The sequence below is a fragment of the Betaproteobacteria bacterium genome (assembly GCA_016720855.1).
In the GTDB taxonomy this organism is placed as follows: domain Bacteria; phylum Pseudomonadota; class Gammaproteobacteria; order Burkholderiales; family Usitatibacteraceae; genus FEB-7.
Genome location: JADKJU010000002.1, coordinates 288,358 through 518,570 on the forward strand (window position 1 = coordinate 288,358; position 230,213 = coordinate 518,570).

211 protein-coding genes, 3 pseudogenes and 1 riboswitch (2 of these 215 only partly in view) are annotated in these 230,213 nt (G+C 66.4%); of the genes and pseudogenes, 108 read left to right on the top strand and 106 right to left on the bottom strand.

All coding sequences use genetic code 11. The features are described from left to right. Positions 1-940, top strand: the final stretch of a protein-coding gene (locus IPP91_08470) for a primosomal protein N' (protein MBL0142101.1). The gene continues 1,046 nt to the left of window position 1, outside the view; 940 of the gene's 1,986 nt are visible here — the last part of the coding sequence; its start codon lies off the left edge, out of view; its stop codon occupies positions 938-940. 37 nt (positions 941-977) lie between these two features. Here IPP91_08470 and IPP91_08475 read toward each other — a convergent pair whose 3' ends face one another. Then, the gene (locus IPP91_08475; protein ID MBL0142102.1) at positions 978-3,011 is read right to left on the bottom strand and encodes a recombinase; all 2,034 of its coding nucleotides are present in this window, start codon (positions 3,009-3,011) and stop codon (positions 978-980) included. A gap of 68 nt (positions 3,012-3,079) precedes the next feature. Between IPP91_08475 and IPP91_08480 the strand changes: the two genes are divergently transcribed. From IPP91_08480 to IPP91_08495, 4 genes are all read left to right on the top strand, one after another. Next, entirely contained in the window at positions 3,080-4,735 is a 1,656-nt protein-coding gene (locus tag IPP91_08480; protein ID MBL0142103.1) for an arginine--tRNA ligase, read from the top strand. Further along, positions 4,736-5,389: an SPOR domain-containing protein gene (locus IPP91_08485; protein MBL0142104.1), complete on the top strand. Its 654-nt coding sequence runs from the start codon at positions 4,736-4,738 to the stop codon at positions 5,387-5,389. It begins immediately after the preceding gene. A gap of 13 nt (positions 5,390-5,402) precedes the next feature. Next, entirely contained in the window at positions 5,403-6,089 is a 687-nt protein-coding gene (locus IPP91_08490) for a thiol:disulfide interchange protein DsbA/DsbL (protein MBL0142105.1), read from the top strand. A 93-nt stretch (positions 6,090-6,182) separates the two neighbouring features. Continuing rightward, a complete protein-coding gene (locus IPP91_08495; GenBank protein MBL0142106.1) occupies positions 6,183-6,938 on the top strand; it encodes an SDR family oxidoreductase in 756 nt (251 codons plus the stop codon). 59 nt (positions 6,939-6,997) lie between these two features. On the opposite strand, the gene IPP91_08500 is transcribed toward IPP91_08495, so the two are convergent. The 6 genes from IPP91_08500 to IPP91_08525 form a co-directional block, all read right to left on the bottom strand. Beyond that, positions 6,998-8,653 (bottom strand): argininosuccinate lyase, encoded by a 1,656-nt coding sequence (locus IPP91_08500; protein MBL0142107.1) that lies wholly within the window; start codon positions 8,651-8,653, stop codon positions 6,998-7,000. Between the two features lie 57 nt (positions 8,654-8,710). After that, positions 8,711-9,517 (bottom strand): ABC transporter permease, encoded by an 807-nt coding sequence (locus IPP91_08505; GenBank protein ID MBL0142108.1) that lies wholly within the window; start codon positions 9,515-9,517, stop codon positions 8,711-8,713. Beyond that, positions 9,514-10,326, bottom strand: a complete 813-nt coding sequence (locus tag IPP91_08510; GenBank protein ID MBL0142109.1) for an ABC transporter ATP-binding protein — start codon at positions 10,324-10,326, stop codon at positions 9,514-9,516. Before IPP91_08510 ends, IPP91_08505 begins: the two co-directional genes overlap by 4 nt. Before the next feature lie 94 nt (positions 10,327-10,420). Continuing rightward, the gene (locus IPP91_08515; GenBank protein ID MBL0142110.1) at positions 10,421-11,449 is read right to left on the bottom strand and encodes an ABC transporter substrate-binding protein; all 1,029 of its coding nucleotides are present in this window, start codon (positions 11,447-11,449) and stop codon (positions 10,421-10,423) included. Between the two features lie 71 nt (positions 11,450-11,520). Continuing rightward, on the bottom strand, positions 11,521-12,225 hold the full coding sequence (locus tag IPP91_08520) for a hypothetical protein (protein ID MBL0142111.1): 705 nt from the start codon (positions 12,223-12,225) through the stop codon (positions 11,521-11,523). A gap of 3 nt (positions 12,226-12,228) precedes the next feature. Continuing rightward, complete coding sequence (locus tag IPP91_08525; GenBank protein ID MBL0142112.1) at positions 12,229-13,164, bottom strand: hydroxymethylglutaryl-CoA lyase; 936 nt, start codon at positions 13,162-13,164, stop codon at positions 12,229-12,231. A gap of 58 nt (positions 13,165-13,222) precedes the next feature. Here IPP91_08525 and ppc point away from each other — a divergent pair, with 58 nt between their 5' ends. Beyond that, a complete protein-coding gene (gene ppc, locus IPP91_08530) occupies positions 13,223-15,973 on the top strand; it encodes a phosphoenolpyruvate carboxylase (protein MBL0142113.1) in 2,751 nt (916 codons plus the stop codon). 40 nt (positions 15,974-16,013) lie between these two features. On the opposite strand, the gene IPP91_08535 is transcribed toward ppc, so the two are convergent. From IPP91_08535 to IPP91_08560, 6 genes and pseudogenes are all read right to left on the bottom strand, one after another. Next, positions 16,014-17,216, bottom strand: a complete 1,203-nt coding sequence (locus tag IPP91_08535) for a CoA transferase (protein ID MBL0142114.1) — start codon at positions 17,214-17,216, stop codon at positions 16,014-16,016. Next, positions 17,213-18,475, bottom strand: coding sequence for an MFS transporter (locus tag IPP91_08540; protein MBL0142115.1), 1,263 nt, complete (start codon positions 18,473-18,475; stop codon positions 17,213-17,215). The genes IPP91_08535 and IPP91_08540 overlap by 4 nt, the downstream gene beginning before the upstream one ends. 108 nt (positions 18,476-18,583) lie before the next feature. Then, positions 18,584-19,321, bottom strand: a complete 738-nt coding sequence (locus IPP91_08545; protein MBL0142116.1) for a SagB/ThcOx family dehydrogenase — start codon at positions 19,319-19,321, stop codon at positions 18,584-18,586. A gap of 163 nt (positions 19,322-19,484) precedes the next feature. After that, positions 19,485-21,218, bottom strand: coding sequence for a peptidase M14 (locus IPP91_08550; protein ID MBL0142117.1), 1,734 nt, complete (start codon positions 21,216-21,218; stop codon positions 19,485-19,487). Positions 21,219-21,542: 324 nt separating this feature from the next. Further along, on the bottom strand, positions 21,543-22,979 hold the full coding sequence (locus IPP91_08555; protein ID MBL0142118.1) for a TPM domain-containing protein: 1,437 nt from the start codon (positions 22,977-22,979) through the stop codon (positions 21,543-21,545). 13 nt (positions 22,980-22,992) lie between these two features. Beyond that, a pseudogene (locus IPP91_08560) lies at positions 22,993-24,522 on the bottom strand (amidase). Positions 24,523-24,553: 31 nt separating this feature from the next. Here IPP91_08560 and IPP91_08565 point away from each other — a divergent pair. Continuing rightward, positions 24,554-24,919, top strand: coding sequence for a glutaredoxin (locus IPP91_08565; GenBank protein ID MBL0142119.1), 366 nt, complete (start codon positions 24,554-24,556; stop codon positions 24,917-24,919). 24 nt (positions 24,920-24,943) lie between these two features. Here the strand turns inward: IPP91_08565 and IPP91_08570 are convergent, their stop codons facing one another. Then, positions 24,944-26,089 carry an efflux RND transporter periplasmic adaptor subunit gene (locus IPP91_08570; GenBank protein MBL0142120.1) on the bottom strand — a complete coding sequence of 382 codons (1,146 nt, stop codon included), beginning with the start codon at positions 26,087-26,089 and terminating at the stop codon, positions 24,944-24,946. After that, the gene (locus IPP91_08575) at positions 26,089-29,322 is read right to left on the bottom strand and encodes an efflux RND transporter permease subunit (GenBank protein MBL0142121.1); all 3,234 of its coding nucleotides are present in this window, start codon (positions 29,320-29,322) and stop codon (positions 26,089-26,091) included. Before IPP91_08575 ends, IPP91_08570 begins: the two co-directional genes overlap by 1 nt. A gap of 205 nt (positions 29,323-29,527) precedes the next feature. Between IPP91_08575 and IPP91_08580 the strand changes: the two are divergent. The 4 genes and pseudogenes from IPP91_08580 (at position 29,528) to IPP91_08595 (ending at position 32,055) form a co-directional block, all read left to right on the top strand. Next, positions 29,528-29,698, top strand: a pseudogene (locus tag IPP91_08580) (transposase). Positions 29,699-29,792: 94 nt separating this feature from the next. After that, a complete protein-coding gene (locus IPP91_08585; protein MBL0142122.1) occupies positions 29,793-29,984 on the top strand; it encodes a hypothetical protein in 192 nt (63 codons plus the stop codon). A 177-nt stretch (positions 29,985-30,161) separates the two neighbouring features. After that, a complete protein-coding gene (locus IPP91_08590) occupies positions 30,162-30,845 on the top strand; it encodes a hypothetical protein (protein ID MBL0142123.1) in 684 nt (227 codons plus the stop codon). 220 nt (positions 30,846-31,065) lie between these two features. Then, the gene (locus tag IPP91_08595) at positions 31,066-32,055 is read left to right on the top strand and encodes a hypothetical protein (GenBank protein MBL0142124.1); all 990 of its coding nucleotides are present in this window, start codon (positions 31,066-31,068) and stop codon (positions 32,053-32,055) included. Between the two features lie 10 nt (positions 32,056-32,065). Here IPP91_08595 and IPP91_08600 read toward each other — a convergent pair whose 3' ends face one another. The 3 genes from IPP91_08600 to IPP91_08610 are packed head-to-tail and all read right to left on the bottom strand — an operon-like array spanning position 32,066 to position 35,188. Beyond that, complete coding sequence (locus tag IPP91_08600) at positions 32,066-33,325, bottom strand: D-amino acid dehydrogenase (protein MBL0142125.1); 1,260 nt, start codon at positions 33,323-33,325, stop codon at positions 32,066-32,068. 60 nt (positions 33,326-33,385) lie between these two features. After that, positions 33,386-34,345: a tripartite tricarboxylate transporter substrate binding protein gene (locus IPP91_08605; GenBank protein MBL0142126.1), complete on the bottom strand. Its 960-nt coding sequence runs from the start codon at positions 34,343-34,345 to the stop codon at positions 33,386-33,388. Positions 34,346-34,405: 60 nt separating this feature from the next. Beyond that, complete coding sequence (locus IPP91_08610; protein ID MBL0142127.1) at positions 34,406-35,188, bottom strand: SDR family oxidoreductase; 783 nt, start codon at positions 35,186-35,188, stop codon at positions 34,406-34,408. 121 nt (positions 35,189-35,309) lie between these two features. On the opposite strand from IPP91_08610, the gene IPP91_08615 reads away from it, so the two are divergent. After that, positions 35,310-36,338, top strand: a complete 1,029-nt coding sequence (locus IPP91_08615) for an aldo/keto reductase (GenBank protein ID MBL0142128.1) — start codon at positions 35,310-35,312, stop codon at positions 36,336-36,338. A gap of 1 nt (position 36,339) precedes the next feature. On the opposite strand, the gene IPP91_08620 is transcribed toward IPP91_08615, so the two are convergent. The 3 genes from IPP91_08620 to IPP91_08630 all read right to left on the bottom strand — a co-directional run bounded on the left by IPP91_08620 (position 36,340) and on the right by IPP91_08630 (position 39,423). Beyond that, the gene (locus IPP91_08620) at positions 36,340-37,017 is read right to left on the bottom strand and encodes a UPF0149 family protein (protein MBL0142129.1); all 678 of its coding nucleotides are present in this window, start codon (positions 37,015-37,017) and stop codon (positions 36,340-36,342) included. Positions 37,018-37,307: 290 nt separating this feature from the next. Continuing rightward, positions 37,308-38,429, bottom strand: a complete 1,122-nt coding sequence (locus tag IPP91_08625; GenBank protein ID MBL0142130.1) for a mandelate racemase/muconate lactonizing enzyme family protein — start codon at positions 38,427-38,429, stop codon at positions 37,308-37,310. A 16-nt stretch (positions 38,430-38,445) separates the two neighbouring features. After that, positions 38,446-39,423: a tripartite tricarboxylate transporter substrate binding protein gene (locus tag IPP91_08630; GenBank protein ID MBL0142131.1), complete on the bottom strand. Its 978-nt coding sequence runs from the start codon at positions 39,421-39,423 to the stop codon at positions 38,446-38,448. Between the two features lie 142 nt (positions 39,424-39,565). Here IPP91_08630 and IPP91_08635 point away from each other — a divergent pair, with 142 nt between their 5' ends. Then, on the top strand, positions 39,566-40,666 hold the full coding sequence (locus tag IPP91_08635; GenBank protein ID MBL0142132.1) for a PLP-dependent cysteine synthase family protein: 1,101 nt from the start codon (positions 39,566-39,568) through the stop codon (positions 40,664-40,666). A gap of 42 nt (positions 40,667-40,708) precedes the next feature. Here IPP91_08635 and IPP91_08640 read toward each other — a convergent pair whose 3' ends face one another. Continuing rightward, positions 40,709-40,960, bottom strand: coding sequence for a hypothetical protein (locus IPP91_08640; protein ID MBL0142133.1), 252 nt, complete (start codon positions 40,958-40,960; stop codon positions 40,709-40,711). Between the two features lie 165 nt (positions 40,961-41,125). Here IPP91_08640 and IPP91_08645 point away from each other — a divergent pair, with 165 nt between their 5' ends. From IPP91_08645 to IPP91_08660, 4 genes are read left to right on the top strand one after another with little or no spacing between them, the layout of a single operon-like run. After that, entirely contained in the window at positions 41,126-42,157 is a 1,032-nt protein-coding gene (locus IPP91_08645) for an amino acid ABC transporter substrate-binding protein (GenBank protein ID MBL0142134.1), read from the top strand. A gap of 18 nt (positions 42,158-42,175) precedes the next feature. Further along, the gene (locus IPP91_08650; GenBank protein ID MBL0142135.1) at positions 42,176-43,354 is read left to right on the top strand and encodes an ABC transporter permease subunit; all 1,179 of its coding nucleotides are present in this window, start codon (positions 42,176-42,178) and stop codon (positions 43,352-43,354) included. After that, complete coding sequence (locus tag IPP91_08655; protein ID MBL0142136.1) at positions 43,351-44,460, top strand: amino acid ABC transporter permease; 1,110 nt, start codon at positions 43,351-43,353, stop codon at positions 44,458-44,460. Before IPP91_08650 ends, IPP91_08655 begins: the two co-directional genes overlap by 4 nt. 9 nt (positions 44,461-44,469) lie before the next feature. Next, entirely contained in the window at positions 44,470-45,213 is a 744-nt protein-coding gene (locus IPP91_08660) for an amino acid ABC transporter ATP-binding protein (GenBank protein ID MBL0142137.1), read from the top strand. A gap of 96 nt (positions 45,214-45,309) precedes the next feature. Here the strand turns inward: IPP91_08660 and IPP91_08665 are convergent, their stop codons facing one another. The 3 genes from IPP91_08665 to IPP91_08675 form a co-directional block, all read right to left on the bottom strand. Next, positions 45,310-45,783, bottom strand: coding sequence for a hypothetical protein (locus IPP91_08665; GenBank protein ID MBL0142138.1), 474 nt, complete (start codon positions 45,781-45,783; stop codon positions 45,310-45,312). 41 nt (positions 45,784-45,824) lie between these two features. Then, positions 45,825-46,046 carry a LysM peptidoglycan-binding domain-containing protein gene (locus tag IPP91_08670; protein ID MBL0142139.1) on the bottom strand — a complete coding sequence of 74 codons (222 nt, stop codon included), beginning with the start codon at positions 46,044-46,046 and terminating at the stop codon, positions 45,825-45,827. Positions 46,047-46,181: 135 nt separating this feature from the next. Beyond that, positions 46,182-47,087, bottom strand: a complete 906-nt coding sequence (locus tag IPP91_08675) for an Hsp33 family molecular chaperone HslO (GenBank protein MBL0142140.1) — start codon at positions 47,085-47,087, stop codon at positions 46,182-46,184. Between the two features lie 115 nt (positions 47,088-47,202). On the opposite strand from IPP91_08675, the gene IPP91_08680 reads away from it, so the two are divergent. Next, positions 47,203-47,721, top strand: coding sequence for a bifunctional (p)ppGpp synthetase/guanosine-3',5'-bis(diphosphate) 3'-pyrophosphohydrolase (locus tag IPP91_08680; GenBank protein ID MBL0142141.1), 519 nt, complete (start codon positions 47,203-47,205; stop codon positions 47,719-47,721). 157 nt (positions 47,722-47,878) lie between these two features. Then, positions 47,879-49,627 carry a polyhydroxyalkanoic acid synthase gene (locus IPP91_08685; GenBank protein MBL0142142.1) on the top strand — a complete coding sequence of 583 codons (1,749 nt, stop codon included), beginning with the start codon at positions 47,879-47,881 and terminating at the stop codon, positions 49,625-49,627. A gap of 63 nt (positions 49,628-49,690) precedes the next feature. Here IPP91_08685 and IPP91_08690 read toward each other — a convergent pair whose 3' ends face one another. Further along, positions 49,691-50,428: an NAD-dependent deacylase gene (locus IPP91_08690; protein ID MBL0142143.1), complete on the bottom strand. Its 738-nt coding sequence runs from the start codon at positions 50,426-50,428 to the stop codon at positions 49,691-49,693. Positions 50,429-50,588: 160 nt separating this feature from the next. Here IPP91_08690 and IPP91_08695 point away from each other — a divergent pair, with 160 nt between their 5' ends. From IPP91_08695 to IPP91_08710, 4 genes are read left to right on the top strand one after another with little or no spacing between them, the layout of a single operon-like run. Beyond that, a complete protein-coding gene (locus IPP91_08695) occupies positions 50,589-51,056 on the top strand; it encodes a hypothetical protein (GenBank protein ID MBL0142144.1) in 468 nt (155 codons plus the stop codon). Between the two features lie 58 nt (positions 51,057-51,114). Continuing rightward, a complete protein-coding gene (locus tag IPP91_08700; protein MBL0142145.1) occupies positions 51,115-51,609 on the top strand; it encodes a PaaI family thioesterase in 495 nt (164 codons plus the stop codon). 2 nt (positions 51,610-51,611) lie between these two features. Next, positions 51,612-52,442, top strand: a complete 831-nt coding sequence (locus IPP91_08705) for a 3-keto-5-aminohexanoate cleavage protein (protein ID MBL0142146.1) — start codon at positions 51,612-51,614, stop codon at positions 52,440-52,442. 47 nt (positions 52,443-52,489) lie between these two features. Then, positions 52,490-53,401, top strand: a complete 912-nt coding sequence (locus IPP91_08710; GenBank protein MBL0142147.1) for an OmpA family protein — start codon at positions 52,490-52,492, stop codon at positions 53,399-53,401. Positions 53,402-53,609: 208 nt separating this feature from the next. On the opposite strand, the gene IPP91_08715 is transcribed toward IPP91_08710, so the two are convergent. From IPP91_08715 to IPP91_08735, 5 genes are all read right to left on the bottom strand, one after another. After that, positions 53,610-56,342, bottom strand: coding sequence for an MtrB/PioB family outer membrane beta-barrel protein (locus tag IPP91_08715; GenBank protein ID MBL0142148.1), 2,733 nt, complete (start codon positions 56,340-56,342; stop codon positions 53,610-53,612). 18 nt (positions 56,343-56,360) lie between these two features. After that, positions 56,361-57,317, bottom strand: coding sequence for a DmsE family decaheme c-type cytochrome (locus tag IPP91_08720; protein MBL0142149.1), 957 nt, complete (start codon positions 57,315-57,317; stop codon positions 56,361-56,363). A 98-nt stretch (positions 57,318-57,415) separates the two neighbouring features. After that, positions 57,416-58,117 (bottom strand): c-type cytochrome, encoded by a 702-nt coding sequence (locus IPP91_08725; GenBank protein MBL0142150.1) that lies wholly within the window; start codon positions 58,115-58,117, stop codon positions 57,416-57,418. Positions 58,118-58,148: 31 nt separating this feature from the next. Next, positions 58,149-58,706 carry a c-type cytochrome gene (locus IPP91_08730; protein ID MBL0142151.1) on the bottom strand — a complete coding sequence of 186 codons (558 nt, stop codon included), beginning with the start codon at positions 58,704-58,706 and terminating at the stop codon, positions 58,149-58,151. A 409-nt stretch (positions 58,707-59,115) separates the two neighbouring features. After that, complete coding sequence (locus tag IPP91_08735) at positions 59,116-60,036, bottom strand: LysR family transcriptional regulator (GenBank protein ID MBL0142152.1); 921 nt, start codon at positions 60,034-60,036, stop codon at positions 59,116-59,118. A 167-nt stretch (positions 60,037-60,203) separates the two neighbouring features. Here IPP91_08735 and IPP91_08740 point away from each other — a divergent pair, with 167 nt between their 5' ends. Then, positions 60,204-60,581, top strand: a complete 378-nt coding sequence (locus IPP91_08740; GenBank protein ID MBL0142153.1) for a hypothetical protein — start codon at positions 60,204-60,206, stop codon at positions 60,579-60,581. Positions 60,582-60,603: 22 nt separating this feature from the next. Then, positions 60,604-61,002, top strand: coding sequence for a hypothetical protein (locus IPP91_08745; protein ID MBL0142154.1), 399 nt, complete (start codon positions 60,604-60,606; stop codon positions 61,000-61,002). Between the two features lie 15 nt (positions 61,003-61,017). On the opposite strand, the gene glmS is transcribed toward IPP91_08745, so the two are convergent. Then, on the bottom strand, positions 61,018-62,847 hold the full coding sequence (gene glmS, locus IPP91_08750) for a glutamine--fructose-6-phosphate transaminase (isomerizing) (protein MBL0142155.1): 1,830 nt from the start codon (positions 62,845-62,847) through the stop codon (positions 61,018-61,020). A gap of 209 nt (positions 62,848-63,056) precedes the next feature. Then, on the bottom strand, positions 63,057-64,175 hold the full coding sequence (locus tag IPP91_08755; protein ID MBL0142156.1) for a CHASE2 domain-containing protein: 1,119 nt from the start codon (positions 64,173-64,175) through the stop codon (positions 63,057-63,059). Between the two features lie 71 nt (positions 64,176-64,246). Here IPP91_08755 and IPP91_08760 point away from each other — a divergent pair, with 71 nt between their 5' ends. Beyond that, positions 64,247-64,897, top strand: a complete 651-nt coding sequence (locus tag IPP91_08760) for a Crp/Fnr family transcriptional regulator (GenBank protein ID MBL0142157.1) — start codon at positions 64,247-64,249, stop codon at positions 64,895-64,897. 73 nt (positions 64,898-64,970) lie between these two features. Here the strand turns inward: IPP91_08760 and glmU are convergent, their stop codons facing one another. The 21 genes from glmU to rpmH form a co-directional block, all read right to left on the bottom strand. Next, complete coding sequence (gene glmU / locus IPP91_08765) at positions 64,971-66,338, bottom strand: bifunctional UDP-N-acetylglucosamine diphosphorylase/glucosamine-1-phosphate N-acetyltransferase GlmU (protein ID MBL0142158.1); 1,368 nt, start codon at positions 66,336-66,338, stop codon at positions 64,971-64,973. Between the two features lie 214 nt (positions 66,339-66,552). Further along, complete coding sequence (locus IPP91_08770) at positions 66,553-66,975, bottom strand: F0F1 ATP synthase subunit epsilon (GenBank protein MBL0142159.1); 423 nt, start codon at positions 66,973-66,975, stop codon at positions 66,553-66,555. A gap of 6 nt (positions 66,976-66,981) precedes the next feature. Next, entirely contained in the window at positions 66,982-68,403 is a 1,422-nt protein-coding gene (gene atpD, locus IPP91_08775; GenBank protein MBL0142160.1) for a F0F1 ATP synthase subunit beta, read from the bottom strand. 39 nt (positions 68,404-68,442) lie between these two features. After that, complete coding sequence (gene atpG, locus IPP91_08780; protein MBL0142161.1) at positions 68,443-69,318, bottom strand: F0F1 ATP synthase subunit gamma; 876 nt, start codon at positions 69,316-69,318, stop codon at positions 68,443-68,445. Positions 69,319-69,427: 109 nt separating this feature from the next. Next, positions 69,428-70,969 carry a F0F1 ATP synthase subunit alpha gene (locus IPP91_08785; protein ID MBL0142162.1) on the bottom strand — a complete coding sequence of 514 codons (1,542 nt, stop codon included), beginning with the start codon at positions 70,967-70,969 and terminating at the stop codon, positions 69,428-69,430. A gap of 28 nt (positions 70,970-70,997) precedes the next feature. After that, positions 70,998-71,534, bottom strand: coding sequence for a F0F1 ATP synthase subunit delta (locus IPP91_08790; protein MBL0142163.1), 537 nt, complete (start codon positions 71,532-71,534; stop codon positions 70,998-71,000). Positions 71,535-71,542: 8 nt separating this feature from the next. After that, a complete protein-coding gene (locus tag IPP91_08795; GenBank protein MBL0142164.1) occupies positions 71,543-72,013 on the bottom strand; it encodes a F0F1 ATP synthase subunit B in 471 nt (156 codons plus the stop codon). Between the two features lie 28 nt (positions 72,014-72,041). Continuing rightward, positions 72,042-72,308, bottom strand: a complete 267-nt coding sequence (atpE, locus tag IPP91_08800) for a F0F1 ATP synthase subunit C (GenBank protein MBL0142165.1) — start codon at positions 72,306-72,308, stop codon at positions 72,042-72,044. A 56-nt stretch (positions 72,309-72,364) separates the two neighbouring features. Then, entirely contained in the window at positions 72,365-73,213 is an 849-nt protein-coding gene (gene atpB, locus IPP91_08805; protein ID MBL0142166.1) for a F0F1 ATP synthase subunit A, read from the bottom strand. Positions 73,214-73,217: 4 nt separating this feature from the next. Beyond that, complete coding sequence (locus IPP91_08810) at positions 73,218-73,562, bottom strand: hypothetical protein (GenBank protein ID MBL0142167.1); 345 nt, start codon at positions 73,560-73,562, stop codon at positions 73,218-73,220. Between the two features lie 138 nt (positions 73,563-73,700). Next, positions 73,701-74,585 carry a ParB/RepB/Spo0J family partition protein gene (locus IPP91_08815; protein ID MBL0142168.1) on the bottom strand — a complete coding sequence of 295 codons (885 nt, stop codon included), beginning with the start codon at positions 74,583-74,585 and terminating at the stop codon, positions 73,701-73,703. Further along, the gene (locus tag IPP91_08820; protein MBL0142169.1) at positions 74,578-75,360 is read right to left on the bottom strand and encodes a ParA family protein; all 783 of its coding nucleotides are present in this window, start codon (positions 75,358-75,360) and stop codon (positions 74,578-74,580) included. Before IPP91_08820 ends, IPP91_08815 begins: the two co-directional genes overlap by 8 nt. Next, a complete protein-coding gene (gene rsmG, locus IPP91_08825) occupies positions 75,360-75,986 on the bottom strand; it encodes a 16S rRNA (guanine(527)-N(7))-methyltransferase RsmG (GenBank protein ID MBL0142170.1) in 627 nt (208 codons plus the stop codon). Before rsmG ends, IPP91_08820 begins: the two co-directional genes overlap by 1 nt. Next, a complete protein-coding gene (gene mnmG, locus IPP91_08830; protein ID MBL0142171.1) occupies positions 75,983-77,890 on the bottom strand; it encodes a tRNA uridine-5-carboxymethylaminomethyl(34) synthesis enzyme MnmG in 1,908 nt (635 codons plus the stop codon). The genes rsmG and mnmG overlap by 4 nt, the downstream gene beginning before the upstream one ends. A 108-nt stretch (positions 77,891-77,998) precedes the next feature. After that, positions 77,999-78,826 (bottom strand): dienelactone hydrolase family protein, encoded by an 828-nt coding sequence (locus tag IPP91_08835; protein ID MBL0142172.1) that lies wholly within the window; start codon positions 78,824-78,826, stop codon positions 77,999-78,001. 27 nt (positions 78,827-78,853) lie between these two features. Further along, positions 78,854-79,168 carry a hypothetical protein gene (locus tag IPP91_08840; protein MBL0142173.1) on the bottom strand — a complete coding sequence of 105 codons (315 nt, stop codon included), beginning with the start codon at positions 79,166-79,168 and terminating at the stop codon, positions 78,854-78,856. Between the two features lie 10 nt (positions 79,169-79,178). Further along, positions 79,179-80,504 (bottom strand): tRNA uridine-5-carboxymethylaminomethyl(34) synthesis GTPase MnmE, encoded by a 1,326-nt coding sequence (mnmE, locus tag IPP91_08845; GenBank protein ID MBL0142174.1) that lies wholly within the window; start codon positions 80,502-80,504, stop codon positions 79,179-79,181. A 28-nt stretch (positions 80,505-80,532) separates the two neighbouring features. Further along, on the bottom strand, positions 80,533-82,236 hold the full coding sequence (yidC, locus tag IPP91_08850; protein ID MBL0142175.1) for a membrane protein insertase YidC: 1,704 nt from the start codon (positions 82,234-82,236) through the stop codon (positions 80,533-80,535). A gap of 43 nt (positions 82,237-82,279) precedes the next feature. Further along, positions 82,280-82,489: a membrane protein insertion efficiency factor YidD gene (yidD, locus tag IPP91_08855; GenBank protein MBL0142176.1), complete on the bottom strand. Its 210-nt coding sequence runs from the start codon at positions 82,487-82,489 to the stop codon at positions 82,280-82,282. Between the two features lies 1 nt (position 82,490). Next, the gene (rnpA, locus tag IPP91_08860) at positions 82,491-82,853 is read right to left on the bottom strand and encodes a ribonuclease P protein component (protein ID MBL0142177.1); all 363 of its coding nucleotides are present in this window, start codon (positions 82,851-82,853) and stop codon (positions 82,491-82,493) included. A gap of 7 nt (positions 82,854-82,860) precedes the next feature. Beyond that, positions 82,861-82,995: a 50S ribosomal protein L34 gene (gene rpmH / locus IPP91_08865; protein ID MBL0142178.1), complete on the bottom strand. Its 135-nt coding sequence runs from the start codon at positions 82,993-82,995 to the stop codon at positions 82,861-82,863. Positions 82,996-83,184: 189 nt separating this feature from the next. Between rpmH and dnaA the strand changes: the two genes are divergently transcribed. The 3 genes from dnaA (at position 83,185) to gyrB (ending at position 88,284) form a co-directional block, all read left to right on the top strand. Further along, complete coding sequence (dnaA, locus tag IPP91_08870) at positions 83,185-84,510, top strand: chromosomal replication initiator protein DnaA (protein MBL0142179.1); 1,326 nt, start codon at positions 83,185-83,187, stop codon at positions 84,508-84,510. 202 nt (positions 84,511-84,712) lie between these two features. Continuing rightward, positions 84,713-85,819, top strand: a complete 1,107-nt coding sequence (locus tag IPP91_08875; protein ID MBL0142180.1) for a DNA polymerase III subunit beta — start codon at positions 84,713-84,715, stop codon at positions 85,817-85,819. 38 nt (positions 85,820-85,857) lie between these two features. Continuing rightward, on the top strand, positions 85,858-88,284 hold the full coding sequence (gene gyrB / locus IPP91_08880) for a DNA topoisomerase (ATP-hydrolyzing) subunit B (protein ID MBL0142181.1): 2,427 nt from the start codon (positions 85,858-85,860) through the stop codon (positions 88,282-88,284). 29 nt (positions 88,285-88,313) lie between these two features. Here gyrB and topA read toward each other — a convergent pair whose 3' ends face one another. From topA to IPP91_08895, 3 genes are all read right to left on the bottom strand, one after another. Continuing rightward, entirely contained in the window at positions 88,314-90,845 is a 2,532-nt protein-coding gene (gene topA / locus IPP91_08885; protein ID MBL0142182.1) for a type I DNA topoisomerase, read from the bottom strand. 71 nt (positions 90,846-90,916) lie between these two features. Continuing rightward, the gene (gene dprA, locus IPP91_08890; protein MBL0142183.1) at positions 90,917-92,011 is read right to left on the bottom strand and encodes a DNA-protecting protein DprA; all 1,095 of its coding nucleotides are present in this window, start codon (positions 92,009-92,011) and stop codon (positions 90,917-90,919) included. A gap of 125 nt (positions 92,012-92,136) precedes the next feature. After that, on the bottom strand, positions 92,137-93,342 hold the full coding sequence (locus IPP91_08895) for a LysM peptidoglycan-binding domain-containing protein (protein MBL0142184.1): 1,206 nt from the start codon (positions 93,340-93,342) through the stop codon (positions 92,137-92,139). Positions 93,343-93,457: 115 nt separating this feature from the next. Here IPP91_08895 and def point away from each other — a divergent pair, with 115 nt between their 5' ends. The 7 genes and pseudogenes from def to IPP91_08930 all read left to right on the top strand — a co-directional run bounded on the left by def (position 93,458) and on the right by IPP91_08930 (position 101,125). Beyond that, positions 93,458-93,961, top strand: a complete 504-nt coding sequence (gene def, locus IPP91_08900) for a peptide deformylase (protein ID MBL0142185.1) — start codon at positions 93,458-93,460, stop codon at positions 93,959-93,961. 7 nt (positions 93,962-93,968) lie between these two features. Beyond that, on the top strand, positions 93,969-94,907 hold the full coding sequence (locus tag IPP91_08905) for a methionyl-tRNA formyltransferase (protein ID MBL0142186.1): 939 nt from the start codon (positions 93,969-93,971) through the stop codon (positions 94,905-94,907). A gap of 70 nt (positions 94,908-94,977) precedes the next feature. After that, positions 94,978-95,838 (top strand): zinc metalloprotease HtpX, encoded by an 861-nt coding sequence (htpX, locus tag IPP91_08910; GenBank protein ID MBL0142187.1) that lies wholly within the window; start codon positions 94,978-94,980, stop codon positions 95,836-95,838. Positions 95,839-95,878: 40 nt separating this feature from the next. Continuing rightward, entirely contained in the window at positions 95,879-97,150 is a 1,272-nt protein-coding gene (gene rsmB, locus IPP91_08915; protein ID MBL0142188.1) for a 16S rRNA (cytosine(967)-C(5))-methyltransferase RsmB, read from the top strand. A gap of 28 nt (positions 97,151-97,178) precedes the next feature. After that, on the top strand, positions 97,179-97,709 hold the full coding sequence (locus tag IPP91_08920; protein MBL0142189.1) for a DUF4390 domain-containing protein: 531 nt from the start codon (positions 97,179-97,181) through the stop codon (positions 97,707-97,709). After that, positions 97,706-99,826 carry a HAMP domain-containing protein gene (locus IPP91_08925; GenBank protein MBL0142190.1) on the top strand — a complete coding sequence of 707 codons (2,121 nt, stop codon included), beginning with the start codon at positions 97,706-97,708 and terminating at the stop codon, positions 99,824-99,826. The genes IPP91_08920 and IPP91_08925 overlap by 4 nt, the downstream gene beginning before the upstream one ends. A 14-nt stretch (positions 99,827-99,840) precedes the next feature. After that, a pseudogene (locus IPP91_08930) lies at positions 99,841-101,125 on the top strand (sigma-54-dependent Fis family transcriptional regulator). A gap of 6 nt (positions 101,126-101,131) precedes the next feature. Here the strand turns inward: IPP91_08930 and IPP91_08935 are convergent. The 7 genes from IPP91_08935 to IPP91_08965 are packed head-to-tail and all read right to left on the bottom strand — an operon-like array spanning position 101,132 to position 108,551. After that, positions 101,132-102,085 (bottom strand): succinylglutamate desuccinylase/aspartoacylase family protein, encoded by a 954-nt coding sequence (locus IPP91_08935; GenBank protein MBL0142191.1) that lies wholly within the window; start codon positions 102,083-102,085, stop codon positions 101,132-101,134. A gap of 5 nt (positions 102,086-102,090) precedes the next feature. After that, entirely contained in the window at positions 102,091-103,074 is a 984-nt protein-coding gene (locus IPP91_08940) for an N-formylglutamate amidohydrolase (protein MBL0142192.1), read from the bottom strand. Further along, positions 103,071-104,066, bottom strand: coding sequence for an ATP-binding cassette domain-containing protein (locus tag IPP91_08945; protein MBL0142193.1), 996 nt, complete (start codon positions 104,064-104,066; stop codon positions 103,071-103,073). Before IPP91_08945 ends, IPP91_08940 begins: the two co-directional genes overlap by 4 nt. Positions 104,067-104,083: 17 nt before the next feature. Next, positions 104,084-105,013: an ABC transporter ATP-binding protein gene (locus tag IPP91_08950; GenBank protein ID MBL0142194.1), complete on the bottom strand. Its 930-nt coding sequence runs from the start codon at positions 105,011-105,013 to the stop codon at positions 104,084-104,086. Positions 105,014-105,048: 35 nt separating this feature from the next. Further along, positions 105,049-105,933 carry an ABC transporter permease gene (locus tag IPP91_08955; protein ID MBL0142195.1) on the bottom strand — a complete coding sequence of 295 codons (885 nt, stop codon included), beginning with the start codon at positions 105,931-105,933 and terminating at the stop codon, positions 105,049-105,051. A gap of 1 nt (position 105,934) precedes the next feature. Beyond that, on the bottom strand, positions 105,935-106,918 hold the full coding sequence (locus IPP91_08960) for an ABC transporter permease (protein ID MBL0142196.1): 984 nt from the start codon (positions 106,916-106,918) through the stop codon (positions 105,935-105,937). A gap of 52 nt (positions 106,919-106,970) precedes the next feature. After that, entirely contained in the window at positions 106,971-108,551 is a 1,581-nt protein-coding gene (locus tag IPP91_08965; protein MBL0142197.1) for an ABC transporter substrate-binding protein, read from the bottom strand. A 113-nt stretch (positions 108,552-108,664) separates the two neighbouring features. Between IPP91_08965 and IPP91_08970 the strand changes: the two genes are divergently transcribed. Beyond that, entirely contained in the window at positions 108,665-108,988 is a 324-nt protein-coding gene (locus IPP91_08970; protein MBL0142198.1) for a hypothetical protein, read from the top strand. On the opposite strand, the gene aroB is transcribed toward IPP91_08970, so the two are convergent. From aroB to IPP91_09005, 7 genes are all read right to left on the bottom strand, one after another. Next, a complete protein-coding gene (gene aroB / locus IPP91_08975) occupies positions 108,985-110,067 on the bottom strand; it encodes a 3-dehydroquinate synthase (GenBank protein ID MBL0142199.1) in 1,083 nt (360 codons plus the stop codon). The genes IPP91_08970 and aroB overlap by 4 nt on opposite strands. Continuing rightward, positions 110,064-110,606: a shikimate kinase gene (locus IPP91_08980; protein ID MBL0142200.1), complete on the bottom strand. Its 543-nt coding sequence runs from the start codon at positions 110,604-110,606 to the stop codon at positions 110,064-110,066. The genes aroB and IPP91_08980 overlap by 4 nt, the downstream gene beginning before the upstream one ends. 79 nt (positions 110,607-110,685) lie before the next feature. Next, positions 110,686-112,836: a type IV pilus secretin PilQ gene (locus tag IPP91_08985; protein ID MBL0142201.1), complete on the bottom strand. Its 2,151-nt coding sequence runs from the start codon at positions 112,834-112,836 to the stop codon at positions 110,686-110,688. A 50-nt stretch (positions 112,837-112,886) separates the two neighbouring features. Continuing rightward, positions 112,887-113,411 (bottom strand): pilus assembly protein PilP, encoded by a 525-nt coding sequence (locus IPP91_08990; GenBank protein ID MBL0142202.1) that lies wholly within the window; start codon positions 113,409-113,411, stop codon positions 112,887-112,889. After that, a complete protein-coding gene (locus tag IPP91_08995) occupies positions 113,408-114,052 on the bottom strand; it encodes a type 4a pilus biogenesis protein PilO (protein ID MBL0142203.1) in 645 nt (214 codons plus the stop codon). The genes IPP91_08990 and IPP91_08995 overlap by 4 nt, the downstream gene beginning before the upstream one ends. Beyond that, positions 114,049-114,666: a PilN domain-containing protein gene (locus IPP91_09000; GenBank protein ID MBL0142204.1), complete on the bottom strand. Its 618-nt coding sequence runs from the start codon at positions 114,664-114,666 to the stop codon at positions 114,049-114,051. The genes IPP91_08995 and IPP91_09000 overlap by 4 nt, the downstream gene beginning before the upstream one ends. Then, on the bottom strand, positions 114,663-115,760 hold the full coding sequence (locus IPP91_09005; GenBank protein MBL0142205.1) for a pilus assembly protein PilM: 1,098 nt from the start codon (positions 115,758-115,760) through the stop codon (positions 114,663-114,665). Before IPP91_09005 ends, IPP91_09000 begins: the two co-directional genes overlap by 4 nt. Positions 115,761-115,938: 178 nt before the next feature. Here IPP91_09005 and IPP91_09010 point away from each other — a divergent pair, with 178 nt between their 5' ends. Next, on the top strand, positions 115,939-118,266 hold the full coding sequence (locus IPP91_09010) for a penicillin-binding protein 1A (protein ID MBL0142206.1): 2,328 nt from the start codon (positions 115,939-115,941) through the stop codon (positions 118,264-118,266). A 7-nt stretch (positions 118,267-118,273) separates the two neighbouring features. Then, positions 118,274-118,879: a hypothetical protein gene (locus IPP91_09015; GenBank protein MBL0142207.1), complete on the top strand. Its 606-nt coding sequence runs from the start codon at positions 118,274-118,276 to the stop codon at positions 118,877-118,879. On the opposite strand, the gene hemB is transcribed toward IPP91_09015, so the two are convergent. Further along, a complete protein-coding gene (hemB, locus tag IPP91_09020) occupies positions 118,876-119,883 on the bottom strand; it encodes a porphobilinogen synthase (GenBank protein MBL0142208.1) in 1,008 nt (335 codons plus the stop codon). The genes IPP91_09015 and hemB overlap by 4 nt on opposite strands. Before the next feature lie 134 nt (positions 119,884-120,017). Continuing rightward, positions 120,018-120,638 (bottom strand): YihA family ribosome biogenesis GTP-binding protein, encoded by a 621-nt coding sequence (locus IPP91_09025; GenBank protein ID MBL0142209.1) that lies wholly within the window; start codon positions 120,636-120,638, stop codon positions 120,018-120,020. Positions 120,639-120,751: 113 nt separating this feature from the next. Between IPP91_09025 and IPP91_09030 the strand changes: the two genes are divergently transcribed. Further along, the gene (locus IPP91_09030; protein ID MBL0142210.1) at positions 120,752-121,372 is read left to right on the top strand and encodes a cytochrome c4; all 621 of its coding nucleotides are present in this window, start codon (positions 120,752-120,754) and stop codon (positions 121,370-121,372) included. Here IPP91_09030 and IPP91_09035 read toward each other — a convergent pair. Genes IPP91_09035 through thiD form a run of 4 tightly spaced genes read right to left on the bottom strand, consistent with a single transcriptional unit; the run spans position 121,369 to position 125,276 of the window. Then, positions 121,369-122,514 carry a GGDEF domain-containing protein gene (locus IPP91_09035; protein ID MBL0142211.1) on the bottom strand — a complete coding sequence of 382 codons (1,146 nt, stop codon included), beginning with the start codon at positions 122,512-122,514 and terminating at the stop codon, positions 121,369-121,371. The genes IPP91_09030 and IPP91_09035 overlap by 4 nt on opposite strands. A gap of 6 nt (positions 122,515-122,520) precedes the next feature. Beyond that, on the bottom strand, positions 122,521-123,810 hold the full coding sequence (gene hemL / locus IPP91_09040) for a glutamate-1-semialdehyde 2,1-aminomutase (protein ID MBL0142212.1): 1,290 nt from the start codon (positions 123,808-123,810) through the stop codon (positions 122,521-122,523). Continuing rightward, entirely contained in the window at positions 123,782-124,465 is a 684-nt protein-coding gene (locus IPP91_09045; GenBank protein ID MBL0142213.1) for a thiamine phosphate synthase, read from the bottom strand. The genes hemL and IPP91_09045 overlap by 29 nt, the downstream gene beginning before the upstream one ends. Continuing rightward, entirely contained in the window at positions 124,443-125,276 is an 834-nt protein-coding gene (gene thiD, locus IPP91_09050; GenBank protein ID MBL0142214.1) for a bifunctional hydroxymethylpyrimidine kinase/phosphomethylpyrimidine kinase, read from the bottom strand. The genes IPP91_09045 and thiD overlap by 23 nt, the downstream gene beginning before the upstream one ends. A 133-nt stretch (positions 125,277-125,409) precedes the next feature. Here thiD and IPP91_09055 point away from each other — a divergent pair, with 133 nt between their 5' ends. The 6 genes from IPP91_09055 to IPP91_09080 all read left to right on the top strand — a co-directional run bounded on the left by IPP91_09055 (position 125,410) and on the right by IPP91_09080 (position 135,152). After that, positions 125,410-125,601 carry a rubredoxin gene (locus tag IPP91_09055; GenBank protein MBL0142215.1) on the top strand — a complete coding sequence of 64 codons (192 nt, stop codon included), beginning with the start codon at positions 125,410-125,412 and terminating at the stop codon, positions 125,599-125,601. A 251-nt stretch (positions 125,602-125,852) separates the two neighbouring features. Next, on the top strand, positions 125,853-126,218 hold the full coding sequence (locus tag IPP91_09060; GenBank protein MBL0142216.1) for a response regulator: 366 nt from the start codon (positions 125,853-125,855) through the stop codon (positions 126,216-126,218). A 38-nt stretch (positions 126,219-126,256) separates the two neighbouring features. Then, on the top strand, positions 126,257-126,616 hold the full coding sequence (locus IPP91_09065) for a response regulator (GenBank protein MBL0142217.1): 360 nt from the start codon (positions 126,257-126,259) through the stop codon (positions 126,614-126,616). A gap of 13 nt (positions 126,617-126,629) precedes the next feature. Next, the gene (locus tag IPP91_09070) at positions 126,630-127,145 is read left to right on the top strand and encodes a chemotaxis protein CheW (GenBank protein ID MBL0142218.1); all 516 of its coding nucleotides are present in this window, start codon (positions 126,630-126,632) and stop codon (positions 127,143-127,145) included. 51 nt (positions 127,146-127,196) lie between these two features. Then, positions 127,197-129,431: a type IV pili methyl-accepting chemotaxis transducer N-terminal domain-containing protein gene (locus IPP91_09075; GenBank protein MBL0142219.1), complete on the top strand. Its 2,235-nt coding sequence runs from the start codon at positions 127,197-127,199 to the stop codon at positions 129,429-129,431. 6 nt (positions 129,432-129,437) lie between these two features. Further along, a complete protein-coding gene (locus IPP91_09080; GenBank protein MBL0142220.1) occupies positions 129,438-135,152 on the top strand; it encodes an Hpt domain-containing protein in 5,715 nt (1,904 codons plus the stop codon). A 19-nt stretch (positions 135,153-135,171) separates the two neighbouring features. Here IPP91_09080 and IPP91_09085 read toward each other — a convergent pair whose 3' ends face one another. Together IPP91_09085 and thiC are read right to left on the bottom strand one after the other, a co-directional pair. Next, positions 135,172-135,978 carry an undecaprenyl-diphosphate phosphatase gene (locus IPP91_09085; protein ID MBL0142221.1) on the bottom strand — a complete coding sequence of 269 codons (807 nt, stop codon included), beginning with the start codon at positions 135,976-135,978 and terminating at the stop codon, positions 135,172-135,174. A 33-nt stretch (positions 135,979-136,011) separates the two neighbouring features. Continuing rightward, the gene (gene thiC / locus IPP91_09090) at positions 136,012-137,925 is read right to left on the bottom strand and encodes a phosphomethylpyrimidine synthase ThiC (GenBank protein MBL0142222.1); all 1,914 of its coding nucleotides are present in this window, start codon (positions 137,923-137,925) and stop codon (positions 136,012-136,014) included. A gap of 32 nt (positions 137,926-137,957) precedes the next feature. Further along, positions 137,958-138,052: riboswitch (TPP riboswitch) on the bottom strand. A gap of 137 nt (positions 138,053-138,189) precedes the next feature. Between thiC and IPP91_09095 the strand changes: the two genes are divergently transcribed. From IPP91_09095 to IPP91_09130, 8 genes are all read left to right on the top strand, one after another. Next, positions 138,190-138,843 carry a TetR/AcrR family transcriptional regulator gene (locus IPP91_09095; protein MBL0142223.1) on the top strand — a complete coding sequence of 218 codons (654 nt, stop codon included), beginning with the start codon at positions 138,190-138,192 and terminating at the stop codon, positions 138,841-138,843. Beyond that, entirely contained in the window at positions 138,840-139,862 is a 1,023-nt protein-coding gene (locus tag IPP91_09100; protein ID MBL0142224.1) for an efflux RND transporter periplasmic adaptor subunit, read from the top strand. Before IPP91_09095 ends, IPP91_09100 begins: the two co-directional genes overlap by 4 nt. Further along, complete coding sequence (locus IPP91_09105; GenBank protein MBL0142225.1) at positions 139,859-141,607, top strand: ABC transporter ATP-binding protein; 1,749 nt, start codon at positions 139,859-139,861, stop codon at positions 141,605-141,607. Before IPP91_09100 ends, IPP91_09105 begins: the two co-directional genes overlap by 4 nt. After that, positions 141,604-142,737, top strand: a complete 1,134-nt coding sequence (locus IPP91_09110; GenBank protein ID MBL0142226.1) for an ABC transporter permease — start codon at positions 141,604-141,606, stop codon at positions 142,735-142,737. The genes IPP91_09105 and IPP91_09110 overlap by 4 nt, the downstream gene beginning before the upstream one ends. A gap of 1 nt (position 142,738) precedes the next feature. Next, positions 142,739-143,848 carry an ABC transporter permease gene (locus tag IPP91_09115; GenBank protein MBL0142227.1) on the top strand — a complete coding sequence of 370 codons (1,110 nt, stop codon included), beginning with the start codon at positions 142,739-142,741 and terminating at the stop codon, positions 143,846-143,848. A gap of 287 nt (positions 143,849-144,135) precedes the next feature. Continuing rightward, on the top strand, positions 144,136-144,789 hold the full coding sequence (locus tag IPP91_09120) for a protein-L-isoaspartate O-methyltransferase (GenBank protein ID MBL0142228.1): 654 nt from the start codon (positions 144,136-144,138) through the stop codon (positions 144,787-144,789). Next, positions 144,789-145,109: a sulfurtransferase gene (locus tag IPP91_09125; GenBank protein MBL0142229.1), complete on the top strand. Its 321-nt coding sequence runs from the start codon at positions 144,789-144,791 to the stop codon at positions 145,107-145,109. The genes IPP91_09120 and IPP91_09125 overlap by 1 nt, the downstream gene beginning before the upstream one ends. An 86-nt stretch (positions 145,110-145,195) precedes the next feature. Continuing rightward, positions 145,196-146,521, top strand: coding sequence for a TolC family outer membrane protein (locus IPP91_09130; protein ID MBL0142230.1), 1,326 nt, complete (start codon positions 145,196-145,198; stop codon positions 146,519-146,521). Here IPP91_09130 and waaA read toward each other — a convergent pair. Then, on the bottom strand, positions 146,496-147,779 hold the full coding sequence (waaA, locus tag IPP91_09135) for a lipid IV(A) 3-deoxy-D-manno-octulosonic acid transferase (GenBank protein MBL0142231.1): 1,284 nt from the start codon (positions 147,777-147,779) through the stop codon (positions 146,496-146,498). The genes IPP91_09130 and waaA overlap by 26 nt on opposite strands. Beyond that, positions 147,776-148,744 carry a lipopolysaccharide heptosyltransferase I gene (gene waaC / locus IPP91_09140; protein ID MBL0142232.1) on the bottom strand — a complete coding sequence of 323 codons (969 nt, stop codon included), beginning with the start codon at positions 148,742-148,744 and terminating at the stop codon, positions 147,776-147,778. The genes waaA and waaC overlap by 4 nt, the downstream gene beginning before the upstream one ends. Before the next feature lie 61 nt (positions 148,745-148,805). Here waaC and IPP91_09145 point away from each other — a divergent pair, with 61 nt between their 5' ends. From IPP91_09145 to IPP91_09230, 18 genes are all read left to right on the top strand, one after another. Then, the gene (locus IPP91_09145; GenBank protein MBL0142233.1) at positions 148,806-149,609 is read left to right on the top strand and encodes a glycosyltransferase family 2 protein; all 804 of its coding nucleotides are present in this window, start codon (positions 148,806-148,808) and stop codon (positions 149,607-149,609) included. Then, positions 149,606-150,667, top strand: a complete 1,062-nt coding sequence (gene rfbB, locus IPP91_09150) for a dTDP-glucose 4,6-dehydratase (GenBank protein MBL0142234.1) — start codon at positions 149,606-149,608, stop codon at positions 150,665-150,667. The genes IPP91_09145 and rfbB overlap by 4 nt, the downstream gene beginning before the upstream one ends. Before the next feature lie 3 nt (positions 150,668-150,670). Continuing rightward, positions 150,671-151,549 (top strand): glucose-1-phosphate thymidylyltransferase RfbA, encoded by an 879-nt coding sequence (gene rfbA / locus IPP91_09155; protein ID MBL0142235.1) that lies wholly within the window; start codon positions 150,671-150,673, stop codon positions 151,547-151,549. A 7-nt stretch (positions 151,550-151,556) separates the two neighbouring features. Beyond that, positions 151,557-152,102, top strand: a complete 546-nt coding sequence (rfbC, locus tag IPP91_09160; protein ID MBL0142236.1) for a dTDP-4-dehydrorhamnose 3,5-epimerase — start codon at positions 151,557-151,559, stop codon at positions 152,100-152,102. Continuing rightward, positions 152,102-152,977, top strand: coding sequence for a dTDP-4-dehydrorhamnose reductase (rfbD, locus tag IPP91_09165; GenBank protein MBL0142237.1), 876 nt, complete (start codon positions 152,102-152,104; stop codon positions 152,975-152,977). The genes rfbC and rfbD overlap by 1 nt, the downstream gene beginning before the upstream one ends. Before the next feature lie 84 nt (positions 152,978-153,061). Beyond that, positions 153,062-154,777, top strand: a complete 1,716-nt coding sequence (gspE, locus tag IPP91_09170; protein MBL0142238.1) for a type II secretion system ATPase GspE — start codon at positions 153,062-153,064, stop codon at positions 154,775-154,777. Between the two features lie 2 nt (positions 154,778-154,779). Continuing rightward, positions 154,780-156,012, top strand: a complete 1,233-nt coding sequence (locus IPP91_09175) for a type II secretion system F family protein (protein MBL0142239.1) — start codon at positions 154,780-154,782, stop codon at positions 156,010-156,012. Positions 156,013-156,033: 21 nt separating this feature from the next. Continuing rightward, positions 156,034-156,465: a type II secretion system major pseudopilin GspG gene (gspG, locus tag IPP91_09180; protein ID MBL0142240.1), complete on the top strand. Its 432-nt coding sequence runs from the start codon at positions 156,034-156,036 to the stop codon at positions 156,463-156,465. Then, positions 156,465-156,917 (top strand): GspH/FimT family pseudopilin, encoded by a 453-nt coding sequence (locus IPP91_09185; protein MBL0142241.1) that lies wholly within the window; start codon positions 156,465-156,467, stop codon positions 156,915-156,917. Before gspG ends, IPP91_09185 begins: the two co-directional genes overlap by 1 nt. Before the next feature lie 14 nt (positions 156,918-156,931). Further along, complete coding sequence (locus IPP91_09190) at positions 156,932-157,360, top strand: prepilin-type N-terminal cleavage/methylation domain-containing protein (protein MBL0142242.1); 429 nt, start codon at positions 156,932-156,934, stop codon at positions 157,358-157,360. After that, a complete protein-coding gene (locus IPP91_09195; GenBank protein ID MBL0142243.1) occupies positions 157,357-158,028 on the top strand; it encodes a prepilin-type N-terminal cleavage/methylation domain-containing protein in 672 nt (223 codons plus the stop codon). Before IPP91_09190 ends, IPP91_09195 begins: the two co-directional genes overlap by 4 nt. After that, on the top strand, positions 158,025-158,972 hold the full coding sequence (locus tag IPP91_09200; protein ID MBL0142244.1) for a general secretion pathway protein GspK: 948 nt from the start codon (positions 158,025-158,027) through the stop codon (positions 158,970-158,972). The genes IPP91_09195 and IPP91_09200 overlap by 4 nt, the downstream gene beginning before the upstream one ends. After that, positions 158,956-160,281, top strand: coding sequence for a hypothetical protein (locus IPP91_09205; GenBank protein MBL0142245.1), 1,326 nt, complete (start codon positions 158,956-158,958; stop codon positions 160,279-160,281). The genes IPP91_09200 and IPP91_09205 overlap by 17 nt, the downstream gene beginning before the upstream one ends. A 2-nt stretch (positions 160,282-160,283) precedes the next feature. Continuing rightward, positions 160,284-160,862: a hypothetical protein gene (locus tag IPP91_09210; protein MBL0142246.1), complete on the top strand. Its 579-nt coding sequence runs from the start codon at positions 160,284-160,286 to the stop codon at positions 160,860-160,862. 2 nt (positions 160,863-160,864) lie between these two features. Next, positions 160,865-161,662, top strand: a complete 798-nt coding sequence (locus IPP91_09215; protein ID MBL0142247.1) for a hypothetical protein — start codon at positions 160,865-160,867, stop codon at positions 161,660-161,662. A gap of 55 nt (positions 161,663-161,717) precedes the next feature. Further along, positions 161,718-163,877, top strand: a complete 2,160-nt coding sequence (gspD, locus tag IPP91_09220) for a type II secretion system secretin GspD (protein MBL0142248.1) — start codon at positions 161,718-161,720, stop codon at positions 163,875-163,877. A 249-nt stretch (positions 163,878-164,126) separates the two neighbouring features. Next, positions 164,127-164,498, top strand: a complete 372-nt coding sequence (locus tag IPP91_09225; GenBank protein ID MBL0142249.1) for a hypothetical protein — start codon at positions 164,127-164,129, stop codon at positions 164,496-164,498. A 138-nt stretch (positions 164,499-164,636) separates the two neighbouring features. Continuing rightward, on the top strand, positions 164,637-166,118 hold the full coding sequence (locus IPP91_09230) for a hypothetical protein (GenBank protein ID MBL0142250.1): 1,482 nt from the start codon (positions 164,637-164,639) through the stop codon (positions 166,116-166,118). Positions 166,119-166,309: 191 nt separating this feature from the next. Here IPP91_09230 and IPP91_09235 read toward each other — a convergent pair whose 3' ends face one another. Then, positions 166,310-166,570, bottom strand: a complete 261-nt coding sequence (locus IPP91_09235) for a hypothetical protein (protein MBL0142251.1) — start codon at positions 166,568-166,570, stop codon at positions 166,310-166,312. Positions 166,571-166,591: 21 nt separating this feature from the next. Beyond that, positions 166,592-166,939: a hypothetical protein gene (locus IPP91_09240; protein ID MBL0142252.1), complete on the bottom strand. Its 348-nt coding sequence runs from the start codon at positions 166,937-166,939 to the stop codon at positions 166,592-166,594. A 244-nt stretch (positions 166,940-167,183) separates the two neighbouring features. On the opposite strand from IPP91_09240, the gene IPP91_09245 reads away from it, so the two are divergent. The 10 genes from IPP91_09245 (at position 167,184) to IPP91_09290 (ending at position 181,383) form a co-directional block, all read left to right on the top strand. Continuing rightward, the gene (locus IPP91_09245) at positions 167,184-167,600 is read left to right on the top strand and encodes a hypothetical protein (GenBank protein ID MBL0142253.1); all 417 of its coding nucleotides are present in this window, start codon (positions 167,184-167,186) and stop codon (positions 167,598-167,600) included. Between the two features lie 67 nt (positions 167,601-167,667). Beyond that, the gene (locus tag IPP91_09250; protein MBL0142254.1) at positions 167,668-168,603 is read left to right on the top strand and encodes a peptidylprolyl isomerase; all 936 of its coding nucleotides are present in this window, start codon (positions 167,668-167,670) and stop codon (positions 168,601-168,603) included. Between the two features lie 12 nt (positions 168,604-168,615). Next, the gene (locus IPP91_09255; protein ID MBL0142255.1) at positions 168,616-169,392 is read left to right on the top strand and encodes an ABC transporter permease; all 777 of its coding nucleotides are present in this window, start codon (positions 168,616-168,618) and stop codon (positions 169,390-169,392) included. Next, positions 169,389-170,594, top strand: coding sequence for an ABC transporter ATP-binding protein (locus IPP91_09260; protein ID MBL0142256.1), 1,206 nt, complete (start codon positions 169,389-169,391; stop codon positions 170,592-170,594). The genes IPP91_09255 and IPP91_09260 overlap by 4 nt, the downstream gene beginning before the upstream one ends. Beyond that, positions 170,572-172,683, top strand: a complete 2,112-nt coding sequence (locus tag IPP91_09265; protein ID MBL0142257.1) for a tetratricopeptide repeat protein — start codon at positions 170,572-170,574, stop codon at positions 172,681-172,683. Before IPP91_09260 ends, IPP91_09265 begins: the two co-directional genes overlap by 23 nt. Positions 172,684-172,686: 3 nt before the next feature. Further along, positions 172,687-174,900, top strand: a complete 2,214-nt coding sequence (locus tag IPP91_09270; GenBank protein MBL0142258.1) for a tetratricopeptide repeat protein — start codon at positions 172,687-172,689, stop codon at positions 174,898-174,900. Positions 174,901-174,903: 3 nt separating this feature from the next. Beyond that, entirely contained in the window at positions 174,904-175,302 is a 399-nt protein-coding gene (locus IPP91_09275; GenBank protein MBL0142259.1) for a DedA family protein, read from the top strand. A gap of 75 nt (positions 175,303-175,377) precedes the next feature. Next, positions 175,378-179,232, top strand: a complete 3,855-nt coding sequence (locus IPP91_09280) for an FAD/FMN-binding oxidoreductase (protein MBL0142260.1) — start codon at positions 175,378-175,380, stop codon at positions 179,230-179,232. Between the two features lie 107 nt (positions 179,233-179,339). Beyond that, positions 179,340-179,762 (top strand): HIT family protein, encoded by a 423-nt coding sequence (locus tag IPP91_09285; protein MBL0142261.1) that lies wholly within the window; start codon positions 179,340-179,342, stop codon positions 179,760-179,762. 7 nt (positions 179,763-179,769) lie between these two features. Beyond that, entirely contained in the window at positions 179,770-181,383 is a 1,614-nt protein-coding gene (locus IPP91_09290; GenBank protein ID MBL0142262.1) for a hypothetical protein, read from the top strand. Here IPP91_09290 and IPP91_09295 read toward each other — a convergent pair. The 3 genes from IPP91_09295 to gshA are packed head-to-tail and all read right to left on the bottom strand — an operon-like array spanning position 181,380 to position 185,952. Beyond that, complete coding sequence (locus IPP91_09295; GenBank protein MBL0142263.1) at positions 181,380-183,692, bottom strand: tetratricopeptide repeat protein; 2,313 nt, start codon at positions 183,690-183,692, stop codon at positions 181,380-181,382. The two genes, IPP91_09290 and IPP91_09295, sit on opposite strands and share 4 nt — an antisense overlap. After that, positions 183,689-184,648 carry a glutathione synthase gene (gene gshB / locus IPP91_09300; protein MBL0142264.1) on the bottom strand — a complete coding sequence of 320 codons (960 nt, stop codon included), beginning with the start codon at positions 184,646-184,648 and terminating at the stop codon, positions 183,689-183,691. The genes IPP91_09295 and gshB overlap by 4 nt, the downstream gene beginning before the upstream one ends. Further along, the gene (gene gshA, locus IPP91_09305) at positions 184,645-185,952 is read right to left on the bottom strand and encodes a glutamate--cysteine ligase (GenBank protein ID MBL0142265.1); all 1,308 of its coding nucleotides are present in this window, start codon (positions 185,950-185,952) and stop codon (positions 184,645-184,647) included. Before gshA ends, gshB begins: the two co-directional genes overlap by 4 nt. A gap of 117 nt (positions 185,953-186,069) precedes the next feature. Between gshA and IPP91_09310 the strand changes: the two genes are divergently transcribed. The 6 genes from IPP91_09310 (at position 186,070) to IPP91_09335 (ending at position 191,848) form a co-directional block, all read left to right on the top strand. Next, a complete protein-coding gene (locus IPP91_09310; GenBank protein ID MBL0142266.1) occupies positions 186,070-186,216 on the top strand; it encodes a hypothetical protein in 147 nt (48 codons plus the stop codon). After that, on the top strand, positions 186,216-187,577 hold the full coding sequence (gene mpl, locus IPP91_09315) for a UDP-N-acetylmuramate:L-alanyl-gamma-D-glutamyl-meso-diaminopimelate ligase (GenBank protein MBL0142267.1): 1,362 nt from the start codon (positions 186,216-186,218) through the stop codon (positions 187,575-187,577). Before IPP91_09310 ends, mpl begins: the two co-directional genes overlap by 1 nt. Beyond that, positions 187,577-188,422: a PhzF family phenazine biosynthesis protein gene (locus tag IPP91_09320; protein ID MBL0142268.1), complete on the top strand. Its 846-nt coding sequence runs from the start codon at positions 187,577-187,579 to the stop codon at positions 188,420-188,422. The genes mpl and IPP91_09320 overlap by 1 nt, the downstream gene beginning before the upstream one ends. Positions 188,423-188,429: 7 nt before the next feature. Next, the gene (locus IPP91_09325; protein ID MBL0142269.1) at positions 188,430-189,035 is read left to right on the top strand and encodes an esterase; all 606 of its coding nucleotides are present in this window, start codon (positions 188,430-188,432) and stop codon (positions 189,033-189,035) included. 5 nt (positions 189,036-189,040) lie between these two features. Beyond that, positions 189,041-190,876: an RNB domain-containing ribonuclease gene (locus IPP91_09330; GenBank protein ID MBL0142270.1), complete on the top strand. Its 1,836-nt coding sequence runs from the start codon at positions 189,041-189,043 to the stop codon at positions 190,874-190,876. A 138-nt stretch (positions 190,877-191,014) separates the two neighbouring features. Further along, positions 191,015-191,848: an energy transducer TonB gene (locus tag IPP91_09335; protein ID MBL0142271.1), complete on the top strand. Its 834-nt coding sequence runs from the start codon at positions 191,015-191,017 to the stop codon at positions 191,846-191,848. A 17-nt stretch (positions 191,849-191,865) separates the two neighbouring features. Here the strand turns inward: IPP91_09335 and IPP91_09340 are convergent, their stop codons facing one another. Continuing rightward, positions 191,866-193,308, bottom strand: coding sequence for a deoxyribodipyrimidine photo-lyase (locus tag IPP91_09340; GenBank protein ID MBL0142272.1), 1,443 nt, complete (start codon positions 193,306-193,308; stop codon positions 191,866-191,868). Between the two features lie 67 nt (positions 193,309-193,375). Here IPP91_09340 and IPP91_09345 point away from each other — a divergent pair, with 67 nt between their 5' ends. Genes IPP91_09345 through IPP91_09390 form a run of 10 tightly spaced genes read left to right on the top strand, consistent with a single transcriptional unit; the run spans position 193,376 to position 204,400 of the window. Beyond that, entirely contained in the window at positions 193,376-193,933 is a 558-nt protein-coding gene (locus IPP91_09345) for a YqgE/AlgH family protein (protein MBL0142273.1), read from the top strand. After that, complete coding sequence (gene ruvX / locus IPP91_09350) at positions 193,933-194,412, top strand: Holliday junction resolvase RuvX (GenBank protein MBL0142274.1); 480 nt, start codon at positions 193,933-193,935, stop codon at positions 194,410-194,412. The genes IPP91_09345 and ruvX overlap by 1 nt, the downstream gene beginning before the upstream one ends. After that, positions 194,393-194,896: a bifunctional pyr operon transcriptional regulator/uracil phosphoribosyltransferase PyrR gene (gene pyrR, locus IPP91_09355; GenBank protein ID MBL0142275.1), complete on the top strand. Its 504-nt coding sequence runs from the start codon at positions 194,393-194,395 to the stop codon at positions 194,894-194,896. The genes ruvX and pyrR overlap by 20 nt, the downstream gene beginning before the upstream one ends. Further along, positions 194,893-195,846 carry an aspartate carbamoyltransferase catalytic subunit gene (locus IPP91_09360; GenBank protein ID MBL0142276.1) on the top strand — a complete coding sequence of 318 codons (954 nt, stop codon included), beginning with the start codon at positions 194,893-194,895 and terminating at the stop codon, positions 195,844-195,846. Before pyrR ends, IPP91_09360 begins: the two co-directional genes overlap by 4 nt. Before the next feature lie 22 nt (positions 195,847-195,868). Further along, complete coding sequence (locus tag IPP91_09365; GenBank protein MBL0142277.1) at positions 195,869-197,149, top strand: dihydroorotase; 1,281 nt, start codon at positions 195,869-195,871, stop codon at positions 197,147-197,149. 30 nt (positions 197,150-197,179) lie between these two features. After that, the gene (locus IPP91_09370) at positions 197,180-199,213 is read left to right on the top strand and encodes a M3 family metallopeptidase (GenBank protein MBL0142278.1); all 2,034 of its coding nucleotides are present in this window, start codon (positions 197,180-197,182) and stop codon (positions 199,211-199,213) included. A gap of 11 nt (positions 199,214-199,224) precedes the next feature. Next, positions 199,225-199,806, top strand: coding sequence for a glutaredoxin family protein (locus IPP91_09375; GenBank protein MBL0142279.1), 582 nt, complete (start codon positions 199,225-199,227; stop codon positions 199,804-199,806). 43 nt (positions 199,807-199,849) lie between these two features. Further along, complete coding sequence (gene xth / locus IPP91_09380) at positions 199,850-200,617, top strand: exodeoxyribonuclease III (GenBank protein MBL0142280.1); 768 nt, start codon at positions 199,850-199,852, stop codon at positions 200,615-200,617. 8 nt (positions 200,618-200,625) lie between these two features. Continuing rightward, on the top strand, positions 200,626-203,229 hold the full coding sequence (locus tag IPP91_09385; GenBank protein MBL0142281.1) for an EAL domain-containing protein: 2,604 nt from the start codon (positions 200,626-200,628) through the stop codon (positions 203,227-203,229). Then, positions 203,219-204,400: an acyltransferase gene (locus IPP91_09390; protein ID MBL0142282.1), complete on the top strand. Its 1,182-nt coding sequence runs from the start codon at positions 203,219-203,221 to the stop codon at positions 204,398-204,400. Before IPP91_09385 ends, IPP91_09390 begins: the two co-directional genes overlap by 11 nt. A gap of 82 nt (positions 204,401-204,482) precedes the next feature. Here the strand turns inward: IPP91_09390 and ntrC are convergent, their stop codons facing one another. The 4 genes from ntrC to glnA all read right to left on the bottom strand — a co-directional run bounded on the left by ntrC (position 204,483) and on the right by glnA (position 209,243). After that, complete coding sequence (gene ntrC / locus IPP91_09395) at positions 204,483-205,883, bottom strand: nitrogen regulation protein NR(I) (GenBank protein ID MBL0142283.1); 1,401 nt, start codon at positions 205,881-205,883, stop codon at positions 204,483-204,485. A gap of 17 nt (positions 205,884-205,900) precedes the next feature. Further along, positions 205,901-206,917 carry a PAS domain-containing protein gene (locus IPP91_09400; GenBank protein MBL0142284.1) on the bottom strand — a complete coding sequence of 339 codons (1,017 nt, stop codon included), beginning with the start codon at positions 206,915-206,917 and terminating at the stop codon, positions 205,901-205,903. A 145-nt stretch (positions 206,918-207,062) separates the two neighbouring features. Then, positions 207,063-207,635 (bottom strand): DUF4124 domain-containing protein, encoded by a 573-nt coding sequence (locus tag IPP91_09405; GenBank protein ID MBL0142285.1) that lies wholly within the window; start codon positions 207,633-207,635, stop codon positions 207,063-207,065. Between the two features lie 198 nt (positions 207,636-207,833). Further along, positions 207,834-209,243, bottom strand: a complete 1,410-nt coding sequence (gene glnA / locus IPP91_09410; GenBank protein MBL0142286.1) for a type I glutamate--ammonia ligase — start codon at positions 209,241-209,243, stop codon at positions 207,834-207,836. A gap of 330 nt (positions 209,244-209,573) precedes the next feature. On the opposite strand from glnA, the gene aroE reads away from it, so the two are divergent. The 5 genes from aroE to IPP91_09435 all read left to right on the top strand — a co-directional run bounded on the left by aroE (position 209,574) and on the right by IPP91_09435 (position 213,848). Continuing rightward, a complete protein-coding gene (gene aroE, locus IPP91_09415) occupies positions 209,574-210,380 on the top strand; it encodes a shikimate dehydrogenase (protein ID MBL0142287.1) in 807 nt (268 codons plus the stop codon). Beyond that, a complete protein-coding gene (mtgA, locus tag IPP91_09420; protein ID MBL0142288.1) occupies positions 210,377-211,072 on the top strand; it encodes a monofunctional biosynthetic peptidoglycan transglycosylase in 696 nt (231 codons plus the stop codon). The genes aroE and mtgA overlap by 4 nt, the downstream gene beginning before the upstream one ends. A 96-nt stretch (positions 211,073-211,168) precedes the next feature. Further along, complete coding sequence (gene mgtE, locus IPP91_09425; GenBank protein MBL0142289.1) at positions 211,169-212,620, top strand: magnesium transporter; 1,452 nt, start codon at positions 211,169-211,171, stop codon at positions 212,618-212,620. A 3-nt stretch (positions 212,621-212,623) separates the two neighbouring features. Further along, complete coding sequence (gene thpR, locus IPP91_09430; protein MBL0142290.1) at positions 212,624-213,145, top strand: RNA 2',3'-cyclic phosphodiesterase; 522 nt, start codon at positions 212,624-212,626, stop codon at positions 213,143-213,145. Between the two features lie 169 nt (positions 213,146-213,314). Further along, positions 213,315-213,848, top strand: a complete 534-nt coding sequence (locus tag IPP91_09435) for a hypothetical protein (GenBank protein MBL0142291.1) — start codon at positions 213,315-213,317, stop codon at positions 213,846-213,848. A 130-nt stretch (positions 213,849-213,978) separates the two neighbouring features. Here IPP91_09435 and lysA read toward each other — a convergent pair whose 3' ends face one another. Together lysA and IPP91_09445 are read right to left on the bottom strand one after the other, a co-directional pair. Then, positions 213,979-215,190, bottom strand: a complete 1,212-nt coding sequence (gene lysA / locus IPP91_09440) for a diaminopimelate decarboxylase (protein ID MBL0142292.1) — start codon at positions 215,188-215,190, stop codon at positions 213,979-213,981. 32 nt (positions 215,191-215,222) lie between these two features. Beyond that, positions 215,223-215,336, bottom strand: a complete 114-nt coding sequence (locus tag IPP91_09445; protein MBL0142293.1) for a lipoprotein — start codon at positions 215,334-215,336, stop codon at positions 215,223-215,225. Positions 215,337-215,370: 34 nt separating this feature from the next. Here IPP91_09445 and cyaY point away from each other — a divergent pair, with 34 nt between their 5' ends. Further along, the gene (gene cyaY / locus IPP91_09450) at positions 215,371-215,682 is read left to right on the top strand and encodes an iron donor protein CyaY (protein ID MBL0142294.1); all 312 of its coding nucleotides are present in this window, start codon (positions 215,371-215,373) and stop codon (positions 215,680-215,682) included. A gap of 188 nt (positions 215,683-215,870) precedes the next feature. Further along, positions 215,871-216,398, top strand: coding sequence for a MarR family transcriptional regulator (locus IPP91_09455; GenBank protein MBL0142295.1), 528 nt, complete (start codon positions 215,871-215,873; stop codon positions 216,396-216,398). 20 nt (positions 216,399-216,418) lie between these two features. Here IPP91_09455 and argH read toward each other — a convergent pair whose 3' ends face one another. After that, positions 216,419-217,825: an argininosuccinate lyase gene (argH, locus tag IPP91_09460; GenBank protein ID MBL0142296.1), complete on the bottom strand. Its 1,407-nt coding sequence runs from the start codon at positions 217,823-217,825 to the stop codon at positions 216,419-216,421. Positions 217,826-217,918: 93 nt separating this feature from the next. On the opposite strand from argH, the gene IPP91_09465 reads away from it, so the two are divergent. Next, positions 217,919-218,872 carry a histidine kinase gene (locus tag IPP91_09465; GenBank protein MBL0142297.1) on the top strand — a complete coding sequence of 318 codons (954 nt, stop codon included), beginning with the start codon at positions 217,919-217,921 and terminating at the stop codon, positions 218,870-218,872. Beyond that, the gene (locus tag IPP91_09470) at positions 218,869-219,627 is read left to right on the top strand and encodes a response regulator transcription factor (GenBank protein MBL0142298.1); all 759 of its coding nucleotides are present in this window, start codon (positions 218,869-218,871) and stop codon (positions 219,625-219,627) included. The genes IPP91_09465 and IPP91_09470 overlap by 4 nt, the downstream gene beginning before the upstream one ends. 127 nt (positions 219,628-219,754) lie before the next feature. Here IPP91_09470 and IPP91_09475 read toward each other — a convergent pair whose 3' ends face one another. After that, positions 219,755-220,657, bottom strand: a complete 903-nt coding sequence (locus tag IPP91_09475; GenBank protein ID MBL0142299.1) for a LysR family transcriptional regulator — start codon at positions 220,655-220,657, stop codon at positions 219,755-219,757. Positions 220,658-220,799: 142 nt separating this feature from the next. Here IPP91_09475 and IPP91_09480 point away from each other — a divergent pair, with 142 nt between their 5' ends. Then, a complete protein-coding gene (locus tag IPP91_09480; GenBank protein MBL0142300.1) occupies positions 220,800-222,401 on the top strand; it encodes a malate synthase A in 1,602 nt (533 codons plus the stop codon). Positions 222,402-222,460: 59 nt separating this feature from the next. On the opposite strand, the gene IPP91_09485 is transcribed toward IPP91_09480, so the two are convergent. From IPP91_09485 to mrdA, 11 genes are all read right to left on the bottom strand, one after another. After that, a complete protein-coding gene (locus IPP91_09485; GenBank protein MBL0142301.1) occupies positions 222,461-222,883 on the bottom strand; it encodes a hypothetical protein in 423 nt (140 codons plus the stop codon). Positions 222,884-222,958: 75 nt separating this feature from the next. Further along, on the bottom strand, positions 222,959-223,408 hold the full coding sequence (locus IPP91_09490; GenBank protein MBL0142302.1) for a DUF4124 domain-containing protein: 450 nt from the start codon (positions 223,406-223,408) through the stop codon (positions 222,959-222,961). A 12-nt stretch (positions 223,409-223,420) separates the two neighbouring features. After that, entirely contained in the window at positions 223,421-223,843 is a 423-nt protein-coding gene (locus IPP91_09495) for a DUF4124 domain-containing protein (protein ID MBL0142303.1), read from the bottom strand. Then, a complete protein-coding gene (gene lipA, locus IPP91_09500) occupies positions 223,840-224,793 on the bottom strand; it encodes a lipoyl synthase (protein MBL0142304.1) in 954 nt (317 codons plus the stop codon). Before lipA ends, IPP91_09495 begins: the two co-directional genes overlap by 4 nt. Before the next feature lie 8 nt (positions 224,794-224,801). Continuing rightward, positions 224,802-225,458 (bottom strand): lipoyl(octanoyl) transferase LipB, encoded by a 657-nt coding sequence (lipB, locus tag IPP91_09505; GenBank protein ID MBL0142305.1) that lies wholly within the window; start codon positions 225,456-225,458, stop codon positions 224,802-224,804. 11 nt (positions 225,459-225,469) lie between these two features. Then, positions 225,470-225,682 (bottom strand): DUF493 domain-containing protein, encoded by a 213-nt coding sequence (locus tag IPP91_09510; GenBank protein MBL0142306.1) that lies wholly within the window; start codon positions 225,680-225,682, stop codon positions 225,470-225,472. A 66-nt stretch (positions 225,683-225,748) separates the two neighbouring features. Then, the gene (locus tag IPP91_09515; protein ID MBL0142307.1) at positions 225,749-226,606 is read right to left on the bottom strand and encodes a D-amino acid aminotransferase; all 858 of its coding nucleotides are present in this window, start codon (positions 226,604-226,606) and stop codon (positions 225,749-225,751) included. A gap of 4 nt (positions 226,607-226,610) precedes the next feature. Next, positions 226,611-227,735, bottom strand: coding sequence for a D-alanyl-D-alanine carboxypeptidase (locus tag IPP91_09520; GenBank protein ID MBL0142308.1), 1,125 nt, complete (start codon positions 227,733-227,735; stop codon positions 226,611-226,613). Next, entirely contained in the window at positions 227,732-228,610 is an 879-nt protein-coding gene (locus tag IPP91_09525) for a septal ring lytic transglycosylase RlpA family protein (protein MBL0142309.1), read from the bottom strand. The genes IPP91_09520 and IPP91_09525 overlap by 4 nt, the downstream gene beginning before the upstream one ends. Continuing rightward, a complete protein-coding gene (gene rodA, locus IPP91_09530) occupies positions 228,610-229,707 on the bottom strand; it encodes a rod shape-determining protein RodA (GenBank protein ID MBL0142310.1) in 1,098 nt (365 codons plus the stop codon). Before rodA ends, IPP91_09525 begins: the two co-directional genes overlap by 1 nt. After that, positions 229,700-230,213, bottom strand: partial view of a penicillin-binding protein 2 gene (gene mrdA / locus IPP91_09535; GenBank protein MBL0142311.1) — the 3' end only. The gene runs 1,385 nt beyond the window's last position; only the last 514 of its 1,899 coding nucleotides appear in the window; its start codon lies off the right edge, out of view; the stop codon is at positions 229,700-229,702. Before mrdA ends, rodA begins: the two co-directional genes overlap by 8 nt.

Sequence of the window (230,213 nt, forward strand, 5' to 3'; positions counted from 1 at the left end):
CCGCGGCGAGCAGAGCCTGGTGTTCCTCAATCGCCGCGGCTACTCGCCGGTGCTCTTCTGCCGCTCGTGCGCCTGGCATTCGGCGTGCAGCCGCTGCAGCGCGAACCTGGTGCTGCACCAGAAGGCGGGTGAGCTTCGTTGCCACCATTGCGGGCACCGCGAGCGCGTCCCCGCGCGTTGCCCCGGATGCGGCAGCCCCGACCTCGCCCCCGTGGGCCAGGGCACGCAGCGCATCGAGGAGACGCTCGCCGCTGCCCTGCCCGGTGCGCGCATCGCCCGTGTGGACCGCGATTCCACCGCGCGCAAGGGCGCGTTCGCCGAGATGCTGGGACAGGTGCGCGACGAGAAGATCGACATCCTCGTGGGCACGCAGATGCTCGCCAAGGGCCACGACTACCCCGGCCTCACGCTGGTGGGCGTGGTGGACAGCGACTGCGCGCTCTACAGCGTGGATTTCCGCGCGGCGGAGCGGCTCTTTTCCCTCCTGACGCAGGTGGCGGGGCGCGCCGGACGGGCGCAGCAGCCGGGCGAGGTGCTCATCCAGACCGATTTCGTGGCGCATCCGCTCTACGCGGCCGTCGCGGCGCACGACTACGCGGCCTTCGCCGATGCGGCGCTGGAGGAGCGCAGGCTCGCGCAGTTCCCTCCCTTCGCGCACATCGCGCTGCTGCGGGCGGAATCGAAGCACCCCGGCGAAGCGGCGGCGTTCCTGCGCGTGGCCGTAAGGCTCGCGCGGGGCATCGGCGGCAAGGTGGAAATCTTCGACCCGGTGCCCGCGCCCCTGGAGCGAAAAGCCGGATTCGAGCGCGCCCAGCTCCTCGTGCGCGCCTCCTCGCGCGCCGCGCTGCAGCCTTTCCTTCGCAAGTGGAAGGCGGCGCTGGACGAGCGGGCCGAGCGGCGCGTGCGCTGGTCGCTCGACGTCGATCCCCAGGAAAATTGAGGGACAGACCCTCAAAGCCTGCCGCTGGGTCTTTCCGTCACTTCTCCTTCTTCGGAAAAAGGAAGGTTACGGGCTCGCGGACCAGGCGGCGCAGGATGGCACCATAGACCGCGCCGCGTGCCGCGCCATCCGTCTCGCGCGCCCGGACGGCGACCTGCAGCGCGAGCGCAAAGCTCACGCCGACGTTCAGTACGCCGATGACCGCTATGCCGGCGACGGCGAGCCAGAAGGCACTCGTCGCCAGGAACGACCATCCCAGCACCACCATCGCGGCCGCCAGCTGGCCGGTCGAAAGCGTCACGTGGCGCACTTCGACGGGCAGGCCGAAGAAGTCGAACGCGACGGGCACCAATCCGAGCAGGAATCCCAGCGAGAGGTTGGCCGCCAGGCCCGCGATCTCGCGGTCGAGAAACCCGGCCACGCGCTGCATCGTCGAGGGCCCGAATACAAAGGCGAGCCGACGGTGCGCGGCAATGGCAGGCCCCAGCCGCCGGCAATGGAACCAGTTGTCCACCCAGCCGGCCAGCACGCTCGAGAACCACAGCAGGACGCCCGTGAAGGCCGCGAAGAGCGCCGACGGACCGAGGGCGGAAAGCGACTCGACGGTCTTCGACGCCTTGTGGGCGTCCATCGGGATCGTGAACGCGTTTGCCAGCACGAGCCCCAGCAGGTAGGCGGCCGGGAAGACGACGAAGACGTTGCCGAAGATGCTCGCGGACTGCGATCGCACGAGGTTCGCCACCTCGTCAACGAACGCCTCCATCTTCCCCCGGTCCGCGAGTCCCTTCATGCGTGCCGCGAGAGCGGGTGCCGTCATGGCCGGCTGCTTGGTGGCCACGGTAAGTCCGGTGAACTGGATGAAGACGAAGGACCCCGCGTAGTTGATCGACGCGAGGAGACCGTCGAAGAATGGCGGCCAGTGCAGCGCGGAAAAAGCGAACTTCACGTACGTGGTGACGGCAATGACCGCGCCGCCGCCGCTCGCGCGCTTCACCATGTCCGCGTATTCGGCGCGATTGCGCGTGATGTAGTGCTCGCCCGTCTCGGCGCTTCGCTCCACCACCTTGCGCGCCGCGAGGGAGAAATTCTGGTTGAGTAGCGCAAGCGCGCTGCGGTGGTCGTGCACGTCGCGGATGAGGCTCCCGATGAAATGGGGCAGCACCTGCGGCAGGTGCTCGGGAAACGCGAGAAGATCCGTCAGCTCGCCGGCACGCTGCAGTTGCGCGCGGATGCGCTCGAGCTGGTAGACCACCGAGACGCTGACACCCTGGTCGTCGAGGTGCGTGTAGGCCTGCTCGACCTCGAGCAGCGATGCCCCGATGAGCTTTTGCAGCGCCTCGGCCTTTGCGGTTCGGTTGCCGTGGTCGTCGCCGGCGCAGGATTCGACGAAATCCGTCGCAGCCGCCGGCAGGGCCCAGGCGACGAGCGAACCCGATTCGTCCGGCTGCATGCGCCGGCGAACCGCCGAGGGCAGCGTGGCCGCGCACACCTGCACGGCGAGGCTCGCCACGGCCCGCGCGGCCGCTTTCGCAAGCTCCGCGCGAAATTCGGCGGCCGCCTCGCCGTGAGCCAGGAGCGCCAGCACACCGGTCCAGTTCTCCGCCGAAATGCCCGACACCCGTCCAGCATCCTCGCGCTCCGGGAAAATCTGGACGAAGAGACCGGCCAGATCGGTGGGCGGCGGCTCGGGAAGGACCTTCGCCAGCATCCGGTTGATGAACTCGCCCAGGAAGCCGGCCTCGCGCGGCATCCCCGTCTCGATGAGGAGATCGAAGGCGTCCCGATGGCCGAGCGCTGCGCGCAGCGTCGCGGCAAAGGCCTCCCTCTTCTCCGGCTGGCGCGTGAGGACGCCGAGCAGATGCTTCAACCGAACCGACTGGGCTGACGAGGCTCTTGCCTCCGCATTGTCGCCGAGTCCGGCCCGAAGCCAGGACGACACGTCGCGAAGCCACGCCAGCCTGTCCTCGGCAGTTGCGGCCGGCTTCGCATGCGCAAGGATCGAGTCCAGCCCCACATGGGGGTCGGCCGACTCCCGCCAACGGGAAATCCATCGGAAGATCTGGAGGGACACGGGGGTGAAATGGGTCGCGCAGGAGTGCGCCCGTATAATAGTGGGTTTTCGCGAGCAGCCCCGATACCGTGACCGAAGCCGACCCCAAAGCCCGACTTGCCGCCCTCGTGACCGGTGCCGTCCGCGCCGCATTTCCCGATGCGGGCGACCTGGCGGTGGACCTGGACCGCCCGAAGAACGCGGACCACGGCGACTTTGCCACGAACGTGGCTCTTCAGCTCGCCAAGCGCGTGGGTATGAAGCCGCGCGATGCGGCACAGGCCATCGTCACCGCCCTGGGCCAGGCGCCGGAGATCGCGAAGACCGACATCGCCGGCCCCGGCTTCATCAATTTCACGCTCTCCAGGGCCTCGCGCTTCGGCGTGGTCTGCGCGATCCAGGCCGCCGCCAGCGACTTCGGGCGCGGCCGCTCCGGCGAGGGCAGGACCATCATGGTCGAGTTCGTCTCGGCCAACCCGACCGGTCCGCTGCACGTGGGACACGGCAGGCAGGCGGCGCTGGGTGACGCGATCTCCACGCTCCTCGAATCGCAGCGCTGGAAGGTGCTGCGCGAGTTCTACTACAACGACGCCGGCAACCAGATCGCGAACCTGGCGCTCTCCGTGCAGTTCCGCATCCGCGAGGCGAAGGGCCTCGTCGCGGCAGCCGACATGCACGACGACTGGTACCGCGGCGACTACATCAAGGACATCGCGCGCGACTACGTGGCGCAGGAACCGGCGGACGCCACGGGCGACGACCTGGAGGCCATCCGCAAGTTCGCGATCGCGTACCTGCGCGGCGAGCAGGACGCCGACCTGCGCGCCTTCGGCGTGAAGTTCGACTCCTACTTCCTCGAAAGCTCGCTTTACACCGACGGCAAGGTGGACGAGACGGTGAAGATGCTCATCGCCGCGGGCCGGACCTACGAGGCGGACGGCGCGCTGTGGCTCAGGACCACCGACTTCGGCGACGACAAGGACCGCGTGATGCGCAAGTCCGACGGGACCTACACGTACTTCGTGCCGGACGTCGCCTACCACCTCACCAAGTATCGCCGCGGCTACACCTCGGCCGTGAATGTGCAGGGCGCCGATCACCACTCGACCGTGACGCGCGTGCGCGCGGGACTGCAGGCGCTCGCCACCGGAGTCCCCGAGGGCTACCCCGACTACGTGCTGCACCAGATGGTGACGGTGATGAAGGGCGGCCAGGAGGTGAAGATCTCCAAGCGCGCCGGCTCCTACGTCACGGTGCGCGATCTCGTCGAGGAGGCCGGACGTGACGCCGTGCGCTGGTTCTTCACCATGCGCAAGGTCGATTCGCACCTCGTCTTCGACATCGACCTCGCCAGGAGCCAGAGCGACGAGAACCCCGTGTACTACGTGCAGTATGCGCACGCGCGCATCTGCTCGGTGCTGCGCGAATGGGGCGGAGATGAGGCATCGCTTGCCCGCGCCGACCTCTCAGCGCTCGGCACGGCGCACGAGGCGGCCCTCGCGCAGTCGCTTGCGCAGTTTCCGGAAGTGCTCGAACGCGCAGCGCGCGAATTCTCCCCGCACCTCGTCAGCTTCTTCCTGCACGACGATTTGGCGGCCCGGTTGCATACCTACTACAATGCCGAGCGTTTCCTCGTCGAGGACGAGAAGGTGAAACTCGCGCGGCTGGCCCTTGTCGCCGCGACGCGACAGGTTCTCGCCAACGGCCTGGCCGTACTCGGCGTCAGCGCGCCGGAGAGGATGTAGATGCCGAAGGATTTCAAGAACAACCCCCCGCCGCGAGATGCCGGCCGCACGGCCCATCCGATGCTGCTCGGCATGATCATCGGGCTGCTCATGGGGATCGTCATCGCGCTCGGGGTAGCGCTGTGGCTCAATCGCCTGTCGAGCCCGTTCATGGAAAAGGCGAAGCCCATCGAGCCGCTTGCGAAGATCGGCCCCACGCAGCCGCCCAAGCCCGAGGAGAAAGGCTCGCCCGCGGAAAAAGCCGCCGAAAAGCCCAGGACCGACCGGCCGCGCTTCGAGTTCTACACCATGCTCCCGGGCGAGAAGGAAGTGACGGACAAGGAGGCCAAGGCCGCCGCCAAGCCCAGGGAGCCCGCCAAGGCGGGCCCGGGTTCCTCGCCCGCCCAGCCCAAGCCGCACAGCGGGGAGGCCTACTGGCTCCAGGCCGGCGCTTTCGGCGAGGAAAAGGACGCCGACAACCTGAAAGCCAAGATCGCGTTTTCCGGCCTGGAAGCGGCGGTAAAGCCGGCGGAGATTCCCGGCAAGGGCACGCTCTACCGTGTCCGGCTGGGCCCCTACCAGAGCCTCGAGGACGCGAACCGAATCAAGGCGGCGCTGTCACAGAACGGCGTCGACGTCACGATCATCCGCACCGACGAAACTAAGAACCGCTAACGGAGTTACGAACATGGACCTGCGCCGCATCCTCACGCTCGCCGTCGCCGCCCTGGGCCTCCTGGCCGGCGCCGCTCACGCCCAGTTGCGCCTGGGGCAGGAGTACACCCTGCTCAGCTCCCCGCAGGCAACCGACGGCGGCGGCAAGGTCGAGGTGATCGAGTTCTTCTCTTACGCCTGCGGCCACTGCTACAAGCTCGAGCCCTTCCTGGCGAGCTGGGTCAAGAAGCTGCCCGCCGACGTGGTCTTCAAGCGTGTCCCCGGCGTCGGCGCCGGCGCCTGGTCCCAACTGGCGTTGCTCTACTACACCTTCGAGGCCATGGGCAAGCTCGACGCACTGCACAGCAAGGCGTTCGACGCGATGCACAGGGACAACACGAACCTCGCCAATCCCAAGGTTCGAGACCAGTGGCTCGCCAAGGAAGGCATCGACCCGGTCCAGTACGCCGCCGTCGAAAAGTCCTTCTCCGTGCAGTCGAAGCTTGCGCGCGCCACGCAGCTCATGGGCGCCTACAAGGTGGACGGCGTGCCGATGGTCATCGTGAACGGCAAGTACGTCACCTCGACCGGCCACGCCGGCGGCCCGGAAAAAGTGATCCCCGTGGTCGAGCAGCTCGTCGCCATGGCGCGCAAGGAAATGGGCACCACGGCCGCCGCCGCGCCGGCCGCGGCAGCCAAGCCGGTAGCGGTCAAGAATTAGGGGTGTACAGGGGGTCAGGTTACTTTGCGCGCTTCCGGTGCAAAGTAACCTGACCCCCTTTACATTCAAGGCAACCTGACCCCTTTTCATTCCATGGTCGTATTCCTCACAGGCGCGAGCAGCGGCATCGGCGAAGCGCTCGCCCGCCAGTACGCCGCGCGGGGCGCAACGCTGGGCCTGGTCGCCCGGCGCGCCGATCTCCTCGACCGCCTTTGCCAGTCGCTGCCCTCCGGGGCGCAGACTTACGTCGCGGACGTGCGCGACATCGGCGCCCTGCAGGCCGCAGCGGCGGATTTCGTCGCAAAGCACGGCGTACCCGATCTCGTCATCGCCAACGCCGGCATCTCGCACGGAACGATCACGGAGAACGCGGCGGACATCGACGTCTTCCGCCAGATCCTCGACATCAACGTGATCGGCATGGTGAACACCTTCCACCCCTTCGTGGACGCGATGCGCAAGGCGGGGCGGGGAAAGCTGGTGGGTGTGGCGAGCGTGGCGGGCTATCGCGGACTGCCCGGCGCCGGGGCGTACAGCGCCTCGAAGGCGGCCGCGATTCGCTACTGCGAGAGCCTGCGGGTGGAACTGCGCGGCAGCGGCGTGAAGGTGGTGACGATATGCCCCGGCTACATCGCCACGCCCATGACCGCGAAGAACCCCTACCCGATGCCGTTCATCATCACGGCCGATGACTTCGCCCGGCGCTTCGCCCGGGCGGTGGAGGCGGGCAAGGATTACGCGGTCATCCCCTGGCAGATGGCGATCGTCGCCAGGCTCCTCACCGTGCTACCCAACTTTCTGTTCGACGCCACCTTGGCCAGGACCGGGCGCAAACCCCGGAAGCCGTAACTCCGGGGTCGGTTTTGCCGATCCGGCCCCGGTGTAGCGGTGCCAGCCGAATTCAAGGCTCACGGGTCGGCCAGCAACCGGGCAAATGCCTTGTCGAGTTTCGCATCGGCGTCCTTCAGGCCCTGCCGGGTGCTCTGCATCCACGACTTGTCGGCCTTCAACGTCGCCTGCGCTTCGCCCAGCATTCGCTCGACCTCCGCCGGCTGCGGTCCGCCGACTCCCACGCGGCTCTTCACCATGTATTCGGACGACAGGACCTGCCGCAGTTCGGCCTCCTTGATCGGCAGCCGCGTGTCGGGCAGCTTGTACTTCGTGATGGCCAGCGCATAGAGCTCCACGGCCTTCGCGTAGGGGAAGTCCCTCGGGCGCAGACCGTTGTTCCGGGCGAAGGTGACCATGGACGAGGCAAAGCTGTGGCCGACGCGGAAGGGAATCTGGTGGTCCTTCTGCAGCGTCTCGGCAAGCTCCATCGAGGTGGTCCAGTCGTCCTCGAGCTCTTCCAGCGAGCGCCTGGGATTGACCGTCAGGGCATCCAGGACCGCGTTGGTGGCGGTGATCATCTTCACGGCTTGCGCAAAGAAGCCGATCTCGGCCGCGGGTTCCTTGTAGTCGGTCATGCCGGTCGTGACGTTATGGCCCCGGATCGTGACCGTCTGCGCCAGGCCCACCACGTTGGAAGCCGCCTCACGCGCACGCATGATGAGGCCGGGGTTGCGCTTCTGCGGCATCGCGCTGCTGGTGTAGGTGGACCCTTCCTGCAGCAGCATCCAGGGCCGGGTCTGGTGATACTGCGTATGGATGTCCTGCAGGATGACGCCCAGCCGAATGGCCGTGGAAGACGCGATGCCCGTGGCCTCCAGCGCGACGTCGGAGGGACTGACCTGGCTCGAGTCCAGGGAGTTCTCGATGATGCCGTCGAAGCCCAGGAGTTCGGCCATGCGCCTGCGGTTGAGCGGCCAGCTGGAGTTGGCAAGAACCGCGGTTCCCATCGCGCTGCGATTGAGCCTCCTGTACAGGTCGTGGATGCGCTGCGCGTCGCGATCGAAGGAGGCTTCGTACGCCAGCAGATAGTGGGCATAGCTGATGGGCTGGGCCTGGACCCCGTTGGTGTAGGCGGGCACGATCGTGTTCACGTTCTTCGCGGCTGCCACGAGTACGCGCTCGCGCATGGCATTCAGGGCGTCGGAGAAATCGAGCACCTGGTTGCGTAGCCTCGCCATCCGGTAGGTCGCGTACATGTCCTGGCGGCTGCGTCCGGCGTGGATCAGGGATGCGTCCGGGCCGATCGAGTCCGTGATGATCGCCTCGATCTGCAGTACGTCGCTGGGACGCTTGCCGCCGGGCGCGGCAGCCTGCGCGATCGTGTGGTTCACGCCCCCGGCGATTTTGCGGCCCATGTCGCGCGGCAGGATCCCTTCCTCGACCAGCATGACCGAGGAGGCCTTGTTGATCTTGTTCAACCAGTAGAACTGGTCCTCGGCCTGGTCGATCTTGCTGGTCGTGTTGGCCGAGGCGTTCGGCGCAGGGACGAACGCGCCGATCTTCGCCGCCTGCTCGGTGCACTCGGCGGTTGTGCGGCAGGGCAGCTGCCCAGTATCCGCGGCCGATGCCAGGCCGGGCGCGGTCGAAAGCGACATGACGAGTATTGCAAGCTTGTGGTTCACGCTATTTTCTCCGGTTGTCGAACATCCCTGCCCGAAGCTCGCTTGCCTCATGGGGCAGGCACGGGTTTCAGGCCGCTTTTCGTGATGGCGGGAATCGGCGCCTGCCGGCTAGAGCTGCGGCTCCGTCTCGCCCTGCGTCGGGCGCCAGACGAGCAGCCGCTTCTCCGCGAACGAAACCGCGAAGTCGAGCACGAGCGCAAAGATCGTGAGCACGAGGATCCCCGCGTACACCGTGTTGATGTCGAAGGACCCCTCGGCCATGTGGATGAGATAGCCCACGCCCTTGGCGCTGCCGAGGTATTCGCCCACCACCGCGCCGACGAAAGCCATGCCGACCGACGTGTGCAGGCTGGAAAATACCCACGAGGTCGCAGAGGGCAGGTACACGTAGCGCAGGAGCTGCCGCCGCGAGGCGCCCAGCATCGTCGCGTTGCTGAGGACCACGGGGCTCACTTCCTTCACGCCCTGGAACACGTTGAAGAAGACGATGAAGAAGACGAGGGTCACGCCCAGCGCCACCTTCGACCAGATGCCCAGCCCGAACCACACCATGAAGATGGGCGCCAGCACCACGCGCGGCATGGCGTTCATGGCCTTGATGTAGGGGTCCAGGAGCGCCGAGGCGAAGGGCGTGAGGCCCAGCCACAGCCCGATCACCAGCCCCGCGACCGAGCCGATCACGAAGGCGAGCGCCGTCTCCTGCAGCGTCACCCACAGGTGCGGGTAGATCTCGCCGCCCGTGAACCACACCCCGATCACCTGGAAGATCTTCACCGGCTCGCCGAAGAAGAAGGCGGCGCGGTTGGGGTTGTCCCACACGAAGGGCGGGATGAGGTCCGGGTGCGTGGCCACGTGCCAGAATCCGAAGAGGAGGACGAGGAGGATGGTCTGCCAGATCCAGAGCTTCTTCCTCATGCCGTCGTCCTGTTGCGCGTCTGCGCGTAGCCCTTGAGCACCTCGCCCTTCATGGCGTGCCAGATCCCTTCGTGCAGCTTGATGAAGCGCGGCGTGAGGCGGATCTCCGACACGTCGCGCGGGCGCGGCAGGTCGACCCTGTATTCACCGATGGGGTGCGTGGCAGGGCCCGCGGAGAGCACCACGACCCGGTCCGAGAGGCTGATGGCCTCCTCGAGATCGTGCGTGATGAAGATGACGCTCTTGCGGTTCGCGCTCCACAGCTCCAGCAACTCGTTCTCCATCAGCTGGCGCGTCTGCACGTCGAGCGCGGAAAAGGGCTCGTCCATGAGCAGGATCTGCGGGTCGAGGATCAGCATCTGTGCGAGGCAGACGCGCTTCCTCATGCCGCCGGAGAGCTGGTGCGGATAGCGGTCTCCGAAGCCGGCCAGGCCCACGCGCTCGAGCCAGGCCTCGCCCCTGGCGCGCGCCGATTCCGGCTCCTCGCCGCGGAACTGCAGCCCGGCCGTCACGTTGCCCAGGGCGCTTCTCCACGGCATGAGCGCCTCGGTCTGGAACATGTAGCCGGCGTGGCGGTTGATGCCGGAGAGCGGCTCGCCGTGGATCTTCACCGAGCCGGAGGAGGGCTTGAGCAACCCCGCCGCGACGTTGAGCAGCGTGGACTTCCCGCAGCCCGTGGGGCCCACGACGGAGACGAACTCGCCGGGCGCAATGGAAAGGTCGACGTCCCTGACCGCCGTGTAACTTCCTTCCCCGCCCCGCGCGGCGAAAGTGCAGGTGACCTTTTCCAGCGATACGGATGCGGTCATCGCGCCGTGGATCCCTAGCCGGCTCGTGTTGAGCGGCGGACCGAGCCCGTCCGCTCGAACACGGCTCCCGGTGCCCCTGGCTGCCCGCCGTCTCTCATCTGTATTTGGCGGCGGCCTTGCGGGCGAATGAATTGTCGAAGGTCTGGTCGAGCTTGATCGAATCGCCCGCCGCGATCACCGAGGGCTCGAACTGCTTGAGCACCTTGTACACGTTCTGCGCGGCCTTCATCGACATCTGCCCGTCCTCGGAATACCCGACCATGTTCTTGAGCAACCCCGCCTTGTACAGCGAGGGATTGCCGGCCTTGTAGGCATCCGGCATCAGGTCGACGATTTCCTGCGGCGTGGCCTTCGCGATCCAGCGATCGGCGCGCACCATCGCGTTCACCACCGCCTGCACCGTGTTCGGGTTCTTCCTGATGAACTCGTCGGTGATGTAGATCACGCTCGCGTGGTAGTCGCCGCCGTAGATCTCGTTCATGCCCTTCTCGGTGCGGCTGTCGGCCACCGCGACGTACTTGCCGGTCGCCTCGAGCTGGGTGATGACCGGGTCGAGGTTGGAGATCGCGTCGATCTCGCCCTTTTCCATCGCGGCGACGGCGCCCGAGCCCGTGCCCACCCCGACCACGGCGATGTCGGTGGGCTTGAAGCCGCCCTTGGCGAGAATGTTGTTCACGAACATGTTGGTCGAGGAGCCCGGGGCGGAGACGCCCACCTTCAGCCCCTTGAGGTCGGCCGGCCCCTTGTACTTCGCCGCCTTGTCCCTGGGCAGCAGCAGCACGATGGAGCTGTATTTGGCCTGCAGCACGACTGCCTTGATGGGCTGCTTCTTCGCCGCCATGTTGATGGTGTGCTCGTAGGCGCCCGAGACCATGTCCGCCGAGCCGCCCACCAGCGCCTGCAACGCCTTGGCGCCGCCGGCAAAGTCGGGAATCTCGACTTCGAGGCCCTCTTCCCTGAAGTAGCCCTTGCGCTCGGCCACCGACAGCGGCAGGTAGTAGAAGAGGCTCTTGCCGCCGACCGCGATCGTGATTTTCTTCTTCTCCGGCGCCTGCGCCCCGGCGGTGAGCGCGACCATCGTCCCCATGGCAAGGGCCGCGAGCATCTTCAGCATCCGCTTCATCCTGCTTCTCCTCTCGTTGTTCGATGTAACAATGGGGTCAGGTTCGCGAACCTGACCCCATTGTTACATTGCTAGAAGCGCCAGCCGGCCTTGGCCGATAGCGTGTTGTTGCTGCCCAGCTTTTCCACCTCGAAGGCAAGGTTCAGGATGGCGAGGTTCACGTTGAGGCCGACGAAGACGCGGCTCTTGCTGAATTGCTCGTCGGAGAGGGACGTGCCGTTGGCCTCCGCGGCGGTGCGCACCACGCCCGCGCCGATGTACGGCGTCGCGACCGTGAACACCTTGGATACCATGACGTCCGCGGCAAGCGTCGAGATCCTGACCCCGCCCATGTCCGAGGAAACCGTGCCCGAGGCGCGCAACGCGACCGCCGGCGTGGTGATGCCATCGGCGAGCACCGCATACCGCGCGTCGAGGCCGAACACCGTCGCATTCACGTTGGATGCCGCGCCCACGAAGGCCCCGATGTCGAAGCCACCGGGCAGGCCCTTGTAGATGTGCAGCTTGGGCACCGCGATGTAGTCGGGCGAACCGTTGCCTGCGAGGCTGAAGACACCGGAATTCGTCACTTCCGTGGCCGAGACTTCGAGCCCGATATCGAAGCCCGTGAGCCCCAGCGGTGTCGCGGGCGTGACCCCCTTGTACGAGAGCGCGGCGCCCAGGTCCTCCGAAAGGCTCCGGAACTGGCTCTGGCTGAGCGAGCCGAGCAACGGAAAATCCCCCGCGGCAGCCGGAAGTGCGCAGGCAAGCAGCGAGGCAAGCAGCAGTCTTTTCATCGGTCAGCCCTTGAGGGTTTCGGGAAGGTCGTGCCGCTCCAGGCTCTTGCCGGCCTTGGCCACCTGGCCGGGCGTGTCGTGCCCCACGATACCGGGTATGCGGCGGGAAGCGGCGATGAGTCTGTCGAGATCCACGCCGGTGTCGTGGCCCATGTCCTGGAGCATGTTGACCATGTCCTCGGTGCAGATGTTGCCGGTGGCACCGGGCGCGAAGGGGCAGCCACCCAGGCCGGAGACGGATCCGTCGAAGGAGCGAACGCCCGCCTCGATGCCCGCGATCACGTTCGCGAGGCCCATGCCGCGCGTGTTGTGGAAGTGCAGCGTGTAGAACGCGTCGTCCGTGCCGGGGAAGCGGTCGAGCACGCGCGCCGTGAGCGCCTCCACCTGCCGGGGATTGGCCATGCCGGTGGTGTCCGCGAGCGAGATGCCGTCCACGCCCGCGGCCCGGAAGGCCTCGACGAAGCGCAGCACCGCGCTCTCGTCCACCTTGCCCTCGAAGGGGCAACCGAAGGTGGTGGACAGGCTCATCGTCATCCTGATCCCGGCCTCGTGCGCCGCCCGCACCATCGTCGGCAGATCGGCCAGGGACTGCTCGTGGGAGCGGTTGATATTGGCGCGATTGTGCGATTCCGAGGCCGACATGACGCCGTTCACCTCGTCCGGCTTCCTCGCGGTGGCGGCCGCATTCTGCACGCCCCGGAGATTGGGCACCAGGGCCACGTACACCACGCCCGGCACGCGTTCGATGCCCGCGAGCACCTCGTTTGCGTCCGCGAGGGCCGGAATGGCCCTGGGGCTCACGAAGGAGGTCACCTCGATCTTGTGCAGGCCCGTGCGCGACAGTTCGTCGATGAGCGAGACCTTCGTCGCCGTCGGGATGAAGGTCTTCTCCATCTGGAATCCGTCGCGAACAGCGACGTCGTTGATGTGGAGGCGCATGGGGAGCCCGGGTCCGGAAAGGTGGATTTTACCCCGCGATTCGGCGAAGCTTGGCGCCATGGGCACACTCGACAAGGACGCCGCGCTCACCGCGGACATCCGGCTGCTGGGGCGCATCCTCGGCGATACCCTCAAACTGCACGAGGGCGAGGCCACCTACGCGCTCATCGAGACCCTGCGCCAGCTTGCCGTGGCGAGCCGCCGGCTGGAGGACGTGACCTCGCGCCGCTCCCTTGCCGACACCCTGGATGACCTGACCGACGACCAGGCAGTCGTGGTGGTGCGGGCGTTCAGCTACTTCTCGCTGCTCGCCAACATCGCCGAGGACCGGCACCACATCCGGCGCCAGCGCGAGAACCGCCGCCAGGGGTCGAAGCCGCTTGCCTCGACGCTGCGCGGGCTCTTCGCCGACGCGCTCGAGCGCGGCACGACGCGGGCCGAGGGCATGGCCACGCTCTCGGAAGTGCGCGTCACCCCCGTCCTCACCGCCCACCCCACGGAAGTGCAGCGCCGCAGCACGCTGGACATCCAGCTCGCCATCGCGGATGGGCTGGCCCGGCTCGACAGCGCCGACCTGCTGGAGGAGGAGCGCACGGCAGCCGAAGGGGAGCTTCGCCGGCTGGTGGCCACCCTCTGGCAGACGCGAATGCTGCGCGCCGTGAAGCTGGGGGTGAAGGACGAGATCGAGAACGCGCTCGCCTACTTCGACTACACGTTCATCGATGCCGTGCCGCGCATCCATGGCGACATCGAGGACTCGGTGGCGCAGCTTCCGGGCGACGCGCCGGCTCCCGCCTTGCCCACGGTCCTTTCCATCGGCAGCTGGGTAGGCGGCGACCGCGATGGCAATCCCTTCGTCACCGCCGAGATGCTCGAGCACGCCTTTCGCCGGCAGGCGGAGATCGCCTTCGACCACTATTTCCGGGAGGTGCATGCGCTCGGGGCGGCGCTGCCCATTTCCGGGCTGCTGATCCGGCTGACTCCCGCGATGAAGGCTCTCGTGGAGCAGTCCTCCGACCGGTCGCCCTTCCGGCAGGACGAGCCGTATCGCCGGGCGCTGACGGGCATGTTCGCGCGGCTGGCGGCGACGGCCGCGGACTTGGGGCTCAAGCGCGAGCACCGCACGGCAGTGGGAAAGGGCGAGCCGTACGCGGATGCGCAGGCGTTCGCCGCCGACCTGGAGGTGGTCGACGAAAGCCTTCGCGCCGGCAACGCGGCCATGCTGGCCGACGGGCGCCTGCGCCACCTGCGGCGCGCGGTGCGCACCTTCGGATTCCACCTCGCCACGGTGGACCTGCGGCAGAACGCGGACGTTCACGAGCAGGTGGTCGCCGAATTGCTGCGCGTGGCTCGCGTGGCGCCCGATTACCTCGCGCTGGAGGAGGCCGCGCGGCAGAAGGTCCTGCTCGCCGAGCTGGCCACGCCGCGACCCTTGCGCTCCCCGTTCGCGGACTACTCGGACCTGACGAAGGAAGAACTCGCCATCGTCAGCGCGGCAGCCAGGGTGCACGCCTCGCTGGGGCCGGAGTCGATCCGCCAGTACGTGATCTCCAAGGCCGAGAGTGTTTCGGACCTGCTGGAAGTGGCGGTGATGCTCAAGGAGGCGGGTCTCGTCGTCCCGGGCGGGAAACCGGTCTCGAAGCTGCAGATCGTGCCGCTCTTCGAGACGATCGACGACCTTCGCCAGGCGCCCGCGACGATGCGCGCGTGGTTCGCGCTGCCAGAGGCGAAGTCGATGGTGGCCTGTCTCGGTGGCGTGCAGGAAGTGATGCTCGGCTACTCCGACAGCAACAAGGACGGCGGCTACGTCACCTCCAACTGGGAGCTCTACAAGGCGGAGGCGGAGCTGGTGGCGGTGTACCGCGAAGCGCGCGTGCGCCTTCGCTTCTTCCACGGACGCGGTGGCACCGTGGGGCGCGGCGGCGGACCCTCGTACGAGGCGATCCTCGCGCAGCCGCCGGGAAGCGTGCAGGGCGAATTGCGGCTCACGGAACAGGGCGAGGTGATCGCGGGCAAGTACGCCAACCGCGACATCGGCAGGAGAAACCTCGAAGCGCTCGTTGCCGCCACGGTGCGCGCAACCCTGGACGAGGCGCCGCGTGAGGAGCATGCGGAATACCACGCGGCGATGGAGGAGATTTCCAGGTCGGCCATGGCGGCGTACCGCGGGCTCGTGTACGAGACGCCCGGATTCGTGGAGTACTTCCGCGCTTCCACCCCGATCCGCGAGATAGCCGAACTCAACATCGGCTCGCGCCCGGCCTCGCGCAAGCCCTCGCAGAGGATCGAGGACCTGCGCGCGATTCCCTGGGTGTTCTCCTGGGCGCAGTGCCGCGTGATGCTGCCGGGGTGGTACGGGCTGGGCAGCGCCGTGGAAGCGTTCATCGCCAGGCGCGGGGACAAGGGCCGGGCGCTGCTGCAGGAGATGTGGCGCGAGTGGCCGTTCTTCGGCGCCATGCTGTCCAACCTGGAGATGCTGCTCGCCAAGGCAGACCTGTCCGTGGCCGCGCGCTACAAGGAACTGGTGCCGGATGCGAACCAGGCGGACGAGATCTTCGGGCGCATCCGCAGCGAGATGGATTTCACGGTGAAGGCCTTCCTCACCATCACCGCGAGCAAGGGTTTCCTCGAGAAAAACCCCGCTCTCGCGCGCTCGATCCGCAACCGCTTCCCCTACCTCGATCCCCTGAACCACCTGCAGGTGGAGCTCCTCAAGCGCTACCGCGCCGGGGATTCCGAGCAGAAGGTGCACCGCGGCATCCACCTCACCATCAACGGGCTGGCCGCCGGCCTTCGCAACTCCGGCTGATTTCCGGAGGCGGTTCCGGAGAACCCGATACCTGTCCCCTTCAGGATACGACGCCGGCCGTGCGCAGGGATTGAAGACGCGCGTCGTCGTAGCCGATGGCGCGCAGCACCTCGTCGGTATGCGCCCCCAGCTTCGGCCCGATCCACTTCGTCTCTCCGGGCGTGGCGGAGAGCTTCGGCACGATGCCGGGCAGCAGCAGGTCCTCCTCGCCCAGCTTGTGGCGCTCGATCATGCCGCGTGCCTGGTAGTGCAGGTCGGCGGCGATGTCGGCGATCGAATAGATGCGGCCCGAGGGCACCTCGGCCTTCTCCAGCACCGCGAGCGCCCCGTCGAGATCGACCGTGGCGGTCCACTCGCCGATGGCACGATCGAGTTCCTCCGTGCGCTTCACCCGCCCGGCGTTGCCGGCGAGCGAGGGATCGTCCGCGAGGTCGGGCCGGCCGATGACCTTCATCATCCGCTTGAAGATGGAATCGGCATTCGCGCCGATGACGACATACTTCCCGTCGCCGCACCGGTAGGTGTTCGATGGCACGATGCCGGGCAGGGCCGAGCCGGTACGCTCGCGAACGTTGCCGCCCATCCCGTATTCCGGAAGCGTGGATTCCATCATCGCGAACACCGCCTCGTAGAGCGCCACATCGACCACCTGCCCCGTGCCCGAGGTGGCGCGGTGGTGGATGGCCGTGAGTGCCCCGATGACGCCGAACAGGGCTGCGAGCGAATCGCCGATGGAGATGCCCACGCGGACCGGCGCGCGGTCCGGGTAGCCGGTGATATGGCGCATGCCGCCCATCGATTCGCCAATGGCGCCGAAGCCGGGACGATCCTTGTACGGGCCGGTCTGGCCGAAGCCGGAGAGCCGCACCATCACGAGGCCCGGATTGGCTTTCGAGAGCGCGTCGTAGCCCAGGCCCCACTTCTCCATCGTGCCCGGACGGAAGTTCTCCACCACGATGTCCGCCGTGGCGACGAGATCCCGCACCACCTGCTGACCTTCGGGCGCCTTCAGGTTCACGGCGATCGATTTCTTGTTGCGCGCCTGGGCGTACCACCAGAGCGAATTGCCCTCGTGGAGCTGGCGCCATTTGCGAAGCGGGTCGCCCTCGCCCGGCGACTCGATCTTGATCACGTCGGCACCGAATTCGGCGAGCAGGCGCGCGCAGTAGGGGCCGGCGATGAGCGTGCCCATCTCGACGACCTTGAGGTTGGCGAGCGCGGCAGTGGTCGATTTCGAGGTCATGACGTCTCCCTGTGCGGCCGGCGAGGGCCGGGATGGGAATGGGGCCATTTTTCCACCCCTGCCAGCCGCGCTCGTTTCCAGAGAAAGGCCGCGATGGCCAGGTTCACGAGATTCCACGCGATGCCGTTCAGGAACGCTGCGTGGTACGACCCCGTGAGGTCGAAGATCTTCCCCGACATCCACCCGCCCAGCGCCATGCCCAGGAGGGTGCACATGATCACGGCCCCCGTGCACGCGCCGGCCTCGCGCGCCGGGAAATGCTCGCGGACGATGATCGCGTAGGAGGGCACGATGCCGCCCTGGAAGAGCCCGAAGAGGATGGAAATGACGTACAGCGGCACGAGCCCGTCGAAAGGCAGGAAGAGCGCCAGTGCCACCATCTGCAGGAAGGAACCCAGCAGCAGCGTGCGCAGCCCGCCGATGTGGTCGCAGATCCACCCGGAAACGAGGCGGCTCACGATGCCGAAGCCGAGCATCAGGGAGAGCATCTGCGCCCCGCGGGCCGCGCCGTAGCCGAGATCGCCGCAGTAGGCGACGATGTGCACCTGCGGCATCGACATGGCCACGCAGCACGCTGTCCCCGCGATCATCAGCAGCGCGAGCGCGGCGTGGGGCGTGAGCCCGAAAGGCCGATCGGGCGACGAGGTGCCGTTCGACGGCGCAGTGGAGGCAACGGCTTCCGGCGGCCGCTTGTGGAGCAGGAGCGCCAGCACCGTCATCGAGACGCCGCAGAAAATGCCCATCCAGATGTAGCCCTGCCGCCATCCCACTGTCTCGACGAAGTGCTGCACCACCGGAGGCCAGATGGCACCGCCCAGGTAATTGCCGCTCGCGCAAACCGCGACCGCGATGCCGCGTCGCTTGACCCACCACAGCGAGGTGTCCGCGAGCAGCGGCGAGAAGGTGGCGGAAATGCCGAGGAACCCCAATACCACGCCGTGCAGAAGGTTGAAGAGGTGGATGTCGTCCGCGAACGCGGCGCCGACATAGCCCAGGCCGATGCAGGTCGAACCGACGAGAAGCGGCACCATCACCCCGAAGCGATCCGCAAGCCGGCCCATGAGTACGCCGCCCACGCCCATGCCGATCATCAGGAGCGAATAGGGCATCGAGGCATCGGCCCGCACCACGCCGAATTCCGCCTGTACCGCCGGCAACACCACCGGCACCACGTACATGACACTGGCGCCGATGGTCATGATGGCGAGCGTGACCACCAGGCGGAAGGCTGCGTACGGAGAGTCGGCTCGTGGCTCCATCGAGCGCACAGGATACCCCTCACCTCCACCCCACTCCCCGAGGAAGGAGGAGCCTGCCGATCGCGAGGGTTCGCCCGGCGCTGGACAGGCCGGGGGTGAGGGTTGCGGCTACGCTTCCTTCGGGTACCCCACCGTCTGCGCGAAGGTGACGAACTGGTCCTCGTCCAGCCGCATCGCCCGCGCGAGCTTCGCGTAATCCACCGCGCCCCGGAAGACCGTGGCGAGCCCCGCGCAGGCGCAGTAGAGGTACACGTTCTGGCCCGTGAACGCGCTGTCGACCGAGCAGAAGAGCTTGCAGTTCTCCGGCGTGAGCTCCGACATGCGCGCGCCGTTCGCCACGTACACGAGGTTGAGGGGCGCGGTGCGCACGAAGTCCTGCTGCCCGGTCTGCGCGCGGATGTCGCCCGCCGGGTGCGGCAGGAGCGCGTGGCGCTTCGGGTCATACAGCCACAACCCGTCCTCCATGGCCGCGTAGACGTCGATCACGGCAATGTGGCGCCAGCTGGGCGCCGTGCGGTCGCCGCTGGCGCGGTTGACCCCGTAGGCAGCCCACAGGAGGTCGGACAGCACCTGCTCGGGTATCCGGCGATTGGAGAATTCGCGCGTGGAGCGGCGCAGCGACAGCGCTTGCATGAGCGGCATGCCGCCTTCCTTCGCAGGCGCCGGCAGCAGCCGCACCTGTTCGGGAGCCATCGCAGGCGCCGCGGCCGTCGCCGCCGGGATAAGCCCCGGCAAGATGATCGCCGCACCGGCAAAGGCAGCGCCGGTGTTGCTCAGGAATTCGCGGCGGGAATACCGGGCGGCGGCGGCGGGAAATTCGTCGCTCCGGTGACGAGGGGTTGTCATGGCAGCCTCCTCGGGATCCCCTGAGGGCGCCACGGGACGCGGCGTTCAGGCGACCTGGTGTTTCTCAATCCTAGCCCGCGTATCGGCGGGAGAATTGATGGGGGTCAAGCAAGCATTCGTGCCGGCGCTGATGCAACGGGAATGGGCCGGCGTTCGGCGCTCGTCAGCCGACGTCGACCTCGAGCGTCCGGTATCCCACGCGGCAACTGCCCACCTTGACGTTCAGGCGTCCGCGCCCCTTGACGACGAACGTGACGAACTTCTCATGCACGTTGCCGCGCGTCCAGGGGAAGAAGATGTTGGTGCCGGCGTAAAGGCCGCTGCCCCAGCCGTCGAGGTGGCCGATCTCGATGATCGACTCCGCGGGCGCCACGAACGTGAGGCCCTCGCCCTGCGCGGTGAGGCGAAGCGGCTCCGCGTGCGCGAGTTTCTTCGCGGACGACAGCCCGTAGGTGCCCAGGTAGCCGCTGTTTGCCACGCGCAGTTCGATGCGCGTGTGGCCCGCGCCCGCCTTCTCGTGGCTGACCACCTCCACCGAAACCCGGGGCACGAGCGCCGCCACGCGCAGGAACGCGGCGCTCTGCGTGGCGCACGTCTGCGCCAGCCTTTCGTACGGAGGGTTGGAGATGCCCACGCGAGCGTCGAACCCGCCCACTTCGACGTCGCCCAGCTGCGGGTGCTTCGCCTTGCGCCAGCGCTTGAAGATGCGGCCCTGGTTCTGTTCGCGATCGAATTTCGCGAGCGCGACATAGTCCTTGCGCTCCAGGTGCGTGTAGTGGTCCACGAAGGGCTTCATGCGCGCGATGCCGAGCTGCTTGAAGAGATCCCACAGCTCGACCACGTACGCGATGCACCCTCTCTGGTGGTAGGCGTATTCGGTGATGTCGCCGTAGAGGGGCTTTTCCGGCTCGTAGAGGAACTCGTGGAAGCCGCTCACCGAGGCGTAGCCCGTGTGCTGCGTCATCCACGCCTCGACCTGGCGGAAGATCGCCAGGTCGGACTGGTCCATCTTGTGGTCGGGCGCATCACCCATCGGCCGGATGAGCACGCCGCCGAATGTGTGCAGATTGAGCCAGGTGAAGATGTTCGGGTGCTTCGCCGCGAACTCCAGGATCGCCCGCGTCTCGGCCGCGCTGCCCGGGAAGTGGCCCGCACCCTCCTGCTTGGGCTCGGCCTCCCACCGGTAGGGGAAGTTGCGGTTGAAGTCGTAGAGGTTGTCGGACAGGAAATACGGGTCCGGGATGCGCCGGCCGTCGAAGTTGACGATGCGCCCTTCGGGATAGAGCTTGTAGTAGGGCCCCTCATCCTCGGGACCGCGCGGCACCATCACCGGGGGATCGAGCGGCGTGCCGTCCTCGCCGCGCAGTTCGACCAGCTCGCCATCGGGCGACACCTGGCGCATGTAGGTGGCCTCGCCGTCACCGTCGATATCGGCCGCCTCCCAGTATGCGTGGCCCTTGTTGATGCGGTCGTTCATCGGGCTGGAGCGCAGGTAGCGCCCCTTCTTGAGCACCTCCTCCGCGCCGTCGGGGGAGACGCGCGGAACGATGTAGAAGAGCGCCTCCCGGATCGCGTCCGCCATGTGCGCCGGCAAGGCCTTGCCGCCCGCCTCGTTCCTGCCCTGATGGATGGCGAGAATGTCCTCCGCCATGGCGAGCGCCACGCTCGAGCCGCAAAGCTCGGAGGCATGCATGTTGCCGTCGATCCACACCGCGGGGCCCGCGTCGTGCGCGTTGCGGCCGATCGTGAGAAGGGGGATTTCGCGCCCCTCCTCGCTTCGCCCGATCGAGGTCAGCCGGACGATGTCCGGATACGCCTTCGACCACGCGGAAAGCTGGCCGGAGAGTTCGGCGTAGTCGAGATACTTGGTGCGAAACGTCATTTGATTCCTCGCCATGGTTCATTCATGTCCATTCCCCTCCACCCCAACCCCTTTCCCGGGGCAGGGGGTTGGGGTGAGGGAACGGCAAGCGGCGTGCCTGCGGCCAGGCAGCCAACTTCCGGTCCAGCGTGAGCGTAATGGGCCCATCGCGACGGTACTCCTCCACGATCAGCCGGTCGAGCAATCCGCCGCCCGGTTTGGTCGCGAGCATCTCCGGAACGCGCGCCGGCGCGCTTCGGTGCGCACCGGCCCTCAGTGGCCCACGACGTCGTCCTTGAAACCAGAGAGAAGCGTCGTGTCCGTCGCTTCGATGCGCCTACCCTGCGAGACCCATGTTCGTCACCAGTGGAGCGTCGCGCCTGCGCTGCCGAACGCGCCGCCGCCCGCGATCACGACGATGCCCACGAGGACGTAGGCGATGAATCCGAAGAAGAGCGCCACCTTCAGCGTGTCGATGATGGAGCCGAACCGTATCGATTGCGTTCCCGCAGACAGCGGCTTGCCCGCCCGCAGGTTGCGTACGGCGATGAACAGGTTGCGCGCGACCTGGAGCGTCTGGACGAAGCCGTCCCAGATGCCCAGGAGCAGGAAGGTGCCGAAGAATGAAATGCCGAATCGCCCGTCCGTCGGAATCGCGACCAGGATCGGCAGCAGGGCCTTCGCGAACCGGGGAACCTCCACGGTGAGCTGACGCCAGAAGACGGCGAGCCGGCCCGGCATTCTTCCCGCCTGGAAGTCATCCCGCACCGAGGCCATGACCGCGGAAAGCGTTTCTTCGACGGCCTTTTCGCGATCGCCCCCGTTCCATGCCGGCGCGAGGACCGATTCGAGGATGCGATGCGACTGCGCGTCGGTGAGCGTCCCCTCGAGGCCATAGCCGACTTCCACGCGGGCGACCTTGTCCTTCGCGAAGACCGACAGGATGGCGCCGTTGTCGAGCCCCTTGCGGCCGAGTCGCGACAGCTCCGCGACGTTGATCGTGAACTCCTCGACGGGAACGTCGGGCAGCTGCGCATAAAGGGCCACCGCGACCTGGGTCGACGTCTCCTTCTCGAATTTCGCGAGGGACGCGCCGAGACGTTCCACGGTGTCCAGCCGGAGTACCCCGGCGAAATCGTTCACATAACCGGCGAGCGCCGTGGCCTTCACCGGCCGCGAGGCCACCTCGTCCGGAGCCTTCGCCGCTTCCGGCGTCACCCAGTGCGCGAGCCCGCTGATGGCGATCCAGAACACGGCCCATCCGATCCAGACCCACACGATGTCGGGCAGGCCCGTGCGGCCTTCGCTCCGGCCACGGACCGCGATCAACTGCGCTTTCGCATAGCCGGGCGGTGCCTGCCCCGTCGCCGGCCGTGCGACGAATGCCCACATGATCGCCGCGACCGCAGCGACCCATATCCAGTAGCCGGGCATCCGCGCGAAATCCCTCAGGATGAATGCCACCGCCAGGTCGACGACGACGGCGCCGATCAGGAATCCCAGGAAAGCTCGCGATGGGGCGGCGTTGTCGCGAAACCACACGCCGAAGAGAAACAGGAGGTTCGTGAAGAACGCCACGCCGATCACCAGCGAGCGCGGCAGGAATCCGTAGGCCGAGTCCGGAAATTCCTCGGGCCGCATCAGGTTGGCGAAGGCGTACAAGCCCGACGACACGGCCTGGCCTTCCGACCCTTTGGCACCCCAGGGCGTCGGCCACCACAGGGCGACGAAGAGCAGGGCCCACCCGGCGATGGTCATGCCTCGCCGGGTATTCAGGAACCCGGCGACAGCGTTCACGGCTGCCGCGGAATTACGCCCTTCCCCGTTGTCCTGCGCCATGTCCGGCACCTCCCCGCGTGATGGGTGGAACGACCTGGGGTCGGGCCACCTCAGGCATGAGAGCACGTATCCGGATGGAACTGGAGCCGATTTCTCCGCAGCCCGCGCGTGCCTCCTGTTCGAAGGCGTTCGCCATCTGCAGCACGCCGAAATCGTCCCGGTAGCGTCCCACGATCTGCAGGCCCACGGGGAGCGGCGGATCGTCGTGCGTGAATCCGGCGGGCACCGAGATCGCGGGGTGGCTCGTGACGGTGATGTGGCAGGCCGTCTTCATCCAGTCGATGTAGCTCGCAAGCTTCACGCCGTTGATCGTGTCGACGTAGGGCTGCGTGGCCGGAAAGGGCGGCACCTGGTTCACCGGCAGGCACAGGTACTCGTAGCGCTCCAGGAATTCGCGCATGCGCCGGTAGATGTCGGAGCGCAGGGCCATTGCCTTGGCAACGCGCATGGCATCCATCGCGAGGCCCTGCTCGATGTTCCAGACCACGGTGTCCTTCATGAGGGCACGGTTCTTCTCGAGGAGCGCGCCGTATCGCTGCACGTAGCCCAGTGCGCGCAGGACCTGGAAGACCTCGTCGGCGCCGGCGAGATCGGGCTCGGCCTCCTCGACGATGCAACCCAGGTTCTCGAAAACCGTGCGCTGCTTCTCGAGGACCGCGGTGACGCGCGGATCGACGGGCAGGCCCCCCAGGTTGCGCGACCACGCGATGCGCACCTTGCGGAAATCGCGCTTGAGCGGTCTCGCGAAGACCGAACCCGGTTCAGTCATGCTGATCGGCGAGCGGATGTCCGGTCCCGCCATCGCGGAAAGGAGAAACGCCGCGTCGTCCACCGTGCGCGCGATGGGGCCCAGCACCGCGAGGCTGGCCCACGCGTCGACCGCCGGGTAGTAGGGAACGCGCCCCGGCGTGGGCCTGAATCCCACGACGTTGTTGAAGTTTCCGGGGTTGCGCAGGCTGCCGCCGAGGTCCGAGCCATCCGCGAAAGGCAGCATCCCGCACGCCACCGCCACCGCGGCGCCGCCCGAGGAGCCGCCGCAGGTCCTGGTGAGGTCCCACGGGTTGAGCGTCGTGCCGAAGACCTAGTTGAAGGTCTGGCTGCCCGAGGCGAACTCCGGCGTGTTGGTCTTGCCGAGCGTGATCGCACCGGCGGCCTTCAGGCGTTCGACGAGGACGTGATCCTCGGCGGGAATGTTGCCCGTGTAGATGGGCGAGCCGAAGGTGGTGCGGATACCCTTCGTCGCAATCATGTCCTTGTAGGCGATCGGAAGACCGGCAAGCACTCCGATGGGGTCCGCCCCCTTCGACCTTGCCCGCTTCGCATCGACCTTCCCGGCCTCCTTGAGCGCATCCTCCGGGAGGAAGGTCACGATGGCGTTCACTTTCGGGTTCACGCGCTCGACCTGCGCGATGTAGGCCTTCATCACCTCCACGCAGGAGAGCTTGCGGGCTCGAAGAAGGCGCGCGAGCTTGCGTGCGGGCTGGAACACGATATCGTTCATGGTCTCGCTCAATCACAAAGGAAGAAAAGCCATGGGACGCAGCATTCTCGACGAAGACCACATCCACCCCGCGATCCGGGAAACGATTGCCAACGACCACTCGGACATCGTGCGCGAAGTGCAGGCGGCGGTCGCGGGTAAGGGCGTGGTCGTGGTGGGCATGGCGCAGAATCCGTTCCCGAGGAAAGCGCGCAAGATCCTCGATGCGGCCGGGATACCGTACCAGTATCTCGAGTACGGCAGCTACTTCTCGCAGTGGCGGCGGCGACTAGCCCTCAAGATGTGGACGGGATGGCAGACGTTTCCGATGGTGTTCGCGAAGGGCGTGCTGGTCGGTGGGGCGAGCGACCTGGAGAGGCTCCACGCGAGCGGAGAGCTCAAGCGGATGCTCGGGTAGCCCATCGCCAGCAGCCTGTCGGACTTACCTGATCGAATCGATCGAAACGGCTACTGCGTCCCCCTCGGTGAGCGAATCCGGCGGATTCAGCACCAACCGCTCCCGCCCAGCCAGCCCATCCACCACCTCGATCCGTTCGCCGAGATTGCGCCCCACCCTGATCGGCACGAGCTTCACCCGCCCGGCATCGTCGACCGTGGCCACGCGTATCCCATCCCCGCGGAACATGAGCGCATTGGTAGGGATCATCATGCCTTGCGCACCTTTCAATGGCAGCAGCACTTGCACGTAGGCGCCGGGAAGCAGCGCGCCGTCGCGATTGGGAAGGGCCACCTCCACCTGCATCGTGCGGGTGGCGGAGTCGAGGGAGGCCGAGGTGCGCGCCACCTGGCCATTGAATTTCCTGCCGCGAAGCTCGGCCTGCGCGATCGTCACCGCCTGGCCGATCTTTACCAGGTGGGCATAGGACTGCGGCACGTCCACGTACACGCGCAGCGGATCGGTCTGCGTGAGGACGAACATGGCACGCGCGCCTCCCGCGTCGATGAGGTCGCCCACGTTCACGTTGCGCTTGGTGATCACGCCCGCAAAGGGGGCGGTGACGCGGTTGAAGCCCTGGAGCTGGCGAAGCCGCTCCACGTTGGCGGCGGAGGCGGCGAGGTTCGCCTGCGCCTGCGCCTCGGCGCTGCGGCGCTCTTCGAGTTGCTGCTGCGGCACCATGCCGGTGCGGCGCAACTCTTCCCACCGTCTGGCAGTGCTCTTCGCCAGCTCGAGGCTCACCTCGGCCTGCTGCTGCGCCGCAACCGCCTGCAAAAGTTGCTGGTCGATCTCGGGGCTCTCGATCTGCGCGAGCAGCTCGCCCTTTTCGACGCGGCTGCCGATGTCGCGCGTCCAGCGCTTCACGTACCCACTCGCGCGCGCGGAGATCGGCGACTGCACCGCGCCCTGCAGCGTTCCGGGCAGGGTGAGCGTGGTGTCCGCGCCACCGATGGTGGGCGTGGCCACCTTCACGTAGATTTTCGCCATCGCCGCGGTCTCGGCCACGAGCGCGCGGGCGCTGGAGTTGCGCACGAAGAGCGTGCGCCCCGCGCCGATCGCCAGCGCCACGACAACGACGATCGCCACGATCTTCGCGCGTCGCACCACCTTGCGCGCTTCGTCTTGCGCCATCAGGTCTCCTCCCGCAATTCTTCGGCGTAGCCGTCGCCCATCGAGGCGCCGCTTGGCGCGAGGCGCTCGCGCACGGCGGCGAAAACCACCGGCACGAAGAACAGCGTCGAGACGGTGGCGAAAAGCAGCCCCCCGATCACCGCGCGCCCGAGAGGGGCGTTCTGCTCCGCGCCTTCCCCGATCCCCAGGGCCATGGGCGCCATGCCGATGATCATCGCGAGCGCCGTCATGAGCACGGGTCGCAGGCGCGTGGCGCCGGCGTCCAGCGCCGCCGCCGCGGGAGCGATACCCGCCGCAATGCGCTCCCGCGCAAAGGACAGCAGCAGGATCGAGTTCGCCGTCGCGACCCCCATCGTCATGATCGCGCCGGTGAGGGCCGGCACCGAATGCGTCGTGCCGGTGATGAAGAGCGTCCAGGCGATGCCGGCAAGCGCCGCGGGCAGGGCCGCCACGATGATGAGCGCGTCCGTCCACGACTGGAAGTTCACGACGATCAGCAGGAACACCAGCACGATCGCCATGGCGAGGCCGATGAGCAGGCCCTTGAACGATTCGTTCATGGTCTGCACCTGCCCGCGCATCTCGAGGCGGCTGCCGCGCGGAAGCTTCGCGCGCGTCTCGTCCACCAGCGCCTGCACCTGCGAGGCGACGCTCGCGAGATCGGTTCCCTGCACGCTCACGAAGATCTCGACCACGGGCAGCAGGTCGTAGCGCGAGACCACGGCCGGGTCCTTCTTCGGGCGCGACTGCACGAGGTTGCCGAGGAGTTGCGTGCTGCGACCGTCTCCGTCTGCGCCCGCCACGGGAATGTTCAGGAGGGCGTCGAGCGAATCGACGTTGTAGTCCGGCGTCTGCACCGCGATGTTGTAGACCACGCCGTTCCTGGGGTTCAGCCAGTAGGCGGGCGCCGTCTGCCCGCTGCCGGCCAGCGCGAGCAGCAGGTTCTGCCCGACGTTCTGGGCCGAGAGTCCCATCTGCTGGAGCTTGGTGCGGTCGATGGTGAGGTCGATGCCCGGATTGTCGAAGCGCTGGTGGATGTGCACGTCCACGGCCCCGGGGATCGCGCGGATCCTGCGGGTGAGCTCCGCGGCGAGCGTGGCGTTCTGCGCGAGCTGCGGCCCGGCGAACTGCACGTTGATCGCCGCGGGCAGGCCGAAATTCAGGATCTGCGTGACCATGTCCGCCGGCTGGAAGAAGAACTCGATGCCCGGGAAGCGGGGCGGCAGCTCGCGGCGCAGGAGCGTCACCCACTCGTCGGTGGGGCGGTGGCCCTCCTTGAGCGACATCAGGATCTCGCCGTCCAGCGTGCCGATGGTGCCCGCGTTGCTGTACGAGAGGTTGATGCTGCTGTTGGGCACGCCCAGGTTGTCGAGGATGGTGTCCAGCTCGGCGGCCGGAATGAGCTTGCGGATCTCGGTCTCGATTCGGCCGGCGACCTGTGCGGTCTCCTCGATGCGGGTGCCCGTGGGCGCGCGGAAATGCAGCCGGACCTGCCCGCCGTCCACTTTCGGGAAGAAGTCCCTCCCCAGGAACGGGTACAGGGCGCAGGAGAGGAGCGTGAAGAGGAGGAAGGCGCCGCCGAAGAGCGCGCGACGGGTGAGGACCGCTTCGAGCGTGGCGGCGTAGGCGGACCGGGCGCGTTCGAACTGGCGGTCGAAGGCAAGGTGGAGACGATGGAATGCGCCGCCTGCCTTGCGAGGGGACGGGAGGGGAGTCGCGCGCTTCTTCCCCATCATCAGCATCATCAGCGTGGGCACCAGCGTGCGCGACAGGATGTAGGCCATCGCCATGGCGAAGACCACGGACATGGCCATCGGGACGAACAGGAACCGGGCCACGCCGGTGAGGAAGAACATGGGCACGAAGACGATGCAGATGCACAGCGTCGAGACGAAGGCGGGCACGCCGATCTCGTTGGCGCCGTGGAGGATTGCCTCGTGCAGGGGCGTGCCGTGGTGCAGGTGGCGCTCGATGTTCTCGATGGTGACGATCGCCAGGTCCACGAGGATTCCCACCGCGAGCGCGAGGCCGCCGAGGGTCATGATGTTCAGCGTCTCGCCCAGCACGCGCAGCATGAGGATGGAGGCAAGCAGCGACAGCGGTATCGTCACCGCGACGATGAAGGTGCTCTTCCAGTTGCCGAGAAAGAGCAGCACGAGAAGCGCGGTGAGGCCGGCTGCGATCAGCGCCTCGAGCACGACCGTCTTCACGGCCGACTTCACGAACACCGACTGGTCGAAGAGCGGCGTGACCTTTACGTCCTCCGGCAACAACTGGGAGGCACGCGGCAGGATCCGGCGCAGGTTGTCCACGATGTCCAGCGTGGACGCGCCACCGCTCTTGAGGATGGAGAGCAGCACCCCGCGCTCGCCGTCGCGGCGCACGATGTTGGTCTGGGGGCTGAAGCCGTCGCGCACGTTGGCCACGTCGCGCAGGTAGGTGGTCACCCCGCTCACGCTGCGGATCGGCAGGTCGGCGAGATCCATGATCGCCTCGGGGGAGGCATCCAGCGTCACGTTGTACTCGATGTTGCCGAGTTTCGCCGTTCCCGAGGGCAGCACCAGGTTCTGCACGGTCAGCGCATTCACGACGTCGGCGGGCGCGAGACCCTGGGCCTGCAGCGCCTTCAAGTCCAGGTCCACGGAGATCAGCCGTTGCTTGCCGCCGTAGGGCCAGGGTATCGCCGCCCCGGGGATGGTCACGAGCTGTGGACGGAGCTGGTTCACGGCCGCGTCGAAGACGGCTTGCTCGGGCAGCGTCGGGCTGGAGAGGGCGAGCTGCATCACGGGGATGCTCGAGGCCGAGTACTTGATGATGAGCGGCGGCGTGGTGCCCGGGGGGAGTTGCCGCACCTGGGTCTGCGCGATGGCCACCACCTGCGCGAGCGCCGTCTGGATGTTGGCGGTGGGCTGGAAGAAGACCTTGATGACCGTGGTGCCGGCAAGCGACGTGGATTCGATGTGCTCGATGTCGCTTACCGTGGTGGTAAGGCTGCGCTCGGTCTGCCCGGCGATGCGCTGGCCCATCTCCTGGGCATTGAGGCCCCGGTAGTTCCAGATGAGGCTCAACACCGGGATATCGATCTCGGGAAAGATGTCCGTCGGCATGTTCTTCAGCGCCAGCGGCGTGGCGAGCACGATCAGCATCGCCATCACGATGAACGTGTACGGGCGGCGAATCGCGAGCTCCACGACCGAGAACCCGGCGGTTTTTGCGATGGACGGCGAGGGCATGGCGGATTCTTGCATGAAGTGAGGGCCATTTCACGCCCACTGCTGTCCGGTCATATGACCCGCGCCGGGCCGGGGGACAAGCTTTGCCCGCAGGCTTTACGGCAGCGAATCGCTCGGTGTCGAGTTGGACAACACCCTGGACATGCTCGGCTTCGAGGCGGGTGCGTTCTACGTGATGGATCGCGGCCATGTCGATTTCGCGCGGCTCCACAAAAGCCGGTGGCGGGTCGAGCTGTTCTTCAGGTGGATAAGGCAGCACCTGCGCATCAAGCACTTCCCGGGCACCAGCGAGAACGCGGTGAAGACGCAGATCCGCTGCGCCGTCGCCACCTGCGTGCTGATCGCCATCGTCAGGAAGGAGCTTCAACTCGATGCAATCCGGATCGAACGACCACCAAGCTCCACCCAGTCGATCTTGTTCGGCTCTTGATCGGACAGTAGCGTCGCTCAATCAGAAGGAAAGCCAAGTCTTGGGACGCAGCATTCTCGACGAAGACCATATCCACCCCCCGATCCGGGACAACGTCGCCAGCGACCACTCGGACATCGCGCGCGAAGTGCTGCCGGCGGTCGCCAGGCAAGGCGTGGTCGTGGTGAGCGGGGCGGACGAGATGGATCGGCCTGGAACGGATCAAGGCATGCGGCGGGTGCTCGGGAACTGAGGCTGATTCCTTGCCACCGCGGCCCGGCGGTTACATTTCGATACTCTCCCGCGCCAACCGAATGGCGGGGCCGTGCGTTAATGGTGCGATGGACCGCTGAAGGCAGCAGTGATTGCGCCATCATGCGGACGTACTTCGCTTCAAAGGATTGGTGGTCACTCACGGCAGGAGGTTCCCATGCTGAAAATACCGTTGTTGATCGCAGCGATCGCCGCTGCAGCCGGTGGCCTGGCGTTTTCGACGCAGGCATCCGCAGGAGATCCCGTTGCAGGCGCCATCATCGGTGGCGGAATCGGCGCTGCGGTCGGCGGCCCGCCTGGCGCTGCCGTGGGCGCCGTCATCGGCACCATCATCGGGACCGCGGACAGGCGTTACTACGGGCCGTATTACGGCCCCCCTGGCGCCTATGCGCCCGCGCCTGCCTATGCCCCCGCGCCGGCCTATGCCCCCGCGCCGGCCTATGCACCCGCTCCCGCTTATGCCCCCGCATCCGGTTACTACGAGCCCGAGTCCGCATTCCCCGAACCCGCTCCGGCGTACTACGCGCCTGCACAGACGTACTACGCGCCGCCAGCCGCGTATTACGCACCTCCGGCTGTGTATTACGCTCCCCAGCGATACCGGCCGGCGGCAGTCTATTACGCGCCGCCCGTCTATCGCCAGGCGAGGTACTACCCGGGTCCCGGCTACGCGCCACGCTACGCGCAACAAGGCGGTCGCCACGACGGCTATCAAGCTCAATACCAGGGCCGCCCGTATCGCGGCTCGGTCGGCCAGTATCAGGGCCGCCCGAATGGCCAATCGAACGTCCAATACCAGGGCCGCCCGAATCGTGAATCGAACGGTGGGCGCGATCGCTGAACCGCCTTTCCAGCTGAAAATGAAAAGCCCCGCTTCGGCGGGGCTTTTCATTTTCAAAGGAGGCAACGACGAGTGCCGCCCCTCTCCCCCTCACCAGGGAAAGGGGCCGGGGATGAGGGATGCAACGCTACGGGTACGCCTTGCTGAAGTCGGTTCCGACGCAGGTATCATCGGGGCAGGCCCACCGCGTCCGGTTAGCCGCCGGCGGAGAAAGGAAAGCGTGAACAAGCGAGAACGAGTGCTGGCGGCGATCCGCGGCGAGGCCGTCGATCGCGTCCCCTTCAGCTTCTGGCTGCACAACTTCGCCAGGGAAGACTCGGCCGGCGCGCTGGTCGAGGAGACGCTCAGGCTGCACCGCACCTTCGGCTGGGATTTCCTGAAGCCCCAGTCGCGCTACCAGTGCTTCGCGGAGATGTGGGGACTGGAATACCGCCAGCCGCCGGACCGCGCGGAATGGCCGGTGATCACGAAGCTGCCGGTGAATCGCGCCGCGGACCTCGCGACGCTGACCCCTGCAGATCCTTCCCGGGGCGCGCTTGCGGAGCAACTGGAGGCGATGTCCGCGATTCGCGCCGCCGTCGGCGCCGACGTGCCGATCGTCGCCACGGTGTTCGCGCCCCTGATGGTCGCGCAGTTCATGGTGCCCGGCGGCATCGACGCGGTGCTCGCGCTCGCGCGCGAGAACCCGAAGTCGCTCGAGCGCGGCCTGGAAGCCATCGCGGTGACCCAGGAGAACTTCACGCGCCTCGCCCTCGAGCGCGGCGTCGACGGCATCTTCTACGCCACCAACGTCGCCACGAAGAGCCTGCTGGCGCCCGAGGAATTCCTTCGCTTCCAGCGGCCGTACGACAGGCGCATCCTCGAGGCCGCCTCCAGCGCACCGTTCAATATCGTCCACATGTGCGGCGGCGGGATCCTCTTCGAGGAATTCGTCGACTACCCGGTGAGCGTTTTCAGCTGGGCCACCACGACGGGGAACCCCTCCCTCACCGAAGTGCATCGACGCACCGGCCGCGCCGTGCTCGGTGGTTTGCCCGCGAAACCCGAGATCAAGTCGATGACGGCGCAGGCACTCAAGGCCCGCGCCCGCACCTCCCTCGCCGAAATGGGCGGCCGCCACCACCTCCTGGGACCCGATTGCTCGATCAACCCCGATACGCCCGAGGAACTGCTGCACGCCGTGGGCGAGGTCGTGCGAGCCGCCGCCTGAGGCGGCGTTCTCAGGCGACGCCGAGGAAGGGAAAATCCACCCCGGGCCGGCGGCCGGCGACGATCTCGGCGATCGCACGACCCGACCCGCAGGATTGCGTCCAGCCCACGGTGCCGTGTCCGGCATTGAGGAAGAGGCCCGGCACCTTCGAGCGCCCCACGCAGGGAAGGTTGCTCGGCGTGGTGGGCCGAAGACCCGCCCAGAACTCCGCGCGCCCCGCGTCCCCCGCGCCGGGAAACAGCTCCAGGGTGTGACGCACCAGCGCCTCGCAGCGCTTGCGGTCCACAGTCAGGTCGAAATCCGCGATCTCCGCGGTGCTCGTGGCGCGGATCCGATCGCCCAGCCGGGAAAAGGCGATCTTCGCCGCCGCGTCGGTCACGCCGATGCGCAGCGCCGCCTTCTCGTCGGCCACCGGGAGCGTGATCGAGTAGCCCTTTACCGGGTAGATGTCGAGATCGACACCCACCGGCTTTACCAGCGCCGGCGTGTGCGGACCCAGGCACACCACGGTGCAACGTGCGGCGATGGACTCGCGCCTGCCGTCGGCGTGATCCACCTCGGCACCCTTCACCTCGCCGTTCTCCAGGAGGAGGCGGCGCACCGTTGACCCGTAGTCGAAGCGGATGCCCCGCTCGGTCCCCAGCCTCGCCAGCGCCTGCGTGAACTGGTGGGCGTCGCCCGTCTCGTCGTGGCGGGAATAGATGCCGCCTGCGAGCCGGTCGCGCAGGTGAGCCAGCGCGGGCTCGGTGGCAATGCACTCGTCGACATCGAGAACGGTGCGCTTCAGGCCATGCGCCTGGAGGCGCCGCGCCGTGGCGGCCGCCTTGCCGAAAGCCTGCGGATCGGTGTGGAAAAGCAGGATCCCGCCCTCATGGAAGTCGTATCCGATGCCCGTCTCGGCGCGCAGGGCCCGCAGCGTTTCGCGGCTGTAGAGGCTGATGGCGGCCAGATGAAGGAGGTTCCTCGAGTAGCGCGCGGGCGAGCATTCGCGAAGGAACTTCGCGAGCCATCGCCACTGATCGAAGCGCCAACGCGGGCGCCACACGAGAGGTGCCCCGTCCTGCAGGAGCCACCGGGGCAACTGGCGCAACGTCGAGGGGTTGGACCAGGGCTCGGCCAGGTGCGCCGATACCTGGCCCGCGTTGGCGAAGCTCGACTCGAGGGCCGCGCCTTCGCGCCGTTCGATCACGCGAACGTCGTGGCCCTGCGCCCTCAGGTACCACGCTGTCGTGACGCCGATGACCCCGGCGCCGAGGACGAGGACAGTCACCCGGCCTGCCTCCTCAATCGACCTGCGCGCCGGTTTCGTTGACGATGCGGCTCCACTTGCTCAATCGACCTGCGCGCCCGTTTCCTTGACGATGCGGCTCCACTTGGCGAACTCGGCGCGCTGGAAGGCATCGAACTGCGCGGGAGTGTTCCCGACGGGAATGCCGCCCAGTCCGCGGATCTTCTCGCGCACGTCGGGCAGCCCCACGATGCGCACGATCTCCGCATTGAGCTTCTTCACGATCGCGGGCGGCGTGCCCTTCGGCGCCCACATCCCGTGCCAGGTCGAGAGGTTCATCTGCGGCATCTTGAGTTCCTGGAACGTCGGCACGTCCGGCAGAATCGGCGAGCGCTTCTCGGAGGAGACCGCCAGGGCCCGCATGCGGCCGCCCTGGATGTTGCCCATGGCGGCGGTTAGCGCATCGAACATCAGCGGCACCTGCCCGCCGATCACGTCGGCCATGGCCGCGCCGCTTCCCTTGTACGGGATGTGGGTGAGGTCCACGCCTGCGGCCCGCTTGAACACCTCGCCCGCAAGGTGCGTGGAGGAGCCACTGCCCGCCGAGGCGTAGGCCAGGCCGGGCTTCGCCTTGGCCCACTCGATGACGTCGTGCACCGACTTCGCCGCGTTGCCGGAGCCCGTGAGCATGACCATCGGCACTTCCGTTGCCTGCCCCACCGCGACGAAGTCGTCGAGGGCGTTGTAGGTGATCTTGCTGAAGAGGCTGGGCACGATCACGTGGATCGAGGAGTTCACCAGAAGCGTGTAGCCGTCGGGCGCGGACTTGGCCACGCTATCGGCGCCGATCATGCCCGAGGCGCCGGACTTGTTCTCGATGACGAACGACTGGCCGAACGTCTCGCTCATCTTCTGCGCGAGGATTCGCGCCACGATGTCCACCGAGCCGCCCGGGGCGAAGGGAGCAATGATCTTCACGGCGCGGGTGGGCCACTCCTGCGCATGCGCCGCCCCTGCCACCATGGCCACCAACCCCAGAACCGCAAGCAGCTTCTTCATCATGATGCCTCCTGTCGTTCGATGATCTAAACGGGGCCAACCCTGCGCCCCACTCCCTTTGCCTCAGAAGACCCCGGAATAGCCTCCCCCGTCAATGAGGATGTTCTGGGCCGTGATGAATCCCGCATCCGCCGAGCAGAGGAATGCACAGAGCGCGGCGAATTCCTCGGGCCGGCCGAATCGACCCGCGGCGTTGGTGGAGCCGCGCTCCTTCCACACCTCGTCGAAGGGCTTGCCGCTTCTCTGCGCCAGCGTGCGCCCGAATTCGAGCTGCGTCTCGGTGGCGAAGACGCCGGTAAGCAAGGCGTTCGCCGTGACGTTGTGGCGGACGCCCTCGCGTCCGATGCCGTTCATGAAGCCCGCCAGGCCCAGCCGGGGACTCACCGACAGCATGTGCTCGAGCTTTGGCTCCTTCACGAAGCGCGAGGTGACCGCGACGATGCGGCCGAACCGCCGCGCCATCATGCCGTCGACCACGCCGGTGATGAGCTCGATGGGCGAGAGCATCATGGAGTCCAGCGCGCGAATCCAGTCGTCGTGGGTCCAGTCGCGGAAATCGGGGTTCTCGTCGGGCCACGCGCCGCAGTGCACGAGGATGTCGGGATTGCTGCATGCGGCGAGGAGGCTCTTGCGCCCTTCGCTCACGGAAAGATCGGTGGCCACGGTCTCCACCTTCACGCCGCTGGCGCTCCGGATCAGTTCCGCGGCGGCTTGCAGCGCCTTCGCATCGCGCGCGGCCAGCACGAGATCGACGCCCTCGGCGGCCAGCCGCGCCGCGCAGGCGTTGCCCAGACCGCGGCTTGCGCCGCACACGATCGCCTTGCGGCCTCGAATCCCCAGATCCATTCCCGCTCCGTGGCGGTCTACGGGCCGCTTCCCGTCGCCACTGTATCGAACTTTGCATCGATGCGGGTGCAGCGGCGCTACCATGGCACGATCGCCGTTTCCGATCCCGGGGAGAACCACGATGCAGTACGTCAATTTCGGCACGAGCGGGCTCAAGGTCTCGCGAATCGCGCTCGGCATGATGACCTTCGGCACCCCCGAGTGGCGGCCGTGGATCCGCGACGAGGAGACCGCCCGCGAAGTCACGCGCCGCGCGATCGAGCTGGGCATCACCGTGTTCGATACCGCCGACATGTACTCGGCGGGAATGTCCGAGGAGATCACCGGCCGGGTCCTGCGCGAATTCGCGACGCGCGACGAGATCGTCATCGCGACCAAGGTGTACTTTCCCGTGGACCTCGCCTTCAAGGGCGGCAATGCACCCGGGCCCAAGCCCGCCGTGCGGCCGAACATGAGCGGGCTGTCGAGAAAGCGGATCCTTTCGGCGGTGGATGCGAGCCTCGGGCGCCTGGGCACCGACTACATCGACCTCTACCAGATCCATCGCTTCGACGCCGCCACCCCGGTGGAGGAGACGATGGAGGCGCTTCACGACACGGTGAAGGCCGGCAAGGTGCGCTACCTCGGCGCCTCCAGCATGTGGGCCTGGCAGTTCGCCAGGATGCAGCGTGCCGCCGAGGTCCATGGATGGACGAAATTCATCTCGATGCAGAACCACTACAACCTCGCCTACCGCGAGGAAGAGCGCGAGATGATTCCCTTTTGCCGCGATACCGGCGTGGGCGTGATGCCGTGGAGCCCGCTCGCGCGCGGCTTCCTGGCCGGCAACCGCGCTAGGGAGGACAAGCAGGGCGGAGGCGAGTCGCGTGCCCGTACCGATGACATCGCGCTGAAATACTACTATCAGGACGCCGACTTCGCGGTGGTGGATGCGTTATCCGCCCTGGCGAAGTCGAAGGGCGTCTCCAGCGCCGTCCTCGCCTACGCGTGGCTGCTCCATCGCCCCGGCGTGACAGCCCCTCTCGTGGGCGCGAGCAAGGCCTGGCAGATCGAAGAGGCGGTAAAGGCCCTGGAGCTGAAGCTCACGCCGGAGGATATGGCGGCGCTCGAGGCGCCGTACCGGCCGCATCCGGTGCTGGGACACACTTGAATCAGCCCGCTCCGTGGCAGGCCTTGTACTTCTTCCCGCTCCCGCAGGGACACGGGTCGTTGCGCCCCACCTTGGCCGCCTCGCGCTTGATGGGCTCGCGGTTCACGCGCCGCTCGAACCAGAAATGGTAAGCCTTGGCGATGTCGGCCGCGATCGCTTCGCGCGCCTCGTCCATCAGGCGGCGTTCCTCCTTCGATGAGCACCACTCCTCGCCCTCCTCGAGCGCACTTTCCTTCAGGCGCCCGGAGAGCAGCATGAAGGGGTAGAGGAGCTCGCTTACCACCTCTTCGTCCTCGCCCATCTCGAACCAGCCGGGCTCGGCGAGCTGCGTGCCCTCGAGGTAGCCGTCGCACCACAGGGCGAGCTCCTCCTCGCCTTCCTCGACGGGGTAGGAGAGGATGTCGATCCCGTCCTCGCCCGCCATCTGGCGCAAGGTGTCGTCGTGGAAGCGCAGGAGCAGTTGTTCGACTTCCTTCGCCTGCGTCTCGGCGTTGAATTTGCCCTCGCCCAGGACGACCGGAATCCACTTTTCGGGCGGGACGGGTTGCGGGGAGCTCGCGGCAGCGCAGAGCAGGCCCTGGATGGCGTCGAGCGTCATCGAGCTCTCCATCTCCGCGCAGGAGAGGAGCTCGTCGAGGCGATCGAGGTCGGCGTCGGTGAGGCGGGGGAGCGATGACATGTTCTTCTCCCCTCATCGCGCTGGCGGAAGAGGGGTCGCGGGTGAGGGATCGGCGGTGAGGTTACCTTACGGATTCGCCAATTGCGAATCGGCGGGCGCTTCGTTCCGGCTTTCGAGCCCGTAGTCGCACGAGATTTTCGCGACCCGCAATCGATAATCCGCGAAATAGCTCTCCCGGCCCAGCTTCCGCATCGCGCGATGCTCGGGGAGCTTTCGCCACGCCTGGAGCACCTTCCCATCCCGCCAGATCGAGAGCGAGAGGAGCTTGCCCGGTTGCGCAAGGCTTTTTTCTAGCGCCCCACCCGAAACCGCTCCAGCCGCGCCAGATCCGGCTCCACCCCCAGCCCCGGCGCATCCGATAGCGTCACCCACCCGTCGCGCGGCGTGGGCTGGAATACCTCCTCGCGAAGTAGGTTGGGATTCGCATCCACTTCGGCAAAGCCCTCGGGCCCCATCGCCGCACGCAGGTGAAGGGAAGCCGCGAGCCCGATGCCGCCGCCGAGCCAGTGGGGGCAGTAAATGGCGCCATGTCGCCTCGCAAGTGACGCCACGTCGCGACAGCCGGATAGCCCGCCCCACTTCCCCACATCGGGCTGGATGAACGCGAGGAATTCCGCGGCCAGGGCATCGGCGAATTCGTCGAGGCCGCGCAGGTTCTCCCCCGCGGCAAGCGGCACGCCGCATCTGCCGGAAAGATCGACCCAATGCGGGATAAGCTCATCGGCCGCGATCGGCTCCTCGACCCAGCAGGGACGGAAAGGCGCCAGTTCCGCAATGCGGTGCATCGCCTCGTCCGGAGACCAGGCCTGATTGGCGTCGACCATGACGACCGCATCTTCCCCCAGCGCCGCGCGGATCTCCGAGAAGTTGGACCGGTCCTTCTCCGCGCCGAATCCCACCTTGAATTTGAAGGCTCGATAGCCTTCGTCGCGCTTGGCCATCGCGGTCCTGGCCACTTCCCCGGGCCCCAGCCCGCTCGCATATACGCGCACCCGGTTGCCGCCCGCGGGGCCGGTTGCGAGCAACTTCCACAGCGGCTGCCCCGCGCGGCGCCCTGCCATGTCCCACAGCGCCTGGTCGATGGCGCCGATGACCTGCGCGAACGGGCCGGGCTCGCCGCACTGGATCGCCAGCCGCCGCACTTGTTTCTCGAGACGTTCGCGAACACGCGGCGCATCGTCGGTCGGGCTGCCCTCAAGCAGCGATGCGAACACGCTATCGACGAGGCGCGCGCGATGCTCGGCCCCCACCTGCGGAAAGTTGCAGAAGACCTCGCCCCAGCCCCACGCGCCGTCAGCCGCGCTCACGCGAAGAAAGAGCGCGGGTCGGCTCGTCATGGTGCCGAAGGAAGTCCTGACCGGGCTCTCGATCGGAACCCGGAAGACCCAGCACTCGATGCGGCTCACCGTCATCGGAGCGCCCGGGGCATCAATCGACGGTCGCGCCGATATCCCGCGCGACCTTGGACCACTTGGCGATTTCGCTCTTGATGTAGCGGCCGAATTCCTGCGGCGTGCCACCCACGGGCGACAGGCCCGCGGCGATGAGCTTTTCCCGGATGGCGGGGGTCGCCTGGGCCGTCATGAACGCCTCGTTCAGGCGCTTGACGATCTCGGGCGGCGTGCCGGCGGGTACCGCGATGCCCTGCCACGCGACCGCCTCGAAGCCCGGAAGGTTGCCGGCCTGGGCGATGGTCGGAATATCCGGATACTCCGGCGAGCGCGTGAGGCCCCCGACACCCAGCGCCCGGAGCTTGCCCGCCTTCACCTGGGGCATCATGCTCGCCTGGTCGGCGATCGCCATGCTCACGTGGCCCGCGATGAGGTCGCCCACCAGCGCCCCGGTGCCCTTGTAGGGAACGTGCGTGATGTCCGCGCCGGTTTGCGCCTTGAAGAGCTCGGCCGCCATGTGCTGCGCGCTGCCGCTGCCCGAGGATCCATAGGAAAGCTTGCCGGGATTGGCCTTGGCGTAGGCGACCAACTCCGCCACCGTCTTCGCCGGCACGGCTGAATTGACCACGAGCGCGTAGTTCACCATCACCGTCTGCATGACGGGCGCCAGGTCCTTCACGGGATCGTAAACCATCTTCCTGTAGATGCCGACGTTCATCGCGAGCGTGGCGACGTTGCCCACCAGTACGGTGTAGCCATCCGGAGCGGCCTTCGCGACGGCGTCCGCCCCGATCATGCCGCTGGCGCCGGTCTTGTTCTCGATGATGATCGTCTGACCGAGATTCTCGGCGAGCGCGGGCTGGACGATGCGCGCGTAGACGTCGACGGCGCCGCCGGGCGGGAAGGGGACGATGAGGCGCACGGGCTTGGTCGGAAAGGGCTGCGCGATGGCCGCCGTCGCGGCGAACGCGAGGCAGGTGAGGAGGGCGTGAAAGCCGCGAACGGTTGGCGTCATGGCGGAGCTCGAGTCCCGGGGAGAGGAAAAGGGGAAGTTACCCCACTTTGCCCGCCCGCCGAAATCCCGGCGCCCATCCCGATCGTGGCGGCATCGTAGAATCCCGCCACGATGCGACAACGTCGCGGGCGGGAGGCTCACCATGAACAACATCGAATGGATCCGGCAGGCGGTGCGGCGAATCGAGGCGGACTACAACCGCTCGGCGGACACGCACCTCATTCCGCTCGCTCTTCCCGCCTACCCGGGCGTGCACGTCTACCTGAAGGACGAGTCGAGCCACCCGACGGGCAGCCTCAAGCACCGCCTCGCCCGCTCGCTCTTTCTTTATTCGCTGTGCAACGGCTGGATCCGCGAGGGCAGCACGGTGGTCGAGTCGTCGTCGGGATCAACCGCGGTGTCGGAGGCGTATTTCGCCCGGCTGCTGGACGTGCCGTTCGTCGCGGTGATGCCCGCCACCACGTCGCCGGAGAAGATCACCGCCATCCAGTTCTATGGCGGCACATGCCACCTCGTCGACAACCCGCAGGAGGTGTACAGCGAATCGGAGCGGCTCGCGCGGGAGTCGGGCGGCCACTACATGGACCAGTTCACCTACGCGGAGCGGGCCACGGACTGGCGCAGCAACAACAACATCGCCGAATCCATCTTCAGCCAGATGGAGCGCGAACCGCACCCCGTCCCGCGCTGGATCGTGTGCAGCGCAGGCACGGGCGGCACCACGGCCACCATCGGGCGCTTCATCCGCTACCGGTGCCACGACACGCGGGTGTGCGTGGCGGACCCGGAGAATTCGGTCTTCTTCGATGCCTACGCCACTGGCGACACCACGCTCAAGATCGAAACCAGTTCGCTCATCGAGGGAATCGGGCGGCCACGGGTGGAGAAATCGTTCCTGCCGGGCATCGTCGATGGAATGCTCAGGATTCCGGACATCGCCTCGCTTGCCGCCATCCGCTACCTGGAGCGGGTGCTGGGGCGGCGATGCGGCGGATCGACAGGCACCAACTTCATCGGGGTGCTGCACCTGGCGCGGCGGATGCATGAGGCCGGGGAGAAAGGATCGATTGCGACGATCCTTTGCGACAGCGGTGAGCGGTATCGGCACAGCTACTACAACGACGAGTGGATGGCTTCGCGGGGACTGGAAATCGGACCGGCCATCGAGGCGGTCAGGACCTGTGCGGAGGCGGGAAGCCCGTTGCTCTGGCCCTTGTCGGCTGCGGGGAATTGCGGGGCATGACGTTCCTCCCCTTCTCCCAAAGGGGGGAGTCGACGCCCGCCGTTACTTGTTCCAGGCGGCGATGTCCGACAGGTTCACCTTGAAGTCCTGGTTCTTGGGCAGGTTCGCGGTGTTCAGCTCGTCCTGGACTTCGTGGAACGCGGCGGCGAGCTTGAAGCTGATCTTCGCGATGTTCTTGGGATCCGCGCTCATCTTCACCTCGGACTGCGAGACCGCCACGCAACCGTGTATGAGGTCGACGAAGATCCTTTCCGCGAGGTCGCGGACTTTCATGTCGAATACGGGTTGGGTCATGGCGCGCCTCTGGCTTCATCGGGATCGGGTTTCCATGCTACGCCTGATGCATGGCCTATATCCCGTCCCCCATCCGGGAAATATGGAAACGCCCTTGGGTATGCCGCCCGGGTCGTAGTACATTGGCCGAACGCACCCCAATACGAGGAGGAAACCCCCATGAAGATGACCGCCGGAAAACCGCTTGCGCTGGCCAGCGTGCTGGCCGCCGCTCTCCTGGCCGCCGCCCCCGCGCAGGCCGGCAAGACCCTGGATGCCATCAAGGCCCGCGGCCAGCTCGTGTGCGGCGTGCACACGGGGCTCGCCGGGTTCTCGGCGGCCGATGCACAGGGCAACTGGAGCGGCCTCGACGTGGACGTGTGCCGCGCCATCGCCGCCGCCGTCCTGGGCGACGGGGGCAAGGTCAAGTTCGTTCCCCTCACCGCACAGCAGCGCTTCACCGCGCTGCAGTCGGGCGAGATCGACATCCTGTCGCGCAACACCACGTGGACGCTCTCGCGCGATGCCTCCCTGGGCGTGTTCTTCATCGGCACGACCTACTACGACGGCCAGGGCTTCATGGTCCCGGTGAAGTCGAAGGTCAAGAGCGCCAAGCAGATGAAGGGCGCCACCGTGTGCGTGCAGTCCGGCACGACCACGGAAAAGAACATGACCGACTTCTCGCGCGCCAACAAGCTCGACCTCAAGCCGGTCGTGTTCGAGAAGATCGAGGCGGCTACGGGTGCCTATTTCTCCGGCCGGTGCACGGCGTTCACCACGGACGCCTCCGGCCTCGCCTCCGTGCGCAACAAGGAAGCCAAGAATCCCGCCGAGCACGTCATCCTGCCGGAACTCATCTCCAAGGAGCCCCTGGGGCCCGCCGTGCGTCGCGGCGACGACGAGTGGTTCACGATCGCCAAGTGGGTCGTGTTCGGCCTGATCGAGAGCGAGGAATACGGCATCACCCAGGCCAACGTCGAGAAGCTGATGAACGAGAGCCAGGATCCGGTGGTGATGCGGATCACCGGCAAGTCGGAGGACATGGGCAAACTCCTGGGCCTCGACAGGGACTGGATGGTCAGGGCCATCAAGGCCGTCGGCAACTACGGCGAGATCTTCGAGCGCAACGTGGGGCCGAAGACGGCGCTCAACCTTCCGCGCGGCGTGAATGCGCAGTGGAACAAGGGCGGCCTGATGTACGCCCCGCCGGTCCGGTAACCGGAAGGCACACTGCCGATGGCCACGCGCCCGCCGCCACGGCGCAGGGACTGGTCGTGGCGCAGCCAGGCGTTTCGCGGGCTCGTCTACCAGGTCCTCGCCGCGGCCGTCATCGGCGTGGCGCTCTGGTTCCTCGCGAGCAACACCGTCGACAACATGCGGGCGCGGGGAATCCAGAGCGGCTTCGGGTTCCTCGTGCAGCCCGCCGGATTCGACATCGGCGAGAGCCTGATCCCGTACGACGCGCTCGACCAGAACTGGAAGGCGTTCCTTGTCGGCGTGCTGAACACGCTGCGCGTGGCCTTCGTGGGCATCGTGCTCGCCACCGGGCTGGGCACGCTCCTGGGCATCGGGCGATTTTCCCGCAACGCGATCGTGCGCGGCCTGTGCTACGGCTACGTGGAGCTGTTCCGCAACATTCCGGTGCTGCTGCAGTTGCTGGTGTGGTACCTGTTCTTCACCGACATCCTGCCGCCGATCTCGGAGCCGTTCACCCTGGGCGGGATGATCTACCTCAGCAAGGCGGGGTTTTCCTTCCCGGTGCCGGTCTGGGGGCTGGGGCAGGCGCTCGCGGCCGCCGGCGCGGCGGTTTGCCTGCCCATCGCCTGGTACTACCGCCGCTGGGCCATCCGCCAGTTCGAACTGACCGCGCGCGTCCGAAGCGTCTTCCTGGTGCCGGTGGCGATCGTGTTCGCGGGGTCGATCCTCGGGTGGATCGCGGGCGGGGCGCCGACGGCATGGAACTATCCCGCGCCGGGCGCCTTCTCGATGGAAGGGGGGGCGTCGGCCACCCCTGAATTCCTGGGGGTGCTGCTGGGCCTCGTCCTGTACACCTCGGCCTTCATCGCCGAAGTGGTGCGCGCCGGCATTGCGTCCGTGGCGCACGGCCAGGTGGAAGCGGCGGGCAGCCTCGGGCTCGCGCGCGGCCAGACGATGCGCCTGGTGATCCTGCCGCAGGCGCTGCGCGTGATCATCCCGCCGATCACCAGCCAGTACCTGAACCTCACCAAGAACTCGTCCCTGGCGGTTGCGATCGGGTACCCGGACGTGGTGTCGATCGCGACGACCGCGCTCAACAACACCGGGCGCGCGGTCGAGTGCATCACGATCATCATGCTCGTGTACCTGACGACCTCGCTGTCCACCGCCGGTTTCATGAACTGGTACAACAACCGCTCGGCGATCAAGGAGCGATGAGCGTGGCGAGCGTCTTTCAACCGATCGCTGCGCGCCCGGCACCCGTGCGCACCCAGGGGCTCGTGCCGTGGATGCGCGCCAACCTCTTCGGTGACTGGAGGAGCTCGCTCACGACCGTGGTGGTGGCGCTGGCCGCGATCGCGCTGCTGCCGGGCATGGTCAACTGGGGAATCTTCCACGCGGTGTTCCGGCCCGACCTCGGCGGCTGCCAGACCGCACGCGGCACGGGCGCGTGCTGGGGCGTGATCGCCGAGAAATACCGCCTCATCATCCTCGGACGCTATCCGTTCGGGGAGCAATGGCGCCCGGTGCTGGCGACGCTCATGCTGATGGGACTCCTCGGCGTGAGCTGCACGCGGCGATTCTGGAAGCCTTGGCTCGCGCCGCTCTGGGCTGTCGTGATGGCGGCCTATTTCGTCCTGATGCGTGGTGGCCTGGGGGGGCTCACGCCGGTCCCCACGGACCTCTGGGGCGGGTTGCCGCTCACGATCATGCTGGCCACGCTCGGCATCGTGCTCGCCTTCCCGATCGCGGTGCTGGTGGCGCTGGGCAGGCGCTCGGGCCTTCCGGCGATCCGCTCGATGTGCATCGTCTACGTGGAGCTGGTCCGGGGCGTGCCGCTGATCTCCGTGCTCTTCATGGCCTCGTTCCTGTTCCCGCTCTTCATGCCGATGGGCAAGTCGCCCGACGTGCTGCTGCGGGTGCTGGTGGGGATCACGCTCTTTGCCGCCGCCTACCTCGCCGAGACGGTGCGCGGCGGACTCCAGGCGGTGCCCAAGGGGCAGGTCGAGGCGGCCGCCACGCTCGGGCTCACCTACTGGCAGACGCAGAGGAAGATCGTGCTGCCGCAGGCCCTCGCGATCGTGGTGCCGGCGGTCATGAACAACTTCATCGCCATCTTCAAGGATACGTCGCTGGTCACCATCGTGAGCCTGTACGAGCTCACCGGCTCCCTCGGTCTCGCGCTCAACTCGGATGCGGACTGGCGGCCCTACAAGCTGGAGGGCTATTTCTTCATTGCGGCAATCTATTTCGCGTTCTGCTTCGCGATGTCGCGTTACAGCCTGTGGATCGAGAAGCAGGTGAGCGTGAGCAGGACCCGCTAGGACCGGACCATGAGCGAAGCCATCATCAAGTTCGAGAAGGTCAACAAGTGGTACGGGGACAGCTTCCACGTGCTGCGCGACATCGATCTCGAGGTCGCCACCGGCGAGCGGATCGTGATCTGCGGCCCGTCGGGCTCTGGAAAATCGACGCTGATCCGCTGCATCAACCGGCTCGAGGAGCACCAGGAGGGCCGCATCGTCATCGCGGGAACCGAGCTTACCGACGACGTGAAGGCGATCGAACGCGTGCGCCGGGAAGTGGGCATGGTGTTCCAGCAGTTCAACCTGTTCCCGCACCTGACGGTGCTGGAGAACCTGACGCTCGCGCCCATGTGGGTGGGCAGGACCCCGAAGGCGAAGGCGGAAGAAATCGCCATGAAGCAGCTCGAGCGCGTGCGCATCGCGGAGCAGGCGCACAAGTACCCGCTGCAGCTATCCGGCGGCCAGCAGCAGCGTGTGGCCATTGCGAGGGCGCTGTGCCTCACGCCCAAGATCATGCTCTTCGACGAGCCGACTTCCGCGCTAGACCCCGAGATGATCACCGAAGTGCTCGAGGTCATGATCGAGCTGGCGGGGCAGGGGATGACGATGCTCTGCGTGACCCACGAGATGGGGTTCGCGAAGGCGGTGGCCAATCGCGTGATCTTCATGGACCAGGGACAGATCGTCGAGGAAAGCGTGCCGGAGGAGTTCTTCAACCACCCGAAGAGCGATCGGACGAAGGACTTCCTGTCGAAGATACTGGGGCATTGACCGGGTCGGCGAACCGGCCGGAAAAAACCCCGGACCAAACGCATCGGGGGGTTCGGGAAAAGTCCCGAACCCCCCGATCGCGAGGCTGTGGCGCCGTTACTTGACGACGAATTTCTTGGTTCCCGCCGGCTTGCCGTCGAGAGTGATTGCAACCTCGTAGTCGCCCGCAGGCCACCCGTCCGGCTTGCTGACATGGAACTCGTTGGTCGCAGGTCCGGTCGTCGCAATCGTCATCGTGTCTTCCTTGACGACCGCGACCTTGTCGCCCTTGTGGTAGGTCCATTTCGCATCGAGCTTCGCGCTTCCGGTGCCCGTCGTGTCGACCGAGGCATACAGCGTGTCTCCCTTGGCGAACGCGTCCATCGCGGCGGAAACCTTCTTGTCGGCTCCGATGGCCTTGCCGACCATGACTGCCGAGACGGCCACTCCCGCGGGAGCGGCTGGCGGCGCCGGCGTGGCGACGGGCGGCGGCGGCGCGGGCGGCGCCTTCGGAGGCTCTTCCTTCTTGCCGCAGGCGGCGAGGGTCAGCGCAATTGCTGCGATGACGGCATAAGCGGACTTGCTGGTCATGATTCGATTCTCCATTCCCTGGGTTCGTGACGGTCGCGGGGTCATTTCGGCGGAATCTTCAGCTTCTGGCCCGGAAAGATCTTGTTCGGGTCCTTGAGGATGTCCTTGTTGGCTTCGAAGATGCGCGTCCAGTCGTTCGCGTTTCCGTACTCGCGCTTGGCGATCTTCGAAAGGCTGTCGCCGGAGACGACCACATATTCCTTTGTCGCTGTCGAGCTCGATCCACTCTGGACATTGGAGAAGTCCGGCATTTCGTCACTCATGAAAACCTCCTGGTTGAACAGATGGGGATTGCCGGTATCGGCTCGTCCCGTGAACAAGGATAACGCAGGGCTCGGCGCCCTGCCTGCGGTGCGCGGCAATTCCCCTCGCGCTCGGGCAGCCGGTGGCGATGGGGCTCATGAGGCGAAAATACGGGCCACTTCCGCCGCGGTGAAACGGTACTCCTGGTTGCAGATCTCATCGCGCACGGTCACCACGCCGTGCTCGGACAGGGTGGCGTCCACTTCCGCGCGGCCCAGCCCAAGCAGCATCGAGACCACCTTTTCCTCGCTGCGGCCGCAGCCGTCGGTAACGGGCAGGGGCTTGAAGAGGCGAACGTCGTCTTCGGGGAAGAGCGCGGTGAGGAAGTCCGCGATGCCCTCGCCCCGGCCCTCCCCGTCGATCGCTCTCGCGAGGGCGACGGGAGTTCGTCTCGCGGTCTCAAACTGGGTGCGCGCCCAGCCGTTGGGGTCGCGTTCTTCGGCCCCCGGGAGCTTCTGCAGGATCAGCGCACCGACGCCTTCGGCAGTGACGTACACCCACAGGTGGGTAGGTACCTGCTCGCTCTGGTCGAAGTAGCGCTCGAAACACTCGCTGAGCGTGGCGCCTTCCAGAGGGACGATGGACTGGGATTGGCGGGCGGTCTCGGCATTTTCGAGGGTGAGGGCGAGGCGGCCGTCGGCGAAGAGTTCGTGGAGTGCATGAGCCTCACCCCCGGCACCTCTTCCAAGCGAGCGTGGCGATTTCTCGTCCACCCGGAGCATCGCGCGCAGGTGCAGGTCGTGCGTGCAGTCGGCGACCGCCAGCGAGATCGGACCGTGACCCATCACCTGCAGCACCGCGCGGCCCGGATGCATGAGGCCCGCGCCGATGAGGGCGGTGAGGGCGGCAAATTCGCCGAGCAGGGGGCGCAGTGCCTCCGGGTAGTCGCGGCGCGAAAGGATGGTCCGCCATACCGGGCCCAGGCGAACGACCTGGCCGCGGATATCGAGGTTCTCGAGGAGGAAGCGCTGGGTGAGGTCGGTGGGGGCTGGGTCCGTCATGAGGAAATCATACCGCCCGATCCCTCACCTCCGGCCCCGCTTCCGAGGGAGGGGAAGAAATGACCTGTCATACTGAACACGCAGGCACCGCGCAGGGGATCACGCCATGGACGACATTGCCCGGCTCATCAAGGCAGCCGATTTCGCCGCCTTCAAGCACCGCAAGCAACGGCGCAAGGACGCCGAGGCTTCCCCGTACATCAACCATCCGCTTGCCTTGGCGCGGGTGCTGAAGCTGGAAGCGGGCGTGGCCGATGTCGACGTGCTGATGGCCGCCATCCTGCACGATACGGTCGAGGACACGGAAACGACGGTGGAGGAGCTGGCGATGGTGTTCACTCCCCTGATCGCCTCGATCGTGGCGGAAGTCACGGACGACAAGAACCTGCCCAAGGCGGAGCGCAAGCGCCTGCAGGTGGAGCACGCCCCCCACATCTCCCCGCAGGCCAAGCTGGTGAAGCTGGCCGACAAGATCTGCAACCTGCGGGATGTGGTGGATGCCCCTCCGGCCAATTGGCCCCTGGAGCGCCGCCGCGGCTATTTCGAGTGGGCCAAGGCCGTCATAGACGGCCTGCGGGGTGCCCACCCAGACCTGGAACGCCTTTTCGACCAGGCCTACCTTGCCAAGCCGTGAGCGACCTCACCCGCAGCCCCTCTCACCAGGCAGAGGGGAGCGCTTGGCCGAATCAGGCCCAACCCCGGGGCCACGGGGCTCTGGGTTGAGACAGGTCAATCGGGGGAGTTTTCCCAAGCGTATCTTGGGCTTACATGTTCGCCGTGGAGGCGCCGCCATGTATGACCAGCCACAATCGCTGCTCCCCAATTTCGTATCCGGTAACGCGGACCGGTTGCTGCACGCGACGATGGGCAAGCTTACCGGGGGGCTGTCCCCGGCATCGCTGTCCGGCGCCTGGCTCGACTGGGCCACGCATCTCGCCATGTCCCCCAGCAAACAGGCGGAGATCGTCGAGATGAGCGTGCGCCAATGGAGGCGCCTGGGGCAGTTCGTGATGCATGCGGCCGCCAACGGCGGCAAGACCGAGGCGTGCATCCAGCCCCTGCCGCAGGACCCGCGCTGGCGCGACCCGGGCTGGCAGGAGTGGCCCTTCAACGTCATCCACCAGAGCTTTCTTCTTGGCCAGCAGTGGATGTCCATCTCCATGCGCGGCGTGCGCGGCGTGACCAGGCACCATGAGCAGGTGATGGACTACACCACTCGGCAGGCGATGGACCTCTTCGCGCCCTCCAACTTCCTCGCCACGAACCCGGAAGTGATCCAGGCGCTCCAGGAATCCAAAGGCGCGAATCTGGCCAGAGGTTTCAAGAACTGGCAGGAGGACATGGAGCGCTTCCTCTCCAACTCGCCCCCGGCGGGGGCCGAGAACTACGTCGTCGGCAAGAACCTCGCCCTCACGCCCGGCAAGGTCGTGTTCAAGAACGAGCTCATCGAGCTGATCCAGTACGCGCCCACGACGACGCGCGTGCATGCCGAACCCATCCTCATGGTGCCGGCGTGGATCATGAAGTACTACATCCTCGACCTGTCGCCCGCGAACTCGCTGGTGAAGTTCCTCGTGGACAAGGGTCACACCGTGTTCATGATCTCGTGGAAGAACCCGGGGCCCGAGGACCGCAACCTCTCGATGGACGACTACCTGCGCCACGGGATGATGGCGGCGCTGGACACGGTCTCGAAGATCGAGCCCAAGCGCAGGATCCACGCGATGGGCTATTGCCTGGGCGGCACCCTGCTCTCCATCGCCGCGGCCGCACTTGCGCGAGACGGCGACAAGCGCCTCGCCTCGATGACCCTGCTTGCGGCACAGACCGATTTCACGGAGCCGGGCGAGCTGGCGCTCTACATCGACGACAGCCAGCTCACCTTCCTCGAGGACCAGATGTGGGAGAAGGGCTTCCTCGACTCCACGCAGATGTCGGGAGCCTTCCAGTTGCTGCGCAGCGTGGACCTGGTGTGGTCCAGCCTCGTGAAGCAGTACCTGAAGGGCGATCGCACGCCCGTCAACGACCTGATGTCGTGGAATGCGGACGGCACGCGCATGCCGTACCGCATGCACACGGAGTACCTGCGCAGCCTTTTCCTGCACAACGAGCTGGCGACGGGCCGCTTCCGGGTGTGGAACAAGCCCGTGGCGCTGCCGGACATCGAAATCCCGATCTTCTGCGTGGGCACCGTCACGGACCACGTCGCGCCGTGGCGCTCGGTGTACAAGCTGCACCTGCTCACGCACGCCGAGCTCACCTTCGCCCTGACCACCGGCGGGCACAACGTCGGCGTCGTGAATCCGCCTTCACCGGAATCGAAGCGCAAGTTCAAGATGCGCACCCGGCCCAAGGGCGGTGGCTACCTCGATTCGGAAGCCTTCGAGCAGACCGCGAAGGAATATGCCGGCTCGTGGTGGACCGCGTGGGAAGGCTGGCTCGCGGAGAAATCCTCCGGCAAGGTGGCGCCACCGAAGATGGGCGGCACATCCCTCAAGCCGATTGGCGACGCGCCGGGCCAGTACGTCTTCATGCGCTGACCTGATTTGGGGGGCGTTTCGCCGGAAATATCCGGGAGGAGCATCCCCAATACCCGTCCCGGGCTAGACAAGCAGCGGCAGAATCTCGCCGGCCGCGCCGCGCAGGCTCACGGTGACGTGGCGGGTGAGGGGCGTGGGCTGCGGATTCACCTCGATCACGCGCGCGCCAACTTCGAGGGCCATGAAGGGCAGCGACGCCGCGGGCTCCACCACGGTCGACGTCCCCACGCACAGGAACACGTCGCACGTGCGCGCGGCGGCGAGGGCGGCAGCGAGGGCTTCTGGCGGAAGGCCTTCGCCGAACCATACGACGTCGGGGCGCAGGAGCGAGCCGCACGCCGGACACTTCGGCACGCAATCGCCCTCGGGCCACTCATCGGCCGGGTGATGCCGGTCGAAGCACTTCACGCGACGGATGTTGCCGTGCAGCTCGATCACCCGAAGGCTTCCCGCCTCGCGATGCAGCCCATCGACGTTCTGCGTGACGAGGGTGAAGTCCACGTCATGATCGCGGCATCGGCGCTCGAGCCGGGCCAGCGCGTGGTGGCCCGCGTTGGGCCGCGCTTCCCGCACCTTCTCGCGTCGCCACGCGTACCAGTCCCACACCCGCTTCGGGTTGGCCTCGAAGGCTTCGGGGGTGGCGAGTTCCTCCGGCCTGAAGTTCTCCCACAGGCCCGTGAGCGCGTCGCGGAAGGTGGGAATGCCCGACTCCGCCGAGATGCCCGCGCCGGTGAGCACCGCGACGCAGGTTGCGTGGTCGAGCAGGTCACGCGCGAGGGAAACTGAACCGGCTGGTCCCATGGGTTCCATGCGCAGATCATCGCACCTTCCGATCCCCGGGAAAGAGGCTTCCCCGGTTCTTGATTCCGTCCAGGTAACGGCAACTTCGTGTCCTTTCCCGGGAATCGCCGGGCGCGGAAAGCGACTTTTCCGTAACATCGATTCCACCAAGGAGATTCCGATGAAGACCATCGCCACGATTGCCGCCGCCACCGTCCTTGCCCTTGTTGTCTCATTGTTCTCGTTCGGGGTGTTCGCGGCCGATGCACATGGACAAGGCGCAGCGCCCGCGAAGCTGCATCTCGACCACGGCAGGAAGTGGGCAACGGACGAGCCGCTGCGCAGGGGCATGGCAGCGATTCGCGGAGCCGTCAACCGCGCCCCGGCCCCGATGCACAAGGCCATGGCGAAACCCGAGGCGTATGCGGAGTTGGGCAGGCGCATCGAAGGCCTGGTCGGGCAAATCGTGAAGGAGTGCAAGTTGCCTCCGGAAGCGGACGCCCAGCTGCACCTCGTGATCGCGGACGTGATCGCGGGAGCCGACGCGATGAAGTCGGCGAAGAACGCGCCGGCGGGACGTTCGGGCCTCGTCAAGGTCGACGGCGCGATCAAGACCTACGGCCAATACTTCGACCCCCCGGGCTGGTAGCCCTGTAACAATGGGGTCAGGTTCGCGAACCTGACCCCATTGTTACAATTCGGTCTCCATGACCGACAGGCAAGCGGCACCTCCCATTCCAACAGGCTTTCGCGCCGTCACCATCGGCGGCGAGTTCATGCATACCGTCGGGCCGCTCTATGGCCTGTGGGACGGCCGGCGGGTGCACCTCGGCTTTCGCGTCGAGGAGCGCCACGCGAACGTCGCCAAGGCCTGCCACGGCGGCATGCTCACGTCCTTTGCCGACATGCAGATGGCCGTGGTGACGCACTACCAGTGGCCCGGGATTGCCGGGCACAGCTTCCCGACCATCAACCTCACCACGGACTTCGTCGCTCCGGTGTCGATGGGGGTCTGGCTCGAGGGCACGGCGGACATCATTCGCGCCACCAAGTCCCTGGTGTTCATCCAGGGCACCGCGACCGTCGACGGCGCGACGGTGCTGCGCTTCAACGGCGTTTACAAGATCGGTCCGAAGCGCGACTACGCCAACCCGCTCGATCCCTTCGGCCTCCTGCACCCATCCCCCTCCGGAAGGAAATGACCATGGACCAGCCCGTCGTCATCGCGGTAGCCATCACCGGCTCCGTGCCGCGCAAGAAGGACACGCCCGCCGTCCCCGTCATCCCCTCGGAGCAGATCGAAAGCACGCACCAGGCGTTCGAGGCGGGCGCGAGCCTCGTGCACATCCACGTGCGCAACGCGGACGAGTCCTCCGGCTCCGACCCGGCGAAGTTCGCCGAGGTGCAGGAGGGCGTGAAGAAGTACTGCCCCGGAATGATCATCCAGTTTTCCACGGGCGGGCGCGGCCGCGAGGCGAGCCATCGCGGCGCGATGCTCTACCTCAAGCCCGACATGGCGTCGCTCGCCACGGGCTCCGTGAACTTCGCGACGATGATCTACGAGAACCCGCCTGACTTCATCGATATCCTCGCCAGGCAGATGATCGAGCTCGACATCAAGCCGGAGTGCGAGATTTTCGACCTGGCGATGCTCTACAACGCGGCCGATCTCGTGAAGCGCGGGCTGCTGAAATCCCCCCCACACGTGCAGTTCGTGATGGGCATCAAGGGCGCGATGCCGGCGCGCCGCTCCATCCTCGAGTTCCTCCTCTCCGAGATGAAGGCGGTGCTGCCGGGCGCCACCTGGACGGCCGCCGGGATCGCGCGCCACCAGTTCGAGGTGGCGCAATGGGCCCTGGAGCTGGGCGGGCACTGCCGCACGGGCCTCGAGGACAACATCCGCTTCGACGAGACCCGACTCGCGGCGAGCAACGCCGAGCTGGTGAAGAAGATCGTCGACGTGTGCGGCCGGCACGGGCGACGCCCCGCCACGCCCGACGAGGCGAGAACGCTGCTGGGAGTACGCCCGGCCTGACTACCGTCCTTAGCATCACCCGCCAACAACGACAAACGGAGTCCTTCATGCATCGCTCGCTTGCCCCGCTCCTCGCCGGCCTCCTCGCCGCCGCCTCGTTCGCGCTCACCGCGCCTGAGGCCTTCGCGCAGAAATCGAAAGCAAAACCGAAGGACAACCTCCGGTGCCAGCCCAACCCGATCTTCGAGAAATTCCCCGGCAGCTACCTCGACTCCTGCGAGCGCTCCCGCTTCATGGAACTCGAGATCGAGGTGGCGAAGGATCCCGCCAACCTCAAGGGGGATCGCACCAAGGTCAAGAAAGAAGGCGAATACTGGTATTACCACGACCCGATCGAGAAGGACGCGAGCGGGTCCCTCCCCTCGCCGCTGGAGCTGCAGCGCAACATCGAGCAGGCCGTGCGGGCGGGCGGCGGCACCGTGCTATCGACGCCGGACTACCAGCGCTCGGTCTACTATCGAATCGAGAAGGGCGGCTCCGAGTACTGGGGCCGCTACGCCTGCGGCGGCGGAAACCAGGCGTCCTGCACCGCGCTCAACCACAAGATCGTCCGCGTGACGGCAATGGAGCAGACGATTGTCGTCTCCGCCGAGCAGATCGCCAGGGACATGGGCGGCGGCGGCAAGGTCGTCTTCTACGGCATTTACTTCGACACTGACAAGGCGACGATAAAGCCCGAGTCCGGGCCCACGCTCGCCGAGATGGCCAAGTGGCTCACGTCCAACGCGGGCGCGAAGGTCTACATCGTCGGCCATACCGACATGCAGGGCGCGCACGACCACAACATGAAGCTTTCCCGCGATCGCGCGACTTCGGTGGCGGCGGCCCTCGCAGGCCAGCATGGCATCGCGAAGGATCGCCTCGCCTCCGATGGCGCCGGCCCGCTCGCGCCGGTGGCGAGCAATGCCGCGGAGGCGGGGCGCGCAAAGAACCGCCGCGTGGAGATGGTCCTGCGCTGAGCGGCGACCCTTCGGTCTCCTGCACCCATCCCCCGCCGGAAGGAAATGACCACGGACCAGCCCGTCGTCATCGCGGTAGCCATCACCGGCTCCGTGCCGCGAAAAAAGGACACGCCCGCCGAGGCGAGAACGCGGCTCGGGCTTCTTCGCCCGGCTTGAGGCGGGATGCAGGCGCCACCGGTGCCCCGCGGGGCACCGGTTACCCGTCCTAGAAGTCGACCTTGAGGAACAGGCCGACCGTGCTGGCGCTATAGTCGCCCGGCCCCTTGTCGAGATAGGCGGCGTTGTTGGCCGGCACCGGGTTCTGGGCGACGCCGTCGTAGTGCCAGTCGTTGACCTTGCCGCGCTCGTACCGGCCATAGAGCCGCAACGCCATCGTCTTGTTGACGGGGTAGCTGAGGTTCGCCTCGATCGTGTTCTGCGTGAAACGGGCTTCCGGCATTCCGGAGCCGATGAGTGCGACCTGCGCCGCGGTAAGCCCTAGGGCAGCGGCATTGTAGGTGTAGCTCGTCGTCGTCGTGCCGTTCACGTAGGTGTATGCCGCGTCGAGCTTGGCGACGCCGAAGTCCCGCCGCAAGCCGATGCTCCCGGTCTGGTTCCGCGAATCCTGGATTTGCTCCCAGGTGCGGCTCGTCGGATACAGCGGGTTCAGCGCTGCGGCCGTCTCGCAGGTGCTCAGGCCCGCATTTCCGGGGGCGACCAGCGTCGTGCCGACCAGTGTCGTGCCGGTTGGAGCGATACCCGTCGTGTTCACCACGCCATTGCTGTAGAAATAGTACGTCGCGCCGACCGCGCAGGCATTGGCCTGGAGACCCAACTGGTGCATCTTGCCGGACTGCCAGGAGTAGTTGCCGTACAGCGCGAACTCCGCCGAAGCCTGCCAGTTGGCTTCCAGGCTGACGAAGGACTGCCTGTTGGTTCCATTGCGCCCGTACTCCGAGTCGGGATAGCTCATGTCCTTCCACTGGCCCGAGAGTCCGAAATCCAACGTCGGCGCGGCAGCCCAGTTGATCCGGCCGTTCAGCGTGCGCTGGTCCCGGTCGGCCAGGTCGAACTTGCGGAAGCTGTCCATGACATGGATCCAGCCAGTGTAGTTGGTGCCCGTTGCGGTGGGCAGCGGTCCCAGCGAGGCACTCTGGAATTCCTCGTACGGGTCCGGGTTGTAGTCGCTTCCGCGCCGGCGCATGCCTTCCGCGGACAGGAGCAGCGTCACGCTCTCGAAGCCGCGGTTCGTGTAGCCGATCTTCAGCTTGTCCTCGTTCGTCTCATCGCGTTCGCGGTGCTGGCGCTTGAACGTCTCCCGCTCGATCGATCCGGTCAGGTTCGATTTCATGTCGATGCGCCAGTCGGCGCTCAGCGAGGCGTTCTCCTGCTTGTACTCGAACGGGACATTGGCGATGTTGACATTGCCTGCGCTGGGCGCGACGTTGAGTGCCCGTATGGCGTCCAGGTTGCATTTCGCGGCCAGGTAGGCCGGCGTATTCACGAAGGCGCCGCCGCTGCCGTCATTGATCAAACGTCCGACCTGGCCGGTGAGCGGGTTGCAGGCGATGTAGTCCGTCGAATTGTCCGTTTCGTAGTACCGCCAGTTGGCGCGGACGCCGACGTTGCGCGCCGGACTGAGCGCGAGGGACAGGTTGGCGAGCTTCGTCGTGATTTCCGCACCGGAATTCGTCCGGGTGAGCGCGTCCGTCGTGTTCCAGACGTTGGCCGCCGAGATGCCGTTGATCATGCCGCCGGTAAGGGGCAGCGTCGTGGGCGCGATGAGAGAATCGTCCTGGCTCGACCGCGTGGCCGCGACGACCGCACTGAAGCGCCCGTTCATGAGCTGGGGCAGACTGCGCGCGTACTCCCCCTTGATCTTGTAGAACTCGTTGTCGGGGTAGGAGTCGAATCGCGCGGAGGTGAACGTGTTCGCGGAAACGCCCGTGAGCGTGTTCACCGTGATCGTGAGAGGGTTCTGGACCGTGAAGGTGTTCAAGTCGTTCCGGTAGAGCGAACCCTCGGCCGTGATGTTGAAACTGTTGATCCCGTCGAAGTACTGGACACCGCCGCGGAACTCGTTCGTCGTCCAGTCGACCGGCTCGGCGGCCTCGATGTCCCCGCCGCCGCCGCCTCCGCCGAATATCAGTCCGTAGGGATTGGACCCCTGCTTCTTCTCGCTCGTGTAGGCCGCGTAGAGCTTCCAGTTCTCCGAAAGCGTGAAGTCGGCGCGAATGCCCCCCTTCTTTCGCGTGATCGCGAGCTCGGTATCCGGGGCCGCCGCAATGGCGGCCTGCAACGCAGTCTGCGTGGCAGCGGCCGTCGGCAGCCCTCCTGGCGTCAGCCCGACAAGCGTCTGGTTGCCGGTTCCCATCCCGCTCCAGAGCGAACGAAAGGCGTTGGTCGATATCGAGGGTGTCTCGTTGAAGTACGCCTTCACCTTCCACGCGTTGTAGCGGCCGAAGGCGATCGAGTAGAACTGGTCATCCCGGGCCACGGAGCCGGCGTACGCATCGAAGAAGGCGCCCTCGGCAGGCTTGTCCGCCCGCACGGTGAAGTTGCGCAGATAGAAGCCCGAATCCACGTCGCGATAGCGTGTGTAGAACGGATTGTCGCGGTCCCCGTTCGACGAGATGCCGCCGAACTCGATCGAGGCCTTGTAATCCCATCCGTCCCCGGCCTTCTTGGCGGGCTCGGCCACAAGCGTGTCGTAGCCGTACAGGATGCCGATGGGACTGCGTTTGATGTCGAGCTCGGCGTCGACCCGCGGCGGACCGGCGGCGATGCCCTGGTTCATCGTGTTCGAAATGACGGTATCGGTGCCCGTGGCGCTGTCGGCGAGCGCGGCGGTGAGGGCGAAAGGCGCCAGCGCGATGCTCACGCTTGCGGCAATGACGGTGGTGCGGGGCCGATGGACCATGGTGAGCCTCCCGGTGCGGTGTTGGGACTTCGTCGTCATGACGGGTTCTCCTTCGCGCTAGCGCTGCAGGCGAGCGCCGGACGGGTGGTTGCTTCCATGGACGGCCACGTGGCAGTTCTGGCACGAGCGGCCGATGACGCGCGCGCTCTGCGTGCCGCCCTGCAACGCGGCAGCCGCCGTCTGGTCGCCCCGGAAGAACTGGCCGGGGTGGCCCACCGGCGGGCTGTGGCACTGCTGGCACAGGAACGGGCGCGACGACACGAGCAGGCGCTCGTTGTTCGAGCCGTGCGGCGAGTGGCAGTTGATGCAGCTCTCGCGCACCGGGGCGTGCTCCCAGATGAACGGCCCGCGCTTCTCGGCGTGGCAGGCGGCACAGGTCTCGTTCACGCTGTCATTCTTGAGCAGCGGTCGCGTGATCGACCCGTGCGGGTTGTGGCAATCGACGCAGCTCATCTTGCCCTCGAGCACCGGCATGTGGGAGCGCCGCTGGAACTCGGCGCGCTGCTGCTGATGGCAGGTGAGGCAGGTCTCGGTGATGGTGGGTTTGCGCAGCAGGCCATTCACCGAGCGCCTTTCCATGGGCGCATGGCAGTCGCTGCAGGCGATGTTGTTGAGTTCATGCGTGGAGGCGGCCCAGTGCTGGCGCTGCCCTCCGCCGTGGCAGGAAAGGCACTGCGCATTCATGGTCTGGATCGGCGTGCCCGACTCCTTCGTGAATGAGATGATCGCCGTCTTGTCGGAGGATTTCGAGACGTGCTTCGATCCCGGCCCGTGGCATGCCTCGCAGACGTACTTCTCGCGCTGGTTCTTCGGGTTACCGCGGAAGGCCCGCGCGTGCTGCGTGTCACGGAAATGCTGGTTTTCGGTGTCGTGGCAGCTCAGACACTTGGCTTCGCCCACATAGGTCGCCTCCTGCGCCTTTGCCGGAAGCGCCCATCCGAGCAGGCCGATGAGCGCAATGGCCGCGCCCCGCGCCCAGGTGGCGACATGCTTCTCTCCGAATATCGCGTTCATCTGTCGATCCCCCTTCGCGCGGCATTCCCTGCACCGCTTCTGTGGCAATACCCCGGATCCTGTTCGGGCCGGGACTTCTTCAAGACTTGAGCTGCCGCCTACCCTCCGGCCATGGGCAGGCGGGAGACGTAGTCGAGCACCGCGTTGAGATCCGCATCCTTGTAATCCTTGATCACGCGGACCATCTTCGGATCGGCGTTGCGGCGTTCTCCGTCGCGAATGGCGCGTCCCTCGTGTGTCAGGTACAGGTAGTGCTGGCCGTTGAGGCGCGGCTGGAATTCCGGGCCATCGCCCTCCGCCTTGTTTCCATGACAGGTAGCGCAATCCTTCAGGTACAGCGCCTTGCCCCGCTCGAGATCCTTGCCCGGCCCCTTTCCGTTATCCGCGTTCACGGGAAGGCCCTGCAGGTACACCGCGATGTCCGCGATGTCCTGCGGCCCGAGAACATGCTCGTTGGCAAAGGGATACATGCGCGAGTTGTCGCGGCGGCCAGCGCGAACGTCGGTCATCTGCTTGATCAGCACCGAGGCATGCTGCCCGGCCAGGCGTGGATACTTGCCGTCCGGGCGCCCGAGCGCATGGCTGCGGTGGCACCCCTGGCAAACTTCGAAGGCGATCTCGCCGCGCAGCGGGTCGCCCTTGGCCTTGAGCGCCTGCAGCTTCTCGCCCTGCATCTCGTTCCAGACATAGTCGGGCGACTCGATGCCCTTAACGTGAGGCTGCGGCGCTGCCTTTTCCTGCGCCAGCACGACGGCCGGCACGAAGACCATCGCCCAGCCGATTGCGACCCACCGTTTCATTTTCCGCCCCCAATGGTCTTGTGCATGGCGCTCACATCCCCGCCATGAATTCGGCGGCAGCCTTGATCTCTTCCTCGGTCAGGCGCTCGGCCACGACGCGCATGACGCGGCCCTTGTCGTTGTTGCGCGCCCCGCTCTTGAAATCCATCATTTCCTTGATCGCATAGGCCTGGTGCTGCCCGGCGATGCGAGGGTAGCGGTCGTTGCCCAACCCGTTGTCGAGGTGGCAGCCGGCGCAGGCGGGAACGCCCGTCGCCTCGTTGCCGTCCGTGAACAGCTTGCGGCCTGCGGTTGCGAGGGCCGCGTTCTCCACCTTTCCCGGCGCCTGCTTCTGCGCGGCGAAATGGGCGGTCAGGGCGGGAATGTCGCCGGATTTCACGTTGGCAAGCGTCGGCGCCATGGTGTCGCTCTTGCGCTTTCCGGCGATGAAATCGTTGAGCTGCTTGGCGATGTACGAAGGCTGCTGGCCTGCAAGCTTCGGAAACATGGGCACGACGCTGTTGCCGTCGGCCGCGTGGCAGGGGGAACACAGGGTGAGCGCAAGCTGTCCCGCGTCGTCGGCCACGGCGTGCGCAGCCACGAACGCCACTGCAAGTGGGATAAGGACACGCCTCGCCAACCGGCTGCTGCCGGTCGCCTCGTTCAACCGCATCGCGAACTCCCCCTCTAGAGCCCACATGGGCGCCCACACCAGGAGAGGCGCGATTTCCCCGGGGTGTGTGGCGTCTTTCTTATTGTTTTCAGCTTCCTCGGAAGAGCCTACCGGGGGGTATGCGAATAACCTTGAACCAGTTCAAGAAATGACTAACGGTCTTTGGCCGGCATTCCAGCCTGGGGTGCGGCTCAGCCCGATTTGCCGCTTCGGCGCCGACGGGGGTATTCCTGTCCCGAGCGACCTCGAGGTTTGGTGTGCGTGCCGTCGCTGCCGTGCTGTCTTGCACTGCCCCCCGCAACCGAACCAGGAATACATCCTGCCCACCTCTACCGGGGAAGGCCGTTCACCCCTTCACCACTTCGCGCGTCACTTCCTGGAGGAGCTTGCGCAGGAAGCGATGGCCGGGGTCGCGGTCACGGCCCTCGTGCCACATGAGCCTCACCGGCACTTCGCCGCTGCGAGGCGCGCCCGTCACTATCTGCAGCCCCAGCCTGCTGCGCCCCATCTGCGCCATGCTCGCGGGAATGAGGCCCAGCAGATCCGAGGTGGCCGTGACCATGAAGATCTCGAGAATTTCCGACACCTCGAGTTCATGGCGAAGCCCCAGTTCCTGCAAGTCACCCATCGCATCGAGGAGTCTGCCGGCGTCCATGCGCGGCCGAAGGCGAACGAATGCATGCTCGCGCAGGGCCTTGGGCGTCGCACGGCCGCGCAGGACGGGATGGCCCTTCCTCGCCGCGACGACCAAGCTATCCCGGAAGAGCGTCTCATGCCGAAAGTGCTCTCCGTCTGCCGGCAGCCAGTCGATGGACGCGTCCACCCGTCCCTCACGCAGCGCCTGCCCCAACCCGGTCGGTCGCGACTGGGTGTTGAACGAGACGCTCACGCCCGGAGCTGCCTTGCCAAGCCGGTCGAGGAGCCGGACCGCGATCATCGGCCCCAGCGGATGCGGAATAGCCACGCCGAAGTGGCGACCGGAGGTCACGGGGTCGAAGCCTCGCGTTTCGGTCACCGCCTCCCGGACGAGCCCCAGGGCGGGCTGCGTTCTCGCGTAGATCGCCTCTGCCGTGGACGTGGGCGTGACGCCACGCGCATGGCGCACGAAAAGCTCGTCCCTGAACAGCACGCGCAGCCGCGCAAGCGCATGGCTCACGGCGGACTGCGTGATCGAAAGGCGGATGGCCGCCTTCGACAGGCTCCTTTCCTCGTACGCGGCCTCGAACACCGGGAGCAGGTTGAGATCCACGGATCGCATGTTGAGCATGGCTCATATCTTTCATATGACTTCTTCAGTATCTCAAATATATCACCGGCTTCAAAATGGGGGCATCCGGCACGCAACCGGCAGGTGTTTGGCGAGCCGAAGCAACCACGGGCTCACGGCAATCGAGTGCGGGTGCCCGATACATGACAAATGAGGAGTTGGCAGAAATGAAGATGATCATGAAGGCGCAGCCGTTCGAGCCCGCCAGGTACGACGGATGGCACATCCTCACGCCCGCGAACGGGCCGGTCGAGGACGCTGGCGAAGACGCGCATTCCGTGATGGCAGCACTCCCGTTGTGGCTGGCCAGCGATCACGAATTCGCCAGGACCCCCGAGGCGCTCAAGGAGTTCAAGCGTCACCTGGCGGAATTCGTCAGGCGGAACAAGGCGACAATCCGCGCCAGGCGGATCGTCATCAACCTGTATGACGCTCCCCGCCCGCTGCCGTTCGACTACGTCAAGGCGATACAGCAGGCCTTCGTGAAGAGCGCGCCGGACAGGATCGTCGACCACGTGGTCATCTACACGAACCTGCTCGCGTGAGTCGAATCCGGCGCAGTCAGGCATGAAGGTCACTCTTGTCGCCAGGGAGTTCGCGCCGGACCGGTACAAGGGCTGGCATGTTCTCACCGCGGCAGGCGCCGGTGCTTCGTCCGGGGAGGTCGAAGCGCGAGCACGGAACGCGCCCGAGCTGCCTGCCTCGGTGACCGCTCTCCCGCCATGGTTGATCTGCGACCACGGCTATGCCCGGACGCCGATCGCGCTCGAGGAATTCCGGACCTATCTCGCGCTTTTCATCGAAATGAATCGAACCCGGTTCCATGCCTCGAAGGTCGTCATCAATCTGGGCGGGGCGCCGCGCCCTCTGCCATCCGGCTACGTGGAGGCGATCGAGGACGTGTTCCTCAGCAAGGCGCTCCACGGATCGATCCGGGAGGTGAAGATCTACACGGACCTCGCCTGAGGGCAGGGTCCGGAGCTACTCGACCGTCACGCTCTTCGCGAGGTTCCGGGGCTTGTCGACATCCGTGCCCCGCTTGAGGGCCGTGTGGTAGGCGAGGAGCTGCACGGGGATCGTGTGCACGATCGGAGACAGGAGGCCTGCATGCCGAGGCGTGCGGATCACGTGCACGCCCTCGCTCTCGGAGAAATGGCTGTCTAGGTCGGCAAAGACGTAGAGCTCGCCGCCGCGCGCGCGCACCTCCTGCATGTTGCTCTTCACCTTCTCCAGCAGCGAGTCGTTGGGCGCGATCACGACCACCGGCATGGAGGAATCGACGAGGGCAAGGGGGCCGTGCTTGAGTTCGCCTGCCGCGTACGCCTCGGCATGGATGTAGGAGATTTCCTTCAGCTTGAGCGCCCCCTCCAGCGCAACGGGATAGTGCAGCCCGCGGCCGAGGAAAAGGGCGTGCTCGTGGGTGGCGAAGCGCTCGGCCCAGGCCTGGATCTGCGGCTCCAGGTTCAGTGCGTGCTGGATGCTGCCGGGCACGAAGCGAAGCTGCTCGATGGCGCCAGCCTCGGTCTTCGCGTCGAGCAGGCCCCGCGCCTTGGCGAGCGCCAGCGTGAGGGTGAAGAGGGAGACGAGCTGCGTGGTAAAGGCCTTGGTGGAGGCGACCCCGATCTCCATGCCGGCGCGCGTGTAGAAAACGAAGCGCGAGGCGCGTGGAATGGCGCTTTCCTGCACGTTGCAGATTGAAAGCGTGTACTCGTGCCCCAGCTCCCTGGCGCGCTTCAGGGCCTCCATCGTATCGAGCGTCTCGCCCGATTGCGAGATCGTGACCACGAGCTGCCTCGGGTTGGGGATCGAGTCGCGATAGCGGTATTCGTGTCCCAGCTCCACATTGCACGGCACCCTGGCGATCGACTCCAGCCAGAAGCGCGCGACCAGGCCCGCGTAATGGCTGGTGCCGGAGGCCAGGATGAGGACCGCATCGATGTCGCGAAATGCCGCCATCGCGCCCTTGCCGAAGAGACCGTCCACGTCGATGCCGCCGTCGATCACCGCCTCCAGCGTGTCGGCGACGGCTCGGGGCTGTTCGTGGATCTCCTTCTGCATGTAATGGCGGTAGGGGCCAAGGTCGACTGCATCCGCCGATAGGGCACTCACCCGTTCCGTCCGGATGGCGGGCTTGCCGGCGGCGTCCACGACCTCGACGCCGCTGCGGCGGATGGCCACCACGTCGCCATCCTCGAGGTACATCACGCGTCGCGTCTCGGAGACGATCGCGGAGACGTCGGAGGCCAGGAAGTTCTCGCCCTCCCCCAGGCCCACCACCAGCGGGCAGCCCATGCGCGCACCGGTAACCGTGCCCGGCTCCGTAACCGCCACGACACCGATGGCGTAAGCCCCGCGCAGATCCGCCGCCGCTTTCTGCGTGGCCCGGAAGAGATCGCCGGTCGCCTTGTAATAGTGGTGAACCAGATGCGCGATGACCTCCGTGTCGGTTTGCGAGTCGAAAGCGTAGCCCAGGGCCTTGAGTCGCGCGCGCTGCTCCTCGTGGTTCTCGATGATGCCGTTGTGCACGACGGCGAGCTCGTCGGAGGAGACGTGGGGATGGGCATTGGGTTCGGTGACGCCCCCGTGGGTGGCCCAGCGCGTGTGGGCGATGCCGATGATGCCGGCCAGGTTCTCGGCCCGCGCGGCGCTTTCCATCTCCGCGACCCGGCCGACGCGGCGCACACGCCGGATGCCGCCGTCCAGGATGGCGATTCCCGCGGAATCGTAACCGCGGTATTCGAGGCGCTTGAGTCCTTCCGTCAGGAGGGGGACGACGTTGCGACTGGCGATGGCACCGACGATTCCGCACATGACAGCGATTTTCTCACGAAAAACGAAGCCCTCCGCGGCATCGCCGCGAAGGGCTCAAGGCAGGCGTCGATCTCTTGGCCTCACATCGCCCTGCCGATGACGGGATGAGGAGGAGGCCCGTGCATCTGGGAACCACTGTACGTCGCTGCCGTGGACGGCACCGCGAGGTGCTTCACACCCCGGATGCCGAATATCGGACAAGACCCGGCTCAGGAGCGTTCCCCGGAGCTCTGCGAAGTGCGGCCCAGGATGCGGCTCGCAAGCACGGCCGCCAGCAGGGTGGCCAGGGGAGCGGCCAAGGGGACATACCAGCCCAGCCGCAACGCGAGGAGGGCCGAGGCACAGGCGCCGGCAGCGACCAGCACACCCACCGCCGGCGCGGCGCAGGCCGCAACGAGCGCCATCGCGGCGATGGCAAGGACGATCGCCGGCAGTGGCAGTTCCTCCACGGGGCGCCCGTGCAGCAGCGTCCGCACGCTTTGCGCGTGCGCGAGCACCGCGGGGGGCTCCGCCGAGGGCGGCTCCCACCCGGCCAGCGACAGCGGCTGGGGCACTCGATCATCCGGCCCCGCCACCTGCGAAACGAACACGATGCGGCCCCGGAACAGCCGTGCCAGGGCCTCGTCGTCGCGGATCTCGAGGAGGCGCCTCGCGGGCAGCATTCGGTACGCGGGGCCGAGCCCGTAGTCGATGATCCCCGGAGCGCAGTGTCCGCCAAGCACTTCGCACAGCCAGCCCGCGGACGTCGGCCACTCGCCCTGCTGCGTCGGAAGCGTGAGGCCTACCTGCCTCACCCGTCCGTCCTCGTCACGAGGCAGGATCGTGAAGACGAGCGAGCGCGGATCCACGCCACGAAGCAGGGGTTCGTGGATGGGAACCACCTCCCGCCGCGAATCGACCCCCATGCCGATTGCAAGCGGCGCTGCAGCCTGGGCCACGGACAGCGCCGTGGCCAGCGCATCGTCCCAACCCGGCGCTGCCGCCTCCAGCGATGTCCGGGGCAGCGTCACAAGCAGGGCGATGGCCCGCGGGCTTCCCCGCGCAATTCGAACCAATACGTCCGGCAGCTTTCGCAGGGCAGGGCCCAGCGGATCGACCTCGGGCGATACCGCTGACGCATCGTCGAGACCCACGACGAGGATGTCATCGGGGGCCTGCGTGGGGCCGAATGCGCGCAGGATCCCGAAACCCGCATCGAGCGCGGCCAGGCTCGCTTGCGCGCCCCACGGCGAAAGGTGCATTGCAAGGCCGGCAAGCGCCAGGAGGGCCGCCGTGAGGATTGCCGCGAGCGAGGACGGCTGGATGCGGACAGGCGGTGTGCGGGACATGGAACGCATCTTAACGGGCCGGGGCGCGAGTGCTAGACTCGCCGCACCCTTGCACCGGAGTGAGCGCGACCATGACCGGCGAGCCCCCCAGTCCAGCCCAGTTGGCCGCGATCGCCGATGCGTTCGTGCGCGAGCTGGCCACCCTGGGTCGCGTGCGCAGCTACCCGAAGAACACGGTGTTCATCACCGAGGGCGATTCGAGCGATGCCGTCTTCGTCATCCTGTCCGGGCGAGTGAAGGCCTTCGTGTCCGACTCGGAGGGCCACGAGCTCATCCTCAACACCCAGGGCCCCGGAGATTACGTGGGCGAGATGGCGCTCGACGGCAAGGCGCGCTCCGCCTCTGTCATCACGCTCGAGCCCACCACCTTTTCGGTCGTGCAGCGCGAACCGCTGCGCGAGGCCATCCGCAGGAATCCCGACTTCGCCTTGATCATGATCTCCAAGGTGATCGAGCGGGCCCGCGAGGCGACCGACAACGTGAAGAACCTCGCGCTGCTCGACGTTTACGGCCGGGTGGCGCGGCTGCTCCTCAACATGGCGGTCGAGTCGGACGGCAAGCTGCGCATTCCGGAGAAGATCACGCAGCAGGAAATTGCCGAGCGCGTGGGCGCCTCGCGCGACATGGTGAGCCGCATCTTCCGCGACCTCACCGTCGGCGGCTACATCAGCGTCGAGAACCGCATCGTCACGATCAACAAAAAGCCGCCTGCGCGTTGGTAGGGGCCGGGGAAGGCGTTGGGCCGGACGACGAGCCGCCGGTCAGCGCCGGCGCGCATCGAAATGCCGGGGGAACTTACTTCTTCGGCCGCTTCCACTCCGGCCTGGTGACTTGCTTGGCCTCGGTGATGGTAAGTCCGCCCGGGGGAGCGTCTTTCGTGATCGTGGCGCCGGCGCCGATGGTGGCGCCCTTGCCGATGGTTACCGGTGCCACCAGCTGCACGTCGGAGCCGATGTGCACGTCATCCTCGATCACCGTGCGGTGCTTGTACTCGCCGTCGTAATTGCAGGTGATGGTGCCCGCGCCGATATTGACGTCCTTGCCGACGGTGGCGTCGCCCACGTAGGCGAGGTGATTGGCCTTGCTCCCGCGGCCGATCGAGCTCGCCTTCACTTCGACGAAGTTGCCGATGTGCACTTCGTCCGCGAGCTCGGTGCCGGGGCGGATGCGGGCGTAGGGGCCGATGCGCGCGTTGCTGCCCACGCTCGCCTCCTCGAGCAGGCAGAAGGGCCGGATCTCGGTGCCTTCGCCCACGGTTACGCCGCGCAGGATGCAGTGGGCGCCGACCTTCACGCCGTTGCCCAGGGTCACCCGTCCCTCGAAGATGCAGTTCACGTCGATGGCGACGTCGCGCCCGCAAACCAGCTCCCCGCGCACATCGATGCGCTCGGGGTCGGCCAGCGTCACGCCGGCGTCGAGCAGGGCTTGGGCACGGTCCATCTGAAGCAGCCTTTCGAGGCGGGCCAGCTCGCGCTTGGAATTCACGCCGAGGCATTCGGTAGGCGATTGCGGACGCCGCACCGCGACCGGAAAGCCCTCGGCAACCGCGGCTGCCACGATGTCGGTCAGATAATACTCGCCCTGGACGTTGTCGTTCTTCAGGCCCGCGAGCCATGATTTCAGCTTCGCAAACGGCGCGGCGACGATGCCGGTATTCACCTCCCGGATGGCGCGCTCCGCATCGGTTGCATCGCGTTCCTCGACGATGCGCGCCACGCGCCCGGAGGGGTCGCGCACGATCCGGCCGTAACCCTTCGGGTCTTCCGCCTCCTGCGTGAGGAGGGCCAGCTGGTTCTGCGCCGCCGCGTCCACGAGCGAGCGCAGCGTTCCGGTGGCGATTCGGGGCACGTCGCCGTAAAGGACGAGCACGACCCCCCTTTCCTCGAGCTTCGGCAGGGCCTGCATGACGGCGTGCCCGGTCCCGAGCTGCCGGTCCTGGAGCACCCACACGACATCGGGCGCGCCCAGGTGGAGGGCGACCGTTTCGCCACCATGGCCGATCACGACCGCCAGGCGCGTCGGGGCGAGGCGGCGGGCCGAATCGAGCACATGGAGCAGCATCGGGCGGCCAGCCAGCGGATGCAGCACCTTGGGCAGGTTCGAATGCATGCGCTTGCCTTGCCCGGCGGCGAGGATGACGACCTGGAGGGACTGAGTGGTCATGCGCGATCGGGGCCGCAGTGGGGTAGGCAAATAAAAAGGGCAGGATCCGAGGATCCTGCCCGAATGTGTTGCGCCTCTAAATCAAGGAGTTTCGTGATCCCCCCCTGGACCCCAACGACAGTCCCGGCTCGGGGCTCGTCGCTTCGGTCCTACCTCTACGACGTGAGACAAAACTCATTTTACCACAAGGACACGTTACCTTGCGACCGGCCGGCTAGCGCATCTGGCGGAGCTTGCGAATGGCGGCAAGCTGCGCGACGGACTCGGCGAGCACCGCCTGGGCCTCGGCAATTTCCATCTGGCCCGTGCGATTGGTGATCGCCTCTTCGGCCGCGCGCTTGGCTTCGAGCGCCTTGGCCTCGTCGAGATTCTCGGCGCGCACGGAAGTATCGGCCAGGACCGTCACCACATGGGGCTGGACTTCCATCATGCCGCCCGAGACGTAGATGATCTCCTCCCGGCTCTCCCCGGGAATCTTGATGCGCACCGTCCCCGGCTTGATGCGCGTGAGGAGCGCGGCGTGCTCGGGAAGTATCCCGAGCTCGCCCGCTTCGCCCGGGGCGATGACCATCTCGGCTTCTCCCGAGAAGATCGCCTGCTCGGCGCTGACGATATCGACGTGAAGGGTCTTGGCCATGGGGGCTTATTGCAGCGTCTTGGCCTTCTCGAAGGCCTCTTCGATCTTGCCGACCATGTAGAAGGCCTGCTCGGGGAGGCTGTCGCACTCGCCTTCCACGATCATCCGGAAACCCTTGATCGTGTCCTTGAGCGTGACGTACTTGCCGGGCGAGCCGGTGAACACCTCCGCCACGTGGAACGGCTGCGACAGGAAGCGCTGGATCTTGCGGGCGCGCGACACCGCGAGCTTGTCCTCGGGCGAGAGCTCATCCATGCCGAGGATCGCGATGATGTCGCGCAGTTCCTTGTATTTCTGCAGCACCGCCTGCACGGCCCGCGTGGTGTCGTAGTGCTCCTCGCCGACCACGTGCGGGTCGACCTGGCGCGAAGTGGAGTCCAGCGGATCCACGGAGGGATAGATGCCCAGTGCCGCGATGTCGCGCGACAGGACGACCGTGGCGTCCAGGTGGCCGAAGGTCGTGGCCGGCGACGGGTCCGTCAAGTCGTCGGCAGGAACGTACACCGCCTGGATCGAGGTGATCGAGCCCGTCTTCGTGGAGGTGATTCGCTCCTGAAGGCGACCCATCTCCTCCGCGAGCGTCGGCTGGTAGCCCACCGCAGAGGGCATGCGGCCGAGCAGCGCCGACACTTCGGTGCCCGCCAGCGTGAAGCGGTAGATGTTGTCGATGAACAGCAGGATGTCCCGGCCCTCATCACGGAAGCTCTCGGCCATGGTCAGGCCCGTGAGCGCCACGCGAAGGCGGTTGCCCGGAGGCTCGTTCATCTGCCCGAACACCATCGCGACCTTGGACTGCGACAGGTCCTCCTGCACGATGACCTTCGCGTCCGACATCTCGTGGTAGAAGTCGTTGCCTTCGCGGGTGCGCTCGCCGACGCCCGCGAACACCGACAGCCCCGAGTGCTGGGTCGCGATGTTGTTGATGAGCTCCAGCATGGTCACGGTCTTGCCCACGCCGGCGCCGCCGAACAGGCCGATCTTGCCACCCTTGGCGAAGGGGCAGATGAGATCGACCACCTTGATGCCCGTCTCGAGAAGCTCCACGGACGGCGAGAGCTCATCGAATTTCGGCGCAGGAGCGTGGATCGAGCGGCGTTCGTCGGTTTTCACCGGGCCGCGCTCGTCGATGGGTCGGCCGAGCACGTCCATCACCCGGCCGAGAGTGCCGGGACCGACGGGCACCGAAATGGGCGCGCCGGTGCCCTTCACCTTCATGCCGCGGCGCAGTCCGTCGGAAGACCCCATCGCGATGGTGCGCACGATGCCGTCGCCCAACTGCTGCTCGACCTCGAACGTGAGGCCCTTCTCCGCGAAGGAGTCCGCCTCCTCGACGAGCGTCAGCGCGTCATACACCCTGGGCATATTCTCGCGGGGAAACTGGATATCGATCACCGCGCCGATGCACTGGACGATCCTGCCTTCTGCCATCTGGGTCGCACTCATGTTGGGTTCCCGTAAGTCGAATCTTCAGACCGCTGCCGCGCCGCCGACGATCTCCGAGAGTTCCTTGGTGATCGCCGCCTGGCGGGACTTGTTGTGGATAAGGGTGAGTTCGTCGATCACGTTCAGGGCGTTGTCGCTAGCCGCCTTCATCGCGACCATCCGCGCCGACTGCTCGCTCGCGATGTTTTCCGCGAGCGCCTGGTAGACGATGGCCTCGAGGTAGCGGCGCAGGAGCTGCTCGAGCACGTCCTTGGCGTCCGGTTCGTAGAGGTAATCCCAGCCGCCACGCGCCGTCGGGTCGGTTGCCTGAAGGCGGTCCGCCGCAAGCGGGAGAAGCTGCTCGATCACGGGCTCCTGCTTCATCGTGTTGATGAAGCGAGTGTAGACCACGTAAACCGCCCCGATCTCGCCCTTCATGTAGGCCTGGATCAGCACGCGGCCCGGGCCCACGAGCTTGTCCAGGTGCGGCGTGTCGCCGTACTGGATGAGGTGCGAAACGATCTTCCCGCCGAAGCGCTGCAGGAACGCGAACCCCCGGTTGCCGAACACGGTGAACTGGAGCTTGCGGCCCTCGTCCTGCCATTCCTTCGCCTTGTTCGTGAGCAGTCGCAGCGCATTCGTGTTGAGGCCGCCGCACAGGCCCTTGTCTGTGGTGACGAGGACAACGCCCACGTCCTTCGCGTTCTCGTTCTTCACGAGAAAGGGGTGGCGATACTCCGGGTTCGCGTTCGCGAGGTGCGCAGCGATGTTCCGGATCTTGTCGCCGTAGGGGCGCGCGTGGCGCATGCGCTCCTGCGCCTTCCTCATCTTGGAGGCCGCGACCATCTGCATGGCCTTGGTGATCTTGCGCGTGCTCTGCACGCTCTTGATCTTGTTCCGGATTTCCCTGGAGCCTGCCATCGAAGTCGTCCTGGTTTCCCTTGCTTTGCCGAAGCCCTACGCGCTTTGCGCTTCTGCGCGTCGAGCGGCGTGAATCGTCCGCACCAACACGGTTGCCGATGCCGCCAGTCTAGTAGCTGCCGTTCTTCTTGAAGTCCCTGATGGCATCGTGAAGCTTCGCCTCGTCGTCCTTCGACAGGTCCTTCGTGGACTCGATGCGCTCGACAAGGTCGCCGTTCTTTTCCTTGATGTAGTCGCGCATCGCGCGCTCCGCGGACAGCGCCTTCGCCACCTCGATGTCGTCGAAGTAGCCGTTGGTCACGGCGAAGAGCGTGATCGCCATCTCCCAGACCTGAAGGGGCTGGTACTGCGGCTGCTTCATGAGCTCGGTCACCATGCGGCCGCGGTCGAGTTGCTTGCGCGTGGCTTCGTCGAGGTCGGAGGCAAACTGCGAGAACGCCGCGAGTTCGCGGAACTGCGCGAGAGCCAGGCGTACGCCGCCGCCGAGCTTCTTGATGACCTTGGTCTGCGCGGCGCCGCCCACTCGGGATACAGAGATGCCCGCGTTGATGGCCGGGCGGATCCCGGCGTTGAAAAGATCCGTCTCCAGGAAGATCTGGCCGTCCGTGATCGAGATCACGTTGGTGGGCACGAACGCCGACACGTCGCCGGCCTGCGTCTCGATGACCGGAAGCGCCGTGAGGGACCCGGTCTTGCCCTTGACCGCCCCCTTGGTGAACTTCTCGACATACTCCTCGTTCACGCGGGCGGCGCGCTCGAGAAGGCGGGAGTGCAGGTAGAACACGTCTCCGGGGTAGGCTTCACGGCCCGGCGGACGCCGCAACAGCAGCGAGATCTGGCGGTACGCCCAGGCCTGCTTCGTGAGGTCGTCGTAGATGATGAGCGCGTCCTGCCCGCGGTCGCGGAAGTACTCGCCCATCGTGCAGCCGGAATAGGGCGCGATGTATTGCATGGCTGCGGGATCGGAGGCGGCGGCAGCCACAATGATGGTGTAGGCCATCGCGCCGTGCTCCTCGAGCTTCCTCACCACGTTCGCAATCGTGGAGGCCTTCTGGCCGACCGCAACGTAGATGCAGAAAAGATCCTTGCCCTTCTGGTTGATGATCGTGTCGATGGCCACGGCGGTCTTCCCCGTCTGACGGTCACCGATGATGAGTTCGCGCTGGCCGCGGCCGATGGGAACCATCGAGTCGATGGCCTTCAGACCCGTCTGCACCGGCTGCGAAACGCTCTTGCGCCAGATCACGCCTGGTGCGACCTTCTCGATCGGCTCTGTCATCTTCGCGTCGATCGGGCCCTTGCCGTCGATGGGCTGGCCCAGCGAGTTGACGACGCGACCGATGAGTTCGGTGCCGACCGGCACCTCGAGGATGCGGCCCGTGCACTTGACGGTGTCGCCTTCCGAGATGTGCTCGTAGGTGCCGAGCACCACGACGCCGACGGAGTCCCGCTCCAGGTTCAGCGCCATGCCGAACGTGTTTCCCGGGAATTCGAGCATCTCGCCCTGCATCACGTCCGTGAGGCCGTGCACCCGGCAGATGCCGTCTGTCACCGAGATCACCGACCCCTCGGTGCGCTTTTCGGCGGCCACCTGGAGGTTCTGGATCTTCGACTTGATGAGTTCGCTGATTTCAGCCGGATTGATTTGCATGTGGGGCTCCGAATACGGGTGTCTGCGGTCAGCGAGCGAGCGCCGCCGCCATCTGTGCGAGCGCGTCGCGCATCGAGGCATGGATCACCTCGTCGCCGACGTGGACGCGGGCGCCGCCGATGAGGGCGGCGTCGATTTCTACCGTTGCCTCGACCTTGCGGCCGTACTTGCGGGCAAGCGATGCCACGAGGTCGTCGCGTTCCGCCTCGGAGAGCGGGCGGGCGCTCACGATGCGCGCCTTGAGAACGTTCTCGTGCGCGCGCTTCAGGGATTCGAACTGTGCCGAGATCTCGGGCAGCAGCACCGCGCGCGTGCCGTCAACGAGGATCGTCACGAGGTTCCTGACATGCAATGAAAGTTTCTCGCCGCCCACCCCGAAGAGGAGCTCGAGCTTCTGCGCACGCGAAAATCGCGGATTCCCGAGGAGATCGGCCATCTGCGGGTCCGCGACGATGGCCCCCGCGAGCAGGAGCCCGTCGGACCAATCCGCGAGATCCTTCGTCTCCAGCGCGGAGCGGAACGACGCTTCGGCATAGGGGCGGGCAAGGGTGGCGATTTCTGCCATGGCGCCTCCTAGAGCTGGGCCTTCAACTTGCTGAGCATCTCGGTGTGCGCCCTTGCGTCCACCTCGCGCTGCAGGATCTTCTCCGCGCCAGCGATGGCGAGTGCCGCAACCTGTTCGCGCAACTCCGCCTTTGCCTTGGCGACTTCGGAGGCAATCTGTTCCCGGGCGCCGGTGATGATGCGGTCGGCCTCGACCTTGGCGGCAACCTTCGCCTCCTCGACGATCTGACCTGCCCGCTTCTCGCTTTCGCCCAGCACGCCCGAGGCGCGCGCGCGCGCTTCCTGCACCGCGGCGTTCCCCTTGCGCTCGGCGTCCACCAGCGCTGCCTTTCCCTTCTCGGCCGCGGCCAGGCCGTCGGCGATGCGCTTGTTGCGCTCGTCGATGGCGCGGTTGAGCGGCGGCCAGATGAATTTGACCGAAAACCAGATGAGGCATGCGAACGACAGCGCCTGGACGAACAAGGTCGCGTTGATGTTCATGGCGAACGACCCTTCCGTTAGGCCCGGATTACTTGATGACCGACAGGAGCGGGTTCGCGAATCCGAAGAACATCGCGATACCGACGCCGATCAGGAACGCCGCGTCGATGAGGCCGGCGAGCAGGAACATGAACTTCTGCAGTTGCGGGATCAGCTCGGGCTGCCGGCCCGCGGCCTCCAGGAACTTGGAGCCCATGATGCCGATGCCGATGCAGGCGCCGAAGGCGCCCAGCCCGATGATGATGCCGATGCCGAGCGCCGTGTAGCCTTGGACGAGGGCGAGGAACTGAGCCATTGTTTTTTCCTTTCGGAGGTACGGGTGTTGAAGTTGAAAAGGTGAACCGGGGCGTTTCAGTGGTGCTCGTGGGCCATCGCGATGTACACGACCGACAGCACCATGAAGATGAATGCCTGCAGCAGGATGATCAGGATGTGGAAGATCCCCCAGCCCAGGGTGAGGACGCTCGCGGCGCCGCCGGCGAGGAGCCCTCCGGCCGAGAAGCTCGCGATGCTCGCCAGGAGCCCGAGCAGCATGAAGATGAGCTCGCCCGCGTACATGTTCCCGAACAGCCGCATGGCGAGGGACACCGGCTTCGCCAGCAGTTCGATGAGGTTGAGGACGAAATTCGGTATCCACAGAAGAGGGTTGGACCCGAAGGGCGCCGTGAAGAGCTCGTGCAGGAAGCCGCCGGCGCCCTTGACCTTGACGCTGAAGAACAGCATCAGGAACAGAACCGAGAAGCTCATGGCGAAGGTGGCGTTCAGGTCCGTCGAAGGCACGGGCTTCCAGTGCGAAGTGTGCTCGGGCCTGCCCAGGAGATGGTGGTTCACCAGCTCCGCCGTGCCCGATACCCAGTCGAGCGGCAGCAGGTCCATGAGGTTCATCATGAACACCCAGGTGAAAATGGTCAGCGCAAGGGGGCCCAGGAAGGCGCGTGAGCCCGGAAACACATCGCGAACGGTTCCGTCCACGAACTCGAAGAACATCTCGATGAAGGATTGCAGCCGCCCCGGCACCTCGGCCGTTGCGCGGCTGGCCACCATCCAGATGAGCCCAAGGCCCACGAGGCCCAGCACCCAGGACATGATTATCGTGTCGAGGTTGAGGGTCCAGAAGCCGCCCTCCCCGATCGTCACCTTGAGGTTGGCGAGGTGATGGGCGATGTATTCGGGCGGCGTTAGGGAAGCTTCGGCGGTCATTCGCTCAATTTCTTTTCACTAGCGCGAACAGCGAAGCCGTCCACGCGATGCAAAATCCGATCACCACGGCGCCTGGCGCCGCACCCGCCGCCTCCAGCCCGGACCAGCCGGAAAGCAGCGATACGAGGCTAACCAGTGACACGGCCCACTTCACCGCCTCCGCGACGACCAGGACCCGAAGAGCCTGCCATGGCGTCGGCGCCGGGCGGTTGCGCCACTTCAGGACCCCGGTGAATGCCAAGGTGCCCGCCAAGGCGGCCGTGCCTCCGGAGAGCGCGGCAATGGCGCTTTCCCACCCACCGAACACAAGGCTTGCTGCAGCGCAGCATGCCACCAGCCCGGCCTGCACCAGAACCTGCCGCCGGCCGTCGAATATCGCGGACGCCGGCGCAGGCTTTGGACTTGGGCGCGGTGACGACAAACTTGTAAATTCTAGCCCGGAAGAGTCCATGGGGTCAAAACTTGCGGCAACGCAATATGGGCCGGTTCAACGGCGCTTCAACCGGGAAACAATACCGTCCAGCTGTTCGAGGCTCGAGAAACCGATGACCAGGCTGCCGCGCCCGCCGTGGCGCGATTTCACCGTCACCAGCGCACCCAGGGACTCCGAAAGCTCCTCCTGAAGTCGCCGCGTGTCGGCGTCAAGGCGGGGGCTGGAAGACTTCGCGTGCGCCTTGGGCATGGTTGCGGCGTTCTGCACCAGCCGTTCCGTTTCGCGAACGGACAGGCCCTTGCCGGCCACCTGCTCGGCCAGCTCGACCTGTTTCGCCTTGCCGACACCGAGCAGCGCCCGTGCATGACCCATGTCCAGGCGACCTTCGAGCAGCATGTCCTGCACGGCCTTCGCCAGCTCGAGCAGGCGCAGCAGGTTCGTCACGGCGCTTCGGGAGCTTCCAACCGCCTTCGCCGCGTCCTCATGCGTGAGGTGGAACTCGTCGATGAGGCGCTTGAGGCCGGCGGCCTTGTCGATGGGGTTGAGGTCTTCGCGCTGGATGTTCTCGATGAGGCCGATGCCGAGGGCCGCGTCGTCCGCAACTTCCCGCACCAGGGCGGGAACGCGCTCAAGACCCGCGAGTTGCGCTGCACGCCAGCGGCGCTCGCCGGCGAGGATCTCGTAGCCGCCGTCGTCTACCGAACGCACGATGATCGGCTGGATGACGCCGCGGACGCGGATCGAGTCGGCCAGTTCGGCGAGCGAGGCCTGGTCCATCCGCGTTCGCGGCTGATACCGGCCCGGCTTGAGCGCACGCACCGAAAGCTCGGCGAATTCGCCTCCCGGCTTTGCCTTCGATCCGCCGCCCAGCAACGCGTCCAGGCCGCGGCCGAGTCCCTTGTGCTTGGCTGTCATGACGCGCAGTTCCTTGTCAGGCATTCGGGCTCACCGGATGACCGGCGCGCTCGAGAAGTTCACGGGCAAAGGCAAGGTGCGCGCTGGCGCCCCTCGAGGCCGGATCGTGCAGGAGCACAGGCTTGCCGAAGGAGGGCGCCTCGGCGATACGGATGTTGCGCGGAATCACGGTATCGAAAACCTTGGCGCCGTAGTGGCGCTTCAGCTCGTCCGAAACCTGCACCGTGAGCGTGCTTCGCGGGTCGTACATGGTTCTCACGAGTGCCTCGATCTCGATTCCCGGATTCAGGTTCTGCTTCACCTTGCGAAGCGTTCCGACGAGATCCGAGAGTCCTTCGAGCGCGTAGTACTCGCACTGCATGGGGATGATCACCGCATCGGCGGCGGTGAAGCCGTTCACCGTGAGCATGTTGAGTGCGGGCGGACAGTCGATCACCACGTAGTCGTAGTCGGCGAGCACGGGGGCCAGCGCCTCGCGCAGGCGGTACTCACGACGCTCGACCGCAATCAGCTCGACCTCCGCGCCGGCCAGCTCGCGATTTGAGCCAACCACATCGTAGCCACCCTCGACGCGCACCGTCGCGTCTGACACGCCGCACTCGCCCAGCAGGAGCCCGTAAACGCTTCGCTCGAGGGCCGACTTGTCGACGCCACTGCCCGTCGTCGCGTTGCCCTGCGGATCGAGATCCACGAGCAGGACCCGACGGCCGTAATGCGCGAGGCTCGCCGAGAGGTTCACCGCGACGGAAGTCTTGCCGACGCCGCCCTTCTGGTTGGCAATCACGTAGGTGCGGGCCATCAGGCGGCTTTCAGAATGACCAGGTGACGTTGGACATCGAGCGTCGGCACGCGCAGCTCGACGATGTTCTCGACGCGGTGGGAGGCGGGCACCCTTGCGATTTCCTCGAAGGGATACACCCCTTTCATGGCGAGCATCGCGCCGCCAGGCGCCACGAGGTGATTCGCCTGCGCGACGAAATCCGCAAGCTCCGCGAAGGCGCGCGATACCACGATGTCGAAAAGCGCCGGCGGATGCCATTTCTCGACGCGCTCGCAGGCCACCTCGACATTGGGCAGTGCCAGCTCGGCTTTCGCCTGCGTGAGGAACGTGGCTTTCTTGTGGCTCGCGTCAAGGAGCGTCACGCAGAGTTCGGGGCATGCGATGGCGAGTGGAATTCCCGGCAGGCCCGCGCCCGCGCCCACATCGAGAATCGTCCCCGCGCTGCGGACGTGCGGAAGCACCGAGAGGCTGTCGAGGAGGTGCAGCACGACCATCTGGCTCGGCTCGCGCACGGCGGTCAGGTTGTGCACCTTGTTCCATTTCTCGATGAGAAGAAGGTAGGCAATGAGCTTCGCCTGCGCAGCCGCGTCGAGCGTGATGCCCATCGCCTCGAGGCCTTCGGCCAGGCGGGCGTCGATCGTCATGCGCTTCTCTCTTCGGCGCGTGCACGGTCGGCAAGCGTGCGCCGTTTGAGGTGCACGAGCAGCAGCGATATCGCCGCCGGCGTCACGCCCTGGATGCGGGCAGCCTGGCCCAGGGTCTCGGGGCGGTGCTGAGTGAGTTTCTGCTGCACTTCCTTCGAAAGCCCGCGCACCGAGGAGTAATCGAGGTCAACGGGCAGCGCCAGAGTTTCCTGTGCCAACTGGCGCGTGACCTCTTCTCGTTGCCGCTCGATATAGCCGGCGTACTTGGCAGCGATTTCGACTTGTTCGGCAACAGACGAATCCACAACCCCCTCGCCAGCATTGGGGAAAGACAACAGTGAGCGATAACCGACATCGGGACGGCGAAGCAGGTCGAAGAGCGAATATTCGCGTTCGATCGGTTGGCCGAGAACGCGGACCTGATCGGCGTCGGGGATACGTCCCGGATGCGCCCAGGTTGCCTTGAGTCGGGCGGTTTCGCGTTCGATCGCCTCCCGCTTGGTGCTGAACGCTTTCCACCGCCCGTCGTCCACGAGTCCGAGCTTGCGGCCGGATTCCGTCAGGCGAAGGTCCGCATTGTCCTCGCGAAGCTGCAGCCGGTATTCCGCCCGGCTGGTGAACATGCGGTACGGCTCCGATACGCCTCTCGTGACAAGGTCGTCGACCAGCACGCCCAGATAGGCTTCGTCTCGGCGCGGGCACCAGCCGGCGTGGCCGCGCTCGAAGAGGGACGCGTTGATTCCGGCCAGGAGACCTTGGGCTGCCGCTTCCTCGTAGCCCGTTGTGCCGTTGATCTGCCCGGCGAAGAAAAGCCCGGCAATCGCCTTGGTCTCGAGCGTCGACTTCAGGCCGCGGGGATCAAAATAGTCATATTCGATGGCGTAGCCGGGCCGCATGATATGCGCGTTCTCGAGCCCCGGAATGGAACGCACCAGCGCCAGCTGGACATCGAAGGGCAGGCTGGTCGAGATGCCGTTGGGGTAATACTCGTGGGTCGTGAGCCCCTCGGGCTCGAGGAAGATCTGGTGGCTCGCCTTGTCCGCGAACCGGTGGATCTTGTCCTCGATGGACGGGCAGTAGCGTGGGCCCACCCCCTCGATCACGCCGGTAAACATGGGTGACCGGTCAAGGCCACCGCGAATCACCTCGTGGGTCGCTTCGTTCGTGTGGGTGATCCAGCAGGGGAGCTGGCGAGGGTGCCAATTGCGCGAGCCGAGGAACGAAAAGACGGGTTCGGGGCTATCCCCGGGTTGCTCCGCACAGCGGGAGAAATCAATGGTCCGGCCATCCAGCCGCGGCGGCGTGCCGGTCTTCAGTCGCCCGACAGGCAGTGACAGCTCCCTCAGCCTCGCCGCGAGCGACAGCGAGGGCGGGTCGCCGGCGCGCCCGGCAGAATAACTCTCCAGGCCCACATGGATGAGCCCGCCGAGAAAAGTGCCCGCCGTCAGGACCACCGCTGGCGCATGAAACCGCAGGCCGATGGCCGTGACGGCGCCTGCTACGCGATCGCCTTCGACGATCAGGTCATCGACCGCCTGCTGAAAGAGCCAGAGATTGGGCTGGGTCTCCAGGCGCCGCCGGATAGCGGCGCGGTAAAGGATGCGGTCGGCCTGCGCACGCGTGGCGCGTACGGCAGGGCCCTTGCTGGCATTCAGCGTGCGGAACTGGATGCCCGCCTCATCGGTAGCCAGCGCCATGGCGCCACCCAGCGCATCCACCTCGCGCACCAGGTGTCCCTTGCCGATGCCGCCAATCGAGGGGTTGCACGACATCTGGCCGAGCGTCTCGATCGCGTGCGTGAGCAGCAGCGTGCGCGAGCCGGCCCGAGCCGCGGCAAGCGCAGCCTCCGTGCCGGCGTGGCCACCGCCGACGACAATCACGTCGAAACGGTTCGGGAAGTCCATGAGGTGGGTCGGCTGCCGGATCGCATCCGGCGGCGGCGGAAAAGCGAATCGCGAATTCTACGGGAAAAGCCCTGCCCAACCTAGTGAGGTTCCACGTGGAACAGGGAGCTAGCGGTTCCGCTCTTCAAGCCAGCCCGTCGTTCGGGCAATGGCCTTGTCCCGAGCTTCCCGATTCGTTCCCACGGTGGCGCCGCGCCCGGCCGCCCGGTTCGGGTTACGCACTTCGGACCGCTCCCGAATGGGCTGATCGAGGCGATCGAAGCTATGGAAGGCGCCGGGGTACACATCGATCTCGACCAGCCCTTGGGGCGCTTTTCCCGCAAGCGCCTCGCAATGGTGCGCCGGGGTCCAGTCGTCGGCTCCGCCGGACTGGATGAGAAGAGGTGCCGTCGGCCGGAATTCCGTCCGGGCGAGTGCCGCACACCCCGGATAGAACGCCACCGCCGACCGGAATCGAGGTCCGCCAGCCTCGCGCCCGGGCGCATCCGGTCGAAGCACGTGCAAGACCGCCATGGCGCCATTGGACCAGCCCATGACATGAATATGGCCCGGATCAACATCCTTGCGCGAGGCAAGCCAACCCAGGGCTGCGTAGGCATCCTTTGGCCGGTCCCGGGTTTCAGAGACCTTCCGGTGTATCTGCGTGCAGATTTCCCTTTCCCCGCGCGGGCCGAAACTGTCGAGGAGAAGAGTGACATAGCCTCGGCTCCTGAAATGCTCCGCCCAGAAGACGAAGCTCGCCGTCGGTTCGCCGGACTTGGCCCAGAGACCGGTGCATCCATGCAGCATGACTATGGCCGGGAAGGGGCCTTCGCCCGCCGGACGGTAGAGTCGTCCCGCCAACTCCAGGCCCGGGCCCGGAAACGCGACCGCAACACCACCAGCCCAAGCGAAGCCGGCCAGCCCCGCGGCAAAAGCGGCCAGTACTTGTTTCACGTGGAACCGTCCCCGCATCCTGCTTTTCTACCGGAAGTCGGAGGGACGCCGCGACACACAATAGCTGTAGCCGAGCGCAGCGAGTTCTTCTTCGGAAAGATGGGGCGCACGCGAAGCCGACAGAAGCATATGCGCCTGAACTCCTTCCAACCAGGAATCCGGCACCTTCTTCACCTGTATGGCCGGGTCGATATTGACGCGCAACGCGTAAACGATGGTGCGCGCGGTTTGCGAGGTGGCGGAGCGACAGGTGCGCTTCACGTTCTCGCTCACTTCCTGTGCCGCGACGGGTTTCGTCCCGAGAACCGCGAAAATCGCAATCAATGTCGCGAGAAGCTTCATGGTTGTTCCCCTATTTCCCGATGCAGAACCGGCTGAAAATCTCCCCCAGGAGTTCGTCTGGCGTCACTTCACCCGTGATCGAACCCAAGTCTTCCTGCGCCAGCCTCAAATCTTCCGCAAACAATTCAATGACTTGCATATTATTCTCGAAGGCAGCCGCCAACTGCGTCGACGCTGCGCGCAATGCCGCGAGGTGCCGCTCCCGCGCCAGAAACACGCCTTCGGACGACGGGCGCCAACCCGCCACTTCCAGCAGCCAGGCCCGAAGCGCGGCTACCCCCTCGCCCGTTTTCGCGGAAAGCCGGAAATCCGTTTCCGAACCATGCGCCACGCGCTCGGCCGCCACTCCGGCGAGGTCGATCTTGTTCGTCACCCGTGCGATCGCCAGGCCCGGCGGCATCAACGAAAGGATACGGGACTCCTGATCACGTTCGCCTTGCGTGGCGTCACTGATCAGTATCGCCGCTCCCGCTTTCCCGATGGCTTCCCAGGTGCGCGCGATCCCGATTCGCTCGACCTCGTCACCCGATTCCCGCAGCCCCGCGGTGTCGATCAGGTGAATCGGGACACCCTCGAGGAGGATGGTGGCGCGGACATAGTCCCGGGTGGTGCCCGGCACAGGCGTGACGATCGCCACCTCCTCTCCCGCCAACCGGTTGAGCAGGCTCGACTTGCCCACGTTCGGACGCCCCACGAGCACGACCGTGAGCCCCTCGCGCAGAACAGCCCCCTGCAAAGCCTCGCAGAGAAGCCCCGCAAGATCGGTTCGAATCGCCGCAAGCGCGGCGCGCTGCGACAAGCGGTCCGCGGGATCGATCTCCTCCTCCGGAAAGTCGATGCAGGCCTCCACATGCATTCGCAGGCGTGTGAGCGCACCGACAATCGTCTCGACGCGCGCCGAGAACTCCCCGGCAAGCGAACGTGCAGCGCTCCGAGCGGCCTCCGCGCTCGAGGCGTCGATCAGGTCGGCCACGCTTTCTGCCTGTGCCAGGTCGAGGCGTTCGTTCATGAACGCACGCCGCGTGAACTCGCCGGGTTCCGCGAGACGCGCACCGAGCGCAATGCACTGCCGCAGGATCTCGCGCAACACGACCGGGCCGCCATGGCCCTGCAACTCGAGCACGTCCTCGCCGGTGTACGAATGCGGGGCGGGGAAGAAAAGCACGATGCCCTCGTCGAGAAGGGCCCCCGATAATCCCCGGAACCGCGACAGCGTCGCGCGCCGGGCTTCAGGGATGCCTCCGGTGACACCCGTGGCGATACCGCCCGCGAGAGGGCCGGAAACGCGCACCACGCCGATACCGCCGCGACCTGGTGCCGTCGCGACGGCCGCGATCGTGTCCGGCCGGGCGGCGGTCACGGCACTAGTGCTTGCCCCGAGCCTTCGCCGCCGCCTCGGCTACCAGCGAACGATTGATATGCCACTGCTGGGCGATGGAGAGCAGGTTCTGCACGACCCAGTAGAGCACAAGTCCCGACGGGAAGAACAGGAAGAACACGCTGAAGACGATGGGCATCGCGAGCATCACCTTTGCCTGTACGGGGTCGGCCGGCTGCGGGTTCAGCTTCGTCTGCACGAACATCGACACCGCATAGATCACAGGCAAGATGTAATACGGATCCGGCCCCGAGAGATCCTGGATCCAGCCCAGCCAGGGGGCGTGACGCAACTCGATCGAGCCGAGAAGCACCCAGTAAAGCGCGATGAAAACGGGGATCTGCACCACGATCGGCAGGCACCCGCCAAGCGGGTTGATCTTCTCGGTGCGATAGAGCTCCATCATCGCCTGGTTGAGCTTCTGCCGATCGTCGCCATAGAGCTGCTTCAACTTCTCCATCTTCGGGCCCAGCACCTTCATCGCCGCCATCGAGCGGCCGGCCTTGTGATTGAGCGGGTAGAAGACGAGCTTGATGAGGATGGTCAGGAGGATGATCGCCCAGCCCCAGTTGCCGACCAGGCCGTGGATGAACTTGAGTACCCAGAAGAGCGGCGCCGCAATGATCTTGAGCCAGCCGTAATCGACCACCAGTTCCAGTCCCGGTGCGATCTTCGCGAGCTTTTCCGTTTCCTGCGGGCCGATGTACAGGGACAGCGAAACGGTGGCCTTCGCCCCGGCCGCAACGGCACCGACCGGCACGATCACGCCCGCCGCGTACAGGTTGTCGCCCACCTTGTTGGTGAAGAACTCCCGCTCCGTCGTGCCCGCTGGCAGCCAAGCCGAGACGAAATAGTGCTGCACCAGAGCGATCCAGCCATCCTTCGCCTTCTTCACGTGCGCCTGCTTGCCCTTGTCGATGTCCTTGAAATCGATCTTCACAAATTTCGCCTCGTCGGTATAGACCGCGGGGCCCGTGAACGTTGCAACGCCCGCGAACGCGCTTGTCTGCGCAGCCGCCTGGCTGGGATGGTTCCCGTCGCGAAGAAACTGGAAATAGGCGTAAGGGGCGATCGGCTTGTCGCCGCCGTTCCTCACCTCGTAGGTCACGAGCATCTCGTACGAGCCTCGATGAAAGAGGAACTTCTTCACGACCTCGTCTCCGCCCGCGTCCTTTGCCACGAGCCTCAACTCGAGCTGGTCCTGGCCATTCTCGAGAGCGAACACGGTCGATTCGACCGAGTACATCGTCTTGTGTGTAGGCAGCCCATCGCCGAGAAGCCCTGACTGCGTCACAAAATACTGTTTTGGATCGGGAGAAAGGAGTGTGAGCGGCTGCGTGTGATCCAGCGCAGAGAACACCTTGAAGAGGGTCACGCGCCGGATGTCCCCCCCGGCCGTGTTCAGTTCCACTTCGAAGAGATCCGTCTTCACCACGACCGGCTGTCCTGTCGCCTCCACTGGCGCGGCAGCCGGCGCCCCGGGAGCGACGGGTGGGGCTCCTTGGACTCCTGGGGCTGCCTGCGACGCGAGCGGCGAGGTCGGCGTGGGCGCCGTGCCTGCGCCAGGATTGCCGGCCGTGGCTGCCTGTTGCGCGGGCGCCTTGGGCGCGTTGTGCTTTTGCCACCCATCCCAAAGGAGGAAAGCGGAAGCGCTGAAGACCACGAGTGCGATGAGGCGCTGGATATCCATCAGGGAGGGGGTGTCAGTGGAACGAGGAGGTCATGAGCGACAATCAAGGGACAGGATCATAGCCCCCCGCGTTCCACGGGTGGCAGCGCAGAACGCGTTTCATCGCAAGCCATGAACCCCAAAGTGCGCCGTGGCGCTCCAGGGCTTCGATGGCATAGTGCGAGCAGGTCGGCGTGAACCGGCATTGCCGGCCCCACCACGGCGCGAGCACGTATTGGTAGGCACGAATGAGGGCAACCAGTACACGGCGCATGTCATCGATCCGCCGCGGCCCGATCGAGCAATTGCCCGGCGTCAACGAGCCATGCAGCTTCGCTCGCCCTTGAAAAGGGCTCCCGCGGGGCAAGAACGAGGTCAAGCCCGAGCGCCTTCACGTCATGGCGGCGAAACATCTCGCGAGCCAATCGTTTCATCCGGTTGCGGTCCACGGAACGACGCGCGATTCGCTTGGGCACGGCAAGACCCAACCGAGACTTGCCGGCGTTTCCGCTGGTCACGTGCAGGATCATCATCGAACCACGGAGCTTGCGTGGGTTGCGAAGGGCAGCTGCAAACGATCCGCGCCCCACAAAGCGGTGACGCCGGGAAAGGCCTTCCTTCCGGGCGCCTTGGGTCATGCGGTCGCTAGACCGCGACGCGCTTGCGGCCCTTGGCACGGCGGGCGTTGATCACCGCGCGGCCAGCCGCTGTCTTCATGCGAACACGGAAGCCATGCGTCCGCTTGCGGCGCGTGGTGGAAGGCTGAAAAGTGCGTTTCATGTATACCTCGTCGATCGAGACCGCCCCAGCGGGCGAAAAGCGCGCGATTATAGCCGATCGACCACCCGAGCGCCATCCTGCCGGCTTTCAAGCGACAAGAATAGCCTGTGGATAACCCACTCCTTTCCCTATAGAATCGCTCTTCTTCCCGCCCCCGTCTCACCCCCGATCCCGCTTACCGCCGCCACTATGGATTCGCTCTGGCTTTCGCTCGTTTCCGAGCTCAAGAAGGACTTGCCGGCGCAGCAGTACGACACCTGGATCAAGCCCCTGCGTGCAGAGCACCACGGCAACCAGCTGCGGGTGCTCGCGCCCAATCACCATGTCCTTCGCTGGATCCGGACCAACCTGCTTGCCAAGATCGAGTCGCGCGCCGAGCGCGCTGCAGGATCAACCTTGCAGGTGGACCTCGTGCTCGACGAAGGGATGTCGCCCGAGACCGAAATCGTCCTTCCCGAGCCGGTCCCGATCGTCGTCGAGAGACCTTCCCGCGATGAGCATCGGCTCAATTCCTCTTTTACGTTCTCAAATTTCGTGAACGGAAAAGCAAACCAGATCGCGCGCGCCGCGGCAATTCAGGTGGCCGAAAACCCCGGAACCGCCTACAACCCCCTCTTCATTTATGGCGGCACCGGGCTGGGCAAGACGCACCTGCTTCAAGCGATCGGCTCGGAAGTCCTCAAGCGCAATCCGAAAGCGAAAGTCCGTTACATCCATGCCGAGCAATTTGTCGCCGATGTGGTGCGCGCCTACCAGCACAAGAGTTTCGACTCGCTCAAGCGCTATTACCGCTCACTTGATCTTTTCCTCATCGACGATGTCCAGTTCTTTGTCGGAAAGTCACGCTCCCAGGAGGAATTCTTCTACACGTTCAACGCGCTATTCGAGGCCCATAAGCAGGTCGTGATCACGAGCGACAGCTTTCCGAAGGAATTGACGGGAATCGAGGATCGCCTCATTTCCCGCTTCGGCTGGGGCCTCACCGTTGCCGTTGAACCGCCGGAACTTGAAATGCGCGTGGCCATCCTCCTCAAGAAGGCGGAAATGGATGGCGTGCACGTCGAGGAGGCCATTGCCTTCTTCATCGCCAAGCACATCCGATCCAATGTGCGCGAACTCGAGGGGGCCTTGAAGCGGGTGCTTGCCTATGCCCGATTCAACAATACGGCGGTCACCGTCGCAACGGCTCGCGAGGCCCTGAAGGATCTCCTGGCCGTCCTCACGCGGCAGGTCTCCATCGAGAATATCCAGAAGACCGTGGCGGACTACTTCAAGATCAAGGTGTCCGATATGTATTCGAAGAAGCGCTTCCGGTCCGTGGCGAGACCCCGCCAGGTTGCGATGGCCCTCGCCAAGGAGCTTACCCAGCAGAGCCTGCCGGAAATCGGCGAGGCTTTCGGGGGTCGCGACCACACAACGGTGCTGCATGCGTGCCGCAAGATCCAGGAACTGCGCGATACGGAACAACAGTTTTCGCGCGATTATGCGCAGCTTCAACAGATACTGCTCGGATGAAGCCGGCAAACTCCGGGAAAAGGTGTGGATGAATTTCGTGCCCTGATTGAACCCGAAGGTTATCCACACTCTCCGGGCCACTTCGATCCCAATGCTCCCCAGGCTCAGATCATATGCAGTTATTTGAATAGATTGATGAAAAGGACTTATCCCCTGTTCCGTGGCGCCTCCTATTAACTACTAACTAGTCAGAGATAATCCTATGGTCAAGATAAAAGCGACCAACCAGGCCCTGCTCGCCCCACTGCAGCACGTCACGGGAATCGTGGAGCGCAGGCATACGCTCCCCATCCTGTCGAACGTGCTGATCCAGGCGCACGCCGGAACGGTTGATTTCGTCGCGACGGATCTCGAAGTCCAGATAACGGCGAGGGCTGTCCTTGAAGGCGATGGAGCTGAGGGCTCGATCACCGTAGGTGCACGCAAGCTCTACGACATTCTTCGTGCGTTGCCGGAAGATGCGGAAGTGGCTCTCGACGCCAAGGAAAACCGCATGGTGGTCCGCGCCGGCAAGAGTCGCTTCAACCTGCAGACGCTTGCTGCCGCGGATTTCCCGAGGATGGTCGAGTCAAGGGATACGGCGCGCACGCTGACCCTGCCGCAGAAAGCGCTCAAACACGCGCTGCAGCTGGTCCAGTTCGCGATGGCGGTGCAGGATATCCGCTATTACCTCAACGGCGTCCTATTCTCGGTCGAGAAGAACCTGCTTCGCGTTGTTGCAACCGATGGGCACCGCCTTTCCTTCGCAGCCGAAGCGTTGACCGGCGAGCACGAGAGCGTGGAGGCAATATTGCCTCGCAAGACCGTGCTCGAACTCATCAAGCTCCTCAATGACGGTGACGATCCGGTAACGCTCTCGATCGGCTCCAACCAGGTGCGTTTCTCCTTCGGTGGAATCGAGATCGTGTCCAAGATTGTGGAGGGGAAGTTCCCGGACTACCTGAAGGTGATCCCGACGACGCACCGGAACAAGGTCGTGCTGGATCGTGTCGTACTGGCGCAATCGCTCAACAGAGCCGCGATCCTTTCGAACGAGAAGATCCGGGGCGTGAGGCTGGTGTTCACGAAAAACGCGCTTTCCATCATCTGTACGAACAACGAGCAGGAAGAGGCCGAGGAAGGCCTCACGATCGATTACGACGGTGATCCGCTCGATATCGGTTTCAACCTCTCCTACATCCTCGACGTGCTGAACCACGTCGATTCCGACACGGTGACCGTGACCATGGGCGACTCCAATTCGAGCGCGCTCATCCAGATGCCAGGCAACGACGATTTCAAGTATGTCGTGATGCCGATGCGCATCTAGTGGGTTGCGGGGCAACGGCAGACCAGCACGGGAAGAGAATGACACAGCAGAACGAGCAGCCGAACGGGCGTCCCCACGACGAATACGATTCCAGCAGTATCAAGATCCTGAAGGGCCTTGAAGCGGTCCGCAAGCGACCCGGCATGTACATCGGAGACACGTCCGATGGCACGGGGCTGCACCACATGGTGTTCGAGGTCGTCGACAACGCGATCGATGAGGCGCTTGCGGGACACTGCAACGACATCAAGGTCGTCATTCATACCGACAACTCGATCTCCGTGGTAGACAACGGGCGAGGCATCCCGACCGACGTCAAGGAAGACGACGAGTTCAAGCGCTCGGCGGCCGAGATCGTGATGACGGAACTGCACGCCGGGGGAAAATTCGACCAGAACTCCTACAAGGTGTCTGGCGGACTGCACGGCGTTGGCGTCTCCGTGGTAAATGCGCTTTCAGTTTGGCTCAAGCTTCGCATCTGGAGGAACGGAAGCGCCCATCTCATAGAGTTTCATGATGGCGCCGCCGTCGAACCACTGAAGGTCACCGGAGAGACGGACCGCCGCGGCACGGAGGTCCATTTCCTGGCTTCCCCAGAAACGTTCAACAACATCGAGTTTCATTACGACATCCTCGCCAAGCGCCTGAGGGAACTTTCCTTCCTGAACAATGGTGTGAAGATCGAGCTGATCGACCAGCGCACCGGCAAGAGCGACAACTTCGCCTATACCGGCGGCGTGAAGGGATTCGTGGAGTACATGAACCGCTCGAAGACGGTGTTGCATGCCAATATTTTTCACGCGATCGGCGAAAAGGAGGGCATGACGGTGGAGGTGGCGATGCAGTGGAACGATTCGTATGGAGAATCGGTCCAGTGCTTCACGAACAACATCCCGCAGCGCGATGGCGGGACGCACCTTACCGGCCTTCGCGCGGCAATGACGCGCACGATCAACAACTACATCGAGAAGGAAGAGATCGCCAAGAAGGCGAAGGTCGAGACGACGGGCGACGATATGCGCGAGGGGCTCACCTGCGTTCTCTCCGTGAAGGTTCCAGAGCCGAAATTCTCGTCGCAGACCAAGGACAAGCTGGTTTCGTCGGAGGTACTGCCGGTGGTGCAGGAGGTGGTGGCACAGAAGCTGACCGAGTTCCTGCTCGAGCGACCAGCCGACGCCAAGGTGATCTGCACCAAGGTGGTCGAGGCGGCGCGGGCCCGGGAAGCGGCGCGCAAGGCGCGCGAGCTCACGCGACGAAAGGGTGTTCTGGATGGCATCGGGCTTCCCGGCAAGCTGGCCGATTGCCAGGAGCGGGATCCGAAACTATGCGAGCTTTATCTGGTCGAGGGCGACTCCGCCGGCGGGTCCGCCAAGCAGGGCCGCGACCGGAAGTTCCAGGCGATCCTTCCCCTCAAGGGCAAGATCCTCAATGTCGAAAAGGCCCGTTTCGACAAGATGCTTTCTTCGCAGGAGGTTGCCACGCTCATCACGGCGCTGGGAACGAGCATCGGCAAGGACGAATTCTCGATCGAGAAGCTGCGTTATCACCGCATCATCATCATGACGGACGCGGACGTGGACGGTGCGCATATCCGCACGTTGCTCCTCACGTTCTTCTACCGGCAGATGCCGTCCCTTGTCGAAAACGGCCACATCTACATCGCACAGCCGCCCCTCTACAAGGTGAAAAGCGGCAAGGAAGAGCGCTACCTCAAGGACGAGCACGCGCTCCGATATCACCAGTTGCGCAGGGCGTTAAACGGGGCGATGCTCGTGCCCGGGGAAGGCATCACGCCGTTGGCCGGAGAGGCCTTTGAGCGCATCGCCACCGAATACCTGACGACGGAGGCCGTAATCGATCGTCTTTCGATGGGCATGGATTCCGGCGTTCTGCGAGCGCTCCTGGAAATGCCGCGCATGAGCCTGGACACCAAGGAAGGCGCCACCGAAGCGGCGCGCGCCATCTACGAAGTTCTCGCCCCCAAAGCACCAAAGGCGCACATCGAGCGCGATCCAACGTCGGATGGGTGGCGCTTGCGGTTGGAGAAACTGGTCCACGGCAACAAGGTGGAGACGATCCTCGACCACGCGTTCGTGGGCAGCGGCGACTACACGCAGATCGTAAGGACCGCGCAGATGCTTGGCGGTCTCGTCCAGGCCGGTGCACAGGTCAAGCGTGGGGAGACGGCGCGCGCCATACGGTCGTTCAAGGAGGGCCTGGACTGGTTGTTTGCCGAGGCGAAGGGAGGAATTTCGATTCAGCGCTACAAGGGCCTGGGCGAGATGAACCCCGAGCAGCTCTGGGAAACGACCATGGATCCGGAAAAGCGCATCCTGTTGAAAGTGCAGGTCGACGATGCGATCAGTGCCGACGAGATCTTCTCGACGCTCATGGGCGACGATGTGGAGCCACGGCGCCATTTCATCGAGACGAACGCGCTGGGCGTGTCGAACCTCGACGTCTGAAGCCGGGCCGGGGTGAAGTGGCCGCTAGGTTACGCGGTCTTCTTCGCCCCCGAGCTCCTGGTTTTGCCCTTGCCCTTGCTCTTGGTTGTGCGCTTGTTGGTCGTGCGCTTGCCCTTCCCGGACTTTTCCGCAAGAAGCGTGAGCGCTTCCTCCATGGAAATCGTGTCGATGGCGTCCTTGTCCGGGATCGTCGCGTTCACCTTGCCGTGCTTCACGTAGGGGCCGTACTTTCCCGCATAAAGGGAGACCGCCTGACCATCGTCCGGGTGCTTGCCGAGCACGCGTAACGCCCCGCGTCCGCCCGGGCTTTTCGGTTCATTGAGCAGCGCCACCGCGCGGTCCAGCAGAATGTCGAAAACGTTCTCGTCCCTCGGGATCGACTTGAATTGGCCATCGTGGTTCACGTAGGGACCAAACCGTCCAATGGCCGCAACGACCTTCTTGCCGGTCTCGGGATGCGTCCCGAGGTCGCGCGGAAGGGCGAGCATCTTGAGCGCGACCCCCATGTCGGCGGCGTCAGGGGCGATGTTCTTCGGGAGCGACACGCGCTTGGGCTTCTTGTCGCCCTCAGCCTCTCCGAGCTGGAAATACCACCCAAAGGGTCCCTGCAGGAGCTGGATCAGTTTCTTCGACTCGGGATCCACGCCGATCTCGCGCTTCGCAGGTCCTTCGGACGAATCGCCGCTGCCGTCGAGGTTGCGGGTGTAGTCGCACTCCGGAAAGCCGGAGCAGCCGATGAAGCGCCCGCGTCTGCCCAGGCGAATGCTGAGCTTGTGAGCCTTGCATTTCGGGCAATCCTCATCGAGAACTTCCTGCGTGACTTCCTTGCGTGAAACGGATTCCTTTTCGCCTATCTGGGTCGAGAAGTCCTTCCAGAATCGTTCCAGGACGGGTACCCACTCCTCCTTGCCGTTGGAGATGTCGTCGAGCTCATCTTCAAGTTTCGCGGTGAACTCGTAATCAACCCAGTGGGCGAAGTGCTCGGTCAGGAACTTGGTGACGACGCGCCCCACGTCGGTGGGCTGGAACCGCTTCTTGTCGAGCAGAACATACTCGCGGTTCTGCAGCGTCGAGATGATGGAGGCGTAGGTCGATGGCCGCCCGATTCCGTGCTGCTCCAGCGTCTTGACCAGGCTTGCCTCGGAATAGCGCGGCGGCGGTTGGGTGAAGTGCTGCTCTCCATAGAGCCTGAGTATGGGAACGTCGTCACCTTTCTCCAGGACTGGAAGGCGCTTGTCCTCCTCTTCGACTGCGTCGTCCTCGTCCTCGTGGTAGACGGCGTAGTAGCCAGGGAAGACCATCGTCTGGCCGGTGGCTCGAAAGATGTTGGTCGCTCCGCCAACGGTGAAATCGACGGCCACGGTGTCGAATTTCGCAGGCGTCATCTGGCAGGATAGCGCGCGCTTCCAGATCATCTCGTACAGCCTGCGTTGCTCGATATTCAGGAACGGGGCTACCGACTCGGGAGTGCGCGCGATCGAGGTCGGTCGGATGGCCTCGTGGGCTTCCTGGGCGTTCTTGGCGGTGCTTCGATACGCTATAGGAGACTTCGGAAGGTAGTCCGCGCCGAAGTTCTTCGTGATATAGCCACGAATCTCCGTGACGGCATCCTTCGACAGGCTCACGGAATCGGTCCGCATGTAGGTGATGAGGCCGGTGACCGCCTTGCCGAGCGATACGCCCTCGTAGAGGCTTTGTGCCACCTTCATGGCGCGATCGGTAGAGAAACCGAGCTTGCGCACCGCCTCCTGCTGCAGCGTGGAGGTGGTGAAGGGCGGCGCGGGCGAGCGCAGCTTTCTCTTCTTCTCGATCTGCGCGACGCGCGCGACTGCCTTGGCGTGGGACTCGAGGAAATCCGTGATTTCCGCGTTCTTCACCGCATCACCGACGGCGAACTGGTCAAGTTTCTCGCCCTTGAAGTGGGTAAGCCTCGCGGTGAATGCAGCCTTGGCCTTTTCGGAGTCGAAGTGGATCGACCAGTACTCGCGAGTCTTGAAGTTCTCGATCTCGATCTCGCGCTCCACAATCAGGCGCAGCGCGGGGCTTTGCACGCGTCCCGCAGACAGGCCGCGGCGGATCTTCTTCCAGAGCAGAGGCGAGAGATTGAAACCGACGAGATAGTCGAGCGCGCGTCGAGCCTGCTGCGCGTTGACGAGTTCCATTGAGATGTCGCGAGGGTTCTTCACCGCGTCCTTCACCGCGCTCTCGGTGATCTCGTAGAACACCACCCGCTTGAGCGTCTTGTCCTTGAGCGCGCGCTTGGCCTTGAGAATCTCGGACAGGTGCCAGGCAATCGCCTCCCCCTCCCGATCCGGGTCGGTTGCGAGGAGGATCGTGTCGGCCAGCTTCACTGCTTTCGCGATCGCATCGACGTGTTTCGAATTGCGGTCGATGATCTCGTATTTCATTCGGAAGTCATCGTCCGGGTCGACGGCGCCGGTTTTCGGCACGAGGTCGCGGACGTGTCCGTACGAGGCGAGGATCTCGTAGTCCTTGCCAAGATATTTCTTGAGCGTCTTTGCCTTCGAGGGCGACTCGACGATGAGGAGGTTTGAGGCCATGGGGGCGATATCCGCTTATTTCATTGCATTGCGCGACAGTCGGAGGGCGGCTGCGGCCCGAATTGCGGGGATCAGGGTACAGCAAGTTGCCGGTAAAGCCCGCCGGGAAGGCGCTCCACGCGGCCCGTGAGCTCCAGGCGGGTGAGTTCAGCCGTGATCCGGGAGGCCGACGATCCGGTGCAAAGCGACAACGCATCGACGGTGGCGGGCGAATGGCCCAGCGCATCGAGGATCGGCTCGTCATCGGTACCGGCGCCGGGTGGATCATCGAACCGGACCGGTTGCTGCAGCCGCCCGTCCAATTCTGCAAGGACGTCATCTGCGGACTCGACGAGTTTCGCTCCTTGCTTGATCAGCCAGTGACAGCCCTTGGACAGAGGAGAATGGATCGATCCTGGAATCGCGAAAACCTCACGGCCCTGCTCGAGCGCGAGGCGCGCCGTGGTGAGCGAACCGCTCTTGAGTGCCGCCTCGACGACAAGGACGCCCCGTGACAGGCCGCTGATGATGCGATTGCGCCGCGGAAAGTTTGTCGCGACCGGGGGCGTGCCGAGGGGGAACTCCGATACAAGAACGCCACGAGAAGCGAGCTCGTGGGCAAGCTCACGATTGGCTGAGGGGTAAACGCGATCGAGACCGGTGCCAACCACGGCAATTGAGGATGAACGACCCGCGAGGCCGCCTCGGTGGGCCGCGGCATCGATGCCGAGGGCCAGCCCGCTGGCGATACCGTATCCGGCATCGGACAGGGCATGCGCGAATTCACCTGCATCGAGGACACCCTGGCGAGTGGCGTTCCGGCTGCCGACAATGGCCATTGCGGGCCGGTTGAGCAGGCGCATATCGCCCAGCGCGAAGAGCACGGTAGGCGGATCAGGGATCTGGAGAAGCGCCGCAGGGTAGTCCTCGTCGCCCAGCGCCAGGAGTTGGTGGCCGGGTTCCTCGAGCCAGGCAAGGCATGCCTCGAGGGCACCAGGGGCCGGCCCGGTTGCGAGCGCATCGGCCCCGGGTCCGCCAACGACCGCAATGAGGGAAGCGCGGGTTGTCCCTTCCACGGCGGCCGGGGAACCGAAAGCCTTGAGGAGTGCGCGCTGTGCCGTTCCCGGGATGCCGGGAACCAGGCAGAGGCGAAGCCAGTCGGTGGCATCCGTGCGCACGGCAGTCATTCGTTGGGAGGCTGGGAACGGGGGGCTGAATCTACAACGGGTCGGGGGCCGATCGCGCTGACGTGGCCGAAAATGAAAGTGGGGGCTTCAGCCCCCACTTGATCCCGCCTGATGCTTGGTGCCGGTCAGGGCGTTTGCACGACATCTCCGACCGAGATGGGCTTCACGCTCTTCAGGATCATGCCGTAAGACACCTTTTCGAACGTGCGGAAGATGAACAGCAAACCGCTACGCTCATCGGGCAGAACGGTAATCGGCTGCGACGAACTGCTGATGGGTGCGGACGAAGGATCGGAGGAGGCGACGACGGTATCCGGAACGACCGGATTAGGCTTGATATCGATGCTGGCAAGCGACATGCCGAGCGCGTCCCAGGCGATCAATTCGGTGATCAACGGCGGTCGCCCGGTGCGCGTGATCACGTTCCCCTTGCGCATCGTCGCGAGCACATGGCCGACTTCGAGGCCGTCGCGCGAGCCGCGGTTGATGGCGACAATCCCGAACTGGGCGAAGTCCGTGACTCCACCGCGCCCGGAGAGGATTACGCCCTTGATGGGCTTGTCCGGGGCACGGGGAACATAGGAGGGAAAGGTCGCCTCGCGAACGGGCATCAGCCGATCTTCCTGGTTTATCTCCTGCTTGGCTCGAACGACCTCCACCGTGCTCGGCGAGCCAAATCGCTTGACCTTGGCGTCCCCGACGTGGATGGCCTCGTAGCCGAGCAGTTCTCGGGTGTCGGGGTCTATCAGCGCCTCACCCTGGCGGAATATCTGCCAGTTGATGGGGTCGCCCGAACGCAGGCCGTTTACGTAAGCCAGGCTTCCCGTGCCCACGATCACGCGCTCTTCTTCGGTGGCAACGATCCGCGGGAATGAATCAAGGCCGTCTGCCTCGATGATCAAGGGTTGGGTAAGGAAGGGCCCGATGGCGCTGCCCGGGATGCTGGGCACGGCCGTGCTCAACGATTCGATCCGGGTGCGAGGCTGGAGCCGAACCACATTACCCTCGGCAATGGCGCCGCCGGCGATAAGCGAAAGGCTGGGAGTCGCGCCTGACCGGTCGAGTCGGATGATGTCGCCGGGATAGATGAGGTGCGGGTTCTTGATCTGTTCCCGATTCATCTGCCAGATCTCCGGCCATTTCCAGGGCTCCTTGAGGAACTTGCCGGAAATTGCCCAGAGCGTGTCGCCCTTCTGGACCGTGTACTCCGAGGGGGCGTCGGCCTGCAGATCGCCCATCGTTGCAGCCGCCGTGGCGGTGGCCTGTGACAACGCCCAGCCCGGAACCAAACTGGCCGAAGCGACGACTAACGCTATAATGAGCTTTCGCATCGCGGCTCTCTCTTTGGGATATGGGCACAGGACCCATATTCTGAAAAAGGTTACGACTTCTTTTTCAAGTAGTGCGGTAAATTCTGCGCTTAATCTGTTCTATTCGCAAGCATTTATGGCCATTCTCGAGATCCTCCAATACCCTGACCCGAGACTGCACCTGCCGGCAGCTCGGGTCGAGAAGATCGATGCGAACACGCGCAAGCTTGTCTCTGACATGGCTGAAACCATGCATGAGGCTGACGGCGTGGGGCTCGCCGCGACACAAGTCAACGTTCACCAACAGGTGATCGTCATCGACGTGGGCCCGGACCACTCCGACCTGCGGGTGTTCATCAACCCGGAGATCATCCGTCGGGAGGGGCTCGCGCTCAACCAGGAAGGCTGCCTTTCGGTGCCGGGAGTTTATGAGAGCGTCGAGCGTGCGGACAGCGTGACCGTCACGGCGCTGGATGAGTGCGGTTCGCGCTTCACTCTCAATGCTTCCGGGCTCCTGGCCACCTGTATCCAGCACGAGATGGATCACCTGCAGGGCAAGGTCTTCGTGGAGCACCTTTCGGAACTCAAGCAGAACCGCATCCGCGCCAAGCTCAAGAAGCGCCAGCGGAAGGCAGCCTAGCTTCCGCTTGCGTCTCGTTTTCGCCGGCACCCCTCCTTTCGCCGCACAAGCCCTTCAGGCACTCCACGCCGCAGGGCACGAAATCGCGCTCGTCCTCACGCAGCCGGATCGCCCATCCGGACGCGGCCTCAAGCCCAAGCCCAGTGCGGTAGCGGATTTGGCTGGCACGCTTCGCCTCGAAGTCGCGAAGCCCGCATCACTCAAGACGGCAGAGGCCAAAGCTATGATCGAGTCTCTGAGCCCCGATATCATGGTGGTCGCGGCCTATGGCCTCATTCTGCCAAAGTCAGTGCTAACTATTCCCAAGAGGGGCTGCTTTAATATCCATGCATCGTTATTGCCAAGGTGGCGCGGGGCGGCCCCGATCCAGCGGGCAATTCAGGCGGGTGACGTTGAAACAGGGGTGGCAATCATGGCCATGGAATCCGGCCTTGATACGGGCGCTGTACTGATCGAGCGTCGCGTTCCGATTCTGGCTGTGGACACGGCGGGGACCCTGACCGACAAACTTTCCAGGCTGGGAGCCGAGACCATCGTTGAAGCACTCAGCCGACTCGATGAGCTTTCCCCGCGCCATCAGGACGCTGCTGGCGTGACCTACGCAGCGAAGATCAACAAGCCCGAAGCGGTGCTGGACTGGCAGCTTGATGCGACTGTGCTAGATCGCCAGGTGCGCGCTTTCAACCCCTTTCCGGGAGCCGAGACGATTCTCGACGGGGAAACCCTCAAGATCTGGGAGGTCGAGCCGATCGTGGCAAGCGGTATTCCGGGCACGGTAATCGACTTCGATCACGGGCGCCCCTTGATTGCCTGCGGCAAAGGCGCGTTAGCGCTTACTGTCATACAGCGCCCCGGTTCACGGCGAATGGCAGCGGCAGAGTTCCTGAGGGGCCGCCCGATGCTCCCGGGTACCCGGTTGGGCTCCAACGCGAACGGGAACGCTTGAATTCCTGCCAGCCGAAGGCATCTAGCAGCTGCCGCGATCTCGCGGTCCCCTGATTCGAGGAACCGGAACCATGCTTGGCAACTGGGTGAAGACTTCGCTCCTCATGGCGGCGATCGTGGCGCTCTTCGGCACGGCCGGGGCGCTGCTCGGAGGCGCTCAAGGGATGATCATTGCCCTTGTGGTCGCAGGCGCGATGAACCTGTGGGCTTACTGGTTCTCGGACAAGGTGGTCCTCCGCATGTACAACGCGCGGGAGGTGGATGAAAGCACTTCCCCGGCCTTTTACCGGATGGTCAGGGAACTTGCCGATCGTGCGCAGATCCCCATGCCGCGTGTGTACCTGATTGACGAGGACCAGCCCAATGCGTTCGCCACGGGGCGCAATCCGGAGAATGCCGCAGTCGCGGCGACGACTGGCATCATGAGAGTACTGACGGAACGCGAACTGCGTGGCGTGATGGCCCATGAGCTCGCGCACGTGAAGCACCGCGACATTCTCATTTCGACGATCTCGGCGACGGTCGCCGGCGCGATCTCCTCCCTTGCCCAGTTCGGGATATTCTTCGGAGGCCGCAACGAAGAGGGGCGGCCAGCAAACCCCGTCGTCTCGATCCTCGTGATGATCGTGGCCCCCGTTGCGGCGATGCTGATCCAGTTCGCCATCTCGCGCGCCCGGGAGTTCGAGGCAGACCGAGGTGGCGCCGAGATCAGTGGAGAGCCCCGTGCCCTCGCCGCGGCGTTGGAAAAGATTCACCGATTTTCCCAGGGCATCCCTTTGGCGCCCGCCGAGGCCAATCCCGCGACAGCCCAGATGATGATTATGAATCCCCTTTCGGGCAGAGGGATTGCGGGCCTCTTCAGCACGCACCCCGATACCGGCGAGCGCATCGCGAGACTCAATGCGATTGCTCCTGGTGCAAGCACACGCTGATCGTTCTGCCTGCGAGTTGGGCAGTGGTCCCTGAATATCCGTGCTAGACGTCCAGCTCTGCGCTTCCACCATACTCAGCGATACCTTCGCTGGCCGTACGCTATCCATGGCGTTCGAACAGACGTTTCGCCGATATCCGTCATTGAGCGCCAGTGAGCGGGCTGCGGTACGGGATATTTGCTATGAGGGCTTGCGCTCGCTCGGGCTTCTCGAGGCGCAGCTCGGTGAATTGCTGCTCACGCCGGTGCGCCACAGCGAGTTGCGCAGCCTTCTCCTGGTCGGCCTCACGCAACTCCAGTTTACCCGTGCCAAGCCCTATGCAGTCGTGGACCACGCCGTGCGCGCGGCAGAGCGTCTGGGCCAACCCGCCGCGCGCGGCCTGGTGAACGCGGTCCTGCGCAATTTCCTTCGGCGGCGGCAAGACCTCGGCCGCGACGCGTGGGCTACCCCGGAGGTCCGTTTCGGCTTTCCGGCCTGGTGGGTGCAAAAACTGCGAGAAGAGTATCCGGCGACATGGGAGCAGGTCGTCGCGACGGAAAATCTCCACCCTCCGATGACCCTGCGGGTCAACCGCAGGCGCACGACGGTCACGCAATACCTCGAGCGCCTAGGGGAGGAAGGAATCAGCGCACGTGCCTTGGGCGACATGGCGGTTCGCATCGATCCCCCTCGGCCCGTGGCGGAGGTCCCCGGGTTTTCCGAAGGTCTGGCAAGCGTCCAGGATGCCGGTGCCCAATGGGCCGCCCGGTTGCTGGAAGTCGCCGACGGCCAGCGCGTGCTCGACGCCTGTGCCGCCCCTGGGGGCAAGACGGGTCACTTGCTGGAACTTGCCGACGTCGAGGTCCTTGCCCTCGACAGCGATGCAGCTCGCCTGGCCCGGATTCGCGAAAACCTGGAGCGCCTGGGCGCCCGCGCGACAATCGGCAACGCGGATGTAGGCGACCCGCACTCGTGGTGGGACGGACGCCCTTTCCAGCGTGTCTTGCTCGATGCGCCCTGCAGCGCCTCGGGAGTGGTGCGGCGCCATCCTGACATCCGTTGGAACCGGCGCCCGTCTGACCTCCCGAAACTGGCGGCCCAGCAGGGGCAGCTTCTCAATGGTGTATGGCAAGTCCTTGAGACTAGTGGTAAATTGCTTTACGCAACCTGCTCTGTTTTCCGGGAAGAAAACGAATCCACGGTGGAGGCGTTTCTCGCCCGGCAGCCGGATGCGCGCGTTGTACAACTCCAGCCCGGCACGCCTGAAGGCGGCCGGATCAGGCCCGACGACGATCACGATGGCTTTTTCTACGCCCTTTTCGAAAAGTGCTAGAGCGCCTTGGCGACTCTTGCTGGGGACGTTGCTGCTGGCGATTCAGGCATTCGTCGGTGCGGCGCCGGCGCGCGCCGAGGGTATCGTGCCGATTCGAGCGATGGTCGAATCGGGTTCCGGCGGCTATCGACTCGACGCGGAATTCGATGTTCGCTTCAGTCCCGGCCTCGAGGAAGCGGTGAACCGCGGCGTGGCCCTCTATTTCGTGGTCGAGTTCGAGCTGTCCAAGCCGCGTTGGTACTGGTTCGACGAGAAACCGGTTCAGCTGTCGCAGACGTACAAGATCACCTACACGCCCCTGCTTCGTCAGTACCGGCTTTCCGCCGGCAGCGCCTACCAGAACTTCACCCGCTTCGAAGAAGTCGTGAGCGCCCTTTCGCGCGTGCGCGGCTGGCCCGTCGCGGACAGCGGGGCGCTTCGCAAGCAGGACGAATATCAGGCCGCCATTCGCATGCGGCTTGACACGACGCAACTGCCCAAACCCTTCCAACTCAACGCGGTCGCCTCGCGCGACTGGAACCTCGCCTCGGACTGGTATCGGTGGATCGTCCATCCATGAGGCCGTTGATTTTCCTGTGCGTGGTGACGGGCGCAGGCCTCGTCTACCTGATGTCGCAGGCCTCGTCGAACACCGCCCTCTTCACCCAGAACTACCCCGCCCTGCTCGGCCTCGGCGGGTTGCTTTCGCTGGGTCTGATGTTCCTCATCGGCTACCAGCTGTTCGTGCTGCGGCGCAAGCTCAAGGAGCGCGTCTTCGGCTCCAAGCTCACGCTTCGCCTCATGGTCGTGTTCGCCCTGATGGCCCTCGTTCCGGGAGGCCTCGTGTACGCGATCTCGTTCCAGTTTCTCCAAAGCTCCATCGAGTCATGGTTCGACGTTCGGATGGACAAGGCGCTCGAGGGTGGACTCAACCTTGCGCGAAGCACGCTGGATAGTTCGCTGCGCGAACTCGGCCAGAAGGCCGGGGGCATGGCGCAATCGCTGGCTACCGCCCAGGCGGTAGAACCCGCGACGCTCAGCCGCCTTCGCGAGCAGTACGGCGTGGAAGAGGCCACTCTTCTCAACCACCGCGGCAAGGTGATCGCCTACGCGGGGACGGAAGCCACCTCGCTGCAACCGGACCTGCCCGGGGCAAACCTGCTTCGCCAGGTCCGGGCCCAGCAGCCGGTGCGCTCGGTCGAGTCGATACCGGAGCGCGGCCTCTTCCTGCGCGTAATCGTGCCGGTCAACGTCCTCACGATTGCCGAGGACATCCGCATCCTCCAGGTCCTGCAGCGCGTTCCCACCGCCGTGGCTCAGGATGCGCGTGTCGTCGACCAAGGTTGGCGTGATTATCAGGAACTTACGCTGGCTCGCGTCGGGCTGAAGCGCATCTTCGGCCTTACTCTCACGCTGGCGATGCTCCTGACGCTGTTTTCCTCCATCGCACTGGCGTTCCTGCTTTCCGAGCGTCTTTCGGCCCCGCTGTCGGCGCTGGCCGAAGCTACGCGCGCCATCGCAAAGGGAGACTATTCCCGCCTGAATCCGGTGCGCAGCAGAGATGAATTCGGTATCCTTACCCAGTCATTCAATACGATGACTCGCCAGATCGCGGACGCGACCGAGGCGATGGAAAGAAACCAGCAGCAACTCGAGAATGCCAAGACCTACCTGGAGAGCATTCTTTCGAACCTGACCTCCGGCGTGCTCACTTTCGACGAGCGCCACTACCTGAAGACGGTCAATGCCACGGCGTACGACATCCTGGGCATTCCAGCCGGCGCCTTCCACGGGCTCAAGCTGCAGGACTGGACCACCCACGTGGCCAGCGTGTCGCCGTTTGCAGAAATCGTCCTCAAGCAGTTTTCCTCGGCCTCCAGCCGCCAATGGGAACAGCAGCTCGACTACCGCCGCCACGATGGAGCACGCACGCTGCTCGTACGCGGCACGCGCCTCACGACTCGGGGGGATACGGGCTATGTCGTCGTCTTCGACGACATCACGCACCTCGCACAGGCGCAACGGGATGCAGCCTGGGGCGAGGTCGCCCGACGCCTGGCTCACGAAATCAAGAACCCGCTTACGCCGATCCAGCTTTCGGCCGAGCGTCTCCAGCACAAGCTGCACATGAAGCTGCACGACCAGGATGCAGCGGTGCTCAAGCGGGCCACAGGCACCATCGTCAACCAGGTGACGGCCCTCAAGGGCATGGTGGATGACTTCAGCCAGTACGCGCGTGCCTCGAGGATGACCGCGGAGCAGGTTTCCCTGAACGACCTGGTGCGCGAAGTGCTCGTGCTTTACGAATCGATGGGAGTGCCCATCGAGCCGCAGCTGGCCGAAAACCTGCCGAACGTGGCGGCCGACGCGGCGCTCCTGCGGCAGGTGCTCCACAACCTCATCCAGAACGCGATCGACGCGCTGGCGGGCGAGGCGCAGCCGCGCATTGTCGTGAGTTCCTCGTTTGCGAACGAAGGCATCACGCTATCCGTTCGCGACAATGGCGCCGGGATCGCCGACTCCGTCCTGGGCCGCATCTTCGAGCCTTACGTCACCACCAAGCTCAAGGGCACGGGCCTCGGGCTGGCGATCGTGAAGAAGATCATCGACGAACACCATGGCCACATCGTCGTCGAGAACGTGAAACCCCACGGCGCACACGTGAGCATCGTCCTGCCCCTGCGCGAAGCGGCCTAGGTGCCGGACCCTTGATGTCGGCCAACCAGATCATGGTCGTGGATGACGAAGTCGGCATCCGCGAACTTCTCTTCGAGATCCTGCGGGACGAAGGCTACGGAGTGCGGCTTGCGGAGAACGCACAGACTGCCCGAAACCTGCGCAAGGAGATGCGTCCGGATCTCGTGTTGCTCGACATCTGGATGCCGGACACCGACGGAATCACGCTGCTGAAGGAATGGGCGGGGTCCGGGCTCCTTACCATGCCGGTCGTGATGATGTCAGGGCACGGAACGATCGACTCGGCGGTCGAGGCCACTCGCATCGGCGCCTTCGATTTCCTCGAGAAGCCGATCAGCTTGCCGAAGTTGCTCGCCACCGTGGGCAAGGCCCTTGCCGGAGGTCGAGCGTTGCCGCGTGCCGGCCTCACCATGCTGCAGCTGGGAAAGGCGCGCATCGTGCAGGAGCTGCGCCAGCGGCTGGACCAGGTGAGCCGGCTTCGCACACCGGTGCTTCTGGTCGGTGAGCGGGGATGCGGGTTTGAAATTGCCGCGCGCCACCTGCACCTGTCGAACACGCCGTGGGTGGCGCCGGAGGATACCGAGTGGCTTGTCTCCAATCCGTTCGGTCCGCTCAATGAGGCTAAGGACGGGACGCTATTCATCCAGGAGCTTTGCCGTCTCGGCAAGCCCGAGCAGAAAGGCCTGGCCCAACTGGTTGCCAAGCTGGAGAAGTTCAACGTGCGCCTCGTTTGCGCCGCATCGGGTGCACTCGCGAGCATGGCGGAGGAGGGAAGCTTTGATCCTGCCCTCTACCATCAGCTCTCGGGACTCACGATTCGCGTGCCGTCGATCGCCGAACACACCGAGGACGTCCCGGACCTTGCCACGAGTGTGCTTACCTTGCTCGTGGACGCGAACGAGGTACCGCTCCGGACGCTGACCGTGGGGGCGCAGAACGCGCTGCGCAACCTCGATTGGCACGGCAATCTCCCAGTGCTGCAGAACGCGGTGAAGACGCTCGCCCTTACCGCGCTGGGTCCGGAGATCGGCGGCGATGATGTCTCACGCGTCGCGAAGGAATTCTCCCTGCTGCCCCGCGATCAGCCTCCGACGGAGGTCGGGATCTCGCTGGACATGCCGCTAAAGGGAGGCGCGCGAGCAATTCGAGCGGCAGTACTTCATGCACCAGATCCGGCGCGAAGACGGCAACATGTCGCGCGTAGCCGATCGCGTAGGGCTCGAGCGCACGCACCTGTACCGGAAGCTGAAGCAACTCGGGATCAGGCCCTCGTCGCGGGGCGAGGATCCCGTCGCGTGAACCTGCCTACCGCGGCACGATGCGGCCCAACCGAACCGCGGTGAGACCTGTCTTCACATTGTTGGGTACGGGCATCACCAGCACGCAATTGTCGTAGGGGGCGAGTACCGCTTCGCCGCCATCGTAGGCGATGACATCGCCTTTTCGCGCCACGACCTCCATTCCCGAGAATTCGCTGGCAAATCGGAATTCCGGTGTGCGGGCGACGACCGCCTCCGTGACGCGTACCAGCCGCTGCGGCGCAGGGGCTTCGGCCGCGATTTCGCGATCGGAAATTTCCAGATCCACCACTCCCGATAGGCGCAGGAATCGCCAGGTTGTCTGCCATGCAACTTGCTCGGCGGCGCGCTCCCAGTGCTGGCCGCACTCGACCAGCAGCGCGTTTTTCTGACTTGAGGGTTCGCCGAACTCCCCGAAGTCGCGCATCCGCGTCCCGTTGGCATGGCCCTCGTCGCTCACGATATCCGCCGGAATGGCGACGTCGAATGCGAACCGGATTCCCTTTTCGAGCGGCCCGCAGATCATCACGGGCGGACCGGGTTCGAGCATCGAGTGGATGTCGAGCAGGAGGTCAGCCGCCTCGACGAACGGGCGCAGCGCGCGAGCGCGGCGCAGCTCTGTGCTGTCGCGCGGACCGTCCAGCGTCGCCACGTTCCAGACGCGGTTGAAATCCTCGTCGACGAAGCGCGTGGCGTACGGGCGCCGAGGATCGAATCGTGAAAACGCGTCGATGTTGGCGAAAGACAAGGTGAGCGTTCCCTGGACGGGGCGAACTCCCATGCGAAGCAGGCGGTCGACGGCAATCGCGCCGCAGATCTCGTTTCCATGAGTGATGGCGTTCACCATCACGTGGGGACCTGGAAGGCCGCTGTCGAATCTGTGGACGAAGTCGACGCCGGTGGAGGATTGGCGATGGGCATCGATATTGGGGGCGATCAGTTCGACTGCGATATTTTTCATGGCGGTTAGTGGCCGTTCTTCTCGGGCGGATGGTCGTGGGTGTGGTCGTGCACATGGGAGTGGCCATGATCATGATGGTGGCCATGTCCGTGGTCGTGCCCGCAATGTTCGTGATCGAGATGACCATGGCAGTGATGCGACCCGCGCTCGGCTGCGTAAGCGCACACCGCTTTCACCATGCGTTCGATATCGCGCGCGAGTCGCGCATAGCCGGGAGTCTTTTCACCCGTATGCTCGTCCATGTAGAGCCTTCTGTTCACTTCGACCTGCAGGCTGTGCCGCCCCGCCTGCGAATCGGAGAAGGCGCGCACCAGCTCAACGCCCTTGTAAGGATCGTTCACCTTCACGTCGTACCCCATGTCCGATAGCACGGCTTTGACGAGAGCCGTAAAGCCCGGCTCGCACGTTGTGCCGTCCCGGTCGCCGAGGACGAAGTCGGCGCGGGGCTTTCCGGGGCCCTCCTCAGATATTGCGCTGCTCAACGCCGGCATGGAATGGCAATTGAGGTGCCACACGGATCCGAAGTGGGCGTGGGCCGTGTCAAGCGCGTCCTTGACCGCCTTCTGGTAAGGCTGGTGGAAGTCGGCGATGCGGCGCCGCACCTCTTCGACGGAAAGCTTTCGGGCGTAGATCGCTTCCCCGGTGTCGAGCACGCGCCAGATGAGTCCGATGCCGAGTTCGGTTTTCCGGGTTGCTGCCGCGGGCCCCGGCCACGGCGCGTCGAGGAGCGAGGAGTCGATGTCGAGGAAGGAGCGGTTCGGGTCGATGTAGGAGCGCGGAAATCGTGCGGCGATGAGCATGGCGCCATGCCGCGGTCCGCAGGCATAGAGTTCATCCACGAAGGCATCCTCTGCCTTGCGCAGGGCATTCATGGGAACGGCCGGCTGGAAATCCTCTGGATACGTGGTTCCGCTGTGGGGTGAATCGAGGACTACAGGTACGGGATCGACGGCGGGGGCGATGCGACGGTAGGCGAAATGTTGGATCATGGTTTGTCGTTGAGGTGACAGGCGGAAAGATGGCCCGCAGAGATCTGCCGCAGCCGCGGCGCCTCGACCTGGCAGCGGGGGGTTGAATGCGGGCACCTGGGATGAAAGTGGCAGCCGCGGGGGGGATCGAGTGGCGAGGGAATCTCGCCCTTGACCGGGATGTAGGCGCGCTTTGTCGCCTCGAGCCTGGGGATCTCGGCGAGAAGCGCCTGCGTGTAGGGGTGGTTGGCACGCTCGAACACCTCCTGCGCGGGCGCCTCTTCGACGATCCGACCGAGATACATGATCACGACGCGATCGGAGAGGTGACGCACGACGCCGAGGTCGTGGCTGATGAAGAGATAGGTCAGGCCGAACTCTTCCCGCAGGCGGATGAAAAGGTTCAGGACCTGCGCCTGGATGGAGACGTCGAGTGCGGCAACCGCCTCGTCGCAGACGAGAAAGCGCGGCTTCACTGCAAGCGCGCGGGCGATCCCGATGCGGCTGCGCTGCCCGCCCGAGAACTGGTGCGGAAAGCGGCGGGCGAGGGTCGCGTCCAACCCCACGCGCCGCATGATTTCGGCGACATAGGCCTCTCGGTCCCCGGGGGCAACGAGGCCATGGACGACGGGCGCTTCCCCGATCAGGTCCGTGATTCGCATGCGCGGGTTGAGAGAGGCGAACGGGTCCTGAAAAATCATCTGAACCGCGAGCCGTTCGGTTCGCGATGCCGGATTCTCGTAGTCCGAATAGGGCCGTCCCCTCCAGCGCCGCTCGCCCTCGCTGGGTTCGAGAATTCTCGCCACGATGCGGCCAAGCGTGGATTTGCCGCAACCGGATTCGCCAACGAGGCCGACAACCTCTCCCGCGTTGATGGCCAGGTCCACACCATCGAGGGCGTGAACCTCCTGTTCCCTGGCCGGGGCGCCCAGACGAGAGGCGATGCGCGAGGCGAAATCGGGGCGCGTGGAAAAGCGCTTCGAGACCCCGCGCAACTCGAGAAGAGGGGACATGGTGACGTCGGCGGGTTTCATGCCGCCGGATGAAAGCAGCGCAGCCGCCGGCCAGGAGAGCGCTCCGTGACGGCCGGGCTTTCCGCGCAGGCCCCCGTGGCGGACGAGCAGCGGTCGCGAAACGGGCATCCCGGCCCCAGTGAAAGCAGCGATGGGGTCATGCCGGGTATCTGGCGAAGGGGACGCCCGCGTTCGTTTCGGCTCGGCACCGAATCGATGAGTCCGCGCGTGTACGGATGAAGCGGCCGATCGAGTATGTCCGCGACCGTGCCGGATTCGACGAATCGCCCGGCATACATCACGCAAACCTTGTCAGCGAGCCCCGCGATCACCGACAGGTCGTGCGTGATCCAGATGAGAGCCGCACCGCTTTCACGGCATACCTTCTGCATTTCGAAGAGGATCTGGCCCTGGATCGTGACGTCGAGCGCTGTCGTGGGCTCGTCGGCGATGATGAGGTCGGGCCCGTTGACGAGCGCGATCGCGATTGCCACGCGCTGGCGCATGCCGCCCGAGAACTGGTGTGGGTAGGCCCTCAGGCGCTCGTCAGGGGAAGCGATGCCGACCCGCACCAGCGCCGCGCGCGCACGCGTCAGCGCGCTTTCGCGGGATACGTCGGCATGCGCCTGGACGGCCTCGATGATCTGGGTGTCGATCCGAAGGACCGGATTCAGCGTCATCATCGGGTCCTGGAAGATCATCGCGATGCGATTGCCCCGGATCGCACGCCAATGCGCGGCGTCGAGCCGCGTGAGGTCTGTCCCGTCGAAGACGATTCTGCCCTCGATGATTCGTCCGGGCGGGTCGACCAGGCCGAGGATCGAGTAGCCTGTCATCGACTTGCCCGACCCCGACTCGCCCACGAGGCCGAGAATCTCGCCGCGACCGACGCTGAAGCTCACATCGTCCACTGCCTTCACGACGCCTGCCTTGGTGAAGAAGTGCATCCGCAGGCCATCGACCTGCAGCAAGGGTGCGCCGCTCACTTGCGCAACCTCGGATTGAGGATGTCGCGCAGCTGGTCGGCCACGAGGTTGATGGCCATGATCGTGAGAAGCAGCGCGATGCCGGGGTAGAAGCTGATCCAGTACTTGCCCGACAGGAGGTACTGGAACCCGTTCGAGATGAGTAGGCCCAGCGAGGGCTCCGTGATCGGCAAGCCCAGTCCCAGGAACGAAAGCGTGGCCTCCAGCGCGATCGCATGCGCGACCTGCACCGTTGCCACGACGATGAGCGGCGGCAGGCAGTTGGGCAGCAGGTGCCGGAACACCACGCGCACCTGGCCGAGGGCCAGCACACGCGCAGCCTCGATGTATTCCTTCTGCCGCTCCACCAGTGCGGACGATCGCACCGTGCGCGCATAGTAGGCCCACTGGACAGTGACCAATGCGACGATGATCTTGTCCACGCCCTGTCCGAGCACCGCGAGCAGGACGAGGGCGATGAGAATTGCGGGGAATGAGAGCTGGATATCGACGATCCGCATGACGAGCGTGTCCACCCAACCGCCGAAATAGGCCGCCGTCAGGCCCAGCACCAGGCCGATCGCGAGCGCGAACACGGTGCTCGCCACACCAACGCCGAGGGAAATGCGCAGGCCGTAGAAGATGCCCGACAACATATCGCGGCCCTGATCGTCCGTGCCGAGCCAGAAAGTCCTGCCGTCCGCGGATTTCTCTCCTGGCGCGAGCTTCGAGTCCATCACATCCAGCTGCGCGAGGTCGTAGGGATTCTGCGGCGAGATGAAGGGGGCAAGAATGCCGACCACCAGGATGACGACCAGGAGTGCCAGGCCCGCCATCGCCAGTCGGCTTTCCGCGAAGTCTGTCCGGAAGAGGGCCCACGGACTGTCGACTCGTGGCGCCATGTCAGCGGGAGGCGGACGCGCCGCCAAGGCGGACGCGCGGATCGAGCATCGAGTAGAGGACGTCGACCGCGAAATTGATGACGATGAAGAGAGCCACGATCACGAGCAGGTAGGCGACGATGACCGGACGATCGAGCTGGTTGATCGAGTCGATCAGCAATTTTCCCGTCCCGGGCCACGCGAAGATCGACTCCGTCACGATGGCAAAGGCGATTACGGAACCCAGTTCGAGGCCGATCACGGTGACGATCGGGATTAGGATGTTCTTCAGTACGTGGACGCCGATCACGCGACTTTGCGTGAGGCCCTTGGCGCGAGCGAACTTCACGTAATCCTGAAGTACGGCCTCGCGTGTCCCGGCTCTTGTAAGCCGGATGAGGAGCGAGAGCTTGAAGAGCGCGAGGTTAAGGGCCGGCATTGCCAGGTGTGAAAGACCGTCGGCGGTGAGGAAGCTCACCGAAAGGCCGGCAATCGACACGGTTTCGCCGCGTCCGTTCGACGGCAGCCAGCCGAGTTGCACGGAGAAGACCATGATGAGGACGAGCCCCACCCAGAATGTGGGCAGGCTGAAGCCGAGGATGGACCCGGCCATGATCCCGCGCCCGATGAACGAGTCGGGATTGAGTCCGGCCACGAGGCCGAGGGGGATGCCGAGAAGGATGGCCATCACCATTGCGACGAAAGCGAGTTCGATGGTCGCGGGGAGCTTGTCGAGGATCAGCGACAGGGCCGGCACGTTGAATACGAAGGACTTGCCCAGGTCACCGCTCGCTGCTCCCTTGAGGAACACCCAGTATTGTTCGAGGAACGGCTTGTCCAGGCCGAGCGCGGCGGTAGCGCGGATACGCTCGGCCTCGTCGGCCTGGGGGTTTACAAGCAGTTCCATGGGGTTGCCAATCGCGTACACCCCGACGAACACGATGAATGACATCAGCACGAGCACGAACAGGCTCTGCCCGAAGCGTCGAATGGCGAATGCGAGCATGAGGGCGAAGGGACTGGCCTGCTCTGCGGTGCCCGGTCTCGGGATGCGCCGCCTAGTTCGCGGGCTTGAGCCCCGTGGCGAGGGTGTACTGGTCAGTCCGGGCCGCGTAGCGATGGCTCCTGGCGGTGGCCCACGTGCTCACCTCGTAGTGGATCGGGATGAGCCCGGTGTCGTTCATCGCGATCTCCGCAGCCTGCTGGATGAGCGCCTCCCGCTTCTTGTCGTCCATCGTTACCAGCGCGCTCGCGAGCACCTTGTCGAACTCGGGATTCGAGTAGCGCCCGCGATTGGTTACGCCCATGCCCTTGTCCCGGTCGAAAGTCGCCAGGAGCGAGCGCAGGGCCGAGCCCTGCTCGCCGGACTCCGTGCCCCAGCCAAGCACCATGTAGCCGAATTCGAGCTTGGTCGCGCGCGTGAAATAGACGGCCGAGGGCATGGTTTCCACCTTGGCGTCGATGCCGATGCGCGAGTAGAACTGGGCGATTGCCTGCGCCACCTTGTCGTCGTTGATGTAGCGGTTGTTGGGACCATGGATGGTGAGCGAGAACCCGCCGGGATAGCCCGCCTCGGCGAGAAGCTTCTTTGCGCCTTCGGGATCGTATTTGGCCGGCTTGAGCTTCTTGCTCGTTCCGTAGAAGAAGTCGGGAAGCAGTTGCGAAGCCGCAACCGCCTTTCCCTCCATCACGCGGTTCACGATCGCGTCGCGGTTGATGCCGATCGAGAGCGCCTTTCTCACCCGCGTGTCGCGGAAGGGATTCTTCTCGAGGGGCTTGCCGGCCTTGTCGGTGACGAACGGCGGGGATTTGTCGGTGCTCTGGTTGACGTGCACGTAGATCACGCGGTTGGACACCTTGTCGGAAAGGATGTATTTCGGGTCCTTGCCGAGCTTCGCGATGTCCGCAGTGGGCACGGTCTCGATCAGCTGCACGTCGCCGGAGAGCAGAGCCGCAACGCGCGCCGCCGGATTGGTGAGGATCTTGAACGTGACCTTGTCCCAGGGTTCTTCGCCACCCCAGTAACCGTAGTTGGCCTTGAGCACCACGCGCTGGTTGGGCACGTACTCCGCGAACTTGTATGGGCCCGTTCCGATTGCGGCCTTGCCGGAGTTGAAGTCCTCGGTGGCGACCTTCTCACCGCTGACTTTCGAGATGATCAGGACGGACGCGAGGTCACTCGGCAGCAGCACGTGGGGTGTAGCAGTCTTGAAGACGATCGTGTGCGGGTCGATCACCTTCACGTCGATGATCGGCTTGGTGAAGGTTGCGAAGGAGGAGGGGCTGTTGGGCACATTGGGGACGCGCTTGAGCGTGAACACGACGTCCTGCGCCGTGAAGGGCGAACCGTCGTGGAAGCGCACATTCTTGCGCAGCTTGAACTCCCAGGTGAGATCGTCCACCGCTTTCCAGGAGGTCGCGAGGCCGGGCACGAGCTTCTGGTTCGCGTCGCGCTGGATGAGCGGCTCGAACACATGCAGCATCATGGAGTTGTTGGGCGTCAAGTTGTGATAGTGGGGATCCATCGACGTGATGGCGGCCTGGAGCCCGATCGACACTTCGCGCTCCTTGGCGGGCGCGAGGACGGGAAGGCCCAGAATGACGAACGCGGCTAACGCGAGTCTCAGGATGCGCGGCATGGAAGGAGCTCCTCTTTTTTCCGGGGGCAAGACGAACGCAGGGCAGGAATTGCGCCGGGGTCGATGATACCGTCATCCTGCTCGGCCTGCCCGCGCACCCGGAGGCAACGACGATGGCCATTATCGAACGACTGGAAGCGCTGCTTGCCATGGGCAAGGACGGGGCACTTCTTCGCTTCGGGTTGGGCGCGGAATACCTCAAGGCTGGTCACAGGGATATCGCCGCGAGGCACCTGCGGGAGGCGCTCGCATTCGATCCAGGCTACTCGGCCGCGTGGAAGCTCCTGGGGAAGGCTCTCGAGGCCGGCGACTGCGCGCAGGCGGCCGAATCTTTTCGCCGGGGGATCGCAGCGGCGGAATCGAAAGGGGACAAGCAGGCTGCTCGGGAGATGCGGGTGTTCCTGAAGCGCCTGGAGCGCGACGCAGGGTCGACCTAGTATCCGGAGAGGGATGCCTGCAGTTCGATCGCCGGCACGCCTTTCTCGATGGCGGCTGCGCCCAGGCCATCGAGCAGGATGAGCGTGATGCGACCCGACTCGTTCTTCTTGTCGCGCCCCATGGCATCGAGCCAGGCATCCACCGCAAGCCTGGGGGGCTCGACGGGCAGGCCGGCGCTTCGGATCAATGCTTCGAGGCGGCGAACCTGTGCGTCCGGCAGCCTGCCCAGACGCGCAGACAGGCGGGCGGCCATCATCATCCCGGCAGCCACCGCTTCGCCGTGCAGCCAGACGCCGTATCCCTCGAGGGTCTCGATGGCATGGCCGAACGTGTGGCCGAGATTCAGGATCGCGCGAGGGCCGGCCTCGCGCTCGTCCAGCGCGACGATTTCGGCCTTGATCTCGCAGGAGCGGCCAATGGCGTACGCCAGAGCGTCCGGATTGCGCGCCCGCAACCGATCAACATTGCTCTCGAGCCATTCGAAGAACGCCATGTCGCGGATCGCACCGTACTTGATCACCTCCGCTAGGCCCGCGGCGAGTTCGCGGTCGGGCAGGGTGTCGAGAGTCCTGGTGTCGGCGATCACGGCGAGCGGCTGGTGAAAGGCGCCGATCATGTTCTTCCCGAGCGGATGGTTCACCGCCGTCTTGCCGCCCACGGACGAGTCCACCTGGGCCAGGAGCGTCGTCGGGACCTGGATGAACGGCACGCCGCGCTGGTAGGTGGCGGCGGCAAATCCGGCGAGGTCTCCCACGACGCCCCCCCCGACTGCGACGATGACCGTCCCGCGGTCCGCTTGCGCGCGAAGCAGTTCGCCGTAGACGCGATCGAGGGTTTCCCAGCGCTTTTGCGCTTCTCCGTCAGGAATCACAATACGAAAGTAGTGCGCTCCGCAGGTTGCAAGCGAGTTCTCCACCGCATCGGCATAGAGCGGAGCGACCGTCTCGTTCGTGATTACCGCCGTCCGTGCGGAGCGCAGGTGTACTGCGAACAGGGCGGACTGCCCGATGAGCCCCGGCCCGATGTGGATGGGGTAGCTGCGCCTCCCGAGACCTACAGTGAGCGTGCGATAGGTCATCTGGACGCGGCCTCGGGGTGTTGCGCGCGTGCTTCCAGCGCTTCTGCGATCCGTCCGGCGAGCGAGCCGGGGCTGGCAGCGCTGCTTTCCACTGTGATATGGGCGACCTCGCGGTACAGGGGATCGCGCGCCTCGAGCAATGCCGCCAGCGTGGCTCGACGATCGCCCTTGGCAAGCAGCGGCCTGGCCAAATCGCGGCGCGTGCGTTCGTGCAGGTGATCGAGGGCCGCGCTAAGGTAGACCACGGTCCCCCTTTCGTGCATCAGGCGCCGGTTCTCGCCGGCCAGCACCGCGCCGCCACCTGTGGCGACGACAATTCCCTGCCGATCTGCGAGCTCGGCCAGAACTGCGGTTTCGCGGCACCGGAATCCGGCCTCGCCCTCGATTTCGAAAATAGTGGCGATAGGCACTCCGGTGCGCTCGACGATCTCCCGGTCGCAGTCGACGAAAATACGGCCGATGCGGCGTGCGAGCGCCTTGCCGACGGTAGTCTTGCCGGCGCCCATCATTCCGACCAGAAAGATATTGCCCGAATCCATTCGATGTATCCCGCCGCAAGGATAGCGCAGAAAAGAAAAGCCCCGGCGGAACCGGGGCTTTTCACGGCAAGAAGGCGTGTCAACGGACCGTAAGAGTGTCCTTCACGATCTTGGGCGTCACAAAGATCAGGAGTTCGGTCTTGTCGTCCACCTTGACCGTGCGCTTGAAGAGGTAGCCGACCAGCGGAATGTCGCCGAGGAGCGGAACCTTCTCGACCGTGGTTCGCGTCGTCTGTTCGAAGATGCCGCCGAGCACGATGGTGTCGCCGTTGTCGCACAGGACCTGCGTGGTGACCTTCTTCGTGTCGATCGAAGGAATATTGGCGTAGATCTGGCCCACGGAATCCTTCTTCACCTCGAGGTCCATGATGATGCGGTCGTCGGGGGTGATTCGCGGGGTAACCGCGAGTTCGAGGACCGCTGGCTTGAATGCGATGGTCGTCGCACCGCTGGCGGCCGCGGTCTGGTAAGGGATTTCCGTGCCCTGAGAGATGACCGCCTTCTTCTTGTCGGCAGTGATCACGCGCGGGCTCGACACGACCTTGCCGCGGTTGTCCGCTTCGAGCGCGGAGAGCTCGATGTTCACGAGGTTGCCGCTGCCCAGGTTCAGGATCGAGAGTGCCAGCGAGCCGGCGGCACCCACGACCGGAAGGTTCACGTTGAGCTGCTCGGGTTGCCCGCCCGCCGGGATGTTGCCCTGCGGACCGCGGTCGTAGGTCTGCGTGTATCCGGGGCTCGTGAGGTTCGAGGAGCCTCGGGAGAGCGGGTTGTTCGAAAGCGGCTGCACCGTGTCCGTGAGGCTGCCGGACACCCCGTAGTTGCGGTTGCCCGAACCCCATGCGGACTGGGTGCCGAAGCGGGCGCCGAGCTGCCGGCCCCACTTGTCGTCGGCGATCACGATTCGAGCCTCGATCATCACCTGGCGAACAGGGACGTCGAGCTGCTGGATGAGTCGCCGGGCTTCCTCGAGGCGGGCACCCGTGTCCTGGACGAACAGCGTGTTGGTGCGCTCGTCGACGGTCGCGCTGCCGCGCTTGGACAGGATCTTCTGGTCCTTGTCGGAAAGGAGCTTCTTCAGGTCCTCGGCTTTCGCGTACGAGAGCGCAAACGATTCGGTGCGCAGCGGCTCCAGGTCGGAAATCTGGGCGTTGGCCTCGAGCGCGAGCTTTTCCTTCGCGGCGAGTTCGTCGGTCGGGGCGATGAGCACGACGTTGCCGTTCTTGCGCTTCGACAGGCCCTTGGACTGCAGGATGATATCGAGCGCCTGGTCCCACGGCACGTCCTTCAGGCGCAGCGTGAGGTTGCCGCCAACCGTGTCGCTGGTGATGATGTTCAGCCCGGTGAAGTCGGCGATAACTTGCAGGACCGCGCGCACCTCGACGTTCTGGAAGTTCAGCGAGAGCTTCTCGCCCGAGTATCCCGGAGTCGAACTTTGAACGAGCTTGTTCGGGTCTTCCTTGACCGGCTTAACCTCGAGGATGAACTGGGTGTCGGTCTGGTAGGCCGAGTATTCCCAGATGCCACGCGGCTCGATCACCATGCGGGCGTTGCCACCCTGCTCGAAGGTATCGACGAAGCGAACCGGCGTCCCGAAGTCACCGACATCGAGGCGGCGCACGAGGTTCTTCGGCACCGAGCTGTTGATGAAGTCGATGAGGACCGACCGACCCTGCAGGCGGATATCGATCCCTGTGTTGGCCGAGGAGAGGTCCACGATGACTCGCCCTTCGCCGGCGTTGCCGCGGCGGAAGTCGACGTCGCGGATGTTCTGGCGAACCGAACCCGGGGGCGCCTCGGCGAACACGGCTGCGACGGCAGCTGCACCGGGGCGGTCCGTGGCGGAAGGGGTCGAGGTCACGGGGGCCTGCGAGCCGTCGATCGTGACCACCAGGAGCTTCCCATCCAGGGTGGCCGTGTACGTCAGGCTGCGCGCGAGGTTCATCACGAGGCGCGTGCGGTTGGCCGTCTGGACCACGGAGACGCTCTTGAGGTCGCCTTCACCCGCCTCGACCTGCGTCTTGCCCAGGGCGCTGGAAGTGTCGGGAAGGTCAATCGCGATGCGCGCGGGATTGGTAACCGCGAAGCTCTGGGGAGCGGCAGCGAGCGGCTCCTTCATGCCCACCTTCACCAGGATCTTGCCGCCCTGGATGGAGGAGAAGCTGATCGATTCGACCACATTCTTGGCCGCGCCCTGTGCCCAGGCGAGCGGGGCGGCGAGCACGAGCGCCATGAGGCCGGCCGAAAGCGCGCCGTAGGTTCGGATGCGGAAGAAATTGGAGGTCACTTTCTATCCCCTTTGCCGGTCTCTTCGAGCAGCGGCAGGACGCTCTGCCGTTCCGCCCAGTCCCCGGCGCTGTCCTGAACGATTTCCTTGAGCTTGATCTCGGCATCGGTGATGTCGGTGATGAGGCCGAAGTTCTGCCCCATGTAGTTACCCTTCTTCACGCGATACAGAGTCTTTTCCGCCCGTACGATGGCAAACATGTCATTGCCCTGCTGCAGTGTGCCGACCATCTTCAGTTGCTCGAGCGGGAAGGCCTCGAGCGGCTCCTTGCGCCGGTTGAGGTCGGGTGCGATGCCCCCCGCGCCCGCCTCCTTGGAGGTGATCTTGCGGGGTTTGAACGGATCCGGCAGGTCGAAACCCTCATAGGTGAACGGTTCGAACGGCTTCACCGCCGGAAGCGGGTCGATCTTTCGCGGCAGGCTCTTCTCGGAGTCCTTCACGAATTGCCGAAGCTCGTCGATCTCCGAGCTGCAGGATGCGACCACGAGTGCCGCGGCAGGAAGTAGCAGCCAGCGCGTCATTTCTTCGCTCCCTTGGCGGCCTTGTCCTTGGCGGACTTCTTCTGCTTGGAGACCTCTTCCTCATCGAGGTAGCGGTAGGTCTTCGCCACGGCCTCCATGGAGAGCGTTCCCTCCCTGTTGGGCGGGTCGATCTTGATGTCGGTCAGCAGGACGATGCGCGGCATCTTCGCCACGTCGCTCGTGAAGGCACCGAGATCGTGGTAATTGCCCGTCACCTTGATGTTCACCGGCAGCTCCGCGTAGAACTCCGTGAAGTTCTCGGTCTGGCTCGGCTTGAAGAGCTCGAAGGCGAGGCCGCGCCCGAGGCCGGCCTGATTGATGTCGATGAGGAGCGCGTCCATCTCGCTCTTGTTCGGAAGCTGCTTGAGCAGTGCGCCGAAGGACTGCTCGATCTCGGCCCGCTGCTGCTTGTAGGCCTCGAGGTTCACCGCGAGCTTCTTTTTCTCGAGGAACGTCTGTTTCTGCTTGTCCACCTCGACCCGTCCGGCCTCGATGGCATCGTTCTGGCCCTTCCAGAGCAGGAAGAAGGCGCCCACCTCGATGGCGATGAACAGGAGGAGGAGTGCGCCGATCTTGATCGGCCACGGCCAATTGCCCGGCTGCTTGGGGTCGAGGGTCCGGAGTTCGTCGAGCAGGTTCATTTCTTCGCCCCCGCGGATTTCGCGTCGGCGGCTTTCGAGGCGGCGCCCTTGCCTTCCTCTGCCTTGGCCCGCTTGATCGAAATGTTCATGCTGAATTCATTGACCCGCTTGTTCGGGTTGTTGTCCAGCAGGGCGGCCTTGATCTCGACCAGCTCGGGATTTTCCAGGTACGGGGAGGCGCCGAGGTTGCGCATGAGGGTGGACACGCGGGCGTTCGATTGCGCGTAGCCGAGGATGTTCACCTTCGCGCCAGCCTGCTTGATCTGCTTGAGGTAGATGCCTTCCGGGAGCTGGCGCAGCAACTGGTCGAGCAGCTGCACGGGTTCGGAGCGGTTGCTCTGCAGGCCTTCGACGACCTGCTTCTTGGCGAGCAGGGAGGCGGTTTCCTCGCGGATCTTGCGAATCTCCTCGATCTGCTTGTCGAGCTTGCCGATCTCGGTCTTCATGTAGGCGACGTTCGCACGCTGCTGCTCGACCTGTTGGTCGAGGAACACCCACACCGCGCCCGCGATCACGAGGCCGAGGATCGCCGTCAGTGCCCCGAGCACCACGAACTGCTGCTGGCGGCGCTTTCGTTTTTCTTCCCGATGGGGGAGCAGGTTGACGCGGATCATGACGGGTCGAACCTCCGCATCGCGAGCCCGCAAGCGACCATCAGGGACGGGGCGTCCATGGTGAGCTGCCTTGGCTTGATCTTGGAGGAGAGGGCCATGTTGGCGAACGGGTTCGCGACCACGGTGTGCACCTGGGTGCGCTGGGCAACCATTTCCTCCAGCCCGTCGAGCATTGCGCAGCCGCCGGTCAGGAGTATGTGGTCAACCTTGTTGAATTGGGTCGACGTGAAGAAGAACTGCAGGGCGCGCTGGATTTCCAGCACGATCTTCTCATTGAAGGGCGCGAGCACGTCGGGGCCGAAGTTCTCGGGAAGGCTTCCCACGCGCTTGGCCGCCTCGGCCTCCTCGGGGGGCATATCGAACGCGCGGGCGATTTCCTGGGTCAGCTGGTTGCCGCCGATCTGCTGCTCGCGCGAATAGACCGTCTGTCCGTTGTGGAGGACCGAAACGCGGGTGACCGTCGCCCCGATGTCCACGATGACGGTTACGTCGCTTTCCTTGACGCCTGACGACCCCTCGCAAATCAGCTCGAAGGCGCTCTGGGCTGCATAGGACTCGACGTCCATCACGATCGTCTTGAGGCCGGCGGCCTCGGCAGCGGCAACCCGGTCTTCTATCTTTTCCTTGCGGGAGGCCGCGATCATCACCTCCACCTCGTCCTCGCCGGACGGTGCCGGACCCAGGACCTGGAAGTCCAGGTTCACCTCGTCGAGGGAGAAGGGAATGTACTGGTTGGCTTCGCTCTGGACCTGGACTTCCATGTCCTCATCACGCTGGTTGCCGGGAAGGATCACCTTCTTGGTGATCACCGCGGCGGCAGGCAAGGCCATGGCGATGTTCTTGATGCGCGAACCGAGGTTCTTGTGCGCGCGCTTGATCGCCTCGCCAGCCGCCTCGATATTGGCGATGTTGCCGTCCACCACGGTGTCTTTGGGCAGGGGCTCGATCGCATATCGCTCGACGCGGTAGACGTTGCGTCCCGCCTCCGCTATCTCGACCATCTTCACGGAAGACGAGCTGATATCGCAGCCGATAAGCGGCGGCGTCTTGGCCTTCAGGAAGTCGAATTGGTCCGACAGTTTTTCTTTAAGCATTGTGGAGGCTTAGCACCCACTGCGAAGAATCTACTTTAGATGCTAGCAACAAGTCCTAGGAGTGTAAAGCATTTTGTCGGAAGGGCTCCGGAACCCCCAGCCGTCTATAATGTCTTCAAGAACTTCCCCGCCCGGCGGGGACTAGATTAGGTTGTCCCGCTGACAGCCCCGCCTGCCCATGACCTCCCGTTGGTGGTTCTACCCTGCGCTCGTTGCCGCATCGCTCGTCCTGGTGGCCGCCGGGGTGGGCGCGCTTACCGTCATCCTGCTTTGGCCGAACCTGCCTTCCCTCGAGGTCCTGACCGATTACCGGCCGAAGATCCCCTTGCGGATCTACAGCGCCGAAGGGGAGCTGATTGGCGAGTTCGGTGAGGAAAGGCGGGCCGTCGTGAAGATCCAGGATGTGCCGCAAGTCATGAAGCAAGCCATCCTGGCGGCCGAGGACGACCGGTTTTACCAGCATGGGGGCGTCGACTACAACGGGGTTGCGCGGGCGGCGATAGCCAACCTCCAGGGGCGCCGGGAGGGTGCAAGCACCATCACGATGCAGGTGGCGAGGACCTTCTTCCTGACCCGCGAAAAGACAATCGCGCGAAAGCTCTCCGAGATACTGCTGTCCTTCAAGATCGAGGCCAGTCTGTCCAAGGACCAGATCCTGGAGCTGTACGTCAACCAGATCTTCCTTGGAAGCCGATCCTACGGATTTGCGTCTGCTGCAAGCGTCTATTTCGGCAAGAGCCTGGCGGATCTGACACCTTCCGAGGCGGCGATGCTCGCCGGGCTTCCCCAGGCCCCGTCCCGGCAAAATCCGTTCGTGAACCCGAAAAGGGCACAGCAGCGCCAGCATTACGTCCTGCGTCGCATGGCCGACATGGGTTGGCTGCCCGCGGATGCCTACCGCAAGGCTCTCGCCGAGCCGCTGCGACTGAACGCCAACCAGCGCGACACCTTTCCCTTGCGTGCCGATTATGTGGCCGAAATGGCTCGCGCGGCCGTCTTCGAGCAATACGGGGAGACGGCGTATGTGAGCGGGATTCGTGTTGAGACCACGGTGCGGCGCCGGGATCAGGAGGCCGCGAACGCCGGGCTGCGACAGGGCGTCCTCGACTATGACCGGCGTCATGGCTACCGCGGTCCGGAGGCTTACGTGAGCCTTCCCGCCGAGCCAGGCGCAGAGCTGGACGAGGCGATCGAGGAGGCGCTGCAGGATCGCGATTCCGTGGGGGACCAGGTGGCGGCGGTGGTCCTTGAGGCCTCCGCGAAGGAGGTCGCTGCCGTGATGAGGCGGGGCGACCTGGTCCGAATCAATGGCGAGGGCCTGCGTTTCGTCGCCAAGGCGCTGGCAGACCGGACCAACCCGGACAGGGCCATCAGGCGCGGGGCGGTCGTCCGGCTGCAAGCGGGGGAGAAAGGGGCGTGGAGCATTGCGCAGGTCCCCAAGGTCGAGGCGGCATTGGTGGCCCTGGATCCTGCCAACGGTGCCATCCGGGCCTTGGCGGGCGGCTTTGATTTCAATGCAAACAAGTTCAACCATGTGACGCAGGCCTGGCGCCAGCCGGGCTCGAGCTTCAAGCCTTTCATCTATTCCGCGGCACTGGAAAAGGGATTCACCCCGGCGACAATCCTCAACGACGCACCGTTCGTGATCGATGCGGCGAAGACCGGCGGCCAGCTCTGGGAACCGAAGAACTACGACGGGAAGTACGAGGGACCGATGCGCCTTCGCATGGCGATCGCGAAGTCGAAGAACATGGTTTCCATCCGCCTCCTGCAGGCCATCGGCCCCGGCTATGCCCAGGACTATCTGCAGAAGTTCGGGTTCGACCCCAAGCTCCACCCAGCCTATCTTACGATGGCACTGGGAGCGGGGTCGGCCACGCCCCTGCAGATGGCGGGTGCCTACGCGACCTTTGCCAACGGGGGCTACCGGGTGAAACCGTGGTTCATCACGAGAATTCTCGACAACCGCGGCGAGAAGCTTTACGAGGCGAGGCCGGAGGTCGCGGGGACCGATGCCGAGCGCGTACTGGACCCTCGCAACGCATTCCTGATGACAAGCCTCATGCGCGACGTGGTCCGCTACGGAACGGCGGCGCGGGCGATGTCTCTCGGGCGGCATGACCTGGCGGGCAAGACCGGCACGACCAATGACCATATCGATGCCTGGTTCGCCGGTTTCCAGCCCACCGTCGTGGCGGTAGCGTGGATCGGCTTCGATACCCCGGCGACGTTGGGGGCCAACGAAACGGGCGGACAAGCGGCGTTGCCGATGTGGATGACCTATATGTCAAGGGTGTTAAAGGGCGAGCCGGAGTCGGACCTCGAGCCGCCGGAGGGCATCGTGGTAGTCAATATCGATCCGGCCACCGGGTTGCGGGAGCCGGACGGTCGAAGCAAGACCGTCGAGTTCTTCTATCAGGAAACAATCCCGGGCAGCGCAGGGGCGAGCGGCGTGACCCGCGACGCGGCCCGGCCCCCCGAGGAAGTGAAGAACCAGATCTTCTAGGACAGCCGTGGGCAGGAACCGGTCGCGTCGCGACGACAATCTGCGCAGGCACCTCGCCTACCTTGCTGCCCGGTTGATGGCGGAGGAGGGGGTGCAGGACTACGGGTACGCCAAGCAGAAGGCGGCCCGGCAGGCCGGCCTGGCAGATTCGCATGCGTTGCCGGACAACCGCGAGATCGAAGCGGCGTTGCGCGAGTACCAGGGACTCTTTCAGAGCGACAACCAGCCGGCGGAGCTTCGGCACCTGAGAGAAGTGGCGGTCGAGGTCATGCGCGATTTCGCCGATTTCCGCCCAATACTCGTCGGAGCGGTTCTGAATGGCACGGCGAACCAGTTCTCGGAGGTGACGCTGCAACTCTTCGCGGACGACTCCAAGAGCCTTGCGCTGTTCCTGGTCAATCGTCGTTACCGCTTCGAGCAGGACGAAAAGCGCGTCCGCGTCGGCGACGACTGGGTCGATGTCCCGCAGTTCTTCCTCGAAGTCGACGGGGCGCCCGTCACGCTGGCAGTTTACGCACGGGGTGACGAGCATCTTGCACCCCGGTCCAGACCGGATTCCGACGGTCTCCAGCGCGCCCGCCTTGCGCAGGTCGAGGCGCTTCTCGAGCCCTAGCGGCCGCGCAGGGCCTCGGCTGCGTCCAGGGCGAAGTAGGTGAGTATCCCGTCCGCGCCAGCCCGCTTGAAGCAGACCAGGGACTCCATCATGCAAGCCGGACCGTCTATCCAGCCGTGGCCGGCAGCCGCCTGGAGCATGGAATACTCGCCGCTCACCTGATAGACGAATGTGGGCACGCCGAAGGTGTCCTTCACCCGCCTCACGATGTCCAGGTACGGCAGGCCGGGCTTCACCATCACCATGTCCGCACCTTCGTCGAGATCGAGCGCAATTTCATGCAGAGCCTCGTCCGAGTTGGCCGGGTCCATCTGGTAGGTCTCCTTGTTGCCCTTGCCGAGATTCGCCCCGGACCCGAGCGCATCGCGAAACGGCCCGTAATAAGCGGATGCGTACTTGGCGGAATAGGCGAGGATGCGGGTATGAACGTGACCAAAGGAGTCCAGCGCGCGCCGAAGGGCTCCCACCCGGCCGTCCATCATGTCCGACGGGGCGACGATATCGGCACCTGCAGCCGCATGAGTAAGCGCCTGCTTCTCTAGAACGGAAATGGTTTCGTCATTCAGGACATAACCAGACTCGTCGATCAGGCCGTCCTGTCCATGGCTGGTGTAGGGATCAAGGGCGATGTCCGTGATGATCCCGATCTCCGGAAAGCGAGCCTTTACTTCGCGAATGCAGCGAGGAATCAGACCCTCGGGATTGAAGGCCTCTTTCGCGTCGAGTGACTTCAGTGCCCCGTCGATCACGGGAAACAGCGTGATTGCCGGAATGCCCAAGGTAAGCGCTCGCTCGACCACGGGGAATAACTCATCGACCGAGCGGCGACTGACACCCGGCATAGAAACGACCGGTTGCACGGACTTCCTGCCATCGAGCGCGAACACGGGCAGGATCAGGTCGTCAGCCGAAAGCCGGCACTCGCGCGCGAGGCGCCGTGAGAAGTCATCGTGGCGCATGCGTCGCAGGCGGCGCTGCGGGAATTGTGCGAACGGAAAGGTCATCGGGTTTGCAGTGGCGGATGGCGCGGGAACTTTAGCATGGCGGCAGACTCTCAACGCATGAAGGGTGATTCCTTCCCCGCTTCTCCTCCCTGAGCGGGCGCCTCGATTCCCTTCGAGGCATTTTTGCCCCGGCCTTAGTCCCCTTTTGCCGGGGCTTCTTGTTTTTTCGCCGCGACCCACGACTCGATGCATGCCTGCGCGTCGGCCATCCCCGTGCGTTTGAGGCTGGAGAAGAGCTGGGCGCTTGCACCCGGGTAGAGCTGGGCCAGATCCTTGCGAACCTGCGTGAGCGTGCGTAACGCGGCCTGTGCCGAGAGCTTGTCCGACTTGGAAAGCAGCACGTGGACGCTGCGCCCGGATGGAAACAGCCAGTCGAGGAGCCGCCGATCCTGCGGGGTGAGCGGGTGGCGCGCATCCATGACCACCACGACCCCGGCGAGGGCGCGGCGATGAAAGATGTACTCTCCGACCAGGGTATCCCAGTGCTGCCGTACCGCAAGCGGCACGCCGGCGTAACCGTATCCCGGCAGGTCCACGAGGAACGCATCCTCGTCGACGCCAAAAAAATTGATGAGCTGGGTTCGGCCCGGCGTCTTGCTCACGAAGGCGAGCCGCCGCCGGCCCGCCAGCGTGTTCAGGGCGCTGGACTTTCCCGCGTTCGAACGGCCGATGAAGGCGACTTCCGGAAGCGAGTCGGAGGGAAGCAGCCTGGGGTCGTGCACCGACAGGTGGTACCGGGCATTCTCGAGGCGCATGGAGCTGCCGGACTCAGTCCGGTCCCGCCATCCGGGACGCCGGGGTGGCGGCGCAGGGCGGCGCTACGGTAAAATCAGCGGGTTTACGCAATTCCAAAGACAGAGGACAGGCAATGCGTGCATTCCAAGGGTGGGCTGGGTTCATGGCGATAGTTTACGCAACGCTTGCGCAGGGCGCTGCGCCAGCGCCTGCCCCGAAGCCCGATCTCGAGCGCGGAAAGCAGATTGCGGCCACGGTTTGCGTAGCCTGCCATGGCGCTGACGGCAACAGTCCCCTGCCGGCGAATCCCATTCTGGCCGGCCAGCATGCCGACTATCTTGCCGCGCAGCTCACCGCCTACAAATCTGGCGCGCGGGCCAACCCCATCATGGCAGGCATGTCGGCGGCGCTCACGCCCGAGGACATGCGCAACGTCGCGGCATGGTTCTCCCAGCAGACCCCGAAGCCTTCCGCTGCGAAGGACAAGGCGCTCGCCGTACGCGGCCAGCAGATTTGGCGTGGCGGCATCAAGCAGGGCAATGTGCCCGCCTGTGCCGGATGCCATGGCGCCGCGGGCGCCGGGATTCCGACGCAGTATCCCCGTCTGGCCGGGCAATACAGCGATCTCACCCTGGTGTGGCTCAAGGCGTTTGCGAGCGGGGGCCGGACAAATGCCGTGATGGCCGGTGTTGCTGCCAAGATGTCCGAAGCCGACATGAAGGCGGTTTCGGAGTACGTCGCGGGGCTTCGCTAAGCACTGCCCGCTGGTGGCCCCGGGGATTCCGCCCCGATCGGTGCCTCGGTGTAGCGATTTCGCCCTTCCCGCTTGGAGCGGTACAGCGCCTCGTCCGCCGACCGGACAAGCGCGTCCCCGTCCTGAGCCGGGCCCGGCAGGAAGCTCCCTCCGATGCTCGCGCTCACGCGCACGCTCTCGTTGCCCAGTGCAAAGGGACGCGAGAGCTCTTCCAGCAGCTTCCCGGCCACCGATCTCGCCCCGTCGCTGTCGGCTTCGGGAAGGAGCACGAGGAATTCGTCGCCGCCGAGGCGACCCACCGTGTCGGATGCCCGTACGCATTCCCGGGCACGCCGCGCCACGGCCACGAGCAGCGCGTCGCCTGCCGCATGTCCCAGGGTGTCGTTCACACCCTTGAGCCCATCGAGATCGAATAGCAGGATCGACATCGGCGCGGCATTGCGACGGGACATCGCCATCATCTGCGACAGGCGGTCCGCGAGCAGGCTGCGGTTGGCGAGCCCCGTCAGGGCGTCGTAGTGCGCCAACTGCTCGATTCGGATGGCGTCCCTGCGCGCGCGCCGAAGGGACTGCCGGAATGCCACACCCAGCCCGATGAGCACCGCGATCGTCCCTGCGACCAGGGCGCGAACGTATAGCTCCCGGCCGGACCACAACTGGATCTGTGCATTCGTCCTTCGATGGATCTCCTCGCCTGCCCGGTCAGCAGCGCGGCCAACCGAACCGAAGGCGTTCTCCTCGGCCTCCACCAACGGGAGCGCTTCGCTTTTCGGGCCTGCGCGTCGCGACAGGACCACCTGATCCAGATAGCTGCGCACCGGCGACTCCAGCGTTGCAAGGACCGGCGCCATGTCGGGGCGTTCCGATGATTTGGCCCGCAGGTAGTCCAGCTCCGCCTCTATCGTCACGCTCTCCCGGCCGAAGTCGCCGCCCCGGGAATCGACCATGGCCGCGTACCGCAGCTGGTGCAGCGATTCCTTGAGAGTGTCGAGCCCCGCCTTCACCTCCTGGATGGCCTGGATCTCGCGCGACAGGGTCATCTCGCGGGACATGTCGCCATACAGGAGCGCGGCGAGAACCGCGATCGTCAACGCGGCGATGAAAAGCCCGCTTCCTGCGATCTTCCCGGCGAGTGGCCGCAAGGTCGGTCAGGCCGCGCGCGATTCGGTGAACGCCTCGCGGGCAGCGGCCAGCGTGGCATCGATCTCGGCCGGACCGTGCGCGGACGAGACGAAGCCGGCTTCGAAGGCCGACGGCGCGAGGTAGACGCCGCGACGAAGCATGGCGTGGAAGAAGCGGTTGAATGCCTCCTTGTCGCTCGTCATCACTTCCGCGAATGTCGAGGGCGGCGTGGCGCGGAAGAACAGCCCGAACATGCCCCCCTGCGAGGCAGCGCTGAATGGAATGCGGGCGGCGCGGGATTCCTTCATGAGGCCATCGACGACGGCCGAGGTCGTTTTCGCCAACGCTTCGAAAAATCCGGGGGCGAGCACCTGCTTGAGCGTGGCGAGTCCCGCGGTCACTGCGACCGGATTGCCGGACAAGGTGCCGGCCTGGTAGACCGGACCCAGGGGCGCCAGCCTGGCCATGATGTCGCGCCGGCCACCGAAGGCGCCCACGGGCAATCCCCCACCGATCACCTTGCCGAGCGTCGTCAGATCCGGACGAACGCCGAACACCCCCTGCGCGCCCTGAGCGCCTACACGGTAGCCGGTCATCACCTCGTCGAAGATCAGCACGGCGCCGTGCTGTGTGCACAGGCGTCTGAGCGTGTCGACAAACTCCTGCGATGGCCGCACGAAGTTCATGTTCCCGGCGATCGGCTCCACGATGACGGCCGCGATTTCAGGCCCGAAGCGCCGAAAGGCATCTTCCGCTTGCTGGGAATCGTTGTAGTCCAGGACGAGCGTCCGGGAAGTCATCTCGGCGGGGACGCCGGCGGACGTGGGGTTGCCGAAGGTGAGCGCCCCCGACCCGGCCTTCACGAGCAGGCAATCGCTGTGGCCGTGGTAGCAGCCCTCGAATTTGACGATAAGCGCCCGGTTCGTGAACCCGCGGGCCAGCCGCAGGGCGCTCATGACGGCCTCCGTTCCGGAGCTCACGAGCCGGACCTGTTCGACCGACGGGAGGCTTGCGGTGATGAGTTCGGCCATTTCGAGCTCGAGCTCGGTCGGCGCGCCGAATGAAAGGCCGCGCGCAGCCGCGGCCGCGACCTGCGCCAGCACGTCGGGATTCGCATGGCCGAGAATCATCGGCCCCCACGAGCCCACGTAGTCGATGTAACGGTTGCCATCCGCGTCGACCAACCATGCGCCCTTGCCTTCGCGGAAGAAGACGGGCGTGCCGCCGACGGCGCGAAAGGCGCGCACCGGCGAGTTCACGCCCCCGGGAATGACGCGCTGCGAAGCCTCAAAGAGCTGTTGGCTGCGTTCGTACATGGGGATCGGTTTCCATGTTGAAGGGTCGGGAAAGTGCGCGCGCCGCGGCTTGGGCGTCGGGCGTGTCGAAGAGGGCCGAAATGACCGCCAGCATATCGGCCCCGGCGGCGACGGTCACGGCGGCATTGGCGGCCGTGATTCCTCCGATTGCGGCGACCGGCAATGGGGTCATGCGCCTGGCTTCGGCAATGGCGGCAAGTCCCGAGAGGATCGCGTGCGGTTTCGTTGGCGAGGCGAAGATGCTGCCGATGCCGATGTAATCGGCACCCGCAGCTGCGGCAGCGACGGCGCGCGCAGGGTCGTCGTAACAGGATATGCCGACGATCGCATCCGGAAGGCGCCGCCGCACTTCCCGAGGATCGCCGTCGTCGCGACCCAGGTGCACGCCATCGGCGGCCAGGCTCAGTGCGAGTTCGACGTCGTCGTTCACGATGAATGGCACACCTCGTTCCCGGCATAGCGAGAGGAGCGCCCTCGCCTGGAGAGCCCGCTCGCCGGCTGCGAGACCCTTGGCCCGGTATTGGACCAGGCGGGCGCCGCCTTCGAGGGCCGATCGAACCAGGCCCACGAGCCGCACAGAGTCATGGAGCTCCGGCGTGATCGCGTAAAGGCCGCGCAGCTGCCGGCGCCGCTCAGCTTGCGTCTTCGCCGTCATCGGTGTCCCGCGCCCAGAAGAGGCGATCGGGGATGTGCTGCCCCATGCCGGGCCGGAATGCGCGGGCAAGCGCCTGCCACGTGTAGTCCTGGGCCTCGTAGACGGCATCAGCCACATCCAGGCCGCGCGCGAGGTTTGCCGCGATGGCCGACGCCAGCGTGCAGCCCGAGCCATGGAAGCTGCCCGCCAGGCGCTGCCAGGTATCGGATCGCACGATCCCGTCGCGATGATGAAGGGTGTTCACGACCGCCGTCGTGGCGTCGTGGGTTCCGGTGACCAGGACGTACTCGCAGCCCAGGTCGAGGAGGCGGCGCGCGCATTCCGCGTGGTCCGGCTCCTCGTCCTCGTCGCCATCGGCGAGCCGGCGAAGCTCCGGAATATTGGGCGTGACCACCGTGCTTTGCGGCACGAGCAGCTCGCGGATCGCGCCGACGAGATCATCGCCGCCGAACTCGTCGCCCCGACCGGAGGCAAGGACCGGGTCGAGGACCAGGGGGATGTCCGGGTAATCGGACACGATTTCGGCAACGACCGTCACGATCTCCGATGAGGCGAGGACCCCGATCTTGAATGCGACAATCGGGATGTCCTCGAGGATGCAGCGGGCCTGGTCGGCGACCCAGTCAGGATCGAGCGCGAGGAAACCCTCGACTCCGGTGCTGTCCTGGACCGTGATCGCCGTGACCACCGACAAGGGGTGGCACCCCATGCTCGCGAGCGTGAGGATGTCCGCCTGCAGGCCGGCACCGGATGTCGGGTCGGTTGCGGCGAAGGTAAGGACGGCAGGCGGGACGACTGAAGGGGCGGGCATGGAAGCAAGGGGGGTGCGCGGGTTAAACTGCCGGCTGGCTGCAACCGATGCGCCCGCTGCGCCGGCAACCCCGGGCGCGCGGAATTTCCCGATCGCTCATTCTACCCATATCCGGCACTTCCTTCCGACTGCCATGTCCACCGCTCCCGCCCCGTTACCCTGCCGAACGTGGATGTGCCTGGTCTGCGGATATGTCTATGACGAGGCACAGGGGGCGCCCGACGACGGCATCGCGCCGGGCACGCGATGGGAAGATGTTCCGGCGAACTGGAGTTGCCCCGAGTGCGGGGCGCGCAAGGACGATTTCGAGATGGTGGAACTCTGAAGGCAACAGTTGCGATAATTCGAAACGGCTTCAGGTTCCCGCGCTTGAATCTTGTTTTCACGAGCTGAATGACATAGGCTACATTCGTTAAGCGACCAGTCGCCCGAAGAGCGAAATCGCGGCAGACCCCGGCTCGACCTATGCCTGCGCGCAGCAGTGGCTCGCGTTTGCACGAGCCATTCGCGACGAGAAGCGGAAGTCAGACCGAGGAAGGCGTGGCGGACACGAAGACCCTTGCCGGCGTGCGGGTGATGGTGATCGACGACAGCAACACGATCCGTCGAAGCGCCGAGATCTTTCTCATGCAGGCCGGATGCCAGGTCATCCTCTCCGAGAACGGTTTCGACGCCCTTGCAAAGATCGCCGATCACCAACCCGACCTCATCTTCGTGGACATCATGATGCCGCGCCTGGATGGCTACCAGACCTGTGCGCTCATCAAGAAGAGCGGCAAGCACCACGCGACTCCGGTCATCATGCTTTCCTCGAAGGACAGCCTATTCGACCGCGCGCGGGGCCGCATGGTCGGGTCCGACGAATACCTCACCAAGCCCTTCACGAAGGAAAGCCTGATCCGTGCCGTCGAGACGCATCTCGCGCATCGGAATCAGGCCTGACGAAACCGATTCACGTAATGGAGCGAAACCAAATGCCGATCAAGAAGATCATGGTTGTGGACGATTCGCCGACGGAGCGCGCCTACCTCGATAACCTCCTGAAGAAGAAGGGTTTCGAGGTGATCCTCGTCGATAGCGGTGAGGCGGCGATCGAGCGCGCGAAGAGCGATCGGCCGGATCTCATCCTCATGGATGTCGTCATGCCGGGATTGAACGGGTTCCAGGCGACCCGCGCGATCACGCGTGACGAGTCGTCGAAGCACATCCCGGTCATCATCTGCACCACCAAGGACCAGGAGACGGACAAGATCTGGGGACTCAGGCAGGGCGCCAAGGACTATGTCACCAAGCCGATCAACGAAGTCGACCTGATCGAAAAGATCAAGTCGTTCGGCTGAAGCGCCTTCTCCCATGGCGCGCCGGACGGGCCTTCGCGAATTCCAGATTGCGGTCGCAGAGCGACTGCGAACGGCTGCCACTCGCGCGACCCTTTCGTCCAAGCTCGGTTTCCAGGTCGGTGGAGTGAACTGGTTCGTGTCCCTGCACCAGGTCAGCGAGGTGATTCCGCTTCCGCCCATCGTGCCGGTGCCGCTCACCCGGCCATGGTTCCGGGGGGTGGCCAACGTCCGGGGAACCCTGTACAGCATCGCCGACTTCTCCGCCTTCCAGGGGGACGAACCGACTCCCGGCGGCACCGAGAGGCGGGTGATCCTCATCTCCGACAAGCTTGTGACCGGCGCGGGACTCCTGGTCTCGCGAATGCTGGGCCTTCGTAATCCCGAACACTTCACCGCCGCCGAGCGGCCACCGGACGCGGCTCCGTGGGTGGGAGCCGTTTTCAAGGATGCGGCGGGCGCATCCTGGCATGAATTCGACCTCGCGCGGCTCGCGAAGGAACAACGTTTCCTTGAAGTTGGAAGCCACTAGGGCGCGGGCCCGACGGCACCGCCCCAGACACCACGCTGCACGGAGAACACAATGGCCAAAGCACCGCCGGCAAAACCCAAGACCTCGTTTGCGGACTGGTTCAAGAAGCTCGCTGCGCCCAAGCCGAAGGCGGGAGCCCGGCCAGCTTCGTCCGCTTCGTCCACGATGACGAACCTCCCCGCCGGCGGCGGCCCGACCTCGACCCAGGGCGCAAGCGACCCGAAAAAGGCGGCGTCCCTTGCGAAGCGCGTGAGCCTGGAGGACTTCCGGCTTCCCCTGATCGGTCACCTGCAGGTTACGTCGCAGATGAACATTCTCGGCACCACTGCCCTGGTGCTCGTGGTGCTCACCGCGCTGATGGCTTTCCTGGACGCCCAGGTGCGATCCCAGAATGCGACCTACGTGACGGTCACATCGCAGATGCAGTTCCACACGCAGCGCCTCGCCAAGGCCGCGAGCCTCGCGGCCCGGGGGCAGCCGTCGGCCTTTCCGCAGGTGCAGGACAGCCGCGACGAGTTCGCCAACTTCCTCGACGTGCTGCAGAAAGGCGGCTTCGCGTTCGGCGTTGAAGTGCCCCCGGCGGGAAGCAGCGATGAACTCAAGAGCCGGCTCCAGGAGCTGAACCAGAGGTGGCCCGAATCCTCGGGCGCGGCATCGGCCATCCTGGCTGCCCGGAACGACCTCGTCCAGCTCGCCCAGAACATCGCCCAGATCCGCGTCGGATCTGAGGAGATGGCTGCCACCTCCCAGGAACTCATCTCGCTCATGACCCAGTCGGGCTCGGCCCCCGGACAGGTGCTCCGTGCCAATCGCCTCACCGTGCTCGCCGAGCGTCTGGGCCGCGGCTCGGCCGAGATTCTCGGGGCCGAGACCATCGATCCGGAAGTGCCGTTCCTCATCGGCAAGGACACCAACGACCTGCGCGACCTCATCAAGGCACTCGAGTCGGGCAGCGAGGGGCTTGCCATCCTGCCCGTGCGCGATGCGGAAGCGCGGGGCAAGCTCGGAGACCTCAAGAAGCAGTTCGACGCCTTCGAGAAGAGCGTTGGTCCGATTCTGCGCGAGCTGCAAAAGCTCGTATCGGCGAGGCAGGCGGGCGCGCAGCTCGTCGCCGGCTCCGAGCAGCTGCAGAGCGCCGTGGCCAGGCTCCAGGAAGCGCTGCAGGCCGAGAAGTCGGCGACGGTGGTGATCACCATATTCATCCTCGTGGTTCTCCTCGTCGTCCTCCTGCTCAGCATGGGCTTCGTCTTCCTCTCCGATACCCGGCGCACCGCCGCGACGGCGGAAATGGAGAACAGGAAGAACCAGCAGGCGATTCTGCGCTTGCTCAACGAGATGGGGGACCTTGCCGACGGCGACCTCACCGTGAAGGCGGAGGTCACCGAGGACATCACCGGGGCCATCGCGGACTCGATGAACTACACCATCGACGAGCTGCGCAGCCTGGTGACCGGGGTCAACAGCGCGGCCATCTCGGTGACGCAGAAAACGGCGCACGCACAGACGATCTCCGCGGAACTCCTCGGCGCCGCGGAGCGGCAATCGAAGGAGATCGAGGAGACGACTTCGCAGGTGCTCCAGGTTTCGCGTTCGATTTCCGAGGTGTCGTCCACTGCAGGGGAAGGTGCGCAGGTCGCCCAGCGCTCCCTGGCGGCCGCCGACAAGGGCCGGGTCGCGGTGGAGAACTCCATCCTCGGCATGAACGACATCCGCAACCAGATCCAGGAGACGTCCAAGCGGATCAAGCGCCTCGGCGAGTCCTCGCAGGAGATCGGCGAGATCGTGGAACTCATTGCGGACATCACGGAGCAGACGAACGTCCTTGCGCTCAATGCCGCCATCCAGGCGGCCTCGGCCGGAGAGGCGGGCAGGGGCTTCTCGGTGGTCGCGGAGGAAGTGCAGCGCCTAGCGGAACGCTCCGGCGAGGCGACCAAGCAGATCGGCGCGATCGTGAAGACGATTCAGGCGGATACCCAGGACGCGGTCGCGGCCATGGAGAAATCGACACAGGGCGTGGTCGAGGGCGCGAAGCTCTCCGATGCCGCCGGCCAGGCCCTTACCGAGATCGATACGGTTACGAAGAGCCTTGCGCAGCTCATCCAGCAGATCTCCCAGGCAACGAACACGCAGGCCGAGGCGACGAACACCGTCGCGCGGAACATGCAGGGAATTCTCGAGATCACGCGCCAGACCACGCATGGCACGCAGCAGACCGCCGGGTCGATTCGGGACCTGTCCTCCGTGGCCCAGGAGCTGAAGAGCTCCGTATCGGGCTTCAAGCTCTAGGAGATCATGGGCGCCCGTCCTGCCGCCGGCATCGATCTTGGCCCGCTCAGCTGGGTCAAGACCGAGATCGACCATTCGCTCGGGCAGGCGCGCGAGAACCTCGACAAGATCGTCGCCGCTCCGCAGGAGCGCGCGCCGGTCAAGTACATCCTCACCCACCTGCACCAGGCCACCGGAGCGCTGGCCATGGTCGGGCTCGGGGCGGCCACGCGTTTCAACGAGGAGCTCGAGCGCCTGGTGTTGTCGGTAGAGACCTGTCAGGCGCACGAGATCGCCTTGCTGGTGCCGGTTGCCAAGCGGGCGATCTCGCTTCTTTCCAACTATCTGGACGCGCTGATGGGTGGCGAGGCGGACCGCCCCATGTCGCTGCTTTCCGGCTATCTCGAGTTGAACCGGGCCCGCGGGGCATCGGATGCGACCGAGGGCGACCTGTTCCACCCCGACCTGGGCGCTGCCCTTCCCTTGCTCGGGGAGGCGGCTGCCGCGATGGACGACGCGGTGCTCGTGAAAGCCCTCTCGCACCAGCGTTCGATCTACCAGCAGGGGCTGCTGCGCATCCTGCGCGGGGGCGACACGATCGAGGGCTGCCGTCTGATGCAGGACGCCATCGCTGCAATCGAGTCGCTTCAGTCCTCCACGCCCAATCGCCCCTTCTGGACGGCGGCGACCGGCTTTTTCGACGCGCTTGCCCTGGATGGCCTCGCCCTGGATGCCAAGGCCAAGCCGTTGCTTGCCAAGGTCGACCAGCAGGTGAAGCAACTGATCGACGGCTCCTTGAAAGTGCCGGAGCGCCTCTTCCGCGACCTCCTGCTCCAGGTGGGGCGCAGTCGGCCTGTCAGCCCGAGGATCGTCACCTTGAAGGCGGTATTTCGCCTCGACGAGCTCCTCGCGACCCCGCAAACGGCGCTGGGCGACGCCGGCGATGAAGCCCTCGGGTCGCTGATTCGCGAGCTGCGCGATCTCACCATCCAGCAGAAGGACGCGTGGCTCAAGTTCACTTCCGGCAATCGCGCGGCTCTCGAGCCTTTCGGCAAGCAGGCGCTGGCACTTGCCGACCGTGCGGCGCAGTTGCCTCGGCGCGACATCCAGCACGTCTTCGCGAAGCTCGCCGATATCGCGCCGGCGCTCAAGGCACGGGCGATTCCCCCTTCGGAGTCGCAGGCCCTGGAGGTGGCGACGGCTCTGCTGTTCATCGAATCGGCCTTCGACAACTATCATCGGATGGGCGGCGACTTCGAGCGACAGACAAGGGTCGTGTCCGAGCGCCTGAAGGCCGCCATGGCGGGCGAGGCCGTTCCGCCGATGGACACGATCGAGGGCGGGATCCTCGACGAGATGACGCGCCGCGCCCAGGAAAAGCTTCTCGTGTTCCAGGTCGGGCAGGAAGTCCAGGTGAATCTGCAGGGCATCGAGCAGTCCCTGGATGCGTTCTTCCGGGATCCAGCGCACCGGCCCGACCTCAAGGGACTCCCCAGCCAGTTCGCCCAGGTTCAGGGTGCCCTGATGATCATGGAGCTCGATGCCGCGGCGGAACTCAATGCGGCAGTCAGCGCTCGCGTCCAGCAATTTGCCGAAGGCACGCTCGACGGGCAGGGTGAAGCCGCCGAAATGGTCGCGGACGGACTTTCCGCGCTGGGCCTCTACATCACTGCGATCCAGCAGGGCGCCGCGCGGCCGGAGGACGTGCTCAGGCCGGCGCTGGTGCGCTTCGGGCTCCTCCAGTCCGAGCAGGCGATCGTCGAAGAAGCGCTCCGGAATACCGGTACCGTGTCGCCACTCGACATCGACGTCCAGAAGCAGAAGGTGCAGGCACTTTACGAGGACTGGAAGGAGACGCCCGGCGCGGAAGGGAAGGAAAAGCTCGAGCGCGCGGTGGACGATCTCAAGCGCGATGCGGTGGTGATCGCCGATGCCCACGTGGCCCGGCAAAGCGACCAGGCGCTTGCGGCCCTCCAGGCAGCGGGCGACGTGAACCAGACGGGGATCTTCAACGCAATCCAGGAGCTTGCGCCTGACAAGCCGGCGGAAATGCCCACGGCCCAGGTCGTCCAGCTTGTCGATGCCCCGGGATCCGAGATCGACAGGGAGCTCCTCGAGATTTTCCTCGAGGAGGCGATGGAGGTCGCGGCGACGATCGCTCAGCACCTGGCGACGTCCCGCGGCGCCCCGCACGACCGGGAGGCGCTCACCACCATCCGGCGCGGTTTCCATACCCTCAAGGGAAGCGGCCGGATGGTCGGCCTGACCGACCTGGGAGAGGTCGCTTGGCAGTGCGAGCAGGTGATGAACAAGTGGCTCAAGGACGAGAAACCCGCCACGCCGGACCTCCTCGCCTTCGTCGAGCTTGCGGAAAAATCGTTCTCGGGCTGGATCGAGCAATTGAAGACGGGGGCGGATACCCCGATCGATGGCGCGCAGATCGCGCGCCGGGCGGAAATCCTGAAAAGCGGCGCGACCGCTACGCCTGCCCCGGTGCTCGAGCGACTCCCCGAGGAGGCACCGCCGGCCGCCATGCCCGCAGAGCCGCTGGAGAAGTCTGCGGGAGCACTTGCCGAGCCTTTGCAGACGCCTGCAACACCCGCGCCCGAGGGCTTCACGTTCGAGTCGCTCGATCTCCAGCCCGAGGAAGCGCCGCCGCCAAGCCGTGACGAATTTGATTTCGCGGCATCCGCGGCATCGCCGCCGGCGGAGGTGCCCGCGCCCCAGGCGGGCGAGGAGGAACAGTATGAGGAGCCGGATGTGGTCGTTGGCTCCGTGTGCATTTCGCCCGCCCTGTTCTCGATCTATGTGGGTGAATCCGAGCAGCACGCGACCACGCTCGAGCGCGAGATGTCCGCGATCGAGGCCGATCGCATGCACCCGGTGAGCCACGAATTCATGCGCGCGGCTCACACCCTGACGAGCAGCTCCCGCACGACGGGCTTCGACGTGCTGGCCGACGTCGCGCACGCCCTCGAGAAGTGGCTCGCCGATGCGGTCGACTATCCGCCGGAATTCACGGCCGAAAGGCTGGTGACCACGCGCCGCGCCGTGGATGGCGTGGTGTCCATGGTGCGTTCCATCGCCGGGCGGGCGCTTCCGCTCGGTCGCGAGGATCTCGTCGATGACCTGAAGTCCCTGCGCGAGGGGCTCCAGGAGTCACGGCGAACAGGCGAAGGCACGCATATCCGCATGCCGGACGCCATCCGGGAAGCAATCGAAGCGAAGGCGCTGGCGACGGCGACCGCGACCGCGACTGTACGTCCCGTGCCTGCGGAATCCGTGCAGGCAGCGCCGATCATTGCACCCGACCCGGTGCTCCCGGTCTCGGCAGCCCCGCCGCCGGTTCCGCAGGAACCTGCGGTCCCCGCGGAACCGGTTTCCGCTCCGGTGGAAGAAGCCGACCGACCCTTCGAGGCCGGCAAGGACCAGCGCAAGGTCAAGGACGATGTCGATCGCGATCTCCTGCCGATATTCCTGGACGAGGCCCGCGAGCTCGTGCCCGCGGTGAGCGACGGGCTGCGTCGCTGGAAAGCGAGCCCGTCCGACCGCGCGCCCGCCGACGACCTGCGCCGCCACCTGCACACGCTGAAGGGCAGCGCACGCATGACCGGCCTCATGCGGCTGGGCGAGCTTGCGCACTTGCTGGAAACGCGAGTGGTTGGAATGTCCGAAGCGGCCGTGCCGCCCGAGAGCGAATTCGAGGAGGCCGAGGAGCGTATCGACCGGTTCTCCCTGGCGCTCGAGCGGCTTTCCCGAGGAGAGGAGTTTCAGGACCTCCTGCCGATCGAGGTCCCCGTGTCGGCGGTCTTCGAGCAGCAGAAGGACAAGCCCACGCCGCTGGCGGTGATCGCGGCGGCGGCAGAGACGATTGCCCAGCAGCAGGGGCTGCCGCCCGAGCTTCGCGAGGTGCGCACTGCGCTGCTGCGCGTGAACGCCGACCTGGTCGACCAGTTCGTGAACGAGGCGGGTGAACTCTCGATCGCGCGTTCGCGGATCGAGGGCGAGATGGCCGCGTTCAAGCGCGCGCTGTCCGACATGGCGGAAAACGTTCTGCGGATGCGCGCCCAGTTGCGCGAGATCGAAATCTCCTCCGAAGGGCAGATGCAGAGCCGGTTGCGGGAACAGGAGGAACACGGCGGCGCCTTCGATCCGCTCGAATTCGACCGCTTCACGCGCATGCAGGAACTCACGCGGTTCCTCGCGGAATCCCTGAGCGACGTGATCACCCTGCAGCAGGGCCTGCAGAAGAACATCGACGAGAGCGAGCTCGCTCTCCTCCAGCAGGGCCGGCTCAACCGGGAGCTCCAGCAGGGGCTCATGGGAGTACGGCTCGTGCCCCTGGCCAACCTGGCGGACCGCTTCTACCGTGTGGTGCGCCAGACGGCGAAGGATGTCGGCAGGAAGGCGAACCTGGAGCTCAAGGGCATCCGCGTCGAGCTCGACCGATCGATGCTCGAGAAGATCACCGCGCCCTTCGAGCACCTGCTGAGGAATGCGGTGGGGCACGGCATCGAAACCCCGCAGGCGCGGGTGGCGGCGGGCAAGCCCGAGATCGGCGAGATCCTGATCGACGCCGTACAGCGCGGCAACGAGGTTGTCCTCACGGTCTCCGACGACGGACGCGGGCTGGATTACGCGCGAATCCGCGAGCGTGCCGGGGAGCTCGGGATACTGGCCGCGGACGACGAAGCGCCGCCGGCGGCGCTCGCCCAGCTCATCTTCAAGCCCGGGTTCTCCACGTCGAAGGAGGTCACGCTGGTGGCCGGCCGCGGCGTGGGCATGGACGTCGTGAGGAACGAGATCACCTCGCTCGGGGGGCGGGTGGAGCTTGCCTCCGTCCCGGGGCGCGGCACGACGTTCACGATCACGCTGCCCCTCACCCTTGCGGTGAGCCAGGCGGTGATGGTGCGCGTCGGGGACAGGCTCTACGCCATTCCTTCCGTCATCGTGGACCAGGTGCAGCAGTACAAGGCTCAGCCCTTTTCCGAGGCGATGGCCCGCGGCGAGATCGCCTGGAAGGACAATGCCTACCCGCTGCGCTCACTCCTCACTCTGCTGGGAGAGACCGACAGTCCCGTTCCGCAGCGCCAGATTCCCGTGCTGCTGCTCCGAAGCGGCGTGCAACGCGCGGCGGTGCGTGTCGACGAAATCGTCGGCAACCGCGAAATTGTCGTGAAGACGATCGGTCCGCAGCTCGCGCGGCTGGCCGGGGTTGCGGGCGCCACCGTGCTGGGCAACGGGCAGGTGGTGCTGGTCTTGAACCCGGTGACTCTGGTGCACCGTGAGCGCGCGGCGGGCGAGGTTGTCCCGATGCCGGCGATTCCGGCCGAGCCGCAGGCGCCCGCGGTGCCGGTGAAGTCGGCCCCGCTGGTGATGGTGGTGGACGATTCGCTCACGGTGAGAAAGATCACGGGCCGCATGCTTTCGCGTGAGGGCTACGAGTTCGTGGCTGCCAAGGATGGGGTCGACGCGCTGCAGCAGCTTCAGGACGTGCGTCCCGACGTGATCCTGCTCGACGTCGAGATGCCCCGCATGGACGGCTTCGAGTTCGCGAGGAACGTGCGGGCCGACGAGGCCACGAAGTCGATCCCGATCATCATGATCACCTCGCGCACCGCGGAAAAGCACCGCAACCGGGCCCTCGAACTCGGCGTGAACGAGTACATGGGGAAGCCCTACCAGGAGGAGCAGCTGCTCGCGCTCATCTCGCGCTTCACGCGCGGGAAGGAGGCCTTCTGAGGAACGCGGGAAGGCCGGGCTAGCTGAACCAGGCAAGGACCGCGGCGCCGAGCGCGATGCGGTACCAGGCGAACGCCCGCAGGTCGTGGTTCGCCACGTAGCGGATGAGGCCGCGCACCGCGACGAGCGCCGCCATGAAACTCACCACGAATCCCACGGCGAAAGTACCGAGGTCGGCCGCGTCGAGAATTTGCCGGTACTTGACCAGCTGGTAGCCGCTGGCGGCGACCATGATCGGCACCGAGAGGAAGAACGAGAACTCGGTTGCGGCCTGCCGCGACAGGCCGAAGAGCATCCCGCCGATGATCGTGGCGCCCGAGCGGGACGTCCCCGGAATGAGCGAAAAGCACTGCGCGAGTCCCACCATCAGGGCGTCTTTCCAGTCCATCTCGTCCACCTCGACAATGCGCGGCGCCCCGTGACGCGCATACCAGCGCTCGACGACGAAGATCACCACCGCCCCGGCCACGAGAGCCACGGCCACGCTCACCGGGTTGAAGAGGAAATCCTTGATCTGGCGGTGGAAGGCAAGTCCCATCGCGGCCGCGGGGACGAACGCCACGGCGAGGTTGGTCGCGAAGCGCTGCTGCACCGGATCGGAGGCGATGCCGGAAAAGGCCCGGGCGAAGCGGGCGCGATACTCCCAGCACACGGCGAGGATCGCGCCCAGCTGGATCACGATGTCGAAGACCTTTCCTTTCTCGTCGTTCAGGCCGAGAAGGTCGGAGACGATGATGAGGTGGCCGGTGGAGGACACCGGCAGGAACTCGGTGAGGCCTTCCACGACGCCCAGGACGAGCGCGCTCAGGAGCGGTGCGATTTCCATCGGGCCGAAGTCTAGCACCCGACCCGCGCGAGGTCAGGCCTTCGTGTAGACCTCGGCGCCCTTCTTCACGAATTCCACCGCTTTCACCTCCATCCCCTTGGCGAGGGCCTGCTCGTCGGAGACGCCCATCTTCGCCGCGAAATCGCGCACGTCCTGCGTGATCTTCATCGAGCAGAAGTGCGGTCCGCACATGGAGCAGAAGTGGGCGAGCTTGGCGCCCTCCTGGGGCAGCGTCTCGTCGTGGAACTGCTTCGCCTTGTCCGGATCGAGTCCCAGGTTGAACTGGTCCTCCCAGCGGAACTCGAAGCGTGCCTTCGAGAGCGCATTGTCACGGATCTGCGCGCCGGGATGCCCCTTGGCCAGGTCCGCGGCGTGGGCGGCGATCTTGTAGGTGATGATCCCGTCCTTCACGTCGTCCTTGTCCGGCAGGCCCAGGTGTTCCTTGGGCGTCACGTAGCAGAGCATGGCGGTGCCGTACCAACCGATCTGCGCGGCGCCGATTCCGCTCGTGATGTGGTCGTAGCCCGGCGCGATGTCGGTGGTGAGCGGGCCGAGCGTGTAGAACGGCGCCTCGTGGCAGTGCTCCAGCTCGAGGTCCATGTTCTCCTTGATGAGCTGCATGGGCACGTGGCCGGGTCCCTCGATCATCACCTGGCAGTCGTGCTTCCACGCGAGCGAGGTGAGTTCGCCGAGAGTCCGGAGCTCGGCCAGCTGCGCCTCGTCGTTGGCGTCGTACAGGGAGCCGGGCCGCAGGCCGTCTCCCAGGGAGTAGGAGACGTCGTACGCGGCCATGATCTCGCAGATGTCCTCGAAATGCTCGTAGAGGAAGCTCTCCCTGTGGTGGGCGAGGCACCACTTGGCCATGATCGAGCCGCCGCGCGAGACGATCCCCGTCATGCGTGTGGCGGTCATCGGGATGAAGGGCAGGCGCACCCCGGCGTGGATGGTGAAGTAGTCCACGCCCTGCTCGGCCTGCTCGACGAGGGTATCGCGGAAGATCTCCCAGGTGAGCTCCTCGGCCCTGCCGTCGACTTTCTCCAGCGCCTGGTAGATCGGCACCGTCCCGATGGGGACGGGGGAATTGCGGATGATCCACTCCCGTGTCTCGTGGATGTGCTTTCCGGTGGACAGGTCCATCACGGTGTCGCCACCCCACCGGATCGCCCACGTCATCTTGTCGACTTCCTCGGCGATCGAGGAGCCGAGCGCCGAATTGCCTATGTTCGCGTTGATCTTCACCAGGAAGTTGCGCCCGATGGCCATGGGCTCGATCTCGGGGTGGTTCACGTTGGCGGGGATGATCGCCCGGCCGCGCGCCACCTCGTCGCGGACGAATTCGGGCGTGACCTCGGCGGGGATCGCGGCGCCGAAAGACTGGCCCGGATGCTGACGGCCGAGAAGCTCGGCCATGCGAGAGCCGGTGGGGCCCGAGGCGCGCAGGCCCTCCAGGTATTCGCGCCGGCGCCCGTTCTCGCGAATGGCGACGAACTCCATCTCCGGGGTAATGATGCCGCGCCGCGCGTAGTGCATCTGCGTCACCTTCGCGCCATCCTTCGCGCGGCGCGGAAGGCGTTTCAGGTCGAATCGCAGCTCGGCGAGCTGCGGGTCCGCAAGGCGTTCCCGGCCATAGCGAGACGTGGGCCCGTCGAGCTTTTGCGTGTCTGCCCTCTCCTCGATCCAGCGCGCGCGCAGCGCCGGCAGTCCGGAGCGGATGTCGATGCGCGCGGCCGGGTCCGTATAGGGCCCGCTCGTGTCATAGACGAAAACGGGCGGGTTTGCCTCGGGCCCGAACGAGGCGGGCGTGTCGGACTGCGAAATCTCGCGCATCGGCACCCGGATGTCGGCGCGCGAACCCTCGGCATGGACCTTGCGCGACCGCGGAAGCGGTTGGACTGCAGCCTCGTCGACGTGGGCTGACGCGGCGATGAATTTCGGATTGGCGTTCATGAAGGCTCCATCGGGAGCAGCGACGGAGCGGAAGGCCTGGGGCCTACGCTCCCTACGCCGGCATGACCCGGGTCAGGTTCAAAGGGACTCTCTCACCGGGCGGTGGCCCGGACCCCTGCGTTCGGACCCTCAAAGCTACCGGAAGCGTCGCGGGGGCGCAAATGACCCGGGCCGGAGGTCGCCTGCCGGAGCAGGCCCCGCCGTTGCAACGGCAGAGCAGTTCGGGTACAAATGACCAATTAGTCATTTATGGCGTCGACGCCCATGACCGCCTCCCTGCCGGCGCCGCGCTGGCAGCGCCGTCCCGATGCCCGTCCGCAGGAGTTGCTCAAGGCTGCGCTTTCCCTGTTCATCGAGCGGGGCTACGCTGCCACGCGCCTCGAGGAGGTCGCGCAGCGCGCGGGCGTGGCAAAGGCGACGCTGTACCTCTACTACGACAACAAGCTGGCACTGTTCAAGGCCGTCGTTCGCCACGCTCTCGTCGATCGCTTCGACGAGGTCGCCCAGGACCAGGCCGGCAGAGAGGTCAGCGCGCGGGAACAGCTGGTCGGGCTCCTGACGACGTTCGTGAATCGCGTCGCCAGCTCGCCACTGTCGGGCATCCCGAAGCTCGTCATCGCGGAGGCGGGCAACTTTCCGGAGATCGCGCGCTTCTATCACGACGAGGTGATCCAGCGCGGCCGGGAGATGATAGTCGGCGCGCTCGAGCGCGGCGCGGCCAACGGGGAGTTCCGCCCAGTCGACGCCGAGTACGTCTGGCGAATCGTGATCGCCCCGCCGCTGCTCGCCATCATCTGGAAGCACAGCTTCCAGTCCTTCGAGCGGGAGCCTCTGGATCTGCGCCGCCACCTGGAGTCGCAGCTGGACCTGCTGTTCAACGGTCTGGCCGCCCCGAAGAAAGGAAGGGTTCGACAGTGAACAGGAAGCTTATCGCTGTGCCCCTCGTACTGGCAGCCATGGCGGCTGGCGCGTGGTGGTGGAAGGGGAACCATGACGAGGGCGGGCGGGATCTCGTGCTGTACGGCAACGTGGACATCCGCCAGGTCGAGCTCGCCTTCAACGCGAGCGGCCGCATCGCCGAGGTGCTGGTTCGCGAAGGAAGCCGGGTGACGAAGGGCCAGCTTCTGGCCCGGCTCGACACGGTGCGACTGAAGCTGCAACTGGCGCAGGCCGAGGCACTCGCGGACGCCCAGCGCAGCCAGGTCGCCAAGCTGAAGGCGGGCTCCCGGCCCGAGGAGATCCGTCAGGCGGCGGCGCTTCGCGACGCGGCGCAGGCAGCGACGCAGGACGCACGGCAAATCTACGTGCGCCAGAAGGACCTCGTGGAGAAGAACTTCGTGTCGCAGCAGCAGGTCGACATCGCGAAGAACAACCTGGACGGGAAGCGGGAACAGCTGAACTCCGCCGAGGAAACCTATCGGCTGACGGTCCTGGGTCCCCGGAAGGAGGACATCACCGCGGCCGAGGCGAGCCTCGCCGCGCAGGAGGCCGCGGTCGCCGGCCTCAAGCAGGACATTTCCGAAGGCGAGCTCAAGGCGCCCGACCTCGGGATCGTCGAGAAGCGCATTCTCGAGCCGGGCGACATGGCCTCTGCGCAGAAGTCCGTCTTCACGCTGTCGCTCACCGAGCCGGTCTGGGCGCGTGTGTACCTGCCGGAACGCGCGCTCGGGCGGGTGCCGATGGGCGCACGCGCGACCATTGCCACGGACAGTCACCAGGACCGCCCTTATGCCGGCTGGGTCGGCTACGTCTCGCCCTCGGCGGAATTCACGCCCAAGTCGGTCGAAACGGCGGAGCTGCGCACCAGCCTCGTCTATCAGGCGCGCGTCTTCGTCTGCAACGGCAGGGACGAATTGCGGCAAGGCATGCCGGTCACGGTGACCATCGCCTATGACCAGCCCGCCTCCCAGGGGGCCTCCTGCACCGAAGCGAAATGACGACCGACGCCCCGATCCTCGAGGCCGAAGGGCTCACCAAGGATTTCGCGGTCGGCACACGCCGAGTGACTGCGCTCGATGCGGTCAGCCTGCGCGTGCGACGCGGCGTGATCACGGGCCTCATCGGTCCGGATGGCGCCGGCAAGACGACGTTCATGCGGCTGGCCGCCGGGCTGCTGGCGCCCGACAGCGGGCGGATCTGCGCCCTGGGGCTGGATGCCACGCGCGAGTCGCTGCGGGTACAGGCCTCGCTGGGGTACATGCCGCAGCGCTTCGGCCTGTACGAAGATCTGACGGTGGCGGAGAACCTCGAGCTCTACGCGGACCTGCAGGGCGTGCCGCGCGACGCCCGGGCCGCACGCTACTCGGAACTGATGCACATGACGGGGCTTGCCCCGTTCACGCGGCGCCTGGCCGGCCGCCTGTCGGGCGGCATGAAGCAGAAGCTTGGCCTGGCCTGCACGCTGGTGCGAGCGCCGCATCTGCTGCTGCTTGACGAGCCCACCGTCGGCGTGGATCCCGTATCGCGGCGCGAGCTGTGGTCCATCGTCGATCGCCTGGTGCGCAGCGAGGGAATGAGCGTGCTGCTCTCCACGGCGTACCTGGACGAGGCGGAGCGCTGCGCCGAAGTGGTGATGATCCACGAGGGAAGGATTCTGGAGCAGGGGTCGCCCGCCTCCATGAGCGCGCGCATGGCCGGACGGACCTGGGCCGTTTCCCGCCCGGGCACCCGTCATCGCGACCTGCAGGCGGAGTTGGACGGCCAGCCCGGCGTTGTCGATGCGCTGGTTCAGGGCGAGCACGTGCGGCTCGTGGTGGCCGAGTCCGGCCTGCCCGGTTCGTTCGCCGACCGGTGGAATCTCGTGGCGCGCGCGGTTGCCCCGCGATTCGAGGACGTTTTCATCGAACGGTTGCGCCGGCAACGCGACGGCACCGCAAAGGCCGCCGCGATGGACGGCGCGCCACGGCGGCCGGGCCAGGCAGCGGACGCCGAAATCATTCGCGTGCAGGGCCTGCGTCGCCGGTTCGGCGACTTCTGGGCCGTCGATGGCGTGGACCTGCACATCCGGCGCGGCGAGATCTTCGGCCTGCTGGGCGCGAACGGCGCCGGCAAGACGACGACGTTCCGGATGCTTTGCGGCCTGCTGCCGGCCAGCGCGGGGCACATCGAAGTTGCGGGCCTCGACCTGCGCCATGCCGCTTCCGCCGCGCGCGCCCGCATCGGCTACATGTCGCAGAAGTTCTCGCTCTACGGCAACCTCAGCGTGGCGCAGAACGTCGAATTCTTCGCCAGGGCCTATGGCCTGTCAGGCGCCACGCGGGGAAAGCGCATCGAGTGGGCGATGACCGAGTTCGACCTGGGCGACTACGCCGGCCAGCTGGCCGCCGATCTGCCGCTCGGCTACAAGCAGCGTCTCGCCATGGCCTGCGCCCTCATGCACCGTCCCGAGATTCTCTTTCTCGACGAGCCGACCTCGGGCGTCGACCCGCTGGCCCGTCGCGAGTTCTGGAAGCGCATCAACACCCTCGCCCGCCAGGGCGTGACGGTGCTGGTGACCACCCATTTCATGGAAGAGGCTGAGTACTGCGACCGGCTCGCGATCATGGCAGCCGGCCGCATCCTCGCCACGGACGAGCCGGCGGCGATCAAGGCCATGGCGCGGACCAGCGACAATCCCGAGCCCAGCATGGAAGACGCCTTCATCGGGCTGGTCGAGAGAACAGCGCTCCCGGAGGCCGCATGAACGCCACGCGCGGCGGGTCCCTCATGCGCTTGAGGGGACTCGTGCGCAAGGAGTTCCTGCAGATCGTGCGTGATCCCAGCAGCATCGCCATCGCGTTCCTGATGCCGATCTTCCTGCTGACGCTCTTCGGCTATGGTGTGTCGCTCGACGCGGACCACGTCCCCATCGCGCTCGTCGCGCAGTCCCCCTCGCCGGACAGCGCGGATTTCATGGCCTCGTTCCAGGGGTCGCACTATTTCGCGCCTCGCGTCGAGCGGTCCATGGCGGAGGCGGAGGCCGCGTTGCGCCGCGGCGAAGTGAAGGGCATCGTCCACCTTCAGCCGGATTTCTCGCGCCGCCTGCGCCAGCCGGACGGGGCGCCCATCCAGGTCGTGGTCTCCGGGGTGGACGCAAACACGGCGCAACTGGTCATCGGCTATGTCCAGGGCGCCTGGGGCAACTGGCTCGCCGCCCAGGCCGCGCGTCGTGGGCAGCGGCTGGACATGCCGGTGGACCTGCAGACGCGGATCTGGTTCAACAGCGAGCTGCGAAGCCGCAACTACCTGGTGCCAGGCCTGGTGGCGATCATCATGACCCTCATCGGCGCGCTGCTCACGGCGCTGGTGATGGCCCGCGAATGGGAGCGCGGAACGATGGAGGCGCTGCTGGTCACGCCGGCCAGCATGAGCGAGGTGCTGCTGGGCAAGCTCGCCGCCTATTTCACCCTTGGCACCGGCGGCATGCTGCTCACGGTCGCGATGGCGGTATGGCTCTTCGAGGTCCCGCTGCGCGGCTCGTTCTGGGTGCTGTGGGCCTGCTCCAGCCTCTTCCTGCTGGCGGCTCTCGGCATGGGGCTCACCATCTCGACCCTGGCGCGCAGCCAGTTCGTCGCGGGCCAGGTGGCGATCATCGCCACCTTCCTTCCTGCCTTCCTGCTGTCCGGCTTCATCTTCGACATCGGCAGCATGCCGCCCGTGGTGCAGGCCATCACCCACGTCGTCGTCGCCCGCTACTTCGTGGCGATCGTGCAGACCCTGTTCCTGGCGGGCAACGTGTGGTCGGTGATCCTGCCCAACGCGCTCGCGCTCGTCCTGATGGCCGCGATCTTCCTGGGCATCACATGGCGAAAGTCACGCAAGAGGCTCGACTGACATGTGGCAGCGCATCCTCGCTCTCGTTCACAAGGAATTCCTGGCCCTGCTCAAGGACCCCAAGAGCCGGCTGGTGCTGATCGTCCCGCCGCTCGTCCAGTTGCTGGTGTTCGGGTACGCGGCCAGTTTCGACCTGAAGCAGGTGCCCTTCGCGGTCTACAACGAGGATCATGGCGCGGCCTCGCGTGACCTGCTGGCCGCCTTCGGTGGCGGGACGACCTTCGTCCAGGTGGCGCAACTGCATGCAGAGAGCGAGATCGCCCCGCTGGTCGACGGACGCCGGGTCCTCGTCGTGATTCACATCGGCCCCCGCTTCACCGCCGACCTGCTGTCCGGGCGACCCGCGCCGCTCCAGGTCATCGTCGACGGCCGCAACTCGAACACCGCCATGGTGGCGCTCAACTACGTGCGCAGCGTCGTCCAGCGCTTCAACGAAGGCTGGATCGACGCCCACGGGCTGCAGGGGCCGCCGGCGAATCTCGAGATTCGGGCCTGGTTCAATCCGAACCTCGAAAGCCGCTGGTTCTTCATCCCGGGCATCGTCGGCATCCTCACTCTGGTGGTCACCATGCTGGTGACCGCGCTCACGGTGGCCCGCGAGCGGGAGCAGGGGACCTTTGACCAACTCCTCGTCACGCCCCTTCGGCCGGGCGAGATTCTCGTCGCGAAGACAGTGCCGGGCTTCGTGATCGGCATCCTGCAGGCGACGCTGATTCTCGTGGTGGCCCAGCTCTGGTTCGAGGTGCCGTTCCTCGGGAGCCTGCCGGCCTTTTACGTGGCGCTCGCACTGTTCCTGCTCTCCAGCGTCGGCATGGGGCTGCTCATCTCCTCGCTCTCGGCCACCCAACAGCAGGGCCTGCTGGGCGCCTTCGTGTTCATGGTGCCCGCGGTGATCCTCTCCGGATTCGCCACTCCCATCGCCAACATGCCGGAGGCCGTGCAGATGGTCACGCTGATCGACCCGTTGCGCTACTTCCTGATCGTCTTGCGCAAGGTGTTCCTCGAGGGCGCCGGGTTCGGCCTCGTGGTCGACCAGTTCTGGCCCATGGCCTTGATCGGCGCGGCGAGCCTGAGCCTTGCGAGCTGGCTCTTCCGCCACCGGATGTACTGAGCGGCCCTTCTCCCGAAGCGCCGTCAATTCGAAGGATGTCCTGAATGAGGATCGGGCGCCCGTGAAGCCCCCAGGTATCAAGATATGGATGACTTGCCCCGTCTGATCGCAGGCACGCAGTTCGAGGCAGGAAGCGGTCGCGCTGGCGGCTTTCCTGGTGGCCTTAGGCACGGTCACGACGATCCGCTGCCGCGAAGCCCTCGGCTGACCGCCCCCGCCGGCGGGGAAACCCGCTTCGCTTTGATACAATTCGATGTTTTCCTTCCCGCCCGGTGGACCCCGTCCCCATGAACTTCGAACAAGCCCGTTTCAACATGGTCGAGCAGCAGATCCGGCCGTGGGAGGTCCTGGACCCCGCTGTGCTCGAGCTCCTTTTCGACGTGAAGCGCGAGCTGTTCGTTCCGGGACCGCACGCCGCCCTCGCATTCGCGGACATGGAGATCCCCATCGGCCATGGGGAGGCGATGATGCAACCCAAGGTTGAGGCGCGGATCCTGCAGGAGCTCGCGGTGCTTGCGCAGGAAACGGTGTACGAGGTGGGAACGGGCTCGGGCTACCTGACGGCGCTGCTGGCCCGCCGCGCGAAGCACGTCACGAGCGCGGAGATCCACGACGACCTCCACGCGGGTGCTGGAGCGAGCCTCGCGCGGGCCGGGATGGCGAACGTGACCTTGATGCTGGGCGACAGTGCCCGCGCACCCCTGGGAGAATCGGCCTACGACGTGATCGTGCTGACCGGCTCGACGCCCGAGCTGCCGCAGGCGTTCCTGGACCGGCTCAACCCCGGCGGGCGCCTCTTCGCCGTGGTGGGCGACGTGCCGGTGATGAAGGCCGTCATCATCGAACGGGGACCCGGCGGGGCGTTTCGACGCACCGAGGTCTTCGAGACGCTCCTGAAACCCCTCACGAACGCGCAGGCACCCGCGCGGTTTCGTTTCTGATGCGCCACATGGGAGCGCCCGAGTTGCAGTCGTGGCTCACATCCGCCCCGGGCCCGGTTGCGCTCCTCGACGTGCGCGAGCCGTGGGAGTTCGACGTGTGCCGCATCGCGGGCTCCCGGCTGATCCCGCTCTCGCAGCTGCCTTCGCGCCTGGCTGAGCTCGACCCTGAACGCCCCACGGTGGTGATCTGCCATCACGGCGTGCGAAGCTTGAGGGCTGCCGCGTACTTGGAGCACTGCGGGTTCGGGGACGTGGTGAACCTGAGCGGCGGGATCGACGCGTGGGCGCGCGCGGTGGACCGCGGCATGTCCGTGTACTGAATTCCCGGCGAAGCGACCGGACGGAATCCGGAATCCGTTCCCGAGTCGTCAAACCCCCATCGAACAACGAAACGAAAGACTTCCCCATGAATCCCAAACGCCTTGTCCTCCTCCTCGCTGCCTCGGGTCTCGCATTCAGCGCCCACGGCGCGGACCTCCTCGGCGTCTATCACGACGCCCTCGTGAGCGACCCGGTCTACCAGGCGGCACGCGCCCAGTACCAGGCCAGCATCGAGCGGCTCCCGCAGGCGAAAGCGGGTTACCTGCCCTTCGTCACAGGCTCCGCCGGCGCCTACCGGAACTACAACGATGTCGAGGGCAGCCAGCAGCTGGACTATTCCACGCGCGGCTTCAACGTCACGCTGTCGCAGCCCATCTTCCGGATGCAGAACTGGATCGCAATCTCGCAGGCGCAGAAGCAGGTGCTGCAGGCCGAGGCCTTGCTCACCACCGCCAGCCAGGACCTCATCCTGCGCGTGGCCCAGGCCTATTTCGACGTGCTCGGCGCGCAGGACAACGTCGCGCTCTCCGACGCCCAGAAGCGCGCCATCTCCGAGCAGCTCGCGCAGGCCAAGCGCAATTTCGAGGTCGGCACCGCGACGATCGTCGACACCCTCGAGGCGCAGGCGCGCTTCGACCAGGCGGTCGCCAAGGAGGTCCTCGACGCCAACGACCTCGAGGTGAAGAAGCGCGCGCTGCAGCAGCTGATCGGCAAGTTCCCGGATGCCCTCAAGCCCCTGGGAGACCGGCTGGAGCTGCCGCGGCCCAAGCCCGACAACATCGACGAGTGGGTGAAGGCCGCCAACGAGTCGAGCCTCGCGGTGCTCGTGGCGAAGGCCGCCTTCGAGATCGCGGCGCAGGAGGTCGACCGGGCACAGGCCGGTCACTTCCCCACGGTCGACCTCAACGCCAACTACAACTACAACCGCAACCCCGCCAGCTCCCTCGGCGAGCTGTTCACGGGGGCGTCCATCACCTCGAAGAACGCCCAGGTGGGCCTCGTCCTGTCGGTGCCGATCTTCGCCGGCGGCGGCACGCAGTCGCGCGTGCGCGAGACCCTGGCGCTTCGCGACCGCGCGCAGCAGGACCTCGAGAACACCCAGCGGACGGTCGCGCAGTCGGTGCGTCAGAACTTCCTCGCTGTCACCAACGGCATCGCACTGGTGCGCGCGCTCGAGCAGGCGCTCGCATCCACGCAGAGCCAGCTCGATTCCTCGATCCTCGGCCGCGACGTGGGCGTGCGCACGAGCGTCGACGTGCTGAACGCGCAGCAATCGGTGTTCCAGACCCGGCGCGACCTGCAGCAGGCCCGCTACGCCTACATCCTGAACTCGTTCCGGCTGCGCGCGGCCGCCGGCACCCTGACCGACTCCGATCTCGAGCTGGCTAGCCGCGCGCTGGCGCGCGGCTAGGCGCAACGCGTGGCGAGAGCCACGCGGACAGGCGCTCCAGGGCGCCGCGGTTCGACTGCGCGAAGCGCAGGGCGCGCCCGCCCATCTCGGCGCGCCGGCTCCCATCGTCGAGGAGGGCGAGCGCCATGGCCACCGCCTCCGGGGCATCGCGTGCGCGCAATCCCGCGCCCTCGGCCAGGGCGGCCTGCGCCGCGCTCTCGAAGTTGAACGTGTGCGGCCCGAAGATCACCGGCCGGCCTACCGCGCAGGGCTCGATGAGGTTCTGCCCGCCGTAGGACTTCAGGCTTCCCCCGACGAACACCACGTCCGCCGCGGCGTAATAGGCCAGCATCTCGCCCATCGAATCGCCCAGCAGGTAACGCGCGCCCGCGGGCACCGGAACACCCTGGCTGCGGCGCGCCACGGGCCCGCCACGCGCGGCCAGCAGCGAGGCCACCTCGTCGAATCGCTGCGGATGGCGAGGCACGATGATCACCAGGATGTCCGCGTCTGGCTGCGCCGCCTCGATCGCCTGGACGAGCAGTTCCTCCTCGCCGTCGCGGGTGCTGCCCAGGACCCACACACGGCGCCCCGTCCCGAACAGCGCACGCAGCTCGCGGCCGCGCTGGACGTCGTCGTCGGGTACCGCAAGGTCGAACTTGATGTTGCCAGTGACCGCGACGTTCCTGGCCCCGAGGGCTTCGAGGCGCGTGGCGTCCACGGCGGTCTGCGCGGCGATTCCCGAGAGGTTGCCGAGGGCTTCACGCGCAAGCCCTGCGATCCGTGCATATCCGACCGCGGAGCGCTCCGAAAGGCGCGCGTTCACGAGGAAGACCGGAATGCCGCGCTCATGACAGGCGGCGAGCAGGTTCGGCCAGATTTCCGTTTCCAGCAACACGCCGAAGTCGGGCTTCGTGCGGGCGAGGAAGCGGCGAACCGCGAAGCCCAGGTCCCAGGGAAGCCAGGCCTGCGTGACCCGGTCGCCGAAGATCTCGCGTCCCGTGGCGCGGCCCGTGGGCGTCATGTGCGTGAGCAGGATCGAGGCGCCGGGGTGGTCGCGGCGCAACATCTCGATGAGCGGGGCGGCGGCACGGGTTTCGCCTACGGACACGGCATGCACCCAGATCACCGATGCGCCGCCCGGGCTCGGAGCGGCGCCGAAGCGCTCGCCGAGATGTTGCAGATAGCCCGGTTGCCGGCGCGCGCGCCACGCGAGTCGCGCCAGCACGAAGGGCAGCGCGACCCAGAGCAGCGCGCTGTACGCGAGTCGCGCCATCACGTGGGCGCACTGCGCCCGAAAAGGACGTGCGCGACCTGCTCGGCGGAGGGAGCCTCGCCCGGGCCCCCGAGGTTCACGGCGCGATCGCCGCCATGCAGTCCCGTGAGACCGGGCTGCGTCGCGACGTAGATCCCGACGGTGGGCGTACCCAGCGCCACCGCAAGATGGGTGAGCCCGGTATCCACGCCGATGACCGCGCTTGCGTGGGCGAGCAGGCCGGCCGCTTCCAGCAGCGTCATGGAGGGCGCTGCGCTCGCTCCGGGAGTCGACGCCGCTAGCCTGGCGGCTTCCGATCGCTCGGCATCCGAACCGCCGGGATAGACGACGGTGATCGCCTCGGCGTGAAGGCGGGCCGCGAGCGCGATCCAGCGCTCCCGGGGCCAGTGCTTGTCCAGGCGGCTCGAAGCATGGAGTGCCACGACATATCGGCCATTCGGGGCCCAGGCCGGCGCAACGGGCGGCGCCGACAGACCGTAGTCGGGTGGGCCATCCGGGGAATAGCCGAAGACAGCACCGGCAAGGCGGCGATTGCGTTCGACCGCGTGCAGTTTCTTCGGCACGGCCAGTGGCTGGTCATAGAAGCGGGCGGCTGCGCGCTCCCGGATGCTGCGCCGGTCGTAACCGAAGACCGGGCCGCGGGCGAGCCGCGCCACGGCCACGCTTTTCAGCAGTCCCTGGGAGTCCACGATCCAGTCATAGGGCGCCTTGCGAAGCGCGCTTCGCGACCCGGAAAACGCGCTCCATGCGGCCGGGGTGAGAAGGCTCGCCCGAAGGCGCCGCAGGCCGACGGGAATTGCGTGCGAAACGGCCGGGTGCAGGGGAATGAGCGGGGCATAGGCCTCTTCGACGGCCCAGTCGATGGCGATCTCGGGACGGTGCTTGCGCAGGTCGGAAATGGCCGGGAAAAGGTGGATCACGTCGCCGAGCGAGGAGAGTTTCACGAACAGGGCGCGCGGCGAAGGCATGGCGCATTCTAGAACGGCCGCGGATGCCCGGGTCGAAGGCCGGGGCCTGCGGCGCGGTAAAATGCCCGTCCTGACGTCCCTGGCCTGCCGCCGCTCCGTGGTTTCCACTCCCGAAAAGCTGCCCCTCACCGTTGCCGTCATCGCACTCAATGCCGAGGCGCGGATCGGTGAACTCCTCGCGAGCGTCGGTTTCGCCGACGAGGTGCTGGTCGTCGATTCCGGGAGCACCGACGCCACCGTGAGCCTCGCCGAGGCCCGCGGCGCGCGCGTGATCCGCAGGGACTGGCTGGGCTTCGGCCGACAGAAGCAGTTCGCCGTCTCCGCGGCGAGGAACGATTGGGTTCTGTGCCTCGACGTGGACGAGCGAGTGACCCCGGAGCTGGAGAAGTCGATCGAGCTGGCGCTCGCCGGCGGCCGCTTCAAGGCCTGGCGCATGGCGCGTCGCAACCGGTTCCTGGGCGCGTGGCTTTCCCATGGGGAAGGCTATCCGGACTGGACGCTGAGGCTCTTCAACCGGTCGCATGCGAGCTGGTCGAACGACGAGGTGCACGAGGCCGTCCTCACGACGGCCGAAGTCGGGCGCCTGGACGGCGACCTCCTGCACGACTCCGTGGAAGACGTCGCGACCTACATGGCCAAGCAGTACCGGTATACGACGCTGCACGCCGAGGCGCTCTACCGGCAAGGCGTCCGCGCGAGCTACGCGCGGCTCTTCGTCAATCCGCTGGTGCGCTTCCTCAAGTTCTACTTCTTCAAGTTGGGCTTCCTCGATGGAGGCCCCGGTTTCGCGCACGTCGTGATCGGCTGCAACAACACCTTCCACAAGTACCTGAAGCTCATCGAGCTGCAGAAGGCCGGCAGATGACGATCCTGGTCACCGGGGGTGCCGGCTTTATCGGGTCCAATTTCATCCTCGACTGGCTCGCGGCGGGCGGCGAGGCCGTGGTGACGCTCGACAAGCTCACCTATGCCGGGAACCTCGCGAATCTGGCTTCTGTCTCGGAGGATTCGCGGCACCGGTTCGTGCAGGGCGACATCGCGGACCAGGCTGCCGTCGAGGCGCTTCTGGCGAAGCACCGGCCGCGCGCCATCGTGCACTTCGCCGCGGAGAGCCATGTCGACCGCTCGATCCACGGCCCGGGCGAGTTCGTCCAGACCAACGTCGTGGGCACGTTCAAGCTGCTGGAAGCCGCGCGCGGCTACTGGCAATCGCTCGCCGGCGCCGAGCGGGAGGGTTTCCGCTTCCTGCACGTGTCCACCGACGAGGTCTACGGCTCGCTGTCGGAGGCCGACCCCGCGTTCTCGGAGACGACCCCCTACGCGCCCAACAGCCCGTATTCCGCCTCCAAGGCGGGGAGCGACCATCTGGTGCGGGCCTATCACCACACCTACGGGCTGCCGGTTCTCACGACCAACTGCTCCAACAACTACGGCCCGTTCCAGTTTCCCGAGAAGCTGGTCCCGCTCATGATCGCCAATTCGCTCGAGGGCAAGCCGTTGCCGGTGTACGGCGACGGGCGCCAGGTGCGCGACTGGCTCTACGTCGGCGACCACTGCGAGGCGATCCGGATGGTGCTTGCCCGTGGCCGGCCGGGCGAGGTGTACAACATCGGCGGCAACGCGGAGAAGCGCAACCTCGAGGTCGTGCACGCGCTGTGCGACGCCCTGGAAAGGGTGCGCCCGCGCGAAGGCGGCTACCGGGCGCTCATCGCCTACGTGGCCGACCGCCCCGGCCACGACCGACGCTACGCGATCGATGCGGGGAAGATTCGCGCGCAGCTGGGCTGGGCTCCGCGCGAGACGTTCGAGAGCGGGCTCGCGCGAACCGTGGGCTGGTATCTCGACAACGCGGCCTGGGTCGCCGGGGTGAAGAGCGGCGAATACCGACGCTGGATCGAGGCGAACTACGAGAAGAGGGCGTAGGCGATGAGGAAGGGAATCATCCTGGCCGGGGGTTCCGGCACGCGGCTCTACCCGGTGACGCAGGTCGTCTCCAAGCAGCTCCTGCCGGTGTACGACAAGCCGATGGTCTATTACCCGCTCTCGACGCTCATGCTCGGCGGCATCCGGGAAATCCTGGTGATTTCCACCCCGCAGGACACGCCGCGATTCGCCGAATTGCTCGGGGACGGGAAGGCCTGGGGGCTCTCGATCTCCTATGCGGTCCAGCCCCAGCCCGAGGGCCTCGCGCAGGCGTTCGTCATCGGGCGCGATTTCGTGGGCCGCGACCCGTGCTGCCTCGTGCTGGGCGACAACATCTTCTACGGCCACGACCTGAGCGGGCAGCTCGCGCGGGCGGATGGCAAGGCCGATGGGGCGACCGTGTTCGCCTACCCCGTGAAGGACCCGGAGCGTTACGGCGTGGCGGAGTTCGATGCGTCGGGGAAGGTCGTTTCCATCGAGGAGAAGCCGAAGGCGCCCAAGTCGCGCTACGCGGTGACGGGGCTGTATTTCTACGACAACGGCGTCCTCGACATCGCCGCGCAAATGAAGCCTTCGGCCCGCGGCGAGTTCGAGATCACCGACGTGAACCGCCGCTATCTCGAGCTCGGAAAGCTCTCCGTCGAGGTCATGGGCCGCGGCACCGCGTGGCTGGACACGGGCACGCACGAGAGCCTGCTCGAGGCTGCGCAGTTCATCGAGACCATCGAGCGGCGGCAAGGGCTCAAGGTCGCCTGTCCGGAGGAAGTCGCGTGGCGCCAGGGCTGGATCGACGCACTCCAGGTCGAGCGCCTGGCGCAGCCCATGAAGAAGAACGCCTACGGCCGCTACCTCCTCGAGATGCTGAGCGACCGCGTATTCTGACCGCGCGATGAAGACGATCCCCACCGAGATTGCGGACGTGCTTGTCCTGGAGCCGACAGTCTTCGGCGACGATCGCGGCTTTTTTTTCGAGAGCTACAACCGCCGGGGCTTTCGCGCCGCGACCGGCCTCGACCCCGAGTTCGTGCAGGACAACCACTCGAAGTCGGCGCGAAACGTTCTTCGTGGACTGCACTACCAGGTCCGCCAGGCGCAGGGGAAACTCGTGCGCGTGACGGCTGGCGAGGTGTTCGACGTCGTGGTGGACTTGCGCCGATCGTCGCCCACTTTCGGCAAGTCCGCGTGCGTGACGCTCTCGGCCGCCAATCGCCGCCTGTTGTGGGTTCCCGAGGGCTTCGCGCACGGCTTCCTCGTGACCTCCGACTCCGCGGAGTTCCTCTACAAGACGACCGACTACTACGCGCCGGAGCACGAGCGCTCGCTGCTGTGGAACGACCCGGCGCTGGGCATCAGATGGCCGGTCGAGGCAACGCCGCTCCTCAAGGCCAACGATGCCAACGGGACGCCGCTCGCTTCCGCGGAGACCTTCCCGTGATGCGCATCCTGCTGGTCGGGACCAGCGGGCAGGTCGGCTTCGAACTCGCCAGCACCCTCGCCCCCCTGGGAGAGGTTCACGGTTTCGACTTTCCGGCCCTCGACCTTGCCGATCCCGACTCGATCGTTGCCGCCTGCCGCGCCGTGCGTCCTTCCCTGATCGTCAATGCGGCGGCCTACACCGCCGTGGACAAGGCCGAGTCGGAGCCGGCGCTGGCGCAGGCGATCAACGGTACTGCACCGGGAATTCTTGCCGAAGAGGCGAAGCGAGGTGATGCGGTGCTCGTGCACTATTCCACCGACTACGTCTTCGATGGCTCCCGGCGGACGCCCTACCGGGAAGACGATGCCCCGGCACCGCTGAACGAATACGGCAGGTCGAAGCTCGCGGGCGACAGGGCGATCGCCCAGAGCGGCTGCAAGCACCTCATTTTCCGGACGACCTGGGTGTACGGTCCGCGCGGCCGTAATTTCCTGCTCACCATGCTTTCGCTCGCGCAGACGCGCGAGGAGATCCGCGTCGTGGGAGACCAGCAGGGGGCGCCGACGACGAGCCTTTTCCTGGCGCAAGCCACGGCGCGCGCCCTTTCGGCGATCCCGAAGCAGGGCGTGATCTCGGGGATCTACAACCTGTCGGCGTCCGGCAAGACCACGTGGGCGGGTTTTGCACGGGCCATCTTCGACCGGGCGAAGTCGCGCCCCGGCTTCCGGGCGCCGCGGGTGGTGGCCATTGCGACCTCGGACTATCCCACGCCGGCGCGCCGGCCACCCTACTCGGTGCTTTCGCAGCGCAGGTTCACGGCCGCCTTCGGTTTCGCGCCCTCGTCGTGGCAGGTGCAGCTCGATGCCTGCTTCGCCCGGATGCCGGGCGCCTGAGCGGGAGCGCGAACGGGGAACTGTCCCCGGTCTTCCCGGGTCTCACAGGGCCCGAAATGCCCCGTGGGCTATAATTTTTCCCCCATGTCCGCCCTGCCTGTCGAGAATCTGCCGCCGCGCCGCCTGGGCGAGATCCTTCTCGCCCGCGGCAAGCTTGATGCCGCCAACCTGGATCGGGCGCTGCGCCTGCAGGAAGGCGAGGCGCATGAGAGGCTCGGGGTCATCCTGAACCGCCTCGGGCTGGTTTCCGCCCGCGATCTCGCCGATGCCCTGTCGGAGCGGCTTGGGATTGCCGTTGCCACCGCGGCCGAGTACCCCGACCTTCCGATCCTCGAGGAGCAGGTCTCGTACCGGTTCCTTCGCGACGCCAAGGCGCTTCCGCTCCGGGAGTCCGACGAGGGCGTGGTGGTCGTGATGGCCGATCCCACCGACCCGTTCACGCTGCAGTCGATCTCGATGGCCTGCCGCAAGCCGGTCATCCCGCGCCTGGCGATCGTCACCGAACTCGAAGCGGCCCTCGAGCGCCTCTATGGCGCGGGGAAGAGTTCCATGGGCCAGATCGTGGACAACATCGCCGCGCGGGACGAGGAGCAGGACCTCGGCGACGTCGAGCACCTGAAGGATCTCGCCTCGGAAGCGCCGGTGGTGCGCCTGGTGAACCTGCTCATCACGCACGCGCTGGAGGCGAGGGCTTCCGACATCCATGTCGAGCCCTTCGAGAACCGGCTCATCGTGCGCTACCGCATCGACGGGGTCCTGAACGAGGTGGAATCGCCGCCCCGGCGGCTTTCGGCCGCCGTGATCTCGCGCGTGAAGATCATGGCGAACCTCGACATTGCCGAACGGCGCCTGCCGCAGGACGGACGCATCAAGCTGCGCATCCAGGGCAAGGAGATCGACCTTCGCGTCTCCACCGTGCCCACGATGCACGGCGAGAGCGTCGTGATGCGAATCCTCGACAAGGGCGGCGTGCCGCTCGACTTCGCCTCCCTGGGTTTCGACGGGAAGTTGCTCGAAGCCTTCCTCGAGGCGCTCAACCAGCCGCACGGCGTGCTCCTCGTGACCGGGCCCACGGGTTCGGGCAAGACGACCACGCTTTACACGGCGCTCGACCGCCTGAACCGGCCGGACGTGAAGATCCTCACGGTCGAGGACCCGGTCGAATACCAGATGCCCGGCATCAACCAGATCCAGGTGAAGCCGCAGATCAACCTCACCTTCGCGAACGCGCTGCGCTCCATCGTGCGCCAGGATCCGGACGTGATCATGATCGGCGAGATCCGCGACCTCGAGACGGCGGAGATCGCGGTGCAGTCGGCGCTCACCGGCCACCTCGTGCTCTCCACCGTGCACACCAACGATGCGCCCTCCACGGTGAACCGCCTGCTCGACATGGGCATCGAGGATTACCTGCTCACCTCCACGGTGGTGGGCATCCTCGCCCAGCGCCTGGTGCGCGCGCTCTGCACGCACTGCCGCAAGCCCTACGTGGCCCTCCCGGAAGTGGTCGAGCAGATGGGTCTGCGGCGCTTCGTGCCCGACGGCGAGGTCACGCTCCACCACGCCGCGGGCTGCGGCCAATGCAGCGGCACGGGCTACTTCGGGCGCATGGGCATCATGGAAATGCTGCCGCTGACGGACCGCCTTCGCTCGCTCGTGATGCGCCATGCCAACTCGGCGGACCTGCGCGCCGCCGCGGTCGAGGAGGGGATGGAGTCGATGTTCGAGAACGGCCTGCGCAAGGCCGTCGCGGGCGTGACGACGCTCGAGGAAGTGCTTCGCGTCACCCGCGAAGACTGACCATGCCGCTCTTCCAGTACAAGGCCGTGACCCCCGCGGGCGAGGTTCTCGAGGGCGTCATGGACGCGGCCACGCACAAGGGCGTCATCGAACGCCTGCGCGACATGGGCTACACGCCCATCCGCGCGGTCGACGCGAGCGCGGCCGAGACGCCCGCGGCCACCGGACGGCGTGCATCCTCCGGAATTCTCTTTCGCCGCGGCGTGAAGGCCGACGAGGTGGGCGTCGTGACCGAGGAAATCTCGACGCTCCTCGGGGCGGGGCTGCCTCTCGACCGCAGTCTCGAGATCCTCGTGAGCCTCGCGGAAAACGAGCGGGTGGCCGAGGTGCTGTCGAGGGTGCGCAACGAGGTTCGCGGAGGCGCCTCGCTTTCCAAGGCCCTGGAGGCGCAGGGCGGCGTCTTCTCCCGTTTCTACGTGAACATGGTCCGGGCGGGCGAGGCGGGCGGCTCGCTCGCCGATGTCCTCGCGCGCCTGGCGGAATTCATGGAGCGCTCCAAGGATCTGCGGGAAAGCGTCAAGTCCGCCCTCATCTACCCGGCGATTCTGGTCGCGGTGGCACTCCTTTCCGTGGTCGTCCTGCTCGCAGTGGTCGTGCCGCAGTTCGAGCCCATCTTCGCGCAAAGCGGCAAGGCGCTGCCCTGGATCACGGAGACGGTGCTCGCCGCGGGTGCCCTGCTGCGCGGGTATTGGTGGGCCCTCGTTCTGGGCACGGTCGCCGCCGTGTTCATCATTTCACGGCGCCTGCGCTCGCCGGAGGCCAAGCTCTACTGGGACCGCGTCGTGCTGAAGCTGCCGATCTTCGGCGACCTGGCGGCCAAGGTGGAGACGGCCCGGCTCGCGCGAACGCTCGGCACGCTGCTTCGCAACGGGGTGTCGCTCGTCAACGCGCTGTCGATCGGACGCGAGACGATGGGCAACACCTACATGATCGCCGGCCTCGCCGAGGTCGGGCGCGAGCTCAAGACGGGCCGCGGTTTCGCGAAACCGATGCTGGAGACGCGCCGGTTCCCGCCCTTCGCGGTCCACATGATCCAGGTGGGCGAGGAGACCGGGCGCCTGGACCGCATGCTCCTGGACGTGGCCGACGTGTACGATCGGGAGGTGGCCCGCGCGGTAAAGCGCGCACTTGCGCTCCTTGAGCCCGCGATCATCCTGTTCCTCACCGTCGTCGTGGGTGGCGTCATCCTGTCGATCCTTGCCGCCATGCTCACGATCTACGACATCCCCCTCTAGCCCCCGCGACCCGGAATTCCCATGACCCCATACCGCCCGCTTTCCTCCCGCGCCAACCGAGGCTTCACGCTGCTCGAGCTGGTCATGGTGCTCGTGATCATCGGCGTGATCCTCGCCATGGTCGGTCCGCGCATCTTCACCAACCTCGGGCGCGCCAATGCCGAGGTGGCCAAGACCAAGATGGAGACGATCGGCGGGCAGCTCGAGCTCTTCAAGCTGGACGTGGGCCGCTATCCCACGACGCAGGAAGGGCTCGGGGCGCTCATCGCCGCACCCTCGGGCCTGGCGAACTGGAACGGCCCCTATCTCAAGGACGCGAAGGCGCTCAAGGATCCGTGGACGCGCGACTTCACGTACCGCTCGCCGGGGGAAAAGGCCGCCTACGACCTCGTTTCGCTGGGCGCGGACGGCAAGGAAGGCGGCGACGGCGAGAACAAGGACATCCGCAACTGATGCGCAGCGCCCGGCAGAGCGGCTTCACCCTGCTCGAGCTGGTGCTCGTGCTGGTGATCGCGGCTTCCGGCTATGCGCTCACCGTGCGCTTCGCCGGCTCCGGGGTGTCGGGTGCGCAGCTGAAGAGCTCCGCGCGTACCGTGGCGGCCGGCCTGCGCGAGGCACGGGGCCAGGCGATCGCCACGCAGGAGAGCGCCGCCCTGAGCGTGGACCTCGACAAGCGCACCATCGAAGTGACGGGCGCCAACCGGCCGCGCGCGCTTCCGGAGCGGCTCGAGATCAAGCTCTACACCGCGACGTCGGAGATCGTGGACGACAAGCGCGGCGCCATCCGGTTCTTTCCCGACGGCAGCTCCACGGGCGGGCGCGTCACGCTCGCCTCGGGCGAGCGCAGGTTCCTGGTCGATGTCGAATGGCTCACGGGACGCGTGAGCATCAAGGAGGGGGGCTAGCCCCTCCCGCGGCCATGCTCGCGCAGCAGCGCCGGCCCGCACCCGAAGCGGGCTTCACGATCCTCGAAGTCCTGGTCGCGTTCATGGTTTTCGCGGTGGCGTTCGGCGCACTGATGCAAGTCTTCTCGGGCGGGCTGCGCGAGGCGCAGGTCGCCGACGAATACGCGCGGGCCTCGCAGGTTGCGCAGTCGCGTCTGGCCGGCGTCACCGCGGCCGAGCGCATCGAGGAAAGTTCCACCGCCGGGACCGAGGACGGGTTCGCCTGGTCGCTGGCCGTCACGCCGTACGACGAGCGCGAGGAGTACACCGACGCCGACCGCACCAAGGAATACAGCCTGCGCGTGCGCCTGCTCAAGGTGGAGTCCGTCGTCGCGTGGCACGCGTCCGACGGGCGCGACCGGAACGTGCGCTTGGCCACCCTGCTGCTGGTGGGCAAGCAATGAACCGCGCGCGCGAACGCGGTTTCACGATGCTCGAGACGGTGGTCGCGCTCACGCTGCTCGCGGTCATGCTCGGCATGCTCTTCACGGGCCTTCGCACGGGCCTTCGCGCGTGGGACGCGGGCCTGGGCCGGGCCGAACGCGCCGACCAGCTGCTGCTCACGATGGGCTTCCTGCGCCGCGATCTCTCCAATGCCTTCCCGTGGCGCCTCAAGGACCCGGTGGTCACGCGCCTCGCATTCCTGGGCGAGCGCGAGCGCGTGCGCTTCGTCTCGTCCCGCCCCGCGGAAGTCGGCGGCGGAGGGCTCGCTTTCGTCTCGGTGGCCTACGAGGCCGCGGCGGGCCCGCAGGGCGCCGGGAAGCTCGTGATGCGGCGTGAGTTCGCGGCCGCGAACGCACAGGACCTCGCGACGCTCGACGAGGCGGAGAAGTTCACGCTGCTCGAGGAAGTCACCGCGGCCCGACTCGAGTACTTCGGTTCCGAGAACGACGTGATCGCTCCGGCGTGGTCCGACAGGTGGGAAGTGAAGCAGCGGATGCCCTCCCACGTGCGCCTGAGCATGGAGGTGGGCGGGCGCAAGCTGTCGCCGATCGTCATCGCGCTTCGGCTGGGCGAGGAGGCCGGATGCTTCGAAGGGTTGTTCCAGCGCCAGTGCATGCCGCGTCGATGAGAGCGCCGCCCTCCCGGGAGCGCGGCGTCGCGCTCGTGCTCGTGGTCTTCGTGGTGACGCTGCTTCTCGTCGTGGCAGGCAGCTTCGCCTACTCGGTGAGAATCGATGCGCGCGCGGCGAGGAACGCGGCCCTCATCGCGAAGGGCGAAGCGCTGGCTCAGGCGGCCATTTCGCGCACGGCCATCGAAATGTTCAAGACGCCGGGCAGCCCCGAAGTCTGGAAGCGGGAGGACCTCCCGCGGCAATGGACTTTCGACGGCGCCGAGATCTCGGTCAGGTTCACGGACGAGTCTGCTAAAATCGACATCAATTCAGCGAACAACGAGTTGCTGAAGGGGCTGTTCCGGTACGCCGGCCTCGGCGAGGAGGAGGCGGTGAAGCTGCTCGATGCCCTCCTCGACTGGCGCGATGCCGACTCGCTGCGGCGGCCCTTCGGTGCTGAAGAGCCCGAATACGCGCAGGCCGGCCTCAAGGGCCGGCCTGCGGACTACCCTTTCCAGGCCACGGAGGAATTGCAGCTCGTCCTCGGGATGCGTCCCGAGGTTTACCAGCGCATCGCACCCATGATCACGGTTTACTCGCGCCAGCCCGGCGTGAACCCCTACTACGCCACTCGCGGCGTGCTGCTCGCCATCCCCGGTGTCACCGCCGAGCAGGTCGATGCGTACATCGCGGAACGCGATGCGGCCCTGCGCGACCAACGCCTCCTGCCGGCATTCACGGCCGCGGGCGCGTTCGCAAGCTACGCCCAGGCAGGCGCGGCCACGATCCGGGCCGATGTGACCGTGGACGGCCACCTCAAGGTCGCACGCGAAGCCGTCATCGTCATCAGCCCGCAGTTCCCAAGGCGCCCCTATGCGGTCCTCGCCTGGCGCGAGCCCTCGCGCGAAGCGGACAGGCAGGTTGCGGCCGCCCCGGAGACCCCGCTTGTCGAGCGTCGCTGAATCGCTGTTCGCCCCGGTGCGCGCGGCCGCGCGTCGCGCCGGGCTCGCCGAGCTCTTCGCCTGGTGGAAAGGCGAACTCGCGGCGCTCGTGCCGCCGGCGTGGCGGGAGCGCCTCGCCTCCCGGTCCTCCGCGATGGTTGCCGTGAGCGGTGATGTGTGGCGCGAGATGCGGCCTAGCGAAAGGCGGCTGGTCGAGATGAGCCGCGTTGACCTGGCATCGCTCGATGTCGCTGGCCGGCGTGCCGCCTTCCGGCGCTTCATGGCCGAAGGGCCCGGCGCGGCCGGCAATGTCTGGCTCGTGCTCCCGGATGAGGACGTCCTCGTGCGCACGATCACCCTGCCGCTGGCGGCGGAAGAGGCGCTCAGGGACGCGGTGGGCTTCGAGCTCGATCGCTTCACCCCTTTCGCTTCCGGGCAGGCGTGCTTCGACTTCCGCGTCACGGGTCGCGACGTCGCGACCCAGCAGCTCACCCTCGAGCTTGCCGTCGCCAGCCGGGCCGTCGTGGACGGCCGCCTGGCCGAGCTGCAGGAGATCGGGGCGACGGTGCTCGGCGTGTCCCCCGGCCATGACCTGGCGGGAAACCACTCGCCGCTCAATCTGCTTGCGCCCGAGCGGCGTGGCCGCCCGGTAGGGTCGAGGGCCGCGATTGCGGCGCGTGTGCTCGCCGTGCTCGCCGTGATCCTCGCCATGGCCGCCGCGATCTACCCGCTCTGGCAGAAGCGCTCGGCCGTGATCCGGCTCCTGCCTCGGGTGGCAACGGCAAAGGCCGGCGCGGACGTCGCCGAACACCTCGGGAAGGAGATCGAGAAACTCGCCGCCGAGCACAACTTCGCGCTCGCGAAGAAACAGGCCCAGTATCCGATGGTCATGCTCCTGGAGGAGCTCTCGCGCCTCCTGCCGGACACCACCTGGATACAGCAGCTCGAAGTCAGGCCCGGCCCGAAAGGGCGCGACCTGCAGTTCTATGGCGAGACGGGCTCCTCCTCGCAACTCATCGAGGTGCTCGAGCAGTCCGGCCTGGTGGCCAATGCAGTGTTCAAGTCGCCGCTCACGAAGGGCGCGACGCCCAACACGGAGCGCTTTTTCATCGGCGCCGAGCTCAAGTCCCGCCCCATCCCGGATCCGATTCCCGAGGCTACGCTCGTGTCGTCCAGCCCCGGCGCCGTCGCTGGCCCGGCTGCGCCCCCTTCGGCTCCCGTCGCGGCCCCCGCCCCCGCGCCGGCCGCAGCCCCTGCGGCCGCGGTTGCAGGCGCTCCCGCCGCCGCGCCCGTTGCGCCGCCGGCACCGGCCCGGCCTGCGGGGAAATGACCATGATCGCCATGACGAACTGGCCCCCCCGGAAGCGGCGTAACGCAGCGCTCGGCATCCTCGCGGCCGCCCTGGCCCTGGTGCTTGTCGTGATCGGGCTGCCGCTAGTGCTCGCCCACCGCCATTACGACACGGCTCTCGAGGACATCGACGCCCGCCTCGTGCGCTATGAACGCCTCGCCGCGGCGCGTCCGGAGCTCGAGAAGAAGCTGGAGGCGGTGCGCGCGATGGGCAGCCGCAAGTATTTCTTCAAGGCGAACGCCGCGTCCCTGTCGACGGCCGAGATCCAGGAGCGGGTGCGCCGTCTCGTCGAAGGCAGTGGTGGTCGCCTCATCAGCGTGCAACCCGGTGCGGCCAGGGAAGATGGCCGGTTCCGCCAGGTGACGGTCACGATCCAGGCCAACGCCGGCATCGTCGCCCTGCGCAAGATCCTGCAACAGATCGAGACCAATGAGCCGTACATCTTCGTTGACGTGCTGACCGTGCGCTCCCAGGTGCCTCCCGGATACAAGCCGCTTCCGGGCGCGGACCCGGAGATGTTCATCCAGTTCGACGTCTCGGGCTACGCGCTCGCCCTCTAGCCATGGCCACCCTCCTCAAGAAGCCCGAACACTTCTGGCCCCTGCTGTGGGGCGCCGCCTGCGTTGCGCTGGCGGGCGTGCTGGTTCTCGAGCATCTCTTCGGCCAGGTGGACACGGGCGAGGGCCCGGCTGTCCGGGCCAGGGTAGTCGAGGCGAGGTTGCTTCCCCCCTTCGCCCTGCCCCCGGAGGCGCAGGCGGGCACGGAGACCACTTCCCGCCCGCTGTTCCTGCCGGCGCGCCGGCCCGCACCCCCGGCGGCCGTGGCGGATGCTCTGGTGATGAAGAAGGGCCAGTTCGTGCTCCAGGGCACGACGGTGGTCGGCAGTCTGTCCTTCGCGATGCTGAAGGAGATTGCCACGGGGAAGATGCACCGCGTGCAGAAGGGCGGCAAGGTGCTCAACATGTCGCTTGCCGATGTTTCGCCCACGCATGCGGTCCTGTCCCTGGGCGGTGAATCGGAAACCGTGCCGTTGCTCGTCGCGAGGAGTTCCGGCGCGCCCGCGCCTGCTGCGAACGCGGGTCCGTTTGCTGCGCCCGCCGCAGCCGCCGCTGCGCCGATGCCGACACCTGCCGCGACACCGCCTCGGGGAGCACCTGCAGCACCGGCCGGAAGACCGGTTCGGCCTGCCGCATCGGCGCCAGCGCTGCCGGCGGCGCAGCAATCCGCCGCCCAGGCGGCCGCCAGCGCAGCGGATCCGGCCACCCGGGTGGATCCCAGCTCGTACCCGCCGAACTTCTTCTCGGCCGAGGATATCGTGGCCCGCCGCCGTGCCGCTCGCAGCGGCCAGAAGACGAATTGAAGTGTGACAAAATGCCGATCCTTGAATCCTTGCTGAAGCTCGAAGGGGAGAACCCGTGAGAACCCATCGGTGGATTGCCTCGGCGCTTGTCGCGGCGGCTTCAGTGCTGCTGCTGGCGTCGTGCAGCACGCTGACGCGTTCGCTTTCAGGCTCCGCCGAGGAGGCGCCGAAAGCCGAGTTCGGGCCGCTGCCGCCCGCGGCACCCGGTTCGCCCGCCCCGGCAGCGCCGGCGCCCCGGTCCGGTTCCGTGGCGGAGAAGCCGAAGCTCTATTCGGGAACGGGCAATTTCCTGAGCACCAAGCCCCTGCCGCCCCAGCTGCCGGCGGGGCCCGAGGAGGCGAACCTCAACTTCGAGGCGCTGGACATGCGCGAGGCGGCGAAGGTGATCCTGGGCGACTACCTTCGCGAGTCGTACACGGTCCACCCCGCCGTCACGGGCAACGTGACCTTCCGCACCATCAAACCCATTCCGAGAAGCGCCCTCCTGCCCACCCTCGAGATGCTGCTTCGGCAGAACAACGCCGCGGTGGTGCGGGAGGATGGCATCTACAAGGTGGTGCCCATTTCAGCCGTTCGCGGCTCGGTGTCGCCGCAGCTTGGCGGCGCCCTCCTGCCCATCCCGCCCGGCTACACGGTGCTGGTGGTGCCCGTCAAATACGTCGGCGCGCGAGAGATGGCCAAGATCCTCGAGCCCTTCGCGGCCGACAACACGGTGCGCGTTGACGATGTGCGCAATCTCGTGATCCTGGCGGGCAACCAGAAGGAGATGCGCCACCTCCTCGATACCATCGAGCTCTTCGACGTGGACTGGCTCTCCGGCTACTCCGTGGGCATCTTCCCGGTTCGAAGCGCCGACGTGAAGACGCTCGTCGGAGACCTGGACAAGATATTCGGCCCGACTTCCGCCGGCCCGCTTGCGGGCCTCGTGCGCGTGATCCCGATCGAGCGCCTCAACGCGCTACTCATCGTCACGACGCAGCCGAAGTACCTCGAGACCGCCAAGTCCTGGATGGAACGCCTGGACCAGATAGGCGGCACCTCCGGCGGCGCGCGTCTCTTCGTCTACCAGGTGCGAAACGGCAAGGCCGAAAGCCTGGCGAACCTGATCGGCGAGCTGTTTTCCAAGCGCAGCACGACCTCGACCGCCCTTCCGGGCCTGGCCCCCGGCGCGCGTCCTGCGCAGATCGCCACCCCTGGAGCCGCGGTCACGGGCGCAACGACTGCCGCCACGGCAGCTTCCGCAGCCGCATTCATGATTCCCGGCGCGGCCGCCAGCATGCAGGGCGAAGTGCGCGTGATCGCGGACAAGGACAACAACGCGCTCCTCATCCTCGCCTCTTCCGCCGACTACGAAATCATCGAATCGGCGCTCGCGAAGCTCGACGTGATCGCCAAGCAGGTGCTGGTCGAGGTGACCATCGCGGAAGTGACGCTCTCCGACGACCTCAAGTTCGGCGTGGACTGGTTCCTCAGGAATCGCACGGAAAGCGACGGCAGCATCACCAGTGGATGGCTCAACACCGGATCGGGGCTGCCGGATATCCCGGCAGGCGCCGTGCCCGCATTTTCGGGGCTGCAGCTCATCAACCGCCTGGGCGGGGACGTGCGCCTGGTACTCAATGCGCTGGGCAAGGACGGACGCCTCCAGGTGCTGGCGACGCCGCAGCTCATGGTCCTCGACAACCAGAAGGCACAGATCAAGGTCGGCGACCGCATTTCCGTTCAGACCCAGCAGCAGAGCGTGGCCGGTACGACGAGTGGCATCATCAACAGCTTCCAGTACATCGAGACCGGGATCCTGCTGACGGTCACGCCGCGCATCAACTCGGGCGGGCAGGTGACGCTTGAGGTGAACCAGGAGGTGAGCGTGCCGCAGCCTGTGTCCGTGCCCGGCGCGAACCCCGACATCAGTCAACGCACCGCAACCACGACCGTCGTCGTGGCCTCCGGTGAGGCCATCGTCCTCGGCGGCCTCATCCGCGAGGACAACTTGCGGGGAACGGCTGGCCTGCCCCTACTTTCCAAGATACCGGTGCTCGGTGCCTTGTTCGGTACCCAGACGATCACCAAACGCCGGACGGAGCTGATCCTGCTCATCCGCCCGGTGGTACTTACCAATTCGCAGCAGGCGGTCGATGCGACCGAGGAACTGCGTCGCAAGATGCCCGCCCTGGAGGGGTTCCTGATGCCCCGAACCACCCCGCCGGCGAAATAGCGGGGCAGGAAGTACGCAGGGCAATTGCGCTTATCCTAGAAATTGGTCTAACATTCGGCGCTAATCATCTGATTGTTGGATGTTTGCAGCGGGAGTTGCGTGAATACAACAGTGTTGTAAAAATCTACGCCTATTGTTTGACGGTCGTAGGCAATTTCAATACTCTTCGTTGAAGGAATGGCTTTGCGGATTCGGATGGACTGGTTGGGTGTGCTTCGTGCGTCGCTTTCGCGACTTGCGGTTCTGGGAATGATCGGGGTCGCCGGTTGCGCATCGGCTCCCGCGACGCCACCCGGAGGTCCGGAAGCGGGGAATTCGGCCCAGGCGATCGGAAAGCGGGCCACCGCGAGGTGGGACGCGCTGATCGCAGGCGACTTGTCCCGGGCGTACGAGTTTCTGAGCCCCGGCAGCCGTCAGGCCTATACCGCGCAGGACTACGCGGCACTGGTCAAGCCGGGTCTGTGGAAAAAGGCGCGCGTTGATCGTGTCGAGTGCGCCGAAGCCGATGTTTGTGTAGCTGTCGTCCTGGTGGAATACGTCTTCAAGGGCATGACCGTGACGACGCCGCTCAGGGAAACCTGGACGAAAGCAGGTGAGGAATGGTGGTTTGTGTTGAAATAGGGCGGTGCCGCGTGCCAGGACGGGCGCTCATGGCTGAAATCTGGCATTTGTAAAAGTCCCGTGACTGGGCTAAAATCGGTCGATGTAGCCTCAAAAAAAGTGATCACTTCATCTCTTCAACAAGGAGTAGCGAAAAACATGAATGCCTTCAATCGGAAAGTGCTGGTCTCTGCAGTCCTCGCCGGCTTGGGTGCCGCCGCTGGCGCTGCCCACGCCGTGTATCAGGATCCGAGCGGAATGGGCCAGGCGCTGATCTATCCCTATTACACCGTCCAGAACGGCAACAACACCTACGTTTCGGTTGTCAACACGCGCACGAGCGGCGTCAAGGTCGTGAAGGTCCGCTTCCGCGAAGGCAAGAACTCGCGCGAAGTGCTTGACTTTAACCTCTACCTCTCGCCGTCCGACGTGTGGACCGCCGGCATCATCCCGGCCGACGCGGCTTCCGCCACCTCTGTCGGCCGTCTCGTGACCGCCGACGTGTCGTGCACGAACCCGGCCATCCCCGCGACGGGCGTCGATTTCCGTAACTTCGCCTACGCCGGCGCGAACGATGACGGTCTGGGCACGGGTCTTGAGCGCACGCGTGAAGGCTATCTCGAGATGATCGAGATGGGCGTTCTCAGCGACCTCGTTGCTCCTGGCAGCGCGGCTGTCCACAACGGCGGTACCCCGACCTGTACGGGTCTCACCGGCGCGACGGTTCCCCTCGTCTCGCTTGAACTGGGCACGGGCACGGCGCAGGGCGCTCCCACGGGTGGCCTGAACGGCACGGGCACGCTGATCAACGTCGCGATCGGCTCGGACTCCGGCTACAACGCCGTGGCCCTGTCGAACATGACGTCGCTTGCCATCTACGCGAACATCGGCAACGACAACCCGAACTTCACGAACGCCGATCCGCAGAGCGTCGTGGTCAGCAACAACAACACCTACCTGGCGAACTGGCCCGTCACGGCAGCCGGCCGTGTCAACGCGGTGTCCTCGGTGATCGCGCATACCAACGTGATCAACGAATACATCCTCGACACCGGCACCAAGTCCAACACCGACTGGGTCCTCACCTTCCCGACCAAGAACCGTTACGTGACGAGCGCTGCTGCTGTCGCCCCGTTCACCAACGTCCTGAAGTCGAGCGGCGCGTGCGAAGTGATCGCCTTCGGCTACTTCAACCGCGAAGAAGCCGCGGCGCAGGCCGGCGGTGGCGACTTCTCGCCGCTGCCCCCGGGTGGCGATCCGTCCTCCGTGTGCTGGGAATCGACGGTTCTTTCGATCCGCAACGGTGCCTCGCACATGCCGACGACGTCCGTCTCCGGCCCGCTCAGCGCGGTCAACACGACCGCCATCACCATCCGCAGCACCTTCCAGAACGGCTGGGCGAACCTGATCTTCTCGGGCGCCAACGCAACCGCTGTCGGCATGTTGTCGTCCGCGTCGTCGCTCACGAAGAACAACCTCAGCGCCCTTGCGCCGACCGCGGGCAGCCAGCAGTTCCTCGGCCTGCCTGTCGTGGGCTTCATGGTCCGCACGTTCAACAACGGTGTGCTGGGCAACTTCCTGTCCAACTACAGCTCGGCGTTTGAGCACAAGTACACCCAGACGATCTTCCCGATCCTGTAATTACAGGTGGGAAGACCCGAGGCGCCGCAAGGCGCCTTCGGCGAACTCGACTCAAGGGCGGGGGTTTCCCCCCGCCCTTTTTTTTGCGTGTGCAACCGCGCCCGGCATTCGGGGAGCCGGTGAAGTGATTGGCCCCATGCTAAAATCAAGCGACTAGGGAACTTCGCGACTAGATTGCCTTCGAATGCCTGTCAGGCAAGGAAAATCCAGATGAAAATCGCATCCTTTCGTTCCACGAATTCATTCCGCCGCGGCCTCGCAGTCGCCGCGGCCTTCGGCCTCCTGGCCAGCGTCGCGCCTTTCGCGGCCCAAGCCGCCACTCTTGTTCTCACCGGCACGACCAACGCGAGCTGCACGTACAACACGGCCACGATCGGCAGCACAGGCATCCTGACTGTCGACACGGCGTCCAATTGCAGTGTCGTGGCAGACGCCTTGGCTTTTGCCTCCACGCCGACCTCCCTTCTGGTCGGTCAATCGACTTCGATTAAGGTCACGCGCGCGAACCCGACCGCCCCAAGCGTGTCTGGCACTGTCAGCGTTGCGCCGGGTGGGCCATGTTTGCTTGACGGTGGTGCCACTGTTCCTTTCACGTTTTCGGGCGCCGAGTCCGCATCTATAGCCATCACAGCTCCGGCACTCGAAATTGGCATCACCAGCGCGCCGTGCGCGATTTCGCTCCAGGCAACAGGTCCTGCCAGCCTTGGTTCACCCAACAATTTCAATCTGACGGCTTCCACCACGCCGCCGCTCCCGCTTGATGTCCTGGCATTCAACAGCGCGCAGGTGAACGCCGCCTCTGGCGGCACGACGACTGCCACGGTAACGCGAGGCACCAATAACGCCACTGGGGCCGTAACCGCTACTGTGAACGTGACCGCGGGAGCCTGCACAATCGGTGGGAATACACTCAACTTTGGCCTGGCAACGACCTCTCAGCCTGTTAGCATCCAGGCTCCTACCAGTGCCACTGCCACGTCCTGCACCCTGACGCTATCGAATCCCAGCGCAGGCGCGACTTTGGGACCTCAGAGCACCGTTACGGTTGCGGTCGCTGCGACTGTTGTGACTCCGCCTCCTCCGCCCACCACGCCCGGCTGCACCACCGCAGCCAACGTCATCACCGACATCCGTCCCACCAACCGCGTCTCGTTCGCGCTGGGAGCGGGGCAGTCGGCCGCCGTGAGATTCCGGGCGCCTGGCGACGGGCGAACCGCCGGCACGCTTTCCTCGGTGCAAACCCCCGGCTACACCATTCCCCCGAATGTCCAGGTCAACGTCGCGGAATGCCCGGGTGATTTCACCACGTCGCTCGGAGACGCGTGCACCAGCTATTCGCCCGGGGAAAACTCGACGACGCAGTTCTTGGTGGGCGGCGGGCCGTTCTGGTTCTGCGTGATCGACCCGACGAAGACCTACTACCTCAACGTCCGCTTCCCCGGCTGCACGGGCACCTGCGGCGCGCTGGTGGACATGTACTAGCCACCGCACCCTCCCGGGCCCGCATGAGAACCATGCGGGCCTTTTTTCTTCCCGAGCCGCGCCCCTCATGAAAACCATCGCCTTCGTTGCCTGCCTGTTCGCCGCCTCGTCAGCGTGGGCCCAGGCCCCCGCCCCCGCGGGCAAGCCCCTCATCACCAACGGTTCGGTCCAGGTCACCAGCGAGGATTTCGAGGCCTTCCTCCTGCGCGCCCCTGAAGACATTCGTCCGGAGCTCCGTGCAAGCGCGGACCGCGTTGCCAAGGCGCTGGAAACCATCTACGCCAACCGAGTGCTGGCTGACGAGGCCCGCAAGATCGGCCTGGACAAGGATCCGCGCGTGCAGCTGCGCATGAAGCAGATCAACGAAAGCTATCTCGCGCAGCTCTGGATGAACGAATACCCGAAGACCGTCCAGACGCCCGATTTCACCGTGAGAGCGCAGGAAATCTACAAGCTCGACAAGGCGAGGTTCACCGAGCCCGCCCGGATCAACGCGACGCACATCCTGATTTCCCTCGAGGGGCGCACCCGCGAAATGGCGCTCGCCCGCGCCAACGAGGTGGTTGCCAAGGCCCGGCCCGACGAGAATTTCGCCGCGCTCGCGAAGAACTACACGGACGACCCCAATTTCGCGAAGACAGGCGGGCGCTTCGAGGAGGTTGCGGCCAAGGATCTCGAGAAGCCCATCGCCGACGCGATCTTCGCGGCTTCGCCGGGCGCCGTCGTCGGTCCGATCGAAACCAAGGGTGCATTCCACGTCGTGCGCGTGGAAAGCAAGCTTGCATCGCGGTTGCGGCCGTTCGAGGAAGTGAAAGACACCCTCGTGACCCTCGAGCGCGAAAGGTTCACCAATCTCGCCACCGATCGGCGCGCTGGCGAGCTCAAGAACACGCCCCAGACCAAGGTCTACGAGGACAACATCAGCGCGCTCATCGTGAATGTCGACCGCGACGCCGTCGACCGCGCGCACCGGCCACCGCTTGCAGGTTCGCAGCCCCGCTGAGCGCCCCCGGCCGTGATCTGGCGCCACCGTTGGCTGCTGTGGTCCTTCGCGCGCCGTGAAATCCTGAATCGGTACGCCGGCTCGGCGGCCGGCATCGCCTGGGCTCTCGCCCACCCGCTTGCGCTCCTCGCCGTCTACGCCTTCGTCTTCACGGGCGTCTTCCGGGTGAAACTCCCGCCCGAGATCGGCACCGCAGGCTACACCGCATTCGTCGCCGTCACGCTCTGGCCCTGGCTCATGTTCGCCGACGGCCTGGACCGCGGCATGGCCTCGGTGCAGGAGAACGCGGGCCTCATCCGCAAGGTCGCCTTCCCGCACCAGCTGGTGGTGCACGCGGCGGTACTCGCGAGCTTCGCGGTGCACGTGGCCGGTTACCTCGCCGTGCTCCTCGTGCTGCGCCTTGCCGGCGAGCCGCTGCACCTTTCGGGGCTTCCCTGGGCCTTCGTGCTGCTGCTCCTCCTCGCCATGGGCACCACGGGGCTCGCCGCCGTCCTCGCGACGCTGCAAACGCTCCTGCGCGACGTGAAGCAGGTGGTAGGGGTGGCGATCACGCTGCTCTTCTACGCCACGCCGATCCTGTATCCCGCCTCGCTCGTCCCGGCCGCGCTCAAGCCCGTGATCGGCCTGAACCCCCTCGCGTGGATCGTCGAGCGGCTGCGCGAGGTGCTGCTCACCGGCGCGGGTCCCTCGCCCCTCGATCTGGCGATCGCCCTCGGCAGCGCCTTGACGCTTGCCGCGGGCCTGGCGTTCTTCGAGCGCGTTTCGCCGTATTTCGAGGACTTCCTGTGACCGGCGAGGTGCTCATCCGCTTCGCCGGGGTCGGAAAGGATTACCCCAAGCTCGACACCGCAGCACGCCGCCTTTCGACACTTTTCGCTCTCGTCGCGGGCCGGACGGACATCCCGCATTTCCGCGCGCTCGACGGCATCGACCTGGAACTCAGGCGCGGCGAATCGCTCGGCCTGGTAGGCGTGAACGGGGCGGGCAAGTCCACGCTGCTCAAGATAATCGCCGGGGTCGTGCGGCCCACGCGCGGCACCGTGGAGGTGAAGGGGCGCGTGTCCGCCCTGCTCGAGCTGGGGAGCGGCTTCCATCCCGAGTACACCGGGCGCGAGAACATCTACCTCTCGGCCGCGCTGATGGGGCTCACCCGGACCCAGGCGCGCGAGCGCATCGACGCCATCATCGAGTTCGCGGACATCGGCGAGCACATCGACCAGCCCATCAAGCACTACTCCTCGGGCATGGCGGTGCGCCTGGGCTTCGCGGTCGCCTCGGCGCTCGATCCCGAGGTGCTCATCACGGACGAAGTGCTGGCGGTCGGCGACGAGTCGTTCCAGAAGAAGTGCATCCGCTGGATCGACGACTACCTCGACGGCGGCGGGACGCTGCTCCTCGTCTCGCACAGCATGTTCCATGTGCAGTCGCTGTGCCGCCGCGCGATCTGGCTGCATGAGGGGCAGGTGCGAATGACGGGCACCGCCTTCGACGTGACGCGCGAATACCTCACCTGGCACGAGGAGCGATCGCGCAAGGACCCCAAGGTCGCGCGCCCGGTGTCCGCGGAGATGCCGCAGATCGTCGAGACCTGGATCGAGGACCGGGACGGTGTCCCGCGCACGACCTTTGCGATGGGGGAGGACGTCGTGCTCCAGGGCGTCGCCCGCGGCGCGGAAGGGCGCGCCCCGGTGATCCTGGTGGGCCTCGTGCGCGCCGACGGGGCGCCGGTGTTCGGCACGCACAGCGACGACGCAAACTACGCGCCCGCGCCGCTCGGCGACGGGCGATTCGCGTTCGGGCTGTGCCTGCGCGCGATCCAGCTCCTGCCCGGCAAGTACGTGACCCGCGCGCACGCGCTCGACCCCGAGGGACTTCGCCTCTTCGATACGGTTGAGGCCGAGTTCGTCGTCACCGGGGAGACCCGGGACTACGGGTTCGTGCGCCTCGATCACTGTTGGCAGCCGGGTCGTGGCGGACGTACGGGCGCCTGAGGGCCAGCCCCTCCGACCCGAAGAGTCCCTGCGCGCCGCGCTGGAAGCGCCGTGGGCCCATCACCGGGCCGGGCGGCTGGACGAGGCGCTGGCCGGCTACGCCGCAGTCGGGAGGACCTTCCCGGGCGAGGCGGAGCCCCGGTTCCGCATCGGGCTGGTCGAGGCCGAGCGCGGGACGCTACCGGCGGCGCTGGAGGCCCTCCAGCGGGCGATCGAGTTGTCCGACCAGCCTCGGTACCAGTTCGCGCTCGGCGACGTGCTGGAGCGCCTCCGACGGCCTTCGGAGGCCATCGCCGCCTGGCGCCGGGCAGTCGCCCTGCAGCCGACCCTTGCCGCCGCTCACGCCCGCCTCGGCGTCGCGCTCCAGGACGCCGGGGAACCCGATCCGGCCATCGAACACCTGCGCATCGTCGCGCAACTGCGGCCCGCCGAAACGCGGTCCTGGAACAACCTCGCGGCGGCTTTCCTTGCAACGGGCCGCGGCCCCGAGGCGCAGTCCTGCGCGCGCCGGGCGCTCGACCTTGACCCGGGTCATGCCACGGCCCGCTACAACCTCGGCCGCGCGCTCGCCGCGCAGCAGCGCGACGAGCAGGCGAAGGGGGAACTGGAGCGAGCCGTGGCCGGGGACCCGCGCCTGGCGGACGCCTGGGACGCGCTCGGCTCCGTGCGGGCGCGCACCGGCGAACTGCTTGCGGCCAGGCAGGCGTTCGAGCGCGCGTTGGCGATCGATCCGTCGCATGCGGGTCCGTGGGTGCGTCTCGCGGACACCTGCGCGCACCTGGGCCTTGCCGGGGAAGCGGTGCAGGCTTATGAGCGGGCCGAGGCCCTGGCGCCCGCGGACGCGGCGCGGATCGGCAGCGCCCGGCTCTTCGCTCTGCAATACGGCGGGAAGCACGGGCGGGACGAGGTCTTCGCCGCGCACCGCGACTGGGCAGCGAAGTACGCACCGCACCGCGAACCCTCGCCTGCCTGCGCGAACACGCGCGAACCCGGGCGGCGGCTGCGCCTCGGGTATCTTTCGCCGCGCCTGAACCTCGCGTCGGTCGCGTTCCTGCTCGGGGCCGTGATCGAGAACCATGACCGCCAGGCGTTCGACGTGCACTGCTACGCTGAGCAGGACCTCGACGACGAGGTCACCGCGCGCATCCGTGCCTCGGGCGTGCACTGGACGCCCACGACCGGGCTCGACGACACGGCCCTGGCCAAGCGCCTGCAGGACGACGGCATCGACATCGCGATCGACCTCGCCGGGCACACGCCGGGCCACCGCCTCCTCGCGCTCGCCCGCCGGCCCGCGCCGGTGATCGGCACCTGGCTCGACTACTTCAATACCACCGGCCTGGCGTGCGTCGATTTCCTCGTGACCGACGCCGTGCACTCGCCCCCGGGCGACGGCCAGCCGTTCACGGAGAGGCTTGCCCGGCTACCGCACTGCCGCTACGCCTGGGAGCCGCCCGCGTATGCGCCGCAGGTCATGCCGCCGCCTCTCGTCTCGGGCGCGGCGCCGGTCTTCGGCTCCTTCAGTCGCATGGCGAAGATCTCGACCGCGACGCTCGACACGTGGTGCGAGGTGCTGCGCCGCGTGCCCGACGCGAGGCTGGTTCTCAAGAACGCGGCGCTCGCTGGCGACCCGGAACGCGCTTTGTTCGCGCACTGGTTCACCGATCGCGGCATCGACGCTGCGCGCGTCGAGTGGCGCGGCGCCTCGGATCACGCGACGATGCTCGCACAGTACGGCGACATCGATATCGGGCTCGACACCTTCCCGTACAACGGGGGCCTCACGACGCTGGAGGCGCTGTGGATGGGTCGACCCGTGGTGGCCGTGGGCGGCGATACCCTCATCGCGCGGCAGTCGAAGGCGATACTCGCGACGGTCGGGCTGGGCGAGCTGTGCGCGGCCGATAGCGCCGGCTTCGTGGCAATCGCCGAGGCGCTTGCGCGCGACCCGAAGCGCCTGGCCCTCATCTCGGGAGGCCTTCGCGATCGGCTGCGCGCCTCACCGCTCCTGGACGCGGCCGGTTTCACGCGCAACCTCGAGGCGCTTTACCGCGATGAATGGCGGCGCTGGTGCGCGGGGAAGGACTGAAGCATGGATGAGGCTTCCGCAAGCCGCGGACGCGCCCTCCTGCGCGAGGGGCGGCTCGACGAGGCGCTCGCGGAGTTTCTTGGCCTCACCCGGGAACAGCCGGATCGTGCCGAGTTCTGGTACCTGTGCTCGATCACGCACGCCCAGCTGCGGCAATTCGCGAACGCGCGCGCGGATGTCGAGCGAGCGCTCGCGCTCGAGCCGGACCGCGCACACTTCCGGTTGCATGCCGGGCGCGTGGCCGAGGATCAGGGCGATTTCGCCCGCGCCGTCCGGGAGTTCCGCCGGGCAACCGAGCTGGAGCCCGGCTGGGCGCTCGCCTGGAGCAACCTGGGCGCGGCGCTCCAGGAGGCCGAGCGCATTCCCGAGGCCGTCGAGGCGCTGGCATGTGCCACGGATCTCGACCCGAAACTCGCGCGGGCCTGGAACAACCTGGGACTCGCGCTCGCTGCGCTCGACCGGCCGTCCGAGGCGACGCGGGCGTTCGAACGCGCCCTCGCCATCGACCCCCGCCATGCCCTCGCGCGATTCAATCTCGCGCGCCTCGCGAACAACGCGGGCGACACCGAGGGCGCCCTTGCGCAGGCGATGGATGCGACCCGGCTCGATGCGCGGCTCATGGACGCGCACCTGCTCGTGGGCGACCTCTACCGCAAGCGCCAGGAGCTCGAGCGGGCCGCCGCCAGCTATCGCAATGCAGTCGCCGCGGCGCCGCACAACCCGAAGGCGCGCAATGCCCTGGCGGAACTGCACTGGGAGGCGGGCTCCGTCGATGAGGCGCGCCGGGAATTCGAGGCAACGCTCACGCGCCATCCCGGCAATCTTCGCGCAGCCCTCGGGGCGCGTCTCACGCTGCCCGCGGTGTACGACGGGCCGGAACACCTGGAGGACTGCCGTCGTCGTTACCGGGCCGGGCTCGAGGAACTCCTGGCGGATCCGGGGCGCTTCTCGAAATCGCGTCCCGCCGACCTCCTTTCCGAGGCGCGCTGGACGAATTTCTACCTTGCCTACCAGGGGCACGACGACCGGGACCTGCAGTCGCTCTACGGGGACTTCATGCATCGGGTCCTCACGATCGCCGCGCCCGACCTGCTCGCGCCCCGCGCGCCGCGCTCGCGGAACGGGGGGCGCATCCGTGTCGGGTTCGTCAGCTATTTCTTCTACGGCTGCACGGCCGGCCGCTATTTCGCGAGCTGGGTGCGGGGACTGGACGCGGGCCGGTTCGAGCGCTTCGTGTACTACACCAACGCGCACGCGGACGACGATACCCGCGGCATTTCGACGGCTGCGGACCACTTTCGCCACTTGCCCGGGCGCTCGCTGACCGCGCTTGCGCAACACGTGCTCGCGGACGAACTCGACGTCCTCGTCTATCCGGAACTGGGCATGCACCAGGACACCTTCGCCCTCGCGTCACTGCGCCTCGCGCCGGTGCAATGCGCGGGCTGGGGCCATCCCACGACGACGGGCCTGCCCACGATCGACTGGTTCCTGTCGTCCGAGGCGATGGAGCCCCCGGGGGCGCAGGCCGCCTACCGCGAGCGCCTCGCGTTGCTTCCCGGGCTCGGGACGCGCTATGAGAGGCCTTCGGGAGAGGAGCCGGGCACCCGCGCCGATTTCGGGCTTCCCGCGGACAAGCACCTTTACCTGGTGCCGCAGTCCGTGTTCAAGATTCACCCCGACAACGATGCGCTCATCGCCGAGGTGCTCGCGAATGACCCGCAGGGTGTCGCCGTGATGTTCGCCGCGGGGCCGCACGCGCTCATCGACAGGTTCGTCAGGCGGTTGAAGCCGATTTTCGCCGCCCACGGCCTCGCCACGGATAGGCACCTGGTCTTCCTGCCGTATCTTTCGCACGCGGCCTACCTCGGCGTGAACCGCGAGTGCGACGTGATGCTCGATACGCTGCACTGGTCCGGCGGCAATGCCTCGCTCGACGCGATTGCGATGGGCTTGCCCGTCGTGACGCTGCCCGGCGGCCTCATGCGCGGCCGCCAGAGCCTGGGCATGCTGCGAATCCTGGGGCAGGAGGCGCTGGTGGCCGGGGACGCAGCCGACTATGTTCGCCTCGCGACCGGGATCGCCATGGACCACGCCCGGCGCGAAGCCACCTCGCAGGCGCTTCGCGAAAATGCGGGACGGCTTTTCGGGCAGGGCGCACCGGTGGAGGCGATGGCCGATTTTCTCGAGAGGGTCGCGCGCGGCGCGGTTCCCTGAGCGGTGGACCTTTCGCTCTGGGCGCTCTTCGCGTCCGCCTTCGTTTCCTCCACGATCCTGCCGGGCAACTCGGAAATCGTGCTCGTGGCCGTCCTCAAGGCGGGCGGGTCCGCGCCGGCCGTCGCGGTTCTCGTGGCCACGATCGGAAACACGCTGGGCGGGCTCACCACCTACGGCATCGGGCGCCTGCTGCCTTCGCGAATCCCGGAAGGAAGGGCGATCGCGCGCGTGCGGCGCTACGGGGCGGCGGCCTTGCTCCTGTCCTGGATGCCCCTGGCGGGCGATGCCCTGTGCGCCGCCGCCGGGTGGCTGCGCCTCAACTGGATCGGGTGCACGCTCGCGATGGCCGCGGGCAAGGCGGCGCGCTACGCCCTCCTCGCGCAGGCGGTGTCGCTCCTCTAGCATCCGGGGTCAATGCTGCATTGCGGTAAAATCCCTATTCCCCCCGTGGCGCCCACGGATTGCGAAGCCCGCCAGATGACCGCCCGACTGCGCGAAATCCCGTACAACTACACGTCCTTTTCCGACCGCGAGATCGTGATCCGCCTGCTCGGGCAGGAGGCGTGGCAGGTGCTCGACGCGCTGCGCTCGCAGCGCCGCACCGGGCGCTCGGCGCGGATGCTCTACGAGGTGCTGGGCGACATCTGGGTCGTCAGGCGCAACCCCTATCTGCAGGACGACCTGCACGACAACCCGAAGCGCCACGACGCGCTCGTGGAGTCCCTGCGCCACCGGCTTGGGGCAGTGGAGAGCCGCCGGCAGGCCGACTCGTCCGACGCGGAGCGCAGCCAACGCGTGGAAAAGCTGCTGAAGGCCGCGCACGGCGCAGTGGACGATCTCGAGCGCGAGTTCGACGAGACGACGAAGCTTCGCCGCAAGGCGATGCGCCGCCTCTCGGCCATCACCCGCAAGGACAACATCGCGTTCGACGGCCTGGCGCGCGCCGCGCACGTGACCGACGCAACCGACTGGCGCGTCGAGTATCCGTTCGTCGTCGTCTCGCCGGACACCGAGGCCGAGTGCGCGCCGCTGGTGAGGGCGCTTGTGGAACTGGGGCTCACCATCATCCCGCGCGGCGGCGGAACGGGCTACACGGGGGGGGCCATTCCCCTCGATCGACTTTCCGCGGTGGTGAACACGGAGAAGCTCGACTGGCTGGCCGCGGTGGAGGAAAAGCCGCTTCCGGGCGTGGCGAAGCCTGTCCCGGTAATCCACGTCGGCGCGGGCGCCGTCACGCGCCGCGTCATGGAGGCGGCGGACCAAGCGGGCCTCGTCTTCGCGGTGGACCCCACCTCGGCGGATGCTTCCTGCATCGGCGGAAACATCGCCATGAACGCCGGCGGCAAGAAGGCGGTTCTCTGGGGCACCGCCGTGGACAACCTGGCCTCGTGGCGCATGGTCACGCCGCAGGCGGACTGGATCGAGGTCGAGCGCCTCGATCACAACCTCGGCAAGATCCACGACGCGGCGATCGCGCGTTTCCGAATCCGCCGCTTCGAAGCCGATGGCCGGACGCCGAAAGGCGAGGAGATCCTCGAGATGCAGGGCCAGCGCTTCCGCAAGGCCGGCCTGGGCAAGGACGTCACCGACAAGGTGCTGGGCGGCCTTCCCGGCGTGCAGAAGGAGGGCTGCGACGGGATCATCACCTCCGCCACGTTCATCCTGCACCGCATGCCCGCGCACACGCGCACCGTGTGTCTGGAGTTCTTCGGCGAGGTGGCCCTGGCCGTGCCTGCCATCGTCGAGATCACGAAGCGCGTGAACGGCCAGGGCGGCGTGGCACTCGCCGGCCTCGAGCACCTGGACGAGCGCTACGTGAAGGCGGTGGGCTACGCGACGAAGGCCAAGGCCCACGGGCGGCCGCGCATGGTGCTCATCGGCGACCTCGTGGGCGACGACGAGAACGCGGTGTCGCAGGCGGCCTCCGAGGTCGTGCGCATCGCCAATGCCCGGGGAGGCGAGGGGTTCATCGCCGCGAGCCCCGAGGCGCGCAAGCGCTTCTGGATGGAGCGCGCCCGCACCGCCGCCATTGCCAAGCACACCAACGCGTTCAAGGTGAACGAGGATGTGGTGATTCCCCTGGAGCGCCTGGCCGACTACACCAACGGGGTGGAGCGCCGGAACGTCGAGTACTCGATCGGCAACAAGCTCAGGCTCGCGCAGGCCCTGGAGGAACATTTCTCGGGCGAGCTGCCGGTCCAGACGGACGGCGAGGCGGTTTCGCGCGACGACCTCCTGGGCGACCGCCCCGCGCAGGCCCTCGAGCGGGTGCGTTTCGTGAAGGAGCGCTGGTCGTACCTCCTGCGCAACCTCGACCGCCGGCTGGGCGAGGTGCGCGCGGACCTGGATGCGCTCGGGCTGGCCCATCTCGTCGCCGCAGCCCCCGACGACCGGACGGTCTTCTCGCTGATCCAGCTGCACGAGCTGCGCGTGTCGTGGAAGCTGGAATTGCGCGACCCCCTGCGCCAGGTGTTCGCGGGCCGCGTCTTCGAGCCCGTCATGGTCAGCATCGAGGCGATCCATGCCAGGATCCTGCGCGGGCGCGTGTTCATCGCCCTGCACATGCACGCGGGCGATGGCAACGTGCACACCAACATCCCCGTGAACTCCGACGACTACGAGATGCTGCACGTCGCCAACGAGGCGGTGGCGTACATCATGCGCCTTGCCAGGCAGCTGGGCGGCGTCGTCTCCGGGGAACATGGCATCGGCATCACCAAGCTCGAATTCCTGGAGAAGGAGGAGCTCGAGGCGTTCGCCGCCTGGAAGGCGAAGATCGACCCCGAGGGCCGCTTCAACCGCGGCAAGCTCCTGGCGGGCGCCGACCTCTCGAACGCCTACACGCCCTCCTTCGCCCTCATCGGGCACGAGTCGATCATCCTCGAGCGAAGCGACATCGGGTCGATCGCGGACTCCGTGAAGGACTGCCTGCGCTGCGGCAAGTGCAAGCCCGTGTGCTCGACCCACGTGCCGCGCGCGAACCTCCTCTACAGCCCGAGGAACAAGATCCTCGCCCTGTCGCTCCTCACGGAGGCGTTTCTCTACGAGGAGCAGACGCGCCGGGGCGTGAGCCTGAGGCACTTCGACGAGTTCGGCGACGTGGCCGACCACTGCACGGTGTGCCACAAGTGCGAGTCGCCCTGCCCGGTGGACATCGACTTCGGCAACGTGTCCATCGCGATGCGGGGCCTGCTCGTGAAGCTGGGCAAAAAGCGCTTCAACCCGGGCACCGCCGCATCGATGTTCTACCTCAACGCGACGGACCCCACGACCATCAAGGTCGCCAAGACGGTCATGCTCGACTGGGGCTACAAGGCGCAACGCCTCGCGCACGCCGTCGCGCGCCGCTTCCTGGTGACCCGCGGCCAGACTCGCCATCCGCCGGCCACCGTGGGCCGGCCGGCGCTCAAGGCGCAGGTGGTCCATTTCATCAACAAGCCGATGCCGGGCAACCTGCCGAAGAAGACGGCGCGCGCTCTCCTCGACATCGAGGACGCCTCGGTGGTGCCGATCATCCGCGACCCCGCGAAGGTCACGGAGGAATCCGACGCGGTGTTCTATTTTCCGGGCTGCGGCTCGGAACGGCTCTTCGGGCAGGTGGGGCTCGCCACGCAGGCGCTCCTCTACCACGTGGGCGCGCAGTGCGTCCTGCCGCCGGGCTATCTGTGCTGCGGCTACCCGCAGACGGCGAGCGGGCAGTCGGCCAGGGGGGAGGAGATCACGCTTCGCAATCGCGTGCTCTTCCACCGCGTGGCCAACACCCTCAACTACCTGGACATCAAGACCGTCGTGGTCTCGTGCGGCACCTGCATGGACGCGCTGCTGGACTACGAGTTCGACAAGATCTTCCCCGGCTGCCGGCTCCTCGACATCCACGAATACCTGATGGAGAAGGGCGTGCGGGTCGAGGGTGTGCGAGGCGTGCGCTATCTGTACCACGACCCCTGCCACTCGCCCATGAAGACCCACAACCCGATGCAGGTGGTGAACGAGCTCATGGGCACCCCGGTCGCACTGAACGATCGCTGCTGCGGGGAATCGGGAACGCTCGCCATATCCCGGCCCGACGTCTCGACGCAGGTCCGCTTCCGCAAGGAGGAGGAGATGGTGAGGGGCGCGCAGGCGGCGCGTGCCGACGGCTACACGGGCGAGGTGAAGATCCTCACGTCGTGCCCGTCCTGCCTGCAGGGGCTTTCGCGCTACGACAACGATTCGGGAACGAGCGCCGACTACGTGGTGGTCGAGATGGCGCGCCACCTGCTCGGGGAGCGCTGGATGCCCGAGTTCGTCGAACGCGCCAACCGGGGGGGCATCGAGCGCGTCCTGCTCTGAAGGCAGCGCCGCGGGCCGGGTTGCGCGCGGGGCTGGCCTTCACCCACAATCCCGGGTTCCCCTGCCTGCCGCGACCGCCATGCGCCACCCCCCGCCGGAAACTGATCGTGGATTGTGAACTGTGTCATGGAGCAGGCGGGGCACTCCTCTGGCAGAATGACCTGTGCCGGGTCGTGGCCGTGGACGAACCCGGTCTCCCGGGCTTCCTCCGGGTGGTGTTGCAGCGCCACGAGCGCGAAATGACAGACCTCCCCGCGGCCGAGCGAGACCGCCTGATGGCCGTGGTGTTCGCGGTGGAGGCCCATGCAAGGCAGTGGCTGGAACCGGACAAGATGAACCTCGCGAGCCTGGGCAACCTGACCCCGCACCTTCACTGGCACGTCATCCCGCGCTGGCGGGACGACCGCCATTTCCCGGGGCCGGTGTGGGCGCCCGCGAAGCACGGCACGCCCGTTCCGCCCGCTCGCATTTCCGCCGCAGCGCGCATGGTTGCCACGCTGCCCGCGATGCTCGCCTCGCTGGAGGCATGAGGGGCGAATGGCCGCCAATCCCCCCACCCGTCCCGGTAGCGGGCTCGCGTTCAGCGACGCCAAGAGCTGCAAGGAGTGGCTCGGCGGGCTGCCGCTCACCAACATCCCGCAGGCGCAGCAGGTCGTGCTGGAGGCGCTGCGGGCCCTGAATCGCGGCGAGCCCGGCGGCCTCGAGAGCCTGAAGTGCCTGGAGCTGATGCGCGACAAGATCGCGTTCCTGCAGGGCGAGCAGCGCTCACGCTACTTCGGCAAGACGCTTCCTCTGTCGCACAACGACCACGCTGCCTGGTCAACCGGCCGCTCGCTCCTCGAGGAGATGGAAACCGGCTACCGCCGGTGCCTCGCGACGGCCGAGGCCGAGAAGGGCGAGCTCGCGCGCCACATGCCGCTCATGATGCAGCGCATCGTCCGCTACCTCGGCGCGCAGATGCTCTTCCACGCGATGATCTATCGCCGCTTCGACCCGCCGCTGTGGCTGCGCCTGCACGAGCAGTTCGCCGCCGCCGAGCGCGAGGGCCTGGCCGACGAACGCGTCAAGGACAGCCTGGAGAGCGAGGATGGCGTCTCCAGCGTGCACGAGGCCTACGTGCACGTCGTTCTCACGCAGGCGGCCTATCTGTCGGAGATGACCGCGCAGCAGATGGACCTCCTCGAGTCGCTGCTTCGCATGTGGGCGCGGAAGGTGCGCATCCTCGTCGATGCGCCGGCCGACGGCGAGGCGGGCACGACCTTTCCCCTGGCCGTGGACCTTGCCAAGCCCATCGGCGCGCGTCCGCTGCACGCCGACGACCGCCTGCCCACGCGCCGCGTGCTCGATGTCGAGGGGCTTTCGAAGAGCATCCGGCGGCGCCTGAAGGGCCTGCAGGCGGGCGAGGAGCCGGCAAGCGTGGGGCTTCCCGCGGAGGCGAGCGCCATCGACGCCCTCGCGCAGCTCGGCCGCCTGCACAAGCTCTGGTGCGAGGGAGCGCCGCCACGTCCGCCCGCGAAGATCCCCGACGAGAAGTCCGCGACACTCGCCTTCGGGCTCCCCGAGATCCACTTCTTCGTGACCAACGGAGCCGCCTTCGAGCAGCCCGACAAGGAGCGCGAGCTCACGCGCCAGGAGAAGGACGATCTTGCGGTGTTCGGCAAGGTCACGGAGCGCACGCACCAGCTGCGCGTCGCGGACTACAACTTCGAGCTCGAGAACTGGGGAGTGGTGGACGAAATGCTGGGCGCGTGGCGCCTGCTTCGCCTGCCGACCGCTTCCAAGGGCGTAGCCATCGGGCGGATCGTCGCCATGAGGCTGGGCGATGCCGCGCCGTTCTTTCTCGGCATGGTGCAGGCGCTCGTGCAGGAGACGGATGGGCGCGTCGTGATCACGGTGTCGCTCTTCCCCGGCAAGCCCGAGCCGATCGCGGTTCGCGCCGCCGATTCGCGCAATCGCCAGAGCGCGCAGTGGGTGCAGGCGTTCCGCTTGCCGGCTCTCGCGCGGTTGAGCGTCCCGGAATCGCTGGTGGTGCCGACGGGCATCGCTTCGCGGGGGCGCGGCGTCGAGGTGTGGTCGGGAGGCGCGAAGGAGTCGACGGTCTACGAAGTCCTGGACCGCGGCACCGATTTCGACCGCGTCACCGTCTTCTAGGCAGGCACTGCAAACGTCGCGGGCTCCAGTCCCCGCGAGTGCCGCTCCCACATCGTCGTGTACGCGGCCTCGAGATGCCGCGTGTAGGCCTGCGCGTCGAAGAGCGGATTCGTCGTCCGGGTGGCCGCCAGCCGGGCGCGAATGGCGGCGAGCTCCGCCGGATTGCACGCAAGTCGGCGTGCCATCGCTTCGTACTCCGGCAGCGAGCCCGAGGCCAGCTCGGGCAGGCCCGCCGCCCGCAGCAGGCTGGCCGCGACGCGCCCGGGGAAAGCCTCTCCGAGCACCGTGACCAGCGGCAGACCCGCCCACAGGGCGTCGCTCGCGGTCGTATGGGCGTTGCAGTGCAGCGTGTCGAGGAAGAGGTCAGCGGCGCGGTGTCGTGCGAGGTGGTCCGCGATCGCCAGGCGCGGCGCGAACACCAGCCGCTCCGGCGCGATGCCCCGAGCCTGGGCCTCGCGCCGCAGGTTGGTGGTAGCGGTCGACGGGCCCTCCAGCAGCCAGAGCACGCTGCCGGGAACGGCGCCGAGCAGGCGCATCCAGGCGTCGAAGACTTCCGGCGTGATCTTGTAGGCGTTGTTGAAGCAGCAGAAAACGAACGCGTCGTCCGGAAGCCCGAGTTCGGCGCGCGAGGGCGTGCGGTCGGCAATGGGCCGGTTCGAAAGGTTGGGTTGGTAGCAATGGGGCAGGCGCGCAATGCGCTCTGTGTAGCAGGCCTCGTGTTCCGGGGGAATCACGACGGCATCGGCCACGAGGTAGTCGATGTAGCCTGCGCCCATCGTGCCCGGGTAGGCGAGGTAGTTGACCTGGATGGGCGCCGGGCGTCGCGCGAGGATTCCGCTGCGCGCGCCGGCCGTGTAGCCCTTGAGGTCGACGGCGATGTCGATCTCGAGGTCCCGCAACCGGTCGGCGATTGCGCCATCCGTTTGCGTGGCGACGTCATGGAACCGATCCACCGCGCTTTCGATGCGCCGACGCCACGGATCGACGGACTCGGGGCCGAAGGATAGCGCCATGACCTCGAAGCGCGACCGGTCGTGGCGCTCCAGGACCTCCGCGATCAGGTGGGCCGTCGCGTGATCCTGCAGGTCGGAGGAAAGGTAGGCGAGGCGAAGCCGCTCATGCGGGCGGTGCGCTGGCCGCGTCGGGGCCGGGACGGCCGGGAAGCGGGCCTCGACGAAGACCTGCGCGCACTGCAGGCGGTCGGCGGGCGTCGCGTTCGTCGCGATCAGGGTGAACGGGTCGGCCGCCTGCTTGCCTTCCCGAACGCGAGCGAGCGTGGTCCCGATGACATCCTGGATCCCGTTCCAATCGCACAGTTGCATGAGCAGATGCAGCCAATGCCCGTAGGCGAACGGCACCTCGGGATCGATGGCGATCGCGCGGGCGCAGGCGTCCCGGGCTTCGTCGAGCCGCTTGAGCTCCGAAAGGACGACGCCGTGCAGGAAGTGCAGCCTGGCATTGCCCGGCTCGCGCTCGATAGCGAGCTCGCAGTCCGCAAGGGCCGCGTCGAGACGGGCGAGCTTCAGGAGGGCCACGGCCCGGCCATATCGTGCCCCGGGGAGTTGCGGATCGAGCGCGAGCGAGCGCCCGAAGCCCGCCAGCGCCTCGTCGAGCCGACCGAGGGCCATGAGGGCGGTGCCGCGTCCCCTGTGTGCATCGGCACGACCCTCGGCCAGGCCGATCTCGTGGTCGTAGCTGTCGAGCGCCGCTGCGGCCTGTCCGAGGGCGAGCAAGGCCTCGCCGCGGTTGTGGTGCGCGTCCGCATAGGCAGGTTCGAGGGCAAGCGCTGCGTCGCAGGCGGCGAGCGCTTCCGGCGTCCGGCCGAGGTTCTGCAGGGCGACTCCCCGGTTGTAATGCAGCGTGGAATTCGCCAGGCCGAGTTGCATCGCGCGGTCGTAGCTCGCGAGGGCGTCCTCGAAACGCCCCAGCCGCACGAGCACGTTACCGCGGTTGTTGTGCGCTTCCGGATAACCCGGATTCGCGGCGATGGCGCGGTCGAAGCAGGCCTGGGCCTCGCCGATGCGGCCCAGTTGCAGCAGGGCGGCCCCGAGGTTGTTGTGGGCATTGGCGTTGTCCGCGGCCTGCTTCACCGACTCGCCGATGAGGCGGGCGGCGGTCTCGGCATCCCCCTGCTGCAGGCTCACGAGGCCGAGCAGGTGCAGGGCGTCGGATTGCCCGGGGATGGCCTTGAGCACTTGCCGGTAGATGTCCGCGGCCTCCGCGAGGCGCCCGGCCTGGTGGACGGCGGCGGCGGCGGCAAGCACCTCCTCGAAGCTGATCGTCTGGTCGTGGCGCGGTGGTGAATTCATCTTGGATTCCCGCCTCGCGTTGCGAGGCTCTCGATGGCGTCAAGGAAGGGCTTCGCGGCATTCTCGCCCGTCTGCTGGGCGATCTCGACGAAGCAGGTGGGGCTGGTCACGTTCACCTCGGTGAGGAAGTCCCCGATCACGTCGAGTCCGGCCAGGACGATGCCTGCTTCCACCAGCTGCACCCCCACGGTTTGCGCGATCTCTCGGTCGCGTGCGGAAAGGGGCTGGGCCACGCCCGTGCCCCCCGCTGCGAGGTTCCCGCGCGTCTCGCCCGCCTTCGGGATCCTGGCCAGGCAGTAGGGAAAGGGCTTGCCCTCGATCACCAGCACGCGCTTGTCGCCCCGGGAGATCTCCGCCACGAACTTCTGCGCCATGATCGTGCGCTCGGCGTCGCCGACCATCGTTTCCACGATGACGTTGCGGTTCGGATCGTCCCGGCGTACGCGGAAGATCATCGTGCCGCCCATGCCGTCGAGTTTCTTCAGGATCACGTCGGCATGGCGGTCCACGAAGGCGTGGATGCGCGCCGGATCGCGGGCCACGAGCGTGGCGGGGGTGAACTGCGCAAAGCGCAGGATCGAGAGCTTCTCGTTCCAGTCCCGCAGGGCCCGCGGCGAGTTCACGACGCGCGCCCCTTCGGCTTCGGCGCGCTCCAGCAGGAGGGTCGCGTACAGGTACTCGGAATCGAAGGGCGGGTCCTTGCGCATCAGCACGAGGTCGAAGAAGGCGAGCGGAACCTCTTGCGCGCTTCCTTCGCGGCGCCACGCCTCGTCGTCATCGTCGATCGCAAGCGGGACCACGCTGGCGAGCACGGCCCCGTTCTCGACGAAAAGGTCCGGCATCCCCAGCGCATAGACCTCGTGGCCGCGCCGCGAGGCCTCCCGCATCATGGCGATGGACGAATCCTTCTTCGGATCGAGGCTCTCCAGCGGGTCGAGGATGAACGCGATCTTCATGCGCGGGCGGCGAGCGGCGCCGACACGTCGGCGTTGCCTGCCATCTCCTCGATCTCGATCGCGGCGGCGAGATTCGCGAGTCGCGCCACCACGCCGTACGTGTAGAAGCGGTTGGGGGGCGCGCCCGGCGCGCCGGCACAGTCGGGGGAATGGCAGTCCGTTTCGAAGGCCAGCGGGCGGAATTCCATGCCGGGCGAGTTGAGGTTCTCGTCCTTTCCGCGCGCCGTGTGCACCCGGTAGAAGCCTCCCACGACGAACTGGTCGATCATGTAGACCACGGGCTCGGCAACCGCCTCATCGACGCTCTCGAATGTGTAAATCCCTTCCTGGATGATGACCTCGCTCACGGCCTGGCCCTCCTTGATGACGGACATCTTGTTGCGCGTCTTGCGGTTGAGGTTCTTCACGTCATCGACGCTCTTCACCGTCATGATGCCCATGCCGTAGGTGCCGGCGTCGGCCTTCACGATGGCGAACGGCGCCTCGGTGATGCCGTATTGCGCGTACTTCTCGCGCACCTCGTCGAGGACGTACTGCACGTTGGTGGCCAGGCATTCCTCGCCCGCCTTCTCGGTGAAGTTCACCTTGCCACATTGGCTGAAGACGGGGTTCACGAACCAGGGATCGATACCCAGCAGCTCCGCGAAATCCTCCGCGACCTGCTCGTAGGCGTGGAAATGCCGCGATTTGCGGCGCGTGGTCCACCCGGCGATCAGCGGCGGCACGACAGTCTGTTCGAGCCCCTGCAGGATGGCCGGGACGCCTGCGGAGAGGTCGTTGTTCAGGACGACCGCGCACGGGTCGAAGCCGTCGAGCGCCACGCGGTTGCCCTTGCGCTGCAGGGGCTCGAGCAGGAGTGTGTCGCCGCCGGGCGCCTGCACTTCGGCGGGTCCGGCGAGGTCGGGGATGAGGCTGCCGATGCGCACCTCGAGCCCGGCGCTTTCGAGGATGCGCTTGAGCGTGGCGACGTTCTGCAGGTAGAAGAGGTTGCGCGTGTGGTTCTCGGGCACCAGCACCAAGCGCTGCGCGTCGGGGCAGAGCTTCTGGATGGCCGACATCGCCGCATGGACGCAAAGCGGCAGGAAATCCGGGTTCAGGTTGTTGAATCCCCCGGGGAAGAGGTTCGTGTCCACCGGCGCCAGCTTGAAGCCGCTGTTTCTCAGGTCCACGGAGGAATAGAACGGCACTTCGTGTTCGGCGAATCGCGTGCGCAACCAGCGCTCGATCTGCGGACGGCGGTCGAGGACGAGCCGTTCGAGGTCGTGCAGGGGGCCGGTGAGCGAGGTGGTGAGGTGGGGGACCATCGGCGGGGGTGGGGGCGTTCGCCCTCGTCGCGAAAGCGGAGGGCTAGTTTAACCCGGCCGGGTGATAAAATTCGCGCCCTGACTCCCCCGCGGGCCCGCGAGGCCGGCCCGATCCCCATGACCTCCCTGCAGACGCTTGCGCTTACCGCCACGATGCCCGCGGCCTCGAACCTCTTCACGGCGCCCGCGTGGTACGGGCACCTGAAGCACCTCCGGGCGGTCCTGTGTCTCGTGGGCGCCGTGACCTTCATGTGCCAGGGCTGATGCGCCTCCACATCCTCGGTATCTGCGGCACCTTCATGGGCGGCCTGGCCAAGATCGCCCGCGAGGCCGGCCACGAAGTCACGGGCTGCGACGCGCAGGTCTATCCGCCCATGAGCGAGCAATTGCGCGATCTCGGCATCGCCCTGCACGAGGGCTACGACGCAGAGCAGCTCGACCGTTGCCCGGCCGACCTCTACGTTGTGGGCAACGCGATGACCCGCGGCAAACCCGTGATCGAGGAGCTGCTCAATCGCGGCCTGCCGTACGTCTCCGGGCCGCAATGGCTCGCCGACCACGTGCTGCCCGGCAAGTGGGTGCTGGCGGTCGCCGGCACGCACGGCAAGACCACCACCTCGGCGATGCTTGCCTGGATCCTCGCCAATGCGGGGCTGAATCCGGGCTTCCTCATCGGCGGCGTGCCGAGGAACTTCCACGTCTCCGCGCTCCTCACGGATTCGCCGTTCTTCGTGATCGAGGCCGACGAGTACGACACCGCCTTCTTCGACAAGCGCTCGAAGTTCGTCTGGTACCGTCCGCGCACCGCGGTCCTGAACAACCTGGAGTTCGACCACGCCGACATCTTCCCGGACCTGGCCGCGATCGAGACCCAGTTTCACCACCTCGTGCGCATCGTCCCGGCCAACGGGCTGGTGGTGGCCAACGGCGCCGAGGCCTCGATCAATCGCGTGCTCGGTCGCGGCTGCTGGACGAGCGTGGAGCGCTTCGGGCCCGGGCAGATGTGGAGCGTGGGGATGGTGAGTCCCGACGATTCGTTCGAGGTCGTATTGAACGGCGCTGCGCAGGGCATCGTGAAATGGGACGAGGCGGGCGAGCACAGCCGCATGAATGCACTGGCCGCCCTGGCGGCGGCCCGGCACGCGGGCGTGCCGCTCGCCACGGGCATGGATGCCCTGTCGCGCTTCCAGGGCGTGAAGCGGCGCATGGAGATTCGCGGCACGGTGAGCGGCGTCACCGTCTACGACGACTTCGCGCACCATCCGACGGCGTTCGAGACCACCATCGCCGGGTTGAGGAAGCGCGTGGGGCGAGGCCGCATCGTGGCCGTCTTCGAGCCGCGGTCCAACACGATGAAGCTGGGCACCATGCAGTCGCGCCTGGCGAAAAGCCTGGAAGGCGCCGACCTGATCTACTGCTATGCGAGCCATCTGGGGTGGGACCCGGAGAAGGCGCTGGCGCCGCTGTCCTCGCGCGCCGTCATCTATTCCGAACTCGACCCGATGGTGGAGGCCCTGGGCCACGTGCTGCGGCCGGGCGACCACGTTCTCGTCATGTCCAATGGCGGTTTCGGCGCGGTGCACGCAAGGCTCCTCGCCCTCCTCGCCGCGAAGGCGGGCCGCTGATGGGATCGCGCGCCTACCGGATCGTGAATGTCTTCACGCGCGGCGGCGTCCTCACGGGCAATCCCCTGTGCGTCTTCGAGGATGGTGGGGGACTGGAGGAGGAGGCGATGCAGGCCCTGGCGCGCCAGTTCAACCTCTCGGAAACCACGTTCATCCTGCCCTCGGAAAACGCCACGGCGCGCGTGCGCATCTTCACGCCCGCCTATGAAATGCCCTTTGCCGGCCACCCGACCCTGGGCACGGCGCACGTGGTTCGCTCGCTTCGGTGCGCCGGCGATTCGCTCACCCTGGAGATGAAGGCCGGGATCATCCCGGTTGCCGCATCGGGTGATCGCTGGACCCTTTTCGCCAACCCGCCGCGCTGGCGCGAGGTGGGCGAGTCGCCCGCGCAGCTCGCCGGAATTCTCGGGCTGGCCGAAGGCGACATGGCGCAAAGACCCCTCTGGGTGAACACGGGCAAGGAGCAGCTCATGGTTCCCGTCACTTCCCCGGACGCGGTTCGGCGCGCCTGTCCCCACGCTGACGTGTTCTCGCGCCTCAGGAGCGAGGATGGCCACAGCATGGCCTGCGTCTTCGCCGATGCAGGCGACGCGCAGGCAACGGTGGTTTCGCGCTTCTTCTTCCCGCGTGGCCCTGCAATCATCGAGGACCCAGCCACGGGGTCGGCCTGCGCCAACCTCGGCGGCTGGTTCTGCGCGACCCGCCCGGGCGATGAAATCACGCGCGTCGTCTCTCAGGGCGACGAGGTGCAACGCCCGTCCCGGCTGTTCCTCGCCGTGACCTCGGGCAAGGTGAGCGTCGGCGGCGACGTGATCGAACTGGCTCGCGGCACGCTCGACCTCTAGGAACCTCTTGAAGACCCTCGTCTACCTGCACGGCTTCATCAGCTCGCCTGCTTCGAAAAAGGCCGTGATGCTGGGCGACTACCTGCGCAGCCAGGCTCCCGACATCGGGTATCGGGTGCCGGCGCTCCACCATCGCCCGGCGCAGGCCATGTCGCAGGTCCTGGAGCAGTGCGCCGGAACGAATCCCGCGGACCTGGTCCTCGTCGGCAGCTCGCTGGGCGGGTTCTATGCGACGGTGGCTGCGGAACGGACGGGATGCCGCGCCCTGGCGATCAACCCCGCGGTGCATCCCCAGAGTCACTTCGGTCGCTACCTCGGGCCGCAACGCAATCTCCATACCGGCGAGCGGTTCGACCTCACCGGGGCGCACGTGAAGGAATTGTCCGCGATCGACCCGCCGGCCATCACGCGCCCGGAGCGGTACTGGCTGCTCGTCGAGACCGCCGACGAGGTGCTCGACTATCGCGAGGCGGTCGCGTACTACGCGGGGGCCTTCCAGACGGTGGTGCAGGGCGGCGATCATTCGTTCGCGAGCTTTGCCGAGTTCGTGCCCGACATCGTCGCCTGGGCGCGCGAATCGGGTCCGGCCACGCCTGCAAGGGCTGCGCCATGAGGCAGATGCTCTTCGAGGAGGATGGCGCGTTTCGCGTCGGCACAGTCCTTTCGGAAGCAGGGTCCGCGTTCCAGGTCGAGGCCGCGCACGGCAAGCGCTCGAAGGTGAAGGCAAGCGCCGTCCTGCTGCGCTTCGACGGCCAGTCGCTTTCCACCTTCGTCCCCGAGGCGCAATCACGCGCGGACGCGCTCGACCCGCAATTCCTGTGGGAGGTGTGCGGCAGGGACGAGTTCGGCTTCGCGCAGCTCGCGCAGGACTATTACGGCCACGCGCCCGCGCCGATGGAGGCTGCGGCCATGGTGCTCGCCCTGCACGCGAGCCCGATGTACTTCTATCGGCGGGGCAAGGGCCGCTATCAGGCCGCGCCCGAGGAAAACCTCAAGGCGGCGCTGGCTGGCGTGGAGAGGAAGCGCCGCCAGCAGGAGCAGGTGGACGCGTGGGCGGCGTCGCTCGTGGCGGGCACCGTGCCGCCGGAACTCGCCGCGAAGCTCGACCCGCTACTCTTCAAGCCGGACAAGATGTCGCTGGAATGGCGCGCCCTCGACCAGGCAGCCACCGAAGCGGGGCTCGCGCCGCAGAAGCTGCTCGCGAAGATCGGCACGCTTGCCGGGCCGGAGGATTACTTCCTGCGCCGGTTCGCCTTCGAGTACTTCCCGAAAGGTCTCGGTTTTCCTGAAGTGCCGCCCGTCGTGGCGCCCCACGGGCTCCCCGTTGCCGCTGCGCCTGCTTTCTCGATCGACGACCACGAGACCACCGAGATCGACGATGCCTTTTCGGTGCAGCGGCTGCCGGACGGGAAGCTTCGCATCGGCGTGCATATCGCCGCGCCCGCGCTTTTCTTCGGCTGTGACCATGCCCTCGAGTCCCTGGCTCGCGAACGGTTCTCGACCGTCTACTTCCCGGGCGACAAGATCACGATGCTTCCTGACGCAGCCATCGCCGAGGCCACGCTCGGGGAAGGGTGCGAGGTGCCCGCTGCCTCGCTGTACCTCGACGTGGATCCCGACACGCTCGAGGTCACGGGCTCCGTGTCGAGGCTGGAGCGCGTGGCGATCGCCTCCAACCTGCGCATCGCCGAACTGGACAGGCGCCTGAACGAGGAGTCGCTGGCCGCCGGAAGGGTCGAGGGCGCGCATGGCGAGGACCTCCTGCTGCTGTGGCGGTTCGCGAGGAAGCTGCGCGCGGCGCGAGGCGCCGGCGAGGAGAAAAGTGAAAGGCTCGACTACACCTTCCGCGTCGAAGGCGGGCGCGTGGCGATCGAGCCGCGCCGGCGCGGAACACCCGTCGATACGCTGGTGTCCGAGCTCATGATCCATGTGAACGCCACGTGGGGCCGGTTGCTCGCCGACGCGGGCATCCCCGCGATCTACCGCAACCAGAAGGGCATCAAGACGCGCATGGAGGTCGAACCCGGCGCGCACGAGTGGCTCGGCGTCACGCATTACGCTTGGTCCACCTCGCCGCTGCGGCGCTTCACCGACCTGGCGAACCAGCGCCAGCTCGCCGCGCTCCTGCGTGGGGAGCCGCCGCCGTATTCCCGGGAGGACCTCGGCGCGGCCGCGCGGGAGTTCGAGGCCGCCTACGAGGCCTATGCCGAGCACCAGCGCCACCTCGAGCGCTACTGGTGCCTTCGCTGGATCGCCCAGGAGGGCCTGGAGGGCGCCGAGGCCACCATCATCCGCGACGAACTGGTGCGGCTGGAGGGAGTCCCGCTCGTCTGCCGCGTCAGCGGGCTGCCGCCTTCGGCCGCGGGCGAGCGCATCCGCGTGACCTTTGGCGAGCCGGATCCCTGGGAGGTGAACCTTCCCTGCCGCTACGCGGGCAAGCCCGGCGCGGGGTAGGCGCTGCTATCATCCGCGCTCATGTTCCGCCCGATCGAGCGACCGCGCGCCGGCCGATGCAACTGAGGCAGTCTCCCCCCGACGCGATCGTCCACTTTTCCGACTACCTGCTGGAGCGGTTCCGGGCTCGTCGTCTCCATGCAGGCTGCCCTCGTGGCTTCCGTGGCCTTCCACGCATTCGCGATCGTGGGGCTGGGATTCAAGGTGCTCGATCCCCGGGGTTTGGACGCCCCGCACAATGTCATGGACGTGGTTCTGGTCAACGCGAAATCGGCCACCAAGCCTGAAAAGGCCGACGCGCTGGCGCAGGCGAACCTGGACGGTGGCGGCAACACCGACGAGAAGCGCCGCGCCTCCAGTCCTTTCCCCGTCATGGAAAGCCGCGAGAGCGCGCCGGAACTCAAGGAGGCGCAGACCCGCGTGCAGCAGCTGGAGCGCGAGGCCAATGAGCTCATGACGCGGATGAAATCGCAGGCCGCTGTCGCGCCGCCCGACCCCGTTGCCGAGAAGAGCGAGAAGTCCGACAAGACTGCGCAGGACCTCATCGAGAAGAGCCTTGAGATCCAGCGGCTGGAAGCCCAGATCCGGCGCGATTTCCAGGCCTACCAGGAACGTCCCCGCAAGAAGTTCGTGGGGGCGCGCGCATCCGAGTACCGCTTCGCGATGTACGTCGACAACTGGCGGCGCAAGATCGAGCGCGTGGGCAACCTCAACTATCCCGGCGAGGCGCGCCAGAGGAAGCTCTACGGGTCGCTGCAGCTCACGGTGGGCCTGAAGACCGATGGCGCGGTGGAGTCGGTCGAGATCAACCGCTCGTCGGGCCACAAGGTGCTCGACCAGGCCGCCATCCGCATCGTGCGGCTCGCCGCTCCTTTCGACCGCTTTCCAGACGCCATCCGGACGGACACGGACATCCTCTACATCACCCGGACCTGGACTTTCACCCGCGCCGACCAGTTGTCGGCGGAGTAGCCCCCGCACCCCTCCCGCTACGGCGAGCGCGCCGCCTTGAAGAGGGCCAGCGCCCGCACCCGTTGCGCGGCATGGTCGACGATCGGTGCGGGATAGTCGCGCCCGATCACGCACCCACAGGCCTGCTGCTCGAACAGCCCCATCGTCCACGGCGCATGGATGAACCGGCCGGGGACGTGCGCGAGTTCGGGAAGGAAGCGCCGGATGAATCTGCCTTCCGGGTCGAACCGTTCCGATTGCGATACCGGGTTGAAGATGCGGAAGTACGGCTGGGCGTCGCATCCGGTGGAGGCGGCCCATTGCCATCCCCCGTTGTTGGCGGCGAGGTCGAAGTCGATGAGGTGGTCGGCGAAGTATTTCTCGCCGCGCCGCCAGTCGAGGAGCAGGTCCTTCACGAGGAAGGAGGCTACGATCATGCGCAGCCGGTTATGCATCCAGCCCGTGGCGTTGATCTGGCGCATCGCCGCGTCCACGATCGGGAAGCCGGTGCGGGCTTCGCACCACGCGGCGTGGTGCTCTTCGGTGCCCGGCCAGTGGATGGCGTCGTACTCCCGGCGGTAGGCGCCGGTGGCCGCGTGCGGGTGGTGCCAGAGGATCTGGAAATAGAAATCCCGCCAGATGAGCTCCGAGAGCCAGGTCGCGGCTCCGTCGCCCGGTGCCTGCCGCGCGGCGCGGGCGAGCTGGCGGATCGATATCGTCCCGAACCGGTTGTGCACCGAGAGGCGGGAGACGCCTTGTACTGCGGGGAAGTCGCGTGCCGAGGCATAGTGCGACATGCGCGCCTCGAAATCGGCGAAGAGGCGCCTCGCCCCCGACATTCCCGGGGGCGCGAAGTCGTCGGTGCCCGGTGACGGCTCGAACCCCATCTTGCCGAGCGTCGGGGGAATGGTTGTGAACCGCGGCCTGGCGAGGCGAGGTGCGTATCGGGCGACCGGGTAGGCCTTGAGATAGAAGTCGTCGACCTTGACGAGCCAGGCGCGCTTGTAGGGCGTGAAAACGGCGAAGTGCCCGCCGGCCTGCGTGAGGACCTCGTCCCTGGCGAAGATGGCGTGGTCCTTGGCGAGGTGAAGGCGGCGGCCCGCCGCGGCGAGCGCCTGTTCCACCGCCGCGTCGCGCGAAACGGCGGCTGGCTCGTAGTCCTCATTGGCGAACACCGCCGTCACGCCGAGCCGGGAGGCGAGCGCCGGAATCTCCTCCCGCGACCGGCCGTGAATCGCGATGAGCTCACCGCCCCGGGCACGCAGGGCCGCGCGCAGCTCGCCGACGCAGTCGTGGATGAACTCGACGCGTCGGTCCTGCCGGGAAGGCAACGCGTCCAGGATTTCGCGGTCGAAGACGAAGACGCAGTACACCCGGCGCGAGGAAGCGAGCGCGTAGTGCAGGCCCGCGTTGTCCTCGTCCCGCAGGTCGCGTCGGAACCAGAAAAGGGAGCTGTCGTAGGAGGTCTTGGGGGGCGGCATGGACCTGAAGTCCGCCTGCCGATGGCGGCCGGGGGGCGTTCGAATTAGAATATGGGGCCGGTGGCAAATGCAAACGATCAATCTCACGGGCCACTTCCTGATAGCCATGCCCGGCATGGTGGACCCGAATTTTTCCCGGAGCCTCACCTTCATCTGCGAGCACAACGAGCGCGGCGCCCTGGGACTCGTGGTCAACCGCCCCACCGACGTGACGCTGGGCACCCTGTTCCGCCAGGTCGAGATCGAGCTGGACAACGAGCTCCTTGCCTCGCAGCCGGTATTCTTCGGCGGGCCCGTCCAGGTCGAGCACGGATTCGTCCTGCACCGTCCTGTGGGCGAATGGCGCTCCACCCTGCCGGTGGGTGATGCCGGGCTCACGACCTCGCGCGACATCCTCGAGGCGATGGCCCGCGGCGAGGGCCCGCGCGAGCGCCTCGTGGCCCTGGGTTACGCAGGCTGGGCGGCCGGGCAGCTCGAGGACGAGATCCAGCGCAACGGCTGGCTGTCCGTGAACGCGGACCTGGACGTGATCTACCGCATGCCCCCCGAGGCGCGCTATGACGCGGCGCTGGGCGCCCTGGGCATCACGAGCCTGAACCTCTCCGAAGTGGCGGGACACGCGTGATCGCCGCTGCCGGGCAAAGGCCGGCCCTTTCCGGGACGCTCCTCGGCTTCGACTTCGGGGAAAAGCGCCTGGGTGTTGCCGTGGGCGAGACCGGGACGAGCCTGGCGCACCCCATCGGAGCCATCGCGGAGGAAGCCGTCGAGCCCCGCTTTGCCGCCATCGGGCGCCTGGTCGCCGAGTGGCATCCCGCCGGTTTCGTCGTCGGGCTGCCGCACCACGAGGACGGCGGCGAGCACGAGGTGGCCCGGCTGGCGGGCAAGTTCGCCCGGCGCCTCAACGCGCGCTTCGGCCTGCCCGTGGCGTTCGTGGACGAAACTCTCACCTCGGCCGAGGCCGGGGCGCGTCTTCGCGAGGCGGGTGGCCGCGCGAAGACGAAGGGCGACCTCGATGCCCATGCCGCCACCCTGATCCTGCAAAGCTACCTGGACAACATGAACAGACAAGATGCGAAGGGGGCAAATGGCCGCGCCCCTGCCTGATCCCGAGCACCTGCTTGCGGCGCTCGCCAGCCGGATGAAACCATCGATGGGACCGGAAACGGGCATCGTCGGCATCTATACCGGTGGCGCCTGGGTCGCTGAGCGCCTGCACCGGGCGCTCGAATTGAAGACGCCGCTCGGGCTCCTGGCGGTGACCCTGCACCGCGACGACTTCGGCCGCATCGGCTTGCATCGGGAGGCGAGGCGCAGCCACCTGCCTTTCGAGGTCGAGGGCCGCGACATCATCCTCGTGGACGACGTGCTGCACACGGGCCGCACCCTGCGCGCCGCGCTGAACGAGCTGTGGGACTTCGGCCGGCCGCGAAGCGTGCGCGTGGCCGTACTCGCCGACCGGGGCGGACGTGAACTGCCACTTTGCGCCGACTTCACCGGGGAAGTCGTCGCGGTGGATGCCGGCGAGGACCTGGTTCTCACCAACGAGGGCGGCAAGCTGCGGCTCGCTGCCGTGAGAAGACCCGAATGAACCCGAACCCCCAGGTCGATTCGCAGGGGCGCCTGATCCACCTGCTCACCACCGAGGGATTGTCGGCGCAGATGATCCGGCACATCCTCGACACCGCTTCGCAGTTCGTGAGCGTGAACGAGCGCGAGGTGAAAAAAGTCCCGCTCCTGCGCGGCAAGTCGATCTTCAACGTCTTCTTCGAGAACTCCACCCGAACGCGCACCACCTTCGAGATCGCGGCGAAGCGACTGTCGGCCGACGTGATCAACCTGAACATCGGCGCCTCCTCCACGGCCAAGGGCGAAACGCTCCTCGACACGATCTGGAACCTGCAGGCGATGGACGCGGACATGTTCGTGGTCCGCCACGCCGAGGCGGGGGCACCGCACCTCATTGCGCGCCATGTGAAGCCCGGCGTGCACGTGGTGAACGCGGGCGACGGCCGGCACGCGCACCCCACGCAGGGGCTGCTCGACATGTACACGATCCGCCACTACAAGAAGGATTTCACGCGTCTCGTGGTCGCGATCGTGGGCGACGTGCTGCACTCGCGCGTGGCGCGCTCCGAGATACACGCGCTCAAGACCCTGGGCGTGCCCGAGGTACGCGTGATCGGGCCGAAGACGCTCCTTCCCGTGGACATCGAGCGCCTGGGCGTGCGTGTCTTCCACGACCTGGCCGAGGGGCTTCGCGACTGCGACGTGATCATCACACTGCGGCTGCAGAACGAGCGCATGAGCGGCCCGCTGCTGCCGTCAGCCGGCGAATTCCACAAGGCGTACGGACTCACGCCGGAGAGGCTCGCGCGCGCCAGGCCCGATGCGATCGTGATGCACCCCGGCCCGCTCAACCGCGGCGTCGAGATCGACTCCGGCGTGGCCGACGGCACCCACAGCGTGATCATGCCGCAGGTCACCTTCGGCATCGCCGTGCGCATGGCCGTCATGGCGATACTCGCCGGGAACGCATGACATGGTCGAGGAACGGGCCGACATGAACCTCAGAATCGACATCCGCAACGCTCGCGTCATCGATCCGGCCACCGGCCGTGACGAAACCGTTCCGCTGTTCATCGCCGACGGACGCATCGCGGCCATCGGTTCCGCGCCGGACGGGTTCCGTCCCGACCGCACGATCGACGCGAAGGGCCTCGTCGCTTGTCCCGGCCTCGTGGACCTCTCGGCGCGACTGCGCGAGCCGGGCTTCGAGTACCGAGCTACGCTGGAATCGGAAATGCAGGCGGCGGTCGCGGGCGGGGTGACCTCGCTCGCCTGCCCGCCGGACACCGATCCGCCGCTCGACGAGCCGGGGCTGGTCGAGATGCTCAAGCGCCGCGCCGAGAGCCTCAGGCAGGCGCGCGTCTACCCGCTCGGCGCGCTCACGCTGGGGCTCAAGGGCCAGAAGATCGCCGAAATGGGCGAGCTCGCGGAGGCCGGCTGCATCGGGTTCTTCCAGGCCGACAAGCCGTTGACGGACTTGAACGTGCTGCTGCAGGCGATGCGTTACGCGGCCACCTTCGGCCACGCGGTCTGGCTGCGCCCGCAGGACTCGCACCTGGCGCATGGCGGCGTCGCGCACGAAGGCGAGGTGAGCACGCGCCTGGGGCTGCCCGCCATCCCGGAGGTCGCGGAGACGGTGGCGCTGCACGCGATCCTGGAGCTGGCCGAGACCACGGGCGCGCGGGTGCACCTCGCGCGGCTTTCCACGGCCCGGGGCGTGGCCCTGGTCGCCGCCGCCAAGGCGCGCGGCCTCGCCGTCACCTGCGACGTGGGCATCCACCACCTGCACCTGTGCGACCGCGACGCGGGCGACTTCAACGCCAACATGAACCTCGTGCCGCCACTGCGGAGTCCGCGCGACCGCGATGCCCTGCGCCGCGCGCTCGCCGACGGAATCATCGACGCTGTTTGCTCCGACCACACGCCCGTCGATGACGATGCGAAGCAGGTGCCATTCGGGGAGGCGGAGCCGGGCGCCACCGGACTCGAGCTCCTCCTGCCCCTGGTCCTTGAGTGGGGCGCGAAGATGAAGCTGCCGCTCGCGGCCACACTCGCCGCGGTCACGTCGCGGCCCGCTGCCGTGCTGGGCATCGAGGCCGGGTCGCTGGTCGCGGGAAGCGCCGCGGACGTGTGCCTCTTCGACCCGGAACGCCCCTGGATCGTGTCGACCGCCGCGCTCGCGAGCCAGGGGCGCAACTCCCCCTTCCTGGGCCTGGAGCTCGCCGGTCGCGTGACGACGACGATCGTCGGCGGCCGCATCGTATACGCCGCCTGAGCCCCCTTCCTGACTGTCGAAACGGATTCCATGGAGAACCCGCTGCTCAACTTTTCGGCTCTTCCGCGCTTCGACGAGGTCCTGCCGTCACACGTGGTTCCCGCGATAGACACGCTGGTCGCCGAAGCCCGCGCCACGATCGAAGTCCTCGCCACGGCGGACGGCGAGCCGACGTGGGACGGTTTCGTCGAGCCCCTCGAGAGCGCGAACGAGCGCCTCGCGCGGGCCTGGGGGCAGGTCTCCCACCTGAACGCCGTGGTCAACTCGCCTGCGCTGCGCGAAGCCTATAACGCGGCGCTGCCGGCGGTGACGCAGTTCTTGACCGGACAGGCGCAGGACCTGCGGCTCTTTGACCGTTACAAGGCGCTTGCCGCCTCCCCGGGATATCCCGGGCTCGCTCCCGCGAGGCGCCGCCTCGTGGAAAACGAACTGCGCGATTTCCGGCTCGGTGGCGCCGAACTCCCCGCGGCGGGGAAGGCGCGGTTCAAGCAACTGCAGGAGGAGTTGGCCGCGCTTTCTTCGCGCTTCCAGGAGAACATCCTCGATGCCACCAGGGACTTCAGCGTCATCGTCTCCGATCCCGCACACCTGTCCGGCATTCCCGACGACGTCCTGGAGACGGCAAGGCACGCAGCTTCGAAGGAAGGCCGCGAGGGGTGGAAGCTCACGCTGCACATGCCGTGCTACCTGCCGGTCATGCAGTACGCGGACTACCCTGCGCTTCGCGAGCAGATGTACCGCGGGTTCGTGACGCGTGCCTCCGAGCTCGGCAAGCCCGAATGGGACAACTCGCCCCTCATCGCGGGCATCCTGGAGAAGCGCGCGCAGGTCGCCGGGCTCCTGGGGTACGCCACCTTCGCGCAGGTGTCGCTCGCCACGAAGATGGCGCAGTCGCCGCCGGAAGTCATCGCGTTCCTCGAGGACCTTGCGGCGAGGGCGAAGCCGTTCGCGCAAACGGACATGGCCGAAATCGTGGAATTCGCGCGCACGGAGCTGAACCTCGCCGAGGTGCGGGCCTGGGACGTCGCGTGGGTGAGCGAGCGGCTGCGCCAGAAGCGCTATGCATTTTCCGACAACGAGGTGAAACGCTATTTTCCCGAGGATGCGGTGCTGAGCGGCCTGTTCCGCGTGATCGAGTCGCTCTACGGCGTGCGGGTAATGCCGTCCCGGGCCGCATCGTGGCACCCGGACGTGAAGTTCTACGCCATCGTGGATGCGAACGGTGCGCTCGTGGGCCAGTTCTATCTCGACCTCTACGCCCGCGACGCGAAGCGCGGAGGCGCGTGGATGGCCGACGCGAGAAACCGGAGGCGACTTGCCGCCGGCTTCCAGACGCCGGTCGCCTTCCTCACCTGCAACTTCTCGGCCCCCGTGGGAGGGCGCCCGGCATTCTTCACCCACAACGAGGTGATCACGCTCTTCCACGAGTTCGGCCACGGCCTTCACCAGCTGCTCACCCGCGTGGACGAACTGGGCGTCTCGGGCATCGCGGGCGTCGAGTGGGACGCGGTCGAGCTTCCCTCGCAGTTCATGGAGAACTTCTGCTGGGAATGGGACGTGGTCTCGCACATGGCCCGCCATGGCGAGACGGGGGAAGCGCTCCCCCGCGGACTTTTCGACAAGATGGTGGCCGCGAAGAACTTCCAGAGCGGCATGCAGTTCGTGCGCCAGGTCGAGTTCGCCCTGTTCGACATGCACCTGCACCACGATTTCGACCGTTCGAGCGACACCGTTCTCGCGATGCTCGGGCGCGTGCGCGACCGGGTCGCGGTCGTTCGCCCGCCGGAATGGAACCGCTTCCCGAACCAGTTTTCGCACATCTTCGGGGGCGGCTACGCGGCGGGGTACTACAGCTACAAGTGGGCCGAGGTGCTTTCGGCGGACGCCTTCGGCGCCTTCGAGGAAGAAGGCGTCCTCAATCCGGCGACCGGCGCGCGCTTCCGCGACGAAGTGCTGGGCGTGGGTGGAAGCCGGCCGGCCCTCGAGTCCTTCGTCGCCTTTCGCGGCCGCAAACCCCGGATCGAAGCCCTCCTGCGGCATAATGGGATGACCGCGACCGCTTGACGGAGGAACCGATGCCCGCCCGATACCGACTTCCCGCATTATTCGCCGTGGCGATGGTCTTTTCGGCGCTGGCCGCCGCGCAAGCCAACGTTTTTCGCTGGGTCGACAAGGACGGCAAGGTTCATTACTCCGACACGCCGCCACCGGAGCCCGCGAAGAGCCTGACCCAGAAGCGGGTGGGCGGGGGCTACGCGGAATCGTCCCAGCTCCCCTATGCCACCCAGATCGCAATGAAGAAGTCGCCCGTCACGATGTACTCGGGCGCCGATTGCGGAGACCCCTGCAAGCAGGGGCGCGACCTGCTCGTCAAGCGCGGGATTCCATTCGGCGAGCGCGACGCGCAGGCCAATGCCGAGGACGCGGAAGCGCTGAAGAAACTGGTGGGCGCCATCGAGGTTCCGGTCCTCGTGGTGGGTGCGAGCAAGGTGAAGGGGTACGAGGAAGGTGCCTGGCATTCGGCGCTCGATGGTGCCGGCTACCCGCGCACTGCACTGCCAGGGCAGGTGCCTCCTCGCCCGCCTGCGGCCCCGGTGAAGGCCGTGCCAGCCGCCGCGCCTCCGCCCGCGCCGGACGCGGCCGCCGCGCCGAAGTAGCGCGCGCCACCCAGCGCCGGCCCCCCGGGAAGGACGACCGGCCGTGAAGCTTGCCACCTGGAACGTGAATTCGCTCAAGGTGCGCTTGCCGCACCTCGTGGAGTTCCTTGCGCGGCATTCGCCGGACGCGATGTGCCTGCAGGAAACGAAATGCGAGGATGCCGCGTTTCCCGCCGCGGCAATCGAGGCCGCCGGCTATCGCTGGGTACATGACGGGCAGAAGACGTACAACGGCGTTGCGATTCTTGCGCGCGAGGAGCCGGCCAACGTCTCGCGCGGCATTCCCGGTTTCGCCGACCTCCAGAAGCGGGTGATCGCCGCCGACGTGGGGGAGGTTCGCGTGGTGAGCGTGTATTGCCCCAACGGGCAGAGCGTCGACTCCGACAAGTACGACTACAAGCTGCGCTGGTTCGCGGCCCTGGCGGGCTGGCTCCATGGCGAGCTGGCGGCGGGACGGCAGATGGCGGTGCTGGGAGACTACAACGTCGCCCCGGAGGATCGTGACGTGCACGATCCGCAGGCATGGCGGGGGCAGGTGCTCGTGAGCGACGCGGAGCGGGAAGCGTTGCGCGCCCTCATCGCACTGGGCTTGACCGACGCGTTCCGGCTCTTCGAGCAGCCCGAGAAGTCGTTCAGCTGGTGGGATTACCGGATGGCCGCCTTCCGGCGCAACATGGGCCTGAGGATCGACCATGTGCTTCTTTCTTCCGCGCTCGCCTCCCGGTGCCGGTCCTGCACGATCGACCTCGAGCCGAGAAAGCTCGAGCGCCCCTCGGACCACGCACCGGTCCTCTGCGAGATCGGGGCCTGAGCCCACCCGTGGCGACGCAACCTTCGGCCCGTGAGGAAGAGCGCAAGGCGCGCCTCGCCCGCTACCGCATCCTCGATACGACCCCCGAGCCCGCCTTCGACGACCTCGCGCGGCGCGCGCAGGAGGCCGCGCACGTCCCGATGGCCTGGCTTGCGTTCCACGACGGAGCGCGTGAATGGGTCAAGTCGGGCGTGGGCATCGCGTTCACCGAACTCGCGGGCGCGCGCCGGATCTTCTTCCGGGGCGAGATGCCGGTGGCCACGGTCGAGATCGAGGACATGTCGGCCACGGAACATCGCGCGCACCCGCTCGTGGCCGGGGAGCCGCGCATGCGCTTCCTGTGCGCGGTCCCGCTGGTGACGCCGGACGGGCACGCCATGGGCACGCTCACGGTTGCCGACCGCATGCCGCGCCGGCTCGAGCCCGCCGAACGCACGGCGCTCGAAAACCTCGCCGCTCTCGCGGTCGCCCGCCTAGAGGCGCGGAGTTCGCCCGCGCCCGAAGCCGACGTCGCGGCCGCCGGGGCACGGGTGGAAGAAGCGCAGGAACAGCTCGCCCGGGAGCGGGAATTCTCCGACGCCGTGATCCAGAGCCTGCCCGGGGCGTTCTTCCTCTTCTCGCGGGGCGGCGAGATGCTGCGCTGGAATGCGCGCATGCAGGCGGCCACCGGATACACCGGCCTCGAAATCGCGGCGATGCGCCCGCTCGACCTCATCGCGCCGGTGGATCGTGCGGCCGTCGAGAGGGCCATCTGCCGGATCCTCGACGAGGGGCGCGAGATGTCCATCGAAGCCCGGATGATGGACAAGGCCGGTGCGAGCAGGCCGTACGTCTTCACCGGCAAGGCCCTGCGCGTTGCCGGAGAGACTTACGTGATGGGGTTCGGCCGCGACATCTCGGAAAGGAAGCGCGCCGAGGAGCAGACGCTGCGCGCCAAGGAGCGCCTCGACCTTGCGCTCACCGGTTCCAGCCTCGCCCTGTGGGACTGGGACCTCCGGTCGAACCGCGTGTACTTCAACGAGGGATGGGCGGCGCTGGTGGGCGCGCCCTTGCGCGAAACCACGGTCGGGTGGGACGAGGTTCGATCCTGGAACCATCCGGAGGACGCGAACCTCCACGAGGCCGCGGTGGCCAACGCGGTGCAGGGCGTGAGCGAGGAGTTCGAATGCGAGTACCGCGTCCGTCACGCTTCGGGCGAGTGGATCTGGATCTACTCGCGCGGCAAGGTCACGCAGCGCGACGACACGGGCCGGGCGTTGCGCATGACCGGAACCTCGACCAACGTGACGAAACGCAAGGAGGCAGAGGAGCGCGCCGAATACCTGGCCACCCGAGACCCGCTGACGGGGCTTCCCAACCGGGTCCTGCTGCACGATCGCCTGGAGCAGGGCATCGTGAATGCGGCACGGCACAGGACCGGCTTCGCGTTCATGTTCATCGACCTCGACCGGTTCAAGACGATCAACGACTCCCTCGGGCACGACGTGGGCGACGAACTCCTTAAGCGGGTGGCCGCTCGCCTGATGGCGTGCGTGCGCGCTTCCGACACCGTGGCGCGGTTGGGGGGCGACGAGTTCGCGGTCATTCTCGAGAACCTGCGCGACACCGATGACGAGGGCGCCCAGCAGGTGGCCGACAAGATGATCTCCGCCATGGGCTCGCCCATGCTCATCGGCAGCCAGCACCTCAACACTTCATGCTCCATCGGCATCAGCCTCTACCCGTTCGACGGCAAGGACAGCGCCACGCTCATGAAGCACGCCGACGTCGCCATGTACTACGCCAAGGAGAAGGGTCGCAACAACTACCAGTTCTTCTCCTCGGAGATGAACGTGCGTGCGCAGGAGCGTCTGTCGATCGAGAATTACCTGCGGCTGGCGTTGCGCCGCAACGAGCTGCTGCTGCACTACCAGCCGCGCATCCGCATGTCCGACGGCGCCCTCACCGGGATGGAGGCGCTGGTGCGCTGGTCGCACCCGCGCCGCGGGCTCCTCGCCCCATCGAAATTCATCGACGTCGCGGAGGACTCGGGCCTCATCGTTCCCATCGGCGAGTGGGTCCTGGAGAGCGCCTGCCGGCAGGCACGCACCTGGCAGCGCGTGCTCGGGAAGGAGTTCAGGTTCTCGGTGAACCTGTCGGTGGGCCAGGTGGCCGACGGCGATCGCCTGTTCGGCGCGGTCGGCCGCGCCGTGCGCAATGCGGACATCGATCCCTCGACACTGGAGCTGGAGCTTACAGAGAGCATCCTCATGCAGAACCTGGCGGAAAAGGCGGCGCTCCTCAACCGCCTGGGCGATTTCGGGGTGGGCATCTCGATAGACGATTTCGGCACGGGCTACTCGTCGCTGTCCTACCTCAAGACTCTGCCCGTTGACGCGATCAAGATCGACAGCTCGTTCGTCCGCGACATCGGGCTCGACGCGAACGACGAGGCAATCGTGCGCGCCATCATCGCGATGGCCCACTCGCTGAAGCTCCTCGTGATTGCCGAGGGGGTCGAGACGCACGCGCAGTTCGAGAGCCTGAAGGCCCTGGGGTGCGACGAGTTCCAGGGCTACTACGCCAGCCCCGCCCTGCCGCCTGCCGAGTTCGAGCGCCGGTATGTCCGATAGGTCGCCGCGCCTGTACTGCGCGGGGTTGACCGGCTTGCGTGCATACGCCGCCTTGTGGGTGATGCTCTTTCACTTCATTTCCATCGTCGGCCCGACGCGGCTGTCCGTTGCGGTGCCGGGCATGTCCCTCGATGTCACGCCGCTCGTGACGATCGGTTGGGTCGGCGTCGATCTCTTCTTCGTGCTCTCCGGGTTCCTGCTCACGACGCATCTCCTGGAGCGCTGGGGCGTCACGGGGCGCGAGGCCCTGATGGGCAGCTATTTTCGTGCGCGCGTCCTGCGGGTCTTTCCCGCCTACTGGGTCCAGCTGGCGATCCTCTTTGCAGTGGCGGTCATCGCTCGCGGGGGGGCACCGGCGTGGTCGGGATACCTGCCTCTGCACGTCCCGATGCTCCAGAACCTTTCGGAAAAGGCGAGCTTCGCCATCAATCCGGTCTACTGGACCCTGCCGATCGAATTCGCCTTCTACCTCTGCCTGCCGGCGATTGCGAGGTACCTTGCGGCAGGGGAAGCGCGGGAGGCGAGAACGGCGTGGGTTCGGCTTGCGGTGCTGGTGATGGGACTCATCGCGACCACATGGGCCTACCGGTACGTGGTCTTTCGCGCCTATGAGGGCAGTGCCGTGAACACGATCGCCTGGGCGACGAGCCAGATACCGGGCACCCTGGACCAGTTCATGATCGGGTCGGGGACGGCCGCCGGATATCGCCTTGCCAGGTCCGTCCGCGCGCCCGGGATCGCGGGCACCCGTGCCTGGCACTCCACGGCGTTGTTCGCGATCGGGCTCTGCGGCGTGGTCGCGATGATGTACTTCATCGACCGGATCCATGGCGCGTACTGGTCCGGACATTGGGCGCTTTTCGTCTGGCACACGATCACGGCCGCATTCATCGCATGCATCGTGCTTTCGATCGTGATTTCCAGTCCGTCGACCCGGCTCGTCTTCGAGAACCGGATCGCACTGTTCCTGGGCACGATCAGCTATAGCATCTATCTGTGGCACTTCCCGATCGCCATCTGGGCAGCCGGCTTCCTGGAGATGTCGGGAATGGAACTGTGGAGATTTTCGCTGCTGGTGGCTCCCCCGGTCATCGTCGCCAGCGCATGTTCCTACTACGGGGTCGAGCGTCCGTTCCTGAAGGGCGCCGGAGCGAAGGCGCAGCGCGGTTGACCGTTGTGCCGCCACGGTGCTGGAATCGCGTCGAGGAGCCGCTGCGTTCGGCCGGTTTCGGGCAAATGCCGCGCAGGGAGGTCTAGGCGGCGCGGTCGATTTTCAGGTCCTGTACCTTGCGCGTGAGCGTGTTCCGGCCGATGCCGAGCAGGCTGGCCGCCTCGATTCGCCGCCCGCCGGTGTGGGCGAGGGCGCGGGTGATGAGGGCGGTTTCGAAGTCGCGCGTCAGCGCCGGCGCGATGCCTGTCTCGCCGCGCGCCAGGCGCGCCGCGACTTCGCGCTCGAGCGCGCCGAGCCATCCGCCATCGTCCGGGGCTGCGGCCGCGGAAACCTCGCCGCGTATCTCCGGAGGAAGATCCGCCACGTCGACGACCTGGCCCGGCGCCATGACCGTGACCCAGTGGCAGAGGTTCTCGAGCTGGCGCACGTTGCCGGGCAGGTCGCGCGTCGCCAGGAACTGGACAGCGGCGTCGGTGAGGCGCTTGCCATCGACGCCGAGTTCGCGCGCGCTCTTCGCCAGGAAGTGACGGGCGAGTACCGGGATGTCCTCGCGGCGTTCGCGAAGGCTGGGAAGCCGCAGGCGGATCACGTTCAGGCGATGGAACAGGTCCTCGCGAAACAGGCCCAGCTTCACGCGCGCCTCGAGATCCTGGTGGGTGGCCGCAATGACGCGCACGCTTGCGGTGATCGGCGTATGGCCGCCCACGCGGTAGAACTGTCCGTCCGAAAGGACGCGCAGGAGCCTCGTCTGCAGGTCCTGCGGCATGTCGCCGATCTCGTCCAGGAAGAGCGTTCCGCCCTCGGCCTGCTCGAAGCGGCCGCGGCGCATCGCCTGTGCCCCGGTGAACGCTCCGCGCTCGTGGCCGAAGAGCTCGCTCTCGAGCAAGTCCTTGGGGATGGCGGCCGTATTGATGGCGATGAAAGCCTTGCCGGCGCGGGGGCTGTGGCGGTGCAGCGCACGCGCCACCAGCTCCTTGCCCGTGCCGGACTCGCCGGTGATCAGGACGGTGGCGTGAGACTGCGACAGCCGGCCGATCGCGCGGAAGACCTCCTGCATCGCGAAAGCCTGTCCGAGGATCTCGGGCGTATCGCCGTCCGCCGGCGGCGCCTCGACCCGCCGGCGACTCTCCTCCAGGGCTCGGCGAATCAGCTCCACCGCGTGGTCGACATCGAAGGGCTTCGGCAGGTACTCGAACGCGCCCCCCTGGAAGGCGGCCACCGCGCTTTCCAGGTCGGAATACGCCGTCATGATGATCACCGGCGTCGTGGGCAGGCGCTCCTTGAACGCCTGCATGAACTCGATCCCCGCGAGCCCCGGCATGCGGATGTCGCTCACCACGACCCGGGGGGACTGCGTGTCGAGGAGGTCGAGCGCCTCACGGGCGGTGGCAAAGGTGCGGTGGTCGATGCCTTCGCGGGTGAGCGCCTTCTCGAAGACCCAGCGGATCGAGCGGTCGTCGTCGATGATCCAGACGGGGTTCATTTCGTCGCCTTCCATTGTCATTGGGGCACGAGCCCGGCTTGCTCCACGCTGCGAACGGGCAGGAGGATCGTGAAGCACGTCCGCCCCGGGGAGCTCTCGAACTCGATGAGTCCATGGTGCTGGTGAACATAGTTCTGCGCGAGCGGGAGCCCGAGCCCGGTGCCGCCGTCCCGGCCGCTCACCAGCGGGAAGAAGATCCTCCCTGCGAGTTCGTCCGGCACCCCCGGGCCGTTGTCCTCGATTTCGATCGCCACCGCGTGGCGGTAGCGTGTCCTGGCGATCGTTGCCTGGCGCGTGATCCTGGTGCGGAAGCGGATCTCGCCTCGACCGGCCATCGCCTGCGCGGCGTTCCTGGCCACGTTGAGGATCGCCTGGATCAGGCTCTCCTTGTCCCCCGGCAGGTCCGGCAGGCTCGGGTCATAGTCGCGGCGGATCACGAGTCCGCCGGAATTTTCGGCCGTCAGCAGCGTCTTCACGCGCTCCATCACCTCGTGCACGTTGAGCATCTCGATCTGGGGGAGGCGATGCGGCGTGAGCATCCGGTTCATGAGCGACTGCAGGCGATCCGTTTCCTTCACGATCACCTGCGTGAACTCCTTCAGGTCGGGTTCCGGAAGCTCGCGTTCGAGGAGCTGCGCCGCGCCGCGAATGCCGCCCAGGGGGTTCTTGATCTCGTGCGCGAGGTTGCGGATCAGCTCCCGGTTGGCCTGCTGCTGCTCGAGGAGCTTGGCCTCCCGTGCGATGCGCAGCTGCTGGTCGAGCTCATGCAGTTCGATGAGGAGCCTGGCGCCTTCCTCATCGACGGGCACGGCCACGCATTGCACCGTCACGGCCTGGCCGCCCAGCTCGAGGCTGAGCTCGTTCTCGTTGAAGCCCGTATCGTCCGCCACGGCTTGCGCGAGGAGCTCCAGGAACCGCTCGTTGCCGGGCAACACCTTCGCCGCGGCCGCGCCCAGCAGGTGCTTCCTGCCGTGGGCAAGTAGCGTCTCGGCGGCGGGATTTGCGTACATCACCTGGAGGTGCTCGTCGAGCATCAGCACGGCGGTAGCGAGCAGCTCGAGCCCCGGAAACGGCGTCGTCACGCTGGCCTGCTCCGGAGGCGATTGCCAATGGTCGCGCCAGCGAAGCGTGCTGGCGCGTCGGCAGAAGGGGGATGCCGGAAGGGGAGACTGCGCGAGGCTAGGGCTTGAGCGCGCCGAGCTCTTTCTTGAGCGCCTCGATATTCTTCTCGTGCTCGGCGACGGTGGCCTGCAACCCCCGGATGCGTCCGGACGCGCGATCGATGTTCGCGCGTATTTCCGCCTGCTGCGCGGGAGTCGGCTCTTGAGTCTGTTGCGCGATGCGCACTGCGGCAATGAGCGTCGGATTCTGCTGTTCCTGAAGGAGGGCCTTTCGCGCTTCCCCGAGGGTCTTCTCCTCCTGGACGAGCTCGTCCTCGAGAATCCTGCGGCGAACGTCGTCGCGTCCCTTCTGGGTATTCCGATCGATCGAGGCGACGGTCACCGGAAGCTGCCGCGGGGTCACCACGGCGACGGAGGGTTTGACGGTCTGCTTGTCGGGTGCCTTGCCCGCCTGGGGCGCGATTCCCTGGATCGTGCTCAGTGGTTCGAGGTCCAGCACGGTCGCGCCCTTCATCGGGCGATTCGAATAGGTCACGCGCCCGCTCTCGTCGACGTGCTTGTAGATCGTCGTCTGCGCGAACGCCAACGGCGAGGCAAGGCTTACTGCAACACCGATCCAGAGCGCTTTCATCACGCACTCCCACAGGCGACAGGGGAGGATCAGGATAGGGAGCGGTCATCGAAAAAGTCAACAAGATCAAAGGCCTAGCCGGAAAATGCCCCATACGTTGTGGTTTGGCGTCGCGCCGACCACAAGCTGCGGCGTCGCGGCGAAAAAGAAAAGGGGCGGACGGGGCCGCCCCTTGTCCGGTGTTAGCCCCGCGACGCGTCAGGCCGAGTAGTACATGTCGTATTCGACCGGATGCGTGGTCATGCGGAAGCGAGTGACCTCCTCCTGCTTGAGCGCGATGTATGCGTCGATGAGGTCGTTGGAAAAGACGCCGCCGCGCGTGAGGAACTCGCGGTCCTTGTCGAGGTAGTCGAGCGCCTGGTCGAGCGAGGAGCACACGGTCGGGATCTTCGCGTCCTCTTCCGGCGGAAGGTCGTAGAGGTTCTTGTCGGCCGGGTCGCCGGGGTGGATCTTGTTCTGCACCCCGTCGAGGCCCGCCATCAGCATCGCGGCAAACGCGAGGTAGGGATTGGCGGTCGGGTCCGGGAAGCGCACCTCGATGCGGCGGCCCTTCGGGCTGGTCACGAACGGGATGCGGATCGAAGCCGAGCGGTTGCGCGACGAATAGGCAAGTTTAACGGGCGCCTCGAAGCCGGGAACCAGGCGTTTGTAGGAGTTCGTGCCGGGGTTCGTGATGGCGTTGAGGGCGCGAGCATGCTTGATGATGCCGCCAATGTAGTAGAGCGCGAAGTCGGACAGGCCCGCGTAGCCGTCGCCGGCGAAAAGGTTCTGGCCGCCCTTCCAGATCGACTGGTGCACATGCATGCCGGAGCCGTTGTCGCCCACGACGGGCTTGGGCATGAAGGTCGCGGTCTTGCCATACGAGCGCGCGACGTTCCACACGGTGTACTTGAGGATCTGCGACCAGTCGGCGCGCTTCACCAGCGACTCGAATTTCGTGCCGATCTCGCACTGGCCGGGGCCGGCGACCTCGTGGTGGTGCACTTCCACTTCCACGCCCTGCTCCTCGAGCGCGAGGCACATCGCCGAGCGGATGTCCTGCAGTGCGTCGACCGGGGGCACCGGGAAGTAACCGCCCTTCACGCAGGGGCGGTGGCCCAGGTTGCCTCCCTCGAATTTCTCGTCGGTGGACCAGGGAGCCTCCTCCGAGAAGATCTTGCAGTAGGAGCCCGACATGTCCACCTTCCACTCGACCGCGTCGAAGATGAAGAACTCGGGCTCCGGACCGAAATAAGCGACGTCTCCGATGCCGGTGGACTTGAGGTAGGCCTCGGCGCGGTGCGCGAGCGATCGCGGATCGCGGTCATATCCCTTGCCGGTGGACGGCTCGTGCACGTCGCAGGACAGGACGAGTGTCGATTCGTCCATGAACGGGTCCATGCGCGCGGAACCCGGGTCCGGCATGAGCAGCATGTCCGAGGCCTCGATGCCCTTCCAGCCCGCGATCGACGAACCGTCGAACGCGTGGCCGGAAATGAATTTGTCCTGGTCGAACATCTTGACCGGCACGGTGACGTGCTGTTCCTTGCCCTTCGTGTCGGTGAAACGCAGGTCCACGAACTTGACCTCGTTTTCCTTGATCATCTTGAAGACATCGGCCGCTGCCATGACTCTTTCTCCTGGTTGAGGGATGACGCCCCAGAATGGGGAATGGATCGGATAGATTAACGGTTGGAGCCCATGGAATAGCAGAAAGCATGCCACGAGACTTGGCTTTCAAGCTATTGATTTACAATGATTTGAATCGGTCAGGCCGGTAACGGCGCACGCTTACGGTGCATCCGGTATGCGTCCGCACCATAATTGTGCAATCGGATGCCGGGTTCCTTTTTGAACGATCACTATATATAGGAATCGCGACGGGCATCTTCCGACAGCTATCATGGCGCCGGGCGCAATGCCCGCTTTTCGCCTGGATCAAGAATCGCTCCGGAATCAATGGACCGTTACGTCGTCATCGGAAATCCCGTCGCGCACTCCCTCTCGCCGGAGATCCACGCGCGTTTTGCCCGCGAAACGGGCGCGGTCATGACGTATGAAAGGCTTCTTGTCGAACCGGGGGATTTTCCGCGCGCAGCCCGCGAATTCTTTGCTTCCGGCGGACGAGGCGCCAACGTGACGCTTCCGTTCAAGGTCGATGCATTCGCTTTTGCCGGAGAGCGCACGGCACGGGCGGAGGCGGCGGGCGCGGTGAACACGCTGGCGCGTCGCGATGCGACGGTCCTCGGGGACAATACCGACGGAGCAGGGCTCGCCCGCGACCTGGTCGTGAACCTGGGCCTCGCGCTGGCGGGGATGCGCATTCTCGTGCTCGGTGCCGGCGGTGCGGCGCGCGGGATCATGGCGCCGCTGCTCGCGTTGTCTCCCGTTGTGCTCGTGGTGGCGAACCGGACGAAAGAACGGGCGCGCGAGATCGCCGACCGGTTCAGGCATTCGGGTCCCGTGGAGGGTGTCGGACTCGAGGCGATCGGCGGTGGATATGACCTCGTGGTGAACGCCACCTCCACATCGACGCGCGGTGAAACCCTGGCGCTGCCCGACGGCCTTTTCGCGCCCGGCGCGATGGCCTACGACCTGGCCTATGGGGGCGCGGCCCGGCCGTTCCTCGAAAGCGCGCGCCGCGCAGGGGCAAGGACAAGTGACGGCCTGGGCATGCTCGTGGAGCAGGCGGCGGAATCATTCCACTTGTGGCGGGGACGCAGCCCGGACACGGCGGGCGTCATCGCTTCGCTGCGGGCCGCGTGAGCCGCTTCGCGCGTTTCGCTGGCTGGGGGGCGCTCGCGCTCGCCGTGGTGTTCGTCGCCTACGAGCTTTCCATACTCGCGCGGCTGGCGTGGTGGCGCGGCCATGACCCGACGTCGACGGCATTCATGGAGGAGCAGCGCGGTCGGCTTCGCGACAAGCGTCCCGCGGCGAAGCTGCGACACCAATGGATTGCCTACTCGCGCATCTCGGCTCACCTCAAGCGGGCGGTCGTCGCCGCAGAGGACGCGAAATTCGCCGACCACGAGGGCTTCGACTGGGAGGCGATGCAGAAAGCCTGGGAAAAGAACCAGCAGCGCGGGAAGGTGGTCGCGGGCGGCTCCACGATTTCGCAGCAGCTTTCCAAGAACCTCTTCCTTTCGGGCAGCAGGACGCCGTGGCGAAAGGCCCAGGAGGCGATGATCACCGTCATGATGGAAAACGTCATGGACAAGCGCCGCATCCTGGAGATCTATCTCAACGTGATCGAGTGGGGCGACGGCGTCTTCGGCGCGGAGGCCGCAGCGCGCCATTACTTCGGCGTGGGCGCGGGTGCGCTCACGCCCGCCCAGGCTGCGCGACTGGCCGCGATGGTCCCCAATCCGCGATTCTATGACCGCAACCGAACCGCGCCGTGGCTCGAAAAGAAGACGCAGATCATCATGGCGCGAATGGACTCCGCGGACGTCCCCTGAAGCCTGCGCGAAAATAATCCGCGCGATCCAGGCACCGGAGCCCGGGTCCACGGCCTAGAATACCGGCGACCCGTCCGGGTCCGCGATCGACCGCCCATGCCCCTGTCCGCCGACAATCTGCGCTCCGCCACGCCGCAGGAACACCTCAACGCGGTGTCGAAGCTGCTCGCCAAGCAGCGGCTGGTGGACGCGCTCGCCCACCGCCAGGGCGAGCAGGAGGGCAGCAAACCCGGGCCGGCCTTGTCCCCGGCCCATCGGCAGAACCTCGTCGATCTGCAGAAGAAGCTCGATGGCCTGCATCCGGCCGACATGGCATTCATCCTCGAGGGCCTGCCCCTGGAGGAGCGCATCGTGGTGTGGAGGCTGGTGCGCAGCGACCGGGATGGCGAGATCCTGCTCGAGGTTTCCGACGCCGTCCGCGACACGCTTCTCGCGGACATGGACTCGGCCGAGATCGTCGCCGCCGCCCAGAATCTCGACGCCGACGAGATTGCCGACCTCGCGCCCGACCTGCCTCACGATGTGGTGCAGGACATCATCGAGTCACAGGATGTCCACGAGCGCGCGCAGCTGCAATCAGCGCTGTCCTATCCCGAGGGGAGCGTCGGCGCGCTCATGGACTTCGAGGTGGTGAGCATCCGGGAGGACGTGACCTGCGAGGTCGCGCTTCGCTACCTGCGGCGTTACGAGGAGCTCCCCGGGCAGACCGATGCGCTGTTCGTGGTCGACCGGAATGACCACCTGCGCGGCATCCTTCCCCTCAAGCGGCTGCTGGTGAGCGACCCGGAGATCCGCGTCGCCACCCTCCTCGATCCGGAGATCGTGTCGTTCTCCCCCGACAGCGAAGCCGAGGAAGCCGCGAAGGCCTTCGAACGCTATGACCTTGTGAGCGCCCCCGTGGTTTCGGCCGACGGCCGCGTGGTCGCGCGACTCACGGTCGACGCAGTGCTTGCCTTCGTTCGAGAGCGCCAGGAGACCCAGGAGTTCGCGAAGGTGGGCCTGCGGGAGGAAGAAGACCTCTTCTCGTCCGTCTGGTCCTCGGCGAAGAACCGCGGCCCCTGGCTCGCCCTCAACCTCTGCACCGCGTTCGTCGTTTCCCGCGTGGTGGGCGCTTTCGAAGACTCGATCGGGCGACTTGCCGCGCTGGCTGCCCTGATGCCGATCGTGGCCGGAATCGGGGGCAACTCCGGCAACCAGACCTTGACCCTCCTGGTACGTGCGCTCGCCCTGCGCCAGGTGAGCGCGGCCAACGCCCGGCGGCTACTCGTCAAGGAGCTGAGCATCAGCGTGCTCAACGGGGCTTTCTGGGGTGGGGTGCTCGGCATCGTGGCCTGGCTCCTCTACCGGAACGTGGCCCTGGGCGGCGTCATGGCGCTCGCGATGATGCTCAACCTCATCGTGGGCGCGCTCGCCGGGCTCTTCATCCCGCTCGTGATGGACCGCTTCGGGCGCGACCCGGCCATCGGCTCGAGCGTGTTCCTCACCTTCGTGACGGACAGCATGGGGTTCTTCATCTTCCTCGGGCTCGCCACGATCTTCCTGTTCTAGGCAATGGCACGGCTCTTCTTTGCCCTGTGGCCCGCCAAGCCGGCGCGCGCGGCGCTCGCCGCATGGGCTGCGACGCAGGCGAGTGCCTGCGGCGGCCGGCCGGTTCCGGAGGGGAACCTGCACCTCACGCTGGTTTTCCTCGGGGAGGTCGATGCTTCGCGAATCGAGGCGTTGAGGCAACTGGCGCAGGATGTGGCAGGCAGCGCCTTCACACTCACGCTCGATCGCATCGGAGAGTTCCGGCGCACCGGGGTCGTCTGGGCCGGATGCCGTCGTGCTCCCGCTGGGTTGCTGGGTCTCCAGGCAGCCCTCGAGCGTGCAATCCGGGAGGCCGGGTTCTCGCCGGACGACCGCCCGTTCGCCCCGCACCTGACCCTGGTCCGTCGAACGCGCGATCCGGTGAATCCGCAGGATATCGAGCCGGTGTCGTGGTGCCCGAAGGCGTTTGCGCTCGTGGAGGCGGCGCGAGGGAAAGGCACCTACCGAACCCTCGCCGAATGGCCACTGGGAGAGGAGAAAACATGAAGGCCGCGCCGGACAGCGCAAGACCTTCCTGAAACAATCACCCGTTTGCGAGGCGCTCCCCGCTCGGTGTCTCCGGCAACTTTCGAAGCCGTTCCGCCGGGTCGCGCCTCGTATTCGGGTTCAGGCCGTGGGGGCCCGGAAGCCAGGGGCTTCCGTTCAGCTCATCGGCTTGATCAGCGGCGTGATGACGGGTGTGACCGACGCGGCAACCATCTTCGCGGGGGCCGCCTTCTTCATCGCAGGCTTTTTTGCCGCCTTCTTTTTCGCTGCTGGCTTCTTTTTGGCTTTCTTGGCCGGCTTCTTCGCAGCCTTCTTCTTCTTGGCCGCGGGCTTCTTCTTGGCTACCTTCTTCTTGGCGACCTTCTTTTTCGCCGTCTTTTTCGCCGCTTTTTTCTTCGCAGCGGGCTTCTTCTTCGCCGCAGGCTTCCTCTTCGCCGCAGGCTTCTTGGTGACCTTCTTCTTCGCGGCCGGTTTCTTGGCGGCCTTCTTCTTCGCAGCAGGTTTCTTCTTCGCGGTTGCCATCGTGTTGCTCCTTTCGATTGTTGGACCGAATAGTCTTCCCGTGCCGGGCGGCAGCTTCGCCGTGGCTCCCGGCACTACCAAGCGCTCGGATTTCTCGATCGAACGGCAAAGCCTGGTGGCTCTTTCCGGTGCATCGCGACGCTTTCTTGTCATCGATGCGCCAGCTTGGTGGAGCGGATGATATGCGAAAAAATCCGCGGAACAGCGGTTTGGGGCGTGTCAAGGGCGACTAATTGATCGAACTGGTGCGGCATTGGTATCGAGTCGATACCATCACCGTTGCGCGTTTTTGCGGCATCGCGCCGCGACGTTCAGTCGATGGGGGACTCGCCGGCGTAGAGGGAGGCGATCGTCTCACGCGGGCGCACCTGCACGGCCCGGCTGCCGTCGACCATGACTTCGCAGGGGCGCGGACGCGAGTTGTAGTTCGAGCTCATCACCATGCCGTAGGCGCCCGCCGACAGGATGGCCAGGCCGTCGCCGGGCGCGATGGCAAGCTCGCGATCGACGCCGAGCACGTCCGAGGATTCGCAGACGGGCCCCACGACGTCGTACAGCGCCGCTGGCCGGTCGAGCGCAGCGAGGGGCGCGATCTCGTGCCACGCCTCGTAGAGCGCGGGGCGGATGAGTTCGCTCATCGAGGCGTCCACGATGGCGAAGCGCTTGCCGGTGTCGAGCTTCAGGTACTCGACGCGGGTGAGGAGGACGCCGGCGTTGCCGACGATGGCGCGCCCGGGCTCGAGCACGAGGGAATACCCGCTTCCCGCAAGGCGCGCGGCCACCGCGGCGCACCACCGCCCGATGTCGAGCGATTCCTCGCCTTCGCGGTAGCGGATGCCCAGGCCGCCGCCGAGGTCGACATGGCGCAGGGGGATGCCGCGGGCGACGACGGCGGCGGCCAGTTCGAGAACGCGCTCGAGGGCTTCCTCGAGCGGCGCCATGTCGAGGATCTGCGATCCGATGTGGCAGTCGATGCCGATCACGTCCAGGTGCGGCAGTCGCGACGCAAGGTCGTAGGCGGCGAGCGCCCGGTCGTGCGCGATGCCGAACTTGCTTCCCTTGAGTCCGGTGGAGATATAGGGATGCGTGCGCGCATCCACGTCGGGATTCACGCGCAGCGACACGGGCGCCCGGCGTCCCATGGAACCCGCGATCGCGTCCAGCCGCTCCAGCTCCCGCTCGCTTTCCGCGTTGAAGCATCGGATCCCGGCTGCAAGCCCCGCGCGGATCTCCTCCTCGGTCTTGCCCACGCCGGAGAAGATGATGCGATCGGCCCTTCCGCCGATGGCGAGCACGCGCGCCAGCTCGCCTCCGGACACGATGTCGAAGCCCGACCCCAGGCGGGCGAGGACGTCCAGCACGGCGAGGTTGGAGTTCGCCTTGACCGCGTAGCACACGAGGTGGTCCGTTCCCGCGAGGGCGTCGTCGAAGGCCCGCCACGCGGACTCGATCGCCGCCCGGGAATACACATAGCAGGGCGTGCCGAAGCGATTCGCCACGTCGGCGAGGCGAACTCCCTCCATCCACAACTCCGTATCGATGCGGCGGATCGTGCTCACGGGGCGGCGGGGGCGGCCGGCGCCGGCGGCTCGGGGAGCTTGAGCGGGCCTCTCTGGCCGCAGGCGCCGACGGCGATCGCGAGAGCGATCCAGGCGAGTGCGCGTATCATGCGCGAGAGCGTAGCACAGGCCTCGCGCCCCCCCATGAACGAGAGCGAATTCCATCGCGCAGTCGATGAAGTCCTTGCCCGCATCGAGCGGGCCGCCGAGGCGACGCAGTCGCTCGAAGCCGATCTCGAGGTCGGCATCCTCACGCTGGAATGCCCCGACCGCAGCCGGATCATCGTCAATCGCCAGACGCCCAACCGCGAGATCTGGGTGGCGGCGCGCTCGGGGGGCTTCCACTTCGCCTGGAAGGAAGGCGCCTGGCGCGACACGCGGTCGGGTGCCGAACTCTTCGCCTCTCTCCGGGAAATCTCGCGGGCGCAGGCGGGCGAGGAGCTGCTTTTCGCCTGACCCGGCGCCTTTCGAAGGTCAGATCCGGATAAGGTATCGACCCGACACGATATGGCGGGCGCGCAAATCCTTGACTTTGTCGTATCGACCCGATACTAATTGGGCGTGCGCGCGGGGCGCGAGGAGGCAAATCGGTGGACAAGAACCCATTGGTGCTGCTGGAACTGGTCGAGCGCCTGGCGAATCTCATGCGCTCGGAACTGCGCAGGGCGGGGGCCGACGAAAACCTCCAGCCCGTCCACCTGCACTCGCTCGTCTATCTTAGCAGGGCAAACCGGTACTCCAACACCCCGCAGGCGCTCGCGGCCTACCTCGGGCTCACCAAGGGCACGGTCTCGCAGACGCTCCTCATCCTGGACCGGCGGGGCCTCATCGAGCGGTACCAGGACGACATCGACCGGCGGGTCGTGCGGCTGCGCCTTTCCACCTCCGGCGAGCAGCTCCTCTACGAGGCCCAGCCCGCGCTCCCCTGGCAGAACGCCACGCGAAACATCAGCCCCAACCGAATCCGCAACGCCACCTCGGCACTTCGCGAGACGCTCGCCACCTTCCAGGAAGACAACGAGGGGGCGATGTTCGGCGAGTGCACCGACTGCGCCCACTGCCAGAAGCTCTCGCAGCGCATCTTCCGGTGCGGCTTGATGGGTGACCGGCTCTCCGGCCCGGAGACCCGGCGCCTTTGCCTGTTGTTCGAGGCCAAGCGCGAGGCGGAGTGAACACCCGCGGCCCGGGCGGGCTAGAGCTTTGCCCGTGCCCGCAGAATCGCGCCGCGGACCGTTTCGGGGGCCGTTCCGCCGATGTGCCGGCGCGAGGCGACGGAGCCTTCCGGAGTCAGGACCTCGAACACGTCGGCGTCGATTTTCGGTGAGAACACCTTCAACTGCTCCACCGAGAGCCGGGACAGGTCGCTGCCCGTGATCTCGGCCTCCCGCACCGCGCGGGCCACGATCTCGTGGGCGTCGCGGAATGGCACGCCCTTGCGGACGAGGTAGTCGGCAAGGTCGGTGGCGGTCGCGAAACCTTCCGCGAGCGCCTCCCGCATCCGGTCGGGACGCGCCGTCACGCCGCCCAGCATCTCGGCGAGGATCGTGAAGGTGTCGGCGAGGGTATCGGCGGCGTCGAAGAGCGGTTCCTTGTCCTCCTGGTTGTCCTTGTTGTAGGCGAGCGGCTGCGCCTTGACCAGGGTGAGAAGGGCCACGAGGGAGCCGTAGACCCGGCCCGTCTTGCCGCGCATGAGCTCTGGGACGTCCGGGTTCTTCTTCTGCGGCATGATGGAGGAGCCCGTGCAGAATCGATCGGCGATGTCCACGAAGCCGAACCGCGGGTTCATCCACAGCACCAGCTCCTCGCTGAGGCGCGAGACGTGCGCCATGGCGATCGCGGCGGCGGCGAGAAATTCGATGGCGAAGTCCCGGTCCGACACCGCATCCAGCGAGTTTTCGCACAGGCCGTCGAATCCGAGCTCGGCGGCAACCGATTCCCGGTCGATCGGGAAGCTGGTGCCCGCGAGCGCTGCCGAGCCCAGCGGCAGGCGGTTCACGCGGCGACGGCAGTCGGCCAGGCGCTCCGCGTCGCGGGAAAACATCTCGAAATAGGCCATCAGGTGGTGCCCGAAAGTCACCGGCTGGGCGACCTGCATGTGCGTGAATCCGGGCATCACCACGGCGGCGTTTGCCTCGGCGAGGTCGAGAAGGCGCGTGCGGACTGCCTTGAGCAGCGCCAGGAGGGAGTCGATCTCCGCGCGAAGCCAAAGCCGGATGTCCGTCGCGATCTGGTCGTTCCGGGACCGGGCCGTGTGCAATCGCTTGCCGGCATCGCCGGCCAGCTCGGTGAGGCGGTGCTCGATGTTGAGGTGCACGTCCTCCCGGGCCACGGACCAGTCGAACGTCCCTGCGCGGATCTCGGCGGCGATCTGCGCCAGGCCGCGCTCGATCGCCTCGAGGTCGGGCTTGGGCAGGATTGCGCAGCGTGAGAGCATGCGGGCGTGGGCGAGCGAGCCCTGGATGTCGAACTCCGCGAGGCGGCGGTCGAACGAGACCGAGGCGGTGTAGCGCTGGGTGAGGCGATCGACGGGCTCGGCGAACCGGCCGGACCAGGCCTTTCCGGGCGATTGAGCGCCGGTCTCGGGGTCATCTTGTTGCATGGAGTCAGCGGCGTTGGAGAGAATGGCGGCGTGCCGAGTATAAATCAGACAGGAGCGGGCATCCGGTTGCCGAATTTCTGCAACCTGGGCGTGATGCTGCGCGTGATCGTCATCGCCAACCTCTTCGTGCTGGCCGCTGGCGCGCTGCGGTCCCGGCAGCTCGCCGACCTGGGCGGGCAGTTCCTTGTGGGAGCGGCGCTCGCGGAGCCGGTTCTCATCGTTTCCCTGACGCTGCTGTGTGCGGGCCGCCGCATCCTGCATTCCCTGCGCTATTCCGTGGCCCTCGTGGTCGTGACGGCGCTCGAGCTCGGCCTCGCCTGGGCCTGGGTGCAGGTCTTCGGCAACATGTTTCCCGACCAGGCGCCTGGCTCCTTCGCCCGTGTGGCCTTCTTCGTCCTGTTCGTGACCGGCATCCTCCTCACCTATTTCGACCTGCGCGCCCGGGCCCTGTCGCCCGCCATCGCGCAGGCTCGCATCCAGGCGCTGCAAGCTCGAATCCGGCCGCACTTCCTCTACAACAGCATCAATGCCGTCCTTTCGCTCATCCGGTCCGATCCGAAGCGCGCGGAACGGGCGCTCGAGGATCTGGCGGACATGTTCCGCGTGCTGATGGCCGACAATCGCGCACTTGCGCCGCTCGCGAACGAGATCGGCATTGCCCGCCAGTACCTGGCCATCGAGGAGCTGCGGCTCGGCGACCGGCTGCGCGTCGCCTGGCGCGTGGAGGGCATGCCCGAAGACGCCTTCGTCCCTGCCATGCTCCTGCAGCCGCTGGTGGAGAACGCGGTCTATCACGGCATCGAGCCCATCGAGGCGGGCGGGGAGATCGCCATCGAGGTCAGGGCCGTCGGCGAGGAGCTCTTCATCCGGCTCACCAACCCGTTCCACGCTTCCGGTGACCGTCATGCGGGCAACAAGATGGCGCTCGCCAACATCCGCGAACGGCTGCAGCTGCACTTCGACGCCGAAGCGAGCATGCAGTCGCAGGTGTCCGACGGGACCTACGAAGTGATCATCCGCCTGCCCTATATCACCGCCCCCCGATGACGATCGCCGACGCCCGCATCCCCCGCGTACTGGTCGCCGACGACGAGGCCCCGGCCCGGGCCCGGCTTCGCGACCTCCTCGACGACTGCCGCGCCGACTTCCCGCTTGTCCTCGTGGACGAGGCGAGAAACGGGAGGGAGGTGCTGGAGATCGTGAGCCGGGAGAAGGTCGATATCGTGCTTCTCGACATCCGGATGCCCGAGATGGACGGCATGGAGGCGGCGCGCCACCTCGCGGGCATGGCCCATCCACCGGGGATCATCTTCACGACCGCCTTCGATGCCTACGCGATCAAGGCGTTCGAGGTGAATGCGATCGACTACCTGCTCAAGCCCATCCGGGTGGAGCGGCTCCTCGCCGCGCTCCGGAAGGCCCTGGCGGCGGCGCCCAGCCGCGAGTCTCTTGCGGCCGCGGCCAATCTGCCGCGCAGGCACCTGAGCGTTCACGAACGCGGCAAGATCCACCTGGTCGCGCTGGCCGACGTCCTCTATCTGCGCGCGGAGCTGAAATACGTGACTATCCGCACGGTCGCCCGGGAGTTCCTCGTCGAGGAATCCCTGACCCGGCTGGAAGAGGAGTTCGGGGAGGATTTCGTGCGCGTGCATCGCAACTGCCTCGTGGCGCGCGCGGCCGTCGAGGGTTTCGAGCGCAACGCGCAGGAAAGCGAGTCCGGATGGGCGGTCGTCATCCGCGGGACCGGCGAGCGCCTCGCGGTGAGCCGTCGCCAGCAGCACGTGGTGAAGGAGTTCCGCTGACTTCGATCATCACCGGGCGGCCTCCTTTGGCCATCGGGAATGGTTGATGTTGCAGCGTGTCGGCCGCGACCGTCGGCGGCTTGCCGGCGATCCTCCAAGGGAGCCCCTCGCCGGGTGCCTTGACGGTCTACTCCCAGTACGGCGGATCGCCGAAGGCCTTCTTGAGGTGCTCGATGAAGAAGCGGACTTTCGCGGCCAGCAGCCGCCGCTCGGGGAAGACGGCGTAGATGTTGTTGCCGGGCACCGCGAACTCGTCGAGCACGGACACGAGGCGGCCCTTTTTCACCTCCTCGCTCACCTCCCAGGCGCTGCGAAATGCCAGGCCCTCGCCGGCGATGGCCCACCGCGTGAGCACTTCGCCGTCGTTGCATTGCAGGTTTCCGCTCACCTTCATCGTGACCGGCTTGCCTCGATCGTGGAACGACCAGGTGTCGGCTACCCCGTCCTCGGTGCTGGTCACGAGGCAGTTGTGCCGTGCCAGGTCGGTGAGACTCCCCGGCCGGCCGGCCAGCTTGAGGTACGACGGCGACGCACACACGACGCGGTGGTTCCGCGCAAGCTTCACCGCCACCAGGTCGGCGCTTTTCAGGTCGGCGATGCGAATGGCGAGGTCGAAGCGCTCGTTCTTGAGATCGACGAGGCGCTCCGACAGGTGCAGCTGGACGGCGAGATTCGGGTGCGCGGCGAGGAAGCCGGGCAGGTGCGGGGCGATGTGCTTGCGGCCGAAGGCGGTCGGCGCCGTGACGATCAGTCGCCCGGCCGCGCTCTTGGCACCCACGGTGAGCGCGTCTTCCGCCGAGCGCAGCTCCTCGAGGACCCGGTGGCAGTCCTCGTAGAACGCGGCACCCTCCGGTGTCAGGGTCACCTTGCGCGTGGAGCGCTTGAAGAGCTTGACCCCGAGGCGCTCTTCCATCTGGTCGATGCGGCGGCCGACCATCGCCGGCGTGATGCCTTCCTCGCGCGCAGCCGCGGACAGGCTGCTGCGCTGGGCGACATCGACGAAAGTCGTCAATTCCTTGAACTTGTCCATGGTCGACTGGAAGTATAAGACCTTTTGCAGATGCGGGCGATTACCGCCATCCTTGTGACATAATAAAATGTTGTGTCAACAACGGGATTGCCCACCGGCCGAAAGTGGCGTCGAGCGTCCCGAAGCCCCGGAAAGGTGAACCATGAATACCCAGATCGTCCTGCCCGCAGGAATGGAAATCACGGCCGCGCTCCGGCCCGAACACGCCCGCGTGCTGACTCCCGCTGCCCTCGAATTCGCGGCCAGGCTGCTGCGCCGGTTCGGCTCGCGCCGCGTGGAGCTGCTGGCCGCCCGCGCCGCCCGCCAGAAGGAGTTCGACGCCGGCAAGATGCCCGATTTCCTGCCTTCCACGAAGTCCGTGCGCGACTCGGACTGGAAGGTCGCCGACCAGCCGGAAGACATTCTCGATCGCCGCGTCGAGATCACCGGGCCGACCGACCGGAAGATGGTGATCAATGCCCTCAACTCAGGCGCCTCCACCTTCATGGCCGATTTCGAGGACGCCAACTGCCCCACTTGGGAGAACATGATCGAGGGCCAGGCGAACCTCGCCGACGCCATTCGCCGCACGATCACCTTCGAGCAGAACGGCAAGCAGTACAAGCTCAACGAGAGGACCGCCGTCCTCTTTCCCCGCCCGCGAGGCTGGCACCTGGACGAAAAGCACGTGTTGCTGGACGGCAATCCCGTCGCCGGCGGCATCTTCGACTTCGCGCTCTACTTCTTCCACAACGCGCGGGAGCTTCTTGCGCGCGGAAGCGGCCCGTACTTCTACCTGCCGAAGATGGAGTCGCACCTCGAGGCGCGCCTGTGGAACGACATCTTCACGGTGGCGCAGAAGGAACTGGGCGTGCCCCACGGATCGGTCAAGGCCACCGTCCTCATCGAGACCGTCGTCGCCGCCTTCGAGATGGACGAGATCCTGTGGGAGCTGCGCGATCATTCCGCGGGGCTCAACATCGGCCGTTGGGACTACATCTTTTCCTGCATCAAGAAATTCCGCTCCCATCCCGATTTCTGCCTTGCGGACCGTGCGCAGGTCACCATGACCTCGCCGTTCATGCGTGCCTACGCGCTGCTTCTCGTGAAGACCAGCCACCGGCGCAACGCCCCGGCCATGGGCGGAATGACCGCGCAGATCCCGATCAAGAACGACCCGGCGGCCAACGAGGCCGCCATGGAGAAGGTGCGCGCCGACAAGCTGCGCGAGGTGACCGACGGATGCGACGGCACCTGGGTCGCTCACCCTGGCCTGGTGCCGATCGCGAAAGCGGTGTTCGACGAGCACATGCCGCAGCCGAACCAGTACACGAAGCAGCACCCCGAGGTGCACGTGAGCGCGAAGGAGCTCCTCGACTTCAGGCCGGAGGCGCCCATCACCGAGGCGGGGCTTCGCAACAATGTGCAGGTGGGCATCCAGTACATCGGCTCCTGGCTGGGCGGCAACGGCTGCGTGCCGATCTTCAACCTGATGGAGGATGCGGCCACCGCGGAAATCTCGCGCTCGCAGGTGTGGCAGTGGATCCGCTCGCCCAAGGGCGTGCTGGCCGATGGCCGCAAGGTGACCAAGGCGCTATTCCACGAGATCCTGGTGGACGAGCTGAAGAAGACACCCTCCATCGTGGGTGCCGAGGCCTACGCGGCCGGCAAGTATGCGCAGGGCGCGAAGCTCTTCGAGGAAATCACGGCTTCCGACGATTACGTGGAGTTCCTCACGCTGCCCGCCTATCGCGCCCTCGCCTGAACCGGACTTCACCCGGCTCCCCCCCCTGAAGACGAGGGGGCGCAATTCTCCAGGCGACGCTAGTCCGGCATGCGCCAGACGGTGCCGCACTTGCGGCAGCGCACGCGCAGCCAGGGGTAGGGCAGCGCCGTGTCCTGCGGGTCCAGGTAGGGTTCTTGCGTCGTGTGCCCCGAGGCGAGAATCTCGAAGCGCCCGTAGGTCGTGCAGGTGGGGCAGGTCGAGCGGCTGCCGTAGGCTTCTGCGCGCTCGAGCACCTCTATGTAGCGGCGCCAGGAATACCAGCCCAGCGCGGCTGCGCCGAAGACGATCACGAGGAGCGACATCGGCTTCCAGCCGAACTCGGCGAGGTCCACTGCCTCCAGGCATGCCGCGACCGTGATTCCCGACAGGAAGCAGGTCGTGAACGAGAGGTGGCTGTCGATGAGCTGCCGCTCGTACCACTTGCGGAAGCCAACCTTGCCGATGCGGGACGCGATGTCCATTTGCCGAGGATGCTCGCAGGCAACGCGCACGGTTGCAAGGCACCGGGACGGGCGGGAGAACCCGGCAAGCGCCCGCTATCGAGTGGCGGGTAGAGGCGTCGGGCGCGGCAGCGGCCTTACCGGCGGACGGATGGGCGGATACGGACCATTGCCCGGGAACCCCCTGACGTATACGGGCGATTCCCGGGCCGCCTCGCGCTCCATCGCCTCGCGCTCGAGTTGCGCTTCGCGCAGGCGGGCTTCCTCGCGCAGGCGGGCTTCCTCGCGCTCGCGCGCCGCCCGCTCTTCCAGTTTCCGGCCCGCCTCCTCGCCCTGCTTCAGGATGCGCTCGCGCTGCGCAGGGTCGTAGTCCGTGTTCGCGGGGGTGGCATCGATCCGGCGCCCCTCGTCCGTCTTCGGGCAGGGCGCTTGCTGGTAGGTGACCTTGCCGTCTGGAGAGGCGCAGCGGAAGACTTCCTGGGCATGAGCCGAAGCAGGCGCGAGGATCGCCAGCGCCATCACGACGACCCGGTGCGCTTGACTCATCATCCGCACCGGTCAGGACGCGGGCTTCGGCTTCGGACGTGCAAGCCCAGGCGGGCCGGGCCAGCCCCACGGCGTATCCCACACCGGCGGCTCGTCCGCGGGGCGGGATTCCTTCAAGCGCTCCAGGCGGGCACGTTCCTCGCGTTCGCGCCGCTCGAGATACGCCTGCCGTTCGCGCTCGCGCGCCTCGAGGACGAACTCCCTCGCGAGCGGGTCGCCCCGGTAGGCCTCGCGCTCCAGCATCTTTCGCGCGACGGGGTCGGCGGCGTCGCCGTGCGTGGTGTCGACGCGCTTCTCGGAACCCTTCGCCGGGCAGGGCGTCTCCTGGTAGGTAACGGCGCCGTTCGGGCTCGCGCACCTGTAGATCGTCTGCGCCGATGCCGCAACGGGGCCGACGGCCAGGATGGCGAGGACGAAAACCGGACGCGGCCTCATTCGATCCCCGATGCCTGTGCCTGGAGGTCCGCGTGATAGCTGGAACGCACCATCGGTCCGCAGGCGGCGTTGGCGAAGCCCATCTTTGCCGCCGCCACCTCGAACATCCGGAACTCGTCGGGATGCACGAAGCGCGCCACGGAAAGGTGGCTCCTCGAGGGCTGCAGGTACTGGCCGATGGTCAGCATGTCCACGCCGTGGGCGCGCAAGTCCGCCATGACCGCGAGGATCTCCTCGTTCGTCTCGCCCAACCCGACCATGAGGCCCGACTTGGTGGGCGGCCCGGGGTGCGCAGCCTTGAAGTCCCCGAGGAGCCGGAGCGAATGCGCGTAGTCGGAACCGGGCCGGGCCTGCGCGTAGAGTCGCGGCACCGTCTCGAGGTTGTGGTTCATCACGTCGGGCGGCGCCGCGGCCAGGATGGCCAGAGCGCGGTCGAGGCGGCCCCGGAAATCGGGGGTGAGGATCTCGATCCGGGTCGCGGGCGAAAGGCTGCGCACGGCGCGGATGCAGTCCACGAAATGCTGCGCGCCGCCGTCCCTCAGGTCGTCGCGGTCGACGCTCGTGATCACGACGTAGCGAAGCTTCATCGCGGCGATCGTCTCGCCCAGGTGGCGGGGCTCGTCTGCGTCCAGCGGCTGCGGGCGCCCGTGGGCGACATCGCAGAACGGGCAGCGGCGCGTGCACAGGTCGCCCATGATCATGAACGTGGCGGTGCCGTGGCCGAAGCATTCGCCGATATTGGGACAGGAAGCTTCCTCGCAGACGGTGTTCAGCTTCGCGTCGCGCAGGATCTTCTTGATCTCCTGGAAGCGTTCCCCGCCCCCGGCGCGGACGCGGATCCAGTCGGGCTTGCGCAGGGGCTCGGACGCGACCACCTTGATGGGGATGCGCGCGGTCTTTCCGGCGCGCTTCGCGTCGAGCTTGCTCTCGGGAGTCCGGGTGTCGGCCATGGCGGGAATCAGGGAGCGAAGAGCGCGTCGAGAAGGGTCGCCTGCCAGCGCTGCTGCACTGCGGCCATCGTATCACGCACGCCCAGGTCGGCCAGGCGCGTGGCCGCGAGCCCCGGATAGCCGCACGGGTTGATGCGGGAGAACGCCGCGAGATCGGCATTCACGTTGAACGCGACGCCGTGGAAGGAGCAGCCGCGGGACACGCGCAGCCCGATGGCCGCGATCTTGGCGCCGCTCACATAGACGCCCGGCATGCCCGGTCGCCGTTCGCCGGCGATGTTGTACCCGGCGAGAACCTCGATCACCGACTGCTCGAGGCGCCGCACCAGATCCTTCACTCCGAGTCCCGCGCGCTTCAGGTCGAGCAGGACATAGGCAACCAGTTGCCCGGGGCCGTGGTACGTCACCTGGCCGCCCCGGTCGATGCGCACGACCGGGATCGATTGCGCGTCCAGCACGTGCTCCGGCTTCGCGGCGAGGCCGAGGGTGAACACCGGCGGGTGCTCGACGAACCACAGCTCGTCGGGGGTGGCGGCGTCGCGCGCCTTCGTGAACGCCTGCATGGCCCGCCACACCGGCTCGTATTCCGCGCGCCCGAGTGCGCGGATGGCCGGCTCGTGGCGAGCCCCGACTCCGGCCCGCTGGCCATGCGGCGTGGGATTCATTTCCCCGTCTCTCAGAGCACCATCCTCACCATCGGGTGGCCGGACAGGTCCCTGTACAGTGCGTCCAGCTGCTCGCGCGAGCGCGCGTTGATGGTGACGGTGAGCGAGAGGTAGGTGCCCGCCTTCGACGGGCGCATTTCCATCGTGGCCGGCTCGAAATCGGGCGCGTGGCGCATCACTACTTCGAGGATGGCCTGCGCATATCCTTCCTCGCGCCGTCCCATCACCTTGATCGGAAACGGGGTCGGAAACGCGAGGAGGGGCTTCGCCCCGGGGCCGTCCGCTTCCACTTAACGGGCGGCGAGCTTCGCCTTGTAGTCCTGGTAGAGGGCGTGCATCCGCCGGAAGGCGGGCCCCGGAACGCCGGCGCCGACCGCCTTGCCGTCGAGCGACGTGACCGCGAGCACTTCCTTCGTCGAGGACGTGACCCAGATCTCGTCGGCTGCGCGCACCTCGGCCAGCGGGATCGGGCGGATTTCGTAGCGGACCTTGCCCTCGCGCGCGAGCTCGCTGAGGAGCTCGTAGGTGATGCCCAGGAGGATATGGTTGTCCTGCGGCGCGGCAGCCACGACGCCGTCCTTCACGATGAAGATGTTGGCGGCTGCGGCCTCGGTGAGGAAGCCGTCGCGGAAGAGGATCGTCTCCGCGGCGCCAGCGTCGGCCGAAATCTGCCTCGCGAGTACATTGCCCAGGAGGGAGATGGACTTGATGTGGCACTTCTCCCAGCGGAAATCACTCGCGGTGACGCAGGCCACGCCCTTCTCGACCATCTCGCGCGAGGGCGTGGGCAGGGGGGTTGCCATCATGAAGACCGTGGGGACGAGTCCCTTCGGCATGACGTGGTCGCGCGTGGGCGCCGCGCCGCGCGTGACCTGGATGTACACCGACTGGTCGCCGGGATGGTGGGCCAGGAGCCGGTTCACCTGGGTGATCCACTCATCGACGGTGTGCGGGTTGGCGAGCTTGATCTCGTCCATCGAGCGCTGCAGCCGCTGGAAGTGCTCGCGGGCGCGCAGGAACCTGCCGCCGTAGACGGGGACGACTTCGTAGACGCCGTCGCCGAAGAGGAAGCCGCGGTCGAGCGGCGAGATCCGGATCTCATCGAGGGGCAGCAGCGCGCCGTTGAAGTACGCGATGGGGGAAGTCATGGCATCACCGGAAAAGGAGGCGGATCGTGTCCCATCCGCGGGAAAGGAACCCGGCCACCGGCACATCCTCGAGCGCCACCACGGCGATCTCGGCGACGGAAGCATTGTCGCGGGCGAATTTCATTATCCCTGCTTTCTGCCCCCGGGAGTAGGGCGCGACGAAGGGCTGCCGGGTCTGCAGATTCGCCTTGAGCCCCTGGAACCGGCCGCGCGGCAGTGTGAGCCACACGTCTGCGTCGAAGCCCAGCTTCACCGTGGCGCTCGTGCCCTTGAAGATCTCGGGGTTGGCGACGACCTCATCCTTCTTGTAGAAGCGCTGCGTGTCATACGCGAGGAAGCCGAAATTCAGGAGCTTCTGGTTCTCCGAAATGCGCAGCGCGTCGGACTGCGCGCCCATCACGACGGACACGAGCCGGCGCTCGCCGCGCTTCGCCGAAGCGACCAGGCAGTATCCCGCAGCCTCCGTGAAACCGGTCTTCACGCCATCCACCGTGGGGTCCATCCACAGCAGGCGGTTGCGGTTGGCCTGCGTGATGCCGTTCCAGGTGAATTCCTTCTGGGAGTACAGGGCGTAAGACTCCGGGAAGTCGCGGATCAAGGCGGCGGCAAGCACGGCCATGTCGCGCGCCGTGGCGTAGTGGTTCGGCGCCGGCAGTCCGGTCGAGTTCACGAAATTCGAGTTGCGAAGGCCCAGGCGCTTTGCCTCGCGGTTCATGAGCTGGGCGAACGTCTCCTCCGTCCCGGCGAGCGCCTCGGCCAGGGCGATGGTGGCGTCATTGCCGGACTGGACGATCATGCCGCGCACGAGGTCGGCGGCGGTCACGGGTTTCCTGGGCTCGATGAACATCCTCGAGCCGCCGGCTTTCCACGCCCTTTCGGAGACCGGTACCACCTTGGACGGGTCGAGCTTGTGGTCGCGGATCGCCGAAAAGACGATGTAGGCGGTCATGAGCTTGGTGAGCGAGGCGGGCTCGAAGCGGTCCTCCTCCGACTGCGCGGCAAGTGCCTGGCCGGACAGAATGTCGAGGAGGTAGTAGGCACGTGCCGCGACGGGTGGCGGCGTGACGGCCTGCGCCGCGGCGGCAAGCGGGAGCGAAAGGGCGAGGAGGACGGTGAGGAGGCTATTCATCGAGGGGCGTTCTGCCGGGAGGCGGGAGTGATGACGGGGGCGAAGTCCAGGGAAGCGCGAATCTTGTCCGCGATGGCCTGCGCTTCGTCGCGCGACTTGTAGGGACCGAGGCGAACGCGGTGCAGGCTTCCGGCCGCAACGACCTGGATCGGCTCGAGCAGCCACGGCAGGTCGCGTGCGATGCGGCTTCGGAAGCTCTCCGCGTTTTCGACACTCGAGAACGCGCCGAGTTGCAGGTAAAGGCCCGCGGGCTCGGGCGCGACGAGGGGAGTGGCGACTTGCGCGGCGAGCGGCAGCGCCGTGGGGGCGGGTGGCGTCGCGGCCGCAAGGCGGGTGCCGGCATCGCGTGCGAAAACGCGCTCGACCTCGACCGGCCCGCTGCCGGGACCGACCACGCCGAGCTTTGCCGCGGCCGCGTACGAAAGGTCGATCACGCGCCCGTCGTGGAACGGACCGCGGTCGTTCACGCGCACCACCACCGATTGGCCGGTCTTCAGGCTCGTCACGCGCGCATAGCTCGGGATCGGCAGCGTCTTGTGGGCGGCCGTCATCGCGAACATGTCGTAAACCTCGCCCGAGGAAGTCTTCTGTCCCTGGAACTTGCGCCCGTACCAGGAGGCGAGGCCGCGCTCCTTCATGGGATCGTCGTTCACCGTGGGCGCATACGTTCGCCCGAACACGGTATAGGGCCGGTTCGCGTAGCGGTGGTAGGGCTCGTCGCGGGGAACGGCGTCGGGAATGGAAGCGATGTCCGCGGGGACCTTGTCGGGCGGGCCGTCTTCGGAATAGTAGGCGGGCTTTGCGGGCGGCGCCTTGGGCGCCGTGCCGCAGGCGGCCAGCGCCAGGGCGAGGAGTGCCGGGACGGCCTTGCGCATCAACTCGACACCAGCTGCTTGTGCGTGGAGATCGACATGAGGATGCCGAACCCCACCAGCATCGATAGCAGCGCCGTGCCGCCGTAGCTCACCATCGGGAGCGGCACCCCCACGACGGGCAGTATCCCGCTCACCATTCCCATGTTGACGAAGGCATACGTGAAAAAGGTGAGCGTGACCGCCCCGGCCATGAGGCGGGCGAAGGTCGTGGAGGCGTTGGCCGCGATCATGAGGCCGCGCGCGACGATGAGCATGTAGAGGACGATGAGCACGAGGATGCCGGCCAGGCCGAATTCCTCGCCGAACACCGCGAGGATGAAATCCGTCGATCGCTCCGGCACGAAGTCGAGCTGCGCCTGCGTGCCGTTCAGCCACCCCTTGCCGAGCACGCCGCCCGACCCGATGGCGATGGTCGCCTGGATGATGTGGTAGCCCGCGCCCAGGGGATCCTCCGTGGGATCGAGCAGCGTGAGCACCCGTTTTCGCTGGTAGTCGTGCATCATGCCCCAGAGGAACGGCAGGCTTGCCGCCCCGGTCGCCATGAGCGTGGCGAGGATCTTCCACGACAGGCCGGCCAGGAAGATCACGAACGCGCCGGACGCGAAGATGAGGAGCGCCGTCCCGAGGTCCGGCTGGCGCACCACCAGGCCGACCGGGAGAGCCAGCAGGATGGCGCCCACGGCGTAGTCGCGCAAGTGGATCCCCTCCTGGTGGCGGTGGAAATACCAGGCGAGCAGGAGCGGCACCGCGATCTTCATGATCTCCGAGGGCTGGATGGTCGTGAAGCCGAGGTTGAGCCAGCGCCTTGCCCCGTTCCGGACGTCGCCGAAGAGCGCGACGCCGACGAGGAGCATGAGGCCGGCGGCGTAGACCGGGACGGCCAGTCGCATGAGCGCCTGCGGCGGGATGTTGGCCACAATCCACAGTGCGGCGATGGCCAGCGCAAGGTTGCGCGACTGCCCGAGCACGCGGTCGAGCGACGCGCCGCCCGAGGCCGAATAGACGACGGTCAGTCCGAGCGCCAGGGTGAGCACCAGCGCCACCATGAGCGGCCCGTCGATCCGGCGCGAGATCAGGTCGAAAAGGCGGCTAATCATTTTCGACCTCATCGTCCACCAGCGGTTGCTTGCGTTCAGGGCGTTTGCCCAGCAGGTAGAAGTCGAATACCTCCCGGGCGATCGGGCCGGCGGTCGAACCGCCATGGCCGCCGTTCTCGACCAGGATCGCGAGTGCGATCTTCGGGTCGTCGGCCGGGGCGTAGGCGATGAAGAGGGCGTGGTCGCGGTTGCGCTCCTTCACGCGCTTCTCGTCGTATTTCTCGCCCGCCTTCATGCCGATCACCTGGGCGGTGCCGGTCTTTCCGGCAACGAGATAGGGCGCCCCCTGCGCGACACGCACTGCCGTCCCGCCGGGGCGCGTCACGTCCACCATGGCGGCCCTAACCAGCTCGAGATGCTCGGGCTTGATCGCCAGCGGCTCGCCCGTGCGCACGGGCAGCTCGCGCATCTGCTGCGTCCTCGCGTCCTGGACGGCCCGCACCAATCGCGGGTGCACCGGAGTGCCGCCGTTGGCGAGCGTGGCCACGGCCGAGGCGAGCTGGATC

Coding starts and splice junctions, on each gene's coding strand:
- IPP91_08485 (MBL0142104.1), top strand. CDS start 4,736: ATGCCGAAGGATTTCAAGAACAACCCCCCGCCGCGAGATGCCGGCCGC.
- IPP91_08490 (MBL0142105.1), top strand. CDS start 5,403: ATGGACCTGCGCCGCATCCTCACGCTCGCCGTCGCCGCCCTGGGCCTC.
- IPP91_08495 (MBL0142106.1), top strand. CDS start 6,183: ATGGTCGTATTCCTCACAGGCGCGAGCAGCGGCATCGGCGAAGCGCTC.
- IPP91_08500 (MBL0142107.1), bottom strand. CDS start 8,653: ATGAGGCAAGCGAGCTTCGGGCAGGGATGTTCGACAACCGGAGAAAAT.
- IPP91_08505 (MBL0142108.1), bottom strand. CDS start 9,517: ATGAGGAAGAAGCTCTGGATCTGGCAGACCATCCTCCTCGTCCTCCTC.
- IPP91_08510 (MBL0142109.1), bottom strand. CDS start 10,326: ATGACCGCATCCGTATCGCTGGAAAAGGTCACCTGCACTTTCGCCGCG.
- IPP91_08515 (MBL0142110.1), bottom strand. CDS start 11,449: ATGAAGCGGATGCTGAAGATGCTCGCGGCCCTTGCCATGGGGACGATG.
- IPP91_08520 (MBL0142111.1), bottom strand. CDS start 12,225: ATGAAAAGACTGCTGCTTGCCTCGCTGCTTGCCTGCGCACTTCCGGCT.
- IPP91_08525 (MBL0142112.1), bottom strand. CDS start 13,164: ATGCGCCTCCACATCAACGACGTCGCTGTTCGCGACGGATTCCAGATG.
- ppc (MBL0142113.1), top strand. CDS start 13,223: ATGGGCACACTCGACAAGGACGCCGCGCTCACCGCGGACATCCGGCTG.
- IPP91_08535 (MBL0142114.1), bottom strand. CDS start 17,216: ATGACCTCGAAATCGACCACTGCCGCGCTCGCCAACCTCAAGGTCGTC.
- IPP91_08540 (MBL0142115.1), bottom strand. CDS start 18,475: ATGGAGCCACGAGCCGACTCTCCGTACGCAGCCTTCCGCCTGGTGGTC.
- IPP91_08545 (MBL0142116.1), bottom strand. CDS start 19,321: ATGACAACCCCTCGTCACCGGAGCGACGAATTTCCCGCCGCCGCCGCC.
- IPP91_08550 (MBL0142117.1), bottom strand. CDS start 21,218: ATGGCGAGGAATCAAATGACGTTTCGCACCAAGTATCTCGACTACGCC.
- IPP91_08565 (MBL0142119.1), top strand. CDS start 24,554: ATGGGACGCAGCATTCTCGACGAAGACCACATCCACCCCGCGATCCGG.
- IPP91_08570 (MBL0142120.1), bottom strand. CDS start 26,089: ATGGCGCAAGACGAAGCGCGCAAGGTGGTGCGACGCGCGAAGATCGTG.
- IPP91_08575 (MBL0142121.1), bottom strand. CDS start 29,322: ATGCCCTCGCCGTCCATCGCAAAAACCGCCGGGTTCTCGGTCGTGGAG.
- IPP91_08590 (MBL0142123.1), top strand. CDS start 30,162: ATGCTGAAAATACCGTTGTTGATCGCAGCGATCGCCGCTGCAGCCGGT.
- IPP91_08605 (MBL0142126.1), bottom strand. CDS start 34,345: ATGATGAAGAAGCTGCTTGCGGTTCTGGGGTTGGTGGCCATGGTGGCA.
- IPP91_08610 (MBL0142127.1), bottom strand. CDS start 35,188: ATGGATCTGGGGATTCGAGGCCGCAAGGCGATCGTGTGCGGCGCAAGC.
- IPP91_08615 (MBL0142128.1), top strand. CDS start 35,310: ATGCAGTACGTCAATTTCGGCACGAGCGGGCTCAAGGTCTCGCGAATC.
- IPP91_08620 (MBL0142129.1), bottom strand. CDS start 37,017: ATGTCATCGCTCCCCCGCCTCACCGACGCCGACCTCGATCGCCTCGAC.
- IPP91_08625 (MBL0142130.1), bottom strand. CDS start 38,429: ATGACGGTGAGCCGCATCGAGTGCTGGGTCTTCCGGGTTCCGATCGAG.
- IPP91_08630 (MBL0142131.1), bottom strand. CDS start 39,423: ATGACGCCAACCGTTCGCGGCTTTCACGCCCTCCTCACCTGCCTCGCG.
- IPP91_08635 (MBL0142132.1), top strand. CDS start 39,566: ATGAACAACATCGAATGGATCCGGCAGGCGGTGCGGCGAATCGAGGCG.
- IPP91_08640 (MBL0142133.1), bottom strand. CDS start 40,960: ATGACCCAACCCGTATTCGACATGAAAGTCCGCGACCTCGCGGAAAGG.
- IPP91_08645 (MBL0142134.1), top strand. CDS start 41,126: ATGACCGCCGGAAAACCGCTTGCGCTGGCCAGCGTGCTGGCCGCCGCT.
- IPP91_08650 (MBL0142135.1), top strand. CDS start 42,176: ATGGCCACGCGCCCGCCGCCACGGCGCAGGGACTGGTCGTGGCGCAGC.
- IPP91_08655 (MBL0142136.1), top strand. CDS start 43,351: ATGAGCGTGGCGAGCGTCTTTCAACCGATCGCTGCGCGCCCGGCACCC.
- IPP91_08660 (MBL0142137.1), top strand. CDS start 44,470: ATGAGCGAAGCCATCATCAAGTTCGAGAAGGTCAACAAGTGGTACGGG.
- IPP91_08665 (MBL0142138.1), bottom strand. CDS start 45,783: ATGACCAGCAAGTCCGCTTATGCCGTCATCGCAGCAATTGCGCTGACC.
- IPP91_08670 (MBL0142139.1), bottom strand. CDS start 46,046: ATGAGTGACGAAATGCCGGACTTCTCCAATGTCCAGAGTGGATCGAGC.
- IPP91_08675 (MBL0142140.1), bottom strand. CDS start 47,087: ATGACGGACCCAGCCCCCACCGACCTCACCCAGCGCTTCCTCCTCGAG.
- IPP91_08685 (MBL0142142.1), top strand. CDS start 47,879: ATGTATGACCAGCCACAATCGCTGCTCCCCAATTTCGTATCCGGTAAC.
- IPP91_08690 (MBL0142143.1), bottom strand. CDS start 50,428: ATGGGACCAGCCGGTTCAGTTTCCCTCGCGCGTGACCTGCTCGACCAC.
- IPP91_08695 (MBL0142144.1), top strand. CDS start 50,589: ATGAAGACCATCGCCACGATTGCCGCCGCCACCGTCCTTGCCCTTGTT.
- IPP91_08700 (MBL0142145.1), top strand. CDS start 51,115: ATGACCGACAGGCAAGCGGCACCTCCCATTCCAACAGGCTTTCGCGCC.
- IPP91_08705 (MBL0142146.1), top strand. CDS start 51,612: ATGGACCAGCCCGTCGTCATCGCGGTAGCCATCACCGGCTCCGTGCCG.
- IPP91_08710 (MBL0142147.1), top strand. CDS start 52,490: ATGCATCGCTCGCTTGCCCCGCTCCTCGCCGGCCTCCTCGCCGCCGCC.
- IPP91_08715 (MBL0142148.1), bottom strand. CDS start 56,342: ATGACGACGAAGTCCCAACACCGCACCGGGAGGCTCACCATGGTCCAT.
- IPP91_08720 (MBL0142149.1), bottom strand. CDS start 57,317: ATGAACGCGATATTCGGAGAGAAGCATGTCGCCACCTGGGCGCGGGGC.
- IPP91_08725 (MBL0142150.1), bottom strand. CDS start 58,117: ATGAAACGGTGGGTCGCAATCGGCTGGGCGATGGTCTTCGTGCCGGCC.
- IPP91_08735 (MBL0142152.1), bottom strand. CDS start 60,036: ATGCTCAACATGCGATCCGTGGATCTCAACCTGCTCCCGGTGTTCGAG.
- IPP91_08740 (MBL0142153.1), top strand. CDS start 60,204: ATGAAGATGATCATGAAGGCGCAGCCGTTCGAGCCCGCCAGGTACGAC.
- IPP91_08745 (MBL0142154.1), top strand. CDS start 60,604: ATGAAGGTCACTCTTGTCGCCAGGGAGTTCGCGCCGGACCGGTACAAG.
- glmS (MBL0142155.1), bottom strand. CDS start 62,847: ATGTGCGGAATCGTCGGTGCCATCGCCAGTCGCAACGTCGTCCCCCTC.
- IPP91_08755 (MBL0142156.1), bottom strand. CDS start 64,175: ATGTCCCGCACACCGCCTGTCCGCATCCAGCCGTCCTCGCTCGCGGCA.
- IPP91_08760 (MBL0142157.1), top strand. CDS start 64,247: ATGACCGGCGAGCCCCCCAGTCCAGCCCAGTTGGCCGCGATCGCCGAT.
- glmU (MBL0142158.1), bottom strand. CDS start 66,338: ATGACCACTCAGTCCCTCCAGGTCGTCATCCTCGCCGCCGGGCAAGGC.
- IPP91_08770 (MBL0142159.1), bottom strand. CDS start 66,975: ATGGCCAAGACCCTTCACGTCGATATCGTCAGCGCCGAGCAGGCGATC.
- atpD (MBL0142160.1), bottom strand. CDS start 68,403: ATGGCAGAAGGCAGGATCGTCCAGTGCATCGGCGCGGTGATCGATATC.
- atpG (MBL0142161.1), bottom strand. CDS start 69,318: ATGGCAGGCTCCAGGGAAATCCGGAACAAGATCAAGAGCGTGCAGAGC.
- IPP91_08785 (MBL0142162.1), bottom strand. CDS start 70,969: ATGCAAATCAATCCGGCTGAAATCAGCGAACTCATCAAGTCGAAGATC.
- IPP91_08790 (MBL0142163.1), bottom strand. CDS start 71,534: ATGGCAGAAATCGCCACCCTTGCCCGCCCCTATGCCGAAGCGTCGTTC.
- IPP91_08795 (MBL0142164.1), bottom strand. CDS start 72,013: ATGAACATCAACGCGACCTTGTTCGTCCAGGCGCTGTCGTTCGCATGC.
- atpE (MBL0142165.1), bottom strand. CDS start 72,308: ATGGCTCAGTTCCTCGCCCTCGTCCAAGGCTACACGGCGCTCGGCATC.
- atpB (MBL0142166.1), bottom strand. CDS start 73,213: ATGACCGCCGAAGCTTCCCTAACGCCGCCCGAATACATCGCCCATCAC.
- IPP91_08815 (MBL0142168.1), bottom strand. CDS start 74,585: ATGCCTGACAAGGAACTGCGCGTCATGACAGCCAAGCACAAGGGACTC.
- IPP91_08820 (MBL0142169.1), bottom strand. CDS start 75,360: ATGGCCCGCACCTACGTGATTGCCAACCAGAAGGGCGGCGTCGGCAAG.
- rsmG (MBL0142170.1), bottom strand. CDS start 75,986: ATGACGATCGACGCCCGCCTGGCCGAAGGCCTCGAGGCGATGGGCATC.
- mnmG (MBL0142171.1), bottom strand. CDS start 77,890: ATGGACTTCCCGAACCGTTTCGACGTGATTGTCGTCGGCGGTGGCCAC.
- IPP91_08840 (MBL0142173.1), bottom strand. CDS start 79,168: ATGAAGCTTCTCGCGACATTGATTGCGATTTTCGCGGTTCTCGGGACG.
- yidC (MBL0142175.1), bottom strand. CDS start 82,236: ATGGATATCCAGCGCCTCATCGCACTCGTGGTCTTCAGCGCTTCCGCT.
- yidD (MBL0142176.1), bottom strand. CDS start 82,489: ATGCGCCGTGTACTGGTTGCCCTCATTCGTGCCTACCAATACGTGCTC.
- rnpA (MBL0142177.1), bottom strand. CDS start 82,853: ATGACCCAAGGCGCCCGGAAGGAAGGCCTTTCCCGGCGTCACCGCTTT.
- rpmH (MBL0142178.1), bottom strand. CDS start 82,995: ATGAAACGCACTTTTCAGCCTTCCACCACGCGCCGCAAGCGGACGCAT.
- dnaA (MBL0142179.1), top strand. CDS start 83,185: ATGGATTCGCTCTGGCTTTCGCTCGTTTCCGAGCTCAAGAAGGACTTG.
- IPP91_08875 (MBL0142180.1), top strand. CDS start 84,713: ATGGTCAAGATAAAAGCGACCAACCAGGCCCTGCTCGCCCCACTGCAG.
- gyrB (MBL0142181.1), top strand. CDS start 85,858: ATGACACAGCAGAACGAGCAGCCGAACGGGCGTCCCCACGACGAATAC.
- topA (MBL0142182.1), bottom strand. CDS start 90,845: ATGGCCTCAAACCTCCTCATCGTCGAGTCGCCCTCGAAGGCAAAGACG.
- dprA (MBL0142183.1), bottom strand. CDS start 92,011: ATGACTGCCGTGCGCACGGATGCCACCGACTGGCTTCGCCTCTGCCTG.
- IPP91_08895 (MBL0142184.1), bottom strand. CDS start 93,342: ATGCGAAAGCTCATTATAGCGTTAGTCGTCGCTTCGGCCAGTTTGGTT.
- def (MBL0142185.1), top strand. CDS start 93,458: ATGGCCATTCTCGAGATCCTCCAATACCCTGACCCGAGACTGCACCTG.
- htpX (MBL0142187.1), top strand. CDS start 94,978: ATGCTTGGCAACTGGGTGAAGACTTCGCTCCTCATGGCGGCGATCGTG.
- IPP91_08925 (MBL0142190.1), top strand. CDS start 97,706: ATGAGGCCGTTGATTTTCCTGTGCGTGGTGACGGGCGCAGGCCTCGTC.
- IPP91_08935 (MBL0142191.1), bottom strand. CDS start 102,085: ATGAAAAATATCGCAGTCGAACTGATCGCCCCCAATATCGATGCCCAT.
- IPP91_08940 (MBL0142192.1), bottom strand. CDS start 103,074: ATGATCCAACATTTCGCCTACCGTCGCATCGCCCCCGCCGTCGATCCC.
- IPP91_08945 (MBL0142193.1), bottom strand. CDS start 104,066: ATGTCCCCTCTTCTCGAGTTGCGCGGGGTCTCGAAGCGCTTTTCCACG.
- IPP91_08950 (MBL0142194.1), bottom strand. CDS start 105,013: ATGCACTTCTTCACCAAGGCAGGCGTCGTGAAGGCAGTGGACGATGTG.
- IPP91_08955 (MBL0142195.1), bottom strand. CDS start 105,933: ATGGCGCCACGAGTCGACAGTCCGTGGGCCCTCTTCCGGACAGACTTC.
- IPP91_08960 (MBL0142196.1), bottom strand. CDS start 106,918: ATGCTCGCATTCGCCATTCGACGCTTCGGGCAGAGCCTGTTCGTGCTC.
- IPP91_08965 (MBL0142197.1), bottom strand. CDS start 108,551: ATGCCGCGCATCCTGAGACTCGCGTTAGCCGCGTTCGTCATTCTGGGC.
- IPP91_08970 (MBL0142198.1), top strand. CDS start 108,665: ATGGCCATTATCGAACGACTGGAAGCGCTGCTTGCCATGGGCAAGGAC.
- aroB (MBL0142199.1), bottom strand. CDS start 110,067: ATGACCTATCGCACGCTCACTGTAGGTCTCGGGAGGCGCAGCTACCCC.
- IPP91_08980 (MBL0142200.1), bottom strand. CDS start 110,606: ATGGATTCGGGCAATATCTTTCTGGTCGGAATGATGGGCGCCGGCAAG.
- IPP91_08985 (MBL0142201.1), bottom strand. CDS start 112,836: ATGGCGCTCGTGCTCGCCGCCCCGCTCGCCTGGGCACAGGGCGCGGCC.
- IPP91_08990 (MBL0142202.1), bottom strand. CDS start 113,411: ATGACGCGCTGGCTGCTACTTCCTGCCGCGGCACTCGTGGTCGCATCC.
- IPP91_08995 (MBL0142203.1), bottom strand. CDS start 114,052: ATGAACCTGCTCGACGAACTCCGGACCCTCGACCCCAAGCAGCCGGGC.
- IPP91_09000 (MBL0142204.1), bottom strand. CDS start 114,666: ATGATCCGCGTCAACCTGCTCCCCCATCGGGAAGAAAAACGAAAGCGC.
- IPP91_09005 (MBL0142205.1), bottom strand. CDS start 115,760: ATGCTTAAAGAAAAACTGTCGGACCAATTCGACTTCCTGAAGGCCAAG.
- IPP91_09010 (MBL0142206.1), top strand. CDS start 115,939: ATGACCTCCCGTTGGTGGTTCTACCCTGCGCTCGTTGCCGCATCGCTC.
- hemB (MBL0142208.1), bottom strand. CDS start 119,883: ATGACCTTTCCGTTCGCACAATTCCCGCAGCGCCGCCTGCGACGCATG.
- IPP91_09025 (MBL0142209.1), bottom strand. CDS start 120,638: ATGCGCCTCGAGAATGCCCGGTACCACCTGTCGGTGCACGACCCCAGG.
- IPP91_09030 (MBL0142210.1), top strand. CDS start 120,752: ATGCGTGCATTCCAAGGGTGGGCTGGGTTCATGGCGATAGTTTACGCA.
- hemL (MBL0142212.1), bottom strand. CDS start 123,810: ATGTACGAACGCAGCCAACAGCTCTTTGAGGCTTCGCAGCGCGTCATT.
- IPP91_09045 (MBL0142213.1), bottom strand. CDS start 124,465: ATGACGGCGAAGACGCAAGCTGAGCGGCGCCGGCAGCTGCGCGGCCTT.
- thiD (MBL0142214.1), bottom strand. CDS start 125,276: ATGCCCGCCCCTTCAGTCGTCCCGCCTGCCGTCCTTACCTTCGCCGCA.
- IPP91_09055 (MBL0142215.1), top strand. CDS start 125,410: ATGTCCACCGCTCCCGCCCCGTTACCCTGCCGAACGTGGATGTGCCTG.
- IPP91_09060 (MBL0142216.1), top strand. CDS start 125,853: ATGGTGATCGACGACAGCAACACGATCCGTCGAAGCGCCGAGATCTTT.
- IPP91_09070 (MBL0142218.1), top strand. CDS start 126,630: ATGGCGCGCCGGACGGGCCTTCGCGAATTCCAGATTGCGGTCGCAGAG.
- IPP91_09075 (MBL0142219.1), top strand. CDS start 127,197: ATGGCCAAAGCACCGCCGGCAAAACCCAAGACCTCGTTTGCGGACTGG.
- IPP91_09080 (MBL0142220.1), top strand. CDS start 129,438: ATGGGCGCCCGTCCTGCCGCCGGCATCGATCTTGGCCCGCTCAGCTGG.
- IPP91_09085 (MBL0142221.1), bottom strand. CDS start 135,978: ATGGAAATCGCACCGCTCCTGAGCGCGCTCGTCCTGGGCGTCGTGGAA.
- thiC (MBL0142222.1), bottom strand. CDS start 137,925: ATGAACGCCAATCCGAAATTCATCGCCGCGTCAGCCCACGTCGACGAG.
- IPP91_09095 (MBL0142223.1), top strand. CDS start 138,190: ATGACCGCCTCCCTGCCGGCGCCGCGCTGGCAGCGCCGTCCCGATGCC.
- IPP91_09105 (MBL0142225.1), top strand. CDS start 139,859: ATGACGACCGACGCCCCGATCCTCGAGGCCGAAGGGCTCACCAAGGAT.
- IPP91_09110 (MBL0142226.1), top strand. CDS start 141,604: ATGAACGCCACGCGCGGCGGGTCCCTCATGCGCTTGAGGGGACTCGTG.
- IPP91_09115 (MBL0142227.1), top strand. CDS start 142,739: ATGTGGCAGCGCATCCTCGCTCTCGTTCACAAGGAATTCCTGGCCCTG.
- IPP91_09120 (MBL0142228.1), top strand. CDS start 144,136: ATGAACTTCGAACAAGCCCGTTTCAACATGGTCGAGCAGCAGATCCGG.
- IPP91_09125 (MBL0142229.1), top strand. CDS start 144,789: ATGCGCCACATGGGAGCGCCCGAGTTGCAGTCGTGGCTCACATCCGCC.
- IPP91_09130 (MBL0142230.1), top strand. CDS start 145,196: ATGAATCCCAAACGCCTTGTCCTCCTCCTCGCTGCCTCGGGTCTCGCA.
- waaC (MBL0142232.1), bottom strand. CDS start 148,744: ATGCCTTCGCCGCGCGCCCTGTTCGTGAAACTCTCCTCGCTCGGCGAC.
- IPP91_09145 (MBL0142233.1), top strand. CDS start 148,806: ATGCCCGTCCTGACGTCCCTGGCCTGCCGCCGCTCCGTGGTTTCCACT.
- rfbB (MBL0142234.1), top strand. CDS start 149,606: ATGACGATCCTGGTCACCGGGGGTGCCGGCTTTATCGGGTCCAATTTC.
- rfbA (MBL0142235.1), top strand. CDS start 150,671: ATGAGGAAGGGAATCATCCTGGCCGGGGGTTCCGGCACGCGGCTCTAC.
- rfbC (MBL0142236.1), top strand. CDS start 151,557: ATGAAGACGATCCCCACCGAGATTGCGGACGTGCTTGTCCTGGAGCCG.
- rfbD (MBL0142237.1), top strand. CDS start 152,102: ATGCGCATCCTGCTGGTCGGGACCAGCGGGCAGGTCGGCTTCGAACTC.
- gspE (MBL0142238.1), top strand. CDS start 153,062: ATGTCCGCCCTGCCTGTCGAGAATCTGCCGCCGCGCCGCCTGGGCGAG.
- IPP91_09175 (MBL0142239.1), top strand. CDS start 154,780: ATGCCGCTCTTCCAGTACAAGGCCGTGACCCCCGCGGGCGAGGTTCTC.
- gspG (MBL0142240.1), top strand. CDS start 156,034: ATGACCCCATACCGCCCGCTTTCCTCCCGCGCCAACCGAGGCTTCACG.
- IPP91_09185 (MBL0142241.1), top strand. CDS start 156,465: ATGCGCAGCGCCCGGCAGAGCGGCTTCACCCTGCTCGAGCTGGTGCTC.
- IPP91_09190 (MBL0142242.1), top strand. CDS start 156,932: ATGCTCGCGCAGCAGCGCCGGCCCGCACCCGAAGCGGGCTTCACGATC.
- IPP91_09195 (MBL0142243.1), top strand. CDS start 157,357: ATGAACCGCGCGCGCGAACGCGGTTTCACGATGCTCGAGACGGTGGTC.
- IPP91_09200 (MBL0142244.1), top strand. CDS start 158,025: ATGAGAGCGCCGCCCTCCCGGGAGCGCGGCGTCGCGCTCGTGCTCGTG.
- IPP91_09210 (MBL0142246.1), top strand. CDS start 160,284: ATGATCGCCATGACGAACTGGCCCCCCCGGAAGCGGCGTAACGCAGCG.
- IPP91_09215 (MBL0142247.1), top strand. CDS start 160,865: ATGGCCACCCTCCTCAAGAAGCCCGAACACTTCTGGCCCCTGCTGTGG.
- IPP91_09225 (MBL0142249.1), top strand. CDS start 164,127: ATGATCGGGGTCGCCGGTTGCGCATCGGCTCCCGCGACGCCACCCGGA.
- IPP91_09230 (MBL0142250.1), top strand. CDS start 164,637: ATGAATGCCTTCAATCGGAAAGTGCTGGTCTCTGCAGTCCTCGCCGGC.
- IPP91_09250 (MBL0142254.1), top strand. CDS start 167,668: ATGAAAACCATCGCCTTCGTTGCCTGCCTGTTCGCCGCCTCGTCAGCG.
- IPP91_09270 (MBL0142258.1), top strand. CDS start 172,687: ATGGATGAGGCTTCCGCAAGCCGCGGACGCGCCCTCCTGCGCGAGGGG.
- IPP91_09280 (MBL0142260.1), top strand. CDS start 175,378: ATGACCGCCCGACTGCGCGAAATCCCGTACAACTACACGTCCTTTTCC.
- IPP91_09290 (MBL0142262.1), top strand. CDS start 179,770: ATGGCCGCCAATCCCCCCACCCGTCCCGGTAGCGGGCTCGCGTTCAGC.
- IPP91_09295 (MBL0142263.1), bottom strand. CDS start 183,692: ATGAATTCACCACCGCGCCACGACCAGACGATCAGCTTCGAGGAGGTG.
- gshB (MBL0142264.1), bottom strand. CDS start 184,648: ATGAAGATCGCGTTCATCCTCGACCCGCTGGAGAGCCTCGATCCGAAG.
- gshA (MBL0142265.1), bottom strand. CDS start 185,952: ATGGTCCCCCACCTCACCACCTCGCTCACCGGCCCCCTGCACGACCTC.
- IPP91_09310 (MBL0142266.1), top strand. CDS start 186,070: ATGACCTCCCTGCAGACGCTTGCGCTTACCGCCACGATGCCCGCGGCC.
- mpl (MBL0142267.1), top strand. CDS start 186,216: ATGCGCCTCCACATCCTCGGTATCTGCGGCACCTTCATGGGCGGCCTG.
- IPP91_09320 (MBL0142268.1), top strand. CDS start 187,577: ATGGGATCGCGCGCCTACCGGATCGTGAATGTCTTCACGCGCGGCGGC.
- IPP91_09330 (MBL0142270.1), top strand. CDS start 189,041: ATGCTCTTCGAGGAGGATGGCGCGTTTCGCGTCGGCACAGTCCTTTCG.
- IPP91_09335 (MBL0142271.1), top strand. CDS start 191,015: ATGCAGGCTGCCCTCGTGGCTTCCGTGGCCTTCCACGCATTCGCGATC.
- IPP91_09340 (MBL0142272.1), bottom strand. CDS start 193,308: ATGCCGCCCCCCAAGACCTCCTACGACAGCTCCCTTTTCTGGTTCCGA.
- IPP91_09345 (MBL0142273.1), top strand. CDS start 193,376: ATGCAAACGATCAATCTCACGGGCCACTTCCTGATAGCCATGCCCGGC.
- pyrR (MBL0142275.1), top strand. CDS start 194,393: ATGGCCGCGCCCCTGCCTGATCCCGAGCACCTGCTTGCGGCGCTCGCC.
- IPP91_09360 (MBL0142276.1), top strand. CDS start 194,893: ATGAACCCGAACCCCCAGGTCGATTCGCAGGGGCGCCTGATCCACCTG.
- IPP91_09365 (MBL0142277.1), top strand. CDS start 195,869: ATGAACCTCAGAATCGACATCCGCAACGCTCGCGTCATCGATCCGGCC.
- IPP91_09370 (MBL0142278.1), top strand. CDS start 197,180: ATGGAGAACCCGCTGCTCAACTTTTCGGCTCTTCCGCGCTTCGACGAG.
- IPP91_09375 (MBL0142279.1), top strand. CDS start 199,225: ATGCCCGCCCGATACCGACTTCCCGCATTATTCGCCGTGGCGATGGTC.
- IPP91_09390 (MBL0142282.1), top strand. CDS start 203,219: ATGTCCGATAGGTCGCCGCGCCTGTACTGCGCGGGGTTGACCGGCTTG.
- ntrC (MBL0142283.1), bottom strand. CDS start 205,883: ATGAACCCCGTCTGGATCATCGACGACGACCGCTCGATCCGCTGGGTC.
- IPP91_09400 (MBL0142284.1), bottom strand. CDS start 206,917: ATGCTCGACGAGCACCTCCAGGTGATGTACGCAAATCCCGCCGCCGAG.
- IPP91_09405 (MBL0142285.1), bottom strand. CDS start 207,635: ATGAAAGCGCTCTGGATCGGTGTTGCAGTAAGCCTTGCCTCGCCGTTG.
- glnA (MBL0142286.1), bottom strand. CDS start 209,243: ATGGCAGCGGCCGATGTCTTCAAGATGATCAAGGAAAACGAGGTCAAG.
- aroE (MBL0142287.1), top strand. CDS start 209,574: ATGGACCGTTACGTCGTCATCGGAAATCCCGTCGCGCACTCCCTCTCG.
- mgtE (MBL0142289.1), top strand. CDS start 211,169: ATGCCCCTGTCCGCCGACAATCTGCGCTCCGCCACGCCGCAGGAACAC.
- thpR (MBL0142290.1), top strand. CDS start 212,624: ATGGCACGGCTCTTCTTTGCCCTGTGGCCCGCCAAGCCGGCGCGCGCG.
- lysA (MBL0142292.1), bottom strand. CDS start 215,190: ATGGAGGGAGTTCGCCTCGCCGACGTGGCGAATCGCTTCGGCACGCCC.
- IPP91_09445 (MBL0142293.1), bottom strand. CDS start 215,336: ATGATACGCGCACTCGCCTGGATCGCTCTCGCGATCGCCGTCGGCGCC.
- cyaY (MBL0142294.1), top strand. CDS start 215,371: ATGAACGAGAGCGAATTCCATCGCGCAGTCGATGAAGTCCTTGCCCGC.
- IPP91_09455 (MBL0142295.1), top strand. CDS start 215,871: ATGCGCTCGGAACTGCGCAGGGCGGGGGCCGACGAAAACCTCCAGCCC.
- argH (MBL0142296.1), bottom strand. CDS start 217,825: ATGCAACAAGATGACCCCGAGACCGGCGCTCAATCGCCCGGAAAGGCC.
- IPP91_09465 (MBL0142297.1), top strand. CDS start 217,919: ATGCTGCGCGTGATCGTCATCGCCAACCTCTTCGTGCTGGCCGCTGGC.
- IPP91_09470 (MBL0142298.1), top strand. CDS start 218,869: ATGACGATCGCCGACGCCCGCATCCCCCGCGTACTGGTCGCCGACGAC.
- IPP91_09475 (MBL0142299.1), bottom strand. CDS start 220,657: ATGGACAAGTTCAAGGAATTGACGACTTTCGTCGATGTCGCCCAGCGC.
- IPP91_09480 (MBL0142300.1), top strand. CDS start 220,800: ATGAATACCCAGATCGTCCTGCCCGCAGGAATGGAAATCACGGCCGCG.
- IPP91_09485 (MBL0142301.1), bottom strand. CDS start 222,883: ATGGACATCGCGTCCCGCATCGGCAAGGTTGGCTTCCGCAAGTGGTAC.
- IPP91_09490 (MBL0142302.1), bottom strand. CDS start 223,408: ATGAGTCAAGCGCACCGGGTCGTCGTGATGGCGCTGGCGATCCTCGCG.
- IPP91_09495 (MBL0142303.1), bottom strand. CDS start 223,843: ATGAGGCCGCGTCCGGTTTTCGTCCTCGCCATCCTGGCCGTCGGCCCC.
- lipA (MBL0142304.1), bottom strand. CDS start 224,793: ATGGCCGACACCCGGACTCCCGAGAGCAAGCTCGACGCGAAGCGCGCC.
- lipB (MBL0142305.1), bottom strand. CDS start 225,458: ATGAATCCCACGCCGCATGGCCAGCGGGCCGGAGTCGGGGCTCGCCAC.
- IPP91_09510 (MBL0142306.1), bottom strand. CDS start 225,682: ATGGGACGGCGCGAGGAAGGATATGCGCAGGCCATCCTCGAAGTAGTG.
- IPP91_09515 (MBL0142307.1), bottom strand. CDS start 226,606: ATGACTTCCCCCATCGCGTACTTCAACGGCGCGCTGCTGCCCCTCGAT.
- IPP91_09520 (MBL0142308.1), bottom strand. CDS start 227,735: ATGAATAGCCTCCTCACCGTCCTCCTCGCCCTTTCGCTCCCGCTTGCC.
- IPP91_09525 (MBL0142309.1), bottom strand. CDS start 228,610: ATGCGCAAGGCCGTCCCGGCACTCCTCGCCCTGGCGCTGGCCGCCTGC.
- rodA (MBL0142310.1), bottom strand. CDS start 229,707: ATGATTAGCCGCCTTTTCGACCTGATCTCGCGCCGGATCGACGGGCCG.